This is a genomic window from Desulfosporosinus burensis, assembly GCF_054657535.1.
This window is the reverse complement of record NZ_BAAHYN010000003.1, coordinates 173,015-403,700: the sequence shown is the minus strand read 5'-3', so window position 1 is coordinate 403,700 and position 230,686 is coordinate 173,015. Positions and strand designations below refer to the sequence as shown.

The window sequence follows — 230,686 nt, the reverse complement described above, 5'->3', positions numbered from 1 at the left end:
AGCGCATAAGGAGTATTTGGAAAATCAACGGTAGGAACAGTCACTCTAAACAATGATCATTGTTTTCCTTGAGAATCTTACCTGGGATAGAGTAGATCAAATTCACTGAGAGGAAGGGGATAGTTAGCGATGAGTAATTTTTTCACCCGGATGGGTGATGGCTCAGCACTCTGGTTAAGCGAAACGGAAATTCGTGCTGATCTTGAAGCAGGGATGAAGGATGCCGCGAAGCGAGGAAAAGACACGAAACTAGGGATGCTGATTATATTAAAAGTATCGTTCTAGAAAAAGTCAAACAGGAGCAGATTATATTGATGTATACTGTGAATGTGTCTTATGGACTGCCCCATCGTAAGTTGTCAAATAGATTGTTTGTTACTCAAATGATGACCATGGGCATGGATGGGTATATTTTGAATCCAACGGATCAAGAGATGATGGGCGTCATCTATGCTTCAAAAGCATTGCTCGGTCAGGATTCCTATTGTATGGAGTATCTCGGTGCGCACCGCAAAGGGTTATACGGTGAACAATAAAATTAACCTTTTAGTGAGACCCATACTTCTACAAGTTCAACTTTAGTGAACGAGTTCATTTGCGGAGGGAAAAACAAAATGGAAAACCAAGTTACTCTAAACTTGAACTATCCACTCAATGAATATGTTGCTCAGAACGAACTTAAACTTCAATTCAGTGAGGGTGCTACGCTAGGGGACTTATTCTTAAAGGTAGGGATCCCCTCTGAGTCTGTGGGTTTTGCGGTCTTAGCAACAGTCTTGAATGACACTATGGTTCACTTGGATTATATTCTACAGAATGGTGACTTCATTAGGGTCTTCCCTCTAGTGAACGGCGGATGAGTCGGAGCACAGTCAACGTATTCAGAGAAAAGGAGGATTGAGTGAGATGAAATGGTATTATGGCAAATTATTAAGAGTTAATCTATCGGAAAAGAGTTACAGCGTTGATGAACTATCCGAAGAACTATTTAAAAAATACCTGGGTGGTAGAGGGTTAGGGGCATATCTTTTATTAGAGCATGTACAGGCTGGGATAGATCCTTTGTCGGAAGAAAACAAAGTGATCTTTACGAACGGTTTTACGACAGGAACAACTATGTTCGGTTCAAGCCGTTACGCCGTCTTTACCAAATCCCCCCAAACCGGTTTATTTGGAGAAGCCTCCTCAGGCGGCAAGGTAGCCCCGGCTCTTCACTCCACAGGCTATGATGCAATTATCCTGGAAGGGGCGTCAGCTACTCCGGTCTACTTAGAAATCAATGATCGAGAGGTTATCTTCCACTCTGCCGAGCATCTATGGGGAAAAGAAACCTATGAAACTGAAGACACGGTTTTAAGGGAAGTAGATAACTCTAAGGCACAAGCCGTAGTTATCGGTCCTGCGGGTGAGAACTTAGTTAGCTTTGCCTGTATAGAGAATAATTACTGGCGCTCTGCTGGGCGTAGTGGTATTGGAGCCGTAATGGGGTCCAAAAAAGTCAAAGCGATCGTCTTTTATGGAGAGTCTAAAACTGAAGTTGCCAATCCCGAGTTGCTTAAGGAACTGATGAAGGAAATAGCAGCTACTGGAAGGGATCATGCTGGAGTCAAGGCCTATCGTCGCCTAGGCACGACCCAAATGGTTGCTGCGATGAATGCCGCGAAAGCATTTCCTAACCGCTATTGGCGAGATACTTATTATAGTAATTGGGAGAAAATCAGCGGAGAAACCTTGCTGGAAAATTTCGAGGTTAAGCCCACTGCCTGTCCCAAGTGTTTTATCTCCTGCTCTAAGAAAACTACGGTTAAAACCGGGAGACATAAAGGCCTTACCATAGAAGGACCCGAGTATGAGACTATTTTTGTGTTCGGGGGTCTTTGTCTCATAGACGATTTGGCTGAAATAATGTACTTAAATGATTTATGCGACCGGTTGGGTATAGATACTATCACGGCGGGCAATCTCATCGGCTTAGTTATGGAAGCAGGACAACTGGGGCGAATTCCCCTGAAGTTAGAGTATGGTGATGTTGAGGGCGCGGCCCAGCTATTGCAGGACATTGCTGGGCGAAGGGGAATAGGGAAGGTATTAGCCAATGGGATCAAAGTAGCAGCTAAGGAATGGGGACTAGAAGATTTAGCGATTCACGTCAAAGGTATGGAACCTGCCGGATATGATCCAAGACCTTTAAAAGGGATGGGCTTAGCGTATGCTACCTCTAGCCGAGGCGCTTGTCATCTAAGAGCCTCTTTTTACAAACCAGAACTTTCGGGAATGATTGACCGCAAGACAACCCAGGGTAAAGCAGAGATGTTTATTGATTGGGAAAATAGATTAACCATCTTCAACACGGGGACCCTTTGCCAGTTTTTTCGCGATCTTCTAGAGTGGCCTATCGTTGAGCGGCTAGTGTATGCTATTACGGGTCTGGAATACGACAAAGATAAGTTAAGCGAAATTGCTAATCAGATTGTCACTAACGCCCGGATCTTTAACGCTAGAGAGGGAGCTACGAAGCAGGAGGATACCTTGCCCCCGAGGTTTTTCAAAGAACCCGTCAATAAGGGTCAAGATAGTATTAGCAATGAAGAATTACAGTTTATGGTCAATGAATATTACACCCTCAGAGGGTGGGATGATGCAGGCTATCCCATTCAATAATTCTTAAATTCTCCATCATTGTCCTTTTAGCACACGCAAAACATCCATCTGGCAGCTTATGGGCTGTGTGCTCTTCGTGACTTGTACATAAACATGAGGAGGGTTAAATGTTCATGAGAAATATCAAAACTGGGATTAGTTTTCTTTCTGGTTTGGGGTTACAGGCCTTCTCCAAGGATCAACTAGGTAGCCAGGTACAAAACGGTCCAACCATCGGAGTATGTTTTTAAAGGTCTAACCAGCCGAAAGACACCAATTGAAGGCTTAAAAAGCATGAGGTTTTATTATTTTCTGCATTGGATGAGGATACTGTGACAAAGGCGTTTTTAAGGCCATTAAAAGACTTTAAGGAATTAACCCAAGGGTTATCTGAATGTATTTATATTATTCCCTATGGCAATCAGACGTTGCCGGAGGTTGAAATAGTGGGTGGTAATTAGAGGTTAAGATTAAAGGATATTATTTTTAAGTAGCGAATATATTAGCAAAGTTCTTCTAAGGTACCCACTTATAAAAGTGGGTACCTTAGGACGTGGATGAATAGGGTTTTTGCGATTCTACTACTTTCTGTAGCTTTGTATATAAGAGGGGTGGAGACGTTTTTATGACCACTGTCGGGGATTTAACTTTGCAGAATTATTCAGTTTATCCACCTTCCTTTGAACTCTGTATGGTAAAGGAGGATATAATTTCCCGTGATGATAAGTTTATTATTGTCATGAATCTTGAAGATATTACCCATGTCTTTCGAACGTCTTCTTTACTTTATGACATCTCAAAGCTGGAAAGGGATAACAAATCCTTGCAGGGTCATCTATTATCAAAGCTTGATTCGGAGTTAACGTTTAGTATCGTGCTTGAAAATCAGCCAATTCAGATTTTAAAAAAGTTAGTCACCGATGTTATTATCGTGACTGACGAAAATAATGCTCCTATCGGGATTATAGATTATTCAATAGCTCATAGATTTCTTGAAACCTTTGAACTTGAGAGAAAACAAACAGAAGAAACCATCTTAGAATATCAAAAAATATTTGAGTATATAGAAGATGAGATTTTTGTGACGGATCAGAATGGTTATGTTTTACGCTTGAACCCCACTGCTGAAAGAGTATGTGGTTTTAAGGCCAGCGATATTATCGGTAAGAACGTTAAAGATTTGGAAATAACTTCTTCTTGTAGTATTACTATGCGGGCTTTGGAAGAAAAGAAAAAGGTCAATATGGTCCAGGATTTTGTAAGAACCGGCAAGAGATTACTAACGACAGCTATACCAGTCTTCAATGAAAGTGGAGAAATAGTTCGCATTATTAGTACTTCCAAAGATGTGGCGGAAATTAATAGGATAAAAGAAGAACTTGATAAAAAAACCAACGAGCTTGAAAGAAAAAGTGAAGAGCTCGAATTTCTGCGTGAGGAGATTTTTGGAAGAGTAAATTTTGTGTGCAATTGCAGAGAAATGAAATATATCAAGGAGACTATAAAAAAGATTGCTCCACTAGATCTGACGGTTCTTATCCAGGGTGAATCTGGAGTTGGTAAAGAAGTTATAACAAAATCGATTCATCATTTGAGTAATAGAAGAGATCAACCGTTTATAAAAATTAATTGCGGGCTCATACCAGAAAACCTTATTGAGGCTGAATTATTTGGTTACGAAGGCGGCGCCTTTACCGGGGCTAGTAAATATGGAAAGATTGGAAAGATCGAACTGGCTAAAGGTGGGACGTTATTTCTAGACGAAATTGGGGAAATGCCTCTGACCTTGCAAGTTAAATTACTTGAATTTTTACAAGATAGATATATTTGCAGGGTAGGGGGTACAAAAGTAGTTGAAATAGATACTAGAGTTATTGCAGCAACAAATCGCGACTTGAAAGTGATGGTGGAACGAGGGCTATTTCGGCAAGATTTATTCTATCGTCTGAATGTGATACCTATTGTGATTCCTGCTCTGCGTGATCGCAGAGAAGATATCCCAGAGCTTGTGGAATTCTTCGTTAAGAAGTTTAATCTTAAGTATAAGATGAATAAAAAGTTAGCTCCTGATACAATGAATACATTATATTATTATGATTGGCCAGGCAATGTGAGAGAACTCGAACATGTTATGGAGCGCTTAATCGTTACAAACGACATAGATATTATTACCTTGGAACATATTAATGTTATTTTTGGAGTAAAACCTCAAAACTACCGCGTTATTTGTAATCAGCTGATGCCTTTGAAGACTGCAAAAAGAGAGATAGAAGAGCAGTTAGTCAGAGCCGCCTACGAAATGTATAATTCCACTTATAAGGCAGCCGAAGCTCTAGAGATCGATCAGTCAACGGTAGTGAAGATACTTAAGAAGTATAATATTAAAAGGATTTAACGAAGGGGTTAGCATTCATTGCTAACCCCTTATTGAGAACCTTGGGCGCCTCCATAGGCACGGCTATGGGACTTTTTTATTGGGGCAAAGTTTGCCGAATTATGATATAATAAGGTGTTGTACAGCTTTTGCTAAGGAGAAGAGAAATAATCATGAACATCTTAACTGCAGAGAATCTGACGAAAAGTTATGGTGAAAAGGTACTTTTTGCTGATATTTCCTTTGGGATTGATGATGGAGAAAAAATTGGCATCATCGGAGTTAATGGAACGGGTAAGTCTACCTTACTAAAAATCTTAGCGGGTGTAGAATGGCCGGATCAAGGCAAAGTTACAACGGGGAATAAGGTGCGTTTAGAATATCTACCCCAAAATCCTGATTTTGAAGATTCGGCGACGGTCTTGCAACAGGTTTTTAGGGGAAATTCTCCTGTCATGAAATTGTTAAGAGAGTATGAAATAGCTTTAGAAAAGCTGAATGATAAACCGGACCAGCAGAGCCTTCAACAAGTGTTGATTGCACTGGGTCAACAGATGGATGAACTGGATGCATGGCAACTGGAAAATGAGGCTAAAACCATCCTCAATAAACTGGGCATTTCGAAATTCGACACGTTAATGGGGACTCTTTCAGGTGGGCAGAAAAAACGAGTGGCTTTAGCAAGTGCGCTGATTAATCCTACGGATATCCTGATTCTGGATGAGCCAACGAACCATATTGACAATGATACGGTGGATTGGCTGGAACAGTATTTGAATAAACGCAAGGGTGCGTTGGTGATGATTACGCACGATCGGTATTTTCTCGATCGCGTTATTGGCCGGGTCTTAGAATTAGACCAAGGTAAACTTTACCCTTACCCTGGTAATTATAGCCGTTTCTTAGAATTAAAAGCTGAGCGGGAGGAGCAGGTTGAGGCGACTGAGAGAAAACGCCTTAATCTCTTTCGCAATGAACTAGCCTGGATGCGGAGGGGAGCTAAGGCTCGTACGACCAAGCAAAAGGCGAGGATCGAGCGGTTTGAAAAGATACAGGCTGATAGGCCGACGGAGTATACTGATCGGATCGAAATGCTAGCAGGAGCGTCCCGATTAGGTAAAAAAATTCTAGAGTGTCAAGAGGTTGAAAAAGGATTTCCAGACCGAGGGGTTGTGATCAAGGATTTTAGCTACATCCTTTTGAGAGATGATCGGATTGGGATTATTGGACCAAATGGGAGTGGGAAATCAACCTTGTTAAACTTGATCGCTGGTCGCTTAAAGCCAGATTCAGGGAGCCTTGAATTAGGTGCTACGGTTAATATGGGATATTTTACGCAAGAAAACACGTCATTAAATCCAGACCGTCGTGTGATTGATGAGGTCAAAGCGGTCGCTGAAGTGATTCCCACGGCAGATGGTGGCTTTTTGACGGCCTCACAAATGCTGGAGCGTTTCTTATTTCCCCCAGCCGTACAGTGGACTCAGATTGGCAAGCTTTCTGGTGGGGAAAAACGAAGGCTTTATCTCTTACGGATCTTGATGGGGGCTCCGAATGTCTTGTTATTGGATGAACCCACCAATGATCTGGACATTCAAACACTGACGATTCTAGAATCATATTTGGATGATTTTCCAGGGGCGGTGATCGCTGTCTCCCATGATCGATATTTTCTGGATCGGGTTACGGATAAGATTTTTGCGTTCGAAGGTGCGGGAAGCATTCGGTCGTATGTAGGAAATTATTCGGACTATCGGGAACAGGTGTATGCTGCTGAGCAAGAGGCTTTGCAGATAGAACAACAAGCTACCTTTTTAGCGACTTTGGCCAAAAAGTCTCCTAATCAAAACGTTGGACCGGAAACACAAGAGTCTGAGCGAAGAAAAGAACGTGCGCTGAAGATGACTTATAAAGAACAGCAAGATTTCGCCCAAATTGACGATCAGATCGCGCAAGTGGAAGAGGAACTTCAAAAAAATAGTCAACAGATGAATGAGATGGGCAGTGATTTTGGAAAACTAACTGAGTTAGTGACCATTCAACAGTCACTAGAACAAAAATTAGATAATTTGCTGGAACGTTGGACGTATTTGAATGAGCTGGCAGAAAAGATAGCCCAAAAGTCGAGGCGCGATGTACGAGGCTCGAAGTACGAGGCATGAAGAACGATACACATGCACGGATCTGAGGACGACGCACGTAACGATACATGAAGTTACGAAATGCGAAATGCGAAGTACTTGCGCGGCGTGTTGTGCGCGAAAACACGATCAACGTTTTCAAGTAGATTACGATTATATTGGAGGATGTTCATATGGATGACAAAACTTTAGAGCAGATGAAAAAACTGGTTGCGGAGAAAAACCTGAAGAGTTCTCAACAAGGCGGTCCACATAAAGCTACGCAGAAAATCGGGGAAAAGAGGAAAGGTATTAAACGTCGCAAAGTCGGCGGCATGTTTGATAAGTAAATAGTTTTATTTTATGATAGAGGCCATGAGGAATTAAGAGAAAAATAAGGGGAGAAGTTAAGTCGTGAGCGTATTAAATGTAGAAAATGTTAGCCATGGATTTGGTGGACGTAAAATTTTTGAAGATGTCAGCTTTCGCTTGTTAAAAGGGGAGCACGTTGGCTTGATTGGGGCGAATGGAGAAGGGAAATCGACCTTCTTAGATATCATTACAGGTAAGCTGATGCCTGACAAAGGAAAGGTTGAGTGGTCAAATCGCGTGACGGTCGGCTATTTAGACCAGCACACGGTATTGGCTAAGGGAAAAACGATCCGAGACGTGCTTAAAGAAGCATTTCAAGGGATGTTCGATCTGGAAGCAGAAATCCTCGAGATGTATGATCGAATGGGTAACGTCTCAGATACCGAAATGAACAAACTCTTGGAAGATGTCGGAGAGATACAAAGTATTTTAGACCACAATGGTTTCTATATGATTGATACTAAGATTGAAGAAATCGCCAATGGCTTGGGGCTTGGAGAAATAGGTCTGGACAAGGATGTTGCGGATTTAAGCGGAGGTCAACGGACGAAGGTTTTGCTCACGAAACTGTTGCTCCAAAATCCTAGCATTTTAATTTTGGACGAGCCGACCAACTTTTTGGATGTGGAGCATATTGAGTGGTTAAAGCGTTATCTCAACCAGTATGAAAATGCCTTTATCCTCGTTTCTCACGATGTTCCTTTTATAAATGCAGTTATCAATGTGATTTACCACGTTGATAATGCTGAATTAACCCGTTACACTGGAAACTACGAACAATTTATGGCGCTCTTTGAAACTCGCAAGGTTCAAGAGATTAAAGCCTATGACAAGCAACAAAAAGAAGTGGATCGCCTCGAAGATTTTATTGCGCGCAATAAAGCGCGGATTTCGACGACCGGTCGCGCTAAGAGTCGGCAAAAGCAGTTGGAAAAAATGGAACTGATCGAAAAGCCGCGAGAGAAGATCCAACCGAAGTTTAAATTTAGGGAAGCAAGATCTCCAGGGAAAATGATTTTTGAGGCGAAGAATATTGTGCTAGGCTATGATGAACCGTTAACTCGACCCTTAGATTTAACCTTAGAACGAGGGCAAAAGGTGGCAATTCGTGGGGTTAACGGGTTAGGTAAATCGACATTGCTTAAGACTTTGCTGGGTTATATTCCAGCGGTTTCTGGTGAAGTTGAACTGGGTGATTATCTTTACCCTGGATATTTCGAACAAGAATCGAGTCGTAGAAATGAGAAGACGGCGCTCGACGAGGTGTGGGGAGAGTATCCGGGAATGACTAATTCCGAAGTGCGGGGCGCTTTGGCAAGGTGTGGTTTGACAAGTGAACACATCTCGACCAAAATGATGGTGTTGAGCGGTGGAGAAAATGCTAAAGTCCGGCTCTGTAAGTTGATGCTCAAGGATGTAAACTGGCTGGTTCTCGACGAGCCGACCAATCATTTAGATGTGGATGCTAAAGCAGAACTGAAGAGAGCCATCACGGAGTATAGAGGGACTGTGCTGGTTGTTTCTCACGAACCGGAATTCTACGAAGATTGGGTGACGGATGTGTGGAATTTGGAGGAGTGGACGACTAAAATCGTGTAAGGAGAATCACGGTTATGACGGACTTGAAACGGGTGGCTGCACGGGAAAAACCCCGACTGGGGATTATGGGCGGAACGTTTGATCCGATTCATTACGGGCATTTGGTCGCTGCGGAAATGGCACGCGCCGAGTTTAACTTAAGTAAAGTGCTATTTATTCCGACTGGTATACCCCCTCATAAAAATCGAACGGATATTTCGGCGGGAGAGTTGCGTCTTGAGATGGTCGATTGTGCAATTCATGATAATTCGGATTTCGCTAGTTCTGCCCTTGAAATCGAAAGAGAAGGTCCGTCTTATACAGTCGAGTCGTTACGTATGTTGCGCAAAACTTGGCCAGATTATGAACTGTATTTTATCACGGGGACGGATGCCCTAAGTGAGATCTTTTCCTGGCGAGAAGCTGAGGAAATCTTCACCATGATCCAATTTATTGGTGCGGCGCGACCAGGATTTGATGCAAGTGATTTTCTGCTTAAAGTGCAAGAGGAACATCCTGAAATTTTAGGTAAGATCCATTATCTAGAAGTGCCTGCTTTGGCGATTTCTTCTACCGATATTCGGAGGAGAGTTAAACGAGGAGAACCAATTCGCTACCTTTTGCCTGAGGGCGTTCGTCAACTTATCCAACAACGAGGGCTTTATACTGACGATTAAAATGTTTCGCATACTCTGTTTAGATTTGACCATACTAAAAACGATCAAGTAAATCAATTCAAGCAAGAGGTGACAGTTATCATGACAACAACACTTTATGTCGGAAATCTTCCGTGGAATACTACTGCAGAAGAACTCGGAGAATTCTTTAGCGAGTATGGAGAGGTTGAAAGTAGTCGGATTATTACCGATCGCGAAACCGGTCGTTCCCGTGGATTTGGCTTTATCGAAGTGGGAGAGCCGGATGCAGCGCGTATGGCGGAAGAGCTTAATGGCAAGGATTTTGGTGGCAGGCCACTAACGGTGAATGAAGCAAAACCGAAACAAATGTAATACTACCGTTCCAATCGGGAGACCTCTTCTAAGGGGTCTCCTTTGTTGTGGGAGGGAGTGTCTTAGTCTCTTTTAATCCCACCTTTGCACAGTTATTGATTAATTGATATAATATTTTGAAATAATATTAGAGGAAGAGATAAAGGGGAGCGGGGATACTTGATTTTAGATGTTGAAAAATTATTGGATTTGGCGACTCGTGTTCTTTCAGCGGAACGCTTTGAGCATACATTGAGTGTTGCGGATTGGGCGGAGGAATTAGCCCGGCACCATGGCTTGGATCCTGTTAAGGCCCGTTGTGCGGGGTTAGCCCATGATTTAGCTAAAGAAATCCCTTTGAAAAACCAAATAAGGTTTGCTCGCAGGTGGAAGTTGCTTAATTATCCTGAAGATGAACAATATCCTTATGTTTTGCATGGTCCTGTTGCAGCTTATTGGCTGGAGCATTATTATGGGTTAAAGGATGTTGAAGTCATTGCGGCCGTTGCCAATCATACGTTAGGAAGACCAGGGATGGGCCAATTAGAGATGCTCATCTATAGCGCAGACCTGACGGAAGCTAGCCGCGATTTTCCAAAAGTGGACAATTTACGCCAATCCTTGTATGATGATTTAGGAAAGGGTACGTTAGCCTGTGTTGAACACACTTTGATATACTTAAGGGAAAGCAAACGCCCTATTCATCCCTTAACTCAATTAACCTATGATGATTTACAAAGGAGGCAAACTACTATTGGAACTAGATCTTAAAATGCTTGAAGAAGTGGTTAGTATCGTTGAAGATAAAAAGGGTGGAGATATCTCTCTTTTGAATCTCCAGAAAATCTCAATGGTCACGGATTATTGCATGATTGTGACGGGGAATACAACCACTCAGGTGAAAGCAATCACGAATCATCTTGAAGAGAAGTTGCCAGAGCTGGGCATTCCGGTTATTCATCTCGAAGGATTGCCGACTGCCAAATGGGTTTTGATGGATTGTGGCGGTGATTTGGTGATTCACGTGATGACCCCAGATCAACGTGAATTTTATCAACTTGAACGTCTCTGGAAAGATGCGGAAGTCATTTCTTATGAAACTAGTCAGAATGTATAACTTTTCTGGATAATCAAACACGTCATTGCTACGATAGGGAGTAGTATTGTAGAACCCTCATCAAGAGAGGCGGCGGGAGGTGCAAGTCGCTGTAGGGAACTTCAAGAACTCGCCCTGGAGCTGTGTTCAGGTTACAATGAACACCGGTGCGAGCCGTTAAGATCGTTGAAGCACTTATGAAATTGGGTGGTACCACGGGAGCAAGCCTCCCGTCCCTTTTGGGACGGGAGATTTTTATATTTTCATCTTATGTTTTAATCTGTTACTTATTTGTAAGGGGGCAGGATTTATGCAAGAGAAGTATTCGTTTTCAGAGATCGAATCTAAATGGCAGAAACACTGGTTAGAGGAAAAAGCCTATCAAACAGAGGAGAACCCCTCAAAGCCCAAGTACTATGCCTTGGCTATGTTTCCTTATCCTTCGGGAGATTTACACATGGGGCATGTGCGCAATTATTCCATCTCTGACGTCATTGCTCGTTATAAGCGGATGAGCGGGTATAATGTCCTACACCCGATCGGATGGGATGCTTTTGGTTTGCCTGCGGAAAATGCTGCGATTAAGCATCAAACTCCTCCGGCAGATTGGACCTGGAAAAATATTGCCAACATGAGGCGTCAGCTTCAAGGGATGGGGATTTCCTATGATTGGGATCGAGAAATGGCGACTTGTCACCCGGGGTATTATAAGTGGACTCAGTGGATATTTATAGAGTTTTACAAACATGGATTGGTGTACAAGAAGAAGGCGGCCGTGAATTGGTGTCCTTCATGTGCCACAGTGCTTGCCAATGAACAAGTGGTGGATGGCGGGTGTGAACGGTGTGATACCCTGGTTACGAAGAAGAACTTGGAACAGTGGTTTTTTAAGATTACGGATTATGCGGATGTTTTACTTGAGGATTTGGACAAGTTACCGGGGTGGCCTGAAAAGGTAAAAACCATGCAACGCAACTGGATCGGCCGTTCTGAAGGGGTGGAAGTCCAATTTCCTTTGGAGGAACGTCGGTCGAAGATTTCGGTGTACACCACTCGGGTTGATACCCTTTATGGGGTGAGCTATGTTGTCTTGGCTCCTGAGCATCCCCTTGTTTTGGAGTTAGTAGGTGGAACAGCTTATGAGGCAGATGTGCTGGCTTTTATCGAGAAAATGAATGGTCTCAATGAAATAGCACGTACTTCTACGGATGCAGAAAAAGAAGGGCTATTTATCGGGGCGTACTGTCTTAATCCGCTGAGTGGGAAGAAGGTGCCGATCTGGATAGCGAACTATGTTCTGCTTGAATACGGTACTGGGGCTGTTATGGGTGTTCCAGCCCATGATGAACGGGATTTTGAATTTGCAACCAAGTATGATCTAGACATTAAAACAGTTATTATTCCGACTGAGAGTCTGGCAGAAGCAAAAGATCTGCCTCTTGAAGCTGCTTACACAGGGGACGGTGTCATGGTTAACTCCGACTCGTTTGATGGTCTGAGCAGTGATGAGGGTTGGGATCGAATTGCTGATGAAGCGGAGCGCTTGGGTCTGGGGCAACGGAAGGTTAATTTCCGCTTGCGAGATTGGCTCATTTCTCGTCAACGCTATTGGGGTGCACCGATTCCGATGGTTTATTGTAAAACTTGTGGAACAGTGCCAGTTCCGGAAGATCAGTTGCCGGTGTTACTTCCGCCGATTTCTGTCTTTAAAGCTGGGGAGAATCCACTAGCTTCCTCTAACGCATTTATTGAAACAACCTGTCCGCAATGTGGAGGGCTTGCTCGGCGTGAGACAGACACGATGGATACGTTTGCTTGTTCTTCTTGGTATTTTCTGCGCTATACTGACCCCCGCAATACTGAGGCTGCTTTTGATAAAACAGCGGTGGATCAGTGGATGAATGTCGATCAGTATGTTGGGGGCGTGGAACATGCGATTCTACACCTTTTGTACGCCCGCTTCTTTACCAAGGCTTTGAAGGATTTTGGATACTTGACTGCGGATGAACCCTTCCAGAACTTGCTGACGCAAGGGATGGTTTGTATGGATGGATCTAAAATGTCGAAATCCAAGGGAAATATCGTGAGCCCTGAGGCGATCATCGGCAAATATGGGGCGGATACGGCCCGATTGTTTATTCTGTTTGCTGCTCCTCCTGAGAGAGATCTAGAGTGGAGTGATCAAGGGGTTGAAGGGTGTTATCGTTTCTTTAATCGCATCTGGCGCTTAGTGGCCCAATATGAGCCTCTGATTAAGAAAAGCCAAGGGCTGGGTTCCTCTAAACAAGCGGGCGAATGGGGAGATCTGGACGAAGTTGGCAAAAAGATGCGCCGTCACACCCACTTGGCTACCCAGAGGGTAACGATTGATCTTGGAACACGCTTTAATTTTAACACGGCGATCAGTACCATTATGGAATGGGTTAACGCTTTGTACCTTTATAAAGAACAACCAACAGCAGATGCTGAGGTCGGTCGAGAGGCAGTTGAGAGAATTTTGATACTCCTCGCTCCTTTTGCACCCCATATTACCGAAGAGCTTTGGCAGGAAATTGGACATTCGGAGAGTATTCATAAACAACCTTGGCCAGAAGTGGATGAGGCCGCTCTTGTACAAGATGAAGTGACGGTTATTCTACAAATCAATGGTAAGGTCCGTGACCGAGTTCAAGTGCCTACTGAAATATCAACAGCTGAATTGGAAAAAATTGTGCTGGCTCTGCCTACTGTGAGTGAATGGACTCGGGAAAAGACGATTGTTAAGGTTGTTACGGTTCCGGGTAAGTTAGTTAATATTGTGGTTAAGTAGAGGGGACTTGTGAGGGACTTGTGAGGGACTTGTGTGACACAGCGCTCGGTGCTTACGACGCAGAGCAAACTAACCGTTCAAGCTCCTGGTATGGGGAGCGGGATACATCCTTCGGCGAAAGTATTATTTTAAGAACCCGCCTACGGCGATAATCTCCACTGGAGACTATCGTGCCAGACTCGCCATCCTTGGCTCGGTTGGCGGCAGTGCACATCCCTGTGCACTGTCCCGTATCTGGGGTCGGTCGCTTGAACGGAAGTTTGCTTTTCTGCTTACGTAAAGACGTCGCGCTCGTGTCACACTGCGTCCCTGGCTTGGGTCGGGGAACGGGAGATGGGAGACGGAGGAACGGTGGATTTTGGGGGAGACGGCACATTTCATGTGCACCGTCTTGTTTAGGGCAGGGACGCAAGTTGGGGACGGATCTTGACTTGCATGACTTGCATTCATTGGTGGCGCACGTCCGTTGGCGTGTCACACTGCGTCCTTGGCTTGGGTCGGGGAACGGGAGATGGGAGACGGAGGAACGGTGGATTTTGGGGGAGACGGCACATTTCATGTGCACCGTCTTGGTTTGAGCAGGGACGCAAGTTGGGGACGGATCGGTGCAGATGGTTTGCCTAGATTAATAAGCAAGTTCTTGTCATGTTCGTTTAGAGCATGGCGTTTTTATTTTTAGAGAAGGGTTTTAGCAGGTTGAGAATGGTTAGTTCATTCTGGAATATAGTTTAAGAGATGGGGGTTAGTATTGGTCGACATACAGAAGATAATTGGAAAGATGTGGAATATTGTATTGAAAGCGACATTAAAGGAGTGTTATATTTTTGCAAAAAGTATATGTGCTCGATTCTAGCGTGTTACTGCATGACCCTAATGCAATATTTCTATTCCAAGATAATGAGGTAATCATTCCTTATGTGGTTTTGGAGGAGGTTGAAAGTAAGAAACGTCTTTTAGAGAATGTTGGTCGGGCCGCACGAGAGGCCATTCGTAATCTTGATCGCTTACGGGAGAAGGGTAAGCTTTCCCAAGGGGTTCTTTTGCCGAACGGAGGAACGATTCGGATTGAGTTAAATCACTACTCGCATGAAATTTTGCCAGTAAACTCGAATCTAGCGTTGGCAGATAATCGAATTTTAGCAGTTTCCTTAAGCCTGACGCGTGAAGAACAACGCCCCGTTATCCTAGTTACTAAAGATATTGCCATGCGAGTCAAAGCAGACGCTTTAGGAATCGTAACGGATGATTATTTCAATGATAAAGTAGTTTTGCCTCCGATTATGGAGGAAGTTGTTTTGCTGGAGATTAATGATAGCGAAGTTGCGGCACTTTATCAAAATAAGTATATCCCCTTGCAATCCCCTCTTGCTCCGAACCGTTGCGTGAAAGCTGTTTTAAGTGATGACAGCGTCTTACCACTCGTTTCTTCTCCGAATGGGAAAAGATTAGTTTATCGTATGGGAAAGAGTCTTGCCCCTTGGGATATAAGACCCAGGAATTTGGAACAATCTTGGACTTTGGAAATGCTCAACGATCCAGAAATCAAGTTAGTCAATCTAATGGGGCCAGCAGGCACGGGGAAGACGTTACTTGCTTTAGCGAGTGGCCTAGAACAAACGGTTCATTCCGAAGTTTATGTTAGAATGCTTTGTGCTCGGCCGATCGTTCCTTTTGGTAAGGATATTGGATTTTTGCCTGGGGAGAAGGACCAGAAGATTCGACCCTATATGCAACCAATTTATGATAACCTTGAGTTTTTACTTCGGTCGCGGCGGGAGAAAGAGCGGGAAAGAGGCAGCGAAGCAGTGGTTGACAGTGCAATCGACCTCTTGATTAAGAAAAGGCAGCTCGAAATTGAAGTGCTCACCTATATTCGTGGCCGCAGTATTCCTCATCAATTTATCATTATTGATGAGGCTCAGAATCTTTCAGCACATGAAGTAAAGACCATTATTACCCGTGCAGGTGAAGGGACAAAAATTGTGCTTTGCGGGGACCCAGATCAAATTGATCATCCTTATCTGGATAAAGAGAGTAACGGATTAGCTCATCTTGCCTCAAGGTTAAATGGGCAATCTTTCTATGGTCAAGTTCGACTGGTTAGAGGGGAACGAAGTGAGTTGGCTTCGCGGGCGGCGGAGTTGCTATAGGGGGATTTGTGTGACACAGCGCTCGGACAGGGGTTTATGATTTCCGTCACTTTTGACGTCTTCATAAACCCCTGTTTTGTCTTAATACTCCCTCACGGAACTGTTCTTTTTGCATACTCTTTTGTTCGACAGGATTAACTTGTCTTCGCGGCAGGAAAAAGAAGGAATAAAGCGAAAACAAAATGAATGACGCTACTGAAGGAACGGGGGAATGGCAATGGCAATGGCAATTAAAACATTATAAATATTTATAAAACTCTGTTGATTTTAGATATTATTGTGAATGAAACTGGGATAAAAATAGTGCTCTAAAACCTCACCATATTGCTCCCAGTGGCCACCGTTATTATTCTTAAGAGCAACTTATTTATTTCTTAGGTATTAAAAACACCTTGCAGATGAACAGGAAAGTTATGGTTATTGTAGGGTTTTCTCCCACAAGCAGAAAGATGATCTCATTAGGCAAGAAGACATGTAAAGACTTATATGCTTGCCAAGGGGTATCAGTTTGAGATAATTACTGATATTGGGAGTGGATTACCTACAATAAAAAGGATTAAATCAACTCATTGATTTAATAACCAATTCAGAAGTTGATAGAATAGTCGTTCTGTATAAAGATAGGTTGCCAAGGTTTTGGTTTGAACTGATTGAAAACCTATGCAATAAATACGGAACGACCATCGAAATCATTGATTCGACCGATAAAACGGAAGAACAGGAATTGGTAGAGGATTTAGTCCGGATTATTACCGTTTTTAGTTGTAGTTTGCAAGGTAAACGTGCTAATAAAGCTAAGAAAATGATAAAGGAGTTACTTGAAGATGATACTCGGAAAGAAAGTTAGATTGAAACCTACAGAGGAACAGGAGCAACAGTTATGGAAGTCTGCAGGAACTGCACGGTGGGCATATAATTGGGCATTAGACAGGCAGGAGAAGAATTATGCTAGTGGTGGAAACTTCATTTCAGACAATGACCTGAGAAAAGAACTAACACAGTTAAAGCAAACAGAAGAGTTCTCTTGGCTTAATGAGGTTTCCAATAACATTCCAAAGCAAGCCATTAAGGATGCCTGTGAAGCCTACAAGAAGTTCTTTAAGCATTTAGCTGAAAAGCCGACATTCAAGAGCAGAAGGAAGTCTAAGCCCTCATTCTACAACGACAACTTAAAGTTGAAAGTTAAAGAAAGTATTGTTCTAATTGAGAAAATCGGATGGATCAAGACTTCGGAACAATTGCCATTAGATCAAAAGTATACAAATCCTCGTATATCATTTGACGGAAAGTATTGGTATGTGGCAGTTGGAATCGAGCAAGAGCAAGTAACTGAACAGTTGACGAGTGAAGTGATAGGCATTGATGTCGGGGTCAAAGAACTTGCAGTCTGTTCTAACGGCATGGAATTTAAAAACATTAATAAATCCCAAAGGGTCAAAAAGCTGGAGAAACGGCTTCGGAGGTTGCAACGTAAAGTTTCTCGTAAATATGAAATGAATAAGGAGGGAAGCCGTTTCGTCAAAACCTGCAACATTATAAACGTTGAAAAGCAAATCCGGGTGCTACATCGAAAACTTAAGGGGATTAGAAGCAATCATACCCATCAAGCCACTAATGCAATCGTGAAAACCAAACCTTGCAAAGTGGTTATGGAAACCCTGAATATCAAGGGCATGATGAAAAATCGACATTTATCTAAAGCTATAGCCCAACAAAAACTGTACGGCTTTAAGCTAAAGCTCCAGTATAAATGTGAGAAGCACAGCATTGAATTCGTTGAGGTAGACAAATGGTTCCCTTCGAGTAAGTTGTGTTCCAGTTGTGGAGCTATTAAGAAAGACTTGAAGTTGTCAGACAGAGTGTATAGATGTGAGTGTGGCTTAGTATTAGATAGAGATCTTAATGCTTCTATAAACCTTTCGAGATATCCTCAATTAGTAGTTTAGTCACTAAAACGACACTACTAATGTGTACGATTCGTTGCATCGGAATTTACGTCTGTGGAGTGTTATATCAAACGAAAGTAGCCTTCGGGCAAAATCGGACACGATGAATCAGAAAGCAAACAGAGCTTTTTATATACTTTTATAAAGTTTTGGCAACGGAACTGTCATGGAGCGTAAGCTTCGCTATGCATGGTGGGGTGTGCTCGTTGTACTTGTTATTTTGGCGATATGGAAGTTGTTTTTGCCGAATAATTCCAGTGTTGATCTTCATAAAACGGTTTCGAGTCGAGAGATTATTGTCTATGTTGCGGGAGCAGTGGAAAAACCAGGACTTGTCCATTTACCGGCCGACGCTCGTTTAGATGATGCTCTTAAACAGGTTCGTCCCTTGCTGGAGGCTAATTTAGAAAGCATGAATCCCGCTGAAAAGCTTAAGGATGGACAAAAGGTGTCTGTTCCGTATAAGAGTCTACCTGCTCCTCAGGGGTCTCCAGAGGGTGGAACAGTGAATTCGGGAGGGAGTACTTCTGTGCCTGCACCTGCACCTGCACCTGCACAGATCAATAGTTCGACTCCGGTAGCTACTCAAGCTTCGGCAGGGATTACAGCATCGGCTGACGGAAAAATAAATATCAATACTGCTGGAGCGGCTGAACTGGACAAGCTGACCGGTATTGGCCCGGCGTTTGCGGAACGGATTATTCAATATCGGACGGAGCACGGACCTTTTGTCCGGGCGGAAGATTTGAAGAATGTCTCAGGGATTGGGGTTAAAACCTATGAGAGAATGGCTTCGCAAGTGACGGTTGGCCCATGAAAGACCCTTGGATTGGTCGAACGGTTGCCATCTTAGTGGGAGGAATTTGCGGATCTTATATCCCAGAACAGAGTCGTTTTTTAGTTTTTGGGATTCTGGTACTTCTTGGGGTACGTCTTGTGTTGTGGCGACCCCGTGATTTTTTTGGTCGAGTGTTTCGTCCGGAGATACTTTTGCTCGGAGCCAGTCTCTTACTCGGTTTTGGGTACGGGGCCTTAGCGGAGCGTACTCTCCCTGAACCTCTCATTTTGGACCGGGTGGAGATTGTAGGGTTGATTAAGGACTGGAATGTAAACCTGGATATGGCTGTTGGGATACTTCGCATTGAGGAAGGGGAATTAAGAGGTCAGGCTTATCAGTTAACGGTTTATCCTAATAATGCGGGGGATATTCCGGGAGAGTGGAAGCGGATTCAGCCCGGGGATTACGTGAGTTTCCGGGCGCATTTAGAACGCCCGAAGCCGCTGGGAACACCGGGTGGGTTTGACAGGCGTCTTTACTATGCGGTTCGGGGGCTAAGTGGAAGCTTAAGTGCCCAAGGGGATGCATTGCTTCTTGTCGTGGGCAAGCCGCGCTTAACTTGGGAAATTCGCCAGCAGGTTCGAAATCGTCTTCAGGCCTTCGATCCAGAGGAAACCGGGGTTTTAGAAGGGATTCTTTTCGGAGATTCTAGTCAGATTCCTGATGTGGTTCAAGAGCGCTACAAAGTGACTGGTGTGCTCCACGTTTTTGCAGCTTCAGGATCTAATGTGGCTTTTGTGCTAGGGTTTTGCTGGATGTTGCTAGGCTTTTTGCCGAAGGTATTTCGGATATGCGGAACGATCATGGTACTTTTACTTTATGCTACGCTCTGTGGAGGGAATGCCCCGATTGTTAGAGCGACAATTATGGGAATTGCATTTCTGCTGGGGCTTTTAGGGCGGGGAAAAGTGGCCACACTGCGTTGGCTATTTTTTGCTGCGGTGGGTCTTTTTATTCATAATCCTATAATCATTCAGGATATTGGTTTTCAACTTTCTTTTGCGGCAACCTGGGGTATTATCGTATTAACTCCGCGGATTCTTAACGCGGAAATTTTTAAAAAAGTTCCGAAACTACTTAGTTTTGCAATTGCCGGGACTCTTGCAGCTCAGGTGGCGACGCTGCCGCTTATGATTGCTGCATTTCATCGGCTATCTTTGATCGGATTTTTAGCGAATGTCTTTATCCTTTTCGTTTTAGGCAGTGTGCTGGAAGTGGGGCTTATTGGGGTTATTCTCTCTTTTTATGGCGAGTTGTCTACTCCATTCTTTCAAGTTAGTTTATGGCTTTTAGACGGGGCGAATAGAATCTTAAAGGTGTTGGCAGACTTACCTTATGCAGATGTTTGGGTTCTAAACCCGGGGGTACTCTTTTGGCTAATTTGGTATGGTGGACTGGGAACCCTCTTGTGGGGGAGACAAAAGACGCTTTTTTTGCTGAAAGTAAGGTTACTTATTCTCAGAAGATTGTTAAAAATAATGGCTTCTAAGATTCTAATACGATGTCCTTTGGGAATTCGTCAAGCGGTTCGACGATGGAGTTCAGCGCAAGGGGCTATTCACCCTGTGTTTAAAGACCGGGTAATCGTGCGAAGTGGTGCAGTGCTGCTAATCGTTCTCTTTTTATGGAGTCCTTGGAATTCACAAAACGATCTGGAAGTCGTGATGATCGATGTGGGACAAGGAGATGCTATCTTAATTCGGACACCTAAGAAACAGGCCATCTTGATAGATGCTGGACCGCGTAATGATCGATTTGATGCAGGAGAACGTATCGTTCTTCCGTATTTGTTGATGAAAAGAATCGGGCATTTGGATGCTATGTTAATTACCCATGAACATCAGGATCACATCGGGGGAGTTCGAGCAGTGCTAGCCAATATTCCAACCGATTGGGTAGGGGTTCCTAATGTAGGGGATCGATTGGAAAATGAGGAATGGCAAGAGGGGCTTCCCGTTGATTTACCCTCTCAGGCTTCGGAACTGCGATTGCTACAAGCTGGAGATCGGATTGATCTTGATTCGGGGGCTTGGCTGGATGTATTGGGCCCTCATCAGGTACTTGAAGGGACGCATTCGGATTCAAATAATAATTCGTTAGTGCTTAAACTCAATTACTTAGGGCAAAGTATCATGCTAACGGCGGATATGGAGCAAGAAGAAATGGAGAACATATTCGAGACAGGCGTGAACTTAGAGACGGATATTTTTAAGGTGCCGCATCATGGGAGTCGATTTTCTCTGTACAGAGCTTGGCTGGAAAGTATTCATCCCCAAGCTGTATGGATCTCGGTAGGGAAAAATTCGTTTGGTCACCCCTCACGGGAGGTTTTAGAGTATTGGGGGGAACGTCACATCCCAGTGTATAGAACGGATGACCACGGAACAGTTAGACTTTTGTTAGGAAAATACGGGATAGAAATTATTCCTGGTCGCGAATTTGAACACTTAGATTAAGGGTTAGATAGCGCTCATGTTAAACTATTAGAATATTTCCCCTGAATTGCCTCTTAGATGTATAAAAAGAAAATGCTGGGTAACAATATCAAGGAACATCTCTTTTCTCCTCCTCTTTCTTTTGATCCTCCACAACTTGTGGAGGACTTTTTTTAACGTATCAGAAAGTATAAGTTTTGAGGGTACCCCTTTACTTGCGAATTTGGTATGATGAAGTCATGGAAAATAACATTTTGAGGCGGATTTTTTTTGACGACGAGAGACACTGGGATAGATTTGTCGAAAAGTACGGAGATCGTATAAGAGCAATTGTTATTAAAGAAGTCGAGAAATTCCGGAATTGTGGCAATCCCAAAAATGGGTTTAAGCTATTAGTTTGCGAAGGCTGCCATGATCTACGGATCGTTCCGTACCGTTGTAAAGGAAGATTTTGCACAACGTGTTCAAGTGGTGAAACTGAGGAATGGAGCCGAATGATGGCAGAAGACGTTCTTCAGGTAAATCATCGACATGTCGTGTTTACGATAGATGAAGGATTAAGAGAAATATTTCAGAGGCATCGACAGTTACTTAAACCTCTTATGGATGAGGCGGTCGGGATAATTCAAGAGTGGTTTAAGAAGAAATTTAAAATAACGCCAGGAATCATAGCGGGGCTACATACGTTTGGGGCTCAGATGAACTTTAATCCTCATGTTCATATGCTAGTAAGCATGGGCGGAATGAAGAAAAATGGGGAGTGGAAGGTATACGACTATATACCTTTTCCAATGTTGCGTAAACAATGGCAGACCGTAGTTTTGAAGCTAATTCGCAGCAATTTAAACGTTGCAGAAAAGAAGAAGATCCAACATCTTTTACAGAAAGCCTATTCAGCCAATGGAGAAGGCTTTTATGTTTATGCTCCGAAGCAAAAGGGAAATGTGAAAGTTCAATTAGGATATATCGGTCGTTATATTCGTCGACCCGCAATAGCGTTACATCGGATCGAGGCATATGACGGCCAATATGTAACCTATCGATATCATGACAAAAAAGATGGACAAGAGAAACGGGAGACACTAACAGTTGAAGAGTTTATAAAACGATTAATCGTACACATTCCGGATGAGCAATTTAAAACAATCCGTTATTATGGTGTGTATTCCCGAAGAATCAAAGCACGTTGTAAAAAACTAATCTCAGTCTGGCAAAAAGAAGTAAGACGATGGATCGTAAAGGTTAAAAAGATAGTAAAACGAAGAAAATGGGAGCAACGGATAAAAGAGCAGACAGGAAAAGATCCAATGGTATGTCCGCATTGTCAGTGTTATTATGAGTACAAGGGAGAAGTCTGCCTAAAAGATGGACAATTGGCAATAAAGTATGCAAGTGATGAGGTAGCAAGAGCTTGCCTGGAAAGGATGATTTACAATATCACCGGTATCAAAACAACGAAAACCCAACAAAAAGAAGAATTCACAAAACCAGAGAAGAATGCCGATCGAGAACAGTTCTGTCAATTACATTTGTTTGCAGTGTAATGAGCAAGAGAAAATACCGTTAGAAGTCGTAAGGAATTTTGATGCTATGGATGATGGTGATCCAACCGTTCCTCCGCAGTTTAACTGTGAGAAATGTGGAGGGGATATGTACCCAGAGTATTATAGGGGACTCCACGGTTATGAATACAAAATTTCGGATATCCAAGAACAATAAAAAGGACCGAGGCCGCAGCCTCGGTTTTTCTTATCTACTTTCGCATTACACACCCATTACACACCCGCGGCCTCCATTACATGTGGGTATGTGTAATGTATGCTTAAAGTGATATAATGGGGATGTAATGGAACCCGTTCCTGCGTTAAAAGTGTGTTAAAAGGACCGTCCCCATTACACGCGAAAAATGGGGGGATCAGATTGCGTGAAATTGAACGAATTAAGGAAAGTGTAGCAAAGGGGAAGATTGCACCCGTTTATTTGTGGTATGGGGAAGATCGATTTTTGATTCAGGAGGGGTTGAAGGTTCTTAAGTCGTTCTATTTCTTGACGGATCCTTCTGGAAGCGGGATTGAAGTAGTTAATGCGACTGAGCTGACTCCGGAGGAGATTGTAGAACGTGCCAATACGATGTCTTTCTTTGCAAATCGCCTGGTCGTTGTAGAAGAGGTGTCTTATTTTAAAGATGGACAGACTGCCGATTTGGAGCCGTTCTTGAAGTATTTTGCCAGCCCTAACCTTTCGACGTGTCTTTTATTTATTGCAGAGAGTGTACATAGAGGGAGAAAATTTTATAAGGCGTTAGAACGTGCTGGAGAAATCTTGGAGTTTTGCCCTCCGAAACGAATACCGGAATGGCTTGCTTGGGTTCAATCAGAATTAAAAGTTCGGGGAAAATCGATGGATGCTCAGGTGGCCTCCTTTTTTATAGAATGGGCCGGACATCAAACGGGTGTTTTAAGCCAGGAATTAGATAAACTCGTGGTTTACATTGGGGATCGTCAAACGATTACGGTGGAAGATATTAAAGGGATTACGACTCGTACTCTTGAAGCATCCATCTTTGATCTTTTGGATGCAGTGGCAATTCGATCTTCTGCAAAGGCTTTAGAAACTTTAGATGAGGTGTTACGTAAAGAGCATCCTTTGAAGGTCTTAACGATAATGGTTCGGCAAGTTCGGCTTCTTCTAGGCTGTAATGCCCTGCGCGAGCGTGGTGGGAATGTGGCTGAAGCCCCTTCGGCGTTAGGGATTTCGCCGTTTGAAGCGCAAAAGGTTTGGCAGCAATCCGCCAGGTTATCCACCCCGAAATTAGTCAAGGCGTTGAAGGAATGTTTAAATACTGATTTGGCGATGAAATCAGGAGGGGGAGATCCAGGGCAATTGTTGGAAATGATGATTGTTAGGTTTTGCGGAGACTAGGGAGAGGAAGTGGGAGGAAGTGGGAGGAAGTGTCTTAGCCCGCTCGCACATCCTACGCCGGTTAGTCATCCTTTTGGGATCACGGCTTCGGCGATACTCTCCACTGGAGACTATCGTGTTCCATTTGCTATTCGCTTGTCGCTCAGGCTAAACCGCAAAACTTCTGGGCTTTCTGGTCGAATGCTATGCCGTCCTTGGCGCATTCGACACTTGGCACGTCCTGTGCCGGCGCATGTGAACAGTTGCGGTTCTTAACGCCTGATCGACTGCGCTCATTGACGCAATTCCACTAATCGTGCTCGCTAAGCTAAGACACTTCCTCTAGGCATGGGTCTACGGGAGAGGGATGGGGTGTGTGGGCGTTGTTTGCGTTCCTGAGCAAATGCGCTTGGTGCAAGTTCGGGGACGGTTCTTGACTTGCATTTTGCAAATGTAAAAATGCACTTGGGGAGATCTCAACATCTAAAAAAAGCTATAAAAAAAGAAAGCGATTGATCGCTTTCTTTTTTATAGCTTTTATGTTTAGCTAACTTGGGCAAAGTGCTTGCTAAATCTTTTGTTAAGACGAGATTTCTTGCGAGCTGCAAGATTTTTATGAATCAAACCCTTGGAGGAGGCTTTATCCAAAGCACGAGTTGCCTTTTTCAAAGCGAGTGCTGCAGTCTCGGAATCCGTGCTGATTGATTCTTCGAAACGACGAAGGGTTGTCCGTAAAGAAGATTTCGCTGCAGCGTTCTTAATCGTGCGAGCTTTTGCCAACTCAACTCTCTTGATCGCGGATTTAATGTTTGGCACTAATAGTCACCCCCTTTGGTTGTTTATTCCTTGTATTGTTACACAAACTACATTTTAACATCTAGGCACAGATTTATCAAGGAATAATAGGAAATAAATGATATTAATAAATTGCTTGATATTGTATAAACTAAACCTTGTATCTATTAAAACACTTTCTCGATAAAGCTAAATAAATGATTGGAGGGTCAAAAATGTTAGGAATGATCGTGAGGTTTATTGTTTCAGCTGTGGTTCTGTTATTAGTAAGTTGGATTGTTCCCGGACTTCGTGTGAATGGGTTCATGGGAGCGTTGGTCGCTGCAGCGGTGATAGCGATAGTTGGTTATGGAATTGAAAAAGTGTTTGGAGACAAAATTACACGTATGGGCCGGGGCTCGATAGGGTTTCTTACTGCTGCAGTGGTAATTTACTTTAGTCAGTTTCTTATTCCTGGGTACATGACAGTATCGATTATCGGTGCTCTATTAGCTTCTCTCGTCATTGGGATCGTGGATAGCTTTGTTCCAACGACCCTTCGTTAGGGCACTTTAGCATTTCCAATTCTTTTTCAACGAAAATGCAATTGTTATGTTCTACAGTGGACTTGTCCCTCATACTTCTTCAATAAGAGGAAGGGGGACAAGTCCTTTGCTACGGGAAGATTTTTATCATCGGCAAAAAAAACAGTTTAATATTTGGACGATTAAAGCGTGGATGCGTGGGTTTCTACTAGGGCTTGCGAGTTTCTTGGTTATTTTAGGTTTAGTTTATGCTCTGCGCAGCGGGAGTTCTCTTCAATTTGTTCATTTTCTAACTCAACAATCATTTCCTTTTGAAGCAATTTTATTGGAAGGAGCTCCAGGATATTCTCAACCAGAACGCGCTCGTGTAGACTTAGCTAGGCATCAAGGAGTAGCGGCTAGTCTGTTCTTATTAACCGGTGTCAATATCTCGGATCCGCGAACCTTTTTTTTGGGCTATTTTTCCCATCCGCCACAAGGTCCAGTATGGTTGGGGTGGGCATACAACCCTAATGACCCGGAGTTTGAAGGACCCATTCTTGAACCAATTACTACTCAAGTACCCACAGGGAATGAGGATAATGATCCGAAAGATACCTTGATTCCTGGGGCCAAAGAAGTGAAAGTGGGAATATATAATACACATAATAGTGAGAGCTATGCAGGGGATGGAGGTCTGGAACGACTGCAGGGAGAAAACGGAGATGTAGTGACAGTGGGTGAAACTTTGAAGAAAGCGCTTGGCCAGAATGGAGTCGCAGCGGTCCATTCGACACAGATACATGATGCTGTAGATTTTATGAAAGCGTATAGCAAATCGGTGGTTACGGCAACCCAAATGACGAAAGATTATCCTTCGTTGGAGTTTTTAATAGACATTCATCGGGATGGGCTTCCTCGTGGGTTCTCTAAATCAACGGTTATTGTAAAGGGGCAAAAGACCAGCCGGGTTATGGTGGTCATTGGCAAAATGAATCCGCACTGGCAGAAGAATGAAGCGTTAGCCAAAGAACTCATGGCTTTGGGAGAAAAGAAGTATCCTGGACTCTTTGTTCCCAATATTAGTTATGCTACGGATGCGCGGTATAACCAGCATCTTTCTGACGGCGGGTTGTTATTGGAGTTTGGGAGTCAGTTAAATACGTTAGAGGAGGCCAATGGGGCGGCTGAGGCTGTGGCAGAGATTTTGGCAGAGTGCTTAAGGGAGGAAGTGTCTTAGCCCTAATTCCTTTAGGTTTCTCTTTTTTAGCATGGCGAAAAATGCTATAATTCGGGTGGTAGATATGGAGATGGGGAGAAGAGGTTTACTCGATATGTCATCAACCAACCGAACACTTGTTAAAGCCGCAGGATTTTTAATGGCTGCTCAATTAATTTCTAGGATTTTAGGTTTTTTAAGAGAAACCTTGATGGCGGGTTTTTATGGACAGAGCGGAGTAACGGATGCTTATAATACGGCGTTTGTTCTTCCTGATTTGTTATATTGGTTGTTAGTAGGCGGAGTTTTGAGTGCTGCCTTTATTCCTGTCTTTTCTGAATATATTGCCAAAGATAATGAGGATGAGGGTTGGCGGGTTGCCAGCTCTGTTGTGAACTTGATCTTGCTTACCCTTGGGGTGTTTGTTTTAGTGGGGCTTTTTTTTACCCCCCACTTTATTCGTCTAGTAGTTCCAGGGTTTGAGGCTGAAAACATGGTTCTAGCTACGCACTTGACTCGAATTCTCTTGCTGCAGCCTTTATTTATGGCCTTAAGCGGTTTGACGATGGGGATTTTAAATTCTTATAAGATTTTTTGGCCCTCTGCAGTGGGAACCGTGCTTTACAATGCGAGTGTTATCTTTTTTGGGACGATTCTGGCAAATCCGGCAAAGCCGGAAAGCATTTCTGGCTTTGCCTTTGGGGTTGTTTTTGGGGCGATTGCTAATTTTGCTGTTCAAATTCCGGCTTTGCGGAAAGTGGGAATCCGTTATTATCCGATTATTGACTGGCGGCATCCAGGTGTCCGCCTAATCGGGGCCTTGGCTGTACCTATTATTCTCAGTTATTCTCTGAATCAAATTCAGGTGGTGGTCAATAATAACTTTGGGTCGATGATGTTTCCGGGCAGTATTACTGCTGTCTGGTATTCCTATCGTCTTTTTCAGTTGCCGGTAGGGATCTTTGCCTTAGCTATTGCGGTCGCGACTTTTCCGACGATGACGGAACAAGCAGCTTTAAAAAAGTGGGATGATTTTCGGCAGACGTTATCGAATGGTATTCGCATGGTAATTTTCATAACTCTTCCGATTTCGGTGGGCATGATCGTTTTGCGTTTTCCCTTGATTCGGGTTTTGTTTGAGCATGGTCAGTTTACAGCAGATGATACCTTAATGATGGCGATTCCTTTATTTTATTTTTCGATTGGAATAACTTCACAAGCGGTGATTCAGATTCTGCCGCGGGCTTTTTATGCCCTTCAGGATACTTGGACACCCGTAATATTGGGGATTATTGCAATGGCTGTTAATATTTTAGCCATGTATTTATTGATTGGTCCGCTGGCTCATGGGGGCTTAGCCTTTGCCACAACGATTGCTGCCTTTGTGAATATGCTTCTCTTGTTTTACCTTCTGCGCAAGAGGTTAGGGCAAATGGACGGTTGGGCTATGTTCTTGACTAGTCTAAAAGCCTTAGTTGCGTCGCTGCTTATGGCCGTTGTGATCTGGGTATGGATGCAGTGGCTAACTTCGGTAATTGGTGTTCGTACTTTAGCTTCGCTTACGGTACTAGTGACTGGATCGGCCATCGGGGCTATTGTCTTTGCGGTGATGGCGAAGTTTTTGAGGATGCAAGAGTTTGAGCAGGCGATGGGTTTGGTGCGACGGAAGATTGGAGCACGTTAAAGGGGATTAAGACAGACAATGCAGATATCCCGAGAGCATATCAAACAGAATTAATCTGATTAGGGTGGGTGCTCGCGAACCCTAAAATTTTTGTGCTGAACGTCTATTCGGGCTTATCGGCCAAATAATAAGTAAAATGGCTAAGAAACTGATAGGGTTTAAATGTATAATGTATTTAACCAGATATCCTTGTTTCTGGCGTTGACAAAGGGCAAATTATCGGGTACTATTATGCATATCACTTAGGTGATAAGCATTCGGCAATGGAGCCGCCACGATATCTAAAAAAGATATCTGGCGGCTTTCTTTATTGATGGAGAGGGAGGAGATACTTTGAAAGTTCCCATAATGGAAAAAGTGAAACCTTCCTTGGAACGGTCAGCAATACTTCTAGCCATGACTGAGACAAGAGCGGAAGAGGAAAAGCTTAAGAAGTCCTTAAATGAATCGTTTGAGCTTCGTTGTGGCGTAACAGAGCTTGGCGGAACTGTAGCAAATCTTCAACATACTGGGAAACTAACGAATGCAGTGATGGCAACAGCTTTTAACACGGGTGTCATTCCCAAAGAAGATCGAAAGATTCACGCGTTAATCCATGCAACATTGGAAGCCAGTAACAGTATTTTTATTCATACCAACAGTAATGCCAGTTTTGCTTTAAAAGTTGGAATAACGTCGGATTTGGAGTGGCTTGCTGTAGCAATTTATGGTCGTTCTTCCCTCCATCCTCTCTTAGAACACGCTCGTATAGGATTGGGAGTTATGCATCTTTGAACTGAAGTGAGTCAAGTAATTGGATACCACAAGTGATTAGAGTGATAGAGTGCAAAGTGATCAGTGATTTAGAAACTTGGAGAAGAGTACAATTTCATAACCGGGCACCAGATCTATAAATGATTTGGAGCGGAAAAGTGTGTTTTAGAGAGCCCTTAATTAATTAATTAATTTAAGGGCTCTCTTTGTCTTTTTATAAACTTATTTTAAGGGAGGTGATGCGATGGCGTTTAATTCAAGCCCCTGTGAAAGTATAACTTTTTAGATTGTCCCATCTCGCTATCACGACACCTTGCCATCACGACACCTTGCCATCCATGGCGGTGTTCTAATCTCGAACATCCTTGTTCGAGTCATGGCGGTGTTCTAATCTCGAACATCCTTGTTCGAGTCATGGATAGCGTATCTTGACCCAAAATTAAAGGAGGATGAACTTTATGAAAATGATTAGAGCAATTGTAAGGCCCGATAAAACTGAGATTGTGGCTGAGGCTTTAGCGCAGGCGGGAATGCCATCTCTGACAAAAATGCACGTCTTTGGTCGTGGTAGGACAAAGGGTATTCGGATTGGAGATGTGGTTTACGATGAGTTTCCAAAGACTCTTCTTCTCTTGGTCATTGAAGATGACAAGTTGGATGAAGCCATTGCAATTATTCTCAAAAGTGCCAAGACCGGAACCATGGGTGATGGCAAGGTCTTTGTAACCGAAGTCGAAGAAGCGTATACCGTGAGTAAAGGGACAAAGGGGTTGTAGAAATGAAGGAAATAATGACGGTGATTCGACGCCATCAAGTACCTGCCACTAAAAAGGCTTTTGAAGATGCTGGGTTTCCTGCTCTGACGATCCAAAGTGTGGAGGGTCGTGGCAAACAAGGTGGAATCGGAGGGTGGGCAGCTGAGGTTGATCCGGAATTGAATTCTATGTTGAGTAGAGAACTGGCGGATGATACCAATTTTAACTGGATTCCTAAAAGGATGTTAACAATTGTCGTTCAGGATGATCAAGTCGAAGAAGTAGTCGATGTGATTATTAAAGCGAATCAGACTGGGCACATAGGTGACGGTAAAATCTTTGTCCTACCCTTAAAAGAAGTTGTTCGCGTTCGCACGGGGGAAACCGGAAAAGAAGCCGTTATTTAGATTCAGTCAGAATTGAGGTAGTTATAAACAATACTGATACGGGTGCATTATCATAATGGCTTTATCTTAAGGGGCAGTGAGTAAAAAAGGAGATGGATTGACATGAGACAAATTGCAATATATGGCAAAGGTGGTATAGGAAAATCGACGACAACTCAAAATACAGTCGTCGCCCTAGCTGAAATGGGCAGGAAAGTAACGATTGTTGGCTGTGACCCTAAAGCAGATTCCACGCGCTTGATTTTGCACAGTAAAGCACAAACGACAGTTATGGATTTAGCCCGCGAGAGAGGGACTGTCGAAGATTTAGAACTGGATGAGGTTTTGGTAGAAGGGTATTTGGGAGTTCGGTGTGCAGAATCGGGGGGGCCAGAACCAGGGGTCGGCTGTGCTGGTCGAGGAGTAATCACAGCGATTAACTTTTTGGAGGAAAACGGGGCTTATTCTACGGATACAGATTATGTTTTTTACGATGTCTTGGGAGACGTGGTGTGCGGGGGCTTTGCAATGCCGATCCGCGAGAATAAAGCTAAGGAGATCTATATTGTAACTTCTGGCGAAATGATGGCCATGTATGCAGCCAACAATATTTCGAAAGGAATCTTAAAGTACGCGACGACTGGGACCGTACGTCTGGGGGGGTTAATCTGTAATAGTCGTCAAACAGACAAAGAACATGAGTTAATTGAAGCGCTGGCTAAAGCCTTGAATACCCAAATGATTCACTTCATGCCTCGAGATAACGAGGTGCAACGGGCTGAAGTGCGTAAACAGACGGTTATCGAATATAACCCAACCCATGTTCAGGCTGATCAGTATCGAGAGCTGGCCCGAAAAATTGAGAATAACACCATGATGACCATCCCGACCCCCCTTTCCATGGATGAATTAGAAGCATTAATGATGGAATTTGGTATCCTGGATATGTAGTTTTGAGTTAATGGTTAATAGCTAATTAAGTTACTAAGAAGTTACTAAGAAGTTATTAATGTTATTCGGCTAACACTTCGGAGCGCACTGTTTTAATAGTGTCGCACAAAAAAAGGGTATTAGAAGGTGCCAGTTGGGCGGGACGCAAGAGTAAGGGGCTTTTTATGATGAGGGAGGACAGCGTTATGAGCATTAAAGAGACCAAGGATTTCAGAAAACAAGTCGTAGAAGAAGTTCTGGAAATTTATCCGGAAAAGGCTAAAAAGAATCGCAGACAACACATTGCGGTCAAAGATAGTGAGTGTGCGAGTTGCGCAGTCAAATCTAATTCGAAAACGGTGCCAGGGCTGATGACTGCCCGGGGGTGTGCTTACGCAGGGGCCAAAGGGGTTGTTTGGGGTCCGGTCAAGGATGTCGTGCATATATCCCATGGACCTGTCGGGTGTGGTTATTATTCTTGGGGTAACCGCAGGAACTTAGCGGAAGGCGAAATCGGTGTTGATAACTTTGTCCCTTTTCTATTTACCTCGGACTTCCAGGAAAGCGATATCATTTACGGTGGGGACAAAAAACTGGAGAAAATAATCCACGAGGCTGTAGGTCTTTTCCCAAATGCCAAAGGTATTTCGGTGCTATCAGAATGTCCTGTCGGACTGATTGGAGACGACATTGAAAGTGTCGCTCGCCGGATGAGCCTAGAACTTGAGATGCCAGTCGTCCCAGTTCGTTGTGAAGGGTTTAGGGGAATAAGCCAATCCCTGGGCCATCATATTGCCAATGATGCTATTCGAGATCATCTTTTGGGGAAAGGGCCAGCTAGAGAAATCGGAAAGTACGATATCGGAATTATCGGCGATTATAATATTGGCGGAGATGCCTGGGCCAGTAAAAAGATTTTAGAAGAAATGGGTTTAAAGGTCGTCAATATTTGGACAGGCGACTCGACGATGGAAATGCTGCAGAACGGACATCTTGTTAAGCTGAATTTAATTCACTGTTTCAGAAGTATGAATTACATTGCTAAACACATGGAAGAAACTTATGGAACCCCTTGGATAGAATTTAACTTCTTCGGACCGACTAAAATTCGTGAATCAATCCTGAAAATTGCTGCCCAATTTGACGACTATATTCTGGAAAAAGCTCTCAAAGTGCTTGAGAAATATGAACCCCAGATGCAAAAAGTGATCGAGACCTATCGCCCACGCTTGGATGGAAAAAGCGTCATGCTTTATGTGGGCGGCCTTCGTCCGAGACACATTGTGGGAGCTTATGAAGATTTGGGCATGGAGGTTACTGGAACGGGCTATGAATTTGCTCACAAGGAGGATTATGAGAAAACTATTCCTGAATTAAAAGAGGGAACGTTAATTTATGATGATGTGACAGCCTTTGAACTTGAAGAGTTTGTCATGAAGTTAAAGCCTGATTTGGTGGGATCAGGGATCAAAGAAAAGTATGTTTTTGAAAAAATGGGTCTTCCCTTCCGTCAAATGCATTCTTGGGATTATTCAGGCCCTTATCACGGCTACGAGGGATTCCCGATTTTTGCTCGGGATATGGATATGGCTATTAACAGCCCTACTTGGAAATCAATCAAAGCCCCTTGGACAAAATAAATTGGGCAGAAAGGATGTCACACAATGGAAACTTGTACTAAGGCAACAAAAAGTTGGCTGGATTCTGTAGAATATCGAGAAAAGAATTTCGCCCGTGAAAAGCTGGTCATCAATCCGGCCAAAGCATGCCAACCCCTTGGCGCCTTGCTTTGTGCCTTAGGAATCGAGGGATGCCTACCGTTTACCCATGGTTCACAAGGGTGCACTGCTTATTTTCGCAGCACATTATCTCGCCATTACAGAGAACCGGTAGCCGCAGTGTCTGATTCTATGACCGAGGATTCTGCCGTCTTTGGCGGACAGGGGAACCTCATCGAAGGGTTGAAGAATGCTTATGCAGTTTACAGCCCAAAAGTGATCGCCGTCTTCACGAGCTGTATGGCTGAAGTGATTGGAGACGATATCAATGCTTATCTAGGTAATGCAAAGGAACAAGAAGCCATTCCTCAAGATTTTCCAGTCGCCTTGGCTAACACTCCAAGTTTTAAGGGGTCCCATATAACTGGATACGATACGATGCTCAAGGGTCTCATTGAATGCCTAGCCAAGCCTAGGCAGGAGGAAGAAATCAACGACAGACTTTATGTTGTCCCTGGCTTTGATACTTACCCCGCTAATTTGCGTGAATATAAACGACTTTTCAAAGTGATGGATGCACCTTATACCCTTTTACCCGACTCTAGCGATGTTTTTGATGCGCCTAATTTAGGCACCTACCAATTGTACCCGGGGGGAACACCCATTACCGAAATGAACGAGGCTTTAAACGCGGCCAGTTTCTTATTCTTACAGACTTACTCAACGCCAACAACCAGTAAATATCTCGCCGGTAAGGCAGTTCCCGTCGAAACGCTTTCTATGCCGATCGGGATAGCGGGCACGGACAAATTCATTGAATCTGTTGCCAAATTCACGGGGAAAGACGTTCCAGAGGAGATGACCTTTGAGCGGGGACTTGCAGTCGATGCCATGACTGATGCTCATCCCTATCTTCATGGTAAGAAATTTGCACTGTTTGGTGACCCGGATATCCTGATCGGAGTCGTCAGTTTTTTGCTTGAAATGGGAGGAGTACCGGTTCATATAGTTTGCACAAATTCCACCCCCTTGTTTAAAAAAGCCATGGAAAAATTACTGGCTTCAAGCCCTTACGGTCAAGAAGCCACACTGTATGCAGGCAAAGACCTTTGGCACCTCCGTTCCTTGCTGGTCACAGAACCTGTCGATATGTTAATTGGCGACTCCCATGGCAAGTGGGCAGCCCGTGATGCCAATATTCCATTGGTCAGAATAGGTTTCCCCATCACGGATCGGGTGAATCTCCATCGTTATCCCATCGTTGGGTATTCCGGAGTGATTAATTTGATCAGCATGATCGCGAACACGTTTCTGGAGGAGAAAGATAGGACTTCCTCAGACACGTACTTCGAAATGATGCGATAAGAGGTCAGGGGACACACCTCCTCAAAGAGAAGTAATGATAAGTGGCTCAGAGGAATGTCCCCACCAGAAGGAGGGGTGCTTCATGTTCACCAATCTTACCAAATTAGATCTTAAGGATAAAAAGTACATGTCAGATGCCGGTTCGCCTAAATTATGCATGAAGGCCCTGCCCGGTGAAGGCGCAGAGCGAAGTTGCGCTTATGACGGAGCACGAGTTGTGCTCATGCCCATCACGGATGTTGCTCACCTTGTGCATGGACCGATAGCCTGTGCTGGCAACTCTTGGGATAACCGAGGAGCTCGCTCCTCAGGTTCCCAACTGTATCGACGGGGACTGACCACAGACATCATGGAAAATGATGTAATCTATGGCGGAGAGGCTAAGCTCAAAGAGTCGATCTTGGAAATCGCGGTGAGACATGATCCAAAAGCAATCTTTGTCTACGCAACCTGTGTCTCCTCGTTAATCGGTGATGACGTCGATAAAATTTGTCAAGAAACGCAAGCTGAATTGACGATTCCGGTGATTGCCGTTAATTGCCCAGGCTTTTTAGGGGACAAAAATATTGGAAATCGGATTGCAGGGGAAGTTTTATTTGAGCGGGTTATCGGCACAGGGGATGGGCCGGAGGAGAAAATACCCCTTTCTATTAACCTTATCGGGGAGTATAACATCGCCGGAGATCTTTGGGGGGTTATACCTGATTTAAAAAACTTGGGGATCACACTTCAAACGGCTATTACCGGGGATGCAAAGTTCGATGATCTGCGTTCCGCTCACAGAGCCAGTCTTAACGTGCTGATCTGCTCCAAAAGTCTGACCAATCTAGTCAGGAAAATGGAGATTCGCTATGGTATACCCTTTATAGAGGGGTCGTTTTATGGGATTCAAGACACCTCCCAAACTCTGATCAATATCGCCAAAGCGCTCAATGATCTGGATTTGTTGGAGCGAACCTTAGTCTATGTTCGTAAGAAGGAAGAGGAAACACGAAAGATCATTGCAGGTTACAAAAGGTTACTGGAGAATAAGCAGGCCATCTTGTTTACGGGCGGGGTTAAAACCTGGTCGATGGTGTCTACCTTGGCTGAATTAGGGATCAACATCTTAGCTGGAGGAACCCAAAACTCCACACCAGAGGATTTCCAGCGTATGAAAGAACTGATGGATCCCTCAGCCCAGATTATCGAGGACACAAGCTCAGCAGGCTTTTTAAAGATTATTGCGGAGAAGAAACCGGATCTGATCGTTGCCGGAGGAAAAACAAAATATCTGGCACATAAAACAAGAACTCCTTTTCTGGATATCAACCACGGTAGAAAACTACCGTATGCGGGCTATCAGGGAATGGTTACCTTTGCAGAGACTTTAACGCGCACGGTGCTGAGTCCTGTTTGGGGGCTTTTGAAAGAGGAATTCCCGCCGAAGGAGGGTGAACAAGATGAATGATCCGGCGAATACGCGACATTATCAAGGGAATCCACAGAAAAACAGCCCAGCGCTTGGTGCAACTCTAGCCTACCTCGGCGTCAATGGACTTTTAGCCTTACTCCATGGTTCTCAGGGGTGTTCTTCGTTCATTCGCTTACAGCTCTCAAGGCATTATAAGGAACCGATTCCCCTTAATTCGACGGCCCTTTTAGAAGACTCAGTCATTTTTGGGGGTTGGGAACATCTTAAAAAAGGAATTGCAGTAGCAGCCGATAAATATAGGCCTCAAATTATTGGCGTGATGAGTACTGGGTTAACCGAAACCTTCGGAGACGACATGGCTAGCGCACTGTCTAGCCTGCGCTCAGAAAGACCGGATTTAGTGGATTTGCCTGTTGTACTGGCCAGTACGCCGGACTATATTGGTTCGATGCAAGAAGGGTATCAGCGGACGGTAGAGGCACTGATTACGACATTGACCGGGCATTCGGCTAAGACGAAGGAGCAATTCGGATCGAGCTCAGGTTCTAGCCTTGACGAAGATCCAGCGCTGTCGATAACGTTGCTGCCTGGTTGTCATTTAACCCCGGGCGATGTCGATGAGCTTAAAGAGATCGTGATGGAATTCGGATTTAGGCCTATTACCATTCCTGATCTTTCAATTTCTCTCGATGGGCACGCTGAACTGGAAGCGGCTCCGGTGGTTCAGGGCGGAACGCTACTTGAAGATTTTCAGCGTGTAGCAAACTCTAAGGCCTGTCTGTCGTTTGGACTGAGTATGGAGAAAGCGGGAGAGATAGTAAAACAAACTTACGAAATCCCCCATTTTAACTTTCCTGCCATAACTGGCCTCGCCGCAACAGATACGTTCATTTTAACGTTAGCTAAGATATCGGGTAAGCCGATACCAGCAAAGCTACTCCGGCAAAGAAGCCGATTGCTAGATACACTAGCCGACTTTCATGACCAACTTGGCGGTCTAAAGATAGCGATAGCCTTGGAGATGGATCTGCTCTATAGTCTAGCCTCCTGCTTGGTTGAGGTGGGCGCTGAGCTTTCTGTAGCCTTGGCGGCATCCCAAGCGGGCATCCACACACTATCTCTCCCAATTCCGATCGAAGTGGGTGACCTGGAAACCCTGGAGGAACGAGCGGGTCAGAGTACGTTAATTATTGCCAATTCGAACGGTCGTCAAGCCGCAGGGCTGCTTAAGCTTCCTCATTTAAGAGCGGGGTTGCCAGTTTTTGACCGGGTTGGTTATCCGCAAAAAAGCTGGATTGGCTATCAAGGCACTCAGCAATTTCTCTTTGACACCTTGAATTCAGTAGGTTAGGGAGAAGGGCGAGGTCGATAAGGTCGATAGGTCCAGATAATGAGTCTAAAAAAGAGAGAGATAGCAAAAAGAAGTTTCAGAAATAAAGGAGATATCGAGGGATAGGTCTTAGTTTAAGGGAGGGTACAGGTATGCTGATAGCCTTTGCCAGTAGTGATGGTAAAACAATTGACTCGCATTTTGCTTCCGCCCCTTCGTTTGAAATGTATAGATTTACAAAGGAACCTCAAGGAGTTATCCATACATCTCTATCCTCTGAAGACATGGCGGAGTCCGAGGATAAAGTTGATGTACGCATTAAAATGCTCAAAGAATGTGCGATCGTCTATTGCACACAGATTGGCGGTCCCGCGGCAGCGCGTTTAGTTCAAAGCGGTATTCATCCTTTGAAAGTGCTCGAAGGGACATTGATCGTCGACGAACTTGACAGACTCAATAAATTGCTGCTCTCCAAAAAATTGCCCCCTTGGCTAAAAAAGAAAGTGGGAGACGTGGGGGATATCGAACCTCAGAAGGAGGATTTAGAGTGAGTGAAGTACTAATTTACCAAACCTTTGGCGGATTACCTTGGACTCCACAGTATGTGGAAGAGATCGATAACGCCCTGTGTCTAGGATGTGGGCGGTGTGTGAAATTATGTGTGCAAAAATGCTTAGGCCTCGAGAGTTTCGAGGATGATGAGGGGACAGAACGGCACATCGCTAAAATTGCTAATAAAGCCCGATGCATTGGTTGCCAGGCCTGCGGCAATATCTGTGTACGTCACTGCTATACGTTTAAGGAAAAATCAGTATAACAAACGAATAACAAAACGAATGGAGGGATTAAGATGCATAAAGAATGTACGCGAGGAACTATAAATAGCCCACACCTCAATCATGGACATCCATGTTTCTCAACAAAGGGGCATGGTAAAACCGGGCGGATCCACTTGGCCGTAGCTCCGGGATGTAATATATCTTGTAATTATTGTGTGCGCAAATTTGATTGTGCAAATGAATCCCGTCCAGGGGTAACCAGTAAGGTACAAAGCTCAGAAGAAGCGCTTCAAACAGTCATGAAGGCAAAAGCATCTGATATCGGATCAAAACTTACCGTTGTAGGAATTGCGGGTCCTGGAGAACCTTTAGCGAACAGCGCTACGTTCGAAACCCTAAGAGGGGTAAAGAGAGATTTTCCAGAGATGATCCTTTGTATAAGCACTAATGGGCTTCTCTTGCCAGAAAAGATCGATGAATTGGTGGAGATTGGCGTGTCCCATATTACGGTTACAATTAACACCTTAGATGAGAAAATTGGTGCTAAAATCTACAGTTACGTTCGATGGGAAGGTAAAACTCTGATTGGGCCGGATGCTGCAAAGATTTTAATTAATAATCAACTAGCGGGACTTGAATTGGCTTCTAAGGCTGGAATGACCGTAAAAGTTAACACCGTGCTTATTCCTGGTGTCAACGACCAGCTTTTATACAGCTTGGGTGTGGAAATCAAGAAAAGAGGTGCGCACCTTCACAACATCATGCCCTTGATCTCACAAGGAAAACTCGCGCACATTAAAGCTCCGACTAAAGAACTTTTAGCAAGTATCCGATGCAGTCTTGGCTCACTTCTTCCCCAGATGACTCACTGTCAACAATGCCGTGCAGATGCTATTGGGGTACTTTAATGATGGAAAAAGGAGTTATTTAAATGGAACAAAGGGTTTTATTATGCGATACAACACTAAGAGATGGTGAGCAAGCGCCTGGTGTGGCGTTCGGTCTACGGGAAAAGGAAAAGATCGCTAGGGCCCTGGCAGATGCTGGAATCGATGAATTGGAAGTGGGAGTGCCTGCAATGGGAAAAGCAGAAACTCGCATAATATCCAAGCTAGTTGCTCTACATTTGCCAGTTCGTCTCATCACTTGGAATCGTGCTGTGCTGTCAGATCTCCAAGCAAGTTATCGAACGAGGGTCGAGGGAGTCGGTATTTCAATTCCGACATCGGACCAACAAATCAAGCATAAAATACAAAAGGATCGCGCTTGGGTTCTTGAGCAAATGGGTCTTTGTATCCATAATGCTAAAAAGGAGGTTGGCTATCTTGTTCTCGGGCTTGAAGATGCTAGTAGAGCAGATCCTGCCTTTCTCTCAGAGATCCTTGCGGAGGCTCAGAAGCTAGGGGTTGACCGGGTACGCTTTGCGGATACTCTGGGAATTCTTGACCCTCTGAAAGTTTTCTTTACTCTGCAAGAGTTAGTGAAGATATCTGGAATTCCTTTAGAATTTCATGCCCATAATGATTTTGGGATGGCGACGGCTAATGCTCTGGCAGCAGTCCAAGCAGGTTTTCAGGCCTTAAGCGTGACGGTGGGAGGATTGGGCGAAAGGACTGGCAATGCCCCGCTTGAAGAAGTCGCGGTTGCTCTGAGATATTGTCTCAATCAAAGTGTGCGTTTTGACTTGAACCGTTTAAATTCAATTTGCTCAATGGTCAGCTTGGTAACCGATCGTTTAATCCCTCGGGCAAAACCCGTGATCGGGGAAGACGCTTTCACTCACACTTCCTCCATACACATTGACGGAATTCAGAAGGATTTTGCAAACTACCAAACATTTCCACCTGAAAGCGTAGGAAGGCAGCATTCAACCTCCTTTGGAAAATATTCTGGTCTCAAAACCATCTTGCGGCTTTTAAAATCTAAAGGAATTGACTTTGACCAAGAGACCATCGATAAATTATTTATCACAATCTTGCATCAAACTCAACAGCTCAAGAAGCCTATGAACGAAGACGATATCATGAGGATTGTGGGCAATCCATGCTGAACAAAAAAAGATATGACAAAAACCTTCTTTAGGCAGATTTGCTTGAAAGAAGGTTTTTGTCATTTTGTGTAGAATTGGACGATTGGATTAGGTTTACTGAGAAGGGGTAACAGGATGTATCTAGATTGGTTTCAACTGGTTTTGATCTATATCGTGACAAATTCTGCATCGAAAATTATCCAGAAACAGGTGTTGAAGGATCAAGAAATTGACTCTACTGCCTTTAGTGCGTTTTTTTTATTTGTTGTGGGAGTTCTCACCATACCTCTCCTTTGGGTGGAGAGGCCTATTTTCACGAGTAGCCTGGAAGTGTGGTTGATCGTATTACTTTCAAGTGTCTTGTATACGGCATGTATGGCTTTATATTATCATGCCTTAAAGGGAACTGAGGTCAGCCAGGTTGAAACCATTGCGACAACACGATCAATATGGTTTATGATATTAGGTATTTTCCTCCTTGGAGAAAAGGTCAATCTGAGTAATTTCCTTGGCATTGCCCTTATCTTTGGAGGCTTAATTATTATATACTGGAATAAAGGGAGTTTTAAGGGCTTTGGAAAACCTCATTTATACACCCTGATCTACGCTCTTTTAATAACAAGTGCTTATGCGTTGGATAAAATTGCCCTAAACTCTTTCTCGGTTGTCCTGTATCAAGTTATTGTATACATAATTCCAGGTATTTTTACGGTGATGTTTATGCCTAGGACGTTTGGGAAACTTAAGTATTTATTAAAACCTCAGAAAAACACGTTAGTAATTCTCCTAAGTGCTGTCTTGCAAATGATTTCAACCTTAGCCCTGTATGCAGCTTATAAATATGGGGGAGAACTTTCAGTGGTTGGACCTCTTGCCCAAACATCGACGGTTCTGACAATACTCGTTGGCATCGTGCTTCTCAAAGAGAGATGGAATATGAAACGAAAAATCATTGGAGTTATACTTTCTTTAGCTGGGGTTGCTTTTCTTAAGTTAGCAAGTTAAATCTAAAGCTTTAGTAGGAAATTGGAACTCCAAACTTAAAAGAGTGAGGTCTTAATTGTTAAAAGTAGATAGTAGTTCGGTTATAAAGGGAACTACTATCCCATGTTGGATGTGTAAAAGTGTGTTCAAGCGCCAGTCCCAGTTACACCTGTTACTGGCGCTCGTTGGATGTAAAAAAGTGTGTGAAAAGGACCGTCCCCATTACACGCCCATTACACGCCCGCACGCGCAAATTAGAGAGGGGTTAAAAATATAATGGGAAAACTTGTTGAATGCGTTCCGAATTTTAGTGAGGGGCATCGTCCTGAGGTTATTGAGGCTATTGTGGCCGAAGTCAAAAAGGTCAAGGGGGTAAAGCTGCTTGATGTCAAGCCTGATGCTAGCCATAACCGAACGGTCGTAACCTTTGTGGGGGAACCTCAAAATGTTAAACTTGCCGCCTTTAACGCTTGTGCTAAGGCGTGCGAGTTGATTGATATGGAGCAACAGCAAGGAGGGCATCCACGGGTTGGAGCGACGGATGTTATTCCATTTATTCCCGTTAAAGAGGTTAGCATGGAAGAATGTGTTCAGTTGGCCAACGAACTCGGTTCCGAGATTGCTAGTAAACTCGGAATCCCTGTCTATTTGTACGAGGAAGCGGCTAAAGTGCCGAACAGAAGAAGGCTTCCTGACGTAAGAAAGGGAGAGTACGAAGGGCTAAAGGAGGAAATAAATAAACCTGAGCGTCATCCTGATTACGGTCAACCTAAAATGCATCCCACTGCTGGTGCCACCGTAGTCGGGGCACGCCAATTTTTGGTGGCTTACAATATTAATCTTGGCACGAACGATCTCAGTATTGCTAAGAAAATTGCTGATTCCATCCGCGAGGTCAAAGGGGGATTTAAATATGTCCGAGCGATGGGAGTTATGCTGGAGGATCGAGATGTCGCTCAAGTATCGATAAACATGGTTAATTACTCAGGGACCCCGTTATTTCGGGTTTTTGAGACTGTGAAATCTGAGGCAGCTCGGTATGGCGTAAGTATTATTGGCAGTGAATTAGTAGGGGTAACTCCTTTGCAGGCGCTTCTTGATGTGGCTGAGTTCTATTTGCGTTTAGAAAACTTTGACCGCAAACAGGTTTTTGAAGAGAATTTGGTTGAAGACTAGACTTCGATGAATCTGAAGTAAACGGTCGGAAGCATGCTATTCGTTAGGCTAGCTATGTTTATTTAAATATCGAACATCGAACATCGAACATCGAACATCGAACAACGATCAGGGGGTAGAATTAATGTTAGTCAACAAAACAGTGAGTGGATTTGTGGAAGAGTTAGCGAGTAACTCGCCAGCTCCTGGTGGAGGGAGTGCCGCGGCTCTTGCTGGCTCATTAGGGGCAGCACTGAGCATAATGGTTTGTAATTTTACGGAAGGTAAGCCTAAGTTTGCTAGTGTACAAGATGAGATTGCTCAGATTAAGCAAAAAGGGCTGGCCTTAAAGAATGATTTAATGGGATATATTGATGGGGATACGGATGCCTTCGTTGAGGTTATGAAGGCTTACAAATTACCTAAGGAAACGGATGCCGAAAAAGCTCTAAGGTCAGAGAAAATACAAGGGGCAACGAAACAGGCAACTCTTCTACCCCTTAAAGTAGCAGAGTCTTGCGTTGAAGTCTTGAAACTTTCGCTAAGGGTCTTAACGATCGGTAATCCGAACACTGCCTGTGATGCGGCTGTTTCCGGAGTCACAGCTTATGCAGGTTTTCAAGGAGCAATTTTCAACGTTAAGATTAATCTAGGTTCAATTAACGATGAGACATTTCTTCAAGATGTCCGAGCTAAGATCAAGTTGTTAGAAGAAGATGCGGATAAGAATAATCAATTAATTTTAGCTCGTGCCAAAGAGGTCATTGGCTAAGGACAGGTTGATAATGTTTTAAAACTTTTCATAGGCAAGCTGATTAAATATAAGAGCCTTCAATTTGAAGGCTCTTATTTGAGCTGTAATGGCCAATCATTAAAAGCATATCCTCGAATGACCTTTCAGTTATCGATTAAAGGAGGTAATGAAATGAATTATCGGATTGAGGAAAAAGCTGCATCCACAAACTTCTCTGAAGGGCGAATGGAGGAGAAGGGAGAGCTTGATCATTATATAGGTGTGGCACAAATAAGGAGTGTCCGGATAACCTGACCCTGCTTGAAGTTCCTGCTTCAACATGGGCTGTATTCGAAGCCGTCGGACCATTTCCTAGTACTTTGCAAGATGTCTGGGGACGCATTTACTCCGAATGGACACCCACTTCTTGTAAGTGGGTGTTCCTTATTGGATGGAGCGGCTCGGCGAAATCAATCCACTGAGCAAAGGTATGCTAGAATTCTTGCGAAATTCCCCCTATAGCTGTTATACTAAGTATTTAGAATATCTAAATATGCTTAACACAAAACTTGATTATAGAAATGAGGGCAGGACCTTGGCACAGGCGTCACAACGTATTCGTAATTTTTCTATTATTGCACATATCGATCATGGTAAATCTACTTTAGCTGACCGGCTGATAGAATATACCGGGGCCTTGAGTAAACGAGAAATGGAAGCGCAAGTCCTTGATTCCATGGATTTAGAGCGTGAGCGCGGGATTACTATTAAGCTACAGGCTGTACGCTTAAACTATCAGGCTAAAGATGGACAAGTCTATGAACTGAATCTGATTGATACACCTGGTCACGTAGATTTTACGTACGAGGTGTCCCGTAGTTTGGCGGCCTGTGAGGGAGCGCTGCTGGTTGTCGATGCGGTCCAAGGGATTGAGGCACAGACCTTAGCCAATGTTTATCTGGCGTTAGAAAATGATCTTGAGCTTATTTCAATTATTAATAAAATTGATCTTCCTAGTGCTGAGCCTGAGCGTGTTAAAGAAGAGATTGAAGAGGTAATCGGATTAGATGCCAGTGATGCTATTCTTGCTTCGGCTAAGACGGGAGTCGGGATTGAGGAAATTCTCGAACGTATTGTGGAAAAAGTCCCACCTCCAAAAGGGGATGATCAAGCTCCTCTCAAAGCTTTGATTTTTGATTCTAAATTCGATGCCTATAAAGGGGCTATTTCCTATGTTCGGATCGTCGAGGGACGAGTTGGCAAAGGTACAACCATGAAAATGATGGCGACTGGAAAAACCTTCGAAGTGACAGAAGTGGGCGTGTTTGCTCCGGCGATGCAGATTGTCGATGAGCTTAGAGCGGGTCAAGTTGGATTTATCGCTGCGAGTATCAAAAACGTTAAGGATACTCAAGTCGGGGACACGATAACGGATGCAGAAAACTCCGCACTTGAACCGCTACCTGGCTATAGAAAGGCAACTCCGATGGTGTTTTGTGGACTTTATCCAGTTGATGCGAGCGATTATAATAAGCTGCGTGACTCTTTGGAGAAGCTTCATCTTAACGATGCAAGTTTGGTCTTTGAACCAGAAACGTCCGTAGCTTTGGGATTTGGTTATCGATGCGGATTTCTAGGGTTGCTTCATATGGAGATTGTCCAGGAACGCTTGGAACGAGAATATGATCTGAATATGATTACCACGGCACCCAGTGTAATTTATAAAGTTAACACAACCAAAGGGGACGTTCTGAGCATTGACAATCCTTCAAATCTCCCACCTGTTGACCGAATAGTGAGTATTGAAGAACCCGTGGTGAAAGCTACAATCTTGGTGCCAGCGGAGTATGTCGGCGTGATTATGGAGCTCAATCAAGAAAAGCGTGGAACGTATTCTAACATGGACTATGTCTCCAAGAGTCGGGTGAAACTAATCTATGAACTCCCGCTCAGCGAAATTGTTTTTGATTACTTTGATCAATTAAAATCAAGGACTAAAGGGTATGCTTCTCTGGATTATGAACTATCTGGGTATAAAGAGACAGATTTAGTTAAGATTGATGTCCTTCTGAACGGGGAATTGGTGGATGCGCTTTCTTTCATTGTTCATAAGGCCAAGGCGTATAATCGGGGCAGAAAGCTAGTCGAGAAACTTCGTGGAATTATTCCGAGGCATATGTTTGAAATCCCAATCCAGTCAGTAATTGGAAACAAAGTTATAGCCCGCGAGACCGTAAGTGCCATGCGGAAAGACGTTTTGTCCAAGTGCTATGGGGGGGATATCTCCCGGAAACGAAAGCTTCTCGAGAAGCAAAAAGCCGGGAAAAAGCGAATGAAGCAGGTCGGCAGTGTCGAAATACCTCAGAATGCATTTATGGCTGTCTTGCAGATTGAGGATTAGGAGTGTGCACCTATGCCTTCCCTATACGTTCATGTTCCGTTTTGTGTCCAAAAATGCGATTACTGTGCCTTTTATTCTCAGGCGCTGGTGGATAACCCCAAGGAGCTTGTTTCCGTGTATTTAGAGAGCTTAGAAGTCGAAAGCTCTACGCGACAAAAAGATGCCCCTCAGGGGGTATCTTCTCTTTTTATCGGAGGTGGGACTCCAACGGCGCTTAAGGATAACGAGCTAGAACAATTGATGGGGATGATTCATCAGTTTTTCAGCATAAACTCAGGAGCTGAAAAAACGGTCGAAGGAAATCCTGGAACTCTATCAGACGAAAAGCTGGCAATATTACGGCGTTATGGGATTAATCGTTTTTCACTCGGGGTTCAGTCTTTTGACGATTCATTGTTACGAGCGGTAGGTCGAGTTCACACTGCGGAACAAGCTCGTAAAGCCCTTCAACGCTTGAGGGCGGCAGGGTTTAAGAACGTTAATTTGGATTTGATGTTCGGACTTCCCGAGCAGGATATGGCAGCTTGGCAGGTGTCCATAGAAGAGGCTTTGTCTTATTCTCCTGAGCACTTATCACTCTACGGGTTAATGCTAGAGGAAGGCACGCCACTCTATGGACGATATATGGGGACCAGAGAGCTTGCAAGAGGAGAAAAATTGGAACTAGGTGGACTTCCAGATGATGACCTACAAGCTGAAATGTACGAATGGGCAGTACTAAGGTTAAAACAGGCAGGATATAGGCAGTACGAAACGTCTAATTTTGCGCTCCCGGGTTTTGAATGTCAGCATAATCTAGGCTATTGGCGGGGCGGGGACTATTTAGGCTTAGGTCCTGGAGGGGTGTCTTGCTTGGATAGGGTGCGGTGGAAAAACATTGAAGATGTATGTTCCTATGCAAATTTGCTTCTCAAAGGGGAAAGTCCGTTGGACGAGGCGGGGCAGGAAGTCTTATCTTTGCGCGAGTGTATGGCAGAGCGTATGATTTTGGGGTTAAGGCTTGAAGAAGGAGTACATCTTTCCTCGTTTAAAAATGATTTTGGAGCGGATCTCAGGGATATTTACAGGGACGTTTTGGCACGCTATGATAGGGGGATTTTTGTATTTCAGGGTGAATATCTAAGTTTGAATCCGAGATATGCTTTTGTAGCGAATGCTATTTTGCGGGAGTTTGTGTAAGGGACTTGTATCACACAGCGCTCGGTGCTTACGACGCAGAGCAAACTAACCGTTCAAGCTCCTACTATGGGGAGCGGGGTTCATCCTTCGGCGATAGTATTATATAAAAGAACCCGCCTACGGCGATAATCTCCACTGGAGACTATCGTGCCAAATTCGCCATCCTTGGCTCAGTTGGCGGCAGTGCACATCCTTTGTGCACTGCCCCGCCTCTGGGGTCGGTCGCTTGAACGGAAGTTTGCTATTCTGCTTACGTAAAGACGTCGCGCTCGTGTGACACTGCGTCCTGGACTTGGGTCAGGGAACGGAGCGGAAGTTGGGGACGGTTCTTGGTTTGAATTCTGGGGGACGGCACATTGATGTGCACTGTCTTGTCTTAGGGGTCGCTTTAACGGAAGTTGCTATTCTGCTTACGTAAAGACGTTGCGCTCGTGTGACACTGAGTCCTAGGCATAGGTTGGAGAACGGCGTGCAAGTCGGGGACGGTTCGTGGCTTGCGTTCGACCTTCTGATTGCATCGGAAGGCTGTAAAAGCTTAGTATTATTCTATATAAAACTCTCAAGGTATTTTGTTAAAATGATTCTTGACAAAGCTAAAATGAAGTGGTAATGTGAAGACATCAACTGTTAGCACTCATCAAGAGAGAGTGCTAACAACGAACTCGGACGATGAACTTGAGGTGTGTAATGTTCGGGTGAGTCCCTAGTAGTTAGTTTTGGAAAGGCGGAAAGCATTATGCAAATGGATGAACGAAAACGCAAAATACTACGGGCGATTGTTCAGGATTATATTGCTACCGCTGAGCCGATTGGTTCTCGTACGATTGCGCGTAAATTTGATCTTGGAGTATCCTCCGCGACGATACGCAATGAGATGGCGGATTTAGAAGATTTAGGGTTTATCGAACAACCTTATACTTCCGCTGGACGGATTCCATCCGATGCGGGTTATCGGTATTTTGTAGATTGTCTGATGGATCCTAAGGTCCTTAACGCTGAAGAAAAGGAATTTATTGAGCGAGAAAGTACGAGAAGAATCCATGAGATTCAAGAAGTTATTACCCATACCAGTAAATTATTATCTGAGCTTACGAATTTGACGAGTCTTGTCCTTGGACCCCATAAGGCTAAAAGTAAGTTTGGGAAATTGCATTTTCTACCGTATCAACCGGGGCAGGTTATTATGGTCATCGTGAAAGAAAATGGTGCTGTTGAAAATCATATTATTGAGGTTGGGGACAATCAAACAGCGGAAGAGCTTCAACAAGTGGCTGAAGTTTTTAATCAAAAAATGCGTGGGTACTCTTTAAACCAAGTTAAACGCAGCATGCTGCATGAAATCTATAGCGAATTGTCAAGGCAGAGGCTTTTGATTGATAATACTCTCGATATGCTTAGAGCCATTCTGGACGATAGCGAAGGAGAGGAACGGATCTGTCTTGGGGGGACCCTCAATATGTTAAATCAACCTGAATTTAAGGATTTAGGGAAGGTTAAAACGTTATTTAAAATCTTCGAAGAAAATGAGCCGCTTAAAAAACTATTACATCCTGACCAAGAGGGACTAAATGTCACGATCGGTGGAGAAAATAGCTTGAAGGAATTTAAGGATTGTAGTGTCATTTCTGCTACTTATAGAGTCAATGGTCTAACCATCGGTGCGGTGGGGGTGCTTGGTCCAACACGTATGGATTATGCTAAGGTCATTGCAATTGTTGATTTTATGACGCGTAGTTTGACGGATGTCCTGACGAAACGCAAGCGGTGACGAAGCATGAATAAGCCGCAGATGGCGTGAAATTGCTCTGCTCACCACAGCGCCGTCGCTAGCGCGCTTGATTACGAGGCAAGCTTAGGCAAACCTCTGGGCTTTCTGAATGTGAACCTGTGCCACGCTAACGCCTCGTAATGTAAGCGCGCTAGACAGCGACTCTGCTGAATCGGTTCGCTCCGCAAAGTCACACCATCTGCTGGGTCGACGAGGGTTGGAGATGAGGTGGAACGATGAGAAAGTTTAGAACGTTTGGACGTCGGGATAACGGTGGGGATAACGATTAATAGAGCGAAACGTTGGTTATAGGGAGTTGAATTTCTTCGCTCTCAACTGGGTAAAGCATTAAATATGCGGGTGATTGAGCCTTTTAGGTTCATTCTTATATAAATTTTGTGACTAAGTTATGAGAGGTGATCATGCATGGCGCGAATGAGAGAAGATACTCTCAGAGGCCGAGAGCTAAGTAGTGACGAAGATAATTTGGGAGATAAGCAAGAACATGAATCTGAGAAATCCATACACGACGAAGATAGTCTGGATAGCAAGGATATGAGCCCTCCGGAGAAAATTCTTACCTTGGAAGCGGAGCTTATCCAGGCTAGAGCTAAAGCAGATGAGCATTATGATCATTTGCTACGCATGCAGGCAGATTTCGATAATTATCGAAAACGGACACAGAAGGAAAAGACAGAAATCATCAAATATGCATCTGAACGTGTTGTTGGGGAGTTGCTTCCTGTTTTAGACAATTTTGAGCGAGCAGTCAGTGCCGCTCAAATCAATCCTGATTTCGCAGCTTTTTCACAAGGGGTGGAGATGATTTTACGTCAGTTGCAAACGGCGCTTAGCAAAGAGGGTCTCAAGGCGATTGAAGCCGTTGGGCAGCCGTTCGACCCAAATCTTCATGACGCAGTGCTGCGGGTGGAGTCAGAAGAGCATCCTGAGAATACTGTGGTCGACGAACTGCAAAAGGGATATTACCTAAAAGAAAAGGTTTTACGTCCTAGTATGGTTAAAGTTTCGAACTAGTTATAAGGAGGAAGAAAACAATGGGTAAAATTATTGGTATTGACTTAGGTACTACAAATTCTTGCGTAGCTGTTATGGAAGGTGGAGAAGCAGTTGTTATCCCTAATGCGGAGGGAAATCGTACAACTCCATCTGTAGTAGGTTTTTCTAAATCTGGCGAGCGACTCGTCGGACAGGTGGCCAAACGGCAATCTGTTTCCAATCCGGACAAAACCGTCAGTTCCATTAAACGCCATATGGGTACAGATCATAAAGTAAAGATTGAAGATAAGACCTATAGTCCTCAAGAAATTTCGGCGATGGTTCTCCAGAAACTCAAAACGGATGCTGAAGCCTATATCGGACAGCCTGTTACCCAAGCTGTTATTACAGTTCCTGCCTATTTTACCGATGCCCAACGTCAAGCAACAAAAGATGCAGGAGCGATTGCTGGACTTGAAGTACTACGGATTATTAACGAGCCTACTGCGGCTGCACTTGCCTATGGCCTCGACAAAAAGGATGACTCGACTGTTTTGGTCTTTGACCTAGGGGGCGGAACCTTTGATGTTTCAATCCTCGAATTAAGCCAAGGAATGGTTGAAGTTAAAGCCACGAGCGGGAATAATCGTTTAGGTGGCGACGATTTTGACCAGCGCCTGATTGACTATATGGTGGCAGAATACAAGAAAAGTCATGGAGCGGATCTTTCTAAAGACCGAGTTGCTCTCCAACGTTTAAAAGAGGCTGCTGAAAAAGCCAAGATTGAGCTTTCTGGAGTGACCAATTCTAATGTCAATTTGCCCTTTATTACCATGACTGAAGAAGGCCCTCAACATTTAGATATGAATATTTCTCGAGCTAAATTTGAAGAAATTATCTCTGACCTTGTGGAATCTACTCTTGGTCCCACACGTCAAGCGATTGAAGATGCTAAGCTTTCCTGGAATCAAATTGATCAGATCATTCTTGTAGGTGGATCCACTCGTATCCCATCCGTTCAAGAAGCTGTCAAAAAGTTGAGTGGAAAAGAACCACACAAAGGGGTTAACCCAGATGAAGTAGTTGCTATGGGTGCAGCAATTCAAGGGGGCGTACTCAGTGGTGAAGTCAAAGACATGATCTTGCTGGATGTTACCCCGCTGTCTTTAGGGATTGAGACCCTTGGCGGAGTGTTCACTCGGATAATTGATCGAAATTCCACGATTCCAACCACGAAATCACAGACCTTCTCAACGGCTGCAGACAATCAAACCTCTGTCGATATTCATGTACTTCAAGGGGAACGTGAAATGGCGAGTTACAACAAGACACTCGGACGTTTCCAACTTACAGGAATTCCTCCTGCTCCACGTGGTATTCCACAGATCGAAGTTAAATTTGATATTGATGCCAATGGTATTGTTCATGTCTCAGCCAAAGATGTGGCTACCGGAAATGAGCAAAAAGTGACCATTACTTCTTCAACAGGTCTTTCCAAAGAAGACATTGAAAAAATGAAGCAAGACGCTGAACTTCATGCAGAAGAAGATAAGAAACACAGAGAAATGATCGATGCTAAGAACCAAGCGGATTCGTTAGTCTATCAAACTGAAAAAACGATGAAAGAGTTTGAAGGTAAGGGAGATGCTGCAGAAGTTGAAAGTATTAATAAAGCGTTGGGAGATCTGAAAACTGCTGCTGCCGGTGATAGTGTTGAAGAGATTAATGCTAAAATTGAAGCTTTGAACAAAGTTCTTCACCCTTATATTGAAAAAATGTATCAACAACAAGCGGCTCAAGAGCAGAATGCTGGGGCACAACCTGGAGCTGGAGCTGGAGAGGGCAAAAAAGATGATGATGTAGTAGATGCTGAGTTTACTGAAGTGAAGAAGGAATAGAAACGGGGAACAGGATGAAGTGCGGGATAGAGTGAAATTGCTCCGCTCACCACGGCGCCGTCGCTATCACGCTTGATCACGAGGCGAGCGTTGGCAAACCTCAGGGTAATACCTGATGTGAACCTGTGCCACGCTAACGCCTCGTAATCTAAGCGCGATAGACAGCGACTCTGCCTAATGGATTCGCTCCGCAAGTTCACTCCATCCTGTTTGGGGTCGACGAGGGCTTGGGCCGACGGGAGTCGGGTTTGCCGGGCGGGAGCTGAGGTGGCAACGAGGAAGAACGTTGTTGAATTACTTCGTCTCAACACGTCGCCAAAGCATCTGCTTCGTAAAGGACGGTAAAAATTTGATTGAAATTGGTTTTGATATATAGTTGAGACTATGTCTTAGGGTACAAAGGTTTAAGCCTTTGTGCCCGCCTTTGTTTGTAGAAAAGCAAATTAAATCCCATAAAAATGGATATTTCCTTGTGCTTGAAGGCGAGCGGTCATATAATACTATAGTACTTTGATACTACAGTGGAATGGGTTAAGCAGGAGTGTGGAGGGAAATCATGAAACGCGATAACTATGAGGTGCTCGGGGTCGAGCGAAATGCCGGTGAACAGGAGATTAAAAAGGCGTACAGAAAGTTAGCCCGCCAATATCACCCGGATGTCAACCCGGGGGACAAAGCTGCTGAAGAGAAATTTAAGGAAGTCGCCGATGCTTATGAAGTTTTAGGTGATCCGGAGAAAAGAGCGCGTTATGACCAATTCGGTCATGCCGATCCTAGCCAGGGTGGGTTCGGAGATGCTGGAGGCTTCGGTGACATTTTTGATATGTTCTTTGGCGGAGGCGGTGGGCAACGGCGCGGAGGTCCACAACGGGGCTCAGACTTACGCTATGCCATGACCTTGAGCTTTGAAGAAGCGGTGTTTGGGGTCGAAAAGGAAATTCAGATTCCGCGGGACGAAACCTGTTCGGACTGTCAGGGTTCTGGTGCTGCGCCGGGAACGCATCCGACGACGTGTTCTCAGTGTCATGGCAGCGGGCAGGTCAAAGTTACTCAGCGTACCCCCTTTGGTCAGATCCAAACGGCGAGAACTTGTACTACCTGTCAGGGAGAAGGGCGTACTGTCAGTAGCCCATGCTCATCGTGTCATGGACAAGGGAAAGTCCGTAAGGTCAAAACAATTAAGATCAGTATTCCTCAAGGTTCGGAAGATGGTTTAAATTTAAGGCTCAGTGGGGATGGTGAAGCAGGAGCAAAAGGTGGGCCTCCGGGAGACCTTTATATCATTTTGCAGGTCAAGCCACATAAGTTCTTTGAACGTGATGGAAATGACGTTTATTGTGAGGTTCCGATTACCTTTATCCAGGCGGCTTTGGGAGCAGAAATCGATGTCCCAACTTTAGATGGAGTGGTTAAGATGAAAATCCCTGAGGGGACACAGACTGCTACAATCTTTAGGCTTAAAGGACACGGAATTCCTCATCGCAGAGGCAGTGGTCGTGGGGATCAGCATGTTCGAGCTGTCTTGACAACACCGACCAAGCTGAATGAAAAACAGAAGAAGCTGTTACGTGAATTCGGCGAAGTAACTTCCGAGCAACAGCAAATGGGCAAAAAATCTTTGTTTGAAAAGTTCAAAGAAAATCTACGCGATGCGATGGGCTAAAAAGGAGTATAAACATGGATTGGCGTGAAGTGGCGGTAACAGTTTCATCCGATGGAGAAGAAGCTGTTGCCGATCTTTTTTATCAATTAGGTTGTTCAGGTGTCAGTATCGAAGATCCAGAAGTTTTGCTGAATTACATTGAATCTGGAGAGTGGGATTACCATAGTTTTGGAGAGGTTAAGCTCACTGGGACTTCGGTTGTAAAGGGCTATTTTGCTGAAGATGATGAATTAGGGGAGAAACTGGGCAAGCTTGATTTGGGAGTTCAAGAGCTGCTGAAGCGCTCTCCAGATTGGGTTATTCAGACTAAAGGGCTAACGCTGAAGGAAGTTGATTGGGAAACCGCGTGGAAGGCCTATTTTAAACCGGTTCGAATTGGCAAACATATGTTAGTTAAGCCAACTTGGGAGCAGGCAGAGCTTTTGCCTGGGGACATCGTCATAGAACTTGACCCAGGTATGGCTTTTGGAACTGGGACCCATCCGACGACTACACTGTGTCTGAAAACGATGGAGGGCATCATTAAGCCGGGGCAAACTGTGTTTGATTTGGGGACTGGTTCTGGAATTTTGGCCGTTGCTGCTGCCAAACTCGGCGCAAAGGTCGAGGCGGTGGATCTTGATTCGGTCGCAATCAAGGTAGCCCAAGAAAACGTGGACTTAAATGGTGTGCAGGATCAAGTTCGAGTGGCTCGTGGAGATTTAGGCACTGTACTGACGGGACAAGCGGATGTCGTAATTGCCAATATTATTGCAGATGTTATATTAATATTGCTGCCAGATTTAAAACGTATATTGCATCCCAAGGGTGAGTTTTTAGCGTCTGGCATTATTGATAACCGAGCAGATGAAGTGGAAGAAGCCCTTGAGGGAGCCGGGCTCGAGATTATTGAACGCATTTTGGATGCTGGGTGGATTTTATTTCGAGCGAGGTGGGCCAATCGTGAATCGGTTTAAAATTACAGAGCTTGGAAACGATGTTTTTTGGTTGCGTGAATCGGAACGAGAGCACCTTGTCCGTGTGCTTAGGCTTTCGCCGGGAGACTTGGTTGTGGGTTATGATAATTCCGGGAGAGAGTATACGAGTGTCATCCTTAAGATCGAGGACAAAAGTGTCACTTGTCGGATTCTTAGTACAGATCAGCCTGATGTAGAGGCCCATACCGCTGTTTATTTAGTGGCAGGACTTTCCAAAGGGGAAAAGATGGAATGGGTGATTCAGAAAGGGACTGAGCTGGGCATGATGGGGCTTATTCCTTTGCGAGCTAAGCGGTCAATTGTACATATTGAGGGAATTAAAGCACTGGACAGGGTCGCTCGGTGGCAAAAAATTGCCTCGGAAGCTTCAAAACAGTCGCATAGGGTACAGGAACCGGAAATTTTTGAGGTTAGCGATTGGAAGAATCTGAAAGAGAAATTACCTGAGGGGACTCAGTGGATTATTCCCTATGAAGAAGAAAAGACTCAACGCTTAGCTTCCGTGCTTAAAACGATGGATCCTGAGCGCCCTATTGCCCTGCTGATTGGTCCTGAGGGAGGGTTTGAGGAGGCTGAGGTTGCTTGGGCGCAAGAAGAGCTGGGGGCTCAAAGTGTCTCGCTGGGTCCGAGAATTCTTCGGACGGAAACGGCGGCCTTGGCCGTGCTCACGATGGTTTTGGCGCATTATGGGGATTTAGGGTAGGGGACTTGTGGGACACAGCGCTCGGTGCCTACGACGCAGAGCAAACTAACCGTTCAAGCTCCTACTGTGGGGAGCGGGATACCCGCCAGACTCGCCATCCTTGGCTCGGTTGGCGGCAGTGCACATCCTTGTGCACTGTCCCGTATCTGGGGTCAGTCGCTTGAACGGAAGTTTGCTTTTCTGCTTACGTAGAGACGTCGCGCTCGTGTCACACTGCGTCCCTGGTCTGGGTCGGGGAACGGAAGAACGGAAGAACGGAAGAACGGAAGAACGAAGGAACGGAAGAGCGAGGGATGAGGAACGAAAGGTTTGGGAGACGGCACATTTATGTTCGCCGTCTTGTCTCTAGGGCCGATTTATTTGAATCACTAGCCACGAACCACGTTAAAGAAGGTGGAGAGTTAATGTCTCAAGAAGGTGAACCAGTTAATACGCATGCACCGATCTTCGAACCACGTACTACGAACGATGAATCACGAAAGGCTGTATGTTTTGTTACACTGGGTTGTAAAGTGAATCAAACCGAAAGTGAAGCGATGGCTCAACTTTTTCGAGAGGCTAAGTATCAAGTTGTAGGTGCCTCGGAAGAAGCGGATGTTGTGGTGGTTAATACTTGTACGGTGACAAATACTGGAGATAGTAAATCCCGCCAAGTTATTCGTCGAATGATTAAGGCTCACCCTGAGAGCGTTGTCGTGGTCATGGGCTGTTACGCCCAGACGGCACCGGGCGAAATTTTGGGGATTGAAGGGGTTGATCTGGTCCTTGGAACTCAGGATCGTGTGAAGATTTTAGAGTGGATTGAGCGTGTGAAAGCGGAGAGAAAGCCTCAGAATGCTGTGCGTGGGATTTGGGATGCTGAGGAATTTGAAGAGCTTCCACAACTCAGTGAGGAGCATCGCACTCGCGCGATGTTGAAGATTCAAGAAGGGTGTAATCAGTTCTGTACGTACTGTATTATTCCGTATGCCAGGGGTCCTTTGCGGAGTCGTATTCCAGAGAATGCAATTGCAGAGGCTCGGAGGTTAGTTGAGGAGGGATATCCTGAAATTGTTTTGACCGGGATTCATACAGGGTATTACGGACAGGACTTGGAAGAACCTTGGAGCTTAGCTCGTTTGGTTAGAGAACTTGACAAGATTTCTGGGCTTCGTCGCCTGCGCCTAAGTTCGATTGAACCGATGGAATATACGGAGGAGTTAATCGAGAGTATTGTTGCGTCTGATAAGGTGTGCCCCCATTTACATATGCCTTTACAGAGCGGTAGTGATAGGGTGCTAGCTCGTATGCACCGTCCCTATAATTTGAGCCAATATAAAGAGCTTTTGGAAAGACTCCACCAGAGGATTCCAAATCTTGCGGTCACGACGGATATTATTGCTGGTTTCCCAGGGGAAACTGAAGAGGATCATCTTTCTACGCTTCAATTTGCAAAGTCCTGTGGTTTTTCTGGAATTCATGTGTTTCCCTATTCGAAACGGAAAGGAACCCCTGCAGCGGATTATCCGGATCAAGTTTCGAAGAAACTCAAGGATCAACGGGTTAAGGAACTTTTGTTGGTTGCCCGAGAGAGTCAGCAAGCATTCATTCGTCCGTTTATTGGAAAACCAGTCGAAGTGCTGATTGAATGGGTTGATCCAGAGGGGTGTGCTGTGGGGCATACACCTCATTATATTCAGGTTCACCTGCCGTCTCAGGAGGATGGGAAGTCGTGGACCGCGGGACAGCTTGTGACGGTCATTCTGGAGGAGCGCCATATTAAGCGATCCTAAGTAAGGTATATAAGTATTAGGCTTGGGGATAGCAAACAAAACATCCCTTGACAGAGATTTGATAGATTTGACAGATTGGCGGGGAAATTTAGTCAATTTAAACGCTTCGATGGAATAAGATAAGGGAGGAACTAAAAATGCCGATGTCGGACTGTATCTTTTGTAAAATTGCCCGGCGTAATATTCCTAGCGAAATCGTCTATGAAGACGACGAGATCCTTGCTTTCAAAGATATTCAACCTTTAGCGCCTGTGCATTTGGTGATAATTCCGAAAATCCATTTGCGGAATCTTAATGATATTACTCCCGAGCACGAGCGGCTAATGGGACACTTCTTCGGGGTAATTCCTCGGTTAGCAAAGGAATTCGGAGTGGCAGAGACCGGTTATAGAGTAGTCACTAATAATGGAACAGACGGGGGGCAAGTCGTGGGACACCTGCATTTTCATTTGCTCGGAGGGCAGGCTCTCAATGCTACAATTGGATAATGTTTGATGGCGCTAAGTTAAACGGCCTGGGAAGATCAGTCTTACTGACCATGACAGGCAAAGTCAACTTGACGCAACCTACTTAATCCAGTATAATAATAAAGTATATTTGTGATGATCCAGTGGAGGGAGGGATAAGACAATGAGTGAAGTCAAAGTTGGTAAAAACGAATCCCTTGATGCCGCACTCCGCCGGTTCAAGCGTACTTGTCAAAAGGCAGGGGTTAGTGCAGAAGCTCGTAAGCATGAGGCATATGAAAAGCCAAGTGTGAAGAGAAAGAAGAAGTCTGAAGCTGCACGTAAACGCAAGTTCAAGTAAGGAGTGTCTCGAATTGACCCTGAAAGATCGCCTCGTTGAGGATATGAAGGTTGCCATGAAGGCCAAAGAGGAGGGGAAGGTAAGACTTTCCGTCATTCGAATGGCTAGGGCTGCTATAAAGAATGCTGAGATCGATAAGAGAATTGAATTTAACGATGATCAAGTCATTGAAGTATTAGCACGCGAAATGAAGCTGCGTCGGGATGCGCTTGAGGTTTTTGGACAAGCGGATCGCCCCGATAAGGTAAAGGCTCTGGAGGAAGAAATGGTCGTTCTGATGGATTACCTTCCTCAACAGCTTTCCGAAGGGGAAATTCGCCAGCTTGTTCAAGAGACAGTTACCACAATAGGGGCTTCGGGTCCTAAAGACCTCGGGAAAGTCATGGGTCAATTAACACCTAAGACGAAAGGCCGTGCAGATGGCAAACTTGTCAATCAGATTGTACGAGAAATCCTCGGGGCATAACCTATTAGTATTTTGTAAAAAAGGCCGGTTACAGGGTTAATTGTAACTGGCCTTTTTTATGTTAGGCTTGGACTATTCTTGCTCTTTCCTTCATAACTATTCATAGAAGGAGGGGGCTATTTTTGTTTAAAAAAATTCAAACAAGTGTAGGCGACGTTTTGGATTTTCCACCGGATGTGGCGGGAGAAGGTCCTAAAATTACCATAACTGGTCGGGAGCAAATCCTAGTCGAGAATTATTTCAGCATTGTTAACTTTTCTGAGGAAGAAATTCGTTTGGAAACAGCTAAAGGAGATCTCTTTTTTAGAGGAAAAGGACTAGTGCTCAAAGTGATATTAGCTACCGAACTGCGGATTGAAGGGGAACTTTCTTCCTTATCGTTTGGATCGTTTGGAGGGGGAGAGATAAAGTAATGTTTGATTGGATACGGACGTTCTGGTACGGCCGAGTTCTTTTCTTGGCAAGGGGAGAGCAGTTGGCACGTTTCATTAATCAAGCCTTAAAAGATGGCGTAATTTTATATCACACGCAAAGATCTGAGCGGGGAATGCGAGCACAGATTAAGCTGGCAGATTTTCGACGTTTGCGCAAGGCAGCTCGATTAACCCATACAAGGGTACACATTGTGGCCAAATATGGTTGGCCTTTTGTTGCCGCGCGTTGGTGGCGGAGAAAGGGACTCTTAGTAGGAATTATCATGATTGCCTTGGTGTTAAGCGTTATGTCGCAGCTTGTACTTTCAATTTCGGTGACGGGAAATCGAAACTTATTGTCACCTGACGTTTTAGCACGTGCTGAGAAACTTGGGCTTAAACCATGGGTGTTTTCCAAGACGCTCGATTTAAATGGTATTGCTAAGGTACTTCAGGAAGAATTGCCAGATGCCGCTTGGGTAGGGATAGAACGTCAGGGTACGACTATTAAAATTAAGATTTCGGAAAAAATTCGCCCGTCCATTCCTGGAGAAGCAGGTAATCTCGTTGCTAATCATGCGGGGGTTGTAAAGGAGATCATGGTCATTGAAGGAACTCCTCAGGTACACGAAGGAGAAACTGTGCGAGCCGGGCAAGTATTAATTCTGAAGCCTAATGCTGTTAACTTGAACAATGCTCAACAGCCTCTACCAGCTTCGGTAGCTAGAGGTTTTGTGCGTGCGCGAGTGTGGTACAGTGCCGAAACAGCGATCCCCTTGGTAGAAGACAAAGTGGAGGAAAGTGGGAGAATTGCCACAGGGTGGGGTATAAAATTTGGTTCACGCGTCATAATGGTAACAACGCAGAATTCGCCTTTTGAGCAAGGACGTAAAGAAGTAGTAAGCCTTTCCCTAAAACCGTGGAGGAATTGGCGCTTTCCTGTCGAAGGTATTAAGATAAAGTATGTTGAACTTCGTGAAGTGCATCTTGAGCGTACTGGCGCGGAAGCCCTTCAACTGGCTGAACAAGCTGCTAGGGCTGAAGTTCAGAAGAAAGTAGCAACTAAGATTCCGATTGTGCGAGAAACGGTTAAGGTTCTTACCAACAATTCCGATCTAGTGCGTGTTAGGGTAGAGTTGGAAACTTATGAAGATTTGGCAGTTTACGCCAATTCATAAGGAGTACGGAGGGTTATTTAGATCACGTAAGCATTTGAACTTTGTATGGTATATAGAAGTAAGGATGATGGCATGAAGATTAGACTATTTAGAACAATGTGGGAGGGGTTATCTCGAAGTATGGAATTGTTTAAACATCACACCACATGGCTTCGCGTCATTGTCGGGGTGATGTATTTTCTGTTGTTTGTCGTTCTGCTCTCCTCCAATATTTTTGTCTCCACCCTTCAATTAGAATTAGGGGAACCTAGTCCACAACTCATCACGGCTCCGTGGAATAAGGACATTGAAGATATTCAAGGCTATTCTCAAAACTTGGATAAAGCTGAGAAAGCTGTTCAACCGGTTTACAAACCCGATGAGGAATATTTGAATTTATTGGCAAAGGATTTAGGGAAAACGTTTACCACGTTGCGTGATGTGGAGTCAACTTCGAAGGATGATCGTGCACGTATTAATCAACTGAAGCAAACCCAGCCTTTTAAGGATTTGCCGGAGGGCGTATTGTCGTCCTTAGTGAAGATAAGTCTGGATGATTTGAATGCGGATGAACAGGTCAGTAGAGACATTATCTTTAGCAGAGCGCGCAATTTGGATTCTGGAGCTAGGACATACGCAGAGTTAGATGGGTTTCTTCAAAAAACTAAAACTGATCTTAATCAGTCGGGGTTAAATGAGCATGTCAAAGCATTATTAAAGGTCTTCTTAGAACAGGAAATTACACAACCCACTCTGATTGTAGACGATATTACGACAGAAACTTTGCGCACAGCTGCAAAAAGTCTTGTAAAAAAGGATGTGCTGCGTTACAAGGCCAACCAAAAAATCGTTGGAGTGGGCGAGATTGTTGACGAAACAGATTACCAAGTCTTGGTCGAGTATGGCTTAATTAATAGCCATAATACGTGGAAAGCAACATTTGGAATTGCCTTGATTGTTCTCGCAGGAATGGGAACGATTTTGGTTTATATGTTACAGTATAAACGGGATATCTTCCTCTTGACCAATCGAATTGTTCTTATAGGGCTGACGATGACGATGGTTTTGGCTATTGGACGTGGAGTGATCGCCTTAAATCTAGGGCCTGATTATAATAACTTGTCAGGCATGCTCATTCCGGTGGCCTGGGCGACGATGTCCGTAGCGATTCTTATTGGTGTGGATATCGCTATGTTGGTTTCCGTTGTCTTAGCGGTGTTTGTGGCTGTCTTAGTGGACCCCTCACTTTCGACTGCCTTTGGCTTGCAGGCGGGTTTAGTGGCTCTCTTTGGTGGGATTGTGGGAGTTTATAGTGTGTCCCATTTGAGTCAGCGTTCGGATTTGGCGCGGGCTGGGATATTTGTGTCCGCGGTCAATGTCTTGGTGATTAGTGGGGTTGCTTTTAGCTCAGATATGCGCTTGACGGTTTGGGCGGTTGGGCTGATTCTTGGGATTGTCAATGGATTAGCGTCATCGTTTTTAACGGTGGGGGCTTTGCACTGGTTCGAATCGGGATTTCGTATCACTTCTTCCGTACGGCTTTTAGAATTATCGAACCCCAATCGCCCGTTACTTAAGCGCTTGCTAATGGAGGCACCGGGAACCTACCATCATAGCATTTTAGTGGGAAATTTAGCGGAAGCTGCAGCAGAAGCAGTTCATGCGGATGCGACCTTGGTAAGAGTAGGCTCCATGTATCACGATATTGGCAAGTTAAAACGCCCGTACTTTTTCATCGAAAATCAGTTTACCCAGGAAAATCCACACGATAAAATAGCTCCGACTTTAAGCTCGCTGATCATTACTTCACATGTTAAAGATGGCTTGGAGTTAGCGAAGGATTATAAACTCCCAACGCAAATCCAAGACATTATCTCCCAGCATCACGGTGACAGTCTGGTCAGTTTCTTTTATCATAAGGCCCTTGAGAATCAGGAAAATGTGCCTGAGGAGTCTTTCCATTACGAAGGGCCAAAACCTCAGACCAAAGAGGCCGCGCTGGTTGCTTTAGCCGATAGTGTGGAAGCGGCAGTGCGTTCTATGAGACAACCTACACCGGGGCGTGTTGAAGGTCTAGTCCGCAAGCTTATTAAAGACAAGCTGAATGACGGACAGTTGGATCAATGTGATTTAACGTTTCAAGATTTAGATCGGATTGCTATGGCCTTTGTCCGTGTCTTAAGTGGAATTTTCCACTCCCGCGTTGAATATCCAGAGATGCCAAGTACACGAGACGCGGGTTTGAGCAAGAAAACCTTGGTAGATGTTAATCAAGAGGATAGTATTGCTTCCCAAAAGGAGAAGCAGCTTGAGAGTCGCGAGGGGTCTCTAGAAACAAAGATTCCTCGAGTGAATCAAAGTAAGCCAATTAAGGATAATTCTTAGGCTTTTGACAAGAGCTACTTAAAAAGTATGCTCAATTTCTGAAGGGGGGAAGGGTGAAGCACTTCTATTTCATGTTGGGAGTGGGTTTGCCTGAAGTACGTGATTTTAGATATCTCTTGGGAAGAGGAGTCTATTTTGCCTGAACGGCAGGATGCTCTTACTACGCTGCTAAATAACGCTATTACTGAGACTATCCACTTGTCTGGTGGGCCGGATGAGGCGGAAGTGAGCTTAATGCTGGTTGATGATCAGCGCATACATGCTTTAAATCTTGAGTATCGAGGAGTGGATCGCCCGACGGATGTTCTTTCTTTTGCCTTGCAAGAGGAAATGGATGAGGAACCGGCTTCCGAGTTTGAAGACGAAATGCTGGGGGATATCGTTATTTCTGTTGAACGGGCAAGAGAGCAGGCAGAGGAGTATGGGCATTCCTTTGAACGGGAAATTGTTTACTTAGCGGTCCATGGAACCCTTCATTTATTAGGGTATGATCACGAAGAAGAGGACGATAAGCTAGAAATGCGCAACAAAGAAGAAGAGGTAATGACTAGATTGGGGTTAGAGAGAGTATAACTATAACCTCAAACATCCTTGTTCGAGTCATGTCAGCGCTTGGCGACAGCCAGGTTTCTTTATAATCAGACCGAAAACGGAGGGGAATATGGGGAGATATCTGAAACCGGGATTTTGGCGCAGTCTCAATCAAGCTTGGCGAGGAATGCTATATACTTTGAAAACTCAAGGACACATGCAGTTTCATGTTGTCGCAGCAATTATTGTTTTGAGCGTTGCTTGGTGGGCTAAGGTTTCACGTTTTGAATGGCTAATTCTTGTTTTAGCGATTGGGAGCGTGATCGGTGCAGAAGTGATGAATTCTGCGGTTGAGATTGTTGTAGATATGGTGCAACCAAACTTTCACCCTCTTGCGGGAATGGCAAAAGATGTGGCGTCAGGAGCGGTTTTAGTGACTGCGATTCAGGCTATCATAATTGGACTAATGGTCTTTGCTCCCTTATTGTATCGCTCTGTGGGCAAGGTTTTTTAGAAATAAGGACAAGAATCTTCCCCCGTTTCAATGGGGAGTAGTTCACAAAGGAGTTGTGTGCTTAAATGCTCGATCCGGAGCTAATGCAAGAACTTACTAATCGGGCACAAGCAGCATACGGGCAAGCTTATGTGCCGTATTCCCATTATCCCGTTGGTTCGGCGGCACTTTTTTCCTCAGGAGAGATTTATAGTGGGTGTAATGTGGAGAACGCCAGTTATGGTTTAACAGTTTGCGCAGAACGAAATGCAATTTTTCAAGCCGTAGCTCGGGGAGAGCGGGAACTAAAAGGTATTGCGATTGCTGTACCGACTGACGTATTTCCGTCCCCTTGTGGGGCTTGTCGACAAGTGATTCGGGAGTTCGCTGAGGATTGCCCGGTTTTCTTAATTAATGGACAGGGTGAAATGAAGGTGACTAGTTTGAAGGCATTATTGCCTGAGGCGTTTGGGCCGGAGTATTTGTAGCGGGACTTGTGGGGGGACTTGTGGGGGGACTTGTGTCACACAGCGCTCGGTGCTTACGACGCAGAGCAAACTAACCGTTTAAGCTCCTACTGTGGGGAGCGGGGTTCATCCTTCGGCGATAGTATTATAACAAGAATCCGCCTACGGCGATACTCTCCACTGGAGACTATCGTGCCAAAAGCGCCGTCCTTGGCGCATTGGCGGCAGTGCACATCCCTGTGCACTGCCCCGTGTTCGGGGTCAGTCGCTTAAACGGAAGTTTGCTATTCTGCTTACGTAAAGACGTCGCGCTCGTGTGACACTGCGTCCCGGGCTTGGGGTCGGGGGACGGAAGAACTAGGAACTAAGAACTAGGATCGAAGAGTCGAAAGTTTGAGGAGACGGCACATTTCATGTGCACCGTCTATGCAGGTCGTGCAAGTCGGTGCAAGTCAGTGCAAGTCAGGGACGGTTCGTGACTTGCATTTGGGGTCGGTCACTTAAACGGAAGTTTCTATTCTGCTTACGTAAAGACGTCGCGCTTGTGTGACACTGCGTCCTGGGGTTTAGGACATAGAATGAAGAAAGAAACGAGGAAAGTTAACATTGCTGGGGAGAAGGCACATTCCATGTGCACCTTCAGGCTTAGTGGAAGCATAGGGGTGGTTATGGTGTTTCCGATTTGTCGATTTGTTGGGAGTTGTGTTTAGGGTGACAAGGGAGGAAGGACGGCACTGTGTGCACCGTCCTATGGTTGTGGTCGCATACTGGGGGAAAGAACCAGGATAGCTCTTGAGTTATTTGCTCACGCAGAGAGACGCGTCTGTCCCCTTTCGCACTGAGGCTGAAAATCCTTGTTGTATAGACCCCATAACTTAAGGTTATGGTAATGAAGATTGGAAAATAAATAAAGAATTAAGATAGGGAAGTGACTTCACCGTTGGTTTCATCAATATCAAAAAAAGAAGAATTCCGTTCTGGTTTTGTATCCGTAATTGGAAGGCCTAATGCAGGGAAATCGACCTTGCTTAATCATTTGTTGGGGCAGAAAGTGCTGATTATGTCGGATAAGCCTCAAACCACCCGAAACCGTATTCAGTGTATTTTGACGGAAGAACGGGGACAAATTGTCTTTTTGGATACTCCAGGAATTCATAAACCCAAACATAAGTTAGGGGAATATATGGTCGGAAAGGCTAAAGAATCCATGCGCGAAGTGGATGTTATCGTTTATATGGTGGATCTTACTGCCGAATATGGCCCAGGCGAAGAGTATATTATCGAGATGCTTAAGCAAACGAAGATCCCCTGTGTACTTGTCTTAAATAAAGTTGATTTACTGGCGAAGAAAGAAATCTTAATGCAAAAAATCCAGCATTTTTCTACTCTTGTCGATTTTAAAGCGATTGTGCCTATTTCGGCAAAAACAGGGGAAAACTCGGATGAACTGTTAAATGTGATTTTTGCCCAACTTTCTCTAGGTCCTATGTATTACCCAGAAGATGAAGTTACTGATCAGCCGGAACGGTTTATCATGGCGGAACTGGTGCGCGAAAAAGTGCTGCAGCTGACTCGAGATGAAATTCCTCATTCGATTGCTGTTGTGATTGAAGAGGTAGAAGAAAAGAAGACCCTTGTTAAAGTGAGAGCTTTGATTGTGGTTGAGCGTGAATCTCAAAAGGGGATCGTTATTGGGGCCGGAGGTAAACAGCTCAAAGAGATCAGCAGCTTGGCCCGTCTAGATATTGAGGCGTTGTTAGGTAGCAAGGTGTTTTTGGAAGTATGGGTTAAAGTTAAAAAGGATTGGCGTAATCGTATGGATAGCTTACGTAATTATGGGTATGGAAAGGAACGGGAGTAAGATGAATCTTGCAGGTATGACGGATCATACATTGTTAAAGCCTCAAGCCACGGAAAAGGATATTGTGGCGCTTTGTCATGAGGCTCAATTACATAAGTTTGCGACGGTTTGTGTCAACCCGATTTATGTTCAAACGGCGGCTAAGCTTTTACACGGCACTGGGATAGGTGTTGTTGCAGTTGTGGGCTTTCCGCTGGGGGCAACGTTCACAGAAGTGAAAATCCAAGAAGTTTTTATGGTCAAAGCACATGGTGGTAAAGAAGTGGATATGGTGATAAATATTGGTTGGGCCAAATCCGGAAATTGGGACGCGGTAGAGCAAGATGTTGCTCGTGTGGTTGAAGCGGCACATGGGTGCGGCTTGGTTATCAAAGTTATTATTGAAACTTGTTTGCTTTCGGAAGATGAGAAAAAAATGGTGTCGAAGATTGTTAAACGTGCGGGGGCAGATTATATTAAGACCTCGACTGGCTTTGCCGGGGGTGGAGCTACCGTAGAGGATGTGTGTAATCTGAAAGCCTGGGTGGGAGAAAATGTTAAGGTTAAGGCGTCGGGCGGAATCAGGACTCGGGAGTTTGCGCTTGAGCTTATCCAAGCAGGAGCGGAACGGTTAGGTACCAGCGCAGTCCTAGCGTGACTTGTGGGGGACTTGTGTGTACATCGCTCGGTCATACGACGCAGAGCAAACTAACCGTGTAAGCTCTTAAATGGGGAGCGGGGGGTTCATCCTTCGGCGATAGTATTATATAAAAGAACCCGCCTACGGCGATAATCTATCCTACGCCGGAAAGTATTTCTCTTCGGATCGCGGCTTCGGCGATACTCTCCACTGGAGACTATCGTGCCAAATTCGCCATCCTTGGCTCAGTTGGCGGCTTCGCACGTCCTGTGCTCAGCCCCGTGTATGGGGTCGCTTACACGGAAGTTTGCTATTCTGCTTACGTAAAGACGTCGCTGATGTATCACACTGCGTCCCGGAGCTTGGAACATGGATTATGGAACGGGGAACGTAGAACGGAGAAGGTTACTTTGCAGGGAAAAGGCACATTTCATGTGCGCCTTTATGCTTCTAGAACCTAGGACCCGTGAAGTTATTGCTTGAAGAACCGTCCTGAGTAAGGTCTAAAACAAGTAAAATGTATAGTGATGTCATATTTACATAAAATAGAAAGGGTGAGTGGGCGTGGCCGTTTATCATGCGGACGCGTTAGTGATCCGTAGTAAACAATTTGGTGAGTCGGATCGAGTGCTCACTCTTTTTTCACGTGAATTGGGCAAGCTTCAAGCTGTAGCAAAAGGGGTGCGTAAACCTAAAAGCCGTCAAAGGGCCGGGGCGCAGTTGTTTACGTATGGGGATTATCTGATTCATCGTGGGAAAACGTTGGACACGATAAGTCAGTGCAGTCCGAGGGAAAGCTTTCCGCATCTCTGGAATGACCTTGATCGGTCGTTTGCGGCTTCAGGAATTGTTGAACTTTTAGATATCTCGACGATTCCGGCACAGGCAAATTCAGAACTTTTTACGCTTGCGTTGACTTGCCTGTTTTTACTGGAACATTATGATCCTACTCTTGTGCTTAGTGCTTATGCTTTAAGGTCAATGACGTTGCTAGGATATCATCCGCGTTTAGGAGAATGTGCAGAGTGTGGCGCATCTGTGAAGGGCGAGCGTTTATTATTTAGTTCAATAGCTGGTGGCACGCTTTGTGGTAACTGTTTAGAGAACAATTCCGGACGTTGGATTCGGGCGGGTAGTATCGCGTTTATGCGTCAATTGATTCGGGCTGAAATCACTAAGTTGGATCGTTTGCGTTGGAATGATTGGATGAGGCAGGAAATTGTCGAGATTTTGCGGATTTACCTGGAGCATAGTTTTGAGCGACCCCTCAAATCGTGGAGGATGGGAAGTCTGACACGAGATGAAGTGGGAAAACAATTTGAAGGATTTAACGGGAAGGAAGGTAAAAATAATGAGTGAGCCGCTATGGACGGAACTTGAAAAAATGGATGTCTTACGTGAACGGATGGGGATAGGGTATGAAGAAGCTCGTACGGCTCTTAATTTGGCTCAAGGAGACGTCGTAAAGGCTTTAGACGATCTTGAAAAGGCTCAAAAGGGAAAAGCGCGGGAATGGGAATTTGAAGGTCAAGGGCGTGGAATGTGGGATGGTCTAAAATCTACGATGACAACGATTAGTCACTCCACAATTAGTCTTAAAAGGCATGAGAATACGATTGTAAGCCTTTCAGCACCTTTGGGTTTAGCCCTGGCGTATACAGTATGGAGGAAGCCCAGCTTAAGATTGCTTGCGCTTGTAGGGGCTGTAGGGGCGGCGATCAACCATTTTGAATTAGAGGTTGCTTCTGAACAGAAGTATCCTTATGACAAAGAAACGGAAGAATTTTGAATATGGATTAATGCACTTAATATTGAGTCATCGTAGTTTGAGAAACCATTTATAGCAGATAAAGTGCATGATGAATGAAAGAGAAGAGAAAATGCATTTCATCGAGTTAATAAAGGCATACACCCCTTATAATGAACAAGAGGAAAAGGATAAAGCAGTCATATTGTATTGTATTGAGCGCTTTGAGGATGTTTTAACTAGGAAAAATGAGATTGCCCATATTACAAGTTCTGCTTTTGTCGTCAATAGAACAAAGGATAAGGTACTTGTGGTTCATCATAATATCTATAATTCTTGGTCTTGGACAGGTGGCCATGCAGATGGGGAAGAAGATTTATTAGCAGTCGCCATGAAAGAATTGAACGAGGAGACCGGGGTTAAAAATAGTCACCCGGTTACTTTGGATATTTTCTCCTTAGACATACTTCCTGTGTTAGGACATACGAGAAGAGGAAACTATGTCTCCCCTCATATCCATTTATCAATCGCCTTTTTGATCGAGGCTGATGAAACGGACGTATTGATTGTTAAAGAAGACGAGAATAGTGGGGTAAAATGGATTCCGTTAGACGAATTAAATGATTATAGTAATGAGCCTCATATGCATAAGTTGTATGACAAGCTTATTTTTAAAATCAAAGAGTTGAATATATAAATAAGCTTAACTCAAGATTTAAGATTTCAGAATTACAAGATCTCAAGGCCTGATTAAGATTTGACACAATTCCTTCCTCAGCATATAATAATTGAAATTAATGCCTTTAATATGCGATGATGGGCAAGAAGTTCACGAATCCTCTCTATTAGCGAGTTCGGGTGGGTGGAAGCCGAATGAGAGAAGTGGATGGGGCAGCTCTGAGCACATAGAACGAAGGGGACCCTGAGGGGTCAAACAGGGTGGAACCGCGGGAACAAGCTCTCGTCCCTGTAGCTTAAAAATGCTACGGGGGTGAGGGCTTTTTTATACGTTTCTGGCCAATGGCCAGCTAGGTTGATATGCAAGTTAAGAACCATCCCGACTTGCACGATTTGCAAAAGAATAATTCTTAAGGAGGCTGACAATGAAGTTTCAAGACATTATCCTTACTCTCAACCAGTTTTGGGGAGAACAGGGCTGTATTATTGCCCAACCCTATGATGTGGAAAAAGGGGCCGGTACTATGAACCCCGCGACGTTTTTGCGTGCGCTTGGACCAGAGCCCTGGAATGTCGCTTATGTTGAACCGTCACGTAGACCGACGGATGGACGATATGGGGAAAATCCTAATCGCTTACAACATTATTTCCAATACCAAGTCATCCTTAAACCTTCGCCTGATAATGTTCAGGAACTATATTTGCAGAGTTTAGAGCGCTTGGGGATTAATCCTAAAGAGCATGATATCCGCTTTGTTGAAGACAACTGGGAATCTCCAACCTTGGGTGCCTGGGGGTTAGGCTGGGAGGTCTGGTTAGATGGCATGGAAGTGACCCAGTTTACCTATTTTCAACAGTGTGGGGGTATTGACTGCAAACCGGTTTGTGCTGAAATTACCTATGGGTTGGAACGTCTGACTACCTATATTCAAAACAAAGATAGTGTCTATGATATCGAGTGGGTCGGAGATGTCACCTATGGGGATATCTATCTGCAAAATGAAATCGATTACTCGCAATACAACTTTGAAGTGGCGGATATTGAAGCTTTGCAGATTTGGTTTGAGATGTATGAACGTGAGGCGAAACGGGTCGTAGAAAAAGGACTGGTACTGCCTGCTTACGACTATGTGTTGAAGTGCTCGCATACCTTCAACCTGCTTGATGCCCGGGGGGCGATCAGTGTCACGGAACGAACAGGTTATATTGCTCGGGTTCGGGCCCTCGCTCGTCTCTGCGCTCAGGCTTATGTGGAACAACGGGAGAGACTGGGCTTCCCCTTATTAAAGAACGCTGTAGAGAAAGAGGTGGAGTAAGATGGTGAACGATTTTTTACTGGAGCTTGGAATGGAAGAAATCCCAGCTAAATTCTCCCCGGGGGCAATGACCCAGTTAGAAGAACAAGCACGTAAACGCTTGGCCGAGCTTCGTTTAACGTATCAAGAAATAAACATCTTGGCGACTCCACGCCGTCTCGCGCTTTTAGTGACGGGTCTTGAGGAAAAACAAAAGGATTTAGCCATGGAGGTTAAGGGACCGGCTTTGAAAGCGGCTTATGATGCGAGTGGTGGTCCAACGAAAGCAGCCCAAGGGTTTGCCAGAGGACAGGGAGTTTTGGTGGAAGATCTCTTTGTACAAGAGGTCAATGGGGTGCCGTATGTCTTTGCCCGTAAATCGGAAATTGGCCTGGAGACCAGGTCACTCCTCTCTCAGTTTGCTATTGACATGATTAACTCCCTTCATTTTCCGAAACCGATGCGCTGGGGAACGCTTGATTTCCGTTTTGCTCGGCCTATTCGCTGGATTGTGGCGCTATACGGTACAGAGGTTGTTTCGTTTGAGTTCGTCGGGCTTGTGTCTGGACGTACCTCGCGGGGGCATCGTACTTTGGCTACGGGTGATGTTTTGATCGACCAACCCTCAGGCTATCGTGAAGCCTTACGTCAAGCCTATGTTATTGCAGATCCTAAAGAACGAAAAGCAGATATCTTAGCCCAAATCAAAGCCCTTGCCGAGAAGGTCGGCGGCGAGGTGCCTGAAGATGAAGAACTTTTAGGTGAAGTCATCCACCTGGTGGAGTATCCGACTGCTTTATTAGGTGAGGTGGCCGCTCAATATATGCATTTACCTGAGGCTGTGATCACCACTCCTATGCGAGAGCATCAACGCTATTTCCCAGTTCGGGCTAAAGATGGCGACCTTTTACCCTATTTTATTACGGTGCGTAATGGGAATGATTTTGCTTTAGATACAGTTAAAGCGGGAAATGAAAAGGTGCTAAAAGCTCGTCTCGAAGATGCAGCCTTCTATTATCGGGAAGATCAAAAAGTTCCTTTGTCAGAACTAGTTTCTAAGTTAGGAAAAATCGTCTATCATGAAAAATTGGGTACGGTCGAGCAAAGGGTTGCTCGTTTACGCGGCCTGTCTCGGTTCATGGCAGAGAAGCTGGAGCTTGGCGTTGGCAAGCAAGAAGAAATAGACCGCACTGCTCTATTGGCTAAAGCGGATCTGGTGACTTTAATGGTCAGCGATTTTCCGGAATTGCAGGGAGTCATGGGGGCGGATTATGCCAGTGCCAGCGGAGAAAAAGCTGAAGTCTGTCAAGGGATACTTGAGCATTATCAGCCCCGTTTTGCAGGAGATGTGCTGCCTAAATCCGATTCAGGTCGCGTGGTCAGTGTTGCCGACAAACTAGATGCGATCGTCGGAGCGTTTAGTATTGGCATTCAACCTACCGGGTCTCAAGACCCTTATGCGCTAAGACGGCAGGCGCAGGGGATTATAGCCATTCTTTTAGATTCAGGGTGGGATCTCTCTCTTAGCTCACTTTTGAAGAAGCCCTATAGCCTTCTTGCTGAGCAAGGGGCAGATTTATTGCCAGTTGAGGATATCATGTCACTCTTGCAGGAGTTCTTCCAACAAAGGGTGCGTTTTGTGCTTCAGGAACAAGGGCTCCGTTATGATACGGTGGATGCGGCGTTGGCGTCAGGTTATGATGATGTGAATCGCGCTGTAAAAAGAGCCCGGCTACTTTCCGTCAAACGGGAGGAAGAAGCCTTTGTTCTCTATGCCCAGACCTATACTCGCTGCTTTAACCTGACTAAAAAAGAAGTAATACAGGCGTTAGATTCATCAATCTTGGTGGATGAGACTGAACTTGCCCTTGCTAAAGGGATATCTGAGCGCAGGGAACGGTTTGATCAGGCCATTGCGTTGGGGGATTATGAGGAGGCTTATGACCTTGCTTGGGAACTTGTCCCGCAAATCGAAGCCCTCTTCCAAGCGGTGATGATTATGGTGGAAGATCAGGCTTTAAAAACAGCTCGCTTGGCTTTGCTTAGTCAGTGTGTGGTGATCTTAGGTTGTCTTGGAGAATTAAGCGTCTTAGCTTAAGCGAAATTTATTTGAAAGTAAGTCAGTAAGTAAGTCAGTCAGTAAGTAAGTCAGTCAGTCTTAGGGCGCTTGATTATTAGATAATATTCATACTTTATTAAAAATTGGCTGTTAATTCAGATGGACTTTAAACTCCATCTGAGTTTTTTTATAATGCCCCAGGTCGCTAAGCATATCCTTTAAATAAATAGATATTTTTATGGCAGACCCCCATGCCGCATTGCACCTCTAGCTGATAATGAAAATGTATTTTACAGTAGAAATATGGGGTAAGCATAAGTGTATTAGAGTTAATAACTGACAATCTTTAAGTCCACAGTAAAATTTCGATTGAAAAGTGGCATGTCGAGCCAGGCAGAATTTGAGTAAGTTAGTGTTAGTGAACGGTCGTAATCATTCATAAAAAATATATGATTTATATGCTCACTATCTAGGCAAAAAATAATATAATATGATATAATCAAGCGCGTAAAACTTTATTAGTATGTCACATTGCGGTTTGATAGAAACATTAAGGGGTGAAATGGGTTGGAATGGACGGAACGTCAACAGCGAATTGTGGAGATCGTGAAAGCCTCAGGTTCCATCACCGGTGAAAAGATTGCGGCAATGCTGGATTTGACGCGAGCCACTCTCCGCCCGGATTTAACCATTTTGACGATGTCCGGTGTCTTAGTGGCCAGGCCGCGCGTTGGGTATTCTTATCGTGAGGATAATGGGCCCTCCCCAATCATGGAACGCATGCTACAGCTACGGGTCTGCTCGTTTAAATCTATGCCAGTCACGGTTCTAGAAGATGCCAGTATCTATGAAGCGACGGTTGCGATGTTCACGCAAAACGTAGGAAGTTTAACGGTTGTCGGGCCGGATAGAGTCCTTTTAGGAATGATTTCAAGGAAAGATATTATGAAAGCCTCTTTAGGAAAAATTGACTTGCAACAAGTGCCTGTTGGTGTCATCATGACCCGCATGCCGAACATTTACATGACGACGTCTGATGAGCCAGTCTTAAGTGCTGCCAAAAAATTGGTCCAACATCAAGTGGACAGTTTACCTGTGGTGGAAGGGTATGTTGACGAGAACGGTAATGAGTGTTATGAAGTCGTGGGCCGATTTACCAAGACAAATGTCACAAAGCTCTTTGTTGAGATTGCGGAAAGGTAATAGTCCGGAGGTCAGAGATCAGAAGTCAGAGGTCAGAGGCCTGTACAGAGGGCAGAAGCCAGAGGTCGGAATAGGGAGCCTATTACATAAAGGACTTGGACTAAGGACGAGTGCTGAGGTCATAGACTGGAAGTCAGATGCAGAGGCTGAAGGCAATCCAGAGGTTAGAGGTAGAAGCCAAAGGTAGAGGTCGGAAATCAGAGGCTGGAGGGCACGAGGTCAGTAAACAGAAGTCAGAGTAGACTTCGAATGAATTCGGAGGTGTGAATGTGACGGCTCAAATGTCGGTGATTTATGTCATTTCAGATGCACTTGGAGAGACGGCTGAGTTTGTAAGTCGGGCGGCGGCAGCACAATTCATTGGCGTAAAGACTCGGATCCGTCGGGTTCCCTATGTACGGGATCAAGCTCATTTGGAAGATATTATGGAAGAGGCCATTGCCGAGCAAGCAATCTTAGTTTATACCCTGGTACTTAAAGATCTTCGAGATTATATAGAGAGAAAGGCCTTTGAAAAGGGACTTAAAACTGTTGATATATTGGGTCCTCTAATTGGTGCTCTTAGCAGCCAAACGGGTATGGACCCCACCCATACACCAAACATTATCCATCGCTTAGATGAACAATATTTTCGTAAGGTGGAAGCGATCGAATTTGCTGTCAAATATGATGACGGTAAAGATTCTCGAGGGGTACTTTATGCTGATGTTGTTCTGATTGGCGTCTCTCGAACGTCGAAAACTCCACTCAGCATGTACTTAGCTCACAAAGGGCTTAAAGCTGCTAATATTCCCTTAGTTCCAGAAGTCGATCCTCCTGAGGAACTTTTTCGTATTTCTTCACGGAAAGTGGTTGGCTTAACCCTACGGCCCGAATTGCTCAACCAGATTAGAACGGAACGTTTAAAAACTCTGGGGCTGGGAGCGACTGCAGATTATGCTAACCTGGATCGGATCATGAGAGAGCTGGAATATGCCCGTGGTATCATGAGGCGGCTAGGCTGTCCAATTATCGATGCAACTGGTAAAGCAGTTGAAGAAACTGCGAGTATCGTTCTAGAAATGTTATTTAAGGGGGATAGAAATGAGTAAGAAATATGTTTACTTATTCCAAGAAGGTAAAGCCTCAATGCGTGATTTATTGGGTGGAAAAGGGGCCAATTTGGCTGAGATGACCCAAATCGGTTTGCCGGTTCCTCCAGGATTTACAATTACCACGGAAGCCTGTAACGAGTATTACAGCAATGGTGAAAAGTTGCCAGATGGTGTTTGGGAAGGGGTCTGGCCTGCTTTGGCAGAGGTTGAAGCGGCCACTGGTAAACTCTTTGGAGATCCGAAAAACCCACTCCTCGTCTCGGTAAGGTCTGGGGCGAAGTTCTCAATGCCGGGTATGATGGACACGGTTCTCAATTTGGGCCTTAATGATGAGACTGTGGTAGCTTTGGCCGAGAACACTCAAAATGAACGCTTTGCATGGGACTGTTATCGGCGCTTTATTCAAATGTTTGGGGATGTTGTCTTAGAAGTAGAGCATTATATTTTTGAACAGATACTGGAGACTGCCAAAGAAAAACAGGGAGTTCACTATGATTCCGAGCTTTCTGCGGAGAGCCTCAAATGGATGGTCAGTGAGTATAAGAAGAAGATTCAACGTAATACTGGCAACCCATTTCCCATGGACCCTAGGACTCAGTTAGAGCAAGCAGTCTTGGCAGTTTTCCGTTCGTGGAATAATGACCGTGCTAATGTTTATCGTAGAATTAATAATATTCCAAATGACATTGGAACAGCTGTTAATGTTCAGTCCATGGTCTTTGGAAATATGGGCTCGGATTCAGGAACGGGCGTGGCCTTTACCCGTAATCCTTCCACAGGGGAAAGAGCACTTTATGGTGAATACCTAATGAATGCTCAAGGGGAAGACGTGGTTGCAGGCATTAGAACACCGAACCCGATCACTACCTTGGCGCAGGAAAATTTAGAGATCTATAATCAATTTGTGGAGGCTTCCCAACGACTAGAATCTCATTATCGAGACATGCAGGATATTGAATTTACGATCGAGCGCGGAAAACTATACATGCTCCAAACTCGAAATGGCAAACGTACTGCCTCGGCAGCAATCCGAGTGGCTGTGGAACTTTTCCACGAAGGTGTGATTACAAAAGAAGAAGCAGTGATGCGGATCGAACCGGATCAATTGGAACATTTATTACATCGCCGTATGGACACGGATTTAAAACTCCAAGTTCTGGCCAAAGGGTTGCCTGCTTCACCAGGGGCTGCATCCGGTAGAATTGTCTTAAGTGCTGAGGAAGCGGAACGGTTAGGAAATCTCGGTGAGAAAGTAATTCTGGTGCGCACAGAAACAACACCGGATGATATCCGGGGTATTTTGGCAGCTCAGGGGATTTTAACGAGTCGTGGCGGCATGACAAGCCATGCGGCCGTTGTCTCCCGTCATATGGGCAAACCGGCTGTCTGTGGGTGCGATGCTTTAAAGATTGACTATACCCAAGGTTTATTCGTCATTAATGGGGTGGAATATCCCCAAGGAACGATCATCTCTATCGATGGATCAACTGGTCGAGTGATTAAAGGGGAAGTATCCATGGTCGATCCAGAACTAAGCGAAGGATTTAAGGAGTTCTTGGGTTGGGCGGATGATATTGCTAGACTTCGGGTTATGGCCAATGCTGATAGTCCAACAGAAGCGACCAATGCTCGTGATTACGGAGCGGTTGGGATCGGGTTGACTAGGACGGAACATATGTTTATGGACCCTGAGCGGATACCCATTGTTCAAGAGATGATCTTGGCTCAATCCCTTGAAGATCGCGAAGCTGCTTTAGCTAAGCTCTTACCCATGCAGGAAGAGGACTTCTACGGCATTTTGAAGGCTATGCAGGGGTTCCCTGTGACTATTCGGCTGCTCGACCCTCCACTTCACGAATTTCTTCCCCATTCTGAGGAGTTGGTGGTGGAGATCACAAAACTTAGGATTAGTAAAACGGATCTAACGTCCTTACATGAAAAAGAATCTTTGCTACGTAATGTTCGGGCCTTATCTGAATTGAATCCTATGCTTGGCCATCGTGGATGCCGTCTGGGCGTGTCCTTCCCTGAAATCACGGTTATGCAAGCACGAGCGATTTTCCAAGCTAGTGCGCGTTTGATCAAAGAAGGATACGATATTCATCCAGAGGTCATGATTCCACTAATCATGGGAAAAGAAGAATTCTTGATGATGCGCAAGTTGGTTGACGACACAGCGGCAGAGGTTATGCAAGAACAAAACGTTCAGCTTCACTATAAAGTCGGAACCATGATTGAGGTGCCGCGCGCGGCACTCTTAGCTGATGAGATTGGAAAAGTAGCAGATTTCTTCTCCTTCGGGACCAATGATCTCACCCAGATGACCATGGGTTTATCTCGTGATGATGCCCAAGGAAAGTTCCTCCCGGTCTATCTCGATAAGAAAATCATGAAGACAGATCCCTTTGTCGTATTGGATCGCGAAGGGGTTGGCAAGCTCATCGGCATCGGCGTAAATCTTGGTCGGAGTACAAATCCAGATCTGGGCTTAGGGATCTGTGGCGAGCACGGTGGGGAACCGAACTCTGTGGAATTCTGCCATATGGTCGGTTTGGACTATGTCTCTTGCTCTCCATTCCGCGTACCCATCGCCCGTCTGGCAGCCGCCCAGGCGGCGGTTAACAACAAGGTACAAACAAAATAAGGATTAAAAGCTGTTGGTTGAAGATCAAAAATCCTTGTGTACCAAGGGTTTGAGGGATTTAGTATAAAATAAAGCAAGGGTATTATTTCTTAGTGATTTAAGAGATAATACCCTGTTTTTATTGATTTTTTGTATTTCGGAACATAAAGTTGGTCAAAAAATAGCTATTATGGAACACATTTTTAATTTAATTATGGAACACCTTGTGATAGGATAGTAGTGTATAATTAGGGCTGGTTTGGAGGGATTTACATTAGAATCGGATATATACGAGGGGTAGAAAATAGTCGTTCATACAAGGCTCAAATGGACTTTCTGAATAGTTCAAATGTTGAGAGGGTATTTCAAGAGAAAAGTGCCGGAAACATGGCATTAAATGAGATGATTGATTATGCAAGGTCAGGCGACATTATTTTTGTTTACAGCATTGAATCGTTAGGAAAAAGCGTTAAATCCATTATTAGGTTTATCATGCATTCCCAAGAGAATAATATTGCCTTGTACATAAAGAAAGAAAAATTCGATTCAGCAAGTCAACTTGGTAGATATGCATTAAGCATTATAGCAGCACTTGATGAGATAAATGGTAAAACTGGTTTAATGGAGCGTACTGAAGCTCCGAATGAAAAAGGTAGGATTCCAAGAGAATTGGCAGACTTAAAGGCGTATATGAAGCTAGTTGAGAAGAATGAGATGACAGTCAAAGAAGTTTGTAAGAAGCTCAATATAGCTAGGACAACCTATTATAGACGTTGCAAGCAGTTAGAAGAAAGTATATCTGAAGGATTAGAGGACGTTGAAAATGAGAGTGAGGAGTTAAAGTGATGGAATCAATTCGTATAATACCTCAAAAAATAGAAGAAAGAATAGATGAAATGATCGAATTATCATGGACAATATTTGTTAATCAGTTCCTTAGTAATAAATATGCCATAAATTTAGAAGCACCATTTCAACTACATTTTTCGACAATATTGAAGAGTGTCGGTGAAATGTACTGTTTAAATAAAGATGAGAGCTTTCATATAAATCTTGAAGTTAACATGGGCGAACAGAAGAAAAATTATGTAGATATCGTTGTTGAGTATTGCATAGGGAGTTCGAATGAGACATATAAAATACCTATTGAGTTGAAATATAGAACGATTTCTCAAAGTGCTGAAGATATTGGGGTAATGGAGATATATAAGGATATTTACTCTCTCGATAAAATTACAAGCAGAGATAGCGAAGAAGACTGTATCATTCCATTTTCATACTTCTTTTGTATCACTAACAATTCAAGATATATTAAGGCTCCTGGTTATGGTTTAAAGACAGTATTTAAAACATACAATGAAGCAGAAATTGAAGCTTCCAAAGAATATAAATACCAAGAGACAAAGGAAGGTAAAAAATTCTTTGATAAGTATGGTGCATTGACATTCAATAAGCCATATAAATTCTTGTGGCATGAAGGTGATAAACTAAAAGACGGAGAAAAGTATTGGTTTTTAAAAATGAGGATAAACAGATAGTTAGGTATTTGACATACAGTAATTTCAACTAAAAGATTCATAATAAAAATAGATTTGAACATATTTTGTAATTTGGTTACTTGTTACTTGTTACCTGTAATGTCTGTTTTTTCATGCTGATTTATAATTGAAAATTACCTTGACTTCAAATAATATCACTGGTACACTCCTTTCCATTTCAGGAAGGGAGTTTTAATTATGTTAAATGAGCAGGAAGTTAAAAGGCTTATAGAGAATCCAATGAAGCCAACAGATACCTTTAAATTTTCATGTAAGGCTTGTGGTAATTGCTGTAGAAATAGGCAAGAGCCTATCTTGCTGACCGGGTATGACGTATTTAGGATAGCAAAGGGATTAAGAATTGAAATGCAGGAAGTTGTAACCAAGTATACGATTGGATATGTAGGTGGTACATCAAATTTACCAGTATTGACACTGAAAGAAAGACAGGATGGTAGTTGTAGTTTATTAAGAAAAGGAAAATGCATGGTTCATGACAATAAGCCTCTGGTATGTGCAATATACCCGCTAGGAAGATACTACCTGCCAGCTGAGAAAAGGTTTGGGTACTTTCAACAGGAGATATGTTGTGGAACAGCTAAGGAACAAACTCTTGAAGAATGGCTTAACATATTTAATGTGCATGAGTGGGATGAGGCAGCAAGTTTATGGGCAACAGTAATAACTAAACTTGCCGAACAGACCATGAAAATCAAAGAACATGAAGATATAGAGCGAATGGCGAATTTACTGGCAGTTGAGTTGTATTTTGATTATGATACAAATAAATCATACACTGACCAGCTTGCTCATAACATTAGTCAGGTTACTAGATAAAAAACATTTAAATAAATTTAATAGATATTTTCCAAGCTGATACGCAAAGACGTGTCAGCTTTTTTATATGCATCGGGAAAGTAGAGGATACATTTTAGAAACTAAATCAAAAAGTCTCTATTTAAGTAGGTTTATGCTAAGCGTACAGGAAAGGCCAATCCTGAATTTGAAGACAGGATACTACTAGCGCTAGTAGACCTCAAGAAAGAGGCTACTATAATGAAAAGAATTAAGAAATCTAATGTAAAGACTAACGCAATAAGAATACCATCCCAAGCAGCAGATAAATTAAACATTGATATGTATGCATTCATTAGAAAGGACATTAACACCTTAAAAGAAACAGTTGTATGTGCGGTTCAATTTAAAGATAAAAAAGGTGAAATAACACAAACGGAAGATATCATCATTAGAGGTACAGACATTGGAGCGTTTGAGACATATGATACTAGGTTAAAACAAGAAGTACCGATTGATGTAAAGATAGTAAAAGGTAAGGAAGAAATAGTAACTACTAACTGCATTAAAAATTTAAAGAAGTTTTTAAGAAATGAGCTCAATAAGCTTCCAATCAGAATGTATTATGAGAAAGGCTATGGATGGACTAAGGACGATGTAACGGGTAAGGTCAGATTTGACGGGGCTTCTATCGTAGGGATGAATGAAATATTACTTGATGACCATGAACATCATTTGTTGGGAGAAGGAGAACAGTTTAAGACAATAGAAATTTGTAATGAAGTTATGCGTGGCAGGGTCAGCACTCAATTTCTTTTAGCTACATCATTGGCAGCACCTATATTCGGTGCATTAGACCTTAAGAGTTTAATAGTCAATGTATGTGGCCCGAGTTCACAAGGAAAATCCACCATATTAAAGCTGTGCATTAGTTTATGGAGTAGACCGGATGATGAGCACCTTTCAACCACTTGGTATAACACTGAAAATGCAATCTGTGCAAGGTTAAATAATTTAGAAGGTGTACCCTTCCTACTTGATGACACCTCACAAGGCAATACAAAAAACTTTACTAACGTGGTTTATAACATAGAAGATTGTAAAAGCAAAGGTCGCTTGAACAAATTGTTTGAGGTTGATAACGTTGCTAATTGGCACACCTGCATTTTGAGTGGTTCAGAAAACTCTATGTATGAGAAAACTGATAAAAATAAAAAAGGATTACTCAGAAGGCTGGTTGAAATTGACGTTGAACAAGGTGGCCTACTTAAAGATGAGATACAAGCACGGAAAGTTGCTAAGGTAAGCAAAGAGAATTTCGGTCATGTAGGCATAGAGTTTGTCAATAAATTTTATGAAAACAGTTTAACTGATAACAATTTTAAAAAGCTCATTACCTACATAGAAGAGGAACAAAGCAGACTTCAAAATAATGTAGACTCAAATGGGGTGTCCAGAGGACTTGCAGAAAAATTAGCGGTTGTGTTGCTGGCAGCTAGGTTAGGTAATGAGTACCTATGTTTAGAATTTGATATTGATGGACTAATCGAGTATGTGCAGACGTTGATAGCAGAGTCAGAAGACAAAGTGAAAAATGTAATTATTATAAAACATGATAAGGATACATGTCATAAAAAAATATGCGAATTTGCAGAAGAAAAGCTGGATGACAGGTTTAAAACGGAGACTCAATACCATATACCTGTTGAGTACTTCAATATAATTGAGAGACAGCTTGGATACAACTTTAAAGAGCTAAGAGCATTATTCATGGGGCATGGTATTTGTACTTTCAGTAATACAGATGGAGACAAAGGCTTGGATAATACGGTTAGAATAATGTCTTTGGAAGATGGAGTTACAAAGCCTAAGAAAGTTATAACAGTAACTAAAATGATTTAGGTAAAATTAGGGGAAGGAATACATGCTCCTTCCCCATTATTTTTTAAAGGTTTATTCAAAGGAGGAAAAATCATGGCAAAGAGAGCGTTAACTAATTTTGCATACTTCGGAAGTAAAGGTAAACTAATAACAAATTTAAAAGGGTTTATTGAGGACGGAGCCAGTAATTGCAATACATTCATAGATGGTTTTGGTGGTTCTGGAGCTGTTACACTTAACATTGATAAAGATATATTTGACCGCAGAATTATAAATGACCTTAATCCTAGACTATTTCTGATACACAAAGCATTAAGCGACCCGGCAATGGCGTATAAAGTATTGGATTTAATAGAGGACACCGAATTATCAAAGAGTTGCTTTTTAGAAGCAAAGGAAATCTGGGAACCATATGAAAAAGATATAAAAACAGAATTTGAGCCTAAAATGTTGGCTGTAACAGGGGCACCGGCATTTGAATGGCAGAAAGACAGGTGGAAAAAGTATGTTCCAGAAGAAAGGATTGTTGAACTTGCAGCAGCAGCTTTAGTACTGTTTAAACAGTCATTCAACGGGCTTGGTAAATCTCCTAAACCTGATTATCACGATAATGAGGATACACATTACTATAGATGGATGGATTATACTCTTGATAAAGTAATAGAGCAAATGGAAGGTGTTGAAGCCTATTGTGTTAATACACTTGTGTTGGTAAACAAATATAAGAATGACTCCAATGTATTCATGTATTTAGATAGTCCTTATGAGTTGAAAACTCGTAAAGATAAAAAAGCCTATGAAATAGACATGGATGATGAAGACCAAATAAAATACGTCAACACCATAATTGATTCAAAGGCTCCAATTCTTATATCTGGGTACAAATATGAAGGGAAAAGTATATATGATAGGCTAGTAGATTCCGGCAACTGGAGATGTGAAATACTTGCAGAAGACGTAGCGAAATATTCACATGGATCTTCATTAGGAGATAAAAAGCCTAGGGAGGATGAGTGGGTTTGGTTAAATTATTAGAAATGTAGTTCAATTATTTGACGGTACTTAAGAGTAGAATTATTAGGAAGTTATATAAGCGGCTCCTGGTTAAAACTGGGGGCTTTTCTTTGATTATCAATCTATTTCGGGACATTCATCATAAATTAAAGACCTTGTGTATATTAAAGATAACATTTATGTTATTTTTTAATGCCTATAATAAAGCATGTCTCAGAAAGAATAGTAAATATTTTTAAGGGAGATGTTGTATATGTCAAAGTTACTATCCATGGAGGAAATATTAAATACCGAGAAACAAGAACTAAATAAATATAACTCTAATTTCATAGTCATCATAAAAGAAGTAATAAATACAGCACTTTATTATAAAGTGCTAACAAAGATCGGAGAGAATTATCGGAGGAACGGAAACATCTATTACAGAGTAAATACATTGCAAAATGCTATTCTCATGAGAGTTAAAGAGAATTGTTACTTAGTAATTAACGAGTTTGTTGAATATAACGGTCGGATACTCGATTTAGTGCCCATTTTATCATCTTATTCGTTCTGTATAAGTAAGACAAGAGATATAGAACATAATTCAAGAGAACGTGTTAAAGGAAATATTACAAAAGATAAACTAGAATACATTGAGAGAATCATACATTCGCTGATAACTTCCGGAGAAGTAAAAAAATCAGAGTCAGATTTTCAAGTTCATCATAAATGGTTGACTTTCGACCATAGAGAGGGAACAACGGTCTTAATACATAAAAAGCTTCACAAACACAGAAAAAATCACTTAAAAGGGAGATATGTTCATAATATGAAAACATTTTATGATCTTGTAAAGGAACTGGAAGGAGCAGAGATTTATTATAGAGGTATAAATATAATTGAATAAGAAGAAACACCTGCTACCAATTTTCAGATTTGGTACCAGGTGTTTTTATGTCTCTAAATATTATTAAAATGATAATAGAGGCTCAATAATTGATTCAGAATTAAAGCTAGTTAATAAATAATTTATCAATAGGGTTGAATTTCATATTGAGATGCGTCATAATACCATCCCAAGGTAAATGGAATGGTTTTTGATGTCACTTCAGAGGCTAGTTGAAGTAAGGTTAGGGTATAGTCCATTGGAATGACTAAACGAGAAAATTCCAGGATGTTTAAAAGGAAGGATGTTTAACATGGCTAAAACTTGGGGCTATGCACGTGTATCGACTACAGACCAAAATTTGGAAAGACAAATAATGGCGATTAAAGATTACTGCAATAACGAAATTAGTGACGAGGACATATTCAAAGATAAGAAGTCTGGAAAAGACTTCGATAGGCAGGAATACATCGTGCTTAAGCGGGTACTACGATCAGGTGATACGTTAGTTATTAAGGATACTGAGAGATTAGGCCGTAATAAAGCATTAGTAAAATCAGAATTAGCATGGATGAAGGAGCATGGCATACGTGTGAAAATACTAAGCTTGCCCACTACATTAGTAGACCTTGATGAAAAAAATAGTTGGGTTATGGATATGGTATCAACAATATTATTGGAAGTATATACTAGCTTGGATGAAAATGACTTTAATACCAGAAGAAGTAAGCAAAGGGAAGGAATTGAAATAGCTAAACTAAACGGAGTATACAAAGGAAGAAAACCTATGGAAATTGACCAAAAGACGCTAGGCGATGTTTATCGTAGATGGCGTGTCGAGAAAAGTCTGACTGGTGTGGAATGTCAGAAATTGTTAGGGCTTACTAATTCGACCTTTTATAGAAAGATGACTGAATACGAAGCACAACTACAGGGTAATCAAACGGATCATTCTAAAAGTGAAGCAATATAAAAAAGTAATATTTTTGTATTGATACCCTCGACTCTTATCCGTTTGGGGGTATCATTGTGTAAAATTCATTTTTGATATTGTAATGAAACCAGCTTATTATAGGTAATTCAGTTTTAGTTGGGCAAGAATTAAGGACTAAATCAATCAAAACATGCAATAGAAAATACCAAAATATCTATGCTTGTGTTGCAAGAAAACATAAAATGGCGTTGGGGAAATTAAAAACCTAATAAAGAATGAGTCTTCTTAAAGATTTTGGAAGGCTCATTTTTTATTAAGATAATTAAGATTAAGTTTATTCAGTAAACAAAGCTTGTATATGGATATCATACTCAACTCAATTAATTCAATACTTTGAGGAATCCACCCCGCCTTATTGTTTTGAAGTTAAGCTACTGATAGCAGATAGGATCTGGGGGGTTTTAGCCAAAATTAAAGTGTTGAAATATGTTGGGCCGTAACGTACAATTATAATAATTGACAATGTATACCAATATTTCCAATATAATGTCGAAATAGACAGAAGCTTAGAAGAAGGAGTCATATTCTAGGAGATAAAAAAATTGGAGGATGAAAAATGTTCAAGAAAACAAAGGCACTAGCATTTGGGGTAGTACTTTCACTATTGGTTCCAACCTCAGTATTGGGGGCATTGTTGCCAACGGACAAGTCATTTGGAGGGGCAGAGGTAGTCCCACATCCTGACGGAAGGGTAATAGAATACTACAAGGACTCCTACGGTAAGGTGTATACCGATTTACCTAAGGTAATAAGAACAGTAATACCTGGAGAAGACGGAAATACAATCAAATACGATGCTAACCTAATAACCAACGAAGGGGCACCATGGATGGATCATACCATGGAGAGGACTGGAGCCTATCTAACAGTGAGTAATGTGCTAAGAGAGAGTGTAATGCATGATCAAAGGCTTTTGTATGCTAAAGCTCCTGTGTCGCTAACCTTCTCTGGAGACTACTTCAATTGTAGAAACATTATAGAATTCACTAGATTTGAAGTTGAGTCTGGTAGGGTTTTGTACAACATTGGTTTTGATCATAGAAAAATGTTATCCTACTCCACCGAAGTGAGCGATATTAGCGCTGAGGTCCAGACTAAAACCATCAGTAAACCTGGAATGTACATGGTAGAGTTAGATCGTTCGCTAGGTATTGGGGTACACGCGTATATTTATGTAACAGCTGGGACAGAAGACGTCTCTTATGTAGCGCCGATAGCGGAAACCGCTACAGGCACATTAACAACAATCAAAGTAGACAGCAAAGAGTTTAACAGCTCTGTTTACAACATAGCAGGAGACAACTATGTAAAAGTTAGGGACTTAGCATCTATGTTAAACGGAACAGCAAAACGGTTCGACATCGCACATGTAACTCAGACGGACTTAATTACCATCAAGACTGCAGACTATAACTCAGCATACACAGCGGTAGGTGGAGAGTTAACCACTGTTGCGTCTGGGACAAAGACAGCTAATCCAACAAAACAAACTTATGCAATTGATGGATCAGAGATTAAACCGTTAGCCTATGAAATTGATGGAAGCAACTATGTTAATCTAAGAGACCTTGCAAAAATCGTTGACTTTGACATGGTGTCATCCGGCACAACAATTACTATCAATACAACGACTGGCTATTCAGGCATCGGTGGGACTCCGGTATCTAACAGTTTAGTGGTAGGGAGTACGGAGCGATTAGCAGGGTTCGATCGGTATGCAACGGCAGTAGCAATTAGTCGCAGTGGATGGAGCCAATCCGAAAGTGTAATACTAGCAGACGGAAACACCTATCATGACGCGTTAGTTGGTTCAAGCTTTGCGTATTTAAAAAATGCACCTATGTTAATTACGCCATCCGATGTACTCAACAGTGATACAAGTGCAGAGATAACTAGACTTGGAGTAAAAACAGTATACATTCTTGGAAGTTATAAATCTGTTTCTCAAGCTGTTGAGGACAGCCTAAAACAGCAGTATACAGTCATCCGAATCGGTGGAGCAGACGTACATGAAACTGCTGTCCGAGTCGCAGAAGAAGTGGGCAAGTTAAAACAGTTCGACACCGTAGCACTGGCAACATACTTGAATTTCCCCGATGCATTAGCGTTAGCGCCATTTGCAGCAAAAAATACAATGCCAATCCTGTTCTCAGGAGTAAACGCACTGGGAGTTGATGCAAAAACTGCATTACAGGCAATGGGCGTAAAGAATGTTATCATTGCAGGTGGTACAGGAGTAATTGCAAGTGGGGTTGAGACAGAGCTAGCTAGCATGGGTATCAGTGTAACTAGACTAGCGGGATACGATCGATATGATACATGTCTAGAGATTATCAAGCACTTTGCACCACAAGGCGGATACACAACAATCGCAATCGCAACGGGCGAGAATTATCCTGATGCGCTAACGGGATCTGTATTAGCGGCAAAGAACAACACACCCCTAGTTCTTGTAGAGAGGAACAGTGTTAAAGGCACTATTGCGGACTATATAAAAGGAAGTACAGTAAATAAGGCTTACATTTTCGGAGGTACAGCGGTAGTGTCTACTAAGTTAACAGGTAACTAAAAAAAGAGACCTGTTCTTAAGGCCAGAGAAGGGATTGTGCTATGCCGTCAAAATATAGCAAATGACCGGTCTCTGGCCTTTAGTATAGGATGATAAAAACATTATTAATTTTGGAAGGCTCAATATGTGCCGATTAGATAATTTGATGGTTAAGGAGAAACTTATGAAAAATAAGTTAAAAGTGATTACAGTTGTAATCTTGGTAATAGCAATAGTAGGCGTGGGGTTACATTTAAATAAAATAGCAACCTCACAACAAGCACTTCGAGCAAACGCAGTAGATACGGAGTCACAGGATCTAAGTGAGGCTAAGAACGGAACTATAAACGCCATTAAAGTCGAAGGTGATAACGCACTAGGCGTTGATGAGAATAGACTAGAATTAGGTAGCGATTTGGCCGAGGTTCCAGAAGCACAGGTTCCAGCTGATCCTAACAAGAAATTATCGAGTGGATCTACACTGCTAGAGGCGAAGACCTATATAGAGATGCAAAGAAAGAGATGTGTAGATAGAGGAAATACGCCAGAAGAAGTAATAGAAATAGTTACAGCGATAGCAATAAATTTTGGAACAACCATTGAAGAAGTAAATAGTTTACAAGTATCGCCTGAGCCAGTTGTGAAGCCAGCTGAAGCGACAAAGCCAAGTAGCGGAGCTGTTAAGCCAACTCAACCAACTCAACCAACTCAACCAACTCAACCAACTCAACAAAGCAGTAATGAAGACCTGACTGGAACACCTGGAGCATTCCCAAAAATGGATTGGGACCAGAACGGGGACGGCATAACTGATGGACATGAGGGTAATAGGGCCGAAGTTACTGGCACAACATCAGACCCCAACTTCACTAAAAATTTAAAGGCTCACTAACAACTAGTAAATCAGAACTTCACCACTCAAGTAGGGTTCTGATTTTTATATACAGATAATAATGATATAAACCTTAGAATGTTAATCAAATCTGATTTATTTGTTACAGTTTGCGTAAGCTTTATAGTGGTACAAGGAGGGATTTCGAGTATATGGTACCTCAAAAAGTTTACAGCATTAGTAGTCAAAAGGTAGGCACAAACCAATTAAGCTGGTAATACAGCTAAGAATAGGGTAAACAAGGCGACTTTCAATGGGAAACATTATGTATCAAATGGTAAACAAGGTAAGTTCAGAAGGGAAACATAGTGTATTTTGTGAGTACACTAAAGTGAAATTATCTTTTGACATGATAAACGTAGTAAGAAAAAGGATGGCATGTTAACGTTGTGTGAGTGCATTGAGATGAAATTTAATATTGACATTGAAATGCGTAGAAAGAAAAAGGGCAGCATGACAGAGCTAGGCGGTTTATCTGTGGAATTGTCATAGTAAACAAGTTAACTTCAAGTATCAGATTGAATTTCAGTGTCAACTATGTACTATTCTTTAGTAAACTCATAAAGGCATGTTGATAAAATGATTCGATAAAGAGGGTGGCCATAGCTTTCAGTATGCACGAGACTAATGGCAATAAAGAGGCTAAGTAAGTTTTATGGTATAAAACTTTATGCGGGATAGACGAAAAATATGTCTAAAAGAAGGAGGGGGACAAACCAAATAAGAAAATATTTTATGAAAATTGTATTACCTTTAGCAGCAAATGATTATTCAAGAAATCATGTACACCTAAAGAAAATGATTGATATATATATAGGGTTGCAGAGCAATCATTAGACTGTAAAAATAGGAGCTTCCTATAAGAGAGTAGGATCAAATAATGTTATTACTAACTCCCATAATATTTTTTTGAAAGCCAAGAAAACGACATGAGTGGTACAAAAAAGTACCAAAACCACAAGAAGATAAAGGCGAGTATTTGAATAACAGACATTATTTAAGAAAGAGTTTATCAGTGCATGATAGACTCTTTTTATAATTCATGGTGCACCTTTCATGTATTTCATTTATAGATTTTTCGGTCTTGTAATAACCAAAAAATCTTATATAATACACCCCCAATTATTGAAGAGGGGAGTGTGGAAGTTCATGAAGGACAAGCCAATAGCTCTTTTGATAAGGGCCAATCAAAATATTTTTAATCTTATGGCTATCGCTCGTAGAGCATTACTAGCCAATGGTCAGCTAGAGCAATCTAAGCGTATGGTCTTAGAAGTCCAACAGAGCAATACTTACCATGAAGGGTTAAACATCATTGGAAAATATGTATTATTTGGGGAGGCAATAGACGATGAGTAATAATGAGTTTACTGTGCTCCCTTTGATTCTGAAAATCAGCAACAAGGACATATCAAACATCATGGAAAAAGCCTTGGACCAAGGCAGTTGTTTACACTGGTGCTACAATATTGAATCAATGTACCAGAGTGAAATGGGATCAGTGTCAAGTATCATTTCAAATGGTGGAACACTATTGTTCTATGGCATGGAACAGGTTTACCAGCTAACAAAATCAAAGTTGATGTTAGGCATACAACAGGCTCTACCATATCTAACGCAATTTATCAAAGGAGATACCTTGGAGGTAAGCTCCATGAGCTCAGATGATGCAGATTTTATAATTCAAATGGCATTATGGAACGAAGTGCTCTTTGACTAAAAATGTAAGGTTGTTTCCATTTTTCAAGCTAATTCAGGCTCAATAAATGGAAGGCACAAGAGGTGTAGGCAAAAGCAAGTATGATTTAGCTTGATACAAAGCCAACAATCTGGAGGTAGTGGAGGTTTATAGGTTAAGTAAAATAGGTTTATAGGGATACAAACAAATTGTGGGTTGTAAAGCCATGGTTGACACTATGTACAAGGTTAAAATAGATAAACAAGAGCTATTTTAATCAAAAACACACATATTTTGATGTAAGCAAATAAATGTCAAGTTGTAAAGCCATAGTTGACACTATGACGACAAAGGATAAGATTATCAGCTTTCACAGTTTAAATGAAAACACAGAAATATTAAGTACCAAGCAATGATGGCTTGAAGGGCGCATTAGAGATATTGAGTGTAAAGCCATGATTGTCAAAGGTATGCTTTCAAATAAGCATGATTTAGATTATTAAGTATAATTTGAATCACTAGGAGGAAGTTTACCATGACATTAGATGAAGAATTACAACAATACAAAGAGAAGTTAGTGCAATGTAAAAAGACCATGGAATCAAACGAAAGAAAGATGGATTGCTTAATAAAGGAAAATACCTCTTTGAAAAACAAAATGTGGAACATCGAAAATATTGAGTTAGGCAACCTTAGAGTTGAAAATAAAACGCTTAAGGAAAAACAGACATATATAGAGCAAAAACATAATCAGAGATTAAAAGCCTTACGTGAGCACTATGAAGCTGAAGTAGTTAAAGCCAGGCGTATCGTTAAACATGAGGAGATATTAAACTGTTTATCAAGAAATAATGGCAATATAATAAAGGCCGCATTTGAATTGGGTATAAGCAGGCAAGCATTGTATCAGCGCCTAAATCGAGCAAATGGGTTAAAAAAGACACGGTAGGGACGATTAGAAGTAAGGCAATAAGAGTAGGGAAGAGGCGTTTAAATGGGACTACCAGCAAAAAAACAACAGTGAACAATAAGCTCCAACCCAACTAAATGGATTGGAGCTGTTCTATGTCTAAGAATGAAATGAGGAGTGCTAAGAGTGGAAAAGAAGCTACCAGCCAAAAGAGTCAACATTGTCACTATCAAAATAGTTAGAGAAGGCAGTGTGCTATACCAAAATCGAACCATAAACTCACCCTCAGATTCGGCTAATCTGCTCGAACCTTTTCTAAAAGACGAAGATCGTGAGTGTTTTCTAGTCGTTTGCCTAGACACGAAGAATCAGCCCACAGCAATTCATACAGTCAGTATTGGCACTTTGAACTCTAGCTTAGTTCATCCGAGGGAAGTATTTAAAGTGGCTCTGTTAGCCAATTCCAATGCATTGATCCTAGCTCATAATCATCCCAGCGGGGAACCGAAACCTAGTCAGGAAGACCTCGAAGTCACACGTAGACTTGTAGAAGCAGGAAAAATCTTAGGAATAGAAGTGATCGACCATATTATCATTGGAAGTAATTCTCGTTTTGTGAGCTTGAAAGAGCGTGGGGATATTTGAGAAAAGTGCGAAGCAAAAAGAAAAGGGGGATCAACCATGGAACCCATAGATATAGACGATGGCATTTACTTCTCTATCAAAAAGTGGTGGTAAGAATCGTTTAACTAGAAGAGTAATTCTTGAGGTAAACTAACCATTATTAAAAGCACTAGATTAGAGCAATTCTAAGGCTAGTGCTATTTTCCTAATCATGGTCAAAACAACACTCCATAGGTGAGTAATTTCTAAATAAGGATGAATATGACAGGGATTCTTTGCTTTGTGTCGAATAATCTAGTGGTGGTAATAAAAGGCAAGTAATAAAGCGGCAAAGTTTATTTATAAGAGAGGTTTCTATGCAAACAATAACAATACAATGGTCTGGAGCATTTAGCTTAGAAAGATTCGACCTATGTGTTTTAGCATCAGACAAGGGGATATATGCAATATCTCGTATATGGGGTAATTGGGAAACCCTACTATACATAGGTCGTACAAAAAGAGAGTTCCAAAAAAGGTTGAGGGAACATGATGCTTGGCTAAAACTGTACCGTGGTCAAATCAAAGTTAGAATTGGCCGAATAAAATCTCCAAGTATGACCTTTTCAGAAAAGTTACTAGCGGATGCAGAATGCTTATTAATTATTTCGAATGAAACAGTTGAGAATACTTCAAATGTAAGCACATACTCAGGAAGAGCATTAACAATCAATAACACTGGAAGAAGGGGCCTGTTAGAAAAATGGATTAGCTCCGATGATCTTGAAGATTATTAAAGTAGCAAAGCAGGGTACTAGTTAATAATTGAGTTTAGGTGAATCACAAGAGTTTTTCAATTAACTATACTGGCCGAGTTCATGCATTGGTACTTTGGCCATCATCACGGTGATATTTAGGTGGATGAGAGGCATACATTACACTATCAACACCTGGTAAGAATCGTTTGACTAGGTGGTAGTCAATTCTGGTGGTGAAATGACAAACAGACCTCAGTATATAAAAAATATACTGAGGTCTGTTTAATTAATCCCATCCAAATCACCACTATTCCGGTAATGGGATCCTGTTTAAAAGTGTCAATACTTTACCGTATTCTGGATTATATATACATTCTTCATATATAACTTCATCGGCCTGTGCATCTAAAAACCAGTATTTTGCAGGTACCTCTCCTTGGCGTATCTCTTCTATGCTACTTGGATTGTCAAAAAATGTGGCTGTGACACTCGCTGGATCTATCGTTGAGTTCAACGGTCTATTACCAGGATACGTCTTTAAAATCTTCCATTTTTCAGATTGAATAACAGCGAATTTGTCTTTAGCATATTCTACAAGTCTGTTTAGCAGTACAAAAACTGAGACATCATATTTTTCTAAAGCAAGCTGCTTCAAACTTTCCATACTTGCTCTTGTGTTGACGAAGTCTTTATGTAGATGAACTTGAGGCATAATTAATTTAGCGGCGAAATCATTAGCTTCCATTTCTTGAATATCTTCCGTTAGTAAAGTAGATGAGCTAGCTTTCCTTACATACGTTTGTTTGAGATGCCAGGGTATCACTGCATGACCTATTAATAATGCTGTAGTAAACTTCTTCCTTTGACTGTGTTTCTTTGTTGAGTTTAACACAATAATTTTTTGGGGCCCATTAAAAAGTATTCCTTCGTCTTCATTATCCAGTTCGTCCTCATAGATTAAAATATTCAACTTGCCTGCGATTTGGCGGACGTCAATTGGAAGAATGTCATTACTGTGATTTCTGAGAACCAATTCGGCAGAGTCCAATTCCATTGGCATTGGTACATTTCTATGATAATCAGAAGAGAGAAAAACTGCAAACTCAAGAAGTTTATCTTTATCCTGTACGGATAGGCCTTGAGTAATTTTTAATAAAAATTTTATTGTATCATCATGAATAACATCTGTGCTTAATTCTTTGCCGGAAACCAAATAATCAGTAGTAACATTTAATGCATTGGATAGTTTAACTATCGCTTCGTATGAGGGATTTCTTACTCCTGATTCATACTGGCTTATCGCTGGTGGTTGTAACCCGGCTCTTTTTGCCAGTTCTGTTTGGCTCAACCCTAATAGTTCACGTCTTTTTAGTATGCGTTCGGATACCGACACAACAATGCCTCCTTATAATACGTATAACAAATAAATAATACCATGAAGTTGATATCTTTGACAATAACAAATGTTACAAATAATGTTGCCATGCGTTATTGACAACCATTATAACACTTGTTATAATAAAAATTGCCAAGATGCATATTGGCTAAATATTAGAAAGAGGTGAAGATGGATGAAACAGATAACAGTAGTAATTAATGCCCAACCCAAAGAGGTTGAAAAGCGAAGTTATACTTTTCAAGAAGTAGTTGTGCTAGCCTTTGGAAGCTATGATGAATCACAGAAGTCGTATACTATGATATCAACTAGAAAAAATGATGATGGAGACAAACATGTAATTACGTATTCACTCGGAGACGAAATTAACATGAAAGAGGATATGAGGATAAATGTCGATTCAACTAATAGATCTTAATGATGACTTAAGAAAGCTTAAAATCGAAGGATATAATATTTCTATAGTCAATGCTAATTTAGTAGTGAAAGGGATACCCTATGTTAATAGGGAGAAAAAAGTGCTATTCGGTATACTTTATTGTCCTTTGACTTTATCAGGGGAAAAAACTGTACCACCTCAGGATCATACAGTAAGGTTTATGGGGGAGCATCCTTGTGATCAATTTGGGACGGAAAATAAGTCTTTCGTTAATTCTTATGATGTGAATACCTTAACTACAGATATTATTGGATCATATTATTTTTCTTCAAGACCTCAAAATGGGTATCCTGATTTTTATACAAAGATGACTAAGTATATCGAATTATTGTCTGCACCAGCAAAGTCCATAGACACTGGCGTTTCAGCACAAGCCTTTGAATATGAGGCTTATAGTGATATTAGTGTATTTAAGTACCCTGATACAAATACAGCAAGAGCAGGACTTTCTCATATATCTGATAGAATAAAGGATCAAAAAATAGCTATAGTAGGCTTGGGTGGAACAGGCTCTTTTGTGCTAGATTTTGTTAGCAAAACTCCGGTTAAACAAATTTCACTATTTGACGGAGATGTAATGTTAAATCATAATGCTTTCAGGATTCCTAGCGCAATGAGTTTAGATGAACTAAAGAAAAGACCAAGTAAGGTATCATATTTCAAGGGAAAATATGATGTTTTACGGGACGGTATCATAGAAAATGATGTCTTTATTAATGAGTCAAACGTAAATTTATTAGATGGACATGATTTTGTATTTTTAGCAATAGACAAAGCTGAGGCCAAAAAAGCGATTATTGATCATCTTGTACTTTCAAAAATTCCGTTTGTTGATTTGGGTATGGGAATAAGTGTTGTTGACAACTCATTAAGAGGACTTATAAGAAAAACGCTTGTTACACCCGATAACAACACTTATTTGTCTAAAATCGCAATGGAGCATATAGAAGATGAAAATGTATATTCTCAAAACATACAAATATCAGAATTAAATGCTTTAAATGCTATCTTAGGTATTATAACTTGGAAAAAACTTTATCGTTTTTATTTAACTGAAGAAATCTTCTATAATTCAACGTTTATAGTTGATGAAGAGGAGATAAAAAATGAGACATAAATTTGTAGAATACATTCCATCTGAAATTGAAAATAATATGCTTTATATATCACTTGAATACGATGTTGCAAAACACAAATGCGCCTGTGGATGTGGAACGGATATTGTGACAACTTTGTCACCGGCACGATGGAAGTTAACTTATGACGGTGAAACGGTATCTCTTTCTCCATCAATTGGTAACTGGGGTCATGAGTGTAAGTCCCATTATTTTATTACTAATGACAAGGTTGTATGGGCAGGTACTATCACTAAAAATCAAATGGCTCAAGTAGTAAGAAATGATAAAGAGTCGCTAAAAAGACACATTGAAAGTGCTCCGAAAGCAAATGGCTTTATTGATTGGATAAAAAATCTATTTAGATCTGGTTAAAGTAATTTTAGAATGCTATATACGATTATTACGTGTTTAGAAGCTTAGGGTGTGAGTTGATTAACAATTTAGCGTAGATTTAAAGATGAGGTTTAACAGGGTTTATAAGCATAGGGCTTATCCATTTAGGGATAGGCTCTTTTTGTTTTCCTGAACAAAAACTTAAAATATTATATACAGTCTTAAAAGATGACACTCATTTTAGCAAAACCTACATAGACGTGGTGCATCAGATTCAAAAAGAGTCATGAAGAACCATGGTACCCTTTAACTATGGAAAGCGAAACACTATAAGCAATCATGTTAAAGGAGGCAAGTTTAAATGAAGGCACAAGCATAAGGCAAAACATCTAAGCACTAGGACGAGCATTACCCTATCAGCATGTAGTAAGAATTGATTTAGTTTTTGAGTAAATGGTGGAAGGGATGTAAATTGATATCGACAGTTACTAAATCACTAGAAACATTTACAAAAAACCTCTAGAAACAATGGCCCATTTCAAGGGTGCGTGTTGGTGTGAAAATAGTAAGTCAGGATTTTTGTGAGATTGGAAAGTATGTTTAAACAGAGATTAAAGGATTAATCAGTCACACTTGATAGAAGATCTTGAGGATAAATTTGGTTTATAGGCTCCTACTACACTAGGAGCCATATTCATATGGAGAATTTTAAGAATCACCGGGTAAAAGATAATGTGCCTGTTCAAAGACATGTAAAGCAATTAATAGAAAGTGAAAATCAAATTTGAGCAGGAGGTGATAAGCATGTTAGATCAAAAGGTTGTCAAAATTTATACTGCTTTCGCACAATTGAACCGTTGGTTGTACAACAAGTACGAAGAATATGCTGATACCGGAGCTATGTACATGCCCTATTGCAAGAGCATAGATGACATCAATAATTGGGTTAATAAGGTGATAAACAGTGTTAATAAGAATAAGGTCAAAGTTACCAGCTATTATAACAAGCCAGGCATTTACAAGCTTAAAAACATAGGGTATTGGGAGGCGTTAGTTCTATTAAACCTTATAATCAGAGATGGCAAGCTAATAGATCGCTTTTTTGACATTGGGTGTGATCCAGAAGACCAGCTACATAAGCATCATCATATATGGGCAACCAAAAAACAACTTGGAACAATTGTTATAGTCTATGGTAATAATTTAATTGTAATAACAGTAAAAAGTGGACGTGCTGACTTAGATATTGAATTTCTGAACGAACGGAGATTATCAAGCGTTCGTATTTAATACAGTTTACAGGGTTCCCGTAAGCATATTGAGTTTTGAAGGAGACGAGTTGTTATGAAAATAGAGATTTCTGCATTTATGAAAAAGGGCGTTGCGATGATTGATGAACTAGTTTTGTACTTAAATCAACTAGGACCCGAAATTAAACCTGATGAGGTGGAGTGTATTGGTGCGGTGAATCATCGGGATGCAGTGATGTGGAATTGGGTAAATTACTTGGTTTATACAGACTCTACTAAATCGACTGTCAGAAATATTGATGCGTTAGCAGATAGAATTAATGCACAGTTTAGCGAATTAGAATGGGGGAGGAGAGGTGGCTGAGAATGGCTATAATAGAAAGTCTGATAGACAGATGGATTGGCTACAAAGGCAACTAAAAGAAAAAGATCGTGAACTTCAACGATTGACACAACTATTAATCGAGGCAAAAAAGCAATTCGAGGAATTAGAGAAAGAGAATTCAGAATCGAAACTATATAAGAGTGTGGTGGAGAACGGAAGCACAGAGGAACAACAACTACGAAAACAGTTAGAAGAGGCACAAGAGAGAATTCAAGAACTTGAAGAGAAACAGGTTTATCCGGCTGCCATGAAAAAGGATTCCAATGGAAACCCAATTACTAATGAGATTATTGTTGAACTTTTCGAGAGTGGTATGAATCCTAATCAAATAAGTAAATATCTTGGCAATATGACTCATCAGGGAATTCGGGCAAGACTTAAGAAATTAGTTTTATACTGTAACAAATGAATGAAAGGGGGTACCAACATGACAAGAGCTGAACTGATTGTAGAATTCTATGAGCAAGAGCGCCGAAGGCTTTTAACGTTAAGGGATGGTACTAGTTATAAACCTAAAGCAGGCCATAAAGAACAGTGGAAGGATTGTCATGAAAAACTTGATCTGCTAAAGCAAATGATTGGAGAAATAAGCAAAGAAGAAATTATTAAAAATGAAAAAACAGGTCATACTCAACAGGATTATATTGGAACATTTAGCGATTCACCTGCACTCTATTATAGTTGTAGATATAATTTTATTCCTGAGTATTATGTAAATATGAGTATCATGAATTCCGGTAATGAGGGGCACTATGACGAAAGGTTATTGAGATTAGCATATAATATCTGGGAGAGATGGTTCAAGCAGGGTAAAAACGGTAAGAACAGTAAGTATGAGTGTGAGAAAGAAAAACGGTCGGAAACAAACTATATCAGAGCAACGGTTATTGATGGTACAGTCACTCAGTTAAAGTGGTCTAACCGGAAGAAAAAGAATTAATAGTATCAGGGAAAGACGTGTTTGGTAGACTTGGAAGGTCAGGTTGTCTTTGGACGATCTGACCTTTTTTGTTTTTTATTGGTATATTTTAACGATATAAGGAGGAGATACACGGAAGATGTGGAAGGTATCATCAAAGGCAAGTTATAAAGGCTCATACAAGCTAATAATTGAAAGTTATTTATCATTTATTGGCTGTTGATAATTTGAAAGGGATTGTTTTTTTATGAGTGCACTTAAGACTGGGAAATTTAATGAATTTACTGTTCATACACTGAATGAACAATCAACTTTTCTACATATCAACTTGGCTGATTCACATAACTTTTATAGAGGTTTATTTGATTATTTTTTTGATGAAACTCGTTTATTGAGATATGCTGAAAACAAAATGAATTTGCATTTTGAACCCATGGTAAAGAACTATGTTACTTTGTTCAAACATTTAGGTTTGTATATTGATGATTATAACATCGAAAAAATTCCTGCTTCCATAGAGAATGAAGTACTCCTAATTCTTTCGGATGAATACGAGTTAGAGGATACTGGCGATGGTTACCTAAAAGTCCGATTAGATAAAATGGGTAAGATAGGAGAATACATATTCTGTAACTTGCTTTCAGAATATTTTGGGTTTGATTGTATCATTCCAAAGGTACATTTAACAACTGATCCCAACATGAATGTTTATGGCATTGATACTCTATTTTATTCTCATGAAAGTGACATGATTCTTTTCGGAGAATCTAAGCTAAGTAAATCTTTATCCAATGGTACTGGCTTAATTAACAAATCTCTACAAACGTACGAACAGCAGATTCAAGACGAATTCACTTTAATGCTGAGTAGTCGTTTTTTAAAAAATAATATGGGAATATTCGGTGATAAATATGCTGATGTTGTTGAGTTAAGTCTTTCAATCGGGCACTTTATTGAAAAGGCAGATGTAAAAAGGATCGGCATACCTATTTTTATTGCTCATGGAGCAGACGCTACACCAGATGCTATTTTTAAAAAATTATGTAAGATTAAAAAAGGTACAATGCTTGGGCTTAAAACGGTTTATATTGTGGTTTCGCTTCCGATTTTTAATAAGAGCAAAATGATAGCAGTCTTTACCCAAGGAATAGCTGAAAGGAGGGCGTACTATGAGCAAGAAGCATCAAAGTAATGACCCTCAAATTTTGAGAGAATACTATATAAGATCTTTAGCTACGGCACAGAATCCAACACAAAAAGCAAGGGAGCTTGCAGATGATCTGTTTGCATTAGATTTAACCGTATACTCAAATACTTATACATTGGATTCTGTCCTTTATTCAGCCTTGGCAGAATCAGTTTTAGATGATGAACTGTCATTGCACCCAGAACAAATTGAAATATTAAATCAAATTAAAAATAACGATGCACTTATTGTCAGCGCCCCAACTAGCTTTGGAAAAACCTACTGTATATTTGAGTATATTGCCCGTTATATGCCCCAAAACATTGTACTTGTAGTTCCTACTTTAGCTTTGGTAGATGAATACGTTAAGAGAGTAATTAAAAAATATCAAGGATTATTTTCGAGATTCAAAATTCATACACATATTGACGAAGAAAGGATTTATGATTTTGATCAAAACAACATATTCATTATTACCCATGACAGAGTAGTACAAGAAAGTGCTTATGAAATGATTAAGAAGATAAATTTTTTGGTAATTGACGAAGTATACAAATTGGAAACTGATCCTCAAAATGACAGAGTTTTAGTTTTAAATATGGCTTACTATCACTTGGCTCAAAAGGCTCAAAAATATGTTTTATTGGCACCGTTTATAAAATCGGTTGAGGACATAGAGCAATTGGAAAAACGTCCTGCGTTTTACAATACAACATATTCGCCGGTTGTTAATGAAGTCAGAAGTGTTAACATATTGCGACACGATGATCGTTATCCTGAATGTCAACTATTGTTAGCTAAATTACCGTTCGATGAAAAAACGTTAATCTATTTTCCTACTGTTACAGGAATTTACAAATACGTAAATGAATTTATTGCTAAAGAGCCTATCATTGATGAGTTAGATCAAACAGTGGAATTTTTTATGGAGTGGGCTAGAGATGAAATACATGAGGATTGGTGCGTCATCAAGGCAATGGAAAGAGGTTATTTAATTCATAATGGACAAATACCGATTGGCACAAAATTGTTCCAGTTAAATCTATATGAAAGCAGTGATGTTTTTAATCGCTTGCTCTGCACAGCTACACTCCTTGAGGGTGTAAACACAACTGCTAAAAGCATTATTATTACTAAGCCATCAAGAATGTCCGATAGGAACAACAATGACGCAGATTTCTCGGCCTTTGATTTTTATAACTTGGTTGGTCGAACTGGAAGGTTAAACAAGCATTTTATTGGAACAGCATATTATTTAAAAGCTCCAACTGATCCAGAATATAAAAAAATTGATGCAATCAAAAGCATAAAATTTGAATTGACCGACGAAAGTAAAGATATAGATATTCAAAAGGGCAACATAGCAGATCATCCTGATGTAATTGCATTCCTTCAAACATTAGGGATTACAATTGATGAATACCTGTTGGAAATCGGTAGTCGTCCAAGGTTTGAAACGGTAAAAGATATTTACAATCGTTATCAGGAGTGCAAGCAAGAATTACTACAAGAACTACAAGCGTTCCTAGACAATTCTCAACATGGAAGATTGAATTTAGTCAAGTGCCTATATTATATTGCCGAGGGTGCTCGCGATAATTACAGAGCGAATATTGTTAATAGCCTTTTACATAGAAGTCGTCCTAAAATTAAAACTGTAGTGGACAGTACAAAGAAGTATTTTGCTTCGAAAGGGATAGATAATATAATTTCTACAACAATAAGCATCAAAATGAGCTTCATCGAGCATCAATTTTATACCAAGGTAATGCTTGTACGGTATTTTATGAAATTGAAAAATATTGACATCTCATTGCTAAGTATTTTGGACAATAAAGTGATAGGTGCTATCGAATACCTTTACTTTTCTGATTCTAAACAAAAAAAGATGTTGCTCGATTTAGGGATTTATGAGCGAGATATTAATTTAATAATTCAAATAATCGGTAACGACTTTGATGATCTATTTGAGCTTAAAAAGCGTTTGTATGCAAGCTTTGATAAACTTCAAAGAGTTAGCTTTATTTCAAGGTATGTGATTCGCAATATTGTCTGATTGATTTCAATTATGCAAGTAATATGGGAAAGCAGGTATGTGTAAAAATACATGCCTTTATTACTTGTTTATATCCATCAAACTGTGTGAAAACTAAAAGTTGTAGAGTGATATATCAGAGATAGAGCACGTGGAGTGCGTGGTAGTAGGTAATTTGAAACGTTAAGTTTATAGGGTTTTAGAGAGAGACTGTTTTTAGGGTGTAAGTGCTTAGGGGAATATAAAAAGTTAGTATATTTATGAGCATCTGCTGAATGAAGGCAGGTGCTTTTCTACTTACCATTACACGATATATAGATTATAATGAAGGACAGGTCTATAGTAAATTATTTTTTTTGATTGTGGTTATTCATAACCTATAATTATTAATGGATAAAGCTGTACATTGCATAACGAAATAATTATAAGAAGAGGAGATATATTGTGGGTAATTTATCAAAGTTGAAAAGAGAGCATATGATTGAGTTCTTGAATAAATTGCGAGAGGAACATGGGGATGATGATACCATAATTGCAATCAACGAAATCGAGTCAGAGTTGACTAGCAAGAAGTATGGTTTGATTTGGGAAGAACACGAGGAACGTGTCGATGTCGAAATGAAAACTAAAATTCCTGTGTTTACAGAAATTATAGACAAGGAAATAATTACAGATGCCAGTCAGCCTTATAACTTTTTGTTAGAGGGAGACAATCTGCATAGCCTTAAATTGTTAGAGAAAACGCATAGAGGTGATATAGATGTAATCTATATCGACCCCCCTTACAATACCGGAAATAAGGATTTTATTTATGATGATACTTTTGTAAATTCAGAAGATGGTTATAAACATTCAAAGTGGTTATCATTTATGGATCAACGACTTCGTATTGCGAGAAAGTTGTTATCTGATACAGGTATTATCTTTATAAGTATTAGTGATATTGAGCAATCTCAGTTAAAGATTTTATGCGATGAGATATTTGATAATAATTTCATGGGACAAGTTATTCGCGGGACAGGCACACCCACAGGGCAAGGGACAAATGGGCTTGTTACAGAATATGATTATATTTTAGTATATGGTAGAACAGAGGATGCTAAAATATTAGGCGTAGCGTATGGTGAAGATGATTCAAAAATATACGATAAGTCTGATGAAGATGGTGCCTATCTTACAAGAACGTTGAGAAAGACGGGAAAAGAAGATAGAAGAGAAGATAGGCCTACTATGTGGTATCCTTTAGAAGCACCAGATGGTACATTTGTGTATCCATATGGACCGTCAGGCTATGAGAGTCGGTGGAGATGTAGTAAAAAAACCTATCTTGATTTTATAAGCGAGAAGAGAATAGAGTGGAAACAAGATAAAGATGGGGTTTGGAAAGTATATCTTAAATTCCGTTTTGAGGGAAAACTTAAGAGACCTACTACTTTATGGCTGGATAATGTAGGAAATAAAATGGCTACAAATGAAATTAAAGCTATTTTTGGAAAAGATGTTTTCAGCCATCCAAAGCCAGTTCGGTTAATTATAGATTGTTTAAAGATTTCTACAAACAAGTCATCTACAGTGTTAGATTTCTTTGCAGGTAGTGGAACAACAGGACAAGCTGTATTAGAGCTTAATAAGCAAGATGGTGGAAATAGAAAATTTATTTTATGCACAAACAATCAGAATGATATTTGTAAGAATGTTACCTACGAAAGAATGTATAAAGTAATTCATGGTTATGAGTTTAAAGGTAAGAAAGAAAGTATCCTCATGGAACAAGCCTTATCGTATGATGACCTTACAAAAATAGATGCAATTATGAAAGAGGTTGAAACTATAGAAGAAAATAGCAAAGAAAATTTCAATAAAATAATAAAGGAGTTTAAAGAAGGAGTTCTTAGAGTTATCGGAAGAGATACAATTAGAGAAAGAGTTGAGGGAATATCTGCAAACTTAATGTATTATGAGACTAATTTTATTGAAAAGTTTTCATATGATGTTGAACACAATTTCAAAGATGAGTTATTAACTCATATCGTTGAAATGGTACAGCTTGAGCAGGGTATAAAAATTGATAATACTAACTATATTCTTTTGCTAACAGATGATAATGTAGATGAAATTGAGCGAGATAAAGAACGTCTTAAAAATTGTAAAGGTATCTACATCTCATCTCAGGTATTACTGACTAGAAGTCAGGAAGCTTTGTTTGATAACTTGGGCATTGAGTTAATCCCTATACCAGAGTATTACTTTAATACTGAGTTAAGGGAGGTTGGAGAACTATGATAGGTTTACCGAAGGGATTATTTGATTTTCAAAAGGATTGTGTGGGGTATTTACTTAATGCTACGTCTGCGGGTGATAAAGATACTGTAGTGGTTAAAGCACCGACGGGAGCTGGAAAGACAATTATCTTAATTGATTACATTGATAAGTATCTAAGCACCATTAATCCAAATATATCCTTTGTATGGCTTTGCCCAGGCAAGGGAGATTTGGAGGAACAGAGTAGACAAAAAATGTTAAGGCATCTACCTAATGGAAATTCAAAGAATTTATTTGATATCTTAACAACAGGTTTCCAAGCAGGCGATACCACTTTTGTCAATTGGGAGTTAGTTACCAACAAGAAGAATAAAGCCATCACAGAGAGTGAAAGAAAAAATCTTTTTGAACGTATTGCAGATGCTCATAGAGATGGTATTCAGTTTATCTTAATTATTGATGAAGAACATTCAAATGATACCAATAAGGCTAAAGATATTATTAATTCTTTTGCATCGTTATCTATAGTAAGAGTATCTGCTACAGCTAAAGAAAATAAGTTGTATAACTTCTATGAAATACCAGAGATTGATGTTATAAACTCAGGTCTTATTACAAGAGCTTTATATATCAATGAGGGGGTAGAAGCAAGCACTACAATTGATAATGAACATGAGTATTTGATCGAGTTAGCAAATACAAAGAGAAAAGCTATAGCAGATGATTATAACGATAAAGGCAAAAATATTAGACCTTTGGTATTAATCCAATTCCCAGATATGTCAACAGAATTGATTGAGCGCATCGAGGAAAAACTAGAGTCTATGGGGTATACTTATGAAAATAAGTTAGTTGCCAAGTGGATGAGCGATAGCAATGATAAAATCAACAAAGAAGGCATTGAAAAACTCGATGCGCAGCCTATCTTTTTACTAATGAAACAGGCAATAACCACAGGATGGGATTGCCCAAGAGCAAAGGTTCTGGTAAAGCTCCGTGAAAATATGAGTGAGGATTTCACAATTCAGACTATCGGCAGATTAAGGCGTATGCCAGAGGCTAAACATTATGAGGATGATTTGTTAGATAATTGCTACCTGTATACATTTGACGAAAAGTATCGTCAGAGTATTAAGCAAGAAATCTCTAATGCATTCGATATTAAAAGGGTATTTCTGAAGAATAAGTGTAAGACTTTTACTTTAGAGAAACAGTTGAAAGATTTAGACTTTGATGGTCTTGGTGAAAGGGAAACTTATAAAATAGTGCATAAATTTTTTACAGATAAGTACAACCTAACAACTAAAAAAAAGGACAATAGAACAATACTTGAGTATAAGGGGTATATTATCAACGATGAGTTGATACGAGTAGCTAGGCAAGGCAAATTCATTAAGACAGATTCGATATTAGATTCAGATATTGGAGCATTTATTGAAACACGTAGAGAAGTTAATACTCATAAACATGGTATTGAATTAATGCACTCAATAGATGCAGTAAAGTCAGCAATAGGAATTAAACAAGGTAAGTTAAGAACAATACTAGAGAGATTGTTCCGAAATAATTCATTGAATAATGATAAGCTCTTAAGTCTTAATACAAAAGAGTTCTATGCTTTTATTATTAATAATGAGCATAAGCTTAAAGAAGAGTTTAGAGAGGCCACAAGTCAGATTGCTACTCAAAGCTCTTTTGCTTACCTTCCTAAGAAGATTGAATTTAGAATTCCTGAACAAGATTTAATTAAGTATGATGCATCTGAAACAGATGTTGTGGAAATATTAAGTAATGCTTATCAAGAGTATCCATCTTCAGCATTAGTTGATGGTATTCGTTCATTACCTGAGAGATTATTTGAGAGATATTGCGAAAGTAAAACGTCTGTTGATTGGGTGTATAAGAACGGTGATAATGGACAGCAATATTTCTCTATTGTGTATGTTGATACGTTACAAAAGCAATGGCTTTTCTATCCGGACTACATAGTGAAGCTTAAGAATGATGATGTATGGATTATAGAAACCAAAGGTGGAGAGCAGAAGTATAATCAGAGCAAGAATATTGACCGTCAAGTAGAAAACAAGTTTGAAGCATTCAAGCAGTATGCTCAGGATAAGAATATCAAATGGGGTTTTGTTCGTGACAAAAATGAATACCTCAAGATAAACAATACAGAGTATACAGATAGTATGCAAGAAGAACATTGGAAACCATTATCAAGTGCATTCTAATGAAGATTTTGGTAAATTCATTTTGATCAAAATTTAATACTAAAACTGTAATCTTTTCCTTCGATCAGATTATACATATCAAATTTATAAGACTGAACCCCTCTGAGGGTTCAGTTTTTGTTCTAAAAATTTAAGTTATTATTCATAGTACTAAGGAATACATTAAAAGAGAACATTTATTTCAATATTGATAAAGCATGGGGCAAACTAAATATTTTAATTATAGACGATAGAACTATGGCAAATAGATTTAGCCACTTCTTCGAAAAATGAGCTAGCATACTTATATCGTTTGTAAGATAACTGTTCAAGAGTACATGTCACTTACTGTATTTCAAAAGGAGAGGTGAATAATGTACTATATCTTTATAATTAGTGATATTGAGCTTAAAGAAAGAATTCTTCAGTCTAGGGAAATATTAGATTATTTATTAGGGAATGGATTATGGGCTTTTAATTCAAGGGCTCCGTACTTAAAGAAATTAAAACAAGATGATAAGGTATTAGTGTATGTTGCAGGTAAAAAAAATAGTGCATTTATTGCATGTTTTACGCTTGCAAGTCAGCCGTTAAAAGTAACCCATAATCAGAGTGAACCAATTTGGTTGTTTCAATATCCATATAGAGTTTCAATTGTGGATATTGAACAATTTATGCTAGGGTTACCAATAGCAAATATCATTGATAAACTAGATTTCATACAAAATAAAAAGTATTATGGGATATACTTTAGAAAGTCTATTAAGGCAATAAGTGAAAAGGACTATACTGAAATCCTTCGGAGTATGCATCAAATAAACGATTGAAAAGGAAAAAAGATGTTATTTTTTTTCTGATTATGGATTTTAAACATATACAATGAAATGGTTGACGGATCATTCGAAGATGAGCAAGGGTGAGTATCTAGAATAGAAGAAAATTAGGAAACCTTGTCAACTTAAGTTAATCATTCTGATGCTGAATAAGCGTCTTTTTGGCTTCCTTTCGAAAACTGTAAAACATTAGCAGGAATTAAACAGTTTTTGTATAATTGTTTACATAGGTGATTTAAAAATGATAGAATCCCAAACTGTAGATTTATTATTGATTGCATTACTACCATTGAGCAAAACCGTATCAACAGCCTAGTTGTTCAGCAATTACTGCTTCCAGGAGCCAGGGTGTGGAACGATATAATATTTGGGAAGTTACATCGGAATGATTGCCAATCATTAAACACGAAGTCAATCTGTGGGCAAACCACTGAATGAATGTCATTGACTGGGAGGTAATCCTCTGAAAAAAGTATATAAGCTACTGTTACTTTTCTGCACTTTAAATATTGTGGATTACTCAACTACGATGCTAGCAATAAGCCATGGGGCAGTAGAAGGGAATCCAATAGCAGATTACTTTGTCAGCAATAATACTCTCCATTTTTATAAACTGATTGGAGTTGGGTTACTTAGTATATTTTTAATACATGTGGCAAAAAGCAATTTGAAAAATCAGTTGAGCGTGATAAGGGTGCTGTGGGCGACCAATTTAGTATTTGGTTTAATTTGTATTTATAACGTAGTTGCGTATTTTATACAGAAGTATGATTTCGCACTTAGATAATATAGAAGATGCAATTGTATTCTGCACTGACTACGATTATACGCCAAAGCTTTTAACAGCAAGGGCGTATTTTTTATTGATAATCTCACAGAAGTTGGCTATAATAAGAACAAACGTTCTGATTATACCAAATACATGTACTGAGAGGCGATTGATATGACAGATTTATGTGGTGATTGTAATCGAAAGACTTATTGCATAGAGCCTTGTGAATTATGGCTAATCCAGAATGACAAATGTCCAGTATGCCAAAATAAACTCATCCGTTCTGGAGGCTGTACTGAGTGCATAACTGGGGATTGGGCGAAGTGTGGTTAATATGAAAGTAATTATGGAATCATGGTTTTTATGAGCAAACGAATAATATTTCATATTGATGTGAATTCTGCGTATTTGTCTTGGGAGGCAGTTCACAGGATTCAGCATGGTGACCCATTAGACCTCAGAACAGTACCTTCTGTAGTTGGTGGCGATCCGCTGACTCGTCATGGAATCGTTTTAACAAAATCCATTCCTGCCAAAAAATTTAACATACAAACAGGTGAGAGTATATTCAGTGCTAGTGCGAAATGTCCTGACCTGATTATCGTTCGACCCAACTATTCATTGTATATGCAGTGTTCTAAAGCTTTTGGTGATATTCTTCGTGAGTATTCACCGTTGATCGAGCAGTATAGCATAGATGAATACTTTTTAGATTTCACCAACATGGAACGACTATATAAAGACCCGGTGAAAGCAGCTTACACAATTAAAGATCGAATTAAAAATGAGCTTGGCTTTACTGTTAATATCGGTATCTCTTCTAACAAAATACTCGCTAAGATGGCATCCGAACTAAAGAAACCTGATAAGGTTCACACAATCTTTCCGGAAGAGATCGCAGAGAAGATGTGGGTGCTACCTATTGAGGAACTTTTCATGGTTGGTAGAGCAACTGCGAAGAAGTTGAGGAGCAGGGCAATTAATACGATTGGCGATCTAGCCAATTATGATCCTAAGCTCATTAAGCTATTTTTAATGAGCCATGGTATGTTGGTCTGGAATTACGCTAACGGAATTGAATTTAGTCCAGTTAGAGAAAATAGAAGACCCATGATTAAAGGCATTGGAAACTCAACCACCATTGCTTTCGACGTTGAGGATAAAGGAACTGCACATTTGGTTTTGTTGTCATTAACGGAGACTGTTGCTGCAAGGTTAAGGCAATCAGGCTATTGTGCTAGGTTAGTATCTGTTTCTTTAAGAACAAACGAGTTTTATAATTGTTCTCATCAGCGGAAGATATTCTCGGCAATTGATTGTACAAACGCTATACATGAACTTGCATGTGAACTGTTCGATGAGCTTTGGAAGGGTGAACCTGTTCGACATTTGGGAGTTCGTGTTTCTGAGCTATGTCAAAATGATTTTAGGCAACTCTCGCTTTTTGAGAAAGACTACGAGAAGCAGAGGACAGTTGATCGAGCAGTAGATTCAATACGTTTGAAGTATGGGAATGCATCAGTATTTAGATCAGCATTTTTAAATAGCGGAGTGCGCTTTAGTACTGGAGGAACAATGGATGACGAGGAATACCCGATGATGTCTAGTTTATTATAACAAAACGAAGACACAAGTTTTCGATGGAATAAAATAGGAGTGGCTTTGAGGATGAAGATCCAAAGCCTGGAAAGTAAAGAAAGCATTGTAACTGTTACGATTTAATAGTTACAAATAAAATTTTTAAGTTTAGTGATTTAGCTATTGAAGTTTATTGAGGAATGTATTACCATCTTTTCCCGAGTTAAGGTAAGAGTTTAAATGGGAAGGGATGTTAAAAAAATGTTTCAAAACAACAACAGATATATCACGAGAGGAATTAAAGAAAAAATCAATGAACTCAATCCAGTGATCTTCTTGACGCTTTGGCAATTGATCGATGAGCTTGAGATGGAAAAAATTGACTATCTACAAGTTTTTACTCTGCGAAAGATATCTGGAAAGCGAAATATACAGGAAGTGGAACATACTATGGAGGAGCCTCCATATAAGAGTATTCATCGGTTTTATAGTGAAATGGCAATTGATGCAAAGGTGTTTGTAATTGATGACGGATGTGAGTACTCAGTAATGATGCTAGCTGAAGAGTATTAAGTTTATTGGGAGATACCTTGTTAAATCAGGGTATCTCCCATAAATATTAGGAGGGCATGAAGAGGTGGATAACAAGTTGAAATTGCAAGAGATATTGGATCGAGGCGAATAAGCAAGCACTGAACGAAGAACTAACAGATTGTGAGATATGTATATTGGATGTCCACGAAGGAATGTTCAAGGAAGGAAAGCAGGTAACGGAGCGCGATATACGAGATCGGATTTATGATGAATTGAAAGTAAATACAGGATGTGAAAGAAGATGAAAAATAAAATAACCTTTCGACTTTATCAGATAGATAAAGACCTCCCCGATGATGTGATAGATGGTTATTTATACTTAGAAACTACGGATGATATCATGCCTGGAATATACAGATTCGTCTGGGAAAGTCAAGAGGATGCAGATCTTGATAGATTGTATAGCAAATATACTAAGGCTGAACGCCCGAACAAACATGTAGCTAGGAGTATTGATGTTTCCGACGTAATTGAAATCCAGGATGACCAAGGAATTACCTTTTTTATAGCAGATAGGTTTGACTTGACAGAGATCGAATTTGATAAGAGCCAAGTACCAAATGAAATGGGCTTTCAAAAGATGTACGTAAACATGGACAGTGAAATGAAAAGAGTACTATGCACGGATTGGTCAGCGAAGGCTGTTATTGAAATCTTGGTCAAGAGGCTTGGAAAATCCAGGAGGATAGTAGCATTGATGTTTCATCAGTCTGAAACATATAAGCATATGTTAGCTGATAAAACAGGTTTATGTGAGAGACCTTACCAAATTGTGGATGACTTTGAAAAAGAAATTAAAGAATTGAAAGAGTAAAGCGTTTTAATAAAAGAGGTCTGGCGGTTTAATGCTGCCAGACCTTTTATTATGCTTTTCATGAGGTGGATGGACAAAGCACGAAGAATTCCAAACTGTATCATTGTATGTCTAAATCATTGTTACAAAGTTAGAAGCCAATAATATAGCATTTGTATGATAAAAAGTTAAATTCAAGAATATTGGAGGTTATGAAAAATGTACGCAGGAAAAGGTATTGAGTATCCAAGTAATCTAAATGAGCTAAACAGAATTACGTCAGAACAAGCAGAGCTAATAGTAGAGGAAAATATACGTACTTTGCATGGAGGCATGGATATCCTAGGGTGTTTAACTCATTTAGAAAATGTTTTTGAGTCGATTATTGAAATGAGACCTGTTGCTTTTCCAAAAAGCATTGCTACTAGTAGAAAAGCTATAAAGGATGTCGATGAGCTGCTGAAAACTTTTAAAGCAATGTATGTTGAATGTCAAAAGCCTTGTTGTATGATTTTGATCGCAATTGAATTCAAAATTGTGTACCGCGTAAAAAAAATGGTTCTCAATATTTACTGTGATGACATGGTTACGAATAAAATGCAAGTACTTCGTGTGTACTCTACTTATCCAGGTAAATATTCAGGTAAATATAATGTTCTTTACACTGTAGGCAAGTCTCTAAGAGGGAGATGAATTCTTTTGAAGTAAGTATAAGGGAGTGGTAGAGATGGCTGTAACCGGGTTTAATGTGGGCAATACCATGAGTTTAGGAGAAATGGGATTAGCTTTAGACTATTTGGAAAATAAGGACTCATTTGAGCCCGATTTAGAAGACATCAAAGAAAAGATAACCAGTAAAAAGATCGGCAGAGGGAAAGAAAATAATTCAACTGCAAAGGAAATCAAGGTGATATAAAAAATGAAATGATTATTGAATGTGGAAAAGATGTTGGATTAGAAGACGCATAACCAGCTCTTCACCAGCACTACGAAGTAATTTATAATCTGCAAGATTGGTTAATTTGCCTAGGAAATAGTGCGTTCATCATTGGAATAATGGTATTAGGCGTAATCACAATTTATTAATTGGATAATGTAAGTGATCCAAAGCATAGCAAGTTCGCATTAGTTAGGGGGATATCAAGATGAAAAAGATTATAGGTAGTCTCAAACAAAAACTTAAGGACTTTTATAAGCAACTGCCAAACAAATTAGAGTATATAAAAGCAAAGATCGATGAGATAAAACCAGCGGTTGTAAAAAACGCTAAAGTTATAAAAGACTCAGGTCTGATAGTATCTGCGTTTATTGGTTCTATAATGGGGCTGGTGTTTGGGGTAATGATTGGGATTCACCTTTACTCTTATAGGGTTTTAATTTATGCACTACTGTTTGTAATTGTAAGTTGCATAATAGGTTTGTTTAAAAAGCATTATTTGAGTAAGGAAAACAGTAGAATAATTGAGCTTATAGATACTTTGCTATATACAGAGCTAGTATTATGTGTGCCTGTTTTAACCATTACGGTAATATCATTAATATTTTAACGGCTAGTTATTAAAATAATAAGGGTGGTGAGACAGTGGGTAACAGGATGAAAATGAGTAACATACTAAAAAAGGGACTAATAGTAAGTCTAATGGTTGTGTGTATACTTCAATCAATACTATCAACATTTCAGTTTGCGTACGGAAGCAACTATAGCATGTTAGGAACTAACGCAGCTTTAGGTTCTGTCATACTTGATGCAAATTTCGTTTCAGAAGACTGGAACAAGTGGGAAATGATCACTTGGGGGGTATTCCTAAGCAACTTCGCCGTGCCACTTGTTGACGACTATGAATCAGCATTTAACAGTAATATAACACGGGGTAGCAAGGGGTCTGGATTTAAGGCATTAGCGTTTGGAAGTGGGTCTGATCCAGCCAATGCAAATACTATAAGCGGATTATTAAATTACGCTGTGAACCAGCAAAAAACGAGTGAAGTAAAGCCAATATATGTGGCCTACAGTCCCATAACGAGAAAGTCTATAGACAAAAAACCATTGACTGAAGCAGATGCAGGCAGGATTAGAGAAGCAACTTTCAAGGATATGTTTATAATGTCAGACAAAGCTGATGGAGACTCGTGGATAAAATTAGAGGATGTTACTGGGGTAAGCAATCAAAGTGCAACTATAGTACCAATTGACGGATTAGAGACAACTGAGGGATATGCAAATGAAATTGGGAAGTCTGAGAGATACGTAAGCGTAGCAACCATAAACGAAGGATCTATACCGACATTCTATGTAAAAAACGGAGCTGGGTATGAGGAAGTACTAGACTATGCAAATGGTTGGGACGTCCAACTACTAACAGCGTGGTTAGCTAGAGTAGCCTGCGGTGAATTCAAAGACGAGTTCAAAGACCTGTTCAATAATATGTGGTCTAAATCAACTGACTTGAAGCTCGCATTAGACTGTTTTGGGAATATTATAGTACCATACGATGGGTCAAGAAGGGTTGTAATACCAGCATCAATAAATCAACATCTAACAGACAGTCCTAAAATTAATCTTATATCATCAATGTTATTCAATGGGTATACTAGCGGTCTATCAGGAGAAGAGATAAACGTGAGAGGGCAGCAAAGTATCTCGGGTTGGTTCGGACTTGATTCAATACCCGTTATAGGGACTGATCTAACGGATATCAGATTTGGGGGATTGCCTGCTTTAGGATCGCACTTAACAAGTGTTCCCAATGGGCTAATACTAATGTATTATGACCTGGATACAATATCATACCAGACATACTTTAACGGAGGAGCAGCAGCAAATGGCACAAAGACAGTAACTGGAGAGGCTGTACCAGTTAATAATACGCATTATGGCAAAGCAGTTAAGGAATTATTCGACTTGGATGCAAGTAAGGCCACCGGAAATAAGTATATATTCAAGCTTGAAGCGGCCAATATGGACAAATTTGATTTCGCAATGTTCTCAGATGGTAAGGCAGGAGAGGCACTAGCTAACATGCTAAACGCAAGCGGACAAATAGCAAACATAGCAGGAGCTAGCGTAAATGCAAAAGTATTAAGCGAAATTATAACAAATAACGGTAAAGTAAACTTATTTGATGAGCCTGTAATAATACCTGTTCAAATGAACAATGGCCGTACTGGAACTAAAGTGAATAGCTCTGGTGCAGCAAGGGTATTCATGAGTTACCTGTACGATACGTACAAATCTGGCAGACCCACATTAGCGGGAGAAGTAACGGGGGACTACGTAAATACGTTACTAAATATGAGCGAGACAGCTACGATGAAACAATTCAAGGAGCTTATACTGGGTATAAAAGATAATTCAGTATCCAAATTACTGGCTGGGTTCGTAGCTGAGAAGTCTACACTATTCAAACTAAATGTAGACGCTGATAAACTAACCGGAGCCGAACTGGGAGATAAGAGCAATCCATTTAAGGGTATGGCTAGCACAAAAGTGGACGGTAAAAACGTTGCAGATATATTATTCGACGAAAAAGGAAGCTTAGATTACTTCCCAGGAAGGCTAATCAAGGCATACCCAGTATCGGAAGTGATGCGAGCAGTAGGCAATGTACTTGGAGTAAGAGAGGGAACAGAATTTAGCTTATATTCCACATTCATATACATGACATACCTTGATTGGTACGGAGTCAAAACTAACGGTTTGAACGGTAGTACAACCAGTGAGTTCAATCCACGATTATTCGACGGTACGTCAGACGTACTCAAAGTGGATATAAACACCATATCTGACATAAAGACAGAAGAAGATAAGAAAAAAGAAGTACTCAACTATACCTACATGATGTTACACCCCACAGAAGGTAGAGAGTACAGAAACGAGATGATGCAAAGTTACATTAACAACTTTGTTTACGATGCATACCAAAAGATAGTTTACGGGAATGCAACATCATACTATTCAAACGTATCTTCTAATCTGGCCACACGCAACGCAACAGGATTCTTATCGCTAGACTCTTATTTGGATAACTTTACGACTGCATGGTTCATAAATATATACTCTAAAGTTGCAATATACATCATAGCAATATCATTGATAGGCATACTTGTGGCTGGGTTGTTTAAGAGGCGTAAGTTATCATGGTTCTTGCTGGCATTAGCAGTAGTAATAAACACAATACTAATTGTTCCCTCGGCTGGGGAGATAACACCAGCTGTCATAAATAATTTTGTTCAGAAAATGTTTAGTAATAAAATGACATACTGGGGAATTTCGGAGGCCGTAACAAACGCGACAATTGAAGCAGACTTCACAAATAATACATCAATATCAACAGGAACGCTTAGTTCATTAAATAAGAAAGAGCAAACCCAAGTTGTAGAACTAGTTAAAACGCTGAATGTGGCCTACTTAGACAGGGCACTAATGTTAAAGAACGACATATCAAGGAAAGTAACTCAGACTCAAAGTGGTAACTACGCTGAAATTCAAAAGCTTCGTTCAGCTCGTTGGATGCTTCCAATGATAATGAGACAATTCACAGCTAATGACGGTTCGGCGGATTATGTCTACGTACCATTGGGGGATATGTACGATGATTTATCCAATATGTACTGGCTGTATAAGCCTGAAGATGCTGCTAATTCTGGTACAATCAGCGGACAGCGAGCATCAATAAATAGTGGGGTTGGGGATACAGTAGCCAATACAGAAGATCCTATAAAATTAGCGGACAGAAAATCATACTATCCAGATTATGTAGACACAACAATAAGGTCAAGTGGAGCAACAATACCGTACAGATCAGCAGCCTATTACGGTGGAAAGGCGCTAGTTGATATGCCACATACCTACTCCTATTTGCTGAAGACAAACGCCAATCCAATAAATAGACTATACGGATTCGGTGGAGTATACGAGGAAGGTAAATCATTTGAAGCCTATGTAGATAAGTCACTACAATCAGGTAAAGCTCAATCCTTTATGTCAGCTTCAACATTATTGGAGCAACAGGGCGGAACTTACAACCGGTTCGATAGATCTACAGTGATGCAATCGTTCGGCTACCTCTGGGCAACAGAAAGCACATACCATTATTTCTATCAATCAGTAAAAGACTGCTTCGACTCCGACATGACACTAGGAGCACTAATCGGGAAATTACAAGGTCAATATGTCAAAACGGATGCAGGTAATGAAGTCAGAACATCGTTCATGCACGCTGATAAAACAAATTATATAAAAGATGTATTAGACTTAGAGGAGCTATTTACTAACACAGTACCTTATATATACGAGATGCAGATAACAACAGGAGGGTTTAACGGCAAGTCGGGGGTACTGGGAGACAAAAAAATAGGGGAGTATGATATCTACTCAAATAACTACAAATCATGGATGTTTAGGAGTAACTGGGTAACAAAGCTAATGGAATCACCTGAATTAACTAAGTCGGCAATAGTCAGGGATGTAGACGGCAACAAGAAAGAAATTGTAAATCCTATGTTAATAGACTGCTACCCATCAAACAGACCAATGGTATTTAGCGAAGCTCAAATGTATGAATTAGGACTACATGAAGCAGACCTCAATATAGTTGAATTAAAAGCTATTGAAGTGAACAAAGACGTATCACAACGATGGACAATGCTACTGAACTACGCAAACGTTAAAGGGATGACTAAGGAAGTATTGCTGAGACAGATGGCAACAGAGGCAGTAGTGACATTCAACGCAGAGTACTCGCCGACCGGTATACTGAATGGTGCATATACGATGTATCCAAACGGGTTAGACCTCAGGGGAATATCTTTCGACTCAGTTATGAAAATGCTAATGCTAAATCTGACAAAAGATACGACCTATATTTACGGTGATACAATGCAAAATATAATAGCAGATAGTGATATGTTCAGCGCTTTACTGTTATTAACGTCAGCATTTATGTGCTCCTACGTAATACCTTTAGTGAGAAATGTCACAATGGGCTTAATATTCTATTTAGGGTTTATTGCGATAATCTACGCACTATTATCAAGCAATAAACAAAAAGCAAAGGTATCATGCGGATATATAATAAGTAACCTAATATTCATGGCTCTGACACTAATCTACTACGCGGTATTCAGTGGGTTAATGGCGGTAACAACATCAGATTCCGTGCTAACAGTCCAAAGCGTTCAAATTAGCACTGGAAATCCAGTATGGTGCTTTATAGTGATAATAGTAGTCAGCGCAGCCTATATATTCTCAATGTTTAAGATGATAGACTTTTGCTTTAAGCATTACAGGGACATGGGATTTGAGGTATACGCGGCTGTGGCTGGCATGGTTACTGACAGTATATCAAACGGTATAGATAATCTTGGTGATAAGATATCAAACTATGGAGCAGAATCACCAAAGTCGGGGGTTAGTATTAGGTCGAGTAGAAACACTAATAGATTTGATACATCAGGACAATCAGCACAGTATGGAGATAACGGTGGTTCGTATAGTAGAAGTGATGAAGCCGAAGGAAATGACAGAAGGAATAAAGACGACAAAGACTATGATACAAGGACGTATAAATATGGGGATGATCGTATGGATGACGCATCAGACGATACAGGTATAGACGAGCAGATAAAAAAAGGCAAGAACATGAAGTTATAAAGTGATTGAGGGCAGTCAATGAGGCTACCCTCTTTTTATTTGATCATTAATGTTATGAAACATACTTTTTCATAGCATTATTGCAGCGAAATAAATCGTTATGTCAGAATTACAATCCAAGATTAAGGCATGTAGATGAATAACCATAAATCAATTTATGTGAGGGTGAGCAAAAATGTATATTAAACGAAATAGAACAAGTAAGATACTAACAACATTATTATCGTTACTTTTAATTGTGTCGGTAGTATTTCCAATGGAGCTAGCACATGTAATAAGTAAGAATTTGTTTGCGCGAGCAGCCATGACAGTTGGTGGATCAGGGTCATTAGTTCCAGGCAGTCCACAAACTGCAGTATCAGGTATTGCTCCTGGAGTTACATTCAGAAATCCACCACTCAGAGTAAGTCTGTTTAGGGATAAGAAGGCACTATTAACTGAGGAGGAAGGGCTATCAAAGATATATCACAATATGAAGCTGGGATTCCCACAGAATATTACTGCATCCGTGCATTTTATACGACCTGAGACAGCTACTTTTATTGGAAGTAAGCCAATTAGTATAGGCGAGGCAAATACAGCTAATAAGACATTGACTTATCTAGCTGACTCTAATGCGATTAGCAACATAATCACGATGGAGGGAGGTACACCTAATACTACAAATGGTGTATACTACAGTGCTATAAAAGCAACCGGCCTAGATAATTTTAAAACTAACTGGAGAAGTAAAATGACTAGTACATACGCTAGTAAGGAAGCTTGGAGTTGGATTTTAGCCAAGTCAGGTGATGACTATCTAGTAGACACTCGAATAAAGACATTATTCGGTGGGGAAAACGGTGATTTAGACTACAATAATATAAAAGCTTGGACAGATGCACAAAGTAATGACGCATATATGAGATACTTAGATATGCTAATGACTCTGTATACACTATCAAGTGGAGATACTAAAGAGCAATGGGGTCAGGCAGTTGACGATTATATAAACTCTGATAATCTGCAGGAATCACCTATATCAATTAGCATAGACTCCGAGGCATTAATGTCATTTAATGGAGGAGCGTATTTTATACTAATACCTACTATAGATTATTTAGAGTTTGCCACTGGCTTGGAAAAAGCGTTTGCAACTTCCGAAGATATATGGTGGGCAACATCAGCCTTAACTGATGCACATCCTGGGCATTCATATGCGCAGCTTGAGCTATCGGCTAAAAAATCAGTAGCCATTAGTCCAACGTTCGCTAGGATTTCAGACTACTACACAAATCAAAATGGATTCTCGTTTGCAGCAACAGCTTTTACAAAGGGTGTTCTTAGAACGCAGAGCCCTACTTCTATATTTTGGACTGCTCCGGACAGTATATTAACAGACTATCTAAATATATTTAGGCTTGAAGACCCTGCTAATCCAGGCGGGGGGATGTATGGCTACATGCTTTCACCAGCACCCTTAAAAGTACCCTCGTTGAGTGTGGGTGTACTCAAGGCAGAGCCAGATAACAAAGTTATTGAGACAAAGGCAATAGGAATGCCAGTAAGCTTAACAGTAACATCTGGCACTAAAGCTGAGGACTATGGTTCATGGGAAGCGATGATACTAAACGCTAGAACACAGGGTAACCCATTTAATATAAAAATGGCATTTTCAAGGACTAGTACGGAGGTTCCTCAAATACCTTTCATATCACCAAATCCAGCAGAGTTTAACTGGACACCTGACGAGATGCTGGATTTCATTTACGGGAGAAAGAACTATATAGGAACTGACGATACATCAGGTATTTCAACAGAGGGTAAAAGTCAGATAACATTTAATTATACACTTGCAACTACAATTACAAGTGGGGGAAAAACATGGACAGGCACGTCTACGGATACTGCCTCGTTCAGAATACTAGCGCCAAGAATTGGGTACACGTCCAAGCCTGATGCATATTCTGAGTTGAAAAACTACGGTACAGGATCTAACCTAACAGGGAATCTTACGGAGAACTGGGAGGCAATGGCGGGTGTTCCATCAACGGAGCAACTGTATTTTGCAGCTGGTGGCTCCGAGTTTATCGTGGATATAACAGTTGAACGCATAGAAGATGAAATAGCTAAACGTAGCTACGATAGTTACTACACAACAACAAACTGTGAGTTCTTCACAGGTGATACATCTAAGGGCTTAATGGGAGCTCCTGATCATGGTGGATTAGCATCAGGTAGCACAGTTAACCAAACTGGGCCAAGTGGTGGCGGAGGTTGCGGCTCACCTCCTGGATGGACACCTCCAAACCCTGGAACTAGAACATATACTTACACATCAGCAAGTGATGTACGGGCCCGTTCAGTAACAGTATCACCTGTATTCCATGACACTTCATCTACCAGCGTAAGTCACAGTGAGGGTCACGGTTCAGGGTCGTCTACAAACCCACACAGTTGCGGACATGGAGCTTGTAGTTATAGCTACGCTTATAGTGGTTATTGGACATACACCATTCCTATGCATGCAGTGTGTGGACCTTGCTGCTCTCATGTGTTACCTGAAGTACATGACACGTGGGCACAAACTTGGACTTATGATGCTATGAAGATAGTAGATGTACATGTGTGGAAGATTGACCAAGCGGCTGTTGATGGGTTAACCAGCATTATATCAACTGATATAGTTGGTGCTGATATAGTTAAGGGTGAACCAAATATATTTTATAACATTGCATTAAAGAATGATGCTAACTTTATGGCGCAAAATGGTCGGGGTGGCGCTACTGGTTCAAGTATGGCAGGGCGAGTGAGATACAGTATAGACGCACCTCAACACGATGAAGTAACTTATGCAAACGGAACAAGAACAAATAACTGTGACGGATTAGCTAATACGTATGGAACAAACACTTCTGCTAATGGGGGTAGTGCGCATACTCACGCATGGGCAGATGGGTTCATTTATAACGCATTTAAACCGGGAGCCAGTACTGGAGGAGCTACTGCTCAAGAGGGGCAGAAAAACTATCCGACTGACGTAGATAATTTTTTAGTTACAAATACGGACGAAAAAGATAAGGCAACAACTGAGTATGCTAAATTTTTAAGCCAAAGGCAAACAAAAATTACACCTACAATGATTACAGACTTTTTAATTCTCCAGACATCTAATGGAGATCAAGCTGTAATGTATTTCCATAAACCAGCACCCTCGGCAGTTAATACCGAGACAAAGATGCCGCAACTCAACATAACAACAGCGGAGATGTGGGATAATAACTTAAACAGTGCGTCTAAATGGCAGGACGACCATATAAACATAGGGGGATACAACGGTAAATATAGAACACCTGCATCGAAGTTCACATGGCCGAACCAAGGTAACGCAGCATCAACATTCCTTGACCCAGACCCAGCTGGTCGCATTGTACGACCTACAAGACCTTCAAGTAACATGATGTTATACAAAGGTGCTTTGAATATAATACTTCAGAACAAGAACAAATCATACGTATCGGGCAAAGCTGAAGTTTTCTGGGCAAACAGTTTACACTGGGTGGATAGCTCATCAGAGAGATTCTTGGGAGTTACAGATGCACTCACTACGGCATCTTTCCCAACGAACATGCAAACGGGGCAAACAGGATTTAACTTCCATACCATAGCGAACTATACACCTTCTGGGCCAGCTATTGGAGGGTATATACTAGCAGCTCCATATTCAGATGAGCATGTGAAGATAAACGATTTAATAGTGCAAGACCCTGTTTCAACTCAGGATGTTAGCTTAGTGTCATTACCAGATGACCGTGATCAAAGAACAGGGGAGATACTAGGTGGTGCAGAGGCATCCATGGATGGACTAAACAATAGCTTAGTTTGTCCTAGGGAGCCTGCACTATGCGACTTTAGAGTTCTAAACTGTACTTTCTTCGAAGATACTGTGCTAGCAGATTTTGATTTTAGTACAGTAGACCTGTCTGGAAATCCTATAAACAAAACAACAGGAAACTCGCTAATATTACCAGCAGGATTTACTTTGCAGGCGCACGGTAGTCTAACTGGGGCGGCTCTGAGGGCTCAAGGAACACGAGTGGCGCTCCCATTCTCGGAATTACAATTACAGTACAGTAGCAGTACAAATGTTAGGGTAGAGGCAGATGTAGTAATGTCAGCGCCGACCGGTAACGGAAGTATGCTATTCTCGTTTGGTAGCTACGATTTGTATATACCAGTGGGACAAACGTACGCAACACTAAACACCGGTAATGGTTGGGAAAGAAAGATAAACAAGCCTATAGCAGACGGAGTTAAGCACAAAGTAGTGATTGAATTCAGCTTCAATTCGGTGGACAGCTGTAGGGTACTAGTTGACGGAGTTGAGGGTTACACAAGAATAGGGGCATCAACTAGTATAAACTCTCAAATGGTGGGTAACAACCTTTACATCGGCTCATGGGGAATAAGCAACAGCTATCCAGCTAACTTCTACATGGACAATTTAAAAATAACGCGTTTAGCAGGAACAACTGCGCATAACGAAGATTGTTATAAGCTTATGACAGTGCATCCAAACGGATTAAATGCGCATCAACATGCAGCGACATGTCTAGACGGTGGAACAAGTAGTACCGGAGCAGATTGGCTTGTAGATGCAATTACAAATGGAGATTTAACAGAGCAACAAATTAAAGACATACTTGGAGATGCATATGAACCTGTCATGGCGAACTCTTTCGGACCAGTTATTCACACTTGGAGCAACTGGACATCCGGCAACATGTATGGATTCAATGCATTAAATCAAGTATCGTTAGCGGCATCTGGTGGCAATTTAGTACAAACATCAAGTGGTGTAGACCCATACTTTGATGTACCAGTAAACTTCGCAGCCTCTGGGGTAACTAAGATAGAAGTGACGCTTGATAACAAAACGGCATCAACATACTCACAGCTGTTATGGGGGCGTAATGATGCGCCAGGCTACTCTGGAACTAGGTATGTAACAGGAGCAATGCAACCAAACGTAGACAATCAAGTAGTAACCTTTGTGGTTAGGGGCAATGCAGAGTGGAAAAACACCATAGAATCATTAAGATTTGACTTAGGGGCTACGGCAGGAATAGCAAACGTTAAAAGTATAAGAGTTTATGGGGGAGGGACAAGAACATCAGCAGGGTCATCTAATGGCACGGGTACAGTAGTTTGGCAGGGGGGGACCGCTGGAGCATACACATACAGCGCACCAGCCGGTAGATACTATGTAGAGGTATGGGGAGCGCAAGGTGGTCAAAACGGAAACGCAGGTGTGGGAGGTAACGGAGGATACGCTACCGGATCATACACACTAAACTCAAGCGGTACACTAAGTATTGTAATAGGTGGTGTAGGTAGTGGTAGCGCATCATCGAGTTATTGGACTAGTCAAGGTACTGGGGGTTATAACGGAGGTGGAGCGCCTGGCCGTGATACAGATGGAAATGATAACGGTCGTAACGAAATGGGAGGCGGTGGTGGAGGTTATACTACTATCAAAAATGGAGCGACAGCATTAGTAACAGCTGGAGGCGGCGGTGGTAGAACCTATACTAACAGTCCTGGTGGGAGAGCTACTGGGGGTGCCGGTGGCGGAAGTTATAGCGCGCCTGGTTCTGCTGGTACATTGGCTGACTCTGGTGGTATAGCTATTGGAGGCGTAGTAGCTACTAGCAGCACAACATATGAAGCAACCGGTTGGATAAATAGTACACTTGTAAGTAGTGGGATACCTATAGCAGCTAATGCAACAATGCCTAATCCTTCTGGTGGTTCTATGGTAGGTAAAACTGGAGATGGGTATGCAAAAGTAACATCAATGTTTAGTCCAGTTAGCATATCTGGAGGAAGTTCTGGTTCGGGTGTTATAGCTGGCCAAGTACTAAACTACAACTACACTGGAAATGTTACATCAGTAGTACTCCCAGCAGGAACATACAAATTTGAAGTATGGGGAGCTCAAGGTGGTAAAGGAACTTACGTTGCAGCTGGTACAGGAGGTACAGGCGGTTATGCTGTAGGTGTAAAGGTATTAGCAAGTGAACAAACAGTTAACGTGTATACTGGCGGTCAAGGTAGAAACGCAATAGAAGCTAACAGTGGTAGTTATGTAGTAGACAATCCAGGTGGATGGAATGGCGGTGGCTACGGAGGTCACATGGCTGGTTCTGGGGGAGGAGGTACAGACATAAGATTAGGCGGAACAGCTACAGCTAATAGAGTCATCGTTGCAGGTGGCGGCGGTGGCGGTGGGCAACAGTCAAGTGGTGGACCTGCTACAAAGCAGGGTGGAAGATATGATGAATATGGTAATGGAGGTTCTGGTGCCACAGCAACATATACATCAACAGGTACAGGTGGAAACGCTATAAATACCGATAACGGTGGTGGTGGTGGCGGATACCTTGGCGGTATAGGATCTCAAGGACCTATAGGGACAGACTGGGGCGGAGACGGTGGTTCTAACTACGCTGGCGGTGTGGTTAGTGCAAACGGAATTACAGCTCAGACCATAGCGGGTAATGCTACTATACCTTCAACATATGGAGGCACTCAAATTGGTAATTCAGGCAACGGATATGCAAGAATAACAGCATTAGATATAAAGCCAGTAATACTTGTAGCGAAAGAGGATATCAAGAACTACTGGAATTTAATACCTGACACATTACCAAATGGCACACAAAACCCAATATGGGCGTGTAGTTTTGTACCTAATATTCACGTATGTGATAGTGGTTGTGTAGAAGTGGACACACTAGTCTGCGCGGAGCCTCATCATAAAGGAATGCACTACGATCCTTCTAACACAATTTGCTGGGATGCATGTATGGACGACGAGACTCATAAAAACTACAAGCCAACAATCAATGCTTCAGATGGTTCATTTACACCTGGAAACTTCATAAATATGGACTATGGATTTCGTATATACTTTCCTAACGTAGGTGATTTCGCAGATGGGCAGCCATACGGAATAGGAGGTTTAACAAGCCAAAGAGGATTAGGGTTCAAGAATAGCATGGATACAACGAAGTGGACTAGGGAGAAACGTATCAAGTTCGAGTTTAACGTAATATATCAAGGCACTCTGTATTTGGCTGGTGAGTGGATTCTATTAGGGGACAGGGGTAGCTACGGAGGCAGTCCTGGAAGTCAATATAACGAGAGCCAGTGGAGCAGATATGGAACAGCTTTGTATAATGACGTATCCAAGCAGTATTATGACTTCTACAGTGTTTTAGCTAACTATGAAGCAAAGAGTGCGTCAATAAAAGTAGAAGCTGAGGCTGTAAACTGTCCTGGGCCTAATGATAACAAGAACAGTATTACGAATAGGAGTAGAGGTAGATTCACAGCATTACATGGTGGGTCTAACACCGCATATGCTGACATAGTAGGGAGAATTGGAAATCTTATAATTGAGGACACAGGAGACTACAGATTTTCAAACTTCTTTAAGAAGCCATTGGAAAACAATACAGTACCTATTGTTAGTGTATATGGGACAGCAAATGGGTTAGTGGCAACAGGGAGCGCTTCAATTAATGGAACCAAAATAGATATAAACGAACTTGGGAACAGCGCAACTGTAAAAGATTTGGCAATAACAAGAGGATTTTACAGAGTAGACATCACGGGTAAAGCGCTAAACAATGGACGTTTGAAGGTCCAAACAAAGGACGGAGCAGACTGGTCAGGTGCGGATTATATAGGTAACGTGACAGTTACAACGACCAAGATGTCATTCCATTTGACGGTTCCGGATGATAAGGAAGTAACCATAAGTTGGGTAGCTAATAACTCCACAGCTATGGAAGTACAGGGAATAGCCTTAGCTCGCCTAGGCGACTCTGCAGAAAATTGGATCATAGACGGTGTCGTGCGTGAAGTAGATGAAAGCGATCAAAACTTCTATATGACGTGGTCTAAGGATATAAGAGGATTACCTATAGGTAATAGTACTAATCAAGTAAATACCTATAATACTCTTAACTGGGTCGATGGTAACAGAATTCAAGCCCCAATATCAGCTGAGAAGAATAATATAAGCATACTTAAAGATGAGCCATTGCTGGTAGGATATCCTATATACTTTGACATTAGTACGCTAGGTAACTACTTCTGGAATAACTCAAGTAGTGTGCAAGTGGTCCCGTACTACTATGCATTAAATACAACTACTAAACAATTAGTGCCCGTAGATGCATACTTTCAGTACGAGGCGAAATATGAGCCAGTGAATATCCATAACCTAGTCAATCCTGCATGGGCAGGGGAGGGGATATACAATTATGTTATAACGCTAGACTGGTTAGGGGAACATGTGAGACGTAACTACACTGACATTGAGAAAAAGGCGACAGACTTCTTCAGAGATTTCTATGCCGAAGGTACAACCTCAATGGGAGCCGGGTCAGGTGAGTCAGGAGACGCTGGGATGGTTCAGAATAGACCGGCCAAACAACTGGACGCACCAGTGGGAAGCAGTTATATACTTGGAAATGCGCAGTTCCTGAGAGCAACGGGTAAAGCAAGAACGTTTATAGGAGGGGAGACAACTTACGGAGAACTAATGAACCGTGGTGGATCAAATACTATTACTACTGACACGATGGGTAGTAAGTACAATGCACAAGGAAGGCTGTACGATTACCTGTGGTGGCAATCAGCACAACGTTGGCACTTAAAACTGGGACTCCCGTCCTCGTCAGTGTTCGTAAGAACAGGGGAAGTACCTGATACCGAGAATATCAAGGAGTTTGACAACTCGAATCATGTCATACTGTTAGCGGCAGACATAAGAGTAATAGGTGACACCTATGTGCTGAGGTATGAGCATAATACTGATAATGGAAGTATAAATATACAGAGAACTGATGGGACAACGTCTGGTCCAATAACACTACCTAATAATATACCACCTGTGTTAGCGGTCTACTCGACAGTCAAATCTTCGATGTACGATATCGATATAATAAGTACACACTAATATAAGAGGACTGGTAACAGTCCTCTTGGCAATAACCTTTACAGCATTTGGTTCAATTTCTCAAACATTGGAATTATTGGACAAAAGCTTGATGAAAGGCATTATTACACAGTAGTAAAGCGAAATATGTACACCAAGGAAACGAAGTATATAATCGTGGATAGAATTGGGAAGGACTACCAATTTGAAAAAAGTGAGTTAATCCGGCTAATCAAAAATGGTGCAATTGTTGGTTAGGGACGTATTAAAGATTAGCCGTTCAGTTGAAACGGAATTCATTAAGTAGTAATTGATTCTCGTTGAAAGAGTAGAATATTTAAGGTAAAGAGCTTGTAGAGTTGCAGGCTCTTTATTTTTTATCTGAAAATATGTTTTGTATTTTAAGAAGATTGCTATTGCATCACTTTTAGGAGTCTGTTAGAATCCAACGCACAGTTGAATGGCAAGAGAATATTCAAGAAAGAGGGATGTTTAAATGAGCAAGAAAACAGCTATAAATCGAATCGACTTAGGCATGACAAGGATTGCTGGTTGGAATTTATTTGATGAGGTAAGTCGTCAGTTTGAGGAAACGACACCTAGAGAGGTTAAAGACCTCATTAAACGTGGGCTAGTCAATGGATTGAAGTTGAATAATGGACAAATTGAATTAGATACAGATGGATTTAATATGCGTAACCTCAAGATCAAATCGGCTGTAGGGAAATTCAGAACACTCTACCCTGCTGATAGCATGATGAATATGTATGCTGTAGTAAGAGTGATTGAAACAGACGACGGTTGTAAATTATACGAGACCATTTCGAACAAATGCGATAGAAAAAAAATAACACATGAACGGTTGAACATGATGATAGAGATGGGCTACTATGTGGCCGGCGTAAGACTGGTGGAAGGCAAGATATTAATCTGTGATGGCGTAACAATTCAAGACAAAAGAAGCAAGGGTGAACAGACGAATATTCAATCTTTTACTGAGGTTCCAGAGGTTGAGCAGCATTTAGGTGGTACAAACATAGACATAGAGGCAGTTTCATCAGAAGCAGATAATAGGAATTTTCAAGCTGAACAAGGTTTATCTGATTCAGCTGGAAAAACCGATGAAACTGTAAATGAACCTGTTGAAAAAACGAACAGTTTAGAAACTATATTTGACAGTCTTGATCATACAAAGTACTCCTCTGAGTCGATTGTAGACTCTGAGGAGGCAAATAAAATTCCTGATTCTACAGAAGAAAATAAGGACGAGGATCCCTCACCAGAGCATACAAATGAGAAGAAAAAGGTTAGCAGAAAAACCAAGCAGAAATAAAAACTAAATACTTTATAATTGAGGACTGTTGCAAGTAAATTGTGACAGTCCTTTTCGTTTCGTACACCCTTATATGCTTTAGTAGCTAGTTGTGAAAACATTCCTTCCTTGATAATGACATTTCTATGATAAAAAGTAGAAATGAAATCAAGGAGGTCAATGTTTATGAGAAGGCTTTTAATAATACTTTTAGTGATCATAGCATTAACGTTAGTAGCTGGATTTGGTGCTACGACTGTTTCAACTACAACATGTCAAGATGAGAACATATCCACTATTGTCATTGATAACGAAGAACAAACACAAATTCATATATCAGAACGGCTTACTGTCCTAAAAGATGATGGATATCTCCTGGTAAAGAGTGAAGCTGTAGGTGAAAATTATATTATTCAAGTCAGATCAGTTGATGGACTTAAGAAGTATGGATATATACCCTATACCAATGAATTTCAGACTGTTCCATTGCCTGATAGCAACAAAGTAACATTGCTTTTCATTGAGAAAACAGACAGCAACTACGGTAAAATCCTTGAGAGCATTGAGTTTCATGTCAATATAAAAAATGAGCTCAAGAGGTATACTCTGCCTAACGTATTTGTTTATTATGATAAAGGATCTTTAGCTAGCAAAACTGCCAAGCAACTTAAAAACGAAAGCAACTCAGACTTAGAATTTGTAATTAAAGCTTTTAAAATGGTATCTAAATTACCTTATGATTATGAAAAATACTTTAACATAAATGAGCTGCCATTGTTTTATATACCAGATGTTGATGAGGTTTTAATCTCGAAAACAGGTATATGTAGTGATAAAGCTGCCTTGTTAGCAGCTATGTTGCGCTCACAAGGCATTCCAACTAAGTATGTGACGGGTGAAATTCCAGCTGGTGCTCATGCCTGGAACGAGATTTATATAGACAATGTATGGCGTTCTGTTGATGTAACAGCTGGAACCTTCTGGACTACTTCTGACTATGAAACTAGGGTTTATAAGTAAAAGATTTACATGAGCAATATATAAAATGAGCATATGTACCCATTAGAAGCAAAGTTATCATTGAGAATTAGCAATTTTGTAAGTTTTAAAAACATGAAAATAAGCCTTTCTGTTATGAAGAGTATAAACAATAAAAAGAAAGGTTGATGGAAAATGAGGTTCTTAATCATAGGTAGGATTTTTGAGGATGGTAAGTTAGCTGCTTACAGAATCTACGAAGCTAATAAAAAAGAAACAAAAATCTATAAAAAGGAAGATGTCAGGTCTGTAGTAAAAAGAGGTATACTTGTTGTAGGTTTAACGGTCGCTAACGATGGTAGAGTGGTAGGCGTACATGAATCATTCAATGTTTCAAAGACAGATATATTAAATGGAAAAGGCATACCAATTGAACCATCTGACAGGTATGTTTTAGTAGGTTTAAGTGGTTATGCGGAAAATCGGACGTATAGATTGGTCAATAGCAAGGGATATGAGAAAATAGTAAACAGGGAAGAGTTTAAAGAACTGGTTGAGAAAAATAAGGTTAATGGAGCTAAAAAATCAGCAAAACAAAAGGACAAGATTATTATTTACAAACATTGTAATTACAGAGAGTATAATTAATTGAGCAAAGGAGGCACTTATCATGGCAGGTAGGTTTATGCGGGTTAAGCAGGTGGCCATACCCATGCTAACATTAATAATATTGGCGTCACAAATATCAGGTTGTTCAATAATGAAGAGCTCTGAGATGGTTGATTTGATCAATTCAGGTCAAACCATAACAATTGAACTTCCAAAACCATCCTATGATATTGTGGTTAAAGGACAACAGCAAGAAGAAAAGGCGTGGGTTCAACTGGATCAGCTCAAGACGTTTAATAATGGCTTTAGACAGGACTTTGATACCCAGTTTAATATCAATACTGTTAGTGAAAACAGCATTAATGGAAAAAGCGGATGTTTATATGTAGATGAGGCTGGTGATAGGAACGGAAATTCTACATTGGCAAATGCCCTTAGAAACAAGGTGTTTGTTAAGAAGTACTGGGGAGATTCGGGTGTTCAACAAGAATTAATTAAAATAGCCTCGGATGCTTACACTGACGTGGATGAAAATGATGAGTATGCTCTGATGGGAAGTATAAATGCGTATTTTAATTTGTTGTCAGACGCTTTAAATCCGACATCGTTCAATGGAACAAAGTCGTTGAGTAGAGAGGAATTCTACACCCTTGTATTCAAGTCTGAGGAAGGCGTAAAGCCAATTGAAGTGGATGCAGCATTTGAGGAAGCTGTTGGCGGCGCAACGAAAAATAGTAAGCATGCCCAAGAAGTTGATGAATATGGCTTTCTGAGTGTAGCAAACAAGAGTTTAGATGAAACCTTGTTTAAAGGCTCTATATCAAGGGCAGAAGCAGTCTACATGGTAGTTAACAAACATTTCATTGAAGATTTAGCAAAGGTCACTGGCAAGGAAAAAGTATTCAGTGACACAAAGAATGCAGGGGATCTGGCCTTGAAGGTTGGTTTTAAGTATAAGGACAAAGAAACAAACGAGATATTAGGTAAGGATCGTTGGCAAGCATACACGTTAGCTTATAGCGTTCAAAACCCTAAAAAGGGCCTCCAGGAAGAGCTATACCGATCAATGGTAGTAGCGAAGGATCTAGGCTTGATAATTGGAACGGAGTCTCGTTGGGATGAACCGATCAGCAAGAGCGAGGCGATCGAGCTAGTTATAAATACACATTTAGCGAAGAACAGTTTATACGGATACCTCAGTGAGGTTGAGTACGGGAAGAATAACATCAATAAATTCAATGTGGCTAGTGAAGATGTTTACAAAGTTCTAGGTGTTGATGATGAAGGCTTTGCATATGGTAAGGATTGGACAGAGGTTCCATTAGCAATAGTTCCGGTTGATGGGAATAAGAAGCTTTCAAGTGGTATGAGTTTACAGGATGCAAAAAGAATGATCGACATGGAAAGGAAAAGAGCAGCGGACAGAGGGTGGTCAGAAGCTGACACAAAAGGGTTGCTTTCACAGCTAGCAAAGGATTTAGGCACTACGCTTGAAGAAGTAGAGCGTTTACCAGTAGAGCAAGTTCAAGATTCAGTTCCAACTCCAACGATTAAGAAACAAGAACCATCGAAAAATGAAACTGCACCTGTGGTGAATAATAACTCAACTCAAAACAGTAACTCACTTGAATCGCGACAAGCTGCATGGGAAGCTCTACCAGACTGGATGAAAGAGTCTGGTGTTTCACCAGAAGATGCAGCCAAAGGAGGAACATTAGACACTACAGGTATGAAAAATCCATTCAAATAAGAGTCAAATCATGATAGGACTTCTACTTAAGTGTAGGAGTCCTACTAATTTAATAAAGGAGGAAAGACAGTGATGCAAGCTAATATAAAGAAAACATTAGCAAGTTTAATTGTAGCCATTTTGATCGCTGCCGCACTTCCAATGTCAGCATTTGCTGAAATTGGTGTGGGCGATAAGAATAATAGCGGTAGCGGTTCAGGTGGAGGCTCTGTGAACAGCGCTTATACCTGGACAACAAGCCAAAGTGGCTATAGATTTCAAATTATTGATGAAAACTTTAAGCCAGTATCTAATACAGTAGACCTGATGTTTAGCCCTGCAAGTCAAATAACAAACCAGAATGACCGATATACAAATTCAAGGGCAACGGCGTTAAGCTCAGACAATAGCAAATGGACATTTATAACAATAGATGATCTTTATAGTAGTAAAGATTTTAAAGGAGCCAAGTATCCACCTGTTCCGATTAAGTTTGTTGATGTAAATGGTATGAGCGTGGCCCAAGCCCAAGGCGAAGCATTTAAAAAGTGGTTTTTAAGTGGTGCTGGAAGTATTACACGACCTACAATAAGCGTAACCACGGGTTCAAGTCCATCAACATCTAATAATTCATATAGCCCGTCCAGTACAACTAAACCTAATTTAAAAGATGAAATTAAAAATGTGAGTGATATGGCATATGTTTCTGAATTCTCATTGATAAATAGTGCGGCATACAGAACTGATAATCACTGGAAAGCCTTTACAATCGTGATGGAACAAGGGTATTATAGCGATGCACAAAAAATAATAGAATCTCAAGTATCAGCAATAAAAAAGATAATATCCCTAAGGAGAATGAAGGAGGATAAGAGTGCTAACCTAATACAATATGAAGAGATATCTGCAGCTATAAATTTTCATAAGAGCATAAGTAAGTCATATGCAGAATTTGTCTACATCGCCACATCTGTGATAAGCCACGGATTAGGGGTGAACTGGGAGCCAGAAGGTAATTTAATTCTTGCCCAGCAAACAGACAAGTTTAACTTGAATTATACAAACGAAGTGAAAAATACGGTCCAAATATTAGAGCCCATACCATTAGCAAGTGGGTCAAACGATGAAGGATATGCAATGAAGTTCCTGAATTTTGATACGGGAGGCAAATTCTTGTTTGACCTGCCCGGAACAAATATAAATGATAGAAATAAATTTGTAACAAGCGTAATGATTGAGAAAGGATACAGTGTGATTGTAGAACCAATCTTCTGGATGGTCCCGGCAGCAGGTAATAGTTCAGGGTTACCAACATCACCAATACATTCTAATTATGTTTACGGGACGGTTGGAAATCATATAGAGTTTGCAAAGAATCATGGCTTTAAATATGGTTCAAGTGGCGGTGCCTATGGTGTCATACTTGGAAATCTAGGCTGGAGGTCAATGTTCCTAGGTGAGGACTGGGTTGGTAATGGCATCACGCTTAAAGGGTTTGCAGAGCTTACAGGCAAAAAATCATTAAGTGATTTAAACTCAATGCTAACCAGTAAGCAAGGCGTGGCAATGCACATCTATATTACTAGTGGATCTAGTTCACAAACAACTCGTGATTATTCAAAGGGTTCAACAGCGCATCCGGCACCAGACCCTAGTCTGTTAGCAGGAGATGATAAGAAATACAAGATTGTAAAATACTACGAGCAGGAACTTTCAGATGGAAGCATTGATCGAAACAAGTTTGTTACGGTCACCAACCCTCCAAAGATTACAATTAACGATGAGATAAAATATAGACTTAAAGACTGGTTTATTTCGACTTCTGATAGTGATGGTAATGCAGATTATGCATCATCTAAGACTAGTTTATCAAACACGAGAACTGGAACTAAGTCTGAAGCGGTTGAGTTGAAAGACGGTGAGTTAACGCTCCATTTGTTATTAACTAAAGGTTCAGAGGCACAAGCTGAAGCAGGGCCACTGACACTCGGAGAGTCGGAAATTAGCAAAGCGATAACAACCATGAACGACACTATACCAAACTGGGGAAAACGTCTATTTACCTTCTCATACGCAAGTATGGCCGGAAGTGATACGCACTATTGTAGTGACGATGACTGTTCTGGTCATAGCTGCACCGCTAGGTTTGGAGATGCTAGTTACAATTATATAATCTCTAATTCAGCAGCTATTAATGATAAATTGGAAGCTAACTCTGCTGGAGGCGTGTTCAAAGCAAGAATGATCAATAATACTAAAAGTGGAAATGCAAGTTTAACTGGTGGAACAAATCAACTAGATAGTGCAGAGTATCAATCAGTGCTATGGAGGGGTTTAGACGTCCCGACCATCGCAAGCTATAAGGAAAATGCAAATATACCAATAAAATCATTGCTTAATAGATACGGTATAAAACCTGCTGGTGATAGGGGCGTCAATGGTTCTTATAACCTTGATCTATTAGCACAATTAAGTGTTTCAGAAAGCTCTGATTTGAAGACTAATTCAGTTCATAGCTATGATGGAGCACTTTGGAAAACGGCAACACGTAACTCTGATACTGTAGCAAGTCATACTGGAGAAGTAACAGTACAAACCTACAGGGGTTTAAATGCTAAGGATGTTGGAAGCGAAACAAAAACAAATGAGATTCAAACTGTGACGCCTTTCGGAAATGCTACGAGCATTCATAGTGCCGGATATATGGTTTTGAACTCGACATCTATTCAGTTTTATCCCTACATTAGGATGACTTATCAGACAGTGGGGAGTAATGTTAAAAACGAGGTAAACATTGTCTCTCAATTTGTTAGCAGTATTCTGCCAAACGACTTTGCCGAAGCTTCATGGCATAACGTCAATGAGGCAGAGAGTTTAGCATTAAGTTCGACTCAATGGAGCATGCACGCGAGGGCAACGAATGCAGGGAAATCGTGGAATGGGCCGAATAGAGTTTTGCCTGGCGGAGCAATTTTTCAGTTAGGCACTGGAACAAGTCCTACACGAGTCTCGTTAGTGACTTGGCAGACACTAATAACAGGAAATGAAAGAAATGCATTGGCAGTACAACTACCCGCCAATGAATACACTCTAAATAAAGCGAATTCAGAGCACAATGCATATGTTCAAGAGGCTAAAACAGTCTTAGAAAATCTACGTATAGTCCAATGGGTGAATACAGATCCAGAGGCGTCAAATGCCTGGATGAACAATGGCAAATCAGTAAAGATCACTGGAGGAAATGAATCACTCGCTGCTTTGGGATTAAACACGAAAACTAGTACGGAAGACAAGTATCTTCTAAAGCCAGACAGTGGACAGGATTCAGCTAACGAATCGGATTTGGACATAATAAATACCACGAATTCACTGGATGTTTTCTTTAAGATCATAGCTTCACCTGATGGAACAATTCATTTAGCAAAGAGTATTGGGAGTCTTGACGCTCTGCAAAATATCAATGGGACAAACCTGAGCGGTGGAAGTGGCGTGACGGTCACAAAGATATTAAATAAGAGCGTAACATGGGAAAAAGTACAGGATAGTTTGACGGATGAAGATGCAAGGGCATTGAACCAAAGAACGATGGCAATTACAAACATTGTGAAGAGTCTTGAAAGGAATCGTGGGAACGATCCAAGTGCGTCATGGAGTTCAGATGGGCGTTGGTACAATGAAAGCTTTGAAATAACAGTAGTTAGAAAATGCACTACGCTTAATGTTGGATTCCTTAAGACGCCGACTAGAACTTCCGTTTCAGACCCCAAGCTGTGTCCACCAAGTTCTGGACAATCAAATATGTTTGAAAAAGCATTCCTTTCGCAATTCCGCGTAAATAACAAATCAGACGTTGCTTTAGATAAACCAGATGGTTTTATAGGAAGCTTTCAATCAAAGGACATTAAACTTCCAAACATGGAAAACCTATACGTTAGTAAAAAGTGGTTCATACCTAACGTTAATGTCCAAGACCTACATTAAATCAAATCATCATAATTTATCAAAGAGTACCTTCAACAAAAATTGAGGGTATTCTTTTTTAATGTAAATATATGGATATTGAAATATATTTAGTAGTTATTTAAGAATTTGGGGTTAAAAAGTTAAGGGCGAAGATGTTGTCCAGAGCAAACCAGAGTGGGTTTAAGGGAGTTTTAGGGGTGTAGTAAGGGGAAGGTAAGGGTAAGAGGGTAAAGAGGTTTCAAAACAAAGATTTGAGAGGTTCCAGAGAGGTAGTTAAATGAGGTTGAGTAATAGGTTTCATAAGCTTTCATGGGCTAGTTGATTAAAGCTAATCGATGGTTTCAAGGGGCATACGTTGGTGAAAATCTAATATGGCTGATATGAACAGTTTAAATGGGAGTTTAGCGAAGTCCTTTTATGAAGCATGCTGAACAAAATTGTGTCCTATAAAAGATGTTAAGTGAACCCCTTTTAATATTAGCTGAAATATGTCAGTATAAAGGGATAAAGAATTGAGTAAAGGGCACGAAGCTTAAATTTGAAAGAAGGATTATATGCATACATTCGGTTTAGTAATTATAGTTTTAATTGCATCAATTTTACAGGCGGGAACTGGATTTGGATTCTCAATCATGGCTACCCCGTTTTTACTACTTATTTTTGAATCTCACGATGCAATACAATTAAACATAATACTATCTCTTTGGATATCTCTTTTAATGACTTATAAAATACGCAAAGAAGTCAATAAAGAGAGCTTGATACGATTGATAAAGGGGAGTTTGATAGGAATCTTACCTGGTCTTTTCCTTTTTATCTTTCTTGATGTACGCCCCCTAAAAATATTTGTGAGCATACTAATTCTTGCATCTACAGGTTTATTAGTTGCTAAAGTTAATGTTAAACAAAGTAACTCAAAAGAGTTAGTAACAGGGGCATTATCAGGCTTACTCACTACAAGCTTAGGTATGCCTGGACCCCCATTACTGATTTATTTTGCTGGGGCAAAGGTTGATAAGTCAACTCTTCGCAGTACCACTTTGGCCTACTTTGTATTTGTTTATTTGGTTAGTCTCTTTCTTCAATTTTCAATGTATAGCATTTCAAAAGGTGTATGGATATCAACCCTATGGGCCTTACCTTTTACTTTACTAGGAATTTATTTAGGACAGTGGGTATTTGCAAGACTTAATCAGCAACTCTTTCAAAAGATAATCTACATCTTGTTATTGTTTACAGGTATATATTTGTTACTTACAACTTTGTTTTAGCTAGTTTATCAATACTATGTTAACATACCCAAAAATCCAAACCCGATTTTCGAGCATCTTAGTCCCTAATCTGGGTGATTTAAGTGTCAACCAAATCCCGAGAAATATTGGCTCAAGCGTAGGAATCAAATTCTCTGATACTTGGAATTACTCTGGTTTGTTGTGATGTTTTCCAATATATACAAGTATTCTTCCATCAGGTAAGTCAAAGAAGACCCCTAGCTTGGAATCTTTCGCTGCCGAAGAGGGTATTATATTGTGAATAGACCTTCGCTAAAGACCCACTCTACGAACTTGCCTAGTGCATTTGCTAAAGGATTCTCAGACGTCCTTCTCCTCTATAGGTGCGTACAGACAAGTCTTATCGGAACTCTGACTCATTTTGACGAGGAGTATTCCATTATGGTCCAAGTAGGTGATCACAGAATTAAAATGACCCCAGCAGTAGTCTTATTTTAGATGAGCATTGGGTGCCGTTTTGGTACCCGTTATCTTGAGCGAATCCATAAAGAGTACCTTCAGTTAAATTGAGGGTGCTCTTTTCTGATTTAGAGGGTGTTCAAAGGCTTGTTGTTTTAAGAGATATACATTGGTATGGTAAAAAACTAATCAAGTAAAACAATAATTAATGAAGAGAAAGCAAATATTGCATCAACTAATACAATATTTATTACATTTCAATGCTTATAATTACGCATGCATTTGAAATTAGATCAAATAAATTATCAAGGGGTAGATTGTAGTGGACATCAAGGAAATATTTGAGTTAATAGAGGTGGTAAAAGAGTACAATGGCATACAGGATGAAAATGAGGGTTTAATGGAGATAGTGCAGGAAAGCACTGAAACAACGGGTGGGAAAATAGTAGGAATACTTTGGAGACTTGTTAAAACAGCAGATGCCACTATAAATGAACTGTACGGTCAAATAGATAAAATTAGAGAAGAAAATAAACGACTTATAGATGGTGCACCGTACAAGGATAAAATGAAAAATGGATTAAAAATTGCCTACAAAAAAGAGGCAAGCTGTGAAAAGGTTTTATTACTATTAAACGAGGGAATGACTCAAGAGAAGATAGCTGTGGTACTGGGAGTAGGGAGGGCGACTGTGGCTAGGAGAATAAAGGAGGCTAAAAGCAAAGGAATATGGTGGAAAACATGACGTATTACGTGTAATTAGAGAGCAAACCTTTCTAAAATAAAGGAAGCTTAGAAATACAGGGGTTGTTGTATAGTGAGAATAATGTACTGAGAAATGTGTCCGGTAAAGAACTGTAGGATAAAATCACGTGTCGACCGAAAAGTAGGTTGTGTATGGAGCGAGAAAGTGCTGACGCAGTTTGTGTCAACATGATAACAGAGAACGAAAGCTAGGAGGCTTGAGGATATGTGTAGTGATGAAGAGTTGTTAAATGCATTGTATTTAAATGACAGTGATAAGACAAAGACGGCTAAATATCTAAAGACTGATAGAGCAAACTTATATAGACATCTTCGAAAACTGAAAAGCAGAGGTTTATTGGATGAGAATTTTAAGCTTCCGGATAAAGAGGAAAGAATTAAAGCATGCCAGTTACTAGCGTTAAAGGAAGTAGGCCCTAAAAGGACTGATGTATTGGGTGATTGCGTGATTATCTACAATATACTAGCAAATGAAGAGGGATATAGTAAGGAAGAGATAAGGCAGGATAGGGGGTATTACGAACCTGGAATTGATAAATTTGTAAACGATGTTGATTTAGTAATAGATTTTAGTGAAAGGTATATAGATGATGAAGGGTTTATCAGGGAGTTAGAAGTCAATAATCAATGGTACTCTTGGGTACAGGGAAATAGTGAAGAAAGTCCATATAAGGAAGCCACATTAGAAAGTATACTGTGTACAAGATAATAACGGGTGTAAAATTGTGTGGGACATAGTTTGATAAGCAGTGAGTTCAATTGCATGATTGTTAAGGCCGTACATGAGGTAGGTATATATACCTGCCTTTTTGTGTCTTCAAAATTGTAAAAGTAGGATTTTAATAAGCCTATGACTGACTAGTTGAGAAGAACCAATAATTTGTAGACTGTTCTTAAATTGCGAAATTGAGATACTTGGATATGACTAGTGAAAAAAACAAAGGCATTTTTGCCATTTTTGAAAGTGTCCTAAGTGTCTGGAAACAAAAATATTTTAGAGACATTTTGTTGACATGTTAATAGATGAAGTAAGCTTTTTAGTGTTGGAGATTGAGGAATGTATGGTCAAAGATTTTAACTTTCAGGTGGCTAGTGATAAAGATATTTCTTCATTTTAAAAATAGCCTTACATGAAAAGCATGATTGGTCTAAAGAATGATGAGAATTGGCATTTAATAATTGAAAGGTTAATGGTGAATGGGTTGCCGGACTACAAATATCAAAGGGGTTATTCTGTAATATGTGCATGTCACTCCCATCACTCTGACCTTGGTTTGATATGTGATAGGCATTGCCGGATAAGCATTATATTTCTTAAATAAGAACTCTGATTTGAGAAATTTCAAGGCTGCGAAAACAGCCTTAAAGAAAAGAATAGTAAATTAAAGGTTTTGGGTAATAGATTTATGAGGAATCGGCTTGGAAAAAGGGGGTTTGGAGAAAATAAAAAATTACGTAAAAATATTAAGATAGGCGAGTTAAGAAGAAATGATTAAAAATGGAGTAATCGGACGTTTAAATATTTTATAAGCATTGCCACATAGACACCAAAGATAAAAATTAGAGATGGAGGATTTAATTATGAGAAGCATAATTAGTTTAACAAGAGAAGTTTACCATTGCTACATGAGAGATGACGGTAGTTTATATGAAAGACCAATAGGCTCAATAGCTAGAAGGAACCTAAGTAAAAACCAAGATGACTTCCTTAAAAGGTATATAGATTTGATAATGAATACTAAGATTGTAAGTGATACAACTAAAATCTACATCACCAGTACGTTGCCGTCAGTAGCGTCAGTAATTAAACAGCATAATGTTGCATTAGTCGAGCATAAGCAGGTAAATATTAAGACGGCTCAATCTAAAATAGACTACGATGGCAAAAAGCTCTTAAATTATTTTACAGGTGATATGTTAAGCCAAGTAATTGGATTCAGCAATTGTGATTTATGTGAGTATAACAAAATGTTAAACTTGGCAATCTCTGATTATAAAAAGAGGAATAAATTGCTAGACAATATTATGTTAACACTGCCTAGAGTTCCTGTTGTGGATTCATTGTCGGATGAAGAACTACATGATTTTATTCAAATAATATCACCATTTATAAAGAAACATAGGCATTATGTAGAAAGTAACATCCCTAAGAATGCTGTTGGGTACTTGTTGTATTTAACAAGTACCCCTTCACTATCTGGAAGACATAAGGAACACTATGACCTATTGAAGCAGATTTTGGAGTGATTTAGATTCAAACAAATAACTAGTTGCAGAAATAGACGGACAATCCCCGAATTGGGTGGTTGTCCGTCTATTTTAGTTGATAAGTGATTATTTCTAACTTTGGCATGGCTAGTTGAGTTGTCGAATATGACAATAGATTAGAGAATTAATCTAATCATGTTTAGTGTGCATTTGTTTGTGATACAATTGTTGCAACTATTCATCAAGGAGGGCAAACATGAGCAATATTACTAATATTAAAATCAACTATATGATACTTGAGCAAATTCTACGCGTCACAGGTTTTTATAAGAACTTAGTTGATGAGCATGAGTTCTTAGACGTTATCTTTAAACAGGCTAAAACTGGGAAGATAGATAGCCTATTTAAAAATGATGAGGTGCGAAAAGCTGTCTATGAAAAGCTAACTAATTTGACAGGATTACCCGAAAAATACTGGTCAGGCGAGGAAAGAATAAAGCTGGACATAAAATGTACGGAAGGAAAACTTAAAATTGATGGTAACACAATAGATAAGGTTGATCTTAGTGATGATGATGCTAATGATGGCAAGTCTTATCAAGACATGCTAAAGAATCCACTAAATGTAATTTTTGGCGATATTCATTGTAAAACATTTGGCTTAAGAAGAACTGACAAGTTTAATAGAGATACCAAGAAAATAATTGATGAAGTTATTGGAGAGATATACAGTTTAAGAGGATTGCTAGCGGTTATCTTATTAAACATGGCTGATGAAATAGAACTTATTGATAAGGCAAATGTTTATGAGCATAAGAAATGGGAGCCTTACATATCAAAATTAGCTTATCCAACTGAGCATGGTATTACCTACAGTCCAAAGTTTGTGGAGATTAAGAAGGGCTTGGTACAAACCATCATAATGAACTTATTTGACTTAGGTATTCCTTTCACATTCAGGGATTATTTCAAAAAAGAATTTAAAATTTAAGTTTATAGAGTAAAAAAATTCATACAAATTGACTTATATTTTAAGAGCATGTCCAAAGTAGAGTGGGCATGCTCCTTTTTTTGATCAAAAATTCATTAGAAGAGATATCATACGATGTACTCGTAGCTACAAAAAACGCTGGGACGCCAGCACAGGAGAAAGGCTATGAGTAAGAAAATAGAAATCGATAAGAAAGAATGTGTCAATTCTAATAAAGCGGTAAATGAAGGTATTTCAGATCTTGACAAAGAGTATACCGGAGCGTTAACCTCCCAATCCACGGTTGTTACAGAAACAAATTTGATACCAAAGCAGATATCAAAAACCAGCAGTTTGAAGGAGAAAAGTAATCCAATTTTTGTGAAAGCACTCATTCAGATTATGTACGAGCGTGGAGAAATAAACGGTGCTACCTATGAAAACGCCGTGAAAAAGCTTATAAGGGAGGTGGAGCGACATGGAAGAAGCAAATAAAAAAGAGAGAAAAGTTGCTGTCTACGGTCGTGTTAGCACAGAGCATGAAGCGCAGATTTCGGCTTTTGATAATCAGGTACTTTGGTATGAATTACAAGTTGAGAAGCATCCTGAGTGGACGGTCGTAGATAGATATTTTGATAAAGGTATCACGGGTACACAAGCAAAAAAACGGCCTAGCTTCCTACGAATGATTGAAGACGCAAAAAAGGGAAGGTTTGACTTAATAATTACCCGAGAAGTTAGCAGATTTGCACGTAATACACTTGATACACTTCAATATACAAGGATGCTTACATCTATAGGTGTAGAAGTTTTCTTCATCAATGATGGTATAAGCACATTTAATAAAGATGGGGAACATGAACTCACAATGATGGCATCTTTTGCCCAAAAGGGAAGCAAAATAATTAGTAGGGCTGTCATAGAAGGTCAAACATCAGCAAGGCTTAAGAAAAAAGTGTTATACGGCACGGGTAATATACTTGGCTATAACAGAAGTGGGGATACATTCGTCATTGATGAAGAACAGGCAGAGACAGTAAGAATGATATTCCGGCTATACTTAGAAGGAAAAGGTATTCGTACCATTAAATTGGGATTAACTAAGACAGGGAGGAAAAACTCAGCTGGTCAGGTAAAATGGTATGAGTCAACAATTGGTCGGATTTTAGATAACCCTATGTACATTGGTAAGCAGTATCAAAAGCAAACGACAGTGATAGACTGTCTGGAGCATAAAAGGGAGAAAAATGAAAAAAGCGATTACGTTGTTATAGAAGGTAACTTTGAGCCAATAATTTCAGCCAATACTTTCGAGAAGGTGGCCGAAATAAAGGGTGAGAATAGTCAGAAGTTTGCTGGTCTTAAGGCGCGAGGTATTAAAAGATCCACCGATAAGTGGATGAATCTAATGGAATGTAATTGCGGCGCCCGATTCCAACAGTATAATTGGAGGAGATCCAAGGATACTGGTGAAATTGCAAGAGGATATGCTTGTAGAAACAGAACTTTAAACAATACAACTAAATATAGGCTAGCAAACGGTTTACCTATAGAGGGAGCATGTGATCGGAAGTCAATTAGTGAATGGTATTTAGATCTAATGGTAAAAGACATAATTGAGGAAGTGTGGGTGTTACGCAAAGAGTCAGTTTTACAGGCTTTTGAACTTACCAGAGATTGCTTCATTGATGATGAAGTAGATAATGGTAATAAAGTGAAAGAGCTTCAATTAAAGATAGATAGGAATAAACAAAAGATAAGTAGGCTCATTGATTTATATACTGACGAATCAATAGATAAGAAACAGCTTGACGAGAAAAGAAAACAATATGATGAAATCATCAAAGCGTCAAAGGAAGAAGCAGAACGCATAAGCGGTGGGCTAGGTTTAGCAGAAAAGAACTTGGAAACAAAGCTTATTCACATAAGGGACACTCTTCAGCAATTGGTAGACTTTGATAAAGAAAGGCTTGATGAAGGCATAATCAACCAGCTTGTTGAAAAAGTTATAGTCAGAGGTGATAATGAATTCGAATGGCTTATAAATCTATCAGACATTCAAACAAATGACTTATTCAGTTTCTATCTGAATGAGAAATATGAAGTAAAAAGAGCAAAAAGCATTGAAGTTAGAGATTCAAAATATACACTAGCATTCAATTCAGTAATAAGCGTTGAAAGAGCACAAGAGTACAGGAAAAAGTACGGTAAGCACATCAAACCCGGCAGATGGCATGACATCAACTATAGCGTTTATGTGAGATAGGCTTTGAAGGGATTGACCTTGTCCAGATGATGGATAGGGTTTTTCTTTTTATATAGTACTAAAAATAATAAACATTATTCACAAACAAGATGAATATTTTGGTATAATTTGTATTGTAGATGGGCTATTACTGATGGAGGGGGATTTTTATGCTAGTATTTTCAGATGAATTAAAACAAAGACCAGTAGCGTTTTTAAAGTTTTCAGACGAGCTTTGGAAATTAGAGAGCTTACAAAAAGGCACTTTATATATGAATACTCTTAGATTTTTTAAAGGACTTGAGGAAAAGACAAATGAAAAAGGTATGGGAGATAAAGATGAAGGATCAACTATATTAACTGAACTGAATTTAAAGTTTTATGACTATGAAACAAAGGAATTAGTTTATGAAGGACCTGCAAGTAGAAGTGCAATTACAATGGAAGAAGATTTGCAAAAGCATGTGTTCTGTATGAGCTATATAGATTTTGGAAGTTTAGAAATAATTGAAGAAGACACGGATTTTGTTAAGGCAACATTTAGTTTTTTAGATGAGCAGAAGAAAGATTTTGTTGAGAGTTTCGGGGAGTATGTTATGGTTATATCATGCACTGATTTTTTAAATCATGTAAAAGAAGCCTTTGCAAAAGAGAATATACCGTGGGCAGCTGACAAAGTAAAATATAGTGATTTCTCTATCAACTATATGAATAGGCTTGAAGATTATATGAATAACAGGAGTGGTAAGTACTTTTGGAAAGATAAGTTTTTCGAAAAGCAAAAAGAATATAGAGTGATACTACTAAATAGAGAGTCAGACGACCCAATTCAATTCAATATTGGTGATTTAACTACGCATTCATTTATAACATCTACAGAAGAATTATTTAATAATAGATTCTACTTAGAGGCAAAATTTAATCCTGAAAAGGATTTAATAAAACTAGAAGATGAGGTATAGCATAATAATAATAATTGAAAGAAATTGGTTTTTATGACACTTAAATACATATAGTAAGATAGGAAAATATTTCAAGTGTGTTGAATAAGTTGAATTACAAAAAGTGTTCCGTAATGTGAAAAAAGGTGATTGTACTATTTTGTTAGCAGCCTCACAGGCGGCTATAAGCAACAAGGGACAATAAATTAAATCAAAAAATAGTTGAAACAGGAGCAACATCACTCAGTCTCAAATATTTTTCCTTCTTTGAGTATCACAACTCGGTCAGCCATGCTCTGAGCATCTTCTTTATCATGGGTTACAAATATTACGGTTTTACTCGTTTGTCTTAAAATGATTTTAATTTCTTCCCTGATTTTACTTCGAAGATGAGCATCTAGATTACTAAAGGGTTCATCTAACAAGAGAAGGGAAGGATTTGGAGCAAGTGTTCGAGCGATAGCTACCCTTTGCTGTTGGCCCCCACTTAATTCATAGGGATATCTTTTTTTATAATCTCCTAAGCTCACTAAATCCAACATTTGATTAATCCTATGATCTTTTTCTTTAGTACTTAATTTTCTTAAGCCAAATCGGATATTCTCTGACACAGTCATATGAGGGAATAAGGCATAATCCTGAAAAACCATGCCGACCCCCCTCTTCTCAGGTAGCACAAAAACACTCTCATCCACGACAGTGATATCGTTAATTTTTATTCGTCCCTTACTTGGAACCTCCAAGCCTGCAATAAGCCTTAGTACGGTACTTTTTCCACCACCACTTTCTCCTAGGATGCAAATAACCTCTCCCTTTTCAATGGACATACTAAAATCTTGGATAATAGATTTCTGTGAGTATTTAAAACATAATCCTTCGATCTCAATAAACATCAGACTTTCTCCTTATCTCCGATTTTATTCAACAGGTAAATGGAACACAGGCTTACTAGAATAATAATCAAGGAAGCAATGGATGCTTCATGAATCATTTCATCATTAGCATACTCAAACGTTTTAGTGGCCAAAGTATTGAAATTATAAGGCCGTAAAATTAGAGTTAAAGGGAGTTCTTTCATGATATCTACAAAGGTCAAGGCAAATCCGCTTATAATTGCAGGCTTAAGCATAGGATAATCCACCAGTACGAAAGTTTGAGTTACACTCTTACCCAACATTCTTGAAGCTTCAAAAAACTTTTTCCCCACCTTATCAAATCCAGATTCAACAGCTTGATAGCCTACTGCTAAAAATCTAATCACATAAGCAAATAGCAACATCACGATACTTGTGCCCAATACCAAGGTAATTGAATTAGGGTCGATCATCTTGTAGAGCCACTGAAGCCTATGATCCATCTGAATAATGAACAGAATAACCCCAATAGCAATTACAGCCCCCGGAATGGAATATCCTACGAGCGTAAGTTTAGAAATCAGTTTTGCAAACCAATTATCCTCGATTCTACTAAAGTTGGCAATTACAACAGAAATCGTCATAATCAAGACAGTGGCAACTAATGCAACCCAAACAGAGTTAAACATCAATTGAATAAAGTAAATATCTAAGATTTTTTCATACGTTAAGATACTCCAGTGAAGTAATTGCAGGGTGGGGATAATGAAACCAAAACTAAAGAAAACGAAGCAGATAAATACAGCTAGGGAAGCTTGAGCTCCTTTTAGCTGTTTTCGTACAAGGGGCCTTACTTTTGTAGTAAAGTTATACCTTTTCTTGCCCCTTAGTATTTTTTCAAGAAGCACAATACCAAAAACCGATAGCATTAAAATAGCAGCTAATTTTAATGCGGAATCAATATCCCCCATGGCAAACCAGGTCTTAAATATTGCTGTGCTAAAGGTTTGAACTCCGAAATAGGCCGCTACCCCATAGTCATTCAAGACTTCTAAAGAAACTAAGGTTGCTCCCCCTAAGATCGCCCCCCTAGAAATGGGGAGAATTACATAAACAAAAATTTCAAACGAATTTTTACCCAACAATCGGGAATTTTCGATTAAGGAAGCAGACTGTTTTTCCAAAAAAGCTCGAGTAATCATATAAACATAGGGAAATAAGACCATAGTAAAGATGAACACAGCCCCATAAATGGACATGATGTCAAAATACTTTGGACTTACCTGTATCCCTAAATCATTTCGCAAAAACGTCTGGACGACCCCTGTGTAATTTAAAATCCCATTATAGGTGTAGGCTGCAATATAGGGTGGGATGGCCAAGGGCAAAATCAGTGCCCATTTAAAAAAATTCCTGAAAGGAAAATTATAAGCAGAGATTAACCACGCCATAATAGTCCCTGCAAGTGTACAAAACACACCTGTCATCACAACCAGAATGGCAGAGTTGATGACATAATCCTTTAATAAATAAGTTTTTATGTGAATCCAATTCTCATTTGGTTTGTTGAACATATGGATGAGAATATCGATGTTCGGAGATAGAATAAGAACGATAAAGATAACGCTCAAAATGGACCAACCATTCAGTTTATTAATTAGGAATCTTAAAGTTTGCACTCTTTCACCTCCTCGTAACGTATATCAGACTAGTAACCTTTAAACGGGCGACGAGAGAATCAACTAAATCTAAAGTAGAAATATAATATAAATACTTAGTTTGGTTAAGGCAGCCTTTGCAGGCTGCCTTTTTGACATTACTTCCAACCAACTTGATCAAAGATTTCCACTGCTTTTTTGTTGTTTTCTCCTAAAAGGGTTAAATTAATATTTTGGGACTTAAAGTCACCCCAGGATTTAATCAAGTCAGAAGCTTCTACCGCTTTATTTACAGGATACTCATAGTTAGCGTTCGCATATTCTTTCTGTGCCTTAACACTCGTTAAGAATTCCACTAGTTTGATCGCATTTTCTTTATTTTTGGAGGCCTTGGTAATACCAGCTCCGCTTACATTGATATGAGTACCGTTGGTGGTGTTTTGGTTCGGGAAGAAAACACCAAGTTTTTTAGCTACCTTTACTTCTTCAGGGTCAGCAGAGTTTAACATTTGTCCTAAGTAGTAAGTATTCATGATGGCAAGTTCGCCTTCTCCTGCAACGACTGCCTTGGCTTGATCTCGATCTGATCCCTTTGGCTCCCTAGCCATATTAGCGACGATTCCTTTCGCCCAGGCTTTAGCTTGTTCTTCACCATTGACGGCAATGAAAGATGCCAATAAGGATTGGTTATAAATATTAGAGGAAGACCTTACTAGGATTTTCCCTTTCCACTTGGGTTCTATTAGATCTTCATAGGTGGATAGTTGTGCCGGATTAACTATATCCTTATCGTATACTAGCACCCTAGCTCTTACAGTAAGACCATACCACTGATTGTCTTTATCTCTTAAATTCTCAGGAACATTCTTAACAATGATATCAGAGGAAGTCGATTGCAATAATCCTCTTTCCTTGGCACGATGAAGTCTACCAACGTCTGCCGTAATGAATAGATCAGCCTGTGTATCGATTCCTTCCGTAGCCAATCTCTCAATCAACTCATCTGCTTTGCCTTCGATTACATTAACTTTAATTCCTGATTCTTTAGTAAATACTTCGAAGAGCTGTTTATCCGTTTCGTAGTGCCTTTCAGAGAAAACATTTACAACCTGGTTTTGAGTGCTTGCAGGCGGTTGGGGGGTAGCTGTGGTTTTGGTTCCGGTGCATCCTGTAAGTACAGCACTTACCATAAATAGACCTGTGATAAGTATTGCGGTAGCTGACCTTTTCTTCATACTTCTTTCTCCTCCTATATTATAACAGTCCGCTCAATTGATACTGAGAACTATTATCATTATAACCCGTATTCTTTATATGTCAATCTCAAATTTTATGTTTTTAATTAAATAACGATGTGTATCATGCGGTTGTTGAAGCGTCTGCTGTGTAGAAAACTCAACTTCGCATTGTTTTTAGGCATAGGTTAGATGTTTTAGCTCAAAAAGATTTACACAGCTCGTATAAGTGCAAGCTTTGTGCAAGTTAGGCAAATTATTACACGAAGATGTCTGAAGCTTGTGTTAGAATATATTTCAAGAAGCCTGACGTTAAGGACTGTTCCTCGTAAGTCGGCGCCGTCCCTAACTTGTACGAATAAGGGGGTTTTTAAATGAGTGAGGTTCTGAGTATCCGTCAGCGTACGGAGAGAGAAGAGCAGGAACGCCTTTCACCTTATGCAGCAAAGAGCTGGGAGGCTAAGCGTGAGCGTTTAGAAGAAGAGTGTCCAATACGCACGAAATTTCAACGGGATCGTGATCGAATATTGCACAGCAAACCGTTTCGTCGGCTTAAACATAAGACTCAGGTATACATTGCTCCTTCAGGAGACCATTACCGCACGCGGATGACGCATAGCTTGGAAGTCTCCCAGATATGTCGAACAATTGCTCGGGGGCTTCAACTTAATGAAGATCTCATTGAGGCGATTGCTTTAGGGCATGATGTGGGCCATACTCCCTTCGGACATGTCGGAGAGGAGGCCCTAAGGCGCATTATTAGTCACTTCGAGCATAATGAACAGTCGATTCGGATTTTAAAGGTCTTAGCGTGCGAGGGACAGGGTTTAAACCTGACAGAGCCTGTTCTGGACGGAATTTTACATCATACCGGAGAAGGAGTGCCAAAAACCCTTGAAGGGCAGGTTGTAAAGACTGGGGACCGAATAGCCTATCTTTGTCATGACTACGATGATGCTTTGCGGGCTGGTTTGCTGATTCCGAGTGATTTGCCAGCGGCCGTTCAAGGAATGCTAGGCGTGAGACCGAGTGATATGATTACGACGATGGTGGTTGACATGATTGAGACATCCCGTGGATTAGATCACATTAAGCAGTCAGTAGAGGTATATAGTGCGATGCAGGAATTTCGTCAGTTTATGTTTGCAAGGGTATATAATAGCTCGACTTTACGTGATGAACGGCGCAAAGGACAATACATTGTCCAGGCACTTTTTGAATATTATCGTCAGGATATATCGAAATTACCCGAGCATTTTTTGGTTTGGGCAAGTGGGAATGAAACCCAAGCAGTTATTGATTATATCTCGGGACTCACGGATAATTATGCCATCGATTTATTCCAAAGTTTATTTATTCCTCGAAAGTAAGAGAATAAGAGGTAACTATTGATTACATCCTCAGCGTATGAACTATTAAAATTCCTAAGAGCCTTCCATTTCATGTAATGAAGTGAGAAGGCTCTTTAGGAATTAAAAAGACGCAAATCGATAGAAGATGCCGATAAAAAGTATAAGTTATGGACAATAGAAGTAAACTAAGGCTTGGCGGAAGCTCTAGTTTACGCTGATACTTAGTCCTTCTTTAAAATAAAGCTCTCATTTCGCTTAATAGGTTCGCTGGTGTCTATATGACCTAGAATTCCAGGATGCTTTTGGCCATCAATTAGAAATTGAACACTGTGAATGTTAGGGAGAGTCGTCAGCGTGTTAACGATACTATACAACGTCATTTGTTCGCCGGCGGAACCGCCACCAAAGTTTTTTTGGAATTCTTGAGAGAGATCAATCGCTGCAATACCATCGGTACTTATTGACGCGTTGAGAAGAATAGTACCCTCAGGGAGTGGTTTTTCCAACCCGGAAGGGGGAACTGCTAGTTCTTTGAAAATTGCTTTGATTACTTCCCGATTAGTTACTTCAACCGTGCGATTCGCTGCTATCAAACCTGTGGCCTGCAGATTTGGATAATATAGGGTTAATTTAAGAGATTGCTGAGTGGATTCAGAGGGTGTTACCACTGGAGGAGTTGGTGCAGGTGTAGTTGTAGTTGTGTTATCGGGTGATTTGATTGTTTGTGTTCGGGTTGAATTACAGCCAATCAAAAAGGCTCCAGTAAGTAACAGACAGATTGATAAAATCAGCAAAATTAAAGATCGTTTATTCATAAAATATCCACCTTCCTCATAAAGTTCTTTATTTGCACTCTTCAGAACCTGAGTTGGATTTTTGATTAGATCTATACTATCATGCTTTTCAAGTATGGAAAAGGGTGGCTCGGGGACCACAATTTGCCCTAAGTAGATCAATGGTAAAAGTAAGAATAAATAATTGTCGAAGTAAGCAGGTATTCTTTTTGAAAAAGGAGAATTAGGTATACTTAGTTAGTGCTCCATGCTCCTAATAAAATCTGACAACTTGAATTAAAGAACTAAAAAGAGGATTTTGTGAATTCTCGGCGAAGAATTGTATAAGACATGGGTTGACAAACTATATTAATTGTGGCTGAGAATTGAAAGGCGAGAAATGTGAACAATCGGCTTCATGAAGAGTTTATACCGGAAGAGATAATCGAGGAAGTGCGATTGCGCACAGATATCATTGAGGTAATATCTGAATATGTCAGTCTCCAGCGCAAGGGGAACAACTATTGGGGACTTTGTCCGTTTCACTCGGAAAAGACACCAAGTTTTTCAGTGTCCGCCGAGAAACAAATGTTTTATTGTTTTGGGTGTAACTCTGGAGGAAATGCTTTTTCATTTGTTATGAAGAAGGAAAACTGGTCTTTTGTGGAAAGTGTTCAGAATTTGGCCAACCGATATGGCGTAGCACTTCCTGAAAAATCACTCTCTCCGCATGAACGAGAAGAAAATCGACTTCGTCGAAGGTGGGAAGAAATTCATGAATGGGCTACCAGTTATTATCAGGACATTTTAGTAAGGCTGCCTGAGGGAGAACCCGGACGAGTTTACTTTGCTAAACGTGAGGTCGATCTGGATACGATCAACCGCTTTCGTCTTGGTTATGCTCCGGAACGCTGGGACGGCTTACTATCTTACATGCAGGAACGTGGGGTTCAGCCACATGAATTGGTAGGAGCAGGGCTGGCCTTAGAAAAAGTGACATCTGGTAAAGTAAGCCGGTACTATGATCGTTTCCGCAATCGCGTACTCTTTAGTATTCTTGATCGGCGCTACCATACTATTGCCTTCGGGGGGCGGGTTCTGGATGATTCACTGCCTAAGTATCTGAATTCTCCTGAGAGCACGTTCTATAATAAGGGCCATCATCTCTATGGGATGCATCGTGCGCACCAAGGAATTCGTGAAGAAGGTTACGCTCTATTAGTTGAGGGTTATATGGATGTCATTGCGCTGCAAAATGCTGGGTTCCCGAATACTGTGGCCTCCTTAGGTACTGCGTTAACACGGAATCAGGCGACTCTATTAAAGCGGTATGCACAACGCGTTGTTCTTCTCTATGATTCGGATGAGGCAGGTGTTCAAGCTGCTTTGAGAGGGGGAGAAATCCTCTGTGATGTCGGGATCCGAGTGGATGTCTTAACCTTGAGTGGAGCAAAAGATCCGGACGAATTTTTAAAGAGCTATGGCTTGGAAGAGTTTAAACGATCATTAAGCCGGGCGTTAACTTATGTAGAATTCAAATATCGGACATTTGTCAAGAACAAGCTTCCACAGACTATTCCTGAAAAAGCTGAAATAGTGATGAAATTAGCTCCAGACATTCTGAGAGTGAACAGTCCGGTTGAACGAGAAGGATATGAACGCTTTTTAAGTCTGGAACTTGGCCTTACTTTGGAAGCTGTGCAGCGTGAGATTGTAAGTCAGGAACCGAAAAAAGCTAAAAAGGAGCGAGAACACGAATATTCTCAACAAAAACAGGTTAGTTCTGGGAAAAATAGAGATAATATTAAGGGTACCATTATAGGTAAGGGTATTATCGAACAGCCCCAACCGACAGTCTATTTAGGGGGTTATCGCGCAGAGCGAATGCTTTTACGATTGCTATTAGAAAATAAGGCTCATTTGCCGAGAATTAAGGAAAGACTAGGAGAATCCTTTTGGAAACTTCCGGCACACCAGCAAATTTTTAAGTATCTCAACCAGGATGGCGTATTGCCCGCGCATAGCGACGAAACGGTTCAAAGCTGTTTGGCTAGCCTGCTCTTGGAAGAGTTAGATATATCTCAAACTGAGCGGCTTTTAGAGGATTGCATAAAGGGCATTCTTTCAACGCAAGTAGAGGAAAGAGTGGAAGATCTTCAAGCGCGCATGGCAACTTTAGAAAAATCCGGTGACATGGCAGGGGCTATGGCTCTGTTGAAAGAGATAGGAGAGCGGTTGAAACGTGGCGAATAGTAAGGTCGTAGGCACCCAAAAGAATGATCCGAAGAAAGGTGGGGGACAGGTGAACGATGAACAAAAAATGGACAACGTCCAAGCCCTCATTCAGAAAGGCAAAAAGAAGGGTTCCATAACCTATCGAGAGATTATGGATGCTCTCCAAGGGATTGAGCTTTCTGCGGATCAGATAGATGATATCTATCAACAACTTGGTCGGATGGGAATAGATGTGGTGCCAGAGCCTGGAGAAGTTGAACTCGAAATCATGAAAAAGGGCAAAGATGACGATGACGATGACATCGTAGAGGATCCTGAGGATGAGGTCGAAGAAGAAGCTGAAGTGGATCTTTCCGTTCCTGAAGGAGTGGGAATTGATGATCCAGTTCGCATGTACCTCAAAGAAATTGGACGAGTTCCTCTACTTTCAGCGGATGAAGAAATCGAACTGGCAAAGCGGATGGAGGAAGGCGACGAGGAGGCAAAGCGGCGACTAGCCGAAGCCAATTTGCGTCTAGTGGTCAGTATTGCCAAACGGTATGTAGGACGAGGTATGCTTTTCCTAGATTTAATTCAAGAAGGTAATCTGGGGCTGATTAAGGCTGTCGAGAAGTTTGATTATATCAAAGGGTTTAAGTTTAGTACGTATGCTACCTGGTGGATCCGCCAAGCGATTACTCGTGCCATAGCCGACCAGGCCCGGACGATCCGGATTCCTGTGCATATGGTAGAAACCATAAACAAATTGATCCGAGTTTCGAGGCAACTCTTGCAGGAATTGGGAAGAGAACCAGCTCCTGAAGAAATCGCTAAAGTGATGGATATTCCCGTTGAACGAGTACGGGAAATTATGAAAATTGCCCAAGAACCCGTTTCTTTAGAGACCCCGATCGGGGAAGAAGAAGACTCTCATCTGGGAGATTTTATCCCTGATGATGATGCACCAGCACCGGCGGAAGCTGCGTCGTTCATTCTTTTAAAAGAGCAATTGGAAGAAGTTCTGGAAACATTAACCCCTCGTGAGGAAAAAGTTCTCAGATTGCGCTTTGGACTTGATGACGGTCGGACGAGGACATTGGAAGAAGTGGGACAGGAATTCGGTGTCACCCGTGAACGAATTCGTCAGATTGAGGCTAAGGCTTTGCGGAAATTGCGCCATCCAAGTCGCAGTAAAAAGCTTAAGGATTATTTAGAATAAATGACAGTGAACTTGTTCGGAGGCCCGTTCCAACAGGAACGCTTCGAGGCGAAGGGCGGACTCTACCTCACCTAGAACCCCCCAAAAATATACAATGGGGGGTCCTGAAAAAGTGGATTGATTCCAGAGGATAAAATTTCTAATAAAGATAATCACAAAAAGACTTGACTACAGCGAATGAATTACGTATAATAACCCGTGCAAGAGATTCCTCGATAGCTCAATGGTGGAGCAACCGGCTGTTAACCGGTAGGTTGTAGGTTCGAGTCCTACTCGGGGAGCCATTAGTTTTGTAGCATACTACGGGCCCATAGCTCAGCGGTAGAGCCCCCCGCTCATAACGGGTTGGTCCTAGGTTCGAATCCTAGTGGGCCCACCATTTCGAAGTTCGAGGCGCGATGTTCGAAGTTCGAAATGGTGGAAGAGACAAATCGATGTTCGAGGTGCGGTGTTCGTAGTTCGAACCCAAAAAGACAACGAAATATTGAATTCGTTGTTCAAACGGTTATTGAACAACGAATAACAAATATCGAATTAGGGCGATTAGCTCAGCGGTAGAGCGCATCCTTCACACGGATGAGGCCACTGGTTCGAGACCAGTATCGCCCACCAGTGATAGCAAGGTTTTCAGCCTTCTACATAAATTAGAAACTTATTGTACAGTTACTTGTACAGTTACGACATCAATTTGCGTATAACTACCTAGCACTTTTCCTTTTTGGGGGGAGGTGCTTTCTTTGTTGTTGTCCTTTAATAAGTAATTTTGCTCTTGGCCTCGGTCTGTAATCTAGGCATGACATGAGTGGTAATCTTAAATCGTACCAGTTGTCGCAAACAATAGGCTGAAATTGATGTTCGAGTTCAATTTGTGGTCTTTTCTATAACTCACCTTGGTCTGTGCGGGGATGTTTATTTTCAAATTAGGTCAGATATGAGGACCAATGTCCTATTCCAAGACTTCAAGTTAATGATATTATTAAGCATGACTTATATCAAAAATAGATTAAGTATCTTATAGCAAAATTATTAACACTTTACTTAGCTCTCCTCCTTTTTCTATACCCCTCCTAGTGAGGGGATTTTTATTTATATTTTATGACCCATAAAATTTCTATTGCATTCACAGGGCAAAATGTGGTAGTATGCTAGTACAGAAATAATGAAACAATGTTTTACTATATGAAACGTATAACGTTAATCAGTCAACCAGATCCAATCATTTGAATAATCGTTTATATCCTCCAACAATAATTAAGAGACAGTCAGCTAACCTTTATTGTGTAATGAACTAGAGGTAGAGAAAACTTTACCGTAACTGTGAAACGTAGTTTCACTATATAGAACGAAAGCATTTTCAGTCGTTTTTGTTACGGTTTCTATTTAATAAAGTTAACCTAAAAAAACGCAAGAGAAGTAAAGGAGGAAGATTGGTATGGCACTTTGGGGAGTCGAAAAGGTAGAGGAACAGGGTTGGGGAGAAGTAAAAGCTGAAACAAAGAGAATGACAGGAGCCCAATTTATCGTGACATTTTTGGCTCGTAAGGGAGTGACTCAGATTTATGGTATTCCAGGGGCTGCCATTCTGCCTTTTTACGACGAGGTATTTGAGCGCGAAGATATGCGCTCGATTAATGTTCGCCATGAGCAAACAGCAATTTTTATGGCAGACGGTTATGCCAGATCGACGGGTAAAGTGGGGGTTTGCGCAGCTACCTCTGGTCCAGGCGCAACCAATTTTCTGACGGGACTCTATAGCGCCTATGGAGATTCTATTCCATTACTAGCTATCACGGGCCAAGTTCCTACCGACTTACTGGGAACCGATGCTTTTCAAGAAGCGCCGATTGTGGAAATGGCTACACCAGTCACTAAGGCAGCGTACTTGGTTAAGAAGACGTCTGAGTTGCCTAAGGTGATGCAAGAGGCTTGGAAATTGGCGACGCAGGGTAGAAAAGGCCCGGTCTTAATCGATCTTCCTATTGACGTCCAAAAAGGAATTATAATAATTAATGTCGAAGATTATTTGAATGAAGAGATCGTTAGTCCCATAACGGAAGTAACACATAGCCAATTAGAACAGGCTTTAACGATGATTCAAGAAGCTGAGAGACCGATAATTATGGTTGGAGGAGGAGTTGTTTTAGGAAACGCCTCGGAAGAACTTTTGGCTCTGGCTGAATTACTCGAGATTCCTGTCGTTTCCACGCTCATGGGGAAGGATGGGTTTCCAAATTATCATAGGCTCTATGCAGGAATGGTGGGGACCATGTGTCAGACTCCGCTAGGTAATAAAACCCTTCTGGGTTCCGATCTTATCCTAAATCTAGGAGGAAGGTTCGACAGTCGGAGTACAGGAGCCATGGCGGTTTTTAAAAAGGGCCGTAAAGTGATTCATGTCAATATCGATAAAACAGAACTGTCTCGAAATGTACTTGCGGAACTGGAGATTGTTTCAGATGTGAAAGACTTTTTACGGCAATTCAACCATCGGATTCGCAGAAGTGCGTACAAGCCTAAAACAGAGGCTCAGGAAAGGGTTCAAATTCTTCAAGAAGATAGGATAAAGCTTGCTCGTCAAACGGACTTCGAGACGCGACCGATGAAACCTCAGCAGGCTATAATTGAAGTCAGAAAAGGTCTACACAGGAATGCGATTGTAACCTTGGATTGTGGGTTGAGTCAAATCTGGGCCACTCAATTATTTGAGGCCTACGAGCCTCGGACGTTTTTAATAACAGGACGGGCAGGCACCATGGGGTGGGGGTTAGGGGCAGCTATGGGAGCCCAGCTCGCATATCCTCAACGTCAAGTTGTCAATTTATTGGGGGATGCGAGCTTGGGAATGTCGCTACAAGACTTAGCTACGGCCGCAAAACACAATATTCCGGTGGTGGTCGTTGTCTTAAACAATTCACTCTTTGGTCTGATTCGACAGCAACAAAACCTGCTTTTCAACCGCAGATGGATTTCCACGGAATTAGACTACGAAAACACTGTGCAAGGGCATCAAAGGGGCTTGGATTTTGTCGCTACGGCCAAAGGAATGGGTGTAGAAGCTGAATTAATAGACAAGCCTGAAGAGATCACTGAAGCTCTAGCGCGTGCGTTTAGCACCAATCGCCCATATCTAATTGAGATCCTGGTTGATCCGGATGCACAATGTTCAGTTTCTCTGGATGGAACTATTAGTGGAGTTAAGGAACTTAATTAAGAGGTATATAGGTATTTTGTGAGAAGGGTTCAAGCCAGGAACTCGTTAGCCAAAGCTGAACATCGAGACTTCGGTGGGATTTTTGCCCCTTCACCGTGAAGTGTTCCTAGGGAAAATGCGGCTTGGGCGAAAGCAATCCCGGCACAATAATAATCGTTAATGGTAGCGATACTTATAAAAGTGTCTTGAAAGTAGATAAAATAGTCAGCAGAAAGGAAGATCACTTATGGGTTCAGATCTTAAGAATTTCGTCGCAAATCTTTCATTCCTATTTACAGAATTGCCTTTTATGGAGCGGTTTAGGGCCGCGAAAGAGGCAGGCTTTGCTAAGGTAGAGTTTATGTTTCCCTACGATTATGACCTTGAGGAGATAAATTCACAGCTTAATAGCTTAGAGTTAAAGCTCGTTTTAATTAACCTTCCGGCAGGGGATTGGGGAAATGGGGAGAGAGGAATCGCGGTCAAGCCAGAACGGAAGAACGAATTTCGTGCAGGAGTAGGGCAAGCGATCGTGGCGGCTCAAAAACTTGGTGTGACACAGGTGAATTGCTTAGTTGGCAAAGGAGATCCTGAGTTGGATGAGTCTGTATTACGGTCGACCATGGTCGAAAACATCGCTTATGCGGCAATGAAACTTGAGGAGCATGGTTTGCGCTTGATGATTGAACCCATTAATCATTATGATATTCCTGGGTTCTTCCTCAATACCACGGATCAAGTCTTAACACTCATCGCAGAAATCAATCGTCCAAATGTCTTTTTACAGTGGGACATTTACCATGCAAGTCGTGAAAATGAAGATCTCTGGAAAACCCTTAGCAATTCCATAGCTCAGATCGGCCACATTCAGATCGCGGATCAGCCAGGAAGACACCAACCTGGTACTGGTGAGATCGATTTCCAGAGATTATTGACAGAGCTTAGGAGTGTAGGGTATTCGCAGGAGATTGCCTTGGAATATGTTCCTAACCCTGATACAGAAACATCCTTAGGGTGGGTTAAAAATTACAGCCTGTAGAGAAATAGAAAGGTGTGATCTAAGATGAGTAAGATTGGTTTTATCGGTTTAGGAATCATGGGGAAACCTATGAGCCGAAATCTTTTAAAAGCTGGTTATGAGGTTGTTGTGTATAACCGAAGTTCAAAAGCGATTCAGGAGCTTGTGGAAGCGGGGGCAAAGGCAGGAACTTCCCCTAAGGATGTTGCTGAACAGTGTGAAATAATTATCACCATGCTTCCCAATTCCCCTCAAGTCCGTGAAGTGATTCTTGAACCTAATGGGGTTCTAGAAGGGATTCATCCGGGTTCTATAGTGATCGACATGAGTTCTATTGCTCCCATTGTCAGTCGAGAGATAGCCGAAGTCCTTGCCGGAAAATCCGTGCGTTTTCTTGATGCGCCCGTGAGTGGGGGAGAGCCCAAAGCGATTGAGGGGACCCTTTCTATTATGGTAGGCGGGATGTTAGCTGATTTTGAAGAATGCTATCCGATCTTTCAAGCTATGGGCTCGTCCGCATTACTTTGCGGAGATGTCGGTGCAGGAAATGTAACAAAATTGGCAAATCAGATTATCGTAGCGGTAAATATTGCGGCAGTATCCGAAGCCTTAGTGTTAGCGACCAAAGCAGGGGTTAATCCTGAAGCTGTTTATAAAGCTATTCGTGGGGGATTAGCAGGCAGTACTGTTTTAGATGCCAAAGCGCCCTTGATGATCGAGCGTCGCTTTGATCCGGGGTTCAGAATTGGGTTGCATATTAAGGATTTAAACAACGTTTTAGAAACGGGTCATGAAATCGGTTCTCCGTTGCCCTTAACGGCGTCGGTAATGGAAATGATGCAAGTGCTCAAGGCTCAAGGCTTAGAACAGGCGGATCACGGAGCTCTCGTTCAGTATTACGAAAAACTGGCTCAAAGCGAAGTCGGTAGAGGATAGTAACGAAAAACGCGGATGGGACAAGGGGCCCCAATTCGTAAGATAATCGTACAAAACTTGTTAAAGGTGGATGGACTGATAATCTATCTGCCTTTTCTTGTGTGCCGAGAAGCACTTTGCCCGACGGAGTGTTATAATAAGAACGATCTATTCTACATAATTTTTGGCGTTTTGCTTTTCTGACGCTAGGGTTCCATTTATGCAATTAAGGACATAATAGTTTTTAATAAGTAGTTATTATTAAAGAGGTGAATTATGACAATATCCGTCACTCTAGGTCCACGTTTGCAAACTGTCGCATCCTATGTGCCAGTGGGTGCAGAGCTGGGAGACATCGGGACCGACCATGCCTATTTACCCATAGCACTCTATGAGACGCTGCAAATATCAAAGGCTATCGCTGTGGATGTCCATGAAGGGCCATACCTATCCGCGTTGAATGCTGTTAAAAGTCGGAACTTAGAGGCTTTCATAGATGTGAGGTTTGGTGATGGCTTAATGCCACTTGTGTCAGGGGAAATCAATGCCCTGACCCTTGCCGGAATGGGTGGCAGAACTATGTTGGAGATTCTATCTGCCCGTCCAGACGTTTTAGCTTCCGTGACTGATCTCATCTTACAACCGCAAGGGGCAGAGGGACCGTTACGGTTAGCGCTGTTAAATAGTGGCTGGCGGCTTAAGGAAGAGCGGTTGGTGAAAGAAGAGGATCGAATCTATGTGGTCATAGCCCTTTCTAAGGAAGAAGGATGGGAAATTGTCCAACTACAAGAAAATGTGAGTGTTTGGAGTTTGCGGTTGCACCCGCTTCAAGAGAAGTTCGGTATCCAGGCAATGGAATTCCAAGACTTAGTGTCCAGACTTGTATGGCATTTCGGACCCCTCGTCTTAGAAGAACGTACGGAACTCTTGAGGGATCTCCTCAACGACTATTGTGGCATGCTTCTGAGGCGGATCGAGCAAATGAAGAAATCCAAGAGCATAGAAATTGTCACGAAAATCAGAGAGGCTTGCAATGAATTGACGTTAGTGGAGGGACTAAGGATATGGCAGTAACGATTGGATCCGTGGCTCAACTGATTGAAAAGATCGCTCCGAAATCGTGGGCCGAGGAGTGGGATAATGTCGGGTTATTGGTTGGCAGCGGATCAAAGACCATTGAGCGCATTTTGATTTCTTTAGACGGAACCTTGGCAGTTGTCGAGGAAGCAAAGAATTTAGGTGCCCAACTTATCGTGGCCCATCACCCCATAATTTTCCGTCCTCTGAAAAACTTAAGATCTGATAACACAGGAGCACAAGTCCCTCTTCGACTTTTGCAACATGAGATTGGTTATTATGCTGCTCACACGAATTTGGATCAATCAATATTCTCTTCGAGCCGCGTCTTAGGGGAGGTTCTCGGACTTGAAAAAATGGAACTATTGGAGGGCGAAGAACGAGGGTACGGTGTAATCGGATATTTACCACATCGTGAGAAATTAGAAATTCTGTGGAAGAGGTTTTTAGATAAGTTGACCAAGTCAGAGGTATATGCTCAGGACTATGAGTTATCTGGCGTTCGCTTAGCCGGTTCCCTAGAGCAAGAGGTGCGAAAAGTCGCCATTGTCAATGGCAGTGGGGGGCGATTCGTCTCTAATGCCTTGTTTAAGGGAGCGGATCTCCTTATTACGGGAGATGTTGACCATCATTCCGCTCTCGATGCACTTCAAGGAGATATGGCTGTCGGCGATCTTGGGCATTTCCTAAGCGAAGCGCCTATGCTGAAAAAACTGTATCACTATTTGTCTGCCGAAAAATCTCTTCAAGGAATAGAGATTAAAGTGAGTTCAATCAATCGCTCGCCATGGCTTGGCTAAAAAGGGATGCTCTTTGTTTTGTAATAAATTATGACTATTGCAACATTACGAAAGTAAATATTACCACTTGACAGCCATTGTGAAATATATTACTATAATATTGCAAGGAATAGTCTGATAATAGAGTCTTTTCAATGAATATCCAAGGCTTATTTAGACGAATTACTGATTCCCCGATAGAAATCATTTGAAAGGAGAATGAATTATGAACCGCACAGAAATCCTACGTGTTCAACGTGAAAAGGTATTAATCAACATTTCAGAAGACGGTGCTAATCGTACAAAATGGTTGATCGAACTGATGGACATTGATGATGAAATGGAAGAAATGGAAGAGAAAAAGACTAATGTTAATTAATCCAATACTCTCCATTTGACCAAAACAAACTTTTCTAGTAAGATAACTAAGCGAAGCCAACCAGATGATCGCGGAGGTAAGGACCCAAAGGTCGCCTCTGAGGAAAGTCCGAGCTCCATAGGGCAAGGTGCTGGGTAACACCCAGTGGGGGCGACCCCAAGGAAAGTGCAACAGAGAGATACCGCCAAACAGATGTCAGTTATCAGAGGCCAGAGGTCAGAATAATTTTTTCGAATCCGGCATCTGGCTTCCGACGACTGACCTCTGGATTGGTAAGGGTGGAAAGGCGAGGTAAGAGCTCACCGGCAGTCAGGTGACTGGCTGGCCATGTAAACCCCACCTGGAGCAAGACTGAATAGGGGAACTATGAACGGCCCGTTTTTGTTCCCGGGTAAGGTCGCTAGAGGCCGTCGGTAACGGCGGTTCGAGATAGATGATCATCACCTCCGGACGGAGGGACAGAACTCGGCTTATAGGTTGACTTCGCATTGTAGGGAACTGAGGATGTAAATGCATCGGCAGTTTCCTTATTTATTTGATAAGGATTTGTTCTTTCGCAGATCTAGTTTTTTTCCACTACTTATTTATCTTTATCACTTGAGCTTCTAAGATAATGTTGCTAAGGAATTGTCCCTTTCTTTTTGTATTTACTAGTCGACTATTTTTTTTATTTATAAAGGAAACAAATTGGAAATAAAAATATTCTATGGCGAAATATGTAGTTTAATGCAAGCAATAGAAGATGGATCAAAATTAAAAGGCAGATGTTCAGGCTGATATCAACGAAGGTTGTCAGTGGCCTGTTTTGCATTTTATAGTTTTCTACATAGAAAGAAGAAATTGGATTAAGCTCTATACTTATAAGAGGAAAATGTAGTTAGAAGAATAAATAAACGGCATTCAGTGAAAACTTTACTGTTATTAACTATAGTTTTGAAGTTGAATTCAAGGAGTTTTGAATCTATGACTATAAGCTCTGAAGTACGCCCTTTAGTGGTTGCTTTGGTATCAATTTTATTAGGGGCTACAGGGCAATTTTTATTCCGTCTAGGTATGCTTCAATATGGAAAGGTAACGCTCACCGGGATTTGGTCACAGCTGGGATCCATAATTTTCTCACCAGCAATTTTCGTTGGGTTTATGTGTTTTGGAGTTAGTTCAATTCTTTGGCTCGTTGTAATTTCACGTTGGGAGCTTAGCTATGCATATCCACTGGTTTCGTTGGGATACGTAATTGCTATTCTGTATGGTGTTCTTCTACTCCATGAAACTCTCACAATGCCTAAAATCATAGGATGCGTGCTGATTTTGGCGGGAATTAGTGTCTTGGGGATTTGGGGATATTGGTGAGAGCTATTCCTCATGGCAAGTGAATATCTTTCAAGATAAGAGAGTTGAAAGAAACTGGTGAATAAGATATGATAAACTTAAGCTGAGTTGCCAAGTATTCTTTGTGACTTGTCACTCTCTGAAACAACTTAATATGCCGGTTTGATCGGGGACATTCAATACTTTTTTTGGAGTCATAATGACAAGAAAAAGGGGAGTGTGTTGGATGCAATTACAAGACCTCGGGCGAGGTACGCGGATTGAATTATCTAAAATGGCTAGGTTGCTCGGTATGAAGTTTATCGGATTTAATCCAAATGCTCAACAGGTATCTTTGGAGTTTAATGGCAAAGGGGTTACCTATCCTTTGGAGGAATTTGTTCAACAGTATGAACGAGAATGTCCTACGTCGTTTACTTGAAGCTATAAAGGGGCTCTGACTCATGGTGAATGAGTCAGAGCCCCTAGTTGGTTTGGACAGCTTTTTACTACTGTTTCTGGTAGAAGAAAGAGGAAACGGGTTTGAGGCCTAGGTGATTCATCCCAAAGAGGTGTTCGGTGCTTCCGGTGAAAAGAATTCCACCTGGGCGTAAGGACTCTGTGAACTTCTTGTAGAGCAGTTCTTTGGCCTCTTCAGTGAAGTAGATCACGACATTACGACAGGCAATAAAGTCAAAGCTAGTTTGGAAACGATCGGTAAGTAGATTTTGGTGCTGAAAATTGACTTGTCGTTTAACTAAATCTTTGATTTGATACCCTTTGTCAGATGGGGTAAAATATTTCTGTAGAAATTCTGGTGGAGTACTTGCAAAATCATTTTGTTTGTAGACACCCTCTTTAGCTTGTTGCAGTACATTAACATCTATATCCGTGCCAAGGACGGTGAACTTGGCAGTGGAGAAATAGTCTATCATTGTCATAGCTAGTGAGTAAGGTTCTTGGCCGCTTGAACAGCCTGCACTCCAAAGTTTTAGCGGAGTCTTACTCTGAAGAAGCATGGGTATAATCGTTTCTCGCAGGGTTTTCCATTGGTTAGCATCCCGAAAGAATTGAGAAACGTTAATGGTTAAATGTTTGAAGAAGGCGTCATATAAGACGGGATCAAGATTAAGTGCTTTCAAAAACTCGGGATAGGCTTGGTGCCCGTGAGAGTGCATAAAGCTAAGAATTCGACGCTGCATTTGGTTTTGTTTATAGAATTTTAGATCTAGCCCGCTTTTGGGATGAAACCCTTTAACAAAGTCTTCATAGGTATTGGCAATGGCTGCAAAGGACAAGGGTTACACCTCTTTCATTAATATATTTGTTCGCATTAGACTTAATAAAACCGTAATCCTAAGCGAAAAGGTCGACAACTAAGCCGCGAATTTCATCAATCTTTGTTAAAACCTCAAGTGGTTTAGATTGCTGATCTAGGAGTTGTTGCCCTAACTCTTCTAATGCTTGATCGATTTTGGCAATGCGCGTCATGACCTTTGGGCGCCCATAAGAATCATGGGACGAATCTTCAAACATCTTTCGGCTTTGTCCAAAGGTGGAACGGAGGAATGTTTTTACCATATCGCGAAAATCTTTAAGATCACGGATCGAGAGAGATTGAGCTAACTTCTTCCCTTGTGATTCAAGTCTACCTAGAAAGGTTTGGAGTTCAATGCGCTGAATTTTTTGGGTTTGAGATAAGACACCACTAAAATCGTTCGTTTTAGCAGAGGGACTTTGAGAATCTAGGTTTGGGGCTGGGGTTTGATGTGGAGTATTTATGCGTAAAGACATAGTCATTCTCCTTTAAGAAAGGAATCGTTATGCAGACTCGCAGAGTATTTATTAAGACATTATTAGGTCTGGGAGCAGTTGGTCTACCATGGAGTCTCTGGCCGACCCGTGTCGGAGAGACTATAAAAATAGGGTTAGGTCGTCCGCCGGTTGAATTGGTACTTCCGCCTTTGATCGAGAAGAGTCAAGAGCTTAATTTGATCAATCAGGAAAGTTTAAACCGCACAGCAATGGATGATATCCTTATATTGACTGCAGATAAGATGCAGGGTCGAAAAGCGGGATCAATAGGAGAGGCTAAAGCCGCAGAGTATCTGACCACCCAACTCAGCATGCTTGGACTAAAACCCATGGGGGAACCAAAAACAGGGTTTATTCATGCGTTTACGATTCCTCCAGTGGTGAAAACCAGAGTCAAGGGCCGGCTGACCTTTAAACCTGGAGAAAGTCGAACCTTAAAAACTCCAAGTGTCAATCTCTTAGGAGGGCTAATCGGGGAGAATACGCAGGAAATCATTCTGCTTTCGGCCCATTACGACCACCTGGGGATTTTTGAGGGTCAGGTCTATCCTGGAGCTAATGACAACGCATCAGGGGTAGGGTGTGTACTAGATGTCATACGCCGAGTTCTCCGTGAGGGAAAAGTTCCAAAACGAACGATCGTGATCGCTTTTTGGAGTGCTGAAGAGATGGGCTTCGTTGGGTCCCAAGCATTTGTCCAAGCTTCGACCTTTCCTCTTCAACAAATCCAAGCAGTCTTAAACGTCGATACAGTCGGCAATGGGATGCTCGGAAACTTTGCACTTTGGGCGGACGGCGAAAATATTGCCGTCAAGGCCATACGTCAAGCCGCTGCAGAATGTGGGGCCAGTGCCTTATTGACCCCTTCAGCTGGGCATAATAGCGATTCCGTCAGTTTTGCCTCGGCGAACATTCCTGCAGTGACCCTGCTAGCAAAGGAGTGGTTAGTCAAAAATCATACTCCAGAAGACACTACCGCACGATTGAAGCTTGAACAGGTTCAGTTAGCAACCGAGATGATCTACCGAGCAGTGCATAGTCTTGCTTTTTAAGGGTTCGTTATTGTTTTGTTAGTGGGTCGCTGATTGGAGTGGGGGCACTAGGCTCGGTAAGGTCATATTTGGAGCGAAGAATGATTAAATCAATACGGCGGTTTTTCCTACGTCCTGTATCCGTATCATTTGAAGAAATCGGTCGATATTCTCCATATCCTGTGGCGGATAGTCTACTGGGTATAATCTGATCGTTCAATAAAATTTGCACAACATTGGTTGCACGAATCACTGAGAGTTCCCAATTACTTGGAAATTGGGGGGTTCGAATGGGTAGATTATCAGTATGTCCTTCAACCCTGATTTGATTGGGGGTTGGCGCAAGGACTGTGGAAATTTTCTCTAGAATATCTCGTGCCCGGTCATTGATACTGGCAGAGCCGCTTTCAAAAAGTAAGGTTTCCTGAATGCTAACGACTAGACCGCGTTCTTCTAGGGAAGAAACCAGCTTGGATTGTATTTGGTTGTCAGCCGCAAACTTATCAAGTTTGGCTTTAATCGCTTCAATGCTCATGTTTTCTGCATCGGTATTTTCCTGAGTTGCGTTTTTAGTTTCCTCGTTGGTGTCTGAATTTGTGTGGGTCGTTTTAGGGGATGGAGTTCCGGTCTGAATGAGAGACGGTCCCACTGGGCTGTTGGCCAACTCGATTTTCGCGGGAGTTCCTCCACCAAGTGCTTTGTTAAGGGATTCTGCTACGGCTTGGAATCTTTCGGCATCTACTTTGCTCATTGAGTAAAGTACGACGAAAAATATCATGAGGAGGGTAATTAGGTCTGCATACGTTAGAAGCCAGCGTTCGCCATTTTCCTTTTCTGCTTCATGCTCCCGTTTTCTCCTCATCGGCTCTCACTAACCGCGGCACGTCTGGGTGTGACTTCACTGTCCTCGTTTTTTTCAGAGGGCAACGTCCCAATGTGAGTTATTAATTTCTCCTTCAGGATGGAGGGATTTTGACCTGCCTGGATGGACAGAATGCCGTCGAGTACCATCTCCATGGCCGATACTTCAGCTTTGTCCTTCATTTTAAGTTTTGTAGCAATAGGAAGCCATAAGAGGTTTGCAGAAGCGACGCCATAGAGAGTGGCAAGAAAGGCAGCTGCAATCGAGTGGGAGAGCGCTTCTGGATCAGATAGATTACCTAAGACCATTACAAGGCCCATTACGGTTCCGATAATGCCCATAGTTGGTCCATAACCACCTGCAGATTCAAAGACGGAAATTCCAACCTTATGGCGTTTTTCAAGAACCGCAATATTTGATTCTAGAATCTCTCGGGTAATTTCAGGGTCAGTTCCATCGATAACGAGTTGCATGCCTTGATGGGTAAAGCGGTCTGTTACGGTTTCAAGTTCTTGTTCCAAGCTGAGTAACCCCTCGCGTCTTGCTTTTTCGGCAAACCTCACTAGGGTCTCATAAGCCTCAGCAGTCCCGAAGGTCTGGGAGGTAAACGCGATTTTAAACCATTGAGGAAGTTTTTTGAGATCAGACAATGGAAAACTGGTGATAATTGCTCCAGCAGTTCCACCGAAGACAATGATGGCAGCAGATGCCCCGCCAAGAGAACCGACAGTCCCCCCCTCTAATATGAAACCGATGATGATGGAACCGAATCCAGCGAGAAGCCCAATCATTGTAGATAAATCCATGATCTGCTTGCCGCAATCCTAAACCTCAAAAGGTGTTATAACTGAAGTATGAAGGATTACGACTTACCTCCCTTGCTAAATTTCTGACTATAATAAACGCTAGTCGATAAAATAAGAAACTTTTCATGAGAACGATCCGATATAGTTATATCGTCATTTTACACGCTGATCATTAGATTTTCTACAGTAAAGTTCATGATTGTATTATATAGGAAAAACTGGGGAAGAAACTATAATTCTAAGATTCTTTGAAAAATGTTTCGCAACCAAGAAAATTCCTCTTTAGTTTTTGCAGTTAATCTACGATATAGAGAGTAGAATAATTATTTTGGAGTGAGCAAAATGAAAATAGATGGGACTTCAATGTCTCCGATTGGGAGCGTTCAAGCAGCCAATCGTGTGTTACAAGTGCAAAAGAAGACGCTCGGTTCTGAAGATAAGGTCGCTGTTTCCGACAAAGCGCAAGTCTTTCAAGCTTTGCTTCAGAAGGCAAAAGAGCTTCCCTCTGTTCGGGAGGACCGTGTTAAAGCTCTGACTGAACAGATTGAACGTGGGGAGTTCCACATTGACGGACAAAAGATTGCGGAAAAATTGTTTTCTCCAGAGTTCTAGTTAATGAATGTATCAGAGGGGGAGAATTCCGTGCCTGAAATACTTCAGAGCTTTAATGAAAACTTAAGACGACAAGTCAAGGTTTATGAGGACTTAAATGTTCTTGAAAGGAATAAGCAAAAAGCTTTGCTGAAGAATAACCTCCAAGAAATTGAGTCGATTACGGCTCGGGAGGAACAACTCTTATTAGAGGCAGGCCGCTTGGAGAAAGAGCGGCTTATGTGGGCAGAACACATAGGCCGTGACCTAGGAAAAGCGCCCCAGGACCTGACTCTGGCAGAATTGGCAGAGCATTTTCCGGTCTTACAGGGAGTAAGTCATGATCTGGATAGGGTTGTTGGAGATTTACAAGAAATTCATGAGATTAATACCCAACTTCTTCAACAGGCCATGAAAGTTGTCGAGTTTACGGTTAGTATGTTAACCCATCAGGAAAAAAACACTTACCAGCATCCCAGTGTTAAAGAGAATGAAGAAACCCGGAAACTTCATCTCTTGGATCGGAGGATTTGAAGATATGAGTTCGACTTTTTTTGGCTTAGAACTTTCGCGCAGAGCACTGTCATCTCAGCAAGCCGCTTTAAATATTACTGGGCATAATATTTCCAATGCTAATACCGACGGCTATACTCGGCAGATCGGGAATTTGACGGCAACCACTCCCTATACGGTATCCGTGGCCGGGAAAAGCCTGAGCATAGGTTCGGGGGTAACGCTGGATACGATCACGCGGGCTAGAGATACCTATGTAGACCGGCAGTTTCGAGGGGAGACATCCAAGCAACAGTATTGGGCAGGAAGACAGGATAGCCTTCAGAAAATAGAAGGCATTTTAAACGAACCTTCCGAGAACAGTCTGCATTCAGACATGGACAAATTCTGGAGTTCTTGGAGTGATCTATCGAAAAACCCAGAAAACATGGGCGCGCGCTCAGTAGTTCGTGAGCGAGCACAAACCTTAACGGAAAGTTTCCATAACATTGCCCAACAAGTTAGCGACATGAGAGGGAATTTAGAGTCGAATGTCAAGGTTCAGGTTCATCAAATCAATATGTATGGTCAGCAAATTAAAGATCTTAATGACATCATTAAACGGTCAGAAGTTGCTGGAGACAACCCCAATGATTTACGAGATCAAAGGGATCTCCTAGTGGATGAGCTTTCCAAGATTGTCAGCGTCAGGGTCGTCGAAACGAAGGACTCGTCGTTTACGGATCGTAGTGTTAATAATTATAAAGTGATTATTGGAAATGAGAATTCAGTGTCAAATATCTTGGTCGATGACAGCAAAGTAAGATTTTTAGAAGAGCCTCCTCCAGAGAATGACGAAGGGTTTTCTCGAGTGGTCTGGAGTGACGATTTATCCAATAGGGATGTTGACCTAGGGAGTAAACTTGGAATGCTAGCTGCGAATATCGAAGTACGAGATATTGACCTTCCCAAATTTGGGGAGCAATTTGACAAGCTAGCACAGGGAATCGCCAGCGCGGTAAATGCACTTCATCAGAAAGGGCAAGGGTTAATCGCGGAAAACGATACCGATCCTCTAGCAGGTCCGGTCGGTATTAATTTCTTTACAGATGGTTCGGACCCTGCTTTGTCGAACCCGCCTGAACTTCCTGAAGTTACAGCTGCGACAATAACCCTTAATTTCTTAATTGAGGAGGATCTCGATAGAATTGCTACTGGAACGATTCCGCTAGATACAACACCTATTCCGCCTCTTCCTCCCACCCATGCTTTAGACGGTGATGATAATCTGCTTGTAACCGTGGGGGATGGGAGTATTGCAAGGGCGCTTTCCTCGTTATCGAGTGGCTGGAATGGTCTGAAAAGTATACTAGGTGAGGATTATCCAATTCCTGTCACAGGAGCCTCTTTCGGCGATTATTATGGGTCGAACGTCGCTCAGATGGGTGTGGATGTCCAACAAGCTAATCGCATGAAAGCGGGACAAGATGTCTTGGTCGTGCATCTATCGAGCCAGCGGGAGTCGTTTTCTGGCGTATCCTTGGATGAGGAAATGACCAATCTTGTGAGGTTTCAAAAAAGCTACTCAGCTGCAGCTCGCATGGTAACCATGATGGATGATATGTTAGATACGATAGTCAATCGTATGGGCATGACCCGTTAATAAGAACATGATATTAAACAGCGAGAGTAGGTGATTACTTTGCGGATAACCAATAAAATGATGACTCAAGACTTACTGCGTAATCTTGAAGCGACCCAGGGGAGAATGAGTCAAATCCAAAACCAGATGTCTTCTGGTTATCGAATCACTCGTCCCTCAGATGATCCTGTTGGAATTCAAAATGCCTTGCGCATGAAGAGTAATATTTCTGCTGTCGAGCAATGGAAGAGTAACGTCGATGAAGCGTTGGGGCTGATGGATACGACGGACGGCACGCTCGCGGATATGACGTCGATGCTACAAAGAGTTAAGGATCTTGCGGTACAAGGGTCAAATGGGACGTTATCTGAAAATGATAGAAAAAGTATTGCCTTGGAGGTTCGTCAGATTACAGAACAACTCGGTATGTTAGCGAATACTAAAATTGGCTCAAGGTTTATTTTCTCAGGGACGGCAACGGATAAGGAACCTGTAACTACAGATGGAACCTGGCAATGGAAAGGGAATAGTGAGGATGTTAAATTTGAAGTGGGGAATAATTTGAGCTTACCTATTTCCGTTGATGGTAAGAGCTTGTTTATTGACCCTCTGACCGGTGGTTCTGGGGTATTTGCAACGTTGGATGCTTTAAGTAATGCGTTGGAGACCAATGACGCAACGGGTATCAACAATGCTTTAGTGAATATTGAGGGGAATATTGATAATGTTTTAGCACATCGTGCCAATATCGGGGCTCGCACTAACCGGATGACGGCACTCCGGGAACAACTGGATACCACATCATTCAATCTGACACAGAACCTTTCGGATATTCAGGATGCAGATATCGCTAAGACGATTATCGATTTCAAGAATTCAGAAAATGTTTATAAGGCTGCTTTATCGATTGGGGCGCAGATTATTCAGCCTTCTTTGGTGGATTTTATGAGGTAGGCGATGTTTTGTTAACACTCGCTTAGCCATAGAATTCGCAGGCCAAACTAGAACTTAGACTTCGGGGTGAGGGCGAGGGTGCCCGCCAAATTCGCCATCACGGCGCCTTGCCATCCATGGCGGCGCTCTAATCTCGAACGTCCTGTACGAGTCTTGGCTCAGTTGGCGGCTTCGCACGTCCTGTGCTCAGCCCATGGTATGGGGTCCTTGTCTTCGTCAAGTTTGGCAGTTGCTCATTCTGAGGCTTCGCTCCTTGTTAAGCAAAACATCTCGGGTCTTTTAAGGTTTGTCAGGGCTGTTTTTGTTAACTCACGCTTCAGCCTTAGTATTCGCATTCTAGTCTAAGACTTAGACCTTCTAAAATATTAGCAATCTGACTTTTCGATAGAAGGGAGTGGCTCCATGCTCCAGATCAATATTAATACTCAGCCGATTCGTCTGGATTATAACACTCAGAATGCCAAGTTAAATCTGCAATCCACTCGGCCTCAGGTGCAAATGGAGACGACGCCGCCGACGTTGGAGATTCGCCAACCTCGTGGGGAGTTGACGATTGACCAGACTCCTTTTCGATATTCAATCGGGCTAAAGAATATGGCCGATTTTTCCCGAGACAATGCTGAATTGGGTAGGCAAACGGCTATGGACACTATTGCGAGGATAGTACAAGAAGGAAACCAAATGGCTCGGTTTGAGAATGGGTCAAATGCGATTGGCAATATAGCTTTCAGTGCCAGTCTAACAGATGTTCCAGAGATAACTTTTGCGCCTCTTGCTGCGCCTAGAATAAATTATCAAGCTAATCCTGCTCAGATAAATGCTAGTGCTGGAAACGTGAACGTTTCTATTCAGCCAGGTAAGGTAGAAGGAGACTATCAGCCTGGGATTCTAGATATTAAAGTCATTCAATACCCCAGTATTGAAATATCAACAGTGGATGTCAAGGTTTGAAAATCGCTATGAGCTATGCGAATGAGCTGCCACATAGGAGGGAATACTATGAAGATAGAGTCAACTAGATTAGGACAACTGGAAGTAGCAGAAGAACAATTATTTAACTTCCCCCATGGAATCCCGGGTTTTCCTGACGAGAAGACGTTCGCATATGTGCTACATGATGTGGAAAGTCCTTTCTTTTTTCTTCAGTCCACAATGGAAGCAAATTTAACCTTCTTATTGGTGGATCCTTTTGCATTTTTGAAGGACTATGAATTTGTCCTAGAGGATGAAGTTGCTAAGGAACTGGACCTTTCCCTAGAAAATCTGCCTCAGGTGTTTTTGATCGCTAATGCGAAAGAAAGACTGGCGGATATGACGGTGAATCTGTTGGCGCCTATAGTAATAAATGGAGTCAATCGAACGGGTAGGCAAGTTATTCTGGACAAGCCAGAGTATTCTATCCGGCATAAACTATTTCCTGACGGCTTGCCGAAAGAAGCTGTCAAAGGGGGAAGATAATATGTTGGCACTTACCCGCAAAGTTGGCGAGCGAATCGTTATAGGTGACAACATCGTGGTGACGTTGATCAGTATCAAAGGGGATAACATCCGCTTGGCAATTGAGGCCCCCAAAGATGTAAAGATCTACCGTGGCGAGATTTTCGATGCTATTGCGGCAGAAAACAGACAAGCCGCCGTTCCCAATGATCTAACGGAGTTGGATATACTGAAGGCAATGCAAATTAGGAAGTAAGGTGCTAAGTGCATCTTACTTCTTAATTTAGTTCAGGGAATAATATTAAGCGAAATTCATAAGTGTTTGGTGCTTAATATTATGGTATAATATGGTTAACATATTTCGCAAAAGGGGGGTTAGCTGTGGGCGAATCGGCTCGTGATAAGATAAATGGGTATACTTACGCAGACTACTTGCAATGGGACAACGGGAAGCGTTGGGAACTGATTGAAGGAACAATTGTAGATATGACGCCTGCCCCATCTCGTCTGCACCAAGAAATCCTCATGGAACTGGGTAGGCAGTTTTCTAATTATCTACTAGGAAAAATTTGCAAAGTGTACATGGCCCCTTTTGATGTCCGCCTGCCTTGGCAGGATGAGAAAACAGATGAAATCAAGACAGTGGTACAGCCCGATCTGGTGGTAGTATGTGATCCCCGAAAACTGGATCAAAGGGGATGCGAAGGAGCCCCTGATTTGGTCGTGGAAATTTTATCACCTACTACGGCTAAACACGATTTAATCGTAAAACTAAGACTTTACGAGCGGGCTGGGGTCAAAGAATATTGGGTTGTTCATCCAACAGATCAAACTCTGATGGTCTTTTCGTTGCGCAACGGAGAATACGGCAAGCCTAAAGTATATGCATCTCCCGAACATGTCCCTGTCGAGGCCATCGCAGCATTCACTGTAGATTTAAGCACTGTCTTTAATTTGGGTTCGAGAGACTAATTGTTATTTGCAGCAATCCGGTATTTTTTATGGTAACACAACACCAGTCTTAGCCACTCTCCATTCATGATATACTAAAAGCAAGTGAACTCGTTCAGCTAAGCTTGAAAATTTGGATAAAATACGGAGGGATGTTATGAGTATCCTAGCGTTGTCCTCAGACACCATCTATACCTATGCTAATGTTCTAGCTTGGTCAGAGCATGAACGTTGGGAAATCCTCCAAGGCGTTCCCTATGCTATGTCACCAGCACCCACTATCCGACATCAGGAAGTTACTGGAACTCTTTATCGAATTCTTGGTAATTACTTGCAGGGAAAGGCTTGCCGAGTCTTCATTGCGCCATTAGATGTATTATTGACAAAAGGGCAAGAGCCGGATGAGCAAATTCAAACCGTTATCCAACCGGATGTGTTTGTTGTCTGTGATAAATTCAAGCTAGATAAGCGCCGCTGCAAAGGTGCGCCGGACCTGATTATCGAAGTACTCTCTCCCGCAACCGCCAGAAAAGACCGCAGGGAAAAATTTCTTCTTTACGAGGAGCACGGTGTTAAAGAATATTGGCTCGTTGAACCTGATCCTAAACTAATTACTGCTTTTATCCTAAAAGACGGTCAGTATGGTCGCCCAAATATATACAGTGACGAAGAAGAAATGAAAACATCTATTTTCGCCGATCTGACAGTAAGTCTGGCGGAAGTATTTGCCGATATAGAGGCTGAGGATGAGGAACTAGCAGAATAGCCAGACAACGACAATTACCAGAAGAATTATTACCATTCTTGGATAAAATCAATATAATTCTCCGGCATTGATTGAGCGAATCGTCATCGGTGACAATATCGTGGTGACGGTGGTCAGTAAGAAGTAAGCTACTGAGTTGCATTTTGTTTTTTTAATATCACCGGAAACTGCATAATTGGAGAGCAAACGAAAGATGGAGATTATAGCTAGCGAAGAACCCGAATGGAAGATTAGTTCCCTTCGGATTCTTTTCTACGCATTTCTTTTATTTGATTTTGGTAACATAAGACGAAAAACAGAGCAATTAGAAGAATGAACGACTAATTGTTGTATAGATGGTTAATTTTAGCCAGTATTAGCCCTAAGGTAAAAGACATAAACCAGCGATATATTAGTTAAGCGAGTGTAGTAGAAATCTTTTCCCAACCGGCCGGAGGGTGAAGCGTTCTACTGCCAGCAACACACAAAATGCACGGGCAAGGATGCCTGGCATAAAAATCAAGGAGGAATATATAATGATTATCAATCACAACATGGCTTCCCTCAACACCTATCGCCAGTTGAGCACCAACAACGCTAACAGCGCAAAGTCGCTGGAGAAACTGTCTTCTGGTCTACGTATCAACAAAGCCGGTGACGATGCTGCTGGTCTCGCTATTTCCGAAAAAATGCGCGGTCAGATCCGTGGACTCGACCAAGCTGCTCGTAACTCCCAAGACGCTATTTCGATGATTCAGACAGCTGAAGGTTCGTTAAGCGAAACTCACAGTATTCTCCAACGTATGCGCGAATTGGCTGTTCAAGGGGGTAATGATACCAACACGAGCACAGATCGCGGCGAAATTCAGAAGGAGCTTAACTCGCTAACTACCGAAATCAATCGTATTGGTAACACCACTGAGTTCAACAGTCAGAAGCTTTTGAATGCTACTTCTGGTGCCGTGACTGCTGCTGCACCTGCAGTTGCACCTGGTCAGGTTACCGTTGGCGGATTTACTTTTGACTTTTCTGGTGGGGATGCATTAAACGGTTGGATAGTTGAGACCGGTACAGTTGCAGATGGCACTGCTGCATCAGCTTCTCTAGATACAACTAACAAAAAAATTATAATCAATGGTGACTTTGACAATACTGACACTCTTGCTACCTATGTATTAGCAGCTGACTTGAAGACAGCAATTGATACTGCTCTTAGTGGTGGTGGCTTTACCCAAACAGCTACAGTAGGTGGAACTGCTACAGCTGGTACTGCTTCTGGAGCAGCGAGTGCAGCTTTGGCTGGTGGTGTTGCTGCAACAGTTGCTAAATCCTCCTTCTCCATGCAAATCGGGGCAAATGAAAACCAAACCATGACGCTTGACTTTACTGACATGCGTTCTGCAGCGCTTGCTATCACTGGATCCGCAGGTGCAGCGGGCTTTACTGCCACTAATACTGTTACTGATGGAACTAATGACACGGCCAACGAGGCTGCCTTGGATTTAAGTACTTCTGCTAACGCTGGTAATGCAGTGACTGTAATTCAGGCTGCTCTTGAGAAGGTATCTGCTGAACGCTCCAAGCTCGGTGCTAACTCGAATCGTCTGGAACACACTATCACCAATCTCGGAACCTCTTCCGAAAACATGACAGCTGCTGAATCCCGTATTCGCGACGTAGACATGGCTAAGGAAATGATGAACTTCCAAAAGAACAACATCCTCTCCCAAGCTGCTACCGCGATGCTGGCTCAAGCTAACCAAGCTCCTCAAGGTGTTCTCCAGTTACTCCGTTAATTGGCGACAAGTTAATACGTTTCCCAAAGGGCCAGGGGCGTTTGCTTCTGGCTCTTTATTTTATATTTTTTTATACTTTACCCCTAAAGCTTTCACCCACTTCTTACGATACATCTACTAATAGATAAATCAAGCAGAGGTGTTCGATATGGATATAAGCGCAGTGAAGACTCCTATGGATTTTGGTGGTTTTGCTAATCTGGCGCAGACAAATCCCGTTATTCAGCCTGTTGTCAATGTTCCAACTGCCAATACGGGTAACTTTGCAGATGAATCGGTAACTGCTAAAACAGACGGAAAAATTTATAAAGAGCCAGCCGATTTACAAGAAGTAACCCAAATGACGGAAGCAATGAACAAATTTGTCCAAGCAATGGATGCAAATATTAGATTCTTGATCCATCAAGAGACAAACCAAATAATGGTGCAAGTCGTTGACCAAATAGATAATAAAGTACTAAAAGAATTCCCACCTCATGAATTTCTTGATACAATGGCCGCGATTCGTGATTATGTCGGGATACTACTGGATAAAAAAATATAGCAGTAAGTCGATGGATGGGAGGGGTTGCGCATGTCATTCAGTTCGATCGGAGGCACTTATGGCCTGTCTGGTTCGGGCATGGATATTGACTCCATCGTAACAAAGTTAATGATGGGGCAGCAAGCAAAAAGCGATGCTTTGCTACAAAAGAAAACGGTACTGGAATGGCAAAAGACTGCCTACAATACAGTGTATGATGATATCAATAATTTTCGTACTACAACGTTTAATTACAAACTCCAGGGGACTTTAAGCCCGAATAAGGTTTCTTCCAGTAACACCTCGGTAGTTACCGCAACAGCCAATGCTGAGGCAGCGGATGTGAATCATTCCTTAGTGGTTGCGCAGTTAGCCAGTGGTGTGAATTTGACGAGTGCGAGTAATGTAACGACTGGGGCAAGTAAGGACACTATTGTCAACCAGTTTTATGATGGTGTTGCTCCTACCGGGTTGTATAAGTTCACGATAGCCAATGGAGCAGCGAGTGCATCCATTACCATTGATCCGAATGGAAGCATCAATGATCTTGTTAGCCAAATCAATAGCGCAGGTATTAATGTGAAGGCCAGTTATGATAGTACGCTAGATCGTTTTTTCATGTCTACTACTAATACGGGTTCTTCTGCTGGGATTAGTATTGTTAAGACTGAAGGCGACGCTAGCTGGGGTGGAGATTTTTTTGTCGACAAGCTAAAGCTGCCCTCGGATGTTGCCACCACTACGGGTATCACTGGTCTAAATGCCGAATTCAAACTGGATGGGGTTCATTTAAGCCAAGCAAGTAATACATTCAGTATCTCCGGTGTGACATACAGTTTGACAGGTGTGTCGCCTGGGGCGACAGGGGCCACTATTGCGGAAAAGTTGGATTCGGGACAAGCGACCACCATTAGCGTAACCAACGATACCGACAAAGCCGTAGCCAGTATCCAATCCTTAGTTGACTCCTATAACAAAATCCTTGCCGACATCAATGGCAAGCTGAGTGAAACCCGCTATAAGGATTTTCCACCGCTTACAGATGCCCAAAAGTCGGTCATGAAGGAGTCGGATATTACAGCCTGGGAGGCCAAGGCGAAGAGTGGGATGCTCCGCAATGATCAGACCTTGGCGAGCCTTGTGAATACCATGCGGAATGCTTTCTCCAACCCTGTTGCGGGCATTACGGGTCCTTATAATAGTGGCGCTTCAATTGGTATTACCACTGGAACCTATACTGAGGGTGGAAAGCTATACCTGAATACCGACAAACTACGGACCGCGTTGCAGGCCAATCCTGACGTACTGAGTCAGCTGTTTGGGGCGAGTGGGAAGAATCCGGACGGCACTATCGATCCCAGCAGTCAAGGGATCGCAGGGCGGTTGTATGATGGAATTAAGACTAAAATGGATCAAGTAGCGCAAATAGCCGGTACAACGGCTGGGGCGCAATATGATACTAATAGCAGTTTTGCCAAGAGAATTACCGCCTATAATAAGCAAATCACCAACGCCGCAGACAGGTTTGACAAGGTGCAAACAGCTTATTATAAGCAGTTTAATGCTATGGAAGTAGCTTTGCAGCAGCTAAGTTCTCAGAACAGTTGGTTAGCATCGCAATTTGGTAATAGTAATGGCTGAAACTATACAAAGTGATTGGGTGGGAGGGAATATATATGGTGAATCAACAGATGGCGAATGCCTATAAGAATCAGCAGGTTATGACGTCCTCACCAGAACAATTAACCTTATTACTCTATAACGGAGCGTTGCGATTTTTGACGGAGAGCATTTTGGCGATGGAGCAGGGGGATGTACAAAAATCCCACAATGCCAATCTGCGCGTGCAGGACATCGTACGTGAATTTGTAATCACGTTAGATATGAACTATGAAATATCGACAACTTGGGCCCAACTCTATGAATACACAGAACACTGTCTCATTCAAGGCAACATCAAGAAAGACGTTGCTTTATTGCAACAAGCTAAAGAGGTTCTACAGGAACTGCGAGATACCTGGGCAGAGGCCATGAAACTTACTCATGTGGCACGAGCAGTAGGCAAGTAATGGTGAAGAAAACAGCTCAAGCTTTGTGGCAGGATTATCGGTTTTTGACCAAAGAAATGATGAAATTCCTGACTAAGCAGGATATGGCTCTTTTTTACGACCTGATGAATCAGCGAGAACAGTTGCAGACCCTCATTGAGCAGACTCCCGATGATGGCTTTAAAGTCTCCCCAGTAGGGCGGAGTTTGATTAGCGAAATCCAGCAAGATAGCCAAGCTATCCTACATGCAATGCAGGTTCGACTGGGTAGTAGCAAACGACAACATCAGGTTTCAGAAGCCTATGGCGCTGCCAGCACTATGGCTATCAGCCAGATGAAATGGAAGCGATAGTGAACTCGTTCAACTAAAGATCAAATTAGGAGGGATTTGTGATATGATCAATCCCATACAGCCCAATACTCATTCCACCATGATTCCTATGGATGCTTTTCCTGGGCAAAAGCTGGACCGTTCCTTAGAGACTCCTCGCAAGGTAATCGATCGTAAGGGCGAAATTCCTTCTGCCCGTGAAGAAATTCCGCGCGAGGAAGTAGAAAAGGCGACGGAAAAGCTCAACCGGCTTATGGGAATCATCAATAAACGCTACGAGTTTAGTATTCATGAAAATTCCCAACGCCTTACAGTTAAGATTGTAGATCAACAAAATGGAGAAGTAATAGATGAAATTCCTTCTAAGCGGGCGTTAGAGCTTCTAGATTCTTTTAGGGAAATGGCCGGCTTGCTTTTCGATAAACTAGTTTGATCGAACGTTAAGACATGCTCGTTCAACAAAAAAATAACATAAACGTTCCTCAAAAAAACAGGATGCAATTTATTTGCACCCTGTTTTTTTTGCCCAAAGGTCCTATCGGATTGTGACAAACAAACCATTTGTGGGTATTACTACTTGATGCTATTGTTAATCACGTAAACAACTAGGTATAAATTTGGGGATCCATATAATTAAAAAAATATTCATGGGAATTTTGTCGAAATAACTGTATACGGTTTAAGGGACTAGGTGCTACTATTAGATGATAAACGGTAATTATGTTTATATACTTTTTTTGGAGGAATTCTAAAAAATATGGCGAATAAAACGTATTTAGGACAAGTTGTTCCCTCCATGCAATATTTTACATAAAAGACTGGACGATAAACTAGATTAGTATCGTTATAGAGCGACTTACGAAGTATTTAGTAATATTTTATCAATAAAAAGATTGGGGTGGCAATGCGTGAGTCAAGATGAGAACACGAATCAGGGAGTAGATCTGGGGGAATTTGTAGAGTTTTACCTATTGGATTCCCAGGAACAGATTGAAAAGCTCGGGGCTGGGCTCTTACAACTTGAGAAAGAGGGAGGGAATATCGGACTTATTAACGATCTTTTCCGCTCGGCTCACAGTTTAAAGGGAGCTTCAGGAACTATGGGGTTCACGCCAATCGTTGCCTTGACCCATGCTGCCGAAGATTTGTTGGATCATTTGCGCCAGGGGAAAATGGATGTTTCTTTGGAAATGATCGATACATTATTGGCAGTGACAGATCGAGTCAAAGCGATGCTAGCTCAGGTCGAGCAGCGGCAGGAGATTGCAATTGAGTTCGAAGATTTAGCCTCCTCTATGCGGGGGTTATTGAATGGAGATAAACCAGTTGAAACAGTGAATTCACTAACCTTTCCAGAAAATAGTGAAGAAGTCGTGAAGTTTGTTCCGATTAACTTTTCTCTAACAACCTCTGAATGTGAAAAAGTAAGCGATGCTCAAAGTTTAGGACGTGGTGTTTATCAGGTCGATGTAAAACTTGGGCCTAATACACTCATGAAGGCAGTTCGTGCAGTGATGGCCACTCAGCGACTTGAGGGAATGGGCTCTGTGATTAAACTTTTGCCCAGCGTTGAGGATCTGGAAGTCGGAAATGCAGAGGAATTCTTCATGCTCGTGCTCTGTGATGAGCCCTGCGAAGAGATTCAGAGAGAACTATTGGAGATTTCTGAGTTGGTGGATGTCGTAGTACACCCTTATCCGGATGTTGTAGAGACAAAGGAAGATGCCTTTGAGGATATGACTGAGGTTACGAAAGTTGTTACAGAATCGGGAAACGCGTCCAAGGTCATCCCGACGGTCGTGCCTGAAGAAAAAGTGGTTCAGCCAAGCTTAAGTCAGAAAGCTGCCCTTGAACCAAAAGGGATCCGTAAAGCTACAGGCACACCTGCCATTGAGGCTACCAATGGAGAAGGTAATACTCAAGTACATACAATCCGTGTAGATACAGTTCGAATGGATAATCTGATTAATCTGGTTGGAGAAATGGTCATCACCCGGACCCGTCTGGTGCAAATTGGTTTGGATCTGAAGGCTCAATACAGTACGGACAGTATGGTCAACAATCTAAACGAAGCGAACGTTTACTTGGGTCGTCTAATGAATGACCTTCAAGAGAGTGTTATGCGCTTACGAATGGTGGCGATCGGGACTGTCTTCAATCGTTTTCCACGTTTAGTTCGTGACCTTGCCAAAAAGACGGGCAAAGAAATCGACCTTGTCTTAAAAGGTGAAGATACCGAACTTGATAAGACTGTGGTTGAAATTATCGGCGATCCTCTGATGCATCTGATTCGAAACTCAGTGGATCATGGTATTGAATCTCCTGAAGAGCGCCGGGCAGCTGGGAAACCTGAACTAGGGACGATTACCCTCAATGCTTACCATGAAGGCAATCACATTGCTATTCTCATCTCCGATGATGGGGCAGGGTTAGATCTCGATAAAATTCGGCAAATAGCGGTTTCTAAAGGCTTGATCGGAGAGCGAGAGGAACTCTCTGAACGGGATATCGCCAACCTTATCTTCTTGCCCGGCTTTAGTACGGCAGATACGGTGACTGATATTTCCGGCAGGGGTGTTGGGATGGATGTCGTGAAGAAGGCCCTGAATAATCTAGGGGGAATGGTGGATATTACAACTCGCAAAGGGAAGGGAAGCACCTTCACCATCCGCTTGCCTTTGACCTTGGCCATCATTCAGGCGCTGCTCGTTGAAGTTGGAAAAGAAATTTATGCGGTTCCACTTTCTTCTGTCTTAGAGACTCTTCTGGTCAATCGAGAGGATATTAAAACTGTGGGTGGACTGCCAATGGTTCAACTGCGAGGCAACACCTTACCTCTCATTTCTTTACAAGAAAAGTTCGATCTTCCGACGCCGGAAACCGAATGCAGTGAGGTCTTTGTCGTTGTAGTGGGCTTTGGAGATAAAGCTTTAGGGCTAATCGTGGATGAATTGCGCGGACAACAAGAAGTAGTCATTAAATCTTTGGGTGAATTCCTGAATAATCTCCCCGGAATTGCCGGCGCAACCATTCTCGGAGATGGAAAAGTCACCTTGATTCTCGATATCGGATCCTTAATCCAAGACGTCTTAGTAACACGCAAAAGCTAAATCGATGCGCGAGGCGCGAAGCTCGATGTTCGAGGTTCGAATTAGCATTAAAAACTAAAAGTTTTTAAGAACAATTCAAATCTCAGTTGATCAATCGCATCGCCCAACGGCTTAGCATAAAGAAAACTTTAATTGTTCCTAAAAACTTTTCAAGTTTTTATTCCAGCTCGAACATCGAGCCTCGCGCTTCGCGCATCGAAAAGGAGGAATTTACTATGGCAGAAGAACAGTTAGTTACGTTTAGCTTAGGCTCTGAAGAATTCGGCGTTGATATTATGCGTGTCCAGGAGATTATCCGTATTCCACCGATTACTCGAGTGCCTAAAGCCGAGAATTATATTGAGGGTGTCATTAACCTGAGAGGTAACGTCATTCCGGTGATCAGCTTGCGAATTCGTTTTGGAATGGATCGCGTGGAAGAAACCGATCTCAGTCGGATTATCGTCCTGCAGGTTCAATCAAAAGTGTTCGGAATTCGGGTGGATGCAGTCACTGAAGTCTTGCGCCTTGATAGTGAAGCGATAGAACCACCACCGCCGATTGCACTGGGCATGGACTCTCAGTTTATTCGTGGGGTTGGAAAAATAGGGGAACGTCTGCTTATCCTCTTGGATCTCGATCACATTATAGGTGGAGAGCTAAGTCATGACGTCAGCGCCTAGGACACAGATCGGAGTCCTCATAGTCGATGATTCTCCGTTCATGAGGTTAACACTACAAAAAATTCTTAATCAGGATCCGGGTATTAAAGTCTTGGATACTGCAAGAGATGGACGCGAAGGGATTCTTAAACTTCAATCCCTTCGTCCAGATGTGGTGACGATGGATGTCGAGATGCCGGTCATGGATGGACTTCAGGCGTTGGAAGAAATTATGCGTTGGCAACCGACCCCAGTGATCATCTTGAGTGCTGTGACCACGGAAGGTGCGCAGTCCACATTGAAGGCTCTGGACTTAGGGGCTATTGATGTTGTGGCTAAACCGTCGGGAAGACCGGGAGCGGATTTACAGGTCCTCGCCCGGGATTTAGTAGAGAAAGTAAAAGCAGCAGCGTTAGTCGATCCTGCGCGACTCAAGCCTAAGACAACACCCTCATCGCTACAGACTCCCCCTACTACGGTCCCTTCCGCAACGGCAGGTACTGTGGTTCAAGCAGGTATCTTAAAGGGAGGGACTGCTCCCGTTTCATCCTCTAGCCCAAGTTTGGGACTAGGTTCGAGACCGAGCAAGGGGGGGGGGGTGCCAAAGCATGTTGTAGAAATCGTGGCCATCGGCACGTCTACTGGTGGGCCCTCGGCATTGCAAGCAGTTTTGCCAGCCCTGCCAGGAAATTTCCCTGTACCGGTGTTGGTCGCTCAACATATGCCTCCGGGATTTACCGGACCCCTCGCTCAACGGTTGAATGGACTCTGTGCTCTCAATGTTCGGGAAGGAGTTCATGGAGAAGTCTTAAAAGCGGGGACTGTGTATGTAGCTCCAGCCGGTAAACAGCTTCAGGTTCTGCGTAGGTCGGGTCTGTTGACACTGCAAATTGGTGATGAGGCCCCAATACCCACGCTTTATCGCCCTTCCATCGATGTGATGTTCCTTTCCTTAGCAAAAGAAGTTGGCAAAGGGACCCTAGGGGTGGTCATGACTGGGATGGGCAGTGATGGGACTAAGGGGATGAAGGAGCTTAAGAGGTTAGAAGCGGGGTTCGCAATTGCTGAGTCGGAAGAAACCTGCGTAGTTTATGGAATGCCCAGGTCTTTGGTGGAGGCTGGTCTAGCTGACCGAATTGTACCACTTAATGAGATCGGAAAAGCGATAGTGGAATGCGTGATGAGGAGGGGATAACATGGGTCTTTTTGGGGCCATCGAAATCAGTGCTTCCGGTTTAACTGCCCAGCGCTTACGTATGGATCTTACCGCTAACAATATCGCCAATATCAATACGACTCGAACGGGAGAACTGACCCCGGCAGGAAACCAGATCCCCTATAGTCGGCAAGTCGCCGTGTTTGTTCCTCGCCCTCCGGAAACACCGTTTTCTAAAGTTCTTGGAGAAACGATGGGTTTAGGAAAGGTTGGGAACGGGAATGGGAACGGGGTGCAAGTGGCCAGTATTTATAATGACGTTACTGAACCCTTTCGTTTAGAATATAATCCTGCCTCTCCTGATGCCGCGACAGTGGTTGAGGAGGGATTACCTGTAGGATATGTACGTCAACCCAATGTGAATATTGTGACGGAAATGGTGGATATGATGACGGCATCGCGTGCCTATGAAGCCAATGTCACTGCTCTCAATGTTAGTAAATCTATGGCTGCCAAAGCTCTTGAGATTGGAAAGGGGTGATGATTAAATGAGCATTCAAGCGATAGCACCGATTCTACCGATCGGACTTACTCCGATTACCCCTACTAATCTTGACTCTACTCCGAACATACGCCCCGAGGGAGGTCAAAAGGCCGAGGCGGATTTTTCCAAATTTTTGAGTGACGCCCTCGGTCAAGTGGATGCTCTACAGACGAAGGCGGATGTCGCCAGCTTAGAACTAGCCACGGGACAGGTGCAAGATTTATCAGAAGCGATGATAGCCTTAGAAAAGGCTAATCTATCACTATCCTTAGCAGTATCTACGCGTGATAAAGTGATTGATGCTTACAATCAGGTCATGCGTATGCAACTTTAATCGAGGTTTGAGGCGCGAAGCGCGAGGTTCGATGGTTGAAACGTTCGTAAACGAACGTTTCGATTCGCGCATCGAGTAAGGGTGGTTATAAAGAAATACGTTGTGAAGGTTATCTTTTAAGGGGTTATTAATCTAGTAATTCATGGGAATTGCGAGGCGCAAGGGCCGAAGTGCAGGGTTCGAGTTTAAAACGTTCCTAAAGAACGTTTCCATTCGAGCCTCGCGCCTCGAACTTCGTGCATCGAATAAAAGGAGGCGTCAAGAGTGGATTTTTCTTGGGCCGGAATTACACAATCTTTAAAGACATTTTGGAACAATTTTTCTAGCCCACAGAAAATAATAACAGTGCTTGCTCCTCTTTTGGTCGCTTCTGCGTTAATTGCCTTGATCACTTGGGCTGGCCGCCCGCAATATGTGGCGATCTTTACAAAGCTGGGTGATACAGAAGCGGGAGCAATAACGACAAAACTGAAAGATTTGAAGGCTGATTACCAGTTAGCGGATAATGGATCAACCATTATGGTTCCCCAGCAGCAAGCTGCTGAGATTCGGCTCCAACTTGCCAATGCAGGTCTTCCTCAACAAAGTAAATTTAGCTTTGATAATCTTAATACCCTACGTCTTGGGGAAACGGATTCCGACAAGAAATTACGTTATGTTCTCGGTTTGCAGAATGAACTAGAGAATACATTAAGGACATTGACTGGCGTGCAAGATGCTCGTGTTCATATCGTGATGCCTGAGCCGTCGCTTTTTATCGATAATCAAAAAGCTGCCACAGCAGCGGTGACTTTGAAACTTGCTCCTGGAACAAAATTTGGCGACGACCAGGTACGTGCGATTGCTAATCTTTTGGCAAGCTCAATAGAAGGACTGCAAACGGAGAATGTAACGATTGTAGATACCAGTGGAAATGTTTTATCAGATGTTTTAGGCAAGAGTGGCGACCCCAATCGTCTGACGGGTACCCAATATCAACTGAAGCAAACGGTCGAAGAGGATACTCGAAAATCTATCCAGAGTATGTTGGATATGGTGTTGGGTAAGGGCAAAACCGTTGTTCGAATTAGTGCTGCGTTGGACTTTGACCAAATCAAACGAACGATACAGACTAATGGACCGGGGGCCTTGTTGAGTGAGCAGAGTACCAATGAAAGTACGACCAATAGCAGTGGTGCAGCTGCTGGAGGGATACCGGGATTGACCCCCAATGGGGCACCGACGTATCCAGCAGGGGCTCAAGAAGTCAATTCGTCTTCGACCAAGACAAGTAGCACTAAGAATTTCCAAGTAGATACAACGCAAGAGGAACAGTTAGTAAGCCCTGGAGGTGTTAAACGTCTTTCCGTTTCGGTCATGGCGGATGCTGACACTGTAACCCAGGACCAACTGGATCAAATAAAAACAATTGTTGCTTCTGCAGCCGGGATTGATGCGACTCGTGGGGATCAAATCCAAGTCGCTGCAATCCCGTTTAATAAAACTGATTTACAGAAAGAAATTGCCAATATGGAAGATGCTGCTAAACGCCAACAGTTGATGATCTATGCCCAAATCGGAGCCGCCATTTTGTTAGGTCTCGTGGTTCTGTTCATGTTTCTGCGAACTCGTTCGAAGAAAGCACGCGCGGAAAAAATGTTGGGACTCAATGGTTCACAGCCAGTAACGCTCGCCACTGCGGAATTGATGATGGCTCAACAGTTGGTCGAGGAAGCGGAAGATCTGAAATTGGCTCAGTCGAAGACAAAGTCAGCGGAACAAATTCAAAAACAAAAGACCAAAGAGTCGGTAGAACTTTATTCGCGCAATAACCCTGACGAAGTCGCACGACTCGTGAAAACTTGGTTATCGGAGGAACGGTAGATGGCGCAAGTTTTAACAGGAATTCAAAAAGCTGCAATTCTTATGATCGCCTTGGGCTCAGAGAATTCCGCTCAGATTGTGAAACACCTTGGAGATGCGGAGATAGAACAGTTGACCTTAGAGATGGCAAATGTCGGTAAAATATCACCAGAACAACGGGATATTGTGGTGGAAGAATTTCATCAGATGTGTGTTGCCAATGACTATATTTCTAAGGGGGGTATCGAGTATGCTCGAGAAGTTTTGGAACGGGCTCTGGGGGAAACTCGAGCGTTCGACATCATTAGTCGCTTAGCTTCGTCCTTAAAAATGAGACCCTTTGACCTCGTTCGTCGGACGGATCCCAAACAGCTTTTTTCCTTTATTCAAGGAGAACATCCTCAGACGATTGCGCTGATCATGACGCACCTTCCAGTCGATAAAGCAGCCACATTACTTGCCAGTCTAGGGCAAGATCGACAGGCAGATGTGGCGAAACGCGTAGCGACGATGGGCCGAACTAGTCCGGAAGTGCTCAAAGAAATTGAAAAAGTTTTAGAACGTAAGATTTCTAGCTTAGCTCCCACCGATTATACCGCTTCAGGAGGGATCCAGAGCATTGTCGATGTCCTTAATCGAACAGATCCTGGGACGGTCAAAGTGGTTATGGATGCCTTGGAAATCGATGATCCAGATTTGGCGGAACAAATTAAGCGGCAGATGTTTGTCTTCGAAGACATCGTTGTGCTTGATGATCGTGGTATTCAATTAGTCTTACGCGAAGTAGAAACCAAAGATTTGGGACTTGCTCTCAAAGGGTCGAATCCCGAAGTTGCGCAAAGGATTCAAGCCAATATGTCCTCACGGGCTGCTCAGATGCTTAAAGATGACATGGAGTTTATGGGCCCAGTGCGGTTAAGAGATGTTGAAGAGGCACAACAGCGCATTGTGAAGGTGATTCGCAAACTTGAGGAAAGCGGTGCAGTCGTCATCTCCAGAGGAGGTAGTGATGAGATTATCTATTAACGGGCGGGTCGTCAAAAGTTATGATGTCGAGGTTTCTACTCCGCGGATGGTGGAAAATCAAGAAGGATTTCAGCAGTTGGGTAATATCTTAAGGGTGGTCAGTGTCAGTGAAGAGGATCAGCCCTCGACAAACCAAGACTATTTGGACTGGAGAGAGACCTCTTTTGAAGAAGAAGCTAAGGCAAAAGCGGCCATAATCTTAGCTGAGGCTCAAGCCAGTGCTGAACAAATTATGGTCCAAGCACAAGCGGAGTCGGAGCGTTTACGCCAAGAGGTCCTTAAGAGTGCGCAAGACGAACTTTACCCAGCGGCCAAAGCGGAAGGATATAAGGAAGGTCGGCTAGCAGGAGAAGCAGAAGGAAAGTTGGCAGGAGAAGCAGAGGGAAAGCGCTTGACCGAACAGGCAAACCAACTTTTTCAGTTAGCTCAGCGCGCGGTTCAAGAGGAATATTCTAAAGTTGATGAGCTTTTACTGCGCTTAGCGATAAAAATAGCTGAACGTATAGTGCGGGCAAGCTTAGCGGTTGAACCTCAGCGCTTACTGGCAATCATACAGGCTTTAACCTTGTTACCACAGGAACGCCAAGGCTGGCGGCTCCATGTATCTCCCCATGATGTAGGATGGCTGGAAGGGAATCAACTTCCTTGTCCTTGGGTGATCGATGAATCCTTAAAGCTCGGAGATTGTTTCTTAGACTGCCAGGAAGGGGTCTTTGATGCTCGACTTGAGGCACAATTAGACAAATTAGAACACACCTTACGAGAGGAGCTGGAGCATGGCGGCATGGAATCGATTGACCCAGACGGTAGAACAGACTGAACCAATCTCAGCTCAGGGGAGGGTTTCTAAGATTGTCGGTTTGATGGTTGAAGCTGCTGGTCCGCGCGCGAGTGTGGGAGAATATTGCCATATTATAACTCGAGAAGGACAGGCGCTTCCGGCTGAGGTCGTCGGTTTTCGGGATTCGACCACGTTGCTTATGCCTCTAGGAGAACTCGAAGGGATTGCTCCGGGAGACCGTGTGCTCCCACAGTGCCAAAAGCTTACTGTGGCTGTGGGAGCAGGACTGTTGGGGCGGATTCTTGATGGTCTTGGACATCCCATGGATGGACGCCCGCTTCTGACAGAAACAGAGTATCCTTTGCAGAGTAAACCCCCCAATGCTTTCTCGCGTCCTCGAATCCTTGAGCCTCTAAGTGTCGGAGTAAGAACTATTGATGGAATTCTTACGATTGGTCGTGGGCAACGGATGGGGATTTTTGCAGGATCTGGGGTGGGAAAGAGTACTTTGTTGGGGATGATGGCTAGGAATACAGTGGCAGATGTGAACGTCATTGCCTTGGTGGGGGAACGGGGGCGAGAACTGCGTGATTTTATCGAGAAGGACTTAGGCCCAGAGGGTTTAGCCCGTTCCGTGATCATTGTGGCGACATCCGACCAGCCTGCGCTGGTGCGTTTGAAAGCAGCGTTTACGGCTACTGCCATTGCTGAGTATTTTCGGGACCAAGGGAAGAATGTCCTCTTAATGATGGACTCAGTGACTCGTTTTGCCATGGCGCAACGGGAAGTTGGGCTTACGGTGGGTGAACCACCGGCGACTCGTGGATACCCCCCTTCCGTCTTTGCTCTCTTGCCAAAACTTTTGGAACGCTCGGGCATGGCGGAGATCGGAAGTATTACCGGAATTTACACGGTGTTAGTCGATGGTGATGATCATAATGAGCCGATTGCTGATGCTGTGCGCGGGATTCTCGACGGGCATATTGTCTTAACTCGAGAGCTGGCTATGCAAAATCAGTATCCGGCCATTGATATACTACAATCGGTCAGTCGAGTGATGAATGATATTATCAGTCCGGAACACATGGACTTATCTGGAAAAATTCGTCGCCATTTAGCAACTTATAAGGATGCCAAGGATTTGATTGATATCGGAGCCTACACTCCAGGAAGTAATCCTAAAATTGATGCTGCTATCGCACATATGGACCGAATTCAGGCGTTTATTTGCCAAAGTGTCAGCGATCAAGTTGGCTACGCAGAAATGTTACAGCAGATGAAAGCGGTCTTTTCATCAGAGTGAGACTTAGGTGGTAGGGCAAACTTTATTTAAACATTGATTATAGTTGAGTCTAGATTAAGGAGCAAAAACGATGCCAAGATTTCGGTTTCGCTTGGAAGCAAGTCTTCAACTCGCAGAACAGAATTTGGAAATCGCTCAAAAAGAGTTCGCGCACGAAGTGCAACTCTGGCAAGCTTGTGTCAGAGCCTGTGCGAGTCAGCAAGATCGTTATAAGGATGCTCAAGAGGGACAACGGGTTGCGGGTAAACACCGGCCAGCTGAGTTAGGGAGTTGGCAGATCTTTGCCTTAGAGCAACGGAAGAGGCTTATCGATCGTGAGAAGGAACGGATGCAGCAAGAAGCTGTCATGGAAAGTGCACGCCAAGTATTGCTAGAAGCGCATCGTGACACGGAGAAGTTCCAGCGACTGAAGGAAAAACAAGCTGCGGCCTTTCAGGTTGAAGAATTACAGAAGGAACAAAAGGGTTTGGATGAAACTGGGCAGGTGCTTCACTGGCATCGACAAAATTTGGCCAATCTTGCCACAAAATAAGCTACTTTTTTAAACACAAATCAACGTTTTGCGGAGGAGGAGTTTTATGATTTTTGTCACTCGCCTAAATGGTAAAACCTTTGCTTTAAATCCTGATCTTATTGAAATGATGGAAGAAACCCCGGACACGGTTATAACGTTAACGGGTGGAAATAAATACGTGGTGTCAGAGAAGATCGGGATTCTAATAGAGCGAATTGCAGAATTTCGTAGGCGCTGTCATCAGATTTGCAAAGTAGAGGAGTAATTGAACCTTATGAATCGAAAAACTCTTGTGATTATGATCCTTACCCTGTTTTTAGGGGTTGCGCTTGGCGCAGGGGGGACACTTGGAGCACAAAAATTCCTCTTCAAAACTCCAGAAATAAGTGCCAAGGCGGCAGAAACGACTAAAAAGACAGGACCGCTTATGCCAATCGGCGATTTTACAGTGAATTTGCAAGGTGGAAATTTTCTTAAAACGACCATTACCGTTCAAGTGACGGATGAGAAGGCCGTCGTTCATCTTAAGGAGAGCGATGCATTCTTGAAAGACAGAGTTAATACGGTCTTAGCGAACAAGTCTTTGATGAATGTGCAAACTTCAGATGCCCGTGAAGCGTTGAGAGCAGAGTTAATTAGTAGACTCAATGAAGTAGCGGACAACAAGATCACGGATGTATTATTTCTGTCGTTAGTCTACCAATAACGTAGTTCGATATTCGTGGTTCGCGGCTCGAATAATAGCAGTACTTTGTATTATGGAAGCATGTAGTTCATAGTTCGAACATTAGGTATGCGATTTGATGTTCGAACAACAAAATCGCATACGTAGTTCCACAGTCAGCCTTTAGTCGTTCGAACCACGAATATCGAATATCGAACCACGAATAGAAGGGGGGGATTTGATGGGAGACGTCTTGTCCCAAGCTGAAATTGATGCTCTGTTGAGTGCGCTGTCCGATGGGCAAGTTGACGTTGAGGAAATCCAGGTAAGTAAGAGTCAAAAACGAATTCGAGTGTACGATTTTAAACGTCCTAATAAGTTTTCTAAGGATCAAATTCACTCCCTCCAAAATATTCACGAGAATTTTTGTCGAGGACTAACCACTTATTTTTCTGGAAACTTACACTCTGTTGTGGAAAGCAGTGTCCTTTCGATTGAGCAAATCACGTATGATGAATTTATTCGTTCTCTGCCAAACCCTACTGTATTGGGCCTTTACTCTTTGAATCCACTGGAAGGGACGGTATTGATAGAGGTAAACCCTTCGCTTACCTTTGCTGTCGTGGATCGACTTCTGGGTGGGCAAGGAAAAGGAATGGAGAAGAACCGAGATTTAACGGAAATCGAAAAGACAATTATTGAAAACCGTTTGAATCACATGATCGCTATTTCTGAAGAGGCTTGGGCGGAAGTGTATGAACTAAAACCTCAATTTGTGGCAATGGAAACTAATCCTCAGTTTACTCAAATTGTGGCTCCTAACGAAATGGTCGTTCTTATCACTCTTGAAGTTAGAATCGGCGAAGCGGTAGGAATGATTAATCTATGTATGCCCTATTTGGTTCTTGAACCCATTTTAGATAAATTAAGTACGTTTTTCCTTTTTTCTACCAAAGCAAAGGTTACTTCTCCAGAACAAGTTCAAGCAATTCGGAAAAAGATTGAATGGGCCAAGGTAGATATGGTGGCATTTTTAGGACATTCAGAGATCCTCGTTCGGGATCTCTTAGATCTGACAGAGGGTGATGTTATTCCGTTGAACCAATCCGTTAATGATCCGTTGCCGATTTATGTGGGGGAGTTCATGAAATTTAAGTCCATTCCAGGGCTACATGGAGAACATTTAGCCGTTCAGATTTCAGAAATAATTGAGGAAGGAGGGGACCATGATGGCTAATGGAATGCTTTCCCAGGAAGAGATTGACGCCTTATTACGTGGTACCCTGGAACCGGAGTCAGAACCGGAACCAGAGACACCTCCAGTACAAGAATTTCTTGATGAACTACAAAAGGATACCCTGGGGGAAATTGCCAATATCTCGATGGGTACAGCTGCCACAACATTATCTCAGCTTTTAGGCAAAAAAGTGGACATTACCACGCCTAAAGTCGACGTTACGAACTCGGAACAGATTCGTGAGGATTACCCGATCCCTTCCGTGATTTGTGATGTTAAATATAAGGCAGGGATTGAGGGTTCAAACCTCCTGATTCTTTCTCAACAAGATGGCTCAGTAATTGTCGACCTAATGATGGGAGGAGACGGGAAAAATCCGTCCAAAGAACTTTCTGAGCTTCAAATCAGTGGGATTTCTGAGGCGATGAATCAGATGATGGGGTCGGCCGCCACTTCCATGTCCACCATGTTCAATGCCATGGTCGACATCACGCCTCCGAATATGGTGCTCAATGATTTCTCATCTGGGCGTGACATTCTTCAGGACTTCCTTACACCAAATGAGCCTCTTGTACGGATTTCTTTCCGAATGGTTGTTGAAGAGGTCATTGACAGTATTCTTATCCAGGTAATCCCGCTCAGTGTGGCAATAGGGATGGTCAACAAGCTAATGGATGCAATGAGTGAAGGTGCTAAACCAACTTCGGCTCCAGCTCCAACCTCAATCCCGTCATCGACATCGTACTCCTATCAAACTCCGCAATCGGCTCCACCACCGGCCTATGAAATGCCACCTTATTCTCAGGCCATAGACACCCCGACTTATGGAATGTCCCAATCTAATACTCAAGGAAGAGCACAGACACTCGTGCAACCGGCCCGGTTTACACCGCTTCAACCAGGCCAACCGATGACACAGCCAGATAATCTTAACTTGATTTTAGATGTACCGTTGCAAATTAGCGTAGAGTTGGGGCGAGCCAAAAAAACGATCAAGGAAATTTTAGAGATGGGTCCAGGCTCTGTTATTGAATTGGATCGCCTGGCGGGCGAATCGGTGGATATGATTGTTAATGGCAAGTTAATCGCTAAGTGTGAAGTGGTTGTCGTTAACGAAACATTTGGAATCCGAATTACTGACATTGTGCATCCCATGGAACGAATGAATTCGCTGAAATAGAGGAGGAAATCTGAGTGAGCGCTACTATAATGATTGTTGATGATGCCGCGTTTATGCGTATGATGTTGAAGGATATTTTGACGAAAAATGGTTTTACGGTAATTGGTGAAGCAGAAAATGGGGCCTTGGCGGTTGAAAAATATCGAGACTTGCAACCGAACTTGACGATCATGGATATTACAATGCCAGAAATGGATGGACTTCAAGCAGTCAAAGAGATTCGCAAACAGGATTCCAAGGCCCGTATTATCATGTGTAGTGCCATGGGCCAACAATCCATGGTTATTGAAGCGATTCAGTCTGGGGCCAAAGATTTTGTAGTGAAGCCTTTCCAAGCAGAACGTGTGGTTGAGGCTGTCACGAAGGCGTTGAAGTAATATGCCATTCAACGAAGACCTGCCGCTTCCTACAAGTGATGTTGCTCCGGTTGTTGCACAATCTGTTTTCTCATGGTGGGGGCTTATGGGTACGTTGCTGGTATTTCTCGTTATTTTACTGGTCTGTCTTTGGATAATCCGTCGACTTAATCGAGCCAACCTTCGAAGCCTGAATGCTCCGTGGGCAAGACTTATCGATCGACAAGTCTTGAACGGACAGCAAAGCCTATATCTCATAGAAATTGCTGGTCAATTACAAGTCCTTGGCGGATCGGATCATCATTTACAGAAAATCGCGGAGATCCATGACCCCAAGGTTGCTGCCGAAATTCTAGAGGAAATTGCGACTCGTCAGAATGATCGCGTGGAAGGCTTGGCCCAAAGCTTGCCAAAGCTATGGCGGAAGACCTCTGGAAGGAAGAAAGACTCTTTTGCTACAGAATTTGAGCGTATGCTTGAGGAGGTAGAAAAATAATGTCTTCTTCAAGCTCACTAATTAAGCGCTTAGGGCTGGGGCTGCCTTTTGGAATAGCCTTGGGATTTGGGATGATGACAAATCCCGAAACAGTTCAGGCAGCTGGTATCACGTTGGATCTGGGGAGCACAACGTCCCAACAAACAGGTACCTCTGTGCAGCTTTTGCTGTTGATGACCTTGTTGTCATTGGCGCCGGCTATTCTCATGATGATGACCTCCTTTACCCGGATTATTATCGTGCTGTCTTTTGTGCGAAATGCACTCGGAACTCAACAACTCCCCCCCAACCAGGTGCTTGTGGGGCTGGCCTTGTTTCTTACCTTCTTTATCATGATACCGACTTGGAATCAAATTAATACTAATGCGCTACAACCCTACATGAACCATCAGATCACCCAAACAGAGGCTCTAAATAATGCCGAGGAACCGCTTCGGATCTTCATGTTTAAACAGACTAGAGAAAAGGATCTGGAGCTTTTTGTAGGTTTATCTAAAATGGAGCGACCCAAAACTTACCGGGACGTGCCGACCTATGTCCTCATTCCAGCCTTTGTAATTAGTGAACTGAAGACAGCTTTTCAAATGGGATTCGCCATATTTATCCCCTTCATTGTCATTGATATGATTGTGGCAAGTACTCTGATGTCCATCGGAATGATGATGCTACCTCCTATGATGGTCTCACTGCCGTTCAAAATACTCTTATTTGTGTTAGTGGATGGATGGCATCTAGTGGTTGAGTCTTTAGTCACAAGTTTTAAATAGAGAGTACCAGTAGAGGAAAGGGGGCAGGATCAGTGACTCAGAATCAAGTACTCTATATGGCTAGAGAAGCTGTGGGAGCTGTGCTTCTTGTAGGAGGACCGGTACTCGGTGTGAGTTTGTTGGTTGGTTTGTTGGTCAGTATATTTCAGTCAATGACCCAGATTCAGGAACAAACGCTGACCTTTATTCCTAAAGTTATCGCGGTTGCAGTCGTCATGCTTGTCTTAGGCCCATGGATGCTCTCAGTGCTGACAGCCTACACATCCAATTTGTTAACTCAGTTGGCAACCTTCGGAGGCATGTGAGCGAGACGCGATGCACGATGCACGATGCACGATGCACGATATTCGAAACTTGAAAATCGAACCGGACTTCGAACCACGAACATCGAACCGCGAACATCGATTTGGGGGGGGGAGAAATTTGGGTTTGTCACAACTGCTCCAATGGAACCTCTCATTATTTTTGCTCATTTTATTTCGCTGGGCAGGCATGATTATGTTAGCCCCAGTCTTTGGTGCTCGGGGCGTTCCAGCCCTGGTGAAGCTGGGTTTTGCAGCTAGCCTTACCGTAATTGTCTATCCACTAATTCATGCGACGAACCCGCCTATTCCCAGTGAATTATTACTGTTTATTGCGGTCGTCATTAAGGAAGTCTTGGTGGGAGTGGTCATCGGCTTCGTGATTTACACGTTCACCGCTGTCCTTCAAGGGGCAGGGCAACTGATTGATTTTCAAATGGGTTTTACCATGGGGGCAGCCATTGACCCTGTATATGGAGTTCAAAGCCCTATGATGGGCAATTTTCAGATGGTTTTGGCTACGATGCTTTTATTGGCAACCAATGCTCATCATTATCTTATTGCAGCTATGGTCAAGAGTTATGCCTATATCCCCATTAACCCCACAAACGTACCCAGCGATTATCATTATTATGTTGAGCTTCTCGTGCATGTGTTTTCTTTAGCGATACAATTAGCAATGCCAGTCTTTGGAGCACTACTAGTGTCAGATGTTGGCGTCGGCCTCTTAGCGAGAACGGTGCCTCAACTCAACATTTTTGCTATTATCTTCCCGGTCAAGATTGCTTTCGGATTTATTATTCTATTCCTCTCAATTCCGTTTTGGGGGGAAGCCGTTGCCCAACTCTTTAAGACCAATATGTCTTGGATCTTAGAGCTTTATCAGGGGTGGAAGCAGTGAGTGAAAAAAAACATCCCGCTACGCCCAGGCGCAAAGAGGATGCGCGTAAAAAAGGTCAAGTTTTTAAAAGCCAAGAAGTCATATCAGCGCTCATGCTCTTAGGACTCGTGGCAGTGCTAAAATTTTGGATTCCAAGCATGATGGTTCGATTGGGGCACCTTTTTCCTTATGTCTTGGGCCTCTCGATGGAATGGACTGAAGGTTCGGTAGCTACCCTCATGCTAAACATTCTTTGGCAGGGTATCCAAATCTTGGCACCAATTCTGGCGACAGGGTTTCTAATCGCCTTAATCTCGAATTACATACAAGTGGGAGTTCTATTTACTTGGGAGTCGATGAAACCTCAGCTATCCCGTCTAAGTATGATCAGTGGTGCAAAACGGATGTTTGGAGTTAAAGCTTGGGTTGAATTGACAAAAACGTTAATGAAAGTCACTTTGATTGGATATTTCCTCTACGCTAGTATCCGAGATCGAGTGCATATTTACCCCGCGCTGCAGCAACTGAGTGTGGAACAGGGAGCAATTTTTCTAGGACAGGCTTTGATGGAACTTGCTTGGAATATTTCGATATCTTTCTTAGGCATAGCCGTTTTCGATTATTTCTATCAGCGCTGGGAATATGAAAAAAACTTAAAGATGTCTCACGAGGACTTAAAACAAGAGTATAAACAAACCGAAGGTAATCCTGAACTCAAAAGTGAGATAAAGAAACGACAGCGGGCCATGGCCATGAGCCGTATGATGCAGGATTTAAAAACAGCCGATGTTGTCGTCACTAATCCAACCCACATAGCAGTCGCCCTGCGCTATGACATTAAAGCAAATAAAGCTCCCTATGTCATCGCCAAAGGGCAAGATCATATCGCCCTGAGAATAAGGGAACTCGCGAAAGAATATGACCTTGTGATTATGGAAAACAAGCCGCTGGCCCGTGCCCTCTACGCTCAGGTAGACCTTGGGCAAGGAATCCCGGCGGATCTGTATAAGGCAGTCGCCGAAGTTTTGGCCTTTGTGTATCGCTTAAAGAAAAGGAAATCTATGCGGGCATAAACGTAAGTAAGGAACGCAAGTTAGAGACGGTTTCTAACTTGCATTATTCAGAATCATGCTCTGCCTTTGTAAAAAGCGTAGTATGCAAGCCAAGAACCGTCCCCAGACTTGTAAACTTGCACAAACTTGCAGAAGCGAATTTGTGTCAAAGACACAAACAGCTCTGAAGGCCTAGGTCCCAACTAACTGTAAGACTAATCCGTAGGCCTAATCCGTAACCTAACCCCGTCGACCCAAGCTAGAGGAAGTTTCTTAGCTTAGAGAGCACGATTAGTGGAATTGCGTCAATGAGCGCAGTCGATAAGGCGTTAAGAAACTCAACGGGACTTGTCCATGGATGGACTAATGTCGCGGTGCCAAGGATGGCAAGGAGCGACGCACTTTCAGAAAGCCCAGAGGTTTTGAGTTTTAGCCTGAGCGACAAGCGAATAGCGATGGATCACGATAGTCTCCAGTGGAGAGTATCGCCGAAGCCGCGATCCCAAAAGAAATACTTACCGGCGTAGGATGTGCGAACGTGCTAAGACACTTCCTCCCCTCTCCCAATTGTAATTAACGAAAGGAGACCAATCATGGCTTTATCTACGAAGCAGCGATTCCTAGCTAATACAGACATTATTGCGGCCATTGGAATGGTGGGCATAGTGGTCATGATGGTTGTTCCTTTGCCTTCGGGAATGTTAGATATCCTCATTACTTTAAACATTACTGCTTCGATATTAACCATGATGTTAGCGGTTTTTGCTAAAGACCCGTTAGAATTCTCGGCTCTTCCCTCGCTCCTTTTGGCCTTAACCTTGTTCCGGTTGTCTCTGAATATCTCGGCAACTCGTCTCATTCTTCTTGACGGCCATGCAGGCGAAATTATCCAACAATTTGGTGAATTCGTCATCCGTGGAAATGCTGTAGTCGGCTTTATTATATTTATTATTTTGGTACTGGTTCAATTCATTGTAATCACAAAAGGAGCAGAGCGAGTTTCGGAAGTCGCTGCGCGTTTTACGTTGGATGCTATGCCAGGGAAGCAGATGTCAATTGACGCTGACCTCAATGCAGGGATGATAAACGAACTACAGGCTCGCGATCGGCGTAAAGCGATTCAACAAGAAGCGGATTTCTATGGTGCAATGGACGGTTCAACCAAGTTTGTTAAAGGGGATGCCATTGCTGCAATTATCATTCTATTTATTAATATCATTGGGGGTTTTATCACTGGAGTTGTGATGCAGGATATGCCTTTGCTGGAAGCCCTGCATAAGTATACTTTGTTGACGATTGGAGATGGGCTTGTCTCTCAGATCCCTGCCCTCCTGATCAGTACCGCCACAGGTCTAGTGGTCACTCGGGCAGCTTCGGAAAACAACTTGGGTGAAGATTTGGTCAAACAGTTGTTTAGACAGCCGAAGGCTTTATTCATTACAGCTGGGGTTTTGAGTATGTTAGCATTCCTTGGTTTACCGAAATTCCCCCTGTTTATTGTGTCTGCTGCATTAATTGCCATGGGAGTAATGCTCCAACGAAATTCTAAGGTCTCAGTTGTTGAGGAAACGGCGGCCGCCAGGGAGTCGGAAATTGAAGAGAGTAAGAAACCGGAAAATGTCTTAAACTTATTAAATATCGATCATATGGAACTAGAATTGGGTTATGCGTTGATCGCTTTAGTGGATGTTCAGCAAGGGGGAGATTTACTGGATCGAATTGTTCTGATTCGTCGTCAAATTGCCAGCGAATTAGGATTTATTGTTCCGGTGATTCGGGTTCGAGATAATATGAATTTACAGCCTAACCAATACGTCATTAAAATTCGAGGAGCAGAATTAGCAACCGGTGAACTTTTGGCGGATCACTTTATGTCCATGAGCAATGGATTTGAGGATAACTCCATACCGGGGATCCCGACCAAAGAACCGGCCTTCGGACTTGATGCCCTATGGATTAATGCGATCTATAGGGAACAAGCAGAGCTTAACGGGTGGATGGTGGTAGATGCACCTACTGTCTTGGCGACCCATATCACGGAAGTGATTAAATCGCAAGCGTGGGAAATTCTGAGCCGCCAAGATGTTAAAACCCTTATAGATCATGCTAAGGAATTGGCGCCTACAGTTGTAGATGAATTGATTCCAGAATTATTAAGCCTAGGTCAAGTGCAGAAGGTTCTAGCGAACTTGCTTCGTGAGAGGGTCTCAATTCGAGACATGGTCACTATTTTGGAAACTCTGGCGGATCAGGCTCATGGTACCAAAGATTTAGATCGCTTGACTGAACACGTGAGGCAGGGTTTGGCTCGACAGATTTTACAGCCTTTGCTGGGAAAAGATAAGAACTTACCAGTAATGACTTTAGATCCCCAGATCGAACAGCAAATTCTGGACAGTATTCAACCATCCGATTATGGTACCTATTTAGCGCTTGATCCCAAGGTGTTACAAATCTTAATGCAAAATCTCACCAGAGAAGTAGAAAAGGTCATTCTTAAAGGGTTTACGCCAGTGATTGTTTGTGCTCCACTTGTGAGGATTAACCTAAAACGAGTGACAGAGCGTCAACTTCCACAACTCATGGTGCTTTCGTATAATGAATTAGTCCAAGGGGTACAAGTGCAAGCTGTAGGAATGGTGGGGATGGATCGTGCGAGTTAGGCGATTTGTAGGGGATAATGTAGCAGAGGCCATGGGGAAAGTGAAAAGGGAACTGGGATCTGAGGCAGTCATTTTGCAAACGCGTGAGATTCGCGAAGGCGGATTTCTAGGCTTATTTGGTAAGCTGAAAGTTGAAATTACTGCTGCTATTGAAGAAACACCCGTTAAAGAGCAGATATCAGTTCCTAAGGAAGGAAGTCTTCGGGAAGACGTAAAACGGCCTCAAGATAGGCAAGTGTCTGTCGTTAAAGACTCGTCTGAAGCCCTGCAAGAAGAAATGAAATCTATGCGACTATTGCTTGAGAAAATGAATAAGCAAATGGAGGGTGACGGTGAGGAAAAAAGTGATTGGCCACCTGTTCTGCAAAGATGGGCGGATCATTTATTGGACAGAGGGATAAGCGAAAACCTAGTCAGGCGCATCCTTAGTCATGTGCAGCAAACGTTGCCGCCCCATGAATGGGTGGACAATTCTCTAGTATATGCTCGGATTGAAGCTAATGTCCGACAAATATGTGGGCAAATTGGTCTTATCCAGCCAGGTATTGACAAGCCAAGGATTGTTGCCTTAATTGGACCAACGGGTGTCGGAAAAACGACGACTATCGGTAAACTTGCGGCTGGATTTAGTATTGTCGATAAACGAAAAGTGGCTATGATTACGGTGGATACCTACAGGGTCGCTGCTGTTGAACAGCTCAAAACCTTTGGTGAAATCATCGGTGTGCCCGTTGAAGTCGCAATGACCCCGTCTGGGCTTAGCGACGCTTTGCAGCTTCATGCGGATAAAGAACTCATTTTTATTGATACGGCTGGTCGAAGTCCTCATCATGATTTGCATATGTCAGAACTTCGCTCCTTTTTGGATAAGGCAAAACCAGATTTCACGATGCTGGTGATGAGTGCGAGTACGAAATTTGCGGATCAAGCACGAATCTATCAACGATTTGAAAACTTAACGACCCATCTCATTTTTACTAAGTTAGACGAGACAGGCAGTGCAGGCTCGATTCTCAATCTCTTAGGTCAGACCACACTCCCTACTGCCTATCTAACAAACGGGCAGAATGTACCAGATGATATTGAGGCAGCGACACCATACCGCTTGGCGCGCTACATCATTGGGGAGGAGATTCCTCATGCATGATCAAGCTAGTGTATTGCGCGATTTGGCCTCTCGCGAAAACCACAAACAGGCTAAAATGAGAGTGATTGCCGTGACTAGCGGTAAGGGGGGCGTGGGCAAAACCAGTTTTACGATTAACCTTGCGCTTGCTCTGACTGAATATGGACAACGAGTTATTATATTAGACGGAGATTTGGGGCTCGCCAATGTAGATATTGCCTTTGGACTTACAGCACGGTATACGATTGAACATTTATTGTCAGGGGAAAAAACCATTGAACAAATTCTTCTGACCGGTCCTCGGGGTATAGGGATAATACCAGGGGGGTCTGGAGTCCAGGGTCTTGCCAATCTAGAGCGAGATAGGCTGAAGAACGTCATCGCAAATCTGGGGAGATTAGAAAAGATGGCAGACGTATTAATTATTGATACGGGTGCCGGCCTTGGGCATACGGTGATTAACTTTTTGCAGGCTGCAGATGATATTATCATGGTGACAACACCGGAACCAACAGCACTAACTGATGCCTATGGATTGCTTAAATCGTTGAGGATAGAAGCGGGTGAAGTACCCATTCATATGGTAATCAACCGAGTCAGGTCTGAAGAGGATGCTCAGGCGACATTTAAACGGCTGGAAACGGCAGTGCAGAGATTCTTAAAAGGGTCGCTTAGTTTCTTAGGTTGGGTTTACGATGATACGCTCGTTGGACGCTCAGTGATGCTGCAGGAGCCTTTAGGAATCAGTTTTCCAGACAGTTCCGCGTATCGTTGCATCCAATGGATTGCGGGTAAGGTGGTAGGGATAAATCTTACTCAACAGCGTCAAGTTGGCGGTGTGCGAGGGTTTCTAAGTAAGTTGCTCCGCTCGTTTTAAATATTCGAACATCGAACCTCGAACCTCGAACTTCGATAAAGGGGGGGATAATTTGTCGTATAAGAACAAACTTCAGCTCGGACTGACCGTTGAACTTGTTGTATTAGAAGGAGAATATGAAGGAACCTATCGGACGCGTATTGAAGAAGTGGGAGAAAGAATCTTAGCTGTCGGTGCCCCTTATGAACACGGCGAGGTGGTCCCACTGCGCGAGGAGACGAAGATAAAACTAACATTTTGGGACGAATCAGCGGCTTACTCATTTAAAGGGAAAATCATGCAAAGAGTCGCAGTACCAGTTCCCATTTTTATTCTAGAATTACCAGATTCTATCGATAAAGTGCAACGCCGTAACTTTGTTCGAGTTCCTGCTGTTTTTCCTGTAACGTTTCGAATGGTGACGAGAGAAGGTCTTAGTGACATTCATAAAGCGATGATGTTAGACTTAAGTGGTGGAGGAATGCGCTTTTCAACGAAAGAACGTGTGGAAAATAAATCAATTCTTTACGCGCATTTAACCCTACCAAACGGAGAACTGCAGACTCCAGTTCGAGTTTGTAGGGCTGAATGGATGGAGAATACTCAACGATACCGCATTTCGGTCGAATTTCACGACCTCTCGGAACGAGAGCGCGATAAGATCATACGCTGTGTTTTTGATATTCAAAGGGCAATGCGTAAGAAAGGATTGGTATAAATGGAGATTACACAATTCCAACAAGATGCATTGCGAGAGATTGGAAATATTGGCTCAGGGCATGCAGCAACAGCTTTGTCTACGCTTTTACAACGCCGAATCGATATGTCTGTACCGAAAGTTTGGGCAGTAGCGTTTGAACAGGTTTCGGCTATTATTGGACAGCTTGATACACCTCAGGCGGTCATCTATGTAAAAGTAGAGGGGGAGGCCCCAGGAAAAGCTGTTTTTTTCTTTCCAGTTGAAAGCGCGGAAATAGTGGTTCAGGCCCTGTTTGGGATGACTGAGCCAGTGGACATATTTTTTGATGAGATGGCGCAATCAGCTTTGAAAGAAGTTGGAAATATCTTGGTGAGTTCCTTTCTGATTGCCTTAACTCAATTTTCAGGGATTCCCCTTCAACCTTCTGTACCGGCTTTAGCAGTCGACATGATTGGCGCGAGCTTAGATGCGATATTTCTTGAAGAGGGTGTACTTGAGGACACGGTGTTATTTATCGATACACAACTCACGGGAATACCAAAAATTGAAGGGCAATTCATCTTTTTGCCGGATGATGGTTCATTGAATAAATTGTTAGGGGCCATGGGAGTATGAATGGAGTTATCACAGTAGGAATGGCTGATCTTAAAACGGCAACTGCACCAGAAAGATTGCTCACAGCGGGCTTAGGTTCTTGCATTGGGATTTGCATACATGACCCGATTTTCAAAGTGGGTGGGTTAGCTCATATTATGCTTCCAACGGCAAATGGAAGTTTGGGAGGGAACCCGGCGAAGTATGCGGATACTGCGTTGGAATTATTACTTCGAGAAATTCTAGGTATGGGTGCCAATAAAACCCGCTTAAGGGCTAAAATAGCAGGTGGCGCACAGATGTTTTCGTTTCCCGGAAAACCTCAGGTTCTAAAAATCGGGGATCGCAATGCTGAAGCGGTAGAACAGGAACTAAAAAAGAATGGAATTCCGCTTTTGGTTGCCGATGTCGGGGGAAGTTTTGGACGTACAATTCATTTTGATGTTGGAACAGGAGAATTGCACATTAGAACGATTAATCATGGTGAAAAGGTGATTTAATGACCGACCAACTTAGCGAACTGTATCGAGTTTGGACAATGCGCCTTTCCCTCGTGACTACCCTCATTGTTGTCTTGCTGAGTTGGGGCAACGAAGTGAAAACTCTTCAATTGATAGTTCGGGCTGGGGTTGCCTTTGGAGTAATGTATTTCTTATTAGTCGGAACATTAAGCTTGTTTAATAGAACAGCCACACAGATGCCCCAGGACGAGCCAGTGGATTCGAAGGTGGGACCTGGGGGGGTTATTGATTTCGCAGTGGGTGATGATGAACCTCAAAATCTTCAGGTCCAAGAATCACGATTTCCAGGACAAGTTGACCAAAATTTAAGCTCCGGATTACCCGACAGTGAGCAGCAAGCAGAAATTGTGCGGCGAATGGGCTGGGAGTAATCGAGGTTCGATATTCGATATTCGATGTTCGAACTAAGACGTAGGGATTTTCGACGAAGAATTTTATCTGCATCTGAAGTTTGGTTGAACAATCCTAGGATTAAATTGGCATGTGAGATATTCAATGTACTCTTTTCGAACCTCGAACCTCGAACCTCGAATCTCGAACTACGAATATCGAACCACGAAAACGGAGGTGAGTAATACTTGATACCGAACGCTTATGAATCCGCTGCGCGCGGACCGTGGAAACAAGAACAGATTGAACAATATTTACCATTGGTCAAACGCATTGCAGGTCGGTTATCTATGTCTCTTCCACCTCATGTGGATGAGAATGATATGATTGGTTATGGTGTCTTTGGCTTGCTTGATGCTCTGGAACGGTTTGAGGCTGCACGAGGGTTTAAATTTGAAACCTATGCTTCGATTCGTATTCGTGGTGCTATGATCGACGGGCTACGAACTATGGATTGGGTTCCTCATTCTGCGAGACAGAAAGTGAAGCGGGTTCAGGACGGCTTTGCTGAGTTGGAATATCGCCTTGGGCGAGTGGCTACGGTGGAGGAAGTCGCGGATTTGCTCAAAGTAGATGTTACGGAAATTGAAAGTATTTTAGCTCAGGCTCAGATTTTAACACTGACTTCCTTCGATGAAACGCTGGTAGATAATGAGGGAGATTCTAGTGGTACGCCCTTAAATTTGCTCGTCGATCAGGAAGCACAGGAAGCGTATCAAGAAGTTGAGAAAGAGGAACAAAAGCAGATTCTTGCTGTTGCAGTAGAAAAATTACCGGATAAAGAAAAATTAGTGGTAGCGCTATATTATCAGGAAGAACTGACTCTAAAAGAAATTGCGGCAATTCTAAAGCTGTCGGAATCTAGGATTTCCCAACTTCATTCCCAAGCCATTTTACGGCTTAGAGGAAGGCTTAGCCGACAGAAAAAGAACTTATTTTGAAAATAATTGTCCTATAGCTAATGTTTTACTGGGACTTTGTCGATAAAGTAAATAGAAGTCTACGTAGGAGGTGACGGTGGATGTCTAGTGTCAATGTCCTTTCGGATTCCCTAAAGATTGGGGGAAAATTAGATAAAACTTCAAGCTTAACGGGAAAAAATGCGGCAGACAGTTTAGAAAACGCAACTGCGGACTTTGCAGCTATGCTCGGTGGTTTAACGACTATCAGCGCAGATCCGATCGGACAAAACCCTAAGATTGCTCAAGATTTGGAAGATGGACAGAACCCGGATAGTTTTGGACAGAATCTGGGGTACGTTCATTTTGCACTTGCATTTCTTTCGCAGCCAATTGTTTTGAGTGATCTTCCGGCAGGCAAGGAAGCCAATTCCGGAAACGGTGTGAATCAGGGAACTGGAGAGGGATTATCAGCGGCTGATAACCAAAGTTTAGGCGCGTTGAATAAGCTTTCTCTGGACATAAATGAGGTATTTTCGACGCAAGAAATGACGACACAACTACCTCAAAAGAATAACCCCGGGATTACGGAATTGGATAAATATAGACAGGTGATCGCAGATCTTTTAGTAGCACTCTCAGGACAAATTACAGACTCATCACCCGAACGTGCTTCATTGGTTTTAGAACGTGGACTAAGTGAACGTCAGGAAATAATTAAGCTCATGCAGGGGTGGCTGACGGTAACAGATGACCTTGTTAATAATGTTCAGGTAGCACGTGCTCAAATTATGAGTGAACAAAGTAGCAATGGACAAGCAGTAGGTAACTTAGAGGGGGATAAACCACTTCTTGGGGTGAATCTTGAGGCTGAAGTGGATGAAGCACAGTCCAAGATTATAAACAACATAAGCTCAGGCAAAGGGGTCGAGGATCTCAGGCAGGCTATCTCAAGGACAGTCCAAGGCTGGATGAAGGGCACGGATGAGGCTGCATTCTCTAGACAGATTACGGACTCATCGCCAGAAGGAGCTAGCATAGATTTAGATCGTGGAACCAAAATGGTAAACCCTATAGCTTCTGGTAGAGGGGTCGAGGATCTCAGGCAGCTTCTTGCCACGACCGTGCAAGACTGGCTACAGAGAACGGATGGGGTCGCTAAGAACGAACCTAATTCTAGTATACAAACTATTATCAAACCATTGCTGGATTTTTTATCTACGGAACAAGGCAATGGTGGTAAAGAACTAAACACGAAGGCTGCTTCGTTGCTTGTAGTACTAAATCAGATTTTAAGTCAAGTCCAAGAAAAAAGCGTTCCTCAGGGAGTCATCAAGGAAATGCTCGCAGCTAAAGGTGGAGGGATTGAAACCCTCTTTTCCCAGCCAAAGAGTAGCAGTCTTGTGGTGGAGACAGCTGTAACGGCTGGCAAAGGTCCATCTTTTGAATTTGATTCTAAGCAGAAATTAGCTCAAATAGATCTCCAACAAAGTAATCCCTTATTAAAAAATGTTCAAGGGGATACTGGCGAGGAGATGGCTAAAGGTGTTATAGCAGAATTCACTGAGCTCTCAGGGGTGAAGACTTCTCAAAATCAGAGCCAAAGCTTGGGAATTGGAGCTGTCGGAACTACCGTAATGGGAAACGTTCTTGACGGAAAAACAGTCGCAATTCCAGTCTGGGAACAGATCTCTAATGTATTACGAGAGCAACTTACCAACCGACACTCAGAGTTGAAGGAACTGGATATTAAATTACATCCAGCTGACTTGGGACGAATTCAGATTGGCTTGCGTTGGGAAAATGGGCAGGTTCATCTTCAGGTCTATGCCTCTGAAGCAGCCACTGGTCAGGTCCTTCAGAATCAACTCTCAGAACTGCGTCATACGCTTACGAGTCAGGGTGTGAACTGTGGTACGTTGCAAATGGGACAACATGGTGGAGATCAACAGCAGAATCGTCAAGGGAATGAATCACAAAGGACGTTAGATTTGAACACGAACCTAAGTGAGGATGAGGAAGCAATCCCTGGCATCAACCCCTTCTCCCCTGGCCCGGATGGAAATAATCGGCTTAATGTCACCGCTTAGGAGGAACTATTAAGGATGAGTAATACAATCAATGGCACGAACAACGCAACGAATGGAAATCAGTCTGTTTCAGCGGCTATCAATAAGTCAATCATGGGTAAGGATGATTTTCTAAAATTACTTACCACAGAATTAAGAAACCAAGATCCCTTACAACCGTTAGATAATAAGGATTTTATCTCTCAAATGGCCCAATTCAGTTCTTTGGAGCAAATGAACAATGTTTCTAAGTCCATGGAAGACTTGAGCAAAAGCATGTTCAACTTTGCGCAACAGGCTTCACTTACCCAAGGGGCGGCTATGATTGGTAAATGGGTCGGAGGTATTAATACTGATGGCGGGACACCTATGGAAGGGATCGTTGAAGCTGTGAAATGGCTCGACGGCGAACCAATGGTGCAGATTCGCAAAAGTGACGGAACCTTTGCGGATTTGGACATGAATTTGGTGACTTTGATTAGGGAGCAAACTCCAGTGAGTACCGATACAACTGATATACCAACAACTCCTTAATGTTGTCGTTGGATAATGATAGAAGACCACTTGGAAAGCTAGAAATCAGATTCTACAAAGAAAGAGGAGGATATGCGCCATGATGCGTTCACTATATTCGGCCATTTCAGGCCTGAAGAACCACCAAGTAAAAATGGATGTGATCGGGGATAACGTTGCTAATGTCAACACCTTAGGTTTTAAGCGGAGCAGAGCTAGTTTCTCTACGATGCTTAGTCAAACGATGAAGGGTGCTTCTTCACCTTCAGCGACTCAAGGGGGAACGAATGCCATTCAAGTGGGCTTAGGTGCGGTACTGGGTTCAGTCGACAAAATTATGACTCAAGGGAGTTCTCAATCGACGGGCAAGGACACAGACCTTATGTTACAAGGGCCAGGATTCTTCGTGATGGATAATGGTGGACAAATCGTTTATACTCGAGCAGGTGGCTTTGGCTTTGATAGGGATGGACAACTCGAAGATCCAGCGTCTGGGGCTCGGGTAATGGGTTATTCTTGGGGAGCCGATGACTCCACGAAGGTAAATTGGACAGGACCGGGGTATGGGGCCATTAAGTTTTCCCTAGGGGACTCTTTGCCTCAGGATAAAAATATGCCTATAAAGCCTGAAAAGATTCAGCTAAATGTGGAAAATGACACTGATTTACCAACTGGTGTCGTATACACTTTTGTTAACGCCGATACCCCGACAACTATGAAAGCACCACAATTTGTTGGGGCTGGAAACATGACAATTGATGGAATGACACGGGTGGAAAGCAGCCCAAAATCGGGTCAATTTACGTTCAAGCCCGAAACAGGAATTATAACCTTTTCCGAGGGGTATATACGTCCTACAGACGGATCTTCGGTAACCGCTCCGTATATTAGTTATGTTGCTGCCACTAATCCCGTGGTTGACCCCACTAATCCCTACAAGATTATAGTCGATCATATGCCATCTGCAGGAGCGAATATTTACACTACGGATACCTCAACGGATCCACCGACTTCGACTACCTATAGAATGGCCCCGAGTTTGGCTGAATTAAACGATGAGGAAGATTTTTATTGGGCGGAAAATACCAATGGTAAATATACGATTACCTTTTCTAACAAGTCAGGTTCGGTACCGTCACCGACACTTGATCTTCAAACAGTCGGCTATGATTTCCTAAATCTCCCTCGAACCTTAACCAGTTTTAGTATTGACCAAACAGGAATTATCACTGGTGTTTATAGTGATGGGAATACCTCTGCTACTCACAAAATCGCCCAAATTGCTATCGCTAAATTTTCAAATGATGCAGGCTTAAATAAACTGGGCGGGAACTTCTATACTACGACCAATAACTCGGGGGATCCTGACATCGGCGCTGCAGCTGAAGATGGACGTGCTTCAATTGTTCCAGGGGCGGTTGAGATGTCTAATGTGGATTTATCTCAAGAGTTTACGGACATGATCGTTACTCAACGGGGTTTCCAGGCTAATTCTCGAGTTATTACTGTTTCCGACTCGCTACTCCAAGAGCTTATTGATCTCAAACGTTAATAAGATAATACAGTAACTGATGCGAAATAAAAGTTCTAAAAGGTCGTGGAGGGAAGACGATGCGCCTAACTTCAGAATTTCAGCTTCGTGCTCAGCAAGAAAGAGTGGATATTTTAGCTAATAATATTGCAAATATCAGTACAGCTGGCTTTAAGGCCAGTGTGGTTAATCTTGCTGAGGCTTATGATGCTCAAGAAAAATCAGCTAATTTATCCTTATACGGAGGAGTTCCTGATGGTGCAGCTTTAGGAGTAGGTACCGGGGCTTTATTTCATGGTAAAAGAATCGATATGTCGCAAGGAATTGTAACGAGTTCCAATAATCCTTGGGATATTGCGATCGATGGGCAGGGCTTTTTTCAAGTAAAGCCCCCAAATGGCGATATAGCTTATACTAGGGCGGGCATGTTCCAATTAGATAGTGATGGACTGCTTGTCAATCAACAGGGATATGCTCTACAACCAGCAGTGATAATCCCGCCGGATTTCGGTGAGGTTCAAGTCAGGCCAAATGGAAATATTCTTGCGATGATCGATGGCAAACAAGAGGTAATTGCCCAAATTACGTTAGCCAATTTCATAAATACAGATGGACTTCAGCAAATAAGCAATAATCTCTTTCTTGAGACACTGGAGTCTGGCGTGGCTCAGACAGGTGCACCTGGTTCGAATGATTTCGGAGAAGTTAAGTCTGGCGCCATTGAACAGTCGAATGTGGATTTAGCTACCGCTATGACGAATTTGGTTCAAGCTCAAAAGGCGTACCAAATGGATGCAAAGATGATTCAACAAGAAGACGATATGTTCGCGAAAGCCAATGCATTGAGGAGGTAATCGAATGTCTGGATGGTTGGACAATCCTATCTTGACGGTTCTAGAAAAGGGCCTGAATGCTTCAAGTTTGAGGCAAAAAGTTCTGGCAGACAATGTCGCTAACGTTGATACACCTGGATTTAAACGTTCAGATGTTGATTTTCAGCAGGCACTTAATGCTGCGTTAGGTACAAGCGGGTCTACCCTTTCACTCAAAACGTCGGTCCCAAGGCATTTTGCGATCGGGACAGCAGAGAATCAATCTTTAGTGCAGACGGACCATAGTACAAGCCTTCGTAATGATTCAAATAATGTCGATATTGACCGTGAAATGACTAACGTGGCAGAAAACGGGCTGTATTACAATGCATTAACACGGACTATTTCGTCGCAGCTAGGAATGCTCCGTATGGTTATCAAGTGATAAAGGTGAAGCAATTCGGAGGTAAAAAATGATTAGAGGATTATATAGTTCCGCGACAGGAATGCTCGCCAACCAGAAAATTTCTGGGACGATCGGTGAGAACTTGGACAATATTCGAAATCCGGGCTATAGGGAAGAACAAAACCTTGTGACCTCATTTCCCTCGTTGCTTTTACAGCGAATGTCAAGTGGCAATGAGGTGGAAAATGGGCAGATTGGTGCTATGGGGACGGGTGTCCTAGCTGACCGTGTAGCCTTTAAGAATGGTTCGGGATTGGTAATTGAAACGAAACAGCTCACCGATGTGGCCTTAGTTTCTGAGGGATATTTTGTTGTTCAAACAACGGCAGGTGAACGTTTTACTCGAAACGGCCATTTTGAATTAGATGAGGCTAATCGCCTTCGTACGACGGCAGGAAATCTTGTGCTTGGGGAAAATGGACAGATTGGACCACTGGGACCTAATTTTTCAATAGAATATGATGGAACAATTAGGGACAATGGAGAGATTGTTGATCGTTTGAGAATTGTCGATATTCAGGGAACCGAATTGCAACGTGAAGGGAAAACGACACTTTACAATACGACTCAAGACCCAGTTCCAGTGGCACGGGACGCTATCCAAATGCGTCAAGGCGCAATAGAAGAGTCAAACGTCAATGTCAACGATCAGATGGTTAAGATGGTTGTGGCAATGCGCGCTTATGAGGCAAGCCAAAGAGTACTACAAATCCAAGACCAGGCTTTAGATAAAGCGGTTAATGAAGTCGGTAGAGTATAACTAGCAAAGCATTAAGCAGGCTAAATATGTGAGGAAAGAGTTGAATGTTTTTGGTGGGACAGGTCGTCGTCTTTGCTTTAGGGAATGAAGAATATGGAATGCCGATAGATGTTGTAAGGGAGATTACCCGTCTTGGAGAAATACGCTCGATTCCCCAGGCGCCTCCTTATGTACAAGGATTAATCAATTTACGCGGCAAGGCAATTCCACTCATCGATTTACACGTTCGCTTTGGAATTTCGGCTGTCGGTCACCGAAACTCTGAAGATGCTTCCTCGGAAATTAATTCCTTCGCCTTAATTACGGAAGTTAATCAAAAATTAGTAGGTTTTGCCGTCGACAGAGTCTTAGAAGTACGGACGCTGGAGGATGTGGCGCCACCTCCAACCTTAATTACTGCTCCATTTATTGGTGGACTGGTAAACTTGCCAGATAGAATTATTATGCTTTTGGTTCCTGACCGCGTGCTGGACAATACCGAATTGCTTGGTCTTAGTCAACTAGCAGCTCAGTAGCGCATTGATTGCTACTAGATCATAAAGTAAGAACTGACGTTTAATTTCTAACCGTTGTTAATCAGCGAAAGGAGGCAATGGTATGAATACGAATGCCGCACAGATGCTTCTTTTATTTCAATTACAACAGATGAATGCTTCTTGGCAGAATGGACAATCAGATAAAGCCGGTCTAGCAGAAGCTGAAAATAACAATTCAAAGATGCTGCTTTTTGCAACGTTACTCAAAGCGGCACTTGGGGAAGGAATGGCTTCTTCTCAAGGGTTAATGAGCCAATCAAATAACTTGTTAGGAACATCCGAGGTTAGTGGTAATCAAGGAATCCCTGCTCTTAAGGCAAACGCTGAAAACAGGGGTTCACTTGACCATTTGATATATTCCATGGCTCAAAAATATGGGGTCAATCCTGATTTAATTCAGCAGGTTGTCAAGGCAGAATCGGCGTTCAATTCCAAGGCGACGTCTCCAGTGGGGGCCATGGGCTTGATGCAGTTAATGCCTGGAACAGCGGCTTCATATGGAGTGCAGAATGCTTATGATGCGACCCAGAACTTAGATGGGGGAACCCATTTCTTGAAGGATTTGCTCGATCGATTTAAGGGAAATATTCCGCTGACTTTGGCAGCTTATAATGCTGGACCTGGAGCTGTCGAAAAATATAATGGAATTCCACCTTACAAAGAGACTCAGGCTTATGTACAAAAGATCATGAATGGGCTGAACAGCATCGACCAAAAAGCGTAAGTTCTGCGGGCAGCTTTCTCTAGCTTGCATGATCAGTTGTATGCCATTGAAAAGCTTTTCGTATCATATAGATTAAGTGAATGTCCGTATCTATTAGGTGCGGACTTATGAGCGTTAAAGAAAATGGCAAAGATATTGACAATAAAACCAAAACTATATAGAATCAGCTTAACTTAAGAACTATTATCAAGACATGAGGGAATGGCTAGGGTGGTTTGGAAATGTTCCCAGCGTAGGACAACTTCTGATGGTCGTTGCCGTCCAAAATCTTGTCTGTCATGCGGTGGAGGTAAGGATCAAATAGTTAAAGCCAAATAGTATGAAGGGGTAAAGATGCTAGAATACTATAGTTATCTGTGGAGCACGACCTGGCCAGATCTGATCGTGCTCCTTTTGATATGGGTTATTGTCCTCTTTCGAATGGGGTGGAAATTCTTGAATACATGGCGCTTTGCTCATGATACATGGGGTTTTTTGCTGCTGGCAGGGAAGACCATAATTTGGGTAGGAGTTTTAGCGGTTTATACAGAACTATTTTCCCAGCCAGATTGGTTCGTTCGACCAGGTTTGATCCAAGGTTTGGTACAGGGAAAGGCCTACGATTCGGGTTCAGGTTTGTATATTATTGACCTCGGTAGTAGTTCGGAAAATAACCAATTTTATGTTGATCGGAATGTCTATGAAAAGGTAAATTTGGATGATCAGGTTAAGCTTATGTATCTGCCGACACGACGAGAAGTAATACGATGTGAGTTTACTGACAGTTTGCTTTAAAATGGATTTACGAATAAGATAGGTAAATAGATAAAGATAGAGCGATGATGAGTTTTTTAACAAGGAAGTGTGTAGTTTGAGTTCAGAAGTCTATTTTACTAGTATGAAGACTAAACGAGGGGAAAGTCTTTTAACGAAACTGGAGCATTTGATAATACGGGCTGGGTTATTAGACGCGATTGCCCCTAAAGATCTCGTGGCAATCAAATTACATTTTGGGGAACGCGGAAATCTTGCCTATGTCCGACCCCAATATGTGCGGCGGGTTGTTGATCAGGTTAAAAAGAGAGGCGGCCGTCCTTTTTTGACGGATGCCAATACACTTTACGTAGGTTCCCGCTCAAATGCTGTTGACCACTTAGAGACGGCGATTGAGAACGGCTTCGATTATTCTGTGATCGGGGCCCCTCTGGTGATTGCGGACGGTCTAAATGGTAAAGACTATAGTTCTATACCAGTCAATCTTAAGCACTTCAAAGAGGTGAAGATTGGGAGCGCGGCAGTCCAAGCGGATGCCTTACTAGCCATTACTCATTTAAAAGGGCATGAGGTGACAGGGTTTGGGGGTACACTAAAGAATTTAGGCATGGGTCTGGGCAGCCGTGCTGGTAAACAGCAACAACATTCTGATCTTCTACCTCAAGTGAATGAAGAGCGCTGTATAGCTTGTGGTAAGTGTGCAAAATGGTGTCCGGCCAGTGCTATTGTTGTCGAACTAAAGGCTGAGATTTCTCAAGACAAATGCATTGGATGCGGTGAATGTACCGTTACCTGTCCAGTTCGCGCTATCGCCATTAATTGGAAGACAGAAGCCGATATCATACAAGAAAAGATTGCAGAGTATACGGTCGGTGTTCTCAAGGGGAAAGAAGGAAAGACCGGATTCATTACGTTTGTGACAAATATTTCGCCTTTATGTGATTGTTGTGATTGGAATGATGTCCCGATTGTCGGAGATATTGGCATACTTGCTTCCAAAGATCCAATTGCTATTGACCAAGCTGCTGTGGATTTGATTAACCAAGCGCAGGGTAATCCGCACTCAGAGCTGGGTGAGCGTTATGCTGAACATGATAAGTTTCGAGTACTTTTCCCAGACATAGACTGGACAATTCAGCTTTCCTATGGGGAAAAGATTGGTTTGGGAAGCAGGGACTATAAGCTAATTCAAGTCGGGTAAATGCGTTCGTCTGGAGATAAGCAGGTAACGTATAATTCCCATGAATTTCACACAAAAAGTTATGGCGTAATATGCTATAATGAGAATAAGATAAAGTAAGTAACTTGATGCGGAAAGGAGAGTGGGGATATGCGTGTCCAAAAAGTTAATGAGCATACCATCCGCATCTTTATCTCTTTGACAGAGCTAAATGACAGGGATATTACGATGGCTGATCTATTTCAGCGATCAGCGAAGACGGAGCAGTTGTTTTGGGAACTCATAGCGCAGGCAAAAGAAGAAGTAGAATTTAATTTGGATCAACCTTTCTGGATTCAGGCAACTGTCGCTTCGAATGATGAATTTGTGATTACTATTATGAAGCAAGAAGAACAAGGCGAGGGTTCTGTTAAAGAAAAGGCGGTTCGAAAGATCTCCAAGGGTCGTGTTACTGAATTGGTTTATGTGTTTGCTGATTTTGAAGATCTGATTTCAGCCGTGAGACGTTTGCCAGACTTTAGTCAGCTGCGCTCAAGCCTTTATGAGTTCGAAAAAGAATATTACCTTGTGCTCAATCGTTTAGGAACGGGCAAGAAAAGGTTATTGGCTGAAGCAATCCTTGATGAATATGGAGAAATTGTGGCCACAACGGGGGTTTTTCTATCTGAGCATGGGAAGACTATCATTTCCGTTAAAGCTGTTCAAACGCTTAATGCTTCTTTCAATAAGCCTTCATATGGCTAAAATGGAGAAGGGATAGGAAAAGGGAAGCGTTTTGCTTCCCTTTTCTTTTTTGGATAATTAACCAAAGGAAAAAATAGCCGGGATTTGACGCAGACAGTGTATGCAAACGGTTTTGCCTTTAAAGTTATGCACCCTCATCGTTTTACCGCAAAATATACAAGGCTGAAACTGTGCTTTTGTGCGAACTTGTGTTTTAAATGGAAGAATGATAGCTTGATGAGCTGACTGTTGGTTTTTAGTAATCGAGCGAATGTTTGACATGGAATTCCTCCTTGAAGTCAGAAGTCAGAGGTCAGAGGCCGGGGAGCCAGATGACGGACAACTTCAGCAAATAAGTAAGTTTGATTGTCACCGATTATGTTCGTAGAAAACTCTATTCATACATTTCCTTTATCATATGCTAATCGAGCTGTCGAAATCCTAAAAAGTGTGCGGGTCAGATTAGGGAAAATTGGTCGATTATAAATATGGCCCAAAAGGAGTGGGAATCGGTGGAGCAAGAGAAAAAAAAGCAATTAAGGGCACTTCCAGCTGTTCATGAAGTGATTTCTCGGCTGGAGCATGAAACGGAATTCAGTCCGTTTTTGACGAATGAGAGGCAATCGCCCCGTTTAACTCAGGGAGTTCGACAGGTTTTACAAAGGGCAAGAGAAAATGTCTATAAGAATTCAACGAATTCGGGTTCGTTTGATGAGTTTGAAGCCACGCTATGGCCATGGATATTAAACGAGCTTCGAAAAGAGTTGACGAGTGCGGAATCTAGTCTAAGACGAGTTATCAATGCCACGGGGGTTGTATTGCACACCAATTGCGGAAGAGCTTTACTTGCCCCCGAGGTTGCTCGTTTTGTTGCCGAGCAAGCTGAAAGGTACAGCAATCTTGAGTTGAATATTGAGACTGGGTCGAGGGGATCGCGCTATGTTCATGTTGAAGAGATTTTGTGTCGCTTGACGGGTGCTGAAGCGGCTATGGTGGTCAATAATAATGCTGCTGCGGTATTATTGATGATGAATACCTTTGCTCAAGGAAAAGAGGTCATTGTTTCGCGGGGTGAATTGGTGGAAGTAGGTGGATCCTTTCGGATTCCTGAGGTTTTAAAAGCGGGTGGGGCCAAACTTGTGGAAGTTGGAAGCACTAATAAGACTTGGCTTAGGGATTATGAATCGGTCATTGGACCGGAAACTGCTTTGTTATTAAAGGTTCATACAAGCAACTATCGGGTGGAAGGATTTACTCATGCCGTCTCTGGAGCCGAGTTGGTTGAACTTGGTGAAAAACATGGCTTGGCAGTGATGGAAGACTTAGGCAGCGGTAGTTTCTTTGATGGTGCTAGTCTGGGGTTCCCTATTGAGCCGACCATAAAACAAACTGTTAAAGCGGGGCTTGCCCTAGTGACGTTCAGTGGGGATAAATTACTTGGCGGTCCGCAGGCCGGGATTATCGTTGGCAAGAAGGGTTATATAGAGCGCCTTAGGGCAAATCAATTGACCCGAGCTTTGAGGATCGATAAATTAACCTTAGCTGCTCTTGAAGGAACCTTGCGCTTATATGAAAACGGAGGAATAGACGAGATCCCCGTCTGGAGGATGCTCTCCGCTCCTTTGGATACACTACATAAAATTGCTTCTGAGCTTGTAACAGAACTTCAGTCGAATGCAAGAATTGCCGTTGAGTTGAAAGAGGATGTCTCTCAGGTGGGCGGTGGAGCTTGGCCCACGGTAGAGCTGCCAACATGGGTGTGTGCTATTCGGCCAATTCAAGGGAGTGTCCTTGAGTTAGAAGCGTTTTTACGCTTAGGGACGGTAGCTATATTGGCTCGGATTCACAAGGATTGGGTGCTTGTTGATGTGCGAACTCTGTTGAGTGGAGATCGTGAGGAGATTGTGAGGCGGTTGGGGCAATGGGGTTGTTAAGCGGGAGGAAGTTTCTTAGCCCATTCGCACATCCTACGCCGTTAAGTACTTCTTTTGGGATCGCGGCTTCGGCGATACTCTCCACCGGAGACTATCGTGTTCCATTGCTATTCGCTTGTCGCTCAGGCTAAACCGCAAAACTTCTGGGCTTACTGGTCGAATGCTATGCCGTCACGGCGCCTTGCCAATCCACACTGCAGGAGTATGCGTAATGAGTTGCAGTGTGGCGATAAGCTCGTCCGCTTATCGTCATGGCGGCGCTCTAATCTCGAACGTCCTGTTCGAGTCTTGGCGCATTCGACACTTGGCACGTCCTGTGCCGGCGCATGTGAACAGTTGCGGTTCTTAACGCCTGATCGACTGCGCTCATTGACGCAATTCCACTAATCATGCTCTCTCAGCTAAGAAACTTCCTCTAGGCTTGGGTCGACGGTGGCAAAACCGCAGACAAGTGGGGAAGGTTCTTGGCTTGCATAAGCTAAGAACCTTCTTTAGCTTGAGTCGATTGGGTTTGACTGGAAGGTGCTGGGGGTACTGTTTGCGTCAAATGACGCAAAAGCGCTTCTTGCAAGTAAGTGCAAGTTGGGGACGGTTCTTGGTTTGCATTCTTAGCTGTTTGTGGTTAGGTGCAAATGTGCTTGTGGAGTTGGTGAAGTTGTTGACGTGGTTTTGATTTAGGTTATAATAAAAGAGTGATACGTTGGAGTCATTGTTTTATAATGAGGAGATGGGTGGTGTGGGGATGAATCTGAATATGAATACGACAAATAAGCTGACGGATAAGGTCAGGTTGACGCAGTTGTCTACTAAGGCGGGTTGAGGATGTAAGATAGGTCCTGCGGACCTGGCGCAAGTTTTGCGTTTTTTGCCTCCTAATTTAGAGGATGCCAACCTTATAGTTGGTATGGAGACTTCGGATGATGCTGGTGTTTATCGTATTAATGATGAGCAGGCTATTGTCCAAAGTGTTGATTTTTTTACACCTGTGGTAGATGATCCTTATGCGTTTGGGCAGATTGCTGCGGCCAATGCTTTAAGTGATATTTATGCAATGGGGGCGAAACCGCTTACTGCTATGAATCTGGTTTCCTTTCCAGTCGGAAAGCTTAATATGGATGTTTTGGCGAAGATTCTTCAAGGTGGGAGTGATAAGATCCGGGAAGCGGGTGCGGTTCTTGTTGGAGGGCACTCTATTGATGATCCTGAGCCGAAATATGGGCTGTCGGTCACTGGGATCGTGCATCCGGACCATGTCCTTTCTAACTCAAAAGCCAAGCCAGGGGATAGCTTAGTTCTCACAAAACCACTTGGCGTAGGAATCATCACCACCGGGATTAAACGGGGAATTGTGTCACCTGAAGCGGAAGCAGAAGTCATTCAAGTTATGTCTACTCTAAATAAGACGGCCGCTGAAGTAGCAATAGCTGTTGGGGTTCATGCTGTCACGGATGTGACAGGCTTTGGGCTTTTAGGCCACTTACATGAAATGCTTGAGGCCAGTGCCTGTAGTGCAGAGGTCTATGCGGAGGCTGTACCAGTCTTAGACAGCGTTTGGGATTGTATCAAACAAAAAGCAATTCCAGGCGGGACGCAAGCCAACCGTCGTCATCTTGAAGATAAGGTAGAGTTTGCGCATGACGTCTCAGAGGAACTTCGGATTGTGCTCCATGATGCGATCACCTCTGGCGGGTTATTATTATCCGTACCGGAAGATCGTCTTGATAGCCTGATTAAACAGTTAGAAGAGCATAAAACTTTAGCCGCAGCTGTCATAGGGAAAATTCAAAAAGGCGTACCTGGAAGAATTGCGGTTTTTGGTCGTGCATGATAAAATACCGTGTACTGGTAAGGTAGCGGAGGGATAATGATAATGGATCTATTGCAAACCATGGCTACTTGTTTTGAACAAGTAGCCTTCTTTTTTCCGAGCGGAAACCCCAAGATGCAAGTCAATTTTGAACGGCGCGCGTCTTATTTAGACACCAGGAACTTTTCTAGAGATAGTTTGGCCGATACTCTAAAGGAGTATCATTCACACTTAGGAGCCAGTTCGGAAACGCAAACGATGATAGAAGAGCTTAGACATCCAGAAACTCTGACCGTGATTACGGGACAGCAGGCTGGAATTTTGACGGGTCCGTTGTATACCCTTTTTAAAGCGATGACCACGATTCGGCTGGCCAAAGAACAGCGTGAGAAGCTTGGACGTCCGGTAGTTCCGATTTTTTGGATTGCTGGTGATGACCATGATTGGTTGGAGATTCGGGAGACCTACTTCTTAAATGCTGAGGGTAAAGTGATTCCTTGCCATATCCCAGGTAATGGGGAAGGAAAATCTGTTGGTCATCAACCTGTGCCCGCTTGGGAAACCATTGAAACTCAACTGATGGGGATCCCCGAGAGTGAATTTCGAGCCTCTGTTTTGAAACAATGTCAAAACTTTACGGAGCAAGCAAATAACTTAACTCAGTGGTTTGCCCTGACGTTACAGTGGCTGGTTAGAAAATGGGGGCTAATTTTCTTTGATCCTTTGTTACCAGAATTTAAGCGCTTATCTGCTCCACTGTATGAACAAATCCTAAAGCTGCATACTGATGTTCGAGTGGCCCTAGCTGAACGGACTAAAGAATGGGTAACCCTAGGGTTTGAGCCTCAGATTCAACCAACTGGAGGGGAAGTTAACCTTTTTCTTTCTGTGCCCGAGCGGAGGGCTATCCTATGTCATGATCAAAGTTTTTATTTACGTGGGCATCAGGAAAAATGGGATTTGGATATCCTTAATTCCTTAATTACTCAAAGACCAGAGCAGTTTTCCCCAAATGTGGTGACTCGACCTGTTGTTCAGGAATTCCTGTTTCCGACCTTGGCCTATGTTGCGGGACCAGGGGAATTGAACTACTGGGCCCAATTAGGGGGGGTCTTTGCAACATTTGGCTTTGTAATGCCGGTACTTTATCCGCGTTTGTCGGCTGTCGTGTTAACTGCCTCCTGGCAAAAATCGTTAAGCAAGCAAGCGTTAACGATTAGTGATGTTTATCGAGGCTTAACGGAACAGAGGGAACGGTGCGTGCGAGAGCGGGATAACTTAGATATCGATGAACGCTTCAAGAGTTTTAAAACACATATTGAAAAGGGATATGCGGAGCTTGAAGCACTTAAGGAGATTCACGTCAATGTTCAAGACTGGTTGATCCGAAATGAGGTTAAAGTTAATTTTCAATTAGATTATTTACAAAAAAAGATTTGGCAGGCTCAGCGTAAACGATGCAATGCTGACCTAAAACGCTTCCAAGACCTTGAAGATGGGATTACTCCCAATCATTCTAGGCAGGAACGAGTTCTAAATCCCTTGAGTTTTATCGCTCGTTATGGTCTTAGCTTTGTAGATCGAATTGCAGAACTTCCAATTGACGCTTTTTCAGAGCAGCAGATCCTTTTATAGTGCGTATGCTTCACAAGTTCAGTGAACTCACTCCAGATGGAATTAAACACTAAATCTGGAGTGAGTTCCTATATCTTAAGAAAACGGGTATAATAATAATACAAGATCCTTAATTATTGGAGTTGGTAATGTGCGACTCGTGAAGAGATTAGTCCTAATGGCGGTTGCTTTGCTGGGAATTAGTGCGGTTGGGTTTGTTGGGTATCATCAATACTTTGGATTAGGGGGTACGATGCCCAGTGATAATCTGGTGGATTCGCAGAATGTAGGGCTTCAAAATAGGGTCAGCGTATTACTTGTCGGGGCGGATCAACGACCTGAACAGAAAAAGTTTAGTACGGATACGATAATCTTGGCCAGTGTTGATCCAGAAACGAAGCGTACTAGCTTGCTTTCAATCCCTCGTGATACGCGTGTCGCTCTTTCTGGGCATGGCTATGTTAAGATAAACGAAATAGTGTCAAAAACAGATTTGGAAACCTTGCAAAAGACGGTCAAGGAGTTAACCGGAGAGGAAATCAAAGGGTATATTCAAACCAACTTTCAAGGATTTAAAAAAATTATTGATACTTTAGGCGGAATTACGGTTGATGTAGAGAAAGATATGTATTATGAAACTGGGGATATCGAGGACGGGTATATTAACTTACGTAAAGGTGTGCAACGCTTAAACGGTGACAAAGCGCTCCAATATGCCCGATTTCGTCACGATGCTTTAGCAGATATTTCTCGAACGGCAAGACAACAGGTTGTGCTGAAAGCGGTTGCCAAAGAGATGTTTCAGTTAAGCACAATTCCGAAACTTCCCTTTCTGATTCCCCAAATTATGAACGCGGTCCATACGAACTTATCCTCTAAAGATATTTTTGTGTTAACAAAGGTAGCCGTTGGATTTGAGAGCTCTAATATGGTTTCACAAACTCTCCCCGGATCATTTTTGGACCTTGATGGAGTAAGTTATTGGAAGGTTGATCCCGTCGAAGTAAAAAGAGTGGTTGAAAACCTGTTTCAAGGGGAGACGACGAACAAAGTGATTGACCAGGAGAATGTTGATTTACTAAAACCTGCTACGCCAACGCCTAGTAAGCCCTTGCCGAAAGTTCCTGGAAACAGCCAAGACCCCAATGGACGAAAATCTCCAGGATATTTAGCAATTCCATTGGGAAATCTAGAATAATAGAACGAATACGGACCTTTTTCTGCTTGTATAGATGGAAAAGGGTCCTTTCTTTTTAATAATTAGGACTTACGACCTATGGGGAATGGGTAAAAGTATGATATTATTTTAAAAAAGTGAATTATACAAAAAAGTGGGGCGATTCTATATGCCAGAAAAAATAGTTCAGGGACATTCTCAGGAGGAGATTAGAGAAGAGTGGGCACACAAACTCCAAATTCCCCCGGAAGATATAATACTGGAAGTTATTGAAAAACCCACCTTTTTTTCTCGTCAATGGAAAGTACGGTTAATTTGGAAGGACCAAAATCAAGTTCCCGTGTTTACCCAAAACCTGGTTATTTGGGATGGTGTTAGGTATGTCATCGTCCTTGGTGAAGGAGTTAAAGAATTTATTCCGTTCCCACAGGCGGGTGAAATTTTGTTTGATGGTATGCTTCAGGATCAGCCGTTCCCCGTTAAAAGTGGAGATAAGGTTGAATTCCGCCCCTCGGTCCAGGCTGGTCGTTTGACTTGGGACATGCAGGTGTATTTACAGGGATTGTCTGTCGTGGCGAAAGTTAAACATGAATTACCTGGACATTATAGCCTTGTTGAAGACATTCCTGTTCAGAATCCGCTTGATTTAGCACAGTATGTTACATGGAAGGCGCTACCAGCTCAAGGGGAGATTTGGGATGAAGGCCGATTAATTGCAGACCTTAAACAATTAAAAGTAATTCATGGGCTTAAGCCCGGTATTTGGCAAGAGATTCAAGCTGTTAAAGGTGTAGGGGAGGTTGTCGTTGCTGAAGCAACTCTTCCGGTAGCGCCAGAACACGCGCAATTAATAGACTTTGTCGGTGAGCCTCAAGTACTTTCTTACACAGAGGAGAAAAAAATAGATTTTTTTGCCTCAAAAGTAAAATTGGTCAAGGAAGGGGCAGTTCTTGCTCGAAAAGTTCCGGGCAAGCCAGGAGTTCCAGGCCAAGATGTATTAGGAAAAACTCTAGTAACGCCTCCATTTAAGGATTTTCTATTTCGTGCAAAAAAGAATGTCTATCTTTCAGAGGATGGATTAGAAGTGATTGCTAAGTGTGCTGGACAACCTATACGCCTGGATGAACGAGCGTATATGGTGGAGAATGTCTATGTTTTACACAAGGATGTTGATCTGGCAACGGGAAGTATTGAATTCCCGGGAGATGTTTTCATAAACGGAAATGTCCAGGATGGCCTTCGCGTTTTCGCTGGAGGAAAGATAGAAATTAGGGGATCTGTTTCCCATGCAGAGTTAAGGGCAGAAAAAGGTGCTAAAATTCATCAAAACCTTTTAGGCGGAAAAGTCGTCATTGGTGAGAAATTCGTGGTTCGTTCAGAACTTCTCCGGGGAGTGACTCAGCTACAAGATCAACTAAGTGCTTGTTTAATCAATACGGCTGAGTTAATGAAATCGCCTGGTGCTGTTAGTTTAAAACCCGGACAATGTCTAAAATTGATGCTAGAAAAGCAATTCCCTGAACTTCCTAAAATGTCGGTTAGTATGGAAAAATTTGTGTTGGAACATAAGGATGACGAAATGATTAGCGAAGGCTTGATTGTTTCTATCCGAACAGCAAAACATTTTTTGATGGGATTAGGGCCTTTAGACCCTCAAGCGCTGCCATTTTTACAACGGGTGAGTCAAGCACTGGAGCAATTTATTGAAAATATTACGATTGAGATTCCGGAAAAGCTTAGCTTCGTTGCTAGTTATGTGCAGGGTGCCGTCATTGAATGTGGGGGTGCCTTTGAATGTCAAAAGGGTACTTATAACTCGGATATTCGTGTCGAAGGAGACCTTACTATTGAAGGGGTATGCCGGGGCGGGAAGATTTTTGCCGGAGGTAAGGTTAGCATTAGAGAACTTGGGAGCTCGGAGGTCAGTTCAACCTTTGTCCAAATCAGCCCCCGAAGCCATCTGCATGTAGATTATTGCCATCCCAATGTCATTATAGCTGTGGGCAAGAGAATAATGCATATAGAAGAAGCCTATAAGGATTTAGAGATCTACCAGGAAAATGGCCGTGTTCAATTTGAAAAGGTACGGGCAAATCCCTTATAATTTGATTGATTCATTGGTTAAAACACCCCACTTCTTGTAAGACGCGGGTGTTCCATAGTTAAACGAAGTCTCTTTAATAACCTGCTAGTGGCAGGTTATTGTTTTTTGGTTTTCTTTAACAACCTTATGGATTATGCTACACTTAAAGGAACCTGGGTATTACTAATTTGCAGAGATTTATGACCCTGAAACACAGAGTGGAAGGATAGAGTACATATGAAAATTATGATTGAATTAGAAGAAGCTAAGGAATTGGTCCTTTCGCGAATCCAGCCAGTCGGGACAGAGTGGGTTGCAATCACGGATGCCTATCAACGCGTATTGGGTCAGGATGTGACATCCCAAATTGCGATGCCACCGTTTGAACGCTCGCCGCTAGATGGGTATGCTTACCGTGCGGGAGAGTCTGATTCTCAACCACTCCAATTAAAGGTTGTCAGCGAAATCCCGGCAGGAACCTTCTCAGATCGAGAAATTCTCACAGGAGAGGCTGCCAAGATTTTTACAGGTGCCCCCATTCCGGCTGGTGCCAATTGCGTGGTGCGAATGGAAGACACAGAGTTAGTGAGTGATCAAGTGACAGTTATTAGTCCGGTGTTGCCAAACTCAAATATGGTGCCTAAAGGAGAAGAGATTAAAGAGGGAGACACACTCCTCAGACAAGGCTTTTATTTAACCCCACCGGCACTGGGTTTATTAGCTGCGGTTGGTTTGGATCAAGTTAACGTTTACCGTCGTCCGCGCGTGGGTTTACTCTCGACTGGGTCGGAACTTATGGATGTTGGGCAATCATTACTTCCAGCTAAGATTTATAATAGTAACAGTTATACACTGCGAGGGATGCTTCAAGAGGCTGGTTGTGAGGTTTTGGCAATTCCTATTGTCTCTGACCAAATGGAAGATACACTCGAGGCCTTGGCAAAAGTTTCAGACGCTGATGTGATCATTACTACTGGGGGAGCCTCGGTAGGGGATTACGATATTATGCGCCATGCTCTAGCCGAGTTTGGCTGCGAAATGCTGTTTTGGAAATTGGATTTAAAGCCGGGCACTCCTGCTTCAGTCGGACAAAAGGGAAAACAACTCTTTTTCTCCCTTTCGGGAAATCCTGCTGCTGCCATGGTCACGTTTGAACTTTTAGTTCGTCCGGTACTCCGCAAAATTGCTGGGCGTTCTATTCACGAGGAGAAACAATTCTTAGTTAAAATGGCCAGTGGTTTTGGTAAAACGGGCAGACAAAGGCGTTTTTTGCGTGCTCAAGCGGTATTTGAAAATGGAGAAATATGGGCAGACCTTACTCCGGCTCAAGGTTCAGGAATTCTACGTTCGATGATCGGGAGTCATCTATTGGTGGATGTGCCAGCGAACCATGGATCTGTAGAACCGGGGGAACTCTTGATGGCGAGTTGGATTGCGAGCTGGGAGAATTAGATGAATATTAGAGAGGTGAGATCTCGAATTCCCGTTATTTCGATTGTGGGCGGAAAGTCCAATTCAGGGAAGACGACACTTTTAGAAAAACTTATTCGTGAAGCTAAGCTCCGTGGGTGGAGGGTTGCGACGCTGAAGCATGATGTCCATGGGTTCGAAATGGATCAACCGGGTAAAGATACGTGGCGCCATGCCCAAGCGGGTGCGGATATCGTCGCAATCAGCTCCCCCAAAAGGATTGCAATCTTGGAGAGTGTAGCAGACGATCAGCCTCTCGATGAGGTTCTCGCCCGAATTCAGGGGGTGGATGTGATCTTTACCGAGGGATATAAGCATGGCAACAAACCAAAAATCGAGGTGTATCGCTCGGCCGTGCATCAGGGACTCTTCTCTAAACCGGAGGAGCTTATCGCTATTGCTAGTGATATCTCGTTTGATAACGGGATTCCCTGCTTTGGCCTGGATGATGCCCGAGGGATTTGTGATTTGATCGCCGAAAGGTTTGGGGTGAAGGGGGGACTTGTGTGACACAGCGCTCGGTGCTTACGACGCAGAGCAAACTAACCGTTCAAGCTCCTACTTTGGGGAACGGGATACCCACCAGACTCGCCATCCTTGGCTCGGTTGGCGGCAGTGCACATCCTTGTGCACTGTCCCGTATCTGGGGTCGGTCGCTTGAGCGGAAGTTTGCTATTCTGGCTTACGTAAAGACGTCGCGCTCGTGTCACACTGCGTCCCTGGCTTGGGTCGAGGGAACGAGGGAACGAGGGACGAAGAACGAAGAACGAAGAACGATAGAACTTAATGGAACGGGAGGTTTGGGAGACGGCACATTTCATGTGCACCGTCTGTCTTAGAGGTCCGCTTGAGCGGAAGTTTGCTATTCTGGCTTACGTAAAGACTTCGCGCCTGTGTGACACTGCGTTCCGGGGCTTTAGGGAAGGATTTTTTTAAGGAAGCGGGTTGCCCAAGGTAATAAGGGAAAGGCCAATAGAGATGACAAAAGATTAAAGATGGTATGGGCGTTAGCAACCTGGCGCGAGAGGCTTCCTCCCATGAGTGTTAGTCCATGGGCAAGTGGTTCAACGAAGGGTAAGAAGAGTAGTACCCCAAATACATTAAGTAAGACATGGAATAGTGCCACCCGTTGAGCGGCCCGCGAGGAGGCGAGTGCTGCGAAGACGGCCGTAAAACAGGTGCCAATGTTGGCGCCAAAGATAAAGGCAAGTGCTGTGGGTAGGGTTATCCATCCGTCAGCCGTAAGCAGCATTACAATGCCCGTAGTGGCGTTGGAGGAATGAAGTAGGGCAGATACCACTGTCCCAGCGATGACTCCTTGAAGATGGTTGTCGCCTAGTTGTCGAAGAAAATTTTGAATTGCGGGCAAATGAACGAGCGGGGCCATCCCGACTTGGAGTAAACCTAAGGCGAAGAAGAGAACTCCAAGGCCGAAAACAGATTGGGAAAGAAATCGCCAGCGAGACGGAATAAAGAGAAAGCCTAGAGAACCGAGAATCATAATGTAGGGTGTTATCTGGTCTAGGGGAAAAGCAAGGAGTTGGGTCGTAAGGGTGGTGCCAATATTACTGCCTAAGATTAGGGCAAAAGCGTTGCCAAAGGGGAGGAGCCCGGCATCGACGAAAGATACGGCCATTACGGTCAAGGCAGTACTTGATTGAAGAAGAGCTGTGGATATTGAGCCACTCCAGAACCCGCGCCAAGGAGTTGCGGTCATCCAAAGAAGTGCTTGGTGGAGGCGATGCCCGGCAAAGGCTTGCAGCCCCTGCCGCAGTATTTTCATGCCCCAGAGTAGAAGGCAGAGGCCTAGGATAAGGATGGCGATATACAGTGGTCTCACCTTCTTTCGGGAGTAGTGGGAGGAAGTGTCTTAGCATCCTACGGCGGTAAGTGTTCGTTATTGGTAGCGCCTTCGGCGATAGTCTCCACTGGAGACTATCGTGATCCATCGCTATTCACTTGAGGCTATGCCTAAAACTCAAAACCTCTGGGCTTTCTGCAAGTGCGTCGCTCCTTGCCATCCTTGGCACCGCGACATCAGTCCATCCATGGACAAGTCCCGTTGAGTTTCTTAACGCCATATCCTCTGCGCTCATTGACGCAATTCCACTAATAGTGCTCTCTAAGCTAAGAAACTTCCTCTGGCTTGGGTCGAAGGGGGTTAGAACGATGTAAGAAAGTTCTTAGAGTGCTATTTGCGTCCCTGGACGCAAAAGCGTGGGACGTGCTCGTTGAGTGCAAGTTGGGGACGGTTCTTGACTTGCATCTTTGGCTTGGGTCGACGGGGTTAAGAACGGTGTTAGAAGTTCTTGGAGGGGGCTGTTTGCGCGTTTACGCAAAAGCGCGGTACGGTGAGCATGGGGGGAAGCCATGGAGGGGGTTCTCCGCTTTCCTCGTGGGAGAGCGGGAGTTGTTTGCCTCTCCTCGCATCGCAGACTACGGTGGGGTGATTTTGATGGAGATATTCTTGGGGCTCTGTTAATTGTATTGAACGAGGAAATTATCAAGAACTAGAGTTAGAAATTACCGACCGACTTAGGATGACTTTAGAATGCTCTTAACTATACATAAAGCGCAGTATTGATTGTTTCTAAACGCTAAAAAAGGCACTCATTTAGTGCCTACATAAATAATATTATTTGGCTCAAACCTGACAGGGGGTGTTTGCATAAGTTAACCCAAGAGGTGATGATATGCGAGTTCGTGAGGGGAATGTTCAGGATTGGCCTTTTATTTATACCCTTGGAAAGAAAGGTATGCTGGATAGCATTTCGCCATGGCGTAAACAGCCTATTGAAGAAACCATTAGATACAGAGAGGGATTTCTTACTGGGTTTTGGACGTGGATTCAGAAGACTGGATCTGTTGTCTTCATTGTGGAGGCTGCAAAGGTAAATGGAAAGCCTTGTTCTGAAGAGGGAAAAACTCAATCGATTGGGTATTTAGTTCTTCACCCAACGTCACAGGAAGAGTTAACAGGTCTGACTCAGGGTTGGATTATGGATTTAGGAGTTGTTCCGAAGTGGAGGGGCAAAGGCGCAGGCCAAGTATTGCTTAAAGCTGCTGAGGAGTATTGCCGTACCCATGGGGTTTTCTACCTAGGCCTTGCGGTTAGTAGTCATAATGTGAGAGCACTTAAGCTCTACGAAAAGTATGGTTTTGCTGAGGAACGAAAGCTATTGGTCAAATTAGTAGATTAAAGAAAACTTGCTAATATAAAAAAAGCTTGCGACGTATCAGCCGTCGCAAGTGAAGTAAAAGAGAGGAGTGGGGATAAAAAATTGAAAAATTGAGACTATCTAAATCATGTCCTGAGGCTTATTTTTTTATACAGGCCTCGGGATATGTTTTCTATATAAGGTTCCTTTCTGCGCTCCGTGGTATAATATCCTTATTAGAGTTCAACTATCAAGGAGGCAATTGTGGAGCAACTAGAAATTAGGGCATTAGTTCAAGCCGTGTTGGCGGAGACCAAGGGGTTGGAAGGTTATTTTATAGTACGGGCTCAATCTCGCCGGGAATGGAGCCTGCGTTTGAGTAACGGGCGATTGGATCGGGTTTCGACTGGAGGAGATAGCGGCTATGGAGTTCAGGCTTTTACGAAGGAGGGGGCATCAGGATTTGCCAACTCTGATGTTTTAGCGTTAGAGCTCAGCCGCACATTAATCGATAAGGCTATTCAGTTGGCCCGTAGAAATGAAGCGATCGGGTCAAAACGAAATCGTCAGATTTGGGAGGCTCCACAGATTCAGGAGAAGGTAAGGAATCCAGCCCAAAAAGTATTTGGAGAAATTTCTTTGCCAGAACTTCAGGAGAAGGTGATAAGCTTACATTCCCGTTTGCGGGATGGTTTTCCGGAGGGCTCTTGGCAGACAAGTTATAGACAAATCGAAGAGGTATGGTGTATCGGGCGCTCAGATGGAACGTTGGTATCCTTTGTTATTCCTAGAGCGGTCTTGATGCATCAGGGGACAGTTCGGGATCAGGGTAAAGCACAAAGTACGTTGATTCATCGCAGTGGCATGGATGCTACAGTGCTCTTTGAGGAACTAGCGGATCACTCTTTAGAAAAAAAAGCACTGGATCGGGCAGCGTTTGCCAAAGCGGTGTGTGGTGCGCCTCAGTTGCCGAGCGGTCATTATCCGTTGATTATTGATTATGGACTGGCCAAGGGCTTGGCGCATGAGGCCTTTGGACATGCAGTCGAATCGGATCACATGAATGAGTCCGTACTAGGAGAAGCTGGGAAACTGCGCAAAGGGCTCCGGGTGGCGAGGCCTGGTGTCAATATCATCGATGGTCCACTTCTTGGAGACTGGGCTTATCAACCATTTTCTGCCAATGGACTTTTAAGACAAACCGTGACGATTGTCAAGGATGGAGTGCTGGTGGCTGGTCTGGGGGATATTTTCTCTGGGGAAGAAGCGGGCATGCCGGTGACAGGAGCGGGAAGAGCAGAGAGCTACGGACAAATTCCTTTGCCTAGGATGAGCAATATTCGTTTGCTGGTCGACCGCATGCTTCCGTTAACTCCAGCCGAACACTTGATGGACGAAGTGAAAGTTGTCCGTGAAACTCTTTTGCAAAACGGTGAGTTACGTGAGGGAGAGAAGAATCTGCTTCTTTTGGGGTATCGAGGTGGACAAGTTAATCCTAAAACGGGGGATTTTGTCTTTCAATGCGATGGAATTATTGATGTGGCTGATCCAAACCTGCCGATTTATCAACCGTCGATTTTTAGCGGGAAAATTCTTTCTGCGTTAGAGGCAATTCGCGGGGGGTTAGGAGAAGGGTGCTTCGATGCGATTGGAGCGTGCGGTAAAGGTGGGCAATCTGTCGCTTCAAGCGGTGGAAGTCATCGTTACTTGCTCATGGATGTTGATCAGCAAGTCAGTTTAGGAGGGGAGCAGGCATGAAACTCGTTGCGCAATTGGAGGATCTTCTCTATCAGTCTCAGCAGGCCCCAAAGAAAGAGGAACTACGCCTATCGGCTTGGCGAATTTTGGTCCATGAATCGGAAGCAGTTTCCTTAGGAATCAAAGACAATTCACCAGGGAGTGTCTATACTCCACCTAGTTATCGACAGGGTGAAAGTGGAGAGGTTTTTTTGGTCTGGGCTGATGGGACATGTAGTCAGGCCATTGTTCAGCTACCATTTAAAAATGACCCAGACTATTGGCCGAAGGAATTGGAGCAATGGAAGCTGGCTTCCTATGAAGACCCGGATGCAACACATATTCCATCGCCAGAACCCCTGGAGCTAGTAGCTCTCGAGGACCGCGCTATTGAACAAATAATCGCTGGAAAGGACGAGGTTTTATTCGATCAAGTCAAACAATGGCTTAAGGACAGACCTTCTGAAGCGAAGATGCAAGGCAGCATCCAAGCTGCTTGGGGCTATCGACATGTTCGTACCTCGACAGGGCTTGCTGTTACATATCAACAGTCTCAATTTATATCCTGGTTTTCCTTTGATAGTTTGGTAGGGGGTGGATTTGCTAAGCGCCGTCTTATTCGTCCGGAAGAACGAGAGGATTTGTGGGTACAAATCGTGAATCAGTATGAGGGGATGAAGAAAGAAGCACCTCCTGTTGGACCCCAGACTCAAGTGATCCTTTCTCCGTCTATGACAGAGGATATGTTGGGACAGTTTGTATTACCTAATTTCTCGGGTGATCGTGTGATCGAGGGACAGGGTGCCTTTTCTAAAGAAAATTTTCTAGATCAAAAACTAGTCTTTCATCCGCATTTTTCTTTACTGATTGACCCACTTCGACCCCTTGAATTAGGGTCTTATATGGTGACACCTGAAGGAGTTCCTGCACATCGGACAGTGTTAGCCCGAGATGGGCTTCTGCAGACTCCTTATCTGAGGGTGAAAGATGCTGTGCGCTGGGGTGCGAAACCGACAGCTTTACCACAAGGAACAGGTGGACTATATCTTAAGCATCAAGCCGAGGTTCCTTGGGAAGAGGCTTTGCAAGGGGTAGAAGATGGTGTTCTTGTCTTATCAGTGCTTGGTTTACATACTCAAGAAGCTGTCTCGGGCTCATATTCGCTCAGTGCGCCCCACTGTTTGCGGATTTTAATGGGCAAAATCGTTGGGCGAACGGATGTTAAATTAACCGGTAATTTCTTGGCGGATTTGGCCGCGCCAACGACAAAAACGGCCCAGGCAAGCCTGAGTAATCTGCCTTATCTGATGATAAAAACAGGAGCACAAACTCTTTAAAACAGAGGTCAGAAGCCTGAAGTCGAAGTGGGAGTCTAGGAAGTGGATAAAAAGTGAAGGAGTCTGAATGCTGTAATGTTAGATTTGCATGTTCATCTACTCGGGCATAACGATCGGGAGGCAAACCGAGAAAACATCCGGGCGTTTTTGGATGTAGCGTCGCGCAAAGGATTAAAAGAAATTGGCTTTGCCGATCATGACTATTATTTTGAGCAAATGAATTTTCCACTGATCAGGGAAGTGGCGAAAGACTATCCTCATTTGGTGGTACGAGTTGGTTTCGAGGCGGAATATCGGCTAGAAGATGAAGGACGAATCAAAGATTTAATAGATCAATATCCGTTTGACTTTGTGATTGGGTCAGTTCATGAGATGAATGGCTGGATCTTTGATATTCCAGAAGAGGAGCCTATGCATCATAAGAAAGATGCGGATGAGATTTATCGTGAATATTTTGAGCTTGTAAAACATGCAGCTAGTTGTGGGCTATTTACTACAATTGGTCATCTTGATCTCATTAAACTATTTGGAATTCGACCGAAAACGGATATCTTGAAGCTGGCTGATGAGGCCTTAACGATCGTAGCAGAACGGGGGTTAGCCTTAGAAGTGAACACAAATGGTCGGTATAAGCCCGTTCAAGAATTCTACCCTGAAAGACGTTTAATGGAGGAAATTCAGCGGCGGGGAATTGACTTTACCTTGGGGGCTGATGCTCATTGTGCCGAAGTAGTAGGGCGAGATCTAGAGGAAGCGAGTCAGGTCCTGCGACAGATCGGGGTTCACACTGTGGTTGGGTTTTCAAGTTTTGACAAAGTGCGTTATTCATTGGATTAGATGTTTGCATAACTTTACACGACGGTGAAACACTAAACAATATGTGTGTGACGGAGTGTAAAGGAGAGACGCAAATGCCTTGGATAGAAATTGAGCTTTCCCCTCGATCAGAATGGAACGAAGATGGCCTTGAAGATTGGGCGCAAGCCCTAGGGGCCTTCTTGACAGATAGAGGAACCGGATTAAATCCGCAGATCCATGTGTTACCAGGATTAAATGTGCTTGAGTTGGGGGAGGCGGGAATTGGAGAACTCACTTTAAGCAGTGCCGAGCGGTTAGTTATTTTAGAAGGATTATCCTTAAAAGGAACTATTGAATGTGATTTTGCTCGTTTTGTGGTGAATTTTGCCCGTCAAATGGGGGCAGTGGGAGTTTGCGTTTCCATCAATAGTGCCGATGACAAGAAGTTCTGGCGGAAATTGGGTGGGATTATCCAGCCCGATTCTGTTCCGTTGGAAGGGTCCATTGAACAGGGAAAAGTCGCTGTAGAGCAACTCGCTAAATTCTCGCTATTAGTGACGTATCAAGGTGAGCCGGCTCTGTGCCTCGAGCCGATAATGTGTAATGCACATGCTCCAGGAGTGGTTAGTCTTTCTCAACGTCGCTTAGAAAAACTATATGGGGGAAGTCCTTTGGGATTTGCTAGTCGTGTGGCGGTTCATTGTCCCTGGAAACTTAACCGAGAGCAATGGGATAATTTGCTGTCGTTTAGCCGTTTGCAGGCCTTTGATTTGTTGGAGAAACTTGTAAGTACCTGTCAGAAAATTTGAGGTTAGGCTGGGTCATTCACATTGGATGTGATTTGTCTCAGCCACTAAAATTTTATATAATAAGACAATTATAGAGATAGTGGGACAGAGGAGAGGAAAAGGATATGGCTGCAAACGATTTAGCTTATGAATTGGCGCGTACGCTTAAGGAATCTAATGAGTTCAAGCAATTTCTTAAATCAAAGGAAAAAGTAATGAGTGATGCTAGTAATCACAAGATGGTACGCGAATTTCAATTGAAACAATGGGAGATTCGCGAGGCGCAAATGTTAGAACAAGAGATTAGCGAGGAGAAACAGCAAGAGCTAGAACGCTTATATAGTTTAGTGAGTTTAAACCCTGCAGCGAGGGAGTATTTAGAAGCTGAATTTGAAGTTTCGTGCATTGTCAATGACATTCAGAAGATCATTGGAGAGGCAATTCAAGACGCTATGCCAATAGGTTATGAGGAGATGGCCCCCTGAAGTGAGATGATATGCTAAATTAAAGAAGGTTTGAATTGATGAAAATTGGAATGGTTTGTTACCCCAGTTATGGGGGGAGCGGAGTCGTGGCGACGGAGCTGGGGTATGCATTGGGGGAACATGGGCATGAAGTCCACTTTATTTCTTCCGCTCGACCCTTTCGTTTACATCGATTTCATGAGAAACTTTTTTTTCATGAGGTAACTGATGTGAACTATCCCTTGTTTAAATTTCCCCCTTATACGTTGTTGCTCGCTAATAAAATTGTCGAAGTCGCGAACTATGTAGGGTTAGACGTGATCCATGCTCATTATGCAATTCCGCACAGTATTAGTGCATTATTGGCCAAACAAATGATGACTAGGCCACTGCCGTTGGTGACAACGTTACATGGTACGGATGTTACTTTGGTCGGTGCTTTTGAAGAATTTTTTAATTTAACCCGCTTAGGACTTAAATCTAGTGACCAGATAACCGCCGTTTCTCGTTCACTAGCAAGGGATACTGAAAAGATCTTTGGGCCTATAGATCAAGATATCAAGGTAATTCCGAACTTTATTGACCCCAATGTATATCTACCGATGAAGGGACTGATGGACCGGTTCAGGAGACACTTTGCTCCACAGGGA

General features: G+C 42.4%; 213 protein-coding genes, 3 tRNA genes, 1 other RNA gene, 3 pseudogenes and 1 other annotated feature (2 of these 221 cut by a window edge). Of the genes and pseudogenes, 207 read left to right on the top strand and 13 right to left on the bottom strand.

Features of this window, described 5'->3' with window-relative positions; genetic code table 11:
* The 24 genes and pseudogenes from ACYQ3Q_RS07195 to holA all read left to right on the top strand — a co-directional run.
* Positions 1-34 carry the 3' end of an aminotransferase family protein gene (locus tag ACYQ3Q_RS07195; RefSeq protein WP_459927914.1) on the top strand. The gene continues 1,346 nt to the left of window position 1, outside the view, so 34 of the gene's 1,380 nt are visible here — the last part of the coding sequence; its start codon lies off the left edge, out of view; the stop codon is at positions 32-34.
* A gap of 95 nt (positions 35-129) precedes the next feature.
* Positions 130-285, top strand: a complete 156-nt coding sequence (locus ACYQ3Q_RS07190) for a hypothetical protein (RefSeq protein WP_459927913.1) — start codon at positions 130-132, stop codon at positions 283-285.
* Between the two features lie 41 nt (positions 286-326).
* Positions 327-536: pseudogene (locus ACYQ3Q_RS07185) on the top strand (methyltetrahydrofolate cobalamin methyltransferase); the annotation flags it as partial.
* Positions 537-614: 78 nt separating this feature from the next.
* Entirely contained in the window at positions 615-860 is a 246-nt protein-coding gene (locus ACYQ3Q_RS07180) for a MoaD/ThiS family protein (protein ID WP_459927912.1), read from the top strand.
* A gap of 46 nt (positions 861-906) precedes the next feature.
* Entirely contained in the window at positions 907-2,661 is a 1,755-nt protein-coding gene (locus tag ACYQ3Q_RS07175) for an aldehyde ferredoxin oxidoreductase family protein (protein ID WP_459927911.1), read from the top strand.
* Positions 2,662-2,972: 311 nt separating this feature from the next.
* Positions 2,973-3,101: a hypothetical protein gene (locus tag ACYQ3Q_RS07170; RefSeq protein WP_459927910.1), complete on the top strand. Its 129-nt coding sequence runs from the start codon at positions 2,973-2,975 to the stop codon at positions 3,099-3,101.
* Between the two features lie 413 nt (positions 3,102-3,514).
* Positions 3,515-5,035, top strand: a complete 1,521-nt coding sequence (locus tag ACYQ3Q_RS07165) for a sigma-54 interaction domain-containing protein (protein WP_459927909.1) — start codon at positions 3,515-3,517, stop codon at positions 5,033-5,035.
* A gap of 152 nt (positions 5,036-5,187) precedes the next feature.
* Positions 5,188-7,176: an ABC-F family ATP-binding cassette domain-containing protein gene (locus ACYQ3Q_RS07160; protein WP_459927908.1), complete on the top strand. Its 1,989-nt coding sequence runs from the start codon at positions 5,188-5,190 to the stop codon at positions 7,174-7,176.
* A gap of 152 nt (positions 7,177-7,328) precedes the next feature.
* Positions 7,329-7,484 (top strand): hypothetical protein, encoded by a 156-nt coding sequence (locus ACYQ3Q_RS07155; RefSeq protein ID WP_459927907.1) that lies wholly within the window; start codon positions 7,329-7,331, stop codon positions 7,482-7,484.
* Between the two features lie 64 nt (positions 7,485-7,548).
* The gene (locus ACYQ3Q_RS07150; protein ID WP_459927906.1) at positions 7,549-9,105 is read left to right on the top strand and encodes an ABC-F family ATP-binding cassette domain-containing protein; all 1,557 of its coding nucleotides are present in this window, start codon (positions 7,549-7,551) and stop codon (positions 9,103-9,105) included.
* A 14-nt stretch (positions 9,106-9,119) separates the two neighbouring features.
* A complete protein-coding gene (gene nadD / locus ACYQ3Q_RS07145) occupies positions 9,120-9,761 on the top strand; it encodes a nicotinate-nucleotide adenylyltransferase (RefSeq protein ID WP_459927905.1) in 642 nt (213 codons plus the stop codon).
* 81 nt (positions 9,762-9,842) lie between these two features.
* Entirely contained in the window at positions 9,843-10,094 is a 252-nt protein-coding gene (locus tag ACYQ3Q_RS07140) for an RNA recognition motif domain-containing protein (RefSeq protein WP_034142074.1), read from the top strand.
* 159 nt (positions 10,095-10,253) lie between these two features.
* Positions 10,254-10,844: a bis(5'-nucleosyl)-tetraphosphatase (symmetrical) YqeK gene (gene yqeK / locus ACYQ3Q_RS07135; protein ID WP_459927904.1), complete on the top strand. Its 591-nt coding sequence runs from the start codon at positions 10,254-10,256 to the stop codon at positions 10,842-10,844.
* A complete protein-coding gene (gene rsfS / locus ACYQ3Q_RS07130) occupies positions 10,828-11,190 on the top strand; it encodes a ribosome silencing factor (RefSeq protein WP_459927903.1) in 363 nt (120 codons plus the stop codon). Before yqeK ends, rsfS begins: the two co-directional genes overlap by 17 nt.
* A 21-nt stretch (positions 11,191-11,211) precedes the next feature.
* Positions 11,212-11,410: a binding site (T-box leader), on the top strand.
* A 69-nt stretch (positions 11,411-11,479) separates the two neighbouring features.
* Positions 11,480-13,978 carry a leucine--tRNA ligase gene (gene leuS, locus ACYQ3Q_RS07125; RefSeq protein WP_459927902.1) on the top strand — a complete coding sequence of 833 codons (2,499 nt, stop codon included), beginning with the start codon at positions 11,480-11,482 and terminating at the stop codon, positions 13,976-13,978.
* A 170-nt stretch (positions 13,979-14,148) separates the two neighbouring features.
* Positions 14,149-14,556 (top strand): hypothetical protein, encoded by a 408-nt coding sequence (locus ACYQ3Q_RS07120; RefSeq protein WP_459927901.1) that lies wholly within the window; start codon positions 14,149-14,151, stop codon positions 14,554-14,556.
* 246 nt (positions 14,557-14,802) lie between these two features.
* Positions 14,803-16,128, top strand: a complete 1,326-nt coding sequence (locus ACYQ3Q_RS07115; RefSeq protein WP_459927900.1) for a PhoH family protein — start codon at positions 14,803-14,805, stop codon at positions 16,126-16,128.
* A 290-nt stretch (positions 16,129-16,418) separates the two neighbouring features.
* Positions 16,419-16,975 (top strand): annotated as a pseudogene (locus tag ACYQ3Q_RS07110) (IS607 family transposase); the annotation flags it as partial.
* Positions 16,953-18,074: an RNA-guided endonuclease InsQ/TnpB family protein gene (locus ACYQ3Q_RS07105; protein WP_459927899.1), complete on the top strand. Its 1,122-nt coding sequence runs from the start codon at positions 16,953-16,955 to the stop codon at positions 18,072-18,074. The pseudogene ACYQ3Q_RS07110 and the gene ACYQ3Q_RS07105, both read left to right, overlap by 23 nt.
* Positions 18,075-18,240: 166 nt before the next feature.
* Positions 18,241-18,891: a ComEA family DNA-binding protein gene (locus tag ACYQ3Q_RS07100; RefSeq protein WP_459927898.1), complete on the top strand. Its 651-nt coding sequence runs from the start codon at positions 18,241-18,243 to the stop codon at positions 18,889-18,891.
* The gene (locus ACYQ3Q_RS07095) at positions 18,888-21,368 is read left to right on the top strand and encodes a DNA internalization-related competence protein ComEC/Rec2 (protein ID WP_459927897.1); all 2,481 of its coding nucleotides are present in this window, start codon (positions 18,888-18,890) and stop codon (positions 21,366-21,368) included. The genes ACYQ3Q_RS07100 and ACYQ3Q_RS07095 overlap by 4 nt, the downstream gene beginning before the upstream one ends.
* 218 nt (positions 21,369-21,586) lie before the next feature.
* A complete protein-coding gene (locus tag ACYQ3Q_RS07090) occupies positions 21,587-22,891 on the top strand; it encodes an IS91 family transposase (RefSeq protein ID WP_459927896.1) in 1,305 nt (434 codons plus the stop codon).
* Complete coding sequence (locus ACYQ3Q_RS07085; RefSeq protein ID WP_459927895.1) at positions 22,881-23,066, top strand: hypothetical protein; 186 nt, start codon at positions 22,881-22,883, stop codon at positions 23,064-23,066. Before ACYQ3Q_RS07090 ends, ACYQ3Q_RS07085 begins: the two co-directional genes overlap by 11 nt.
* 201 nt (positions 23,067-23,267) lie before the next feature.
* Positions 23,268-24,269: a DNA polymerase III subunit delta gene (gene holA, locus ACYQ3Q_RS07080; RefSeq protein WP_459927894.1), complete on the top strand. Its 1,002-nt coding sequence runs from the start codon at positions 23,268-23,270 to the stop codon at positions 24,267-24,269.
* A gap of 522 nt (positions 24,270-24,791) precedes the next feature.
* Here the strand turns inward: holA and rpsT are convergent.
* Positions 24,792-25,064, bottom strand: a complete 273-nt coding sequence (rpsT, locus tag ACYQ3Q_RS07075) for a 30S ribosomal protein S20 (RefSeq protein WP_459927893.1) — start codon at positions 25,062-25,064, stop codon at positions 24,792-24,794.
* Positions 25,065-25,258: 194 nt separating this feature from the next.
* Here rpsT and ACYQ3Q_RS07070 point away from each other — a divergent pair, with 194 nt between their 5' ends.
* The 64 genes and pseudogenes from ACYQ3Q_RS07070 to ACYQ3Q_RS06755 all read left to right on the top strand — a co-directional run bounded on the left by ACYQ3Q_RS07070 (position 25,259) and on the right by ACYQ3Q_RS06755 (position 90,553).
* On the top strand, positions 25,259-25,588 hold the full coding sequence (locus ACYQ3Q_RS07070; protein ID WP_459927892.1) for a phage holin family protein: 330 nt from the start codon (positions 25,259-25,261) through the stop codon (positions 25,586-25,588).
* Between the two features lie 106 nt (positions 25,589-25,694).
* The gene (gene spoIIP / locus ACYQ3Q_RS07065; protein WP_459927891.1) at positions 25,695-26,786 is read left to right on the top strand and encodes a stage II sporulation protein P; all 1,092 of its coding nucleotides are present in this window, start codon (positions 25,695-25,697) and stop codon (positions 26,784-26,786) included.
* Positions 26,787-26,880: 94 nt separating this feature from the next.
* Positions 26,881-28,449 carry a murein biosynthesis integral membrane protein MurJ gene (gene murJ, locus ACYQ3Q_RS07060; RefSeq protein WP_459927962.1) on the top strand — a complete coding sequence of 523 codons (1,569 nt, stop codon included), beginning with the start codon at positions 26,881-26,883 and terminating at the stop codon, positions 28,447-28,449.
* A gap of 348 nt (positions 28,450-28,797) precedes the next feature.
* The gene (locus ACYQ3Q_RS07055) at positions 28,798-29,223 is read left to right on the top strand and encodes a HutP family protein (protein ID WP_459927890.1); all 426 of its coding nucleotides are present in this window, start codon (positions 28,798-28,800) and stop codon (positions 29,221-29,223) included.
* A gap of 437 nt (positions 29,224-29,660) precedes the next feature.
* Positions 29,661-29,978, top strand: coding sequence for a P-II family nitrogen regulator (locus ACYQ3Q_RS07050; RefSeq protein ID WP_459927889.1), 318 nt, complete (start codon positions 29,661-29,663; stop codon positions 29,976-29,978).
* Between the two features lie 2 nt (positions 29,979-29,980).
* Positions 29,981-30,364, top strand: coding sequence for a P-II family nitrogen regulator (locus ACYQ3Q_RS07045; protein WP_459927888.1), 384 nt, complete (start codon positions 29,981-29,983; stop codon positions 30,362-30,364).
* Positions 30,365-30,466: 102 nt separating this feature from the next.
* Positions 30,467-31,294, top strand: a complete 828-nt coding sequence (nifH, locus tag ACYQ3Q_RS07040; protein WP_459927887.1) for a nitrogenase iron protein — start codon at positions 30,467-30,469, stop codon at positions 31,292-31,294.
* Positions 31,295-31,479: 185 nt separating this feature from the next.
* Positions 31,480-32,913 (top strand): nitrogenase molybdenum-iron protein alpha chain, encoded by a 1,434-nt coding sequence (nifD, locus tag ACYQ3Q_RS07035; protein WP_459927886.1) that lies wholly within the window; start codon positions 31,480-31,482, stop codon positions 32,911-32,913.
* A gap of 24 nt (positions 32,914-32,937) precedes the next feature.
* Positions 32,938-34,356, top strand: a complete 1,419-nt coding sequence (nifK, locus tag ACYQ3Q_RS07030; protein ID WP_459927885.1) for a nitrogenase molybdenum-iron protein subunit beta — start codon at positions 32,938-32,940, stop codon at positions 34,354-34,356.
* An 82-nt stretch (positions 34,357-34,438) separates the two neighbouring features.
* Positions 34,439-35,806, top strand: a complete 1,368-nt coding sequence (gene nifE / locus ACYQ3Q_RS07025; RefSeq protein WP_459927884.1) for a nitrogenase iron-molybdenum cofactor biosynthesis protein NifE — start codon at positions 34,439-34,441, stop codon at positions 35,804-35,806.
* Positions 35,799-37,121 (top strand): nitrogenase iron-molybdenum cofactor biosynthesis protein NifN, encoded by a 1,323-nt coding sequence (gene nifN, locus ACYQ3Q_RS07020; RefSeq protein ID WP_459927883.1) that lies wholly within the window; start codon positions 35,799-35,801, stop codon positions 37,119-37,121. The genes nifE and nifN overlap by 8 nt, the downstream gene beginning before the upstream one ends.
* Before the next feature lie 131 nt (positions 37,122-37,252).
* Positions 37,253-37,651, top strand: coding sequence for a NifB/NifX family molybdenum-iron cluster-binding protein (locus ACYQ3Q_RS07015; protein ID WP_459927882.1), 399 nt, complete (start codon positions 37,253-37,255; stop codon positions 37,649-37,651).
* Entirely contained in the window at positions 37,648-37,917 is a 270-nt protein-coding gene (locus tag ACYQ3Q_RS07010; protein WP_459927881.1) for a ferredoxin family protein, read from the top strand. Before ACYQ3Q_RS07015 ends, ACYQ3Q_RS07010 begins: the two co-directional genes overlap by 4 nt.
* 33 nt (positions 37,918-37,950) lie before the next feature.
* On the top strand, positions 37,951-38,787 hold the full coding sequence (locus tag ACYQ3Q_RS07005) for a radical SAM protein (RefSeq protein WP_459927880.1): 837 nt from the start codon (positions 37,951-37,953) through the stop codon (positions 38,785-38,787).
* 23 nt (positions 38,788-38,810) lie between these two features.
* On the top strand, positions 38,811-39,929 hold the full coding sequence (locus ACYQ3Q_RS07000; RefSeq protein WP_459927879.1) for a homocitrate synthase/isopropylmalate synthase family protein: 1,119 nt from the start codon (positions 38,811-38,813) through the stop codon (positions 39,927-39,929).
* Positions 39,930-40,043: 114 nt separating this feature from the next.
* Positions 40,044-40,913, top strand: a complete 870-nt coding sequence (locus ACYQ3Q_RS06995) for a DMT family transporter (RefSeq protein ID WP_459927878.1) — start codon at positions 40,044-40,046, stop codon at positions 40,911-40,913.
* Positions 40,914-41,168: 255 nt separating this feature from the next.
* Positions 41,169-42,068 (top strand): glutamate formimidoyltransferase, encoded by a 900-nt coding sequence (gene ftcD, locus ACYQ3Q_RS06990; protein WP_459927877.1) that lies wholly within the window; start codon positions 41,169-41,171, stop codon positions 42,066-42,068.
* Positions 42,069-42,192: 124 nt separating this feature from the next.
* Positions 42,193-42,819, top strand: coding sequence for a cyclodeaminase/cyclohydrolase family protein (locus ACYQ3Q_RS06985; RefSeq protein ID WP_459927876.1), 627 nt, complete (start codon positions 42,193-42,195; stop codon positions 42,817-42,819).
* An 87-nt stretch (positions 42,820-42,906) separates the two neighbouring features.
* Positions 42,907-43,208: pseudogene (locus tag ACYQ3Q_RS06980) on the top strand (GyrI-like domain-containing protein); the annotation flags it as partial.
* A 167-nt stretch (positions 43,209-43,375) separates the two neighbouring features.
* Positions 43,376-45,181, top strand: a complete 1,806-nt coding sequence (gene lepA / locus ACYQ3Q_RS06975; protein ID WP_459927961.1) for a translation elongation factor 4 — start codon at positions 43,376-43,378, stop codon at positions 45,179-45,181.
* Positions 45,182-45,193: 12 nt separating this feature from the next.
* Positions 45,194-46,360: a radical SAM family heme chaperone HemW gene (hemW, locus tag ACYQ3Q_RS06970; RefSeq protein WP_459927875.1), complete on the top strand. Its 1,167-nt coding sequence runs from the start codon at positions 45,194-45,196 to the stop codon at positions 46,358-46,360.
* Positions 46,361-46,652: 292 nt separating this feature from the next.
* A complete protein-coding gene (locus ACYQ3Q_RS06965; RefSeq protein WP_459927874.1) occupies positions 46,653-46,778 on the top strand; it encodes a hypothetical protein in 126 nt (41 codons plus the stop codon).
* A gap of 318 nt (positions 46,779-47,096) precedes the next feature.
* Positions 47,097-48,128, top strand: a complete 1,032-nt coding sequence (hrcA, locus tag ACYQ3Q_RS06960) for a heat-inducible transcriptional repressor HrcA (RefSeq protein WP_459927873.1) — start codon at positions 47,097-47,099, stop codon at positions 48,126-48,128.
* Between the two features lie 426 nt (positions 48,129-48,554).
* Positions 48,555-49,163 (top strand): nucleotide exchange factor GrpE, encoded by a 609-nt coding sequence (gene grpE / locus ACYQ3Q_RS06955; RefSeq protein WP_459927872.1) that lies wholly within the window; start codon positions 48,555-48,557, stop codon positions 49,161-49,163.
* Positions 49,164-49,183: 20 nt separating this feature from the next.
* Positions 49,184-51,022, top strand: a complete 1,839-nt coding sequence (dnaK, locus tag ACYQ3Q_RS06950; protein ID WP_459927871.1) for a molecular chaperone DnaK — start codon at positions 49,184-49,186, stop codon at positions 51,020-51,022.
* Positions 51,023-51,578: 556 nt separating this feature from the next.
* Positions 51,579-52,685, top strand: coding sequence for a molecular chaperone DnaJ (dnaJ, locus tag ACYQ3Q_RS06945; protein WP_034142753.1), 1,107 nt, complete (start codon positions 51,579-51,581; stop codon positions 52,683-52,685).
* 14 nt (positions 52,686-52,699) lie between these two features.
* Entirely contained in the window at positions 52,700-53,641 is a 942-nt protein-coding gene (gene prmA, locus ACYQ3Q_RS06940; protein ID WP_459927870.1) for a 50S ribosomal protein L11 methyltransferase, read from the top strand.
* On the top strand, positions 53,628-54,365 hold the full coding sequence (locus tag ACYQ3Q_RS06935; RefSeq protein ID WP_459927869.1) for a 16S rRNA (uracil(1498)-N(3))-methyltransferase: 738 nt from the start codon (positions 53,628-53,630) through the stop codon (positions 54,363-54,365). The genes prmA and ACYQ3Q_RS06935 overlap by 14 nt, the downstream gene beginning before the upstream one ends.
* 24 nt (positions 54,366-54,389) lie before the next feature.
* Positions 54,390-54,557 (top strand): hypothetical protein, encoded by a 168-nt coding sequence (locus ACYQ3Q_RS06930; RefSeq protein ID WP_291300114.1) that lies wholly within the window; start codon positions 54,390-54,392, stop codon positions 54,555-54,557.
* A gap of 212 nt (positions 54,558-54,769) precedes the next feature.
* Positions 54,770-56,137 (top strand): tRNA (N(6)-L-threonylcarbamoyladenosine(37)-C(2))-methylthiotransferase MtaB, encoded by a 1,368-nt coding sequence (gene mtaB / locus ACYQ3Q_RS06925; protein ID WP_459927868.1) that lies wholly within the window; start codon positions 54,770-54,772, stop codon positions 56,135-56,137.
* A 143-nt stretch (positions 56,138-56,280) separates the two neighbouring features.
* On the top strand, positions 56,281-56,625 hold the full coding sequence (locus ACYQ3Q_RS06920; protein ID WP_459927960.1) for a histidine triad nucleotide-binding protein: 345 nt from the start codon (positions 56,281-56,283) through the stop codon (positions 56,623-56,625).
* Between the two features lie 142 nt (positions 56,626-56,767).
* On the top strand, positions 56,768-56,944 hold the full coding sequence (gene rpsU, locus ACYQ3Q_RS06915) for a 30S ribosomal protein S21 (protein WP_009620268.1): 177 nt from the start codon (positions 56,768-56,770) through the stop codon (positions 56,942-56,944).
* Positions 56,945-56,957: 13 nt separating this feature from the next.
* Positions 56,958-57,410, top strand: a complete 453-nt coding sequence (locus tag ACYQ3Q_RS06910; protein ID WP_034142763.1) for a GatB/YqeY domain-containing protein — start codon at positions 56,958-56,960, stop codon at positions 57,408-57,410.
* A 122-nt stretch (positions 57,411-57,532) separates the two neighbouring features.
* Entirely contained in the window at positions 57,533-57,823 is a 291-nt protein-coding gene (locus ACYQ3Q_RS06905) for a YabP/YqfC family sporulation protein (protein ID WP_459927867.1), read from the top strand.
* Entirely contained in the window at positions 57,823-59,001 is a 1,179-nt protein-coding gene (locus tag ACYQ3Q_RS06900; RefSeq protein WP_459927866.1) for a sporulation protein YqfD, read from the top strand. Before ACYQ3Q_RS06905 ends, ACYQ3Q_RS06900 begins: the two co-directional genes overlap by 1 nt.
* Before the next feature lie 72 nt (positions 59,002-59,073).
* On the top strand, positions 59,074-61,365 hold the full coding sequence (locus ACYQ3Q_RS06895; RefSeq protein ID WP_459927865.1) for an HD family phosphohydrolase: 2,292 nt from the start codon (positions 59,074-59,076) through the stop codon (positions 61,363-61,365).
* 99 nt (positions 61,366-61,464) lie between these two features.
* The gene (gene ybeY / locus ACYQ3Q_RS06890) at positions 61,465-61,938 is read left to right on the top strand and encodes an rRNA maturation RNase YbeY (RefSeq protein WP_459927864.1); all 474 of its coding nucleotides are present in this window, start codon (positions 61,465-61,467) and stop codon (positions 61,936-61,938) included.
* 88 nt (positions 61,939-62,026) lie between these two features.
* Positions 62,027-62,410 carry a diacylglycerol kinase family protein gene (locus ACYQ3Q_RS06885; protein WP_459927863.1) on the top strand — a complete coding sequence of 128 codons (384 nt, stop codon included), beginning with the start codon at positions 62,027-62,029 and terminating at the stop codon, positions 62,408-62,410.
* Between the two features lie 65 nt (positions 62,411-62,475).
* Entirely contained in the window at positions 62,476-62,877 is a 402-nt protein-coding gene (gene cdd, locus ACYQ3Q_RS06880; protein ID WP_459927862.1) for a cytidine deaminase, read from the top strand.
* 919 nt (positions 62,878-63,796) lie between these two features.
* Positions 63,797-64,717 carry a GTPase Era gene (gene era / locus ACYQ3Q_RS06875; RefSeq protein WP_459927861.1) on the top strand — a complete coding sequence of 307 codons (921 nt, stop codon included), beginning with the start codon at positions 63,797-63,799 and terminating at the stop codon, positions 64,715-64,717.
* Position 64,718: 1 nt separating this feature from the next.
* A complete protein-coding gene (deoC, locus tag ACYQ3Q_RS06870) occupies positions 64,719-65,354 on the top strand; it encodes a deoxyribose-phosphate aldolase (RefSeq protein WP_459927959.1) in 636 nt (211 codons plus the stop codon).
* Between the two features lie 546 nt (positions 65,355-65,900).
* Complete coding sequence (gene recO, locus ACYQ3Q_RS06865) at positions 65,901-66,695, top strand: DNA repair protein RecO (protein WP_459927860.1); 795 nt, start codon at positions 65,901-65,903, stop codon at positions 66,693-66,695.
* The gene (locus tag ACYQ3Q_RS06860) at positions 66,688-67,125 is read left to right on the top strand and encodes a DUF4342 domain-containing protein (protein WP_459927859.1); all 438 of its coding nucleotides are present in this window, start codon (positions 66,688-66,690) and stop codon (positions 67,123-67,125) included. The genes recO and ACYQ3Q_RS06860 overlap by 8 nt, the downstream gene beginning before the upstream one ends.
* 91 nt (positions 67,126-67,216) lie before the next feature.
* The gene (locus tag ACYQ3Q_RS06855) at positions 67,217-67,780 is read left to right on the top strand and encodes an NUDIX hydrolase (protein WP_459927958.1); all 564 of its coding nucleotides are present in this window, start codon (positions 67,217-67,219) and stop codon (positions 67,778-67,780) included.
* 406 nt (positions 67,781-68,186) lie between these two features.
* A complete protein-coding gene (glyQ, locus tag ACYQ3Q_RS06850; RefSeq protein ID WP_034142945.1) occupies positions 68,187-69,077 on the top strand; it encodes a glycine--tRNA ligase subunit alpha in 891 nt (296 codons plus the stop codon).
* Between the two features lies 1 nt (position 69,078).
* On the top strand, positions 69,079-71,154 hold the full coding sequence (glyS, locus tag ACYQ3Q_RS06845; RefSeq protein ID WP_459927858.1) for a glycine--tRNA ligase subunit beta: 2,076 nt from the start codon (positions 69,079-69,081) through the stop codon (positions 71,152-71,154).
* 528 nt (positions 71,155-71,682) lie between these two features.
* Complete coding sequence (gene ccpN, locus ACYQ3Q_RS06840) at positions 71,683-72,318, top strand: transcriptional regulator CcpN (RefSeq protein WP_034142943.1); 636 nt, start codon at positions 71,683-71,685, stop codon at positions 72,316-72,318.
* The gene (locus ACYQ3Q_RS06835; RefSeq protein ID WP_459927857.1) at positions 72,299-72,505 is read left to right on the top strand and encodes a VOC family protein; all 207 of its coding nucleotides are present in this window, start codon (positions 72,299-72,301) and stop codon (positions 72,503-72,505) included. The genes ccpN and ACYQ3Q_RS06835 overlap by 20 nt, the downstream gene beginning before the upstream one ends.
* 82 nt (positions 72,506-72,587) lie before the next feature.
* Positions 72,588-73,409: a pyruvate, water dikinase regulatory protein gene (locus ACYQ3Q_RS06830; RefSeq protein WP_459927856.1), complete on the top strand. Its 822-nt coding sequence runs from the start codon at positions 72,588-72,590 to the stop codon at positions 73,407-73,409.
* The gene (gene ppdK / locus ACYQ3Q_RS06825) at positions 73,402-76,056 is read left to right on the top strand and encodes a pyruvate, phosphate dikinase (RefSeq protein WP_459927855.1); all 2,655 of its coding nucleotides are present in this window, start codon (positions 73,402-73,404) and stop codon (positions 76,054-76,056) included. Before ACYQ3Q_RS06830 ends, ppdK begins: the two co-directional genes overlap by 8 nt.
* Before the next feature lie 246 nt (positions 76,057-76,302).
* Entirely contained in the window at positions 76,303-76,881 is a 579-nt protein-coding gene (locus ACYQ3Q_RS06820; RefSeq protein ID WP_459927957.1) for a recombinase family protein, read from the top strand.
* Positions 76,881-77,573: a hypothetical protein gene (locus ACYQ3Q_RS06815; RefSeq protein ID WP_459927854.1), complete on the top strand. Its 693-nt coding sequence runs from the start codon at positions 76,881-76,883 to the stop codon at positions 77,571-77,573. Before ACYQ3Q_RS06820 ends, ACYQ3Q_RS06815 begins: the two co-directional genes overlap by 1 nt.
* Before the next feature lie 198 nt (positions 77,574-77,771).
* Positions 77,772-78,410 carry a YkgJ family cysteine cluster protein gene (locus ACYQ3Q_RS06810; RefSeq protein WP_459927853.1) on the top strand — a complete coding sequence of 213 codons (639 nt, stop codon included), beginning with the start codon at positions 77,772-77,774 and terminating at the stop codon, positions 78,408-78,410.
* A 219-nt stretch (positions 78,411-78,629) separates the two neighbouring features.
* A complete protein-coding gene (locus ACYQ3Q_RS06805; RefSeq protein ID WP_459927852.1) occupies positions 78,630-80,270 on the top strand; it encodes a DUF927 domain-containing protein in 1,641 nt (546 codons plus the stop codon).
* A 72-nt stretch (positions 80,271-80,342) separates the two neighbouring features.
* Positions 80,343-81,284, top strand: coding sequence for a DNA adenine methylase (locus ACYQ3Q_RS06800; protein WP_459927851.1), 942 nt, complete (start codon positions 80,343-80,345; stop codon positions 81,282-81,284).
* Positions 81,285-81,516: 232 nt separating this feature from the next.
* A complete protein-coding gene (locus ACYQ3Q_RS06795) occupies positions 81,517-82,152 on the top strand; it encodes a hypothetical protein (RefSeq protein WP_459927850.1) in 636 nt (211 codons plus the stop codon).
* 292 nt (positions 82,153-82,444) lie between these two features.
* On the top strand, positions 82,445-83,104 hold the full coding sequence (locus ACYQ3Q_RS06790; RefSeq protein ID WP_459927849.1) for a recombinase family protein: 660 nt from the start codon (positions 82,445-82,447) through the stop codon (positions 83,102-83,104).
* Between the two features lie 577 nt (positions 83,105-83,681).
* The gene (locus ACYQ3Q_RS06785; RefSeq protein WP_459927848.1) at positions 83,682-85,694 is read left to right on the top strand and encodes a cell wall-binding repeat-containing protein; all 2,013 of its coding nucleotides are present in this window, start codon (positions 83,682-83,684) and stop codon (positions 85,692-85,694) included.
* A gap of 163 nt (positions 85,695-85,857) precedes the next feature.
* Complete coding sequence (locus ACYQ3Q_RS06780; RefSeq protein ID WP_459927847.1) at positions 85,858-86,565, top strand: hypothetical protein; 708 nt, start codon at positions 85,858-85,860, stop codon at positions 86,563-86,565.
* 1,149 nt (positions 86,566-87,714) lie between these two features.
* Entirely contained in the window at positions 87,715-87,924 is a 210-nt protein-coding gene (locus ACYQ3Q_RS06775; protein WP_459927846.1) for a hypothetical protein, read from the top strand.
* The gene (locus ACYQ3Q_RS06770; RefSeq protein ID WP_459927845.1) at positions 87,917-88,285 is read left to right on the top strand and encodes a hypothetical protein; all 369 of its coding nucleotides are present in this window, start codon (positions 87,917-87,919) and stop codon (positions 88,283-88,285) included. The genes ACYQ3Q_RS06775 and ACYQ3Q_RS06770 overlap by 8 nt, the downstream gene beginning before the upstream one ends.
* Before the next feature lie 493 nt (positions 88,286-88,778).
* Complete coding sequence (locus ACYQ3Q_RS06765) at positions 88,779-89,192, top strand: helix-turn-helix domain-containing protein (RefSeq protein WP_459927844.1); 414 nt, start codon at positions 88,779-88,781, stop codon at positions 89,190-89,192.
* Positions 89,193-89,339: 147 nt separating this feature from the next.
* On the top strand, positions 89,340-89,798 hold the full coding sequence (locus tag ACYQ3Q_RS06760; RefSeq protein ID WP_459927843.1) for a JAB domain-containing protein: 459 nt from the start codon (positions 89,340-89,342) through the stop codon (positions 89,796-89,798).
* Positions 89,799-90,133: 335 nt separating this feature from the next.
* Positions 90,134-90,553, top strand: a complete 420-nt coding sequence (locus ACYQ3Q_RS06755) for a hypothetical protein (protein ID WP_459927842.1) — start codon at positions 90,134-90,136, stop codon at positions 90,551-90,553.
* Between the two features lie 268 nt (positions 90,554-90,821).
* On the opposite strand, the gene ACYQ3Q_RS06750 is transcribed toward ACYQ3Q_RS06755, so the two are convergent.
* On the bottom strand, positions 90,822-91,907 hold the full coding sequence (locus tag ACYQ3Q_RS06750; protein WP_459927841.1) for a helix-turn-helix domain-containing protein: 1,086 nt from the start codon (positions 91,905-91,907) through the stop codon (positions 90,822-90,824).
* 178 nt (positions 91,908-92,085) lie between these two features.
* On the opposite strand from ACYQ3Q_RS06750, the gene ACYQ3Q_RS06745 reads away from it, so the two are divergent.
* From ACYQ3Q_RS06745 to ACYQ3Q_RS06580, 34 genes are all read left to right on the top strand, one after another.
* A complete protein-coding gene (locus ACYQ3Q_RS06745) occupies positions 92,086-92,328 on the top strand; it encodes a hypothetical protein (protein ID WP_459927840.1) in 243 nt (80 codons plus the stop codon).
* The gene (locus ACYQ3Q_RS06740) at positions 92,303-93,466 is read left to right on the top strand and encodes a ThiF family adenylyltransferase (protein ID WP_459927839.1); all 1,164 of its coding nucleotides are present in this window, start codon (positions 92,303-92,305) and stop codon (positions 93,464-93,466) included. The genes ACYQ3Q_RS06745 and ACYQ3Q_RS06740 overlap by 26 nt, the downstream gene beginning before the upstream one ends.
* Positions 93,456-93,839, top strand: a complete 384-nt coding sequence (locus ACYQ3Q_RS06735) for a ubiquitination-like system serine protease family protein (protein ID WP_459927838.1) — start codon at positions 93,456-93,458, stop codon at positions 93,837-93,839. Before ACYQ3Q_RS06740 ends, ACYQ3Q_RS06735 begins: the two co-directional genes overlap by 11 nt.
* 765 nt (positions 93,840-94,604) lie before the next feature.
* Entirely contained in the window at positions 94,605-95,090 is a 486-nt protein-coding gene (locus ACYQ3Q_RS06730) for a hypothetical protein (protein WP_459927837.1), read from the top strand.
* A 54-nt stretch (positions 95,091-95,144) separates the two neighbouring features.
* Entirely contained in the window at positions 95,145-95,414 is a 270-nt protein-coding gene (locus ACYQ3Q_RS06725) for a hypothetical protein (protein ID WP_459927836.1), read from the top strand.
* On the top strand, positions 95,407-95,844 hold the full coding sequence (locus ACYQ3Q_RS06720; protein WP_459927835.1) for a hypothetical protein: 438 nt from the start codon (positions 95,407-95,409) through the stop codon (positions 95,842-95,844). Before ACYQ3Q_RS06725 ends, ACYQ3Q_RS06720 begins: the two co-directional genes overlap by 8 nt.
* 18 nt (positions 95,845-95,862) lie before the next feature.
* Entirely contained in the window at positions 95,863-96,375 is a 513-nt protein-coding gene (locus tag ACYQ3Q_RS06715) for a hypothetical protein (RefSeq protein WP_459927834.1), read from the top strand.
* Between the two features lie 226 nt (positions 96,376-96,601).
* Complete coding sequence (locus ACYQ3Q_RS06710) at positions 96,602-97,546, top strand: Hachiman antiphage defense system protein HamA (protein ID WP_459927833.1); 945 nt, start codon at positions 96,602-96,604, stop codon at positions 97,544-97,546.
* The gene (locus tag ACYQ3Q_RS06705; RefSeq protein ID WP_459927832.1) at positions 97,524-99,596 is read left to right on the top strand and encodes a DEAD/DEAH box helicase; all 2,073 of its coding nucleotides are present in this window, start codon (positions 97,524-97,526) and stop codon (positions 99,594-99,596) included. The genes ACYQ3Q_RS06710 and ACYQ3Q_RS06705 overlap by 23 nt, the downstream gene beginning before the upstream one ends.
* A 423-nt stretch (positions 99,597-100,019) precedes the next feature.
* Positions 100,020-101,858, top strand: coding sequence for a site-specific DNA-methyltransferase (locus tag ACYQ3Q_RS06700; protein ID WP_459927831.1), 1,839 nt, complete (start codon positions 100,020-100,022; stop codon positions 101,856-101,858).
* Positions 101,855-104,071, top strand: coding sequence for a DEAD/DEAH box helicase family protein (locus tag ACYQ3Q_RS06695; protein ID WP_459927830.1), 2,217 nt, complete (start codon positions 101,855-101,857; stop codon positions 104,069-104,071). The genes ACYQ3Q_RS06700 and ACYQ3Q_RS06695 overlap by 4 nt, the downstream gene beginning before the upstream one ends.
* A 353-nt stretch (positions 104,072-104,424) precedes the next feature.
* Entirely contained in the window at positions 104,425-104,877 is a 453-nt protein-coding gene (locus ACYQ3Q_RS06690) for an EVE domain-containing protein (RefSeq protein ID WP_459927829.1), read from the top strand.
* A gap of 454 nt (positions 104,878-105,331) precedes the next feature.
* Entirely contained in the window at positions 105,332-105,670 is a 339-nt protein-coding gene (locus tag ACYQ3Q_RS06685; protein WP_487247258.1) for a DUF5658 family protein, read from the top strand.
* A gap of 348 nt (positions 105,671-106,018) precedes the next feature.
* On the top strand, positions 106,019-107,272 hold the full coding sequence (locus ACYQ3Q_RS06680; RefSeq protein ID WP_459927827.1) for a DNA polymerase Y family protein: 1,254 nt from the start codon (positions 106,019-106,021) through the stop codon (positions 107,270-107,272).
* A gap of 222 nt (positions 107,273-107,494) precedes the next feature.
* On the top strand, positions 107,495-107,806 hold the full coding sequence (locus ACYQ3Q_RS06675) for a DUF960 family protein (RefSeq protein WP_459927826.1): 312 nt from the start codon (positions 107,495-107,497) through the stop codon (positions 107,804-107,806).
* 262 nt (positions 107,807-108,068) lie between these two features.
* Entirely contained in the window at positions 108,069-108,641 is a 573-nt protein-coding gene (locus ACYQ3Q_RS06670; protein WP_459927825.1) for a YodL domain-containing protein, read from the top strand.
* Positions 108,642-108,839: 198 nt separating this feature from the next.
* Complete coding sequence (locus ACYQ3Q_RS06665; RefSeq protein ID WP_459927824.1) at positions 108,840-109,313, top strand: hypothetical protein; 474 nt, start codon at positions 108,840-108,842, stop codon at positions 109,311-109,313.
* 34 nt (positions 109,314-109,347) lie between these two features.
* The gene (locus ACYQ3Q_RS06660) at positions 109,348-109,536 is read left to right on the top strand and encodes a hypothetical protein (protein ID WP_459927823.1); all 189 of its coding nucleotides are present in this window, start codon (positions 109,348-109,350) and stop codon (positions 109,534-109,536) included.
* A 229-nt stretch (positions 109,537-109,765) separates the two neighbouring features.
* Positions 109,766-110,167, top strand: coding sequence for a hypothetical protein (locus ACYQ3Q_RS06655; protein ID WP_459927822.1), 402 nt, complete (start codon positions 109,766-109,768; stop codon positions 110,165-110,167).
* Between the two features lie 158 nt (positions 110,168-110,325).
* Positions 110,326-115,272 (top strand): hypothetical protein, encoded by a 4,947-nt coding sequence (locus ACYQ3Q_RS06650; protein WP_459927821.1) that lies wholly within the window; start codon positions 110,326-110,328, stop codon positions 115,270-115,272.
* A 175-nt stretch (positions 115,273-115,447) separates the two neighbouring features.
* A complete protein-coding gene (locus tag ACYQ3Q_RS06645; protein ID WP_459927820.1) occupies positions 115,448-124,282 on the top strand; it encodes a glycine-rich protein in 8,835 nt (2,944 codons plus the stop codon).
* 475 nt (positions 124,283-124,757) lie between these two features.
* Positions 124,758-125,594, top strand: coding sequence for a hypothetical protein (locus ACYQ3Q_RS06640; protein ID WP_459927819.1), 837 nt, complete (start codon positions 124,758-124,760; stop codon positions 125,592-125,594).
* 165 nt (positions 125,595-125,759) lie between these two features.
* Positions 125,760-126,593, top strand: coding sequence for a transglutaminase-like domain-containing protein (locus ACYQ3Q_RS06635; RefSeq protein ID WP_459927818.1), 834 nt, complete (start codon positions 125,760-125,762; stop codon positions 126,591-126,593).
* A 153-nt stretch (positions 126,594-126,746) separates the two neighbouring features.
* Positions 126,747-127,199 (top strand): hypothetical protein, encoded by a 453-nt coding sequence (locus tag ACYQ3Q_RS06630; protein ID WP_459927817.1) that lies wholly within the window; start codon positions 126,747-126,749, stop codon positions 127,197-127,199.
* A 22-nt stretch (positions 127,200-127,221) separates the two neighbouring features.
* Entirely contained in the window at positions 127,222-128,910 is a 1,689-nt protein-coding gene (locus ACYQ3Q_RS06625; RefSeq protein WP_459927816.1) for a hypothetical protein, read from the top strand.
* 69 nt (positions 128,911-128,979) lie between these two features.
* Positions 128,980-132,870 (top strand): hypothetical protein, encoded by a 3,891-nt coding sequence (locus tag ACYQ3Q_RS06620; protein ID WP_459927815.1) that lies wholly within the window; start codon positions 128,980-128,982, stop codon positions 132,868-132,870.
* A 536-nt stretch (positions 132,871-133,406) separates the two neighbouring features.
* Complete coding sequence (locus ACYQ3Q_RS06615) at positions 133,407-134,123, top strand: sulfite exporter TauE/SafE family protein (protein WP_459927814.1); 717 nt, start codon at positions 133,407-133,409, stop codon at positions 134,121-134,123.
* Positions 134,124-134,865: 742 nt separating this feature from the next.
* Positions 134,866-135,288, top strand: coding sequence for a hypothetical protein (locus tag ACYQ3Q_RS06610; protein ID WP_459927813.1), 423 nt, complete (start codon positions 134,866-134,868; stop codon positions 135,286-135,288).
* A gap of 225 nt (positions 135,289-135,513) precedes the next feature.
* Positions 135,514-136,017, top strand: a complete 504-nt coding sequence (locus tag ACYQ3Q_RS06605) for a hypothetical protein (protein WP_459927812.1) — start codon at positions 135,514-135,516, stop codon at positions 136,015-136,017.
* Between the two features lie 872 nt (positions 136,018-136,889).
* On the top strand, positions 136,890-137,555 hold the full coding sequence (locus ACYQ3Q_RS06600) for a hypothetical protein (protein ID WP_459927811.1): 666 nt from the start codon (positions 136,890-136,892) through the stop codon (positions 137,553-137,555).
* 217 nt (positions 137,556-137,772) lie between these two features.
* A complete protein-coding gene (locus ACYQ3Q_RS06595; RefSeq protein ID WP_459927810.1) occupies positions 137,773-138,507 on the top strand; it encodes a hypothetical protein in 735 nt (244 codons plus the stop codon).
* 165 nt (positions 138,508-138,672) lie between these two features.
* On the top strand, positions 138,673-138,981 hold the full coding sequence (locus ACYQ3Q_RS06590) for a hypothetical protein (RefSeq protein WP_459927809.1): 309 nt from the start codon (positions 138,673-138,675) through the stop codon (positions 138,979-138,981).
* Positions 138,965-140,752: a recombinase family protein gene (locus tag ACYQ3Q_RS06585; RefSeq protein ID WP_459927808.1), complete on the top strand. Its 1,788-nt coding sequence runs from the start codon at positions 138,965-138,967 to the stop codon at positions 140,750-140,752. Before ACYQ3Q_RS06590 ends, ACYQ3Q_RS06585 begins: the two co-directional genes overlap by 17 nt.
* Positions 140,753-140,901: 149 nt before the next feature.
* Positions 140,902-141,693: a hypothetical protein gene (locus ACYQ3Q_RS06580; RefSeq protein WP_459927807.1), complete on the top strand. Its 792-nt coding sequence runs from the start codon at positions 140,902-140,904 to the stop codon at positions 141,691-141,693.
* Positions 141,694-141,911: 218 nt separating this feature from the next.
* On the opposite strand, the gene ACYQ3Q_RS06575 is transcribed toward ACYQ3Q_RS06580, so the two are convergent.
* The 3 genes from ACYQ3Q_RS06575 to ACYQ3Q_RS06565 all read right to left on the bottom strand — a co-directional run bounded on the left by ACYQ3Q_RS06575 (position 141,912) and on the right by ACYQ3Q_RS06565 (position 145,419).
* On the bottom strand, positions 141,912-142,565 hold the full coding sequence (locus ACYQ3Q_RS06575; protein ID WP_459927806.1) for an ABC transporter ATP-binding protein: 654 nt from the start codon (positions 142,563-142,565) through the stop codon (positions 141,912-141,914).
* A complete protein-coding gene (locus tag ACYQ3Q_RS06570; RefSeq protein WP_459927805.1) occupies positions 142,565-144,205 on the bottom strand; it encodes an ABC transporter permease in 1,641 nt (546 codons plus the stop codon). The genes ACYQ3Q_RS06575 and ACYQ3Q_RS06570 overlap by 1 nt, the downstream gene beginning before the upstream one ends.
* 137 nt (positions 144,206-144,342) lie before the next feature.
* On the bottom strand, positions 144,343-145,419 hold the full coding sequence (locus ACYQ3Q_RS06565) for a Fe(3+) ABC transporter substrate-binding protein (RefSeq protein WP_459927804.1): 1,077 nt from the start codon (positions 145,417-145,419) through the stop codon (positions 144,343-144,345).
* A gap of 374 nt (positions 145,420-145,793) precedes the next feature.
* Here ACYQ3Q_RS06565 and ACYQ3Q_RS06560 point away from each other — a divergent pair, with 374 nt between their 5' ends.
* Positions 145,794-146,789 (top strand): deoxyguanosinetriphosphate triphosphohydrolase, encoded by a 996-nt coding sequence (locus ACYQ3Q_RS06560; protein WP_459927803.1) that lies wholly within the window; start codon positions 145,794-145,796, stop codon positions 146,787-146,789.
* Positions 146,790-146,992: 203 nt separating this feature from the next.
* Here ACYQ3Q_RS06560 and ACYQ3Q_RS06555 read toward each other — a convergent pair whose 3' ends face one another.
* Positions 146,993-147,586: a GerMN domain-containing protein gene (locus tag ACYQ3Q_RS06555; RefSeq protein WP_459927802.1), complete on the bottom strand. Its 594-nt coding sequence runs from the start codon at positions 147,584-147,586 to the stop codon at positions 146,993-146,995.
* Positions 147,587-147,946: 360 nt separating this feature from the next.
* Between ACYQ3Q_RS06555 and dnaG the strand changes: the two genes are divergently transcribed.
* From dnaG to ilvB, 6 genes are all read left to right on the top strand, one after another.
* The gene (gene dnaG / locus ACYQ3Q_RS06550) at positions 147,947-149,797 is read left to right on the top strand and encodes a DNA primase (RefSeq protein ID WP_459927801.1); all 1,851 of its coding nucleotides are present in this window, start codon (positions 147,947-147,949) and stop codon (positions 149,795-149,797) included.
* Positions 149,787-150,977 carry an RNA polymerase sigma factor RpoD gene (gene rpoD, locus ACYQ3Q_RS06545; RefSeq protein ID WP_034142922.1) on the top strand — a complete coding sequence of 397 codons (1,191 nt, stop codon included), beginning with the start codon at positions 149,787-149,789 and terminating at the stop codon, positions 150,975-150,977. Before dnaG ends, rpoD begins: the two co-directional genes overlap by 11 nt.
* A 209-nt stretch (positions 150,978-151,186) precedes the next feature.
* Positions 151,187-151,261, top strand: a tRNA-Asn gene (locus tag ACYQ3Q_RS06540).
* 20 nt (positions 151,262-151,281) lie between these two features.
* Positions 151,282-151,356 (top strand) — tRNA-Ile (locus ACYQ3Q_RS06535).
* A gap of 158 nt (positions 151,357-151,514) precedes the next feature.
* Positions 151,515-151,589: transfer RNA gene (locus ACYQ3Q_RS06530), tRNA-Val, on the top strand.
* Positions 151,590-152,409: 820 nt separating this feature from the next.
* Positions 152,410-154,188, top strand: a complete 1,779-nt coding sequence (gene ilvB / locus ACYQ3Q_RS06525; protein WP_459927800.1) for a biosynthetic-type acetolactate synthase large subunit — start codon at positions 152,410-152,412, stop codon at positions 154,186-154,188.
* 29 nt (positions 154,189-154,217) lie between these two features.
* On the opposite strand, the gene ACYQ3Q_RS06520 is transcribed toward ilvB, so the two are convergent.
* Positions 154,218-154,412, bottom strand: coding sequence for a hypothetical protein (locus ACYQ3Q_RS06520; RefSeq protein ID WP_459927799.1), 195 nt, complete (start codon positions 154,410-154,412; stop codon positions 154,218-154,220).
* 2 nt (positions 154,413-154,414) lie between these two features.
* Here ACYQ3Q_RS06520 and ACYQ3Q_RS06515 point away from each other — a divergent pair, with 2 nt between their 5' ends.
* From ACYQ3Q_RS06515 to ACYQ3Q_RS06480, 8 genes are all read left to right on the top strand, one after another.
* Positions 154,415-155,206 (top strand): hydroxypyruvate isomerase family protein, encoded by a 792-nt coding sequence (locus tag ACYQ3Q_RS06515; protein ID WP_459927798.1) that lies wholly within the window; start codon positions 154,415-154,417, stop codon positions 155,204-155,206.
* Between the two features lie 24 nt (positions 155,207-155,230).
* The gene (gene garR, locus ACYQ3Q_RS06510; RefSeq protein WP_459927797.1) at positions 155,231-156,121 is read left to right on the top strand and encodes a 2-hydroxy-3-oxopropionate reductase; all 891 of its coding nucleotides are present in this window, start codon (positions 155,231-155,233) and stop codon (positions 156,119-156,121) included.
* A gap of 255 nt (positions 156,122-156,376) precedes the next feature.
* A complete protein-coding gene (locus ACYQ3Q_RS06505) occupies positions 156,377-157,174 on the top strand; it encodes a tRNA (adenine(22)-N(1))-methyltransferase (RefSeq protein WP_459927796.1) in 798 nt (265 codons plus the stop codon).
* Positions 157,165-157,977, top strand: coding sequence for a Nif3-like dinuclear metal center hexameric protein (locus tag ACYQ3Q_RS06500; protein ID WP_459927795.1), 813 nt, complete (start codon positions 157,165-157,167; stop codon positions 157,975-157,977). The genes ACYQ3Q_RS06505 and ACYQ3Q_RS06500 overlap by 10 nt, the downstream gene beginning before the upstream one ends.
* Before the next feature lie 205 nt (positions 157,978-158,182).
* Entirely contained in the window at positions 158,183-158,335 is a 153-nt protein-coding gene (locus ACYQ3Q_RS06495; protein WP_291300145.1) for a hypothetical protein, read from the top strand.
* Between the two features lie 52 nt (positions 158,336-158,387).
* An RNA gene (gene rnpB / locus ACYQ3Q_RS06490) (RNase P RNA component class A) lies at positions 158,388-158,824 on the top strand.
* 474 nt (positions 158,825-159,298) lie between these two features.
* Complete coding sequence (locus tag ACYQ3Q_RS06485) at positions 159,299-159,685, top strand: EamA family transporter (protein WP_459927794.1); 387 nt, start codon at positions 159,299-159,301, stop codon at positions 159,683-159,685.
* Positions 159,686-159,890: 205 nt separating this feature from the next.
* Positions 159,891-160,085, top strand: coding sequence for a hypothetical protein (locus ACYQ3Q_RS06480; RefSeq protein ID WP_459927793.1), 195 nt, complete (start codon positions 159,891-159,893; stop codon positions 160,083-160,085).
* A gap of 67 nt (positions 160,086-160,152) precedes the next feature.
* Here ACYQ3Q_RS06480 and ACYQ3Q_RS06475 read toward each other — a convergent pair whose 3' ends face one another.
* Together ACYQ3Q_RS06475 and ACYQ3Q_RS06470 are read right to left on the bottom strand one after the other, a co-directional pair.
* On the bottom strand, positions 160,153-160,941 hold the full coding sequence (locus ACYQ3Q_RS06475) for a CheR family methyltransferase (protein ID WP_459927792.1): 789 nt from the start codon (positions 160,939-160,941) through the stop codon (positions 160,153-160,155).
* A gap of 58 nt (positions 160,942-160,999) precedes the next feature.
* Positions 161,000-161,437, bottom strand: a complete 438-nt coding sequence (locus ACYQ3Q_RS06470; protein ID WP_459927791.1) for a YaaR family protein — start codon at positions 161,435-161,437, stop codon at positions 161,000-161,002.
* Between the two features lie 29 nt (positions 161,438-161,466).
* Here ACYQ3Q_RS06470 and ACYQ3Q_RS06465 point away from each other — a divergent pair, with 29 nt between their 5' ends.
* Positions 161,467-162,510, top strand: coding sequence for a M28 family metallopeptidase (locus ACYQ3Q_RS06465; protein ID WP_459927790.1), 1,044 nt, complete (start codon positions 161,467-161,469; stop codon positions 162,508-162,510).
* A gap of 7 nt (positions 162,511-162,517) precedes the next feature.
* On the opposite strand, the gene ACYQ3Q_RS06460 is transcribed toward ACYQ3Q_RS06465, so the two are convergent.
* Positions 162,518-163,351: a flagellar motor protein MotB gene (locus tag ACYQ3Q_RS06460; protein ID WP_459927789.1), complete on the bottom strand. Its 834-nt coding sequence runs from the start codon at positions 163,349-163,351 to the stop codon at positions 162,518-162,520.
* On the bottom strand, positions 163,348-164,157 hold the full coding sequence (locus ACYQ3Q_RS06455) for a flagellar motor protein (protein ID WP_459927788.1): 810 nt from the start codon (positions 164,155-164,157) through the stop codon (positions 163,348-163,350). Before ACYQ3Q_RS06455 ends, ACYQ3Q_RS06460 begins: the two co-directional genes overlap by 4 nt.
* A 342-nt stretch (positions 164,158-164,499) precedes the next feature.
* Here ACYQ3Q_RS06455 and flgM point away from each other — a divergent pair, with 342 nt between their 5' ends.
* The 54 genes from flgM to ACYQ3Q_RS06185 all read left to right on the top strand — a co-directional run bounded on the left by flgM (position 164,500) and on the right by ACYQ3Q_RS06185 (position 211,690).
* Positions 164,500-164,769, top strand: a complete 270-nt coding sequence (flgM, locus tag ACYQ3Q_RS06450) for a flagellar biosynthesis anti-sigma factor FlgM (RefSeq protein ID WP_459927787.1) — start codon at positions 164,500-164,502, stop codon at positions 164,767-164,769.
* A 30-nt stretch (positions 164,770-164,799) separates the two neighbouring features.
* Positions 164,800-165,282 (top strand): flagellar protein FlgN, encoded by a 483-nt coding sequence (locus ACYQ3Q_RS06445; RefSeq protein ID WP_459927786.1) that lies wholly within the window; start codon positions 164,800-164,802, stop codon positions 165,280-165,282.
* Positions 165,239-166,903 (top strand): flagellar hook-associated protein FlgK, encoded by a 1,665-nt coding sequence (gene flgK, locus ACYQ3Q_RS06440; RefSeq protein WP_459927785.1) that lies wholly within the window; start codon positions 165,239-165,241, stop codon positions 166,901-166,903. Before ACYQ3Q_RS06445 ends, flgK begins: the two co-directional genes overlap by 44 nt.
* 30 nt (positions 166,904-166,933) lie before the next feature.
* Positions 166,934-167,836 carry a flagellar hook-associated protein FlgL gene (flgL, locus tag ACYQ3Q_RS06435; protein WP_459927784.1) on the top strand — a complete coding sequence of 301 codons (903 nt, stop codon included), beginning with the start codon at positions 166,934-166,936 and terminating at the stop codon, positions 167,834-167,836.
* Positions 167,837-168,238: 402 nt separating this feature from the next.
* Positions 168,239-168,787, top strand: coding sequence for a DUF6470 family protein (locus ACYQ3Q_RS06430; protein ID WP_459927783.1), 549 nt, complete (start codon positions 168,239-168,241; stop codon positions 168,785-168,787).
* A gap of 48 nt (positions 168,788-168,835) precedes the next feature.
* Positions 168,836-169,294 carry a flagellar assembly protein FliW gene (gene fliW, locus ACYQ3Q_RS06425; protein WP_459927782.1) on the top strand — a complete coding sequence of 153 codons (459 nt, stop codon included), beginning with the start codon at positions 168,836-168,838 and terminating at the stop codon, positions 169,292-169,294.
* Between the two features lies 1 nt (position 169,295).
* Positions 169,296-169,529 (top strand): carbon storage regulator CsrA, encoded by a 234-nt coding sequence (gene csrA / locus ACYQ3Q_RS06420; protein WP_459927781.1) that lies wholly within the window; start codon positions 169,296-169,298, stop codon positions 169,527-169,529.
* A gap of 125 nt (positions 169,530-169,654) precedes the next feature.
* Positions 169,655-170,245, top strand: coding sequence for a Uma2 family endonuclease (locus tag ACYQ3Q_RS06415; protein ID WP_459927780.1), 591 nt, complete (start codon positions 169,655-169,657; stop codon positions 170,243-170,245).
* Between the two features lie 136 nt (positions 170,246-170,381).
* Positions 170,382-170,990 (top strand): Uma2 family endonuclease, encoded by a 609-nt coding sequence (locus ACYQ3Q_RS06410; RefSeq protein ID WP_459927779.1) that lies wholly within the window; start codon positions 170,382-170,384, stop codon positions 170,988-170,990.
* Between the two features lie 515 nt (positions 170,991-171,505).
* The gene (locus ACYQ3Q_RS06405) at positions 171,506-172,765 is read left to right on the top strand and encodes a flagellin N-terminal helical domain-containing protein (RefSeq protein WP_459927778.1); all 1,260 of its coding nucleotides are present in this window, start codon (positions 171,506-171,508) and stop codon (positions 172,763-172,765) included.
* Between the two features lie 175 nt (positions 172,766-172,940).
* Positions 172,941-173,309, top strand: coding sequence for a flagellar protein FlaG (locus ACYQ3Q_RS06400; RefSeq protein WP_459927777.1), 369 nt, complete (start codon positions 172,941-172,943; stop codon positions 173,307-173,309).
* 30 nt (positions 173,310-173,339) lie between these two features.
* The gene (fliD, locus tag ACYQ3Q_RS06395; protein WP_459927776.1) at positions 173,340-174,929 is read left to right on the top strand and encodes a flagellar filament capping protein FliD; all 1,590 of its coding nucleotides are present in this window, start codon (positions 173,340-173,342) and stop codon (positions 174,927-174,929) included.
* A gap of 35 nt (positions 174,930-174,964) precedes the next feature.
* Entirely contained in the window at positions 174,965-175,357 is a 393-nt protein-coding gene (gene fliS, locus ACYQ3Q_RS06390; protein ID WP_459927775.1) for a flagellar export chaperone FliS, read from the top strand.
* The gene (locus tag ACYQ3Q_RS06385; protein ID WP_034140813.1) at positions 175,357-175,689 is read left to right on the top strand and encodes a hypothetical protein; all 333 of its coding nucleotides are present in this window, start codon (positions 175,357-175,359) and stop codon (positions 175,687-175,689) included. The genes fliS and ACYQ3Q_RS06385 overlap by 1 nt, the downstream gene beginning before the upstream one ends.
* Positions 175,690-175,732: 43 nt before the next feature.
* On the top strand, positions 175,733-176,101 hold the full coding sequence (locus ACYQ3Q_RS06380; protein WP_459927774.1) for a flagellar protein FlaG: 369 nt from the start codon (positions 175,733-175,735) through the stop codon (positions 176,099-176,101).
* A gap of 475 nt (positions 176,102-176,576) precedes the next feature.
* On the top strand, positions 176,577-178,778 hold the full coding sequence (locus ACYQ3Q_RS06375; protein WP_459927773.1) for a chemotaxis protein CheW: 2,202 nt from the start codon (positions 176,577-176,579) through the stop codon (positions 178,776-178,778).
* A 215-nt stretch (positions 178,779-178,993) separates the two neighbouring features.
* Complete coding sequence (locus ACYQ3Q_RS06370; RefSeq protein WP_459927772.1) at positions 178,994-179,440, top strand: chemotaxis protein CheW; 447 nt, start codon at positions 178,994-178,996, stop codon at positions 179,438-179,440.
* The gene (locus ACYQ3Q_RS06365; RefSeq protein ID WP_459927771.1) at positions 179,424-180,614 is read left to right on the top strand and encodes a protein-glutamate methylesterase/protein-glutamine glutaminase; all 1,191 of its coding nucleotides are present in this window, start codon (positions 179,424-179,426) and stop codon (positions 180,612-180,614) included. Before ACYQ3Q_RS06370 ends, ACYQ3Q_RS06365 begins: the two co-directional genes overlap by 17 nt.
* A 1-nt stretch (position 180,615) precedes the next feature.
* Complete coding sequence (gene flgC / locus ACYQ3Q_RS06360; RefSeq protein ID WP_459927770.1) at positions 180,616-181,116, top strand: flagellar basal body rod protein FlgC; 501 nt, start codon at positions 180,616-180,618, stop codon at positions 181,114-181,116.
* A 7-nt stretch (positions 181,117-181,123) separates the two neighbouring features.
* Positions 181,124-181,453, top strand: coding sequence for a flagellar hook-basal body complex protein FliE (fliE, locus tag ACYQ3Q_RS06355; protein WP_459927769.1), 330 nt, complete (start codon positions 181,124-181,126; stop codon positions 181,451-181,453).
* A gap of 264 nt (positions 181,454-181,717) precedes the next feature.
* The gene (gene fliF, locus ACYQ3Q_RS06350) at positions 181,718-183,316 is read left to right on the top strand and encodes a flagellar basal-body MS-ring/collar protein FliF (protein WP_459927768.1); all 1,599 of its coding nucleotides are present in this window, start codon (positions 181,718-181,720) and stop codon (positions 183,314-183,316) included.
* The gene (fliG, locus tag ACYQ3Q_RS06345; RefSeq protein ID WP_459927767.1) at positions 183,317-184,321 is read left to right on the top strand and encodes a flagellar motor switch protein FliG; all 1,005 of its coding nucleotides are present in this window, start codon (positions 183,317-183,319) and stop codon (positions 184,319-184,321) included.
* Positions 184,305-185,141: a FliH/SctL family protein gene (locus ACYQ3Q_RS06340; protein ID WP_459927766.1), complete on the top strand. Its 837-nt coding sequence runs from the start codon at positions 184,305-184,307 to the stop codon at positions 185,139-185,141. The genes fliG and ACYQ3Q_RS06340 overlap by 17 nt, the downstream gene beginning before the upstream one ends.
* Positions 185,098-186,405 carry a flagellar protein export ATPase FliI gene (gene fliI, locus ACYQ3Q_RS06335; RefSeq protein ID WP_459927765.1) on the top strand — a complete coding sequence of 436 codons (1,308 nt, stop codon included), beginning with the start codon at positions 185,098-185,100 and terminating at the stop codon, positions 186,403-186,405. Before ACYQ3Q_RS06340 ends, fliI begins: the two co-directional genes overlap by 44 nt.
* A gap of 70 nt (positions 186,406-186,475) precedes the next feature.
* On the top strand, positions 186,476-186,937 hold the full coding sequence (locus ACYQ3Q_RS06330) for a flagellar export protein FliJ (protein WP_459927764.1): 462 nt from the start codon (positions 186,476-186,478) through the stop codon (positions 186,935-186,937).
* Between the two features lie 46 nt (positions 186,938-186,983).
* Complete coding sequence (locus ACYQ3Q_RS06325) at positions 186,984-187,184, top strand: flagellar FlbD family protein (protein WP_459927763.1); 201 nt, start codon at positions 186,984-186,986, stop codon at positions 187,182-187,184.
* A 9-nt stretch (positions 187,185-187,193) separates the two neighbouring features.
* Positions 187,194-187,625 carry a flagellar basal body-associated FliL family protein gene (locus ACYQ3Q_RS06320; RefSeq protein ID WP_459927762.1) on the top strand — a complete coding sequence of 144 codons (432 nt, stop codon included), beginning with the start codon at positions 187,194-187,196 and terminating at the stop codon, positions 187,623-187,625.
* A 199-nt stretch (positions 187,626-187,824) separates the two neighbouring features.
* Positions 187,825-188,820 (top strand): flagellar motor switch protein FliM, encoded by a 996-nt coding sequence (fliM, locus tag ACYQ3Q_RS06315; RefSeq protein ID WP_459927761.1) that lies wholly within the window; start codon positions 187,825-187,827, stop codon positions 188,818-188,820.
* Positions 188,813-190,000, top strand: a complete 1,188-nt coding sequence (gene fliY / locus ACYQ3Q_RS06310; protein ID WP_459927760.1) for a flagellar motor switch phosphatase FliY — start codon at positions 188,813-188,815, stop codon at positions 189,998-190,000. Before fliM ends, fliY begins: the two co-directional genes overlap by 8 nt.
* 29 nt (positions 190,001-190,029) lie before the next feature.
* Positions 190,030-190,377 (top strand): response regulator, encoded by a 348-nt coding sequence (locus ACYQ3Q_RS06305; protein WP_459927956.1) that lies wholly within the window; start codon positions 190,030-190,032, stop codon positions 190,375-190,377.
* Position 190,378: 1 nt separating this feature from the next.
* Entirely contained in the window at positions 190,379-190,852 is a 474-nt protein-coding gene (locus ACYQ3Q_RS06300; RefSeq protein WP_459927759.1) for a flagellar biosynthetic protein FliO, read from the top strand.
* The gene (gene fliP, locus ACYQ3Q_RS06295; RefSeq protein WP_459927758.1) at positions 190,852-191,619 is read left to right on the top strand and encodes a flagellar type III secretion system pore protein FliP; all 768 of its coding nucleotides are present in this window, start codon (positions 190,852-190,854) and stop codon (positions 191,617-191,619) included. Before ACYQ3Q_RS06300 ends, fliP begins: the two co-directional genes overlap by 1 nt.
* Before the next feature lie 32 nt (positions 191,620-191,651).
* Entirely contained in the window at positions 191,652-191,924 is a 273-nt protein-coding gene (gene fliQ / locus ACYQ3Q_RS06290) for a flagellar biosynthesis protein FliQ (RefSeq protein ID WP_034140794.1), read from the top strand.
* A 118-nt stretch (positions 191,925-192,042) separates the two neighbouring features.
* On the top strand, positions 192,043-192,822 hold the full coding sequence (gene fliR, locus ACYQ3Q_RS06285; RefSeq protein ID WP_459927757.1) for a flagellar biosynthetic protein FliR: 780 nt from the start codon (positions 192,043-192,045) through the stop codon (positions 192,820-192,822).
* Positions 192,819-193,874, top strand: a complete 1,056-nt coding sequence (gene flhB / locus ACYQ3Q_RS06280; RefSeq protein WP_459927756.1) for a flagellar biosynthesis protein FlhB — start codon at positions 192,819-192,821, stop codon at positions 193,872-193,874. Before fliR ends, flhB begins: the two co-directional genes overlap by 4 nt.
* A gap of 572 nt (positions 193,875-194,446) precedes the next feature.
* Positions 194,447-196,516, top strand: coding sequence for a flagellar biosynthesis protein FlhA (flhA, locus tag ACYQ3Q_RS06275; protein WP_459927755.1), 2,070 nt, complete (start codon positions 194,447-194,449; stop codon positions 196,514-196,516).
* Positions 196,506-197,663, top strand: coding sequence for a flagellar biosynthesis GTPase FlhF (gene flhF / locus ACYQ3Q_RS06270; protein WP_459927754.1), 1,158 nt, complete (start codon positions 196,506-196,508; stop codon positions 197,661-197,663). Before flhA ends, flhF begins: the two co-directional genes overlap by 11 nt.
* Positions 197,656-198,519, top strand: coding sequence for a MinD/ParA family protein (locus tag ACYQ3Q_RS06265; RefSeq protein WP_459927753.1), 864 nt, complete (start codon positions 197,656-197,658; stop codon positions 198,517-198,519). Before flhF ends, ACYQ3Q_RS06265 begins: the two co-directional genes overlap by 8 nt.
* A 52-nt stretch (positions 198,520-198,571) precedes the next feature.
* Positions 198,572-199,216, top strand: coding sequence for a flagellar brake protein (locus ACYQ3Q_RS06260; RefSeq protein WP_459927752.1), 645 nt, complete (start codon positions 198,572-198,574; stop codon positions 199,214-199,216).
* Positions 199,217-199,813: a chemotaxis protein CheC gene (locus ACYQ3Q_RS06255; RefSeq protein ID WP_459927751.1), complete on the top strand. Its 597-nt coding sequence runs from the start codon at positions 199,217-199,219 to the stop codon at positions 199,811-199,813.
* Positions 199,810-200,292, top strand: a complete 483-nt coding sequence (locus ACYQ3Q_RS06250) for a chemotaxis protein CheD (protein WP_034140786.1) — start codon at positions 199,810-199,812, stop codon at positions 200,290-200,292. Before ACYQ3Q_RS06255 ends, ACYQ3Q_RS06250 begins: the two co-directional genes overlap by 4 nt.
* Positions 200,292-200,684 (top strand): hypothetical protein, encoded by a 393-nt coding sequence (locus tag ACYQ3Q_RS06245; protein ID WP_459927750.1) that lies wholly within the window; start codon positions 200,292-200,294, stop codon positions 200,682-200,684. The genes ACYQ3Q_RS06250 and ACYQ3Q_RS06245 overlap by 1 nt, the downstream gene beginning before the upstream one ends.
* 207 nt (positions 200,685-200,891) lie before the next feature.
* Positions 200,892-201,644, top strand: coding sequence for a FliA/WhiG family RNA polymerase sigma factor (locus ACYQ3Q_RS06240; RefSeq protein ID WP_459927749.1), 753 nt, complete (start codon positions 200,892-200,894; stop codon positions 201,642-201,644).
* A gap of 80 nt (positions 201,645-201,724) precedes the next feature.
* Positions 201,725-203,692 carry a flagellar hook-length control protein FliK gene (locus tag ACYQ3Q_RS06235; RefSeq protein WP_459927748.1) on the top strand — a complete coding sequence of 656 codons (1,968 nt, stop codon included), beginning with the start codon at positions 201,725-201,727 and terminating at the stop codon, positions 203,690-203,692.
* Between the two features lie 15 nt (positions 203,693-203,707).
* Positions 203,708-204,205 (top strand): flagellar hook capping FlgD N-terminal domain-containing protein, encoded by a 498-nt coding sequence (locus tag ACYQ3Q_RS06230; protein WP_459927747.1) that lies wholly within the window; start codon positions 203,708-203,710, stop codon positions 204,203-204,205.
* Between the two features lie 79 nt (positions 204,206-204,284).
* Positions 204,285-205,736: a flagellar hook protein FlgE gene (locus ACYQ3Q_RS06225; RefSeq protein WP_459927746.1), complete on the top strand. Its 1,452-nt coding sequence runs from the start codon at positions 204,285-204,287 to the stop codon at positions 205,734-205,736.
* Between the two features lie 59 nt (positions 205,737-205,795).
* On the top strand, positions 205,796-206,569 hold the full coding sequence (locus ACYQ3Q_RS06220; protein WP_459927745.1) for a flagellar hook-basal body protein: 774 nt from the start codon (positions 205,796-205,798) through the stop codon (positions 206,567-206,569).
* A 4-nt stretch (positions 206,570-206,573) separates the two neighbouring features.
* The gene (gene flgB / locus ACYQ3Q_RS06215) at positions 206,574-206,972 is read left to right on the top strand and encodes a flagellar basal body rod protein FlgB (RefSeq protein ID WP_459927744.1); all 399 of its coding nucleotides are present in this window, start codon (positions 206,574-206,576) and stop codon (positions 206,970-206,972) included.
* 28 nt (positions 206,973-207,000) lie between these two features.
* Positions 207,001-207,753, top strand: coding sequence for a flagellar hook-basal body protein (locus ACYQ3Q_RS06210; protein ID WP_459927743.1), 753 nt, complete (start codon positions 207,001-207,003; stop codon positions 207,751-207,753).
* Positions 207,754-207,803: 50 nt separating this feature from the next.
* The gene (locus ACYQ3Q_RS06205; RefSeq protein WP_459927955.1) at positions 207,804-208,268 is read left to right on the top strand and encodes a chemotaxis protein CheW; all 465 of its coding nucleotides are present in this window, start codon (positions 207,804-207,806) and stop codon (positions 208,266-208,268) included.
* 82 nt (positions 208,269-208,350) lie between these two features.
* Positions 208,351-209,013 carry a lytic transglycosylase domain-containing protein gene (locus tag ACYQ3Q_RS06200; protein WP_459927742.1) on the top strand — a complete coding sequence of 221 codons (663 nt, stop codon included), beginning with the start codon at positions 208,351-208,353 and terminating at the stop codon, positions 209,011-209,013.
* Between the two features lie 333 nt (positions 209,014-209,346).
* Entirely contained in the window at positions 209,347-209,787 is a 441-nt protein-coding gene (locus tag ACYQ3Q_RS06195) for a hypothetical protein (protein WP_459927741.1), read from the top strand.
* A gap of 76 nt (positions 209,788-209,863) precedes the next feature.
* The gene (locus tag ACYQ3Q_RS06190) at positions 209,864-210,967 is read left to right on the top strand and encodes a DUF362 domain-containing protein (protein ID WP_459927740.1); all 1,104 of its coding nucleotides are present in this window, start codon (positions 209,864-209,866) and stop codon (positions 210,965-210,967) included.
* 129 nt (positions 210,968-211,096) lie between these two features.
* Positions 211,097-211,690, top strand: coding sequence for an adaptor protein MecA (locus ACYQ3Q_RS06185; protein WP_459927739.1), 594 nt, complete (start codon positions 211,097-211,099; stop codon positions 211,688-211,690).
* A 57-nt stretch (positions 211,691-211,747) separates the two neighbouring features.
* Here ACYQ3Q_RS06185 and ACYQ3Q_RS06180 read toward each other — a convergent pair whose 3' ends face one another.
* Positions 211,748-211,951 (bottom strand): hypothetical protein, encoded by a 204-nt coding sequence (locus ACYQ3Q_RS06180; RefSeq protein ID WP_459927738.1) that lies wholly within the window; start codon positions 211,949-211,951, stop codon positions 211,748-211,750.
* Between the two features lie 230 nt (positions 211,952-212,181).
* Here ACYQ3Q_RS06180 and selA point away from each other — a divergent pair, with 230 nt between their 5' ends.
* The 8 genes from selA to ACYQ3Q_RS06140 all read left to right on the top strand — a co-directional run bounded on the left by selA (position 212,182) and on the right by ACYQ3Q_RS06140 (position 222,593).
* Positions 212,182-213,603, top strand: a complete 1,422-nt coding sequence (gene selA / locus ACYQ3Q_RS06175) for an L-seryl-tRNA(Sec) selenium transferase (RefSeq protein WP_459927737.1) — start codon at positions 212,182-212,184, stop codon at positions 213,601-213,603.
* Positions 213,604-214,357: 754 nt separating this feature from the next.
* On the top strand, positions 214,358-215,431 hold the full coding sequence (gene selD / locus ACYQ3Q_RS06170) for a selenide, water dikinase SelD (RefSeq protein WP_459927954.1): 1,074 nt from the start codon (positions 214,358-214,360) through the stop codon (positions 215,429-215,431).
* A 42-nt stretch (positions 215,432-215,473) separates the two neighbouring features.
* Entirely contained in the window at positions 215,474-217,045 is a 1,572-nt protein-coding gene (gene bshC / locus ACYQ3Q_RS06165) for a bacillithiol biosynthesis cysteine-adding enzyme BshC (RefSeq protein WP_459927736.1), read from the top strand.
* Between the two features lie 130 nt (positions 217,046-217,175).
* Positions 217,176-218,222: an LCP family protein gene (locus ACYQ3Q_RS06160; RefSeq protein ID WP_459927735.1), complete on the top strand. Its 1,047-nt coding sequence runs from the start codon at positions 217,176-217,178 to the stop codon at positions 218,220-218,222.
* A 148-nt stretch (positions 218,223-218,370) separates the two neighbouring features.
* Positions 218,371-220,305, top strand: coding sequence for a flagellar assembly protein A (locus ACYQ3Q_RS06155; RefSeq protein ID WP_459927734.1), 1,935 nt, complete (start codon positions 218,371-218,373; stop codon positions 220,303-220,305).
* Positions 220,306-220,521: 216 nt separating this feature from the next.
* Positions 220,522-221,736, top strand: a complete 1,215-nt coding sequence (locus ACYQ3Q_RS06150) for a molybdopterin molybdotransferase MoeA (RefSeq protein WP_459927733.1) — start codon at positions 220,522-220,524, stop codon at positions 221,734-221,736.
* Entirely contained in the window at positions 221,737-222,264 is a 528-nt protein-coding gene (gene mobB / locus ACYQ3Q_RS06145) for a molybdopterin-guanine dinucleotide biosynthesis protein B (protein WP_459927732.1), read from the top strand.
* Positions 222,261-222,593 carry a hypothetical protein gene (locus ACYQ3Q_RS06140; RefSeq protein WP_459927731.1) on the top strand — a complete coding sequence of 111 codons (333 nt, stop codon included), beginning with the start codon at positions 222,261-222,263 and terminating at the stop codon, positions 222,591-222,593. Before mobB ends, ACYQ3Q_RS06140 begins: the two co-directional genes overlap by 4 nt.
* A gap of 77 nt (positions 222,594-222,670) precedes the next feature.
* Here the strand turns inward: ACYQ3Q_RS06140 and ACYQ3Q_RS06135 are convergent, their stop codons facing one another.
* A complete protein-coding gene (locus ACYQ3Q_RS06135; protein ID WP_459927953.1) occupies positions 222,671-223,585 on the bottom strand; it encodes a Na/Pi cotransporter family protein in 915 nt (304 codons plus the stop codon).
* An 862-nt stretch (positions 223,586-224,447) separates the two neighbouring features.
* Between ACYQ3Q_RS06135 and ACYQ3Q_RS06130 the strand changes: the two genes are divergently transcribed.
* From ACYQ3Q_RS06130 to bshA, 7 genes are all read left to right on the top strand, one after another.
* Complete coding sequence (locus ACYQ3Q_RS06130; protein ID WP_459927730.1) at positions 224,448-224,954, top strand: GNAT family N-acetyltransferase; 507 nt, start codon at positions 224,448-224,450, stop codon at positions 224,952-224,954.
* Between the two features lie 222 nt (positions 224,955-225,176).
* On the top strand, positions 225,177-226,670 hold the full coding sequence (locus ACYQ3Q_RS06125; protein ID WP_459927729.1) for a TldD/PmbA family protein: 1,494 nt from the start codon (positions 225,177-225,179) through the stop codon (positions 226,668-226,670).
* Complete coding sequence (locus ACYQ3Q_RS06120; protein WP_459927728.1) at positions 226,667-227,986, top strand: metallopeptidase TldD-related protein; 1,320 nt, start codon at positions 226,667-226,669, stop codon at positions 227,984-227,986. The genes ACYQ3Q_RS06125 and ACYQ3Q_RS06120 overlap by 4 nt, the downstream gene beginning before the upstream one ends.
* Before the next feature lie 75 nt (positions 227,987-228,061).
* On the top strand, positions 228,062-228,823 hold the full coding sequence (locus ACYQ3Q_RS06115) for a histidinol-phosphatase (protein WP_459927727.1): 762 nt from the start codon (positions 228,062-228,064) through the stop codon (positions 228,821-228,823).
* Positions 228,824-228,897: 74 nt separating this feature from the next.
* The gene (locus ACYQ3Q_RS06110; protein ID WP_459927726.1) at positions 228,898-229,593 is read left to right on the top strand and encodes a hypothetical protein; all 696 of its coding nucleotides are present in this window, start codon (positions 228,898-228,900) and stop codon (positions 229,591-229,593) included.
* 104 nt (positions 229,594-229,697) lie between these two features.
* On the top strand, positions 229,698-230,057 hold the full coding sequence (locus tag ACYQ3Q_RS06105; protein WP_034145830.1) for a YlbF/YmcA family competence regulator: 360 nt from the start codon (positions 229,698-229,700) through the stop codon (positions 230,055-230,057).
* 38 nt (positions 230,058-230,095) lie between these two features.
* Positions 230,096-230,686: the 5' portion of an N-acetyl-alpha-D-glucosaminyl L-malate synthase BshA gene (bshA, locus tag ACYQ3Q_RS06100; RefSeq protein WP_459927725.1), read on the top strand. Its footprint extends 546 nt past the window's final position; the window shows 591 of its 1,137 coding nt (coding positions 1-591); it begins with the start codon at positions 230,096-230,098; its stop codon lies off the right edge, out of view.

Coding starts and splice junctions, on each gene's coding strand:
- ACYQ3Q_RS07190 (WP_459927913.1), top strand. CDS start 130: ATGAGTAATTTTTTCACCCGGATGGGTGATGGCTCAGCACTCTGGTTA.
- ACYQ3Q_RS07180 (WP_459927912.1), top strand. CDS start 615: ATGGAAAACCAAGTTACTCTAAACTTGAACTATCCACTCAATGAATAT.
- ACYQ3Q_RS07175 (WP_459927911.1), top strand. CDS start 907: ATGAAATGGTATTATGGCAAATTATTAAGAGTTAATCTATCGGAAAAG.
- ACYQ3Q_RS07160 (WP_459927908.1), top strand. CDS start 5,188: ATGAACATCTTAACTGCAGAGAATCTGACGAAAAGTTATGGTGAAAAG.
- ACYQ3Q_RS07155 (WP_459927907.1), top strand. CDS start 7,329: ATGGATGACAAAACTTTAGAGCAGATGAAAAAACTGGTTGCGGAGAAA.
- nadD (WP_459927905.1), top strand. CDS start 9,120: ATGACGGACTTGAAACGGGTGGCTGCACGGGAAAAACCCCGACTGGGG.
- ACYQ3Q_RS07140 (WP_034142074.1), top strand. CDS start 9,843: ATGACAACAACACTTTATGTCGGAAATCTTCCGTGGAATACTACTGCA.
- leuS (WP_459927902.1), top strand. CDS start 11,480: ATGCAAGAGAAGTATTCGTTTTCAGAGATCGAATCTAAATGGCAGAAA.
- ACYQ3Q_RS07105 (WP_459927899.1), top strand. CDS start 16,953: ATGATACTCGGAAAGAAAGTTAGATTGAAACCTACAGAGGAACAGGAG.
- ACYQ3Q_RS07100 (WP_459927898.1), top strand. CDS start 18,241: ATGGAGCGTAAGCTTCGCTATGCATGGTGGGGTGTGCTCGTTGTACTT.
- ACYQ3Q_RS07095 (WP_459927897.1), top strand. CDS start 18,888: ATGAAAGACCCTTGGATTGGTCGAACGGTTGCCATCTTAGTGGGAGGA.
- ACYQ3Q_RS07090 (WP_459927896.1), top strand. CDS start 21,587: ATGGAAAATAACATTTTGAGGCGGATTTTTTTTGACGACGAGAGACAC.
- ACYQ3Q_RS07070 (WP_459927892.1), top strand. CDS start 25,259: ATGTTAGGAATGATCGTGAGGTTTATTGTTTCAGCTGTGGTTCTGTTA.
- murJ (WP_459927962.1), top strand. CDS start 26,881: ATGTCATCAACCAACCGAACACTTGTTAAAGCCGCAGGATTTTTAATG.
- ACYQ3Q_RS07055 (WP_459927890.1), top strand. CDS start 28,798: ATGGAAAAAGTGAAACCTTCCTTGGAACGGTCAGCAATACTTCTAGCC.
- ACYQ3Q_RS07050 (WP_459927889.1), top strand. CDS start 29,661: ATGAAAATGATTAGAGCAATTGTAAGGCCCGATAAAACTGAGATTGTG.
- ACYQ3Q_RS07045 (WP_459927888.1), top strand. CDS start 29,981: ATGAAGGAAATAATGACGGTGATTCGACGCCATCAAGTACCTGCCACT.
- nifH (WP_459927887.1), top strand. CDS start 30,467: ATGAGACAAATTGCAATATATGGCAAAGGTGGTATAGGAAAATCGACG.
- nifD (WP_459927886.1), top strand. CDS start 31,480: ATGAGCATTAAAGAGACCAAGGATTTCAGAAAACAAGTCGTAGAAGAA.
- nifK (WP_459927885.1), top strand. CDS start 32,938: ATGGAAACTTGTACTAAGGCAACAAAAAGTTGGCTGGATTCTGTAGAA.
- nifE (WP_459927884.1), top strand. CDS start 34,439: ATGTTCACCAATCTTACCAAATTAGATCTTAAGGATAAAAAGTACATG.
- nifN (WP_459927883.1), top strand. CDS start 35,799: ATGAATGATCCGGCGAATACGCGACATTATCAAGGGAATCCACAGAAA.
- ACYQ3Q_RS07015 (WP_459927882.1), top strand. CDS start 37,253: ATGCTGATAGCCTTTGCCAGTAGTGATGGTAAAACAATTGACTCGCAT.
- ACYQ3Q_RS07005 (WP_459927880.1), top strand. CDS start 37,951: ATGCATAAAGAATGTACGCGAGGAACTATAAATAGCCCACACCTCAAT.
- ACYQ3Q_RS07000 (WP_459927879.1), top strand. CDS start 38,811: ATGGAACAAAGGGTTTTATTATGCGATACAACACTAAGAGATGGTGAG.
- ACYQ3Q_RS06995 (WP_459927878.1), top strand. CDS start 40,044: ATGTATCTAGATTGGTTTCAACTGGTTTTGATCTATATCGTGACAAAT.
- ftcD (WP_459927877.1), top strand. CDS start 41,169: ATGGGAAAACTTGTTGAATGCGTTCCGAATTTTAGTGAGGGGCATCGT.
- ACYQ3Q_RS06985 (WP_459927876.1), top strand. CDS start 42,193: ATGTTAGTCAACAAAACAGTGAGTGGATTTGTGGAAGAGTTAGCGAGT.
- hemW (WP_459927875.1), top strand. CDS start 45,194: ATGCCTTCCCTATACGTTCATGTTCCGTTTTGTGTCCAAAAATGCGAT.
- hrcA (WP_459927873.1), top strand. CDS start 47,097: ATGCAAATGGATGAACGAAAACGCAAAATACTACGGGCGATTGTTCAG.
- grpE (WP_459927872.1), top strand. CDS start 48,555: ATGGCGCGAATGAGAGAAGATACTCTCAGAGGCCGAGAGCTAAGTAGT.
- dnaK (WP_459927871.1), top strand. CDS start 49,184: ATGGGTAAAATTATTGGTATTGACTTAGGTACTACAAATTCTTGCGTA.
- dnaJ (WP_034142753.1), top strand. CDS start 51,579: ATGAAACGCGATAACTATGAGGTGCTCGGGGTCGAGCGAAATGCCGGT.
- prmA (WP_459927870.1), top strand. CDS start 52,700: ATGGATTGGCGTGAAGTGGCGGTAACAGTTTCATCCGATGGAGAAGAA.
- mtaB (WP_459927868.1), top strand. CDS start 54,770: ATGTCTCAAGAAGGTGAACCAGTTAATACGCATGCACCGATCTTCGAA.
- ACYQ3Q_RS06920 (WP_459927960.1), top strand. CDS start 56,281: ATGTCGGACTGTATCTTTTGTAAAATTGCCCGGCGTAATATTCCTAGC.
- rpsU (WP_009620268.1), top strand. CDS start 56,768: ATGAGTGAAGTCAAAGTTGGTAAAAACGAATCCCTTGATGCCGCACTC.
- ACYQ3Q_RS06900 (WP_459927866.1), top strand. CDS start 57,823: ATGTTTGATTGGATACGGACGTTCTGGTACGGCCGAGTTCTTTTCTTG.
- ACYQ3Q_RS06895 (WP_459927865.1), top strand. CDS start 59,074: ATGAAGATTAGACTATTTAGAACAATGTGGGAGGGGTTATCTCGAAGT.
- ACYQ3Q_RS06885 (WP_459927863.1), top strand. CDS start 62,027: ATGGGGAGATATCTGAAACCGGGATTTTGGCGCAGTCTCAATCAAGCT.
- cdd (WP_459927862.1), top strand. CDS start 62,476: ATGCTCGATCCGGAGCTAATGCAAGAACTTACTAATCGGGCACAAGCA.
- deoC (WP_459927959.1), top strand. CDS start 64,719: ATGAATCTTGCAGGTATGACGGATCATACATTGTTAAAGCCTCAAGCC.
- ACYQ3Q_RS06860 (WP_459927859.1), top strand. CDS start 66,688: ATGAGTGAGCCGCTATGGACGGAACTTGAAAAAATGGATGTCTTACGT.
- ACYQ3Q_RS06855 (WP_459927958.1), top strand. CDS start 67,217: ATGCATTTCATCGAGTTAATAAAGGCATACACCCCTTATAATGAACAA.
- glyQ (WP_034142945.1), top strand. CDS start 68,187: ATGAAGTTTCAAGACATTATCCTTACTCTCAACCAGTTTTGGGGAGAA.
- glyS (WP_459927858.1), top strand. CDS start 69,079: ATGGTGAACGATTTTTTACTGGAGCTTGGAATGGAAGAAATCCCAGCT.
- ppdK (WP_459927855.1), top strand. CDS start 73,402: ATGAGTAAGAAATATGTTTACTTATTCCAAGAAGGTAAAGCCTCAATG.
- ACYQ3Q_RS06815 (WP_459927854.1), top strand. CDS start 76,881: ATGGAATCAATTCGTATAATACCTCAAAAAATAGAAGAAAGAATAGAT.
- ACYQ3Q_RS06810 (WP_459927853.1), top strand. CDS start 77,772: ATGTTAAATGAGCAGGAAGTTAAAAGGCTTATAGAGAATCCAATGAAG.
- ACYQ3Q_RS06805 (WP_459927852.1), top strand. CDS start 78,630: ATGAAAAGAATTAAGAAATCTAATGTAAAGACTAACGCAATAAGAATA.
- ACYQ3Q_RS06800 (WP_459927851.1), top strand. CDS start 80,343: ATGGCAAAGAGAGCGTTAACTAATTTTGCATACTTCGGAAGTAAAGGT.
- ACYQ3Q_RS06795 (WP_459927850.1), top strand. CDS start 81,517: ATGTCAAAGTTACTATCCATGGAGGAAATATTAAATACCGAGAAACAA.
- ACYQ3Q_RS06790 (WP_459927849.1), top strand. CDS start 82,445: ATGGCTAAAACTTGGGGCTATGCACGTGTATCGACTACAGACCAAAAT.
- ACYQ3Q_RS06785 (WP_459927848.1), top strand. CDS start 83,682: ATGTTCAAGAAAACAAAGGCACTAGCATTTGGGGTAGTACTTTCACTA.
- ACYQ3Q_RS06780 (WP_459927847.1), top strand. CDS start 85,858: ATGAAAAATAAGTTAAAAGTGATTACAGTTGTAATCTTGGTAATAGCA.
- ACYQ3Q_RS06775 (WP_459927846.1), top strand. CDS start 87,715: ATGAAGGACAAGCCAATAGCTCTTTTGATAAGGGCCAATCAAAATATT.
- ACYQ3Q_RS06770 (WP_459927845.1), top strand. CDS start 87,917: ATGAGTAATAATGAGTTTACTGTGCTCCCTTTGATTCTGAAAATCAGC.
- ACYQ3Q_RS06765 (WP_459927844.1), top strand. CDS start 88,779: ATGACATTAGATGAAGAATTACAACAATACAAAGAGAAGTTAGTGCAA.
- ACYQ3Q_RS06755 (WP_459927842.1), top strand. CDS start 90,134: ATGCAAACAATAACAATACAATGGTCTGGAGCATTTAGCTTAGAAAGA.
- ACYQ3Q_RS06745 (WP_459927840.1), top strand. CDS start 92,086: ATGAAACAGATAACAGTAGTAATTAATGCCCAACCCAAAGAGGTTGAA.
- ACYQ3Q_RS06740 (WP_459927839.1), top strand. CDS start 92,303: ATGTCGATTCAACTAATAGATCTTAATGATGACTTAAGAAAGCTTAAA.
- ACYQ3Q_RS06735 (WP_459927838.1), top strand. CDS start 93,456: ATGAGACATAAATTTGTAGAATACATTCCATCTGAAATTGAAAATAAT.
- ACYQ3Q_RS06730 (WP_459927837.1), top strand. CDS start 94,605: ATGTTAGATCAAAAGGTTGTCAAAATTTATACTGCTTTCGCACAATTG.
- ACYQ3Q_RS06725 (WP_459927836.1), top strand. CDS start 95,145: ATGAAAATAGAGATTTCTGCATTTATGAAAAAGGGCGTTGCGATGATT.
- ACYQ3Q_RS06715 (WP_459927834.1), top strand. CDS start 95,863: ATGACAAGAGCTGAACTGATTGTAGAATTCTATGAGCAAGAGCGCCGA.
- ACYQ3Q_RS06710 (WP_459927833.1), top strand. CDS start 96,602: ATGAGTGCACTTAAGACTGGGAAATTTAATGAATTTACTGTTCATACA.
- ACYQ3Q_RS06705 (WP_459927832.1), top strand. CDS start 97,524: ATGAGCAAGAAGCATCAAAGTAATGACCCTCAAATTTTGAGAGAATAC.
- ACYQ3Q_RS06695 (WP_459927830.1), top strand. CDS start 101,855: ATGATAGGTTTACCGAAGGGATTATTTGATTTTCAAAAGGATTGTGTG.
- ACYQ3Q_RS06690 (WP_459927829.1), top strand. CDS start 104,425: ATGTACTATATCTTTATAATTAGTGATATTGAGCTTAAAGAAAGAATT.
- ACYQ3Q_RS06680 (WP_459927827.1), top strand. CDS start 106,019: ATGAGCAAACGAATAATATTTCATATTGATGTGAATTCTGCGTATTTG.
- ACYQ3Q_RS06675 (WP_459927826.1), top strand. CDS start 107,495: ATGTTTCAAAACAACAACAGATATATCACGAGAGGAATTAAAGAAAAA.
- ACYQ3Q_RS06670 (WP_459927825.1), top strand. CDS start 108,069: ATGAAAAATAAAATAACCTTTCGACTTTATCAGATAGATAAAGACCTC.
- ACYQ3Q_RS06665 (WP_459927824.1), top strand. CDS start 108,840: ATGTACGCAGGAAAAGGTATTGAGTATCCAAGTAATCTAAATGAGCTA.
- ACYQ3Q_RS06660 (WP_459927823.1), top strand. CDS start 109,348: ATGGCTGTAACCGGGTTTAATGTGGGCAATACCATGAGTTTAGGAGAA.
- ACYQ3Q_RS06655 (WP_459927822.1), top strand. CDS start 109,766: ATGAAAAAGATTATAGGTAGTCTCAAACAAAAACTTAAGGACTTTTAT.
- ACYQ3Q_RS06650 (WP_459927821.1), top strand. CDS start 110,326: ATGTTAGGAACTAACGCAGCTTTAGGTTCTGTCATACTTGATGCAAAT.
- ACYQ3Q_RS06645 (WP_459927820.1), top strand. CDS start 115,448: ATGTATATTAAACGAAATAGAACAAGTAAGATACTAACAACATTATTA.
- ACYQ3Q_RS06640 (WP_459927819.1), top strand. CDS start 124,758: ATGAGCAAGAAAACAGCTATAAATCGAATCGACTTAGGCATGACAAGG.
- ACYQ3Q_RS06635 (WP_459927818.1), top strand. CDS start 125,760: ATGAGAAGGCTTTTAATAATACTTTTAGTGATCATAGCATTAACGTTA.
- ACYQ3Q_RS06630 (WP_459927817.1), top strand. CDS start 126,747: ATGAGGTTCTTAATCATAGGTAGGATTTTTGAGGATGGTAAGTTAGCT.
- ACYQ3Q_RS06625 (WP_459927816.1), top strand. CDS start 127,222: ATGGCAGGTAGGTTTATGCGGGTTAAGCAGGTGGCCATACCCATGCTA.
- ACYQ3Q_RS06615 (WP_459927814.1), top strand. CDS start 133,407: ATGCATACATTCGGTTTAGTAATTATAGTTTTAATTGCATCAATTTTA.
- ACYQ3Q_RS06605 (WP_459927812.1), top strand. CDS start 135,514: ATGTGTAGTGATGAAGAGTTGTTAAATGCATTGTATTTAAATGACAGT.
- ACYQ3Q_RS06600 (WP_459927811.1), top strand. CDS start 136,890: ATGAGAAGCATAATTAGTTTAACAAGAGAAGTTTACCATTGCTACATG.
- ACYQ3Q_RS06595 (WP_459927810.1), top strand. CDS start 137,773: ATGAGCAATATTACTAATATTAAAATCAACTATATGATACTTGAGCAA.
- ACYQ3Q_RS06590 (WP_459927809.1), top strand. CDS start 138,673: ATGAGTAAGAAAATAGAAATCGATAAGAAAGAATGTGTCAATTCTAAT.
- ACYQ3Q_RS06585 (WP_459927808.1), top strand. CDS start 138,965: ATGGAAGAAGCAAATAAAAAAGAGAGAAAAGTTGCTGTCTACGGTCGT.
- ACYQ3Q_RS06580 (WP_459927807.1), top strand. CDS start 140,902: ATGCTAGTATTTTCAGATGAATTAAAACAAAGACCAGTAGCGTTTTTA.
- ACYQ3Q_RS06575 (WP_459927806.1), bottom strand. CDS start 142,565: ATGTTTATTGAGATCGAAGGATTATGTTTTAAATACTCACAGAAATCT.
- ACYQ3Q_RS06565 (WP_459927804.1), bottom strand. CDS start 145,419: ATGAAGAAAAGGTCAGCTACCGCAATACTTATCACAGGTCTATTTATG.
- ACYQ3Q_RS06560 (WP_459927803.1), top strand. CDS start 145,794: ATGAGTGAGGTTCTGAGTATCCGTCAGCGTACGGAGAGAGAAGAGCAG.
- ACYQ3Q_RS06555 (WP_459927802.1), bottom strand. CDS start 147,586: ATGAATAAACGATCTTTAATTTTGCTGATTTTATCAATCTGTCTGTTA.
- ilvB (WP_459927800.1), top strand. CDS start 152,410: ATGGCACTTTGGGGAGTCGAAAAGGTAGAGGAACAGGGTTGGGGAGAA.
- ACYQ3Q_RS06515 (WP_459927798.1), top strand. CDS start 154,415: ATGGGTTCAGATCTTAAGAATTTCGTCGCAAATCTTTCATTCCTATTT.
- garR (WP_459927797.1), top strand. CDS start 155,231: ATGAGTAAGATTGGTTTTATCGGTTTAGGAATCATGGGGAAACCTATG.
- ACYQ3Q_RS06505 (WP_459927796.1), top strand. CDS start 156,377: ATGACAATATCCGTCACTCTAGGTCCACGTTTGCAAACTGTCGCATCC.
- ACYQ3Q_RS06500 (WP_459927795.1), top strand. CDS start 157,165: ATGGCAGTAACGATTGGATCCGTGGCTCAACTGATTGAAAAGATCGCT.
- ACYQ3Q_RS06495 (WP_291300145.1), top strand. CDS start 158,183: ATGAACCGCACAGAAATCCTACGTGTTCAACGTGAAAAGGTATTAATC.
- ACYQ3Q_RS06485 (WP_459927794.1), top strand. CDS start 159,299: ATGACTATAAGCTCTGAAGTACGCCCTTTAGTGGTTGCTTTGGTATCA.
- ACYQ3Q_RS06480 (WP_459927793.1), top strand. CDS start 159,891: ATGCAATTACAAGACCTCGGGCGAGGTACGCGGATTGAATTATCTAAA.
- ACYQ3Q_RS06470 (WP_459927791.1), bottom strand. CDS start 161,437: ATGTCTTTACGCATAAATACTCCACATCAAACCCCAGCCCCAAACCTA.
- ACYQ3Q_RS06465 (WP_459927790.1), top strand. CDS start 161,467: ATGCAGACTCGCAGAGTATTTATTAAGACATTATTAGGTCTGGGAGCA.
- ACYQ3Q_RS06460 (WP_459927789.1), bottom strand. CDS start 163,351: ATGAGGAGAAAACGGGAGCATGAAGCAGAAAAGGAAAATGGCGAACGC.
- ACYQ3Q_RS06455 (WP_459927788.1), bottom strand. CDS start 164,157: ATGGATTTATCTACAATGATTGGGCTTCTCGCTGGATTCGGTTCCATC.
- flgM (WP_459927787.1), top strand. CDS start 164,500: ATGAAAATAGATGGGACTTCAATGTCTCCGATTGGGAGCGTTCAAGCA.
- flgK (WP_459927785.1), top strand. CDS start 165,239: ATGAAGAAACCCGGAAACTTCATCTCTTGGATCGGAGGATTTGAAGAT.
- ACYQ3Q_RS06430 (WP_459927783.1), top strand. CDS start 168,239: ATGCTCCAGATCAATATTAATACTCAGCCGATTCGTCTGGATTATAAC.
- fliW (WP_459927782.1), top strand. CDS start 168,836: ATGAAGATAGAGTCAACTAGATTAGGACAACTGGAAGTAGCAGAAGAA.
- csrA (WP_459927781.1), top strand. CDS start 169,296: ATGTTGGCACTTACCCGCAAAGTTGGCGAGCGAATCGTTATAGGTGAC.
- ACYQ3Q_RS06410 (WP_459927779.1), top strand. CDS start 170,382: ATGAGTATCCTAGCGTTGTCCTCAGACACCATCTATACCTATGCTAAT.
- ACYQ3Q_RS06405 (WP_459927778.1), top strand. CDS start 171,506: ATGATTATCAATCACAACATGGCTTCCCTCAACACCTATCGCCAGTTG.
- ACYQ3Q_RS06400 (WP_459927777.1), top strand. CDS start 172,941: ATGGATTTTGGTGGTTTTGCTAATCTGGCGCAGACAAATCCCGTTATT.
- fliD (WP_459927776.1), top strand. CDS start 173,340: ATGTCATTCAGTTCGATCGGAGGCACTTATGGCCTGTCTGGTTCGGGC.
- fliS (WP_459927775.1), top strand. CDS start 174,965: ATGGTGAATCAACAGATGGCGAATGCCTATAAGAATCAGCAGGTTATG.
- ACYQ3Q_RS06385 (WP_034140813.1), top strand. CDS start 175,357: ATGGTGAAGAAAACAGCTCAAGCTTTGTGGCAGGATTATCGGTTTTTG.
- ACYQ3Q_RS06380 (WP_459927774.1), top strand. CDS start 175,733: ATGATCAATCCCATACAGCCCAATACTCATTCCACCATGATTCCTATG.
- ACYQ3Q_RS06370 (WP_459927772.1), top strand. CDS start 178,994: ATGGCAGAAGAACAGTTAGTTACGTTTAGCTTAGGCTCTGAAGAATTC.
- ACYQ3Q_RS06365 (WP_459927771.1), top strand. CDS start 179,424: ATGACGTCAGCGCCTAGGACACAGATCGGAGTCCTCATAGTCGATGAT.
- flgC (WP_459927770.1), top strand. CDS start 180,616: ATGGGTCTTTTTGGGGCCATCGAAATCAGTGCTTCCGGTTTAACTGCC.
- fliE (WP_459927769.1), top strand. CDS start 181,124: ATGAGCATTCAAGCGATAGCACCGATTCTACCGATCGGACTTACTCCG.
- fliG (WP_459927767.1), top strand. CDS start 183,317: ATGGCGCAAGTTTTAACAGGAATTCAAAAAGCTGCAATTCTTATGATC.
- ACYQ3Q_RS06340 (WP_459927766.1), top strand. CDS start 184,305: ATGAGATTATCTATTAACGGGCGGGTCGTCAAAAGTTATGATGTCGAG.
- fliI (WP_459927765.1), top strand. CDS start 185,098: ATGGCGGCATGGAATCGATTGACCCAGACGGTAGAACAGACTGAACCA.
- ACYQ3Q_RS06330 (WP_459927764.1), top strand. CDS start 186,476: ATGCCAAGATTTCGGTTTCGCTTGGAAGCAAGTCTTCAACTCGCAGAA.
- ACYQ3Q_RS06325 (WP_459927763.1), top strand. CDS start 186,984: ATGATTTTTGTCACTCGCCTAAATGGTAAAACCTTTGCTTTAAATCCT.
- ACYQ3Q_RS06320 (WP_459927762.1), top strand. CDS start 187,194: ATGAATCGAAAAACTCTTGTGATTATGATCCTTACCCTGTTTTTAGGG.
- fliM (WP_459927761.1), top strand. CDS start 187,825: ATGGGAGACGTCTTGTCCCAAGCTGAAATTGATGCTCTGTTGAGTGCG.
- fliY (WP_459927760.1), top strand. CDS start 188,813: ATGGCTAATGGAATGCTTTCCCAGGAAGAGATTGACGCCTTATTACGT.
- ACYQ3Q_RS06305 (WP_459927956.1), top strand. CDS start 190,030: ATGATTGTTGATGATGCCGCGTTTATGCGTATGATGTTGAAGGATATT.
- ACYQ3Q_RS06300 (WP_459927759.1), top strand. CDS start 190,379: ATGCCATTCAACGAAGACCTGCCGCTTCCTACAAGTGATGTTGCTCCG.
- fliP (WP_459927758.1), top strand. CDS start 190,852: ATGTCTTCTTCAAGCTCACTAATTAAGCGCTTAGGGCTGGGGCTGCCT.
- flhA (WP_459927755.1), top strand. CDS start 194,447: ATGGCTTTATCTACGAAGCAGCGATTCCTAGCTAATACAGACATTATT.
- ACYQ3Q_RS06265 (WP_459927753.1), top strand. CDS start 197,656: ATGCATGATCAAGCTAGTGTATTGCGCGATTTGGCCTCTCGCGAAAAC.
- ACYQ3Q_RS06255 (WP_459927751.1), top strand. CDS start 199,217: ATGGAGATTACACAATTCCAACAAGATGCATTGCGAGAGATTGGAAAT.
- ACYQ3Q_RS06250 (WP_034140786.1), top strand. CDS start 199,810: ATGAATGGAGTTATCACAGTAGGAATGGCTGATCTTAAAACGGCAACT.
- ACYQ3Q_RS06245 (WP_459927750.1), top strand. CDS start 200,292: ATGACCGACCAACTTAGCGAACTGTATCGAGTTTGGACAATGCGCCTT.
- ACYQ3Q_RS06235 (WP_459927748.1), top strand. CDS start 201,725: ATGTCTAGTGTCAATGTCCTTTCGGATTCCCTAAAGATTGGGGGAAAA.
- ACYQ3Q_RS06230 (WP_459927747.1), top strand. CDS start 203,708: ATGAGTAATACAATCAATGGCACGAACAACGCAACGAATGGAAATCAG.
- ACYQ3Q_RS06225 (WP_459927746.1), top strand. CDS start 204,285: ATGATGCGTTCACTATATTCGGCCATTTCAGGCCTGAAGAACCACCAA.
- ACYQ3Q_RS06220 (WP_459927745.1), top strand. CDS start 205,796: ATGCGCCTAACTTCAGAATTTCAGCTTCGTGCTCAGCAAGAAAGAGTG.
- flgB (WP_459927744.1), top strand. CDS start 206,574: ATGTCTGGATGGTTGGACAATCCTATCTTGACGGTTCTAGAAAAGGGC.
- ACYQ3Q_RS06210 (WP_459927743.1), top strand. CDS start 207,001: ATGATTAGAGGATTATATAGTTCCGCGACAGGAATGCTCGCCAACCAG.
- ACYQ3Q_RS06200 (WP_459927742.1), top strand. CDS start 208,351: ATGAATACGAATGCCGCACAGATGCTTCTTTTATTTCAATTACAACAG.
- ACYQ3Q_RS06195 (WP_459927741.1), top strand. CDS start 209,347: ATGCTAGAATACTATAGTTATCTGTGGAGCACGACCTGGCCAGATCTG.
- ACYQ3Q_RS06185 (WP_459927739.1), top strand. CDS start 211,097: ATGCGTGTCCAAAAAGTTAATGAGCATACCATCCGCATCTTTATCTCT.
- ACYQ3Q_RS06180 (WP_459927738.1), bottom strand. CDS start 211,951: ATGTCAAACATTCGCTCGATTACTAAAAACCAACAGTCAGCTCATCAA.
- bshC (WP_459927736.1), top strand. CDS start 215,474: ATGGATCTATTGCAAACCATGGCTACTTGTTTTGAACAAGTAGCCTTC.
- ACYQ3Q_RS06155 (WP_459927734.1), top strand. CDS start 218,371: ATGCCAGAAAAAATAGTTCAGGGACATTCTCAGGAGGAGATTAGAGAA.
- ACYQ3Q_RS06150 (WP_459927733.1), top strand. CDS start 220,522: ATGAAAATTATGATTGAATTAGAAGAAGCTAAGGAATTGGTCCTTTCG.
- mobB (WP_459927732.1), top strand. CDS start 221,737: ATGAATATTAGAGAGGTGAGATCTCGAATTCCCGTTATTTCGATTGTG.
- ACYQ3Q_RS06130 (WP_459927730.1), top strand. CDS start 224,448: ATGCGAGTTCGTGAGGGGAATGTTCAGGATTGGCCTTTTATTTATACC.
- ACYQ3Q_RS06120 (WP_459927728.1), top strand. CDS start 226,667: ATGAAACTCGTTGCGCAATTGGAGGATCTTCTCTATCAGTCTCAGCAG.
- ACYQ3Q_RS06115 (WP_459927727.1), top strand. CDS start 228,062: ATGTTAGATTTGCATGTTCATCTACTCGGGCATAACGATCGGGAGGCA.
- ACYQ3Q_RS06110 (WP_459927726.1), top strand. CDS start 228,898: ATGCCTTGGATAGAAATTGAGCTTTCCCCTCGATCAGAATGGAACGAA.
- ACYQ3Q_RS06105 (WP_034145830.1), top strand. CDS start 229,698: ATGGCTGCAAACGATTTAGCTTATGAATTGGCGCGTACGCTTAAGGAA.